The sequence below is a fragment of the Pedobacter ginsenosidimutans genome, assembly GCF_001442625.1.
Lineage (GTDB): Bacteria > Bacteroidota > Bacteroidia > Sphingobacteriales > Sphingobacteriaceae > Pedobacter > Pedobacter ginsenosidimutans.
The window spans coordinates 1-230,686 of sequence record NZ_LMZQ01000002.1; the positions used below are offsets into that span (position 1 = coordinate 1).

The following is a 230,686-nucleotide window of genomic DNA, read 5'->3' on the forward strand; positions in this document are numbered from 1 at the left end:
TCCGAGAATGACGCGCTAACCGCTCCCCGCCAAACGCCGAGCTATTTCCTTCATCCACCACCTATGTTTTAACCACAAAGGGCGCAGAGAGAAAAGCGCAAAGATCGCAGCGCTGGGCGTAAAATTAAGGTTTTAACCATATAAGGCATGTAAGAAAATATAAGACACTTAAGCTTATATGAACCTTATATCTCTTATTTGGTTCAATAAAATATCCAGGAATGACACGCTAACCGCTCCCCACCAAACCCTTAACTGTTTCCTTCATCCACCATCTATGTTTTAACCACAAAGGACGCAGAGAGAAAAGCGCAAAGATCGCAGCGCTGGGCGTAAAATTAAGGTTTTAACCATATAAGGCATGTAAGAAAATATAAGACACTTGAGCTTATATGAACCTTATATCTCTTATTTGGTTCAATAAAATATCCAGGAATGACACGCTAACCGCTCCCCACCAACCCCTTAACTGTTTCCTTCATTCACCATCTATGTTTTAACCACAAAGGACGCAGAGAGCAGGCGCTGCAGAGCTGGGTGTAAAAAGTAGTCGTCATTCTCGTGTAGACGGGAACCACGCAGTGCTCAGCGAAGCTAATCTTAAAGAATACCAGCATTTAAGGAATAAAATATAAGCCCCTTGAGCTTATATGAAACTTCCATGTCTTATATGGTTCAAGATACACGACTCCGGACTAAAAATTCCATCATCCACATCATTCCATATTTTTAACCACAGCGGGCACAAAGAGAAGGCACAAAGGCCGCAAAGTTCGGTGTAAAGCTTTTACCATATAAGACATTGAAGAACAGGTAAGACTATTAAGCTTATATGAACCTTCTATGTCTTATATAGTTAATCAAAAAGATCCTTCACTTCGGCTACGCTTAGTACGAGCCCGCTAACACTAACGAATAACGCTTTAATGAGCCCAAGCGCTCCACTACAGACTAAAAATTCTACGTTTCCCCAGCAAAGCCAAAAATTGTCTCGGTAATTTTATATCTTGCTTTTCTAAATTAACAATACTCGAGGGTGATGCTTGACCTTTTTTTAATAGATCTTATTCAAACCGGACAGGTAACCGTGCCTAACCAAATTGTAGATTTTGATGCTTATACCTCAGATCGAGCAATTATCTTATTAGAGGAATATTACTGGGCAGATGCCTTAGCTATGCCATATACTGCCCCAGGTTTTGACCCTGAAGCAGCGTTATGGGCAGCGAAATATATTTTCAGCACCATACAATTGGTTCTGCTCAGAGATATTGGCGAAGAAAAATTAAATCAATTACTAGTCGATTATAATGGCCAATATACATCCGAAGCAGTGTATTCAGCAGATTTGATGCTGCGTTTCCTACCCGATATTTTCAGGTTCGCAAGCGGCCTGTCGCCAGAAGATCCATTAATCTACAAACTTAAAGCAATAGCCCGCCATTGGCCCTTTTCAACCATTGGAATAGCCAACATAGACGTGGCTATAGGAAACACAATACTCGATCATCCCTCACTTAGGGTGGCTTACATTGATCGGCTTATATTAAAAAAGGATATGAACAGGATCAATAGCAAACATGAATTAAAATTAGTGAAAGAAGCGTTGGGCGCATACCAGGCAAAACTATGGCCTGGTTTAAACCTGATCCTTAACGAAGAAACAACATGAACGAAACCCAGTTAGCCACACATTTAACCATCGATAAGCTGAAGCAGGTACTACAGCATTTAAAAAAGGTTTTTGTTGGCAAAGATGAAATCATCGACCTAATGGGCATTTGCCTGGTGGGCAGAGAGAACCTTTTCATTTTAGGTCCTCCGGGAACCGCAAAAAGTGCAACTGTACGCGAGCTTTCCAAATTGATAGATGGACAGACGTTTGAGTACCTGCTTACCCGTTTTACAGAGCCGAACGAACTTTTCGGCCCTTTTGATATCCGCAAACTTAGGGAAGGAGACCTGGTGACCAACACAGCGGGGATGCTTCCAGAAGCATCGCTCATCTTTTTAGACGAACTTTTAAATGCAAACAGCGCCATATTAAATAGTTTGTTAATGGTACTTAACGAGCGGATTTTCAGGCGTGGAAGAGAAACCCGTAAGCTACCTGCACTGATGGTAATAGGCGCCAGTAATCACCTGCCCGAAGACGAAGCCCTGCAAGCGCTTTTCGACCGCTTTCTCATCCGTGTAAAATCAGATAATGTTGATCCACAAGAGCTTGACGCAGTATTAAACGCAGGCTGGGTGCTCGAACAGCACGATGGAAGTGATAAACCTGCTATCTCGGTAGCCGAAATTGCCAGTTTACAGGAGCTTACCGCAAAAGTAGATCTTCAGGAAGTCAGGCCTGCCTATATCGAACTGATCCATAAAATGCGTAATGCCGGACTACAGGTTTCCGACCGACGGGCTGTAAAACTGCAACGGATGATTGCCGCAAGTGCATTGATCTGCAAACGAAATAAAGCCATCCCCTCTGATCTTTGGATATTAAAGCACATTTGGGATACAGAAGAGCAGCGCGAAATTATCGCCAATATTGTAAATGTTATCATCGTTACCGATATTTCTGAAAACCAGCACCCCCGGGTAAAAGAAAACACCAAACCTGATGCAGAAGAAATTTATAAAGAGGTACAGCATTTAACCGAGCAATGGGCATTGCCCGAAATTGCAATGGCAGAAAGATCATCAATTAAAGACCGATTGGTACACCTGAACAACCGTTGCGAGTGGATTGGAAACGAAGCGCAGCGCAAATATGTACAGGAGCCGATAGATTTGCTTTGGAAACAGATTATGCAGTCTGCATGAACATGAGGGCACTGGTTTTAGAACTCAAATACCAAGATCAGATTGGTAATATCAGGGCGGTTGAGGGCTGGAGTGCCTGCAGGCAGGATGAGCTGATCTGGCTGAAGGGACCTTTGGATAATAAACACAACCAGGTATTGATCGATTCTCTCCCTATTTTGGCCAGCTATAAACTCGATGGGCAAAACCGTCTTTTCCCAGATGGAAAGTTAACCCCCGTTGCCCTGCTCGAGGTTATGGAATGGAAAACATTGACTGAATTTATGCCTTTAGAAATGCCTGTATCGGCAATTCCGGCACAACAGGCACCGCTAATGCCTGTAAACCTGCTGCGCAGCCAAAATCCTTACCCTGCATATGCCCTGCAAACCAATTTTATGGCATGGAAAAAGTATGTAGATGGCGCTCCACAGATCCGTTTGCAGAAGCTAAAATTTGTGGTATCAACAGCGCAAGAAGTACTTATTATTGGCGATCCGCTTCCGCCCATACCTGGCAAAACTTTTTGGCTAAATGGAAATCTGCTTGTTCCGGCCGGATACAATTTCGACCCACCATTTTTAGGCAATCTGCTTAACCAAAAGCTTAAACCAATTATACCATCATATATTCTTTTTAACGAAAGCGGCAGGCAAAATACCATCGCAATTGATCTTTTTAAACCCGCTGATCGAGCGGTGGTAAGGCAGGTTTCATTTTAACATATGGCTTACTCCTCACAAAATACCGTCGACTATTTTAGGGCCTATCAAAATTATTTTTGGAGGTGGGCAGAGCGTGGGCAGGTAATCGAATTTGCCAACCAAAAAACCATCTGCTACCGTGAAGATTTATCCAATATTTTAAAAGACCTTCCTAAAACTACCTCGCTTTCTTTAGGCACTATTCTTTTGATTTTATGTGCCTGTAAAGACGATTGGGAGACCCTCTATAATGTCAAGCAAACTTTGCTGGATATTCGCTACAGCAGTATGGATGCCAGTAGCACCATTGACGATCCAGACCACGGACTAAAAAGGCAGGCTTACCAGTTTCTATGCATCGTTAACCAATTGCCGCACCAGTACCGCTCCGAAATGAACAGGGTACTACTGCTCCAGTCTATTTTTGATGCATTAAGTGTTAAAGGATACCATATGGGACTCTTGCCCATATTAAAGGAATTTAACAGCGGCGAAATGGACGAGGATATTTTTGGCGAACAGGCGGTACTTAAACACATAAACGTTATACAGGATCTCGCACCATTGGCGGCCGCCCTCGCTCTTTTCGAAGATGTAGAAAGCTTAGTGCTTAAACAGCGTACCGGCCTCACAGCGTTACCCAGCCCAATTCATATTCCTCAACCTGAACCAGTTGGGAAAGACCTTTTAGCCGAACTGGAAATCGATAAAAAAACGAATACGGTTAGTCAGCTGGCCAGAAGGATTATGGCTGCCTTAAGTATCCCGATGTACCTGAACAGCAATAACGAGCAAAGTTTGGGCGGGATTTCTGATATCGCCAACAAAGGCACTTATGATAAACTGTTGCTGAGCGAACTCGCGCAAGACGATCTTCTGCTCACCGCCCGGCTGGCCAACAATGAAGCCCTTTTTCTAAAACGCGAAACAGCACCTAACCATCAGGTGCAGCAATTGGGCATAATTATCGATTCTACCCTAAAAATGTGGGGATCTGCACGGGTATTCGCTGTTGCTGCCGCTTTGGCTTTTAGAGAAAGTAAAGAAAAAAACCAACAGTTAAAAGTATGGTCGTTGGGCGGAAAAGACCTCAGCATAACAGCGCTCGAAACCAAAAAAGATACCGAGGCCTTACTCGAAAAAATGGATCCGGCACTGCACTGCGGCGAACCGCTGGTTAAGGCTTTCGCAACACATGCCGAAAAAAATGGCAGGTATATATTAATCACCTCTTCCCATTTTTTAAAAGATACTACTGCTGCGCCCTATTTTTCAAAAATCAGAGATCAGTTAAATTACCTGATCACCATATCTGCCGGCGGACACCTGCAGATGTTCCAGTTCAGTAAAAAGCAATCGAAACTGATCAGAGAGGCGCATATCGATTTGTCCGATCTTGTAAGCCACGGCTATGAGAAAAAGATTAAACAAATTAACCAGGCTGATCTGCCTGCGGCACTGTACGAACCTGAATTTCCACTTTATTACCCTACTTCGAAGATCAGGCCGAACTTCAATAACCTGTACATGTTATCAAACAGCACCGCAATTGGCGTTTCAGTCGATTCGCGCCTGCTTTTTTGGCCAGATAAAAACCTCGGCGCAAAAGAACTGGCCGTGCAGTTAGCACGGGGCCAATATTGTTTCGGAGAGATGGAAAATGCCATTTTTATCATGCTCATTCCCGAAAACAATAAAGCAATAGAAATATATAGGATCGATGCAAAGACACTTTCTTACAGCGTAACAGAAATAAACGTTCCGCACAAAGCAGCAACCGATATTAAGTTTATCAGGCCTTATTTTTATTTCAAAAGCAAAACATACCTAAACATTATCGATCCGCGTAATGGAACAGTTATCCCCTCCAATAGCAGGATCAATGAGCTTATCTCGCGCCAGGAGAGTGCTTCGCGGGTTTTTCAAAGCCAGTTAAAAAGGCACCTCAACAACGGCTATAGTACCATTAATTCTGTTAAAAATATCCATGTAAATGCCGCAGGAATAATTTATTCTGATAAGAAAGAATTCCTGCTGGTTAATGATAAATTTTATTGGAAAGATAATCAAAGGTCTACGGTTAACTGGTTAGCTGCTCCACCACAACGCATTTTAAAGGTAGATCATTTGCCCTTTATCAGGTTTACCAAATTTACATGGAAAGACGGAAGCACGGCCACTATGGATTCGAGAGGTATACTACACTTAAAAAGCAGCATTCTGCATATTCCTGAAATTTGCATTATCATGATCGTTGGTCAGCCAACTGCCTGTTGGAGCACCGATGGACAGATTAGTGGATCAACCTATTTTACAGGGATTACCCGTGCGGGGAAACTAAAACCCAGCGTATTTTATAAAAAATATATTCAGGCTTTTATAGATGGACTAAAATAATATGAAACTTCAACTCCGCTATCAGGCAAAATCTACTCATGCCATCTGGGGCGCTTATTTACCAGGCAGCCCCGCCGATTGGTTTGCAGAAATGGCCAACTGGTCTGTAGATTTTTTATCCATCAAGGCCTATCTCGTACCCGAAAGCGTGGCACAGAACAACTGTATCGGGTTGTTTGTGGTTTTTGGAGCTGCTATTCCAAAAAGCGATCAGATCCGATATCCCTATACCCAGGTAACCGAGGGCTTTTTCATTCCTGTAAATGCCAAACTTTTTCCCGAACTGCCCAATAGCGAACTAAGTGCAGCAAAACTATGGGATGTACAGTTTTTCCATCCCAATATAGGCCTGGTTGGATTCGAACAACAGGACAGTTACCAATTGGCAGATCTGATTGAAACACCAGAAACAGTGGCAAAGCCCTGGCTCCACAATTTGCCTTTAGCGCCCGTTCTTCCGCAGCTTTGCTCGGTAATGATCGAACCACTACAGACTACCGATGCCATTGATGATTTAAAGGCATTGATTAATACACAGCCACTATCCGATATCCCAAAAACAGAAGAAGATCAAAAGCATAGCAATAAGTGGAGCAACATGTTAAAACCTTTAAGCAACCTGGGGTTTCGGGTTTTGTTAGGCTTTGCTTTTATCGGTAAATTTCTGCTCCAAATTATTGCCTTTCTGTTTCCTAAACAGGCGGCTTCCATGGCCAATATACAAACCCCCAGCTTTCTACAACAATTAGATGCCTGGATCAATCAAAAAATGGCCTCCATCGAAAAACAGCGGGATAGTGAACTCAATAGATTGGTAAAACTATTTGATAAAGATAAAGATGCCGCTTTACAGTATGCCATCCCATTAAATAGTGCATACCTAAACCGTGGTACCGCAGCACCATCAGGCAAATTAAGCAGGCAAAGTTTAAACCTGAATTTTAAGAATTTTGGCAACGGACTAGCTGCCGATGTGTGGGATCTAGGCAGTTATAGATGGGAACTTCAGCAACGCTACGAAAAAACGGCTACACAGGCCATAATAGATCGCGATTTTAAAAAGGCAGCCTATGTTTATGCACACCTCCTGGGTGATCTTGACAGGGCAGCAAGAACCTTACAGGATGGCAAACATTATCGCGAAGCTGCGGCAATTTATAAAGACCACCTTAATAATAAAAATCTGGCAGCCGGGTGTTTAGAAAAAGGCGGGCTTTTAAACGAAGCCATAAATTTATATGTAGACCTGGCCAATTACGAGAAAGTTGGCGATCTATATGTGCAAATGGGACAAAAGCAGCAGGCACTAAAATATTATGAAGATGTAGTGCTGCAATCGCTGGGTGCCAGAGATCATTTAAAGGCTGCAAGCATTATCGAACTCAAAATTGGCGACCCTAAAAGAAGTGAAGAAGTGTTACTTAACGGCTGGCACAACAACAACCAGGCAGAACAATGTTTAAAACATTATTTCGAAATTAAGGTACAAAACGGAATACCTTTAAATAAAACAGTTAACGCCTTTTATACAGAACAGCTAAGCAAGGGCAAAAGCACGGTTTTTTTAAGGGTACTTGCCAATGTTGCCGAAAACAGTGAAGATGATAGCTTTCGGGAAACAGCTTTAAACATCTGTTACGAAATTGTAAGCCAACAAACCGCAGCAGGCGATTTTAGTGCATTAAAAATGATGGATCGGTTCATGCACCAGGATCCAATGATCGTTCAGGATATAAACCGTTATACCATTAACCATTATAAAGAGATTAAACAGCAGCAGGCTGATTATTATATTCAACTGGACCGTGAAATAAAGTGGGTTGATTTCTGTAGTTTTCACGATCAGCTGATCGGCATTGGTATCAAAAATGAAACCATGCAGCTGCTCCGCATGAAGTGGGAAGACTGTATGGATTATTTATACCTGTTTAAAGCCGATATTGGCGAAAAACATGCTTTAATAGCCGATGCAGGCATATCAAACCGCATTTTAATCAGTGGGGATACCGCTCCAAGTGAACACCGCAAATTACCCGAAACCCACGATTTCGAAAGGGAAATCGTTCTTTCTCAAATCAGTTGGTTAGGCCAAAATATGGCTGCCGCAATCGAACCTACCGATCAAAAAACGCTTTCTGTTCTTCTAACACATGGTGAAGACATTCGGTTAAACAGATACACGGTAACAGGGCAGCCCTTAACTTCTGTTGTTTGTACCTGGGATAAATCGTCGATTGATGCCTATCATATTTTCTCGAACAAGAACAAAATGTACTGGCGCAAAAACCACCTGTATTTTACCGGGAGCGATATGTTGGTGCGTGCAGCTGATACCGGAATACTCGAAATGTTATTTGTCGAATCGCCCATTATCAATTTTTCGGTAAGCAGTGTGCATACTGCGCTAAAAATAGCCGTATTAACAACCGATGGCTGCCTGGTTGTTAATCCTACGCTAAAAGAAATGCCCATCAGTATCCCGCTTTTCGCGACAGACTTAAGTGCGCATTGTATACAGATACTTCCAGACAATCACCTTGTTGTAGCCAACAGCGAAAAAGCACGGGTATACGATATCAGTGGAAAAAAAGCACAGCTACTATTTGAGGTCATAACCGATCATGATATTATACGCATTTTTAATGTTCCTAAACGGCATCATTTTGGTTTACTCGAGGCCGATAACCGGATTTCGGTACACATCATCAATAAAGAAGAATAATTGAATGGGTTAATTGTAGTCCAAACGCGCCTGCATGGTTCCATCATCATTTTCCATATTTTTAACCACAAAGGGCACAGAGAGCAGGCACAAAGACCACAGAGCTGGGTGTAAAAAGCAATCGTCATTCCCGCGCAGGCGGGAACCTTAAATCTCAATACATTACGATTATTCATAAGTTTTCCTTTTATTCAGAGGCATTCATGAGCACTCCGTGGGTCCCAATCAACCCGATAGCTATTGGGATGAGAATAACGACGCAGGGAATGACGCATTAATTACGCCATAATACGCGGCTTGGGGCTAAAAGCCCATCGTATCCGTGCTTTAAAGCGCTTTCATTTCATCTGATAGCGATCTGATCAGGATGACAAATCACTAATGATCAACTTCCAGCTAACCTTCTCTTTTTAGAAAAAATTGAATAGTTTAGCTATTTATAAATTAACGGAATCTCAAGTGCTCTACGCATGAAAAAACACCTTAAATATATTGATGGCAGCTCAGATAAATTCTGGCAGATTGAAGTACTGAACAATTGTTATACCGTTACTTACGGCCGAAATGGAACCGGCGGTACTTCGCAAACCAAAACTTTTGATGATAACCAACAGTGTTTAAAAGCCGCTGAAAAACTGCTGACCGAAAAAACAAAAAAGGGTTATTCTGAAACAGGCGAGGTGCTTACTAACCAGACTATAAAAACAGCTAAAAAAGATGGCAATAAAGATGTAGCGGAAATATTAAATGCTTACGATGCCATTCTGAAAGAGAAAAACCTTGCCGCACTTTTACCCTTTCTGCAAGAAAATGCCAAAGGAAATATAGAGGCACTTAAAAAGCATATTAAGACAAAAAAACGTTATTGGATGGCGTTCGTAGATCTCTCCAACGAGCCACAATTTAAAACAGGAAACTATAGCTGGGGTACCAGGGGCGACGAAAATTTAAAGGAGATAATCACCCTTACCGCAATCGGCATTTTGAGCAAAACAGATATCATGCCCTGGGATGAGGTCTTCGATTTATTGGCCAAGGCGAAACAAAGAAATTCTATTTTAGCGGTCCTTCAATGGGCAAAGCCCGATTGGATCAACGAATTTATTCTCGATAAAATAAAAAAGAGCGAGTGGCGAAGTTTTAGTTATCAAACCCTAAGGTTTCTCGAAAGCCATACTTTAATTACCGCACAGCCCGAGCTTTATGCTTTATGTTTAGCAAATGCCAATGAGTGGGTAACCAAAGTGAAACCAAGAGATTTTATCCAATATATTGTAAACGATGAACTAGCCTATACACGCGATGTGCCCAATTTATACCTTTACGAAACCGGGATACAGAATAATCACTTCAGAGATAGCGATAGCCAGGCCTATAACCAATTTTCTATATGGGAAATTATTTATAACACCTTACTCCAGGAAGGCAAATTAGACCGCCAGCAGTTTATAGAACAGGCCATTTTAATCCAAACCAAAGCATGGAACAATAACCTTAAATCTTTCTATCGTAAAAGATTAACAGATTTAAATCCAGGCGCAGCCGAACTTATTGTTTACCAGGAATATATTTTTGCCTGTTTACAATATGCCTTTGCACCGGTTGTTAATGCAGCAATAGAGTTGATTAAACAGATTTATGAAGAGAAAAAGTTTAACGTAAATTCTTTTCTTGATTGGCTTGAACCTTTGATGATGAGCAATGATAATAAAACTGCCATCAAAAATATTTTACCGGTTTTAGAAAAGCTAAATAAATCGCAGCCTAAGCTAAATAAAAAGATAACCGCGCTCATTGCTGATGTGTATGTAGTGCCCGATCTTAACCTGCAGGAAAGGGCAAGTAAACTGCTGTTAAAAATAGCAGCACCAAAAGATGCGGTTTTACGCGATAAATTATCGGGCTATACTTCGCTAATGCTGGGAAATGTCCGCTCGGGTTTAAGCAGCTTACTGGCCGCAGAAGATCTTCTTCCAGCAGTTGATGAATTAGCAACCTATCATTACGAACCTAAGCAAGAACAGGTTTTACTGGAACCGATTGTATTGCCAAAAGATTGGAACGAGGTACTTTATCTGTTCGGTAAATTTATCTCATCAGAAGAAACTACCGATGGAGAAATCTTATTGAACGCCTATACTAACCAAAGGTATCTGTTTCCAGCCGATTATGCCAAACAGCTGGCTCCTTATGGCCAACAAGTAGAAAAGAAATACTTTGAGAGTGTCCATAAAAATTACATCGGCACATTTCTGCGCGAAAAAATAAAAAGTATCGATTACGTTTTTACCATAGAACAAAGTACCTATCACAAAATAAAAACGCTGCTGCTCATCAGGCCTTATTTAGATATCGTACAAAAAAGAATGGCCGGCAATATCAGTTTGCCCATGCTCTCTTTTCCCAGCCATTATCCATATTGGGTGGCACCAAAAGTGCTTTTAGAAAGGTTAATCGCCTACCAGGAAAATGAGGCAGAAATTAACCCGCTCGATTTAACCATCGCCATTGGCCGTATGCCACGAGAGCAGGTAGAAGAAGCCATCCCTTTATTAGGTAAGCTTACCGGACCGCTTAAAGCCTTAATGGCCTTCTGTCTCGGCACCACCAAAGAGATTGTTGTTAAATCAGACGGTATTTTTAATAAACTCTTAAATAAAATCAATAGCCCGGCAGATGTAAGTTTTAAAAGTGTATGGGCTGTAGCGGCCCGCACCTACTATCCTGACGAAACCTTTACCGAATTTAGCAGTACCTACCTTAGAGATTATCCTATGGCTGTTTCTCCTTTTAAACCCGAAATCAGCATTAAGGAAAAATGGAATGAATACATGAACTATCAAACCAAAAAAATGGAAAAATCTCCATCCTGGTACGCCATCGAATTCGATTCTCCAGCCTATGTAAACACACCAGGTTATTTCCTTTTTAGCTTAGACCTTTACGGCCGGAAAAACAGTTGGGAGTATATGATAAGCGGAGAGGGCAATATCAATTATTGGCACAGCCTGATGCCACAAAATGCTGATGCATTAAGCTGGTTTATGCTCCGTTCGTCGTGCATTCATGCCAGCGGTGGAGTATCAGAACTGAAAGGTTTTCTCCATGTAACCAACAGTACAGGGTTCCGTTTTTCCGATATCTCGATGCTCGTTTTTGCCTGCATGTTTTTTATGGATAAAAAAGAAGTGCGTTTAATGGCATCAGAAGTTTTGATCAACCTGATCGAAAAACGAAGTATAAACCTCGATCTGCTTGCGGTTAAACTAGCTTATCTGGCATCGAATAAATATGGTGCATTTTTACGCCTGGTAGAAAGTATTGGAGCCTTGAAAGATGTTTCTGCATTGCACAATTCCGCTTTTCTACAATTGCTCGAATCCTTATTTAAACACCTGGTAATTAACGATAAACTTCCTGTTAATTTTAAAAAACTGATAGAACATTACATCGATATCCTCTTCAAAACCAATCAAAGCCCTTCGGCAGCAGCAATTGCTTTTTTCGAAAAATGGAAAGATAATGCCTCCCTTAAAAGTTTAATTAAACAAATTATCAAAGCCTAACATGACCGATCTTCAATATCACTATAGCGGTGTTTCTACCTTTACCAAAACAAAAGGCATAAACAGCCTGGTTTTGGCTCATCAAACCGAAATAGAAGCTGTAAACAATATTCCCTGTTTTTTTTGGGGCAACTTAACCGATCCTTATATAACCGCTAAATGCTGGAGTACCATTGCCAAAGTAGTACGCTCCAGCTTCGGACCAGTTCCGCCAAGCTTACGCGATCCTATTGTTACTGCAGGCACCGAACGCATCAGGTTCGAAGGTTTTTCTTCCTGCAACGGGGTCTATGTTCGCTTAGATATGAAACCCGAATCTATCGACGGAGAATTTATAGCCAGTGGCACTACCAATGTCGATTTTAACGACCCCATGCTTAATGCCTTAAATAGCATTCAAAAAAACGAAAAAGTAACCCTGGCCGTTGGTCAGCAAGATGTACAGATAATTACCACCAAAACTAAGGTAGTAGAAAAAAAAGTAACATTACCTACACGCTGGATTAAAGGTTTAACCAGTGTACAGCTTTACCTGGCCGATATGGACCTCCAGTTCGAGCTGAACAAAATACAAACCATACAGCTTTTTCAAAACCTGCCAAAAGGCACTATTAAAGGCGATTTCTTTATTGCGAAAAGGGCAGGCAAATTTATGTTCTCTACCATTGCCACGGCCGATGCCGTTCGTGTTGGTGGCTTACACCGTCTCCGTTTATTAGATGGTATTTTAGCAATTGCCGATAAAGTTTTCATTTACGAATCGGCCGATAAACAGACCGTTGCTTTTGTATATGAGTTTGGCAAAATGCAGTTGCTGATGGCTTTCTCCCCAGACGCCTATAGGGGCTTTTCGGGCGAAGGCAAAGCATTAGATCAAATGACCGAAAACCTTCCGTCTGAATGGATATATGGCTTAAACAGCTTACTTAAAGCCAACGAAAACTTCGATCCTACTTTACTTTCCATTGAGCACGATATCGATTTCGACACCATGAATCAGCTCACCTCCAGTTTATCCGCTATCGGTTTACTGGGTTATGATGTAATGGGAAGAAGCCATTTTTACCGCCAGCTTCCATTTAAAACCGAACGCATTTTAAGCTTAAACCCCCGGCTTAAAAACGCCAAAAAACTGATCGATGAGCAACAGGTTAAAATGGTTAAAAAGGAAAACGATTATATAGAAGCCGAAGTTAAAGGCACAGGCGTATTACACAAGGTAGTAATCGATAAACAAGGCTATCGCTGTACCTGCGAGTGGTTTACCGCTTATCAGGGCAAAAGAGGTATTTGCAAACATATTCTGGCCGTAAAGATGGTTGCGGGAGAGTTAGAATAGTTGGGTCATTAGTCATTGGTTCATTTTGTTAACTGGTTAATTGTTTAAATCGGTTAACTGTGAGTTGATTGAGTGCATTCCGTCATACTGAACTTGTTTTACAAGTAGAAATATTATTTTCAATTGTCTTATAGCTACTACGTGGTCAGTATCTATCATGCTACCTGCAAAAGTTCTGAAAAGCATCACTCGTCATTTAACCACAGAGGGCACAAAGAGCAGGCGCAAAGGTCGCAGAGTTGAGTGGAAAAATAGCACCATCAAGCTTATATGATCTTCTATGTCTTATATGGTTCAAAATACACGACTCCGGACTAAAAATTCATCACCCATATTATATTTTCCATATTTTTAACCACAGAGGGCACAAAGAGCAGGCGCAAAGGCCGCAGAGTTGAGTGGAAAAATAGCACCATCAAGCTTATATGATCTTCTATGTCTTATATGGTTCAAAATACACGACTCCGGACTAAAAATTCATCACCCATATTATATTTTCCATATTTTTAACCACAGAGGGCACAAAGAGAAGGCACAAAGGCTGCAGAGTTGGGTGTAAAGAGCAATCGTCATTGCGGAAACTGCTCAATGCATCCCCAATCATGTTGAGAATGACAACGCACAGGAAATAGCACTTTAATTGAACTCCGGCTCCCAACTCAAAAACGGCTCAATCTTTGCTCCTACCGAAGCTTAAATTTAATAAGGAAACCCCATTTTAGCTCATGAACAAATTACCAGCACTATCCCCAAAACCATTAGTATCCCTTTTAATCCTATTTACCCTTTTCCTCTCGGCCTGTTCGGAAACACCAGAACGTTTCTTCGACATTGCCATCTTAAACACCAACATGATCAACGATTTTGCCAGCGCCGATCTGGCCCGCCACATTAACGACGAAACCAAAGAATATCCCGATATTCCATCCAGTAAAAAGAAAGGCAATGAAGCCATCACCAACCTCAACAACAAAATTTTATACCTTGAGCAATCGCTCGAAAAAGTAAAAAAGCTCTCCGCTTCTGGCGATGAAGAAAAAGAGATTAAAGTCCTTTCGCAGCAATTATACGAACTGGTCATCCCCGTTTATAAAAATGAATACCTGGCTTACGCCAAACTGTGCGACAGCAAAGGCAGCCAAAGTGCCAAAGATGAAATTATTCACAGCATCGACCAGAAATATGGCGCCCGTTTTGAACAAAACTTTAATGCCTTAATGGAGAAAGGCAAAGCCTATGCCCAAAAGAACAATATCCAGGTAAACTGGGGCCAATAAAAATAATAACATATGGTTTAATTCAGATTTGAAATATTTGGATTAAACCATTATTAAGTCCCAAGACTCCCGACCAACTTCTGCAGATGCTACACACTAGTAGCCTGCAGCTCATTGCTGCGAAACTCTACTATTTCTCCTTCCTCAGTCTTTGTTTCTTCCCCAGAGCGCTTAACTTCTTTCTCTAGCTTGCTCACAGCAAAACCACAGAGGCTTATAAAAACAGCTGCACATAAAAACCATACTAAACGGGTAAGCATATACCTGTAATTGGAAGTGTATTTGATTAAAATTGTGCTGGTAAGTGGCTTTAACACTCTTTGTATATCTTTCGGATAAGAACCGCTATCGGTAAAAAACTCATGGTCTTTTCCATGACCTTTATACCAAACTTTACCTATTGAATAATTTGTCAACGTATCAGGTAAATTAATTTTCCTTTGCTGTGTTAAAGTTCGAACATTTAACGGAATTATTGGCATACCAACATTTTGTTTTTCATCTTTAACCGGCTCGTAGTGATCCTCATCCCAATACATAAATTTCTCACCTTCACTTGGCACCTTAACCGTTGTCGCGCTACGTTCCCAAACAGCAAAGGAAGTGCTGCCAACCAATAGTAAAATAATACAGGAAATGGTAATATATCGTGGGGAGAAGAGACGGACATATTCTGTTTCAATATAATCGACTTTATTGGTTTCTTCTTCCTTTTCTTTTATATAAATAGGTTGACCGGTAACACCTATATCAGTTGTTTCAACTATGGGTCCTTTTACTTCTTCAATTAAGTCGCCTTGTTTATCCGCTTCTTCATTTATAATTATTTCTTCATTTTCAGAGTTCCAGGCCTCATTTTCACCCGTTACCTTCTGTGGTTCTTCTAATTTAACATCAGTTGCTCCTATAACTTCTTCTATTTCATTTTGACGCTCTCTATCAAAACTTTTATAGTAAGTCGTACTTGGTCTCGGCCGAAAGTCTATTAACCACGCTAAAAGTTCACTATTCTTTTCATCAGTTCTCGTTGTTATACCATTTATATGATTTAATAGGGCTCTAAAATCACCAGGATCAGCTTGTGATAAGATCAGAGAAATATTATCCATCTTGTCTTTATCAAAAAAGTCCGAGAATACATCTTTAGCTTCATCACTCGCATCATATTTCTTTAGACACTCCCTTTTCAACTTTACAGTTGTTGGCTTTAAGAGGTTCAAATGAAGCTTCCTTTCTTCGCATTTCTTTTTATAGGTAGCCAATACTAAGTCTTGATAATCTTCAGGCATTTTCAAAAAATTTAGCATAAAAGTAAAAACGGTATTTCTGGAATTTTTACGGTTTTCCAGAATTCAAAAGAATTAAAAAAGTATTTCAGGTAGAATAGGAATTATCTGGCAATTAGCTTTTTGAACCAAGCATCTTTGTTCAACAATTAGTTCAAGCAGCGATTCAACATTTAAATCTAAGCAAAAAACTGATTTAATAAAAGAGTAGAAATCGCGGTAGTTATTAGCCGGTTTGGGAAGCAGTTATTGGCTCCCGCGACAGACACTCAACACTTCCCAAAAATTCAGAAGGCCTTCTGATACAACCGTAGCAACCCCCGCGATAGGATTCGCGGGGACCTACAAATTTTATCAACCCTTTAATTTTTGACAAGATGTTTTTACCTCTTTTTATTGCCATATTACTTGGCTTGGCAACGCCTGCAAATACCAATAACAATTGTAACCCTAATAGCGGTACAACAGTAACGACTGCCGATACCGACCCTGGTGATCCAGGTGACCCAGGCGATCCCCCTCCAGGTGATGATACTGGTGGTGAAGGCTCACATGTTCCACCAAAAAATCCATAGTTTATGATTTACCAGAGATAGAAATTATCTCGACAACAAGTAAGGCAATATTTTCTGCCTTACTTGTTTGCTTATAAAACAATCCCAAAATATCCAAGAGAAAACCATCCTATTTTTTTATATTTGAGTAAATAATTATTCTCGCTCTTGAAAAAAATATACTTTCTCCTGTTTTTTCTTTTGGCAGCATTTGCTTGTAAGAAAAGGAACAACACTCAAGCACCGATTAAAAACCAGAATTTTGAGATAGCAGAATCCTTTTTCTTTAAAAATAACGATTCTTCATTCTATTACTTCAACAAGGTAACTACTACCTCTAAGGATAGCTTACAGGTGGCAATGGCTTATAATTATATGGCAGTAATACAATCAGATGCCGGTGACTACTTTGGAGGCCAAGAAAGCTTAACATTATCATTAGGCTTCTTAAATGAACAAAAAGAAACTGATCTCGCCTGCCTCGCTTCGAATTATAATGAGCTTGGCTTAAATAGTACATATTTCAAAAAATATACCGATGCTATAAATTATTATAATTTGGCACTAAAGTTTTGCCGGAACGATTCGTATAAATTACAATTCCTTAATAATAAAGCATTGGCATATCAAAAAAGTGGAGCCTATTCAAAAGCAATTGATATTTACAATGAGGTTTTGGCAAAAATCAGTAATAAGAAAGAATACGCAAGAGTACTTTCCAATGCGGCTAAAACAAAATGGCTTCAAAATCCCAATTACAATCCACTGGCAGATTTTTCAAAAGCATTACAGATTCGTTATTCAGAAAAGGATGAGTGGGGTCAAAATGCCAGCTATTCACATCTTGCCGATTATTACGAAAAGAAAAAACCTGATTCAGCATTTAGTTACCTGCAAAAGATGTATCTAATTGCAACAAAACTTAATAGTCCTGATGATCGGCTCGAAGCACTTCAAAAATTAATCAAACTTAGCCCAGCTGCAGCAACCAAACAGTATTTTCAAAAATACCAAAACATTGACGACAGTCTTCAAACCGCCCGAAGTGCTGCAAAAAACCAATTTGCACTGATCCGTTACGACACTGAAAAAAGCAAAGCCGATAACCTTGTTCTACAAAAAGACAATGAAGGCAAAAGATACCAGATCATCATACTCATCTTTGGTATTGTTTTGTTAATTGTTGTTGGTACACTTTGGTACAAAAAAAGAAAACAAAGATTAGAACTCGAAGCTCAAAACACCATCCGCGAAAATAAACTCAAAACCTCTCAAAAAGTGCATGATGTGGTTGCCAACGGATTGTATAGAATCATGAGCAAACTCGATAATCAGGAAACCTTAAAAGACAATCCTATTGTTAACGAGATAGAAGAACTTTACGAACAATCGCGCGACCTCTCTTACGAAAGGCCAAAATCTAAAAACCAGGCTTTTAACGAAAAAATAGCTGATACCTTAAAATCTTTCGCCTCAGAAAGTACAAGAGTGGTCCTCGTAGGGAATTCCCCCACATTTTGGGAAATGGTATCCGAACAGGCAAAGGATGAAGTTGAACATATCCTTCAGGAACTTATGGTGAATATGGATAAACACAGCCAGGCAAGCGATGTGGTGATTAAGTTTGAGCAGGCACAGCAAAAAATAAACATTTATTATACCGATAACGGCATCGGCATTTCGGGTAAAGTGCAACCCAATAATGGACTCACGAATACGGGAACCCGTATTGCGGCAATTGGTGGTACGATTACCTTTGATACCAATGTAGAAAAGGGACTCAAAATCAAAATCTCTTTTCCGGTTTCCTAATTGTATAAATATGTTTAAAAGAATAATTATTGCCGAAGATCAAGAAACACAGAATATTTCGCTACAAAAAACATTGGCCGAACTGGGTGCCGAAAAACCCGATTATGTATATTATTGCGATGATGCACTTACGTGGATCAAAAATGCCGTTAAAGCAGAGCGGCCTTATGATCTGTTAATCACCGATCTCTATTTCGAAGAAGATCATAATCCACAAAAAATAGACGGAGGTGCCGAACTCATCAAAGCCGCAAAAGAGGTGCAGCCCAACTTAAAAACCCTAGTGTTTTCCGGAGAAAACAGGCCCGCGGTTATCGACATGTTATTTAAAGAAATGCTTATTGATGGGTACGTGCGAAAAGCACGTCACGACGGTCAGTATTTACGCCTAGCCATATCTGCTATCCATAACCACAAAAAATATCTTTCGCCCGATTTAAAACAGGTCAGGAAAGAAAATAATTCTCACGATTTTACCGACCTCGATATTGCCATCATCTCTCAACTGGTTGATGGAATGCCACAAAAAAATATCCCTTACTATTTGCAGGAGAACAATATCAAGCCCTCAGGTCTAAGCAGTATAGAAAAACGCCTTAACCTGATGAAAGAGGTGCTGGGCTTCTCCAAAAACGAACAACTTATCGCCTATTGTAAAGATATCGGGATTATTTGATTAGTCCTAAGTCTTCAGTCCATAGTCGGGAGTCAATCGAGCTCAGTTAGTCACTAGGTTATGCTCCCGTAAATTCGTCATTCTGAACTTGTTTTATTAAGGATTCTTATTGTTTTTTAAGATCGAATAGCCATTTGGCAGTCAGGGGCTTTAACATGGATGAAGAAATTGCACTCTGCACCTAGCTCTGCGACCTTTGTGCCTTCTCTCTGTACGCTTTGTGGTTAAAAACGATCGATTTGTATGGCGTGATTAACCTTGAACAAATGAACTATTGACTAATGAACCAACTTACGGTTTCCCGTAATGATGCGCCATATTCCTCCCATACTTTTGAGCAGCTAAAAAAATAACTATGGGAAAATTTATCATTACCAAAAGAACAAATGGCGAATACCAGTTTAATCTCGAAGCAGCAAACGGCAGGGTTATCCTCACCAGCGAGGGCTATACCACAAAAACAGGTTGCAACAAAGGTATTGAATCGGTAAAAACCAATGCACCAACCGATGCCAGGTACGACAGAAAAATTGCCAAAAACGGAGCGTACTATTTCAATTTAAAAGCTGCGAATGGCGAAATTATCGGTACCAGCCAAATGTATACCACTGCTGATGCCAGAGATAACGGTATCGAATCGGTTAAAGAAAATGCGCCGAATGCATCAGTAAAAGATGAAACCATTTAATGCAAAAAGTTATGGATCTTAAACTAAAGTTAGAACAGCTTCATCAGCGCGTGGTGGGATTAAAAGAGCAGATCAATACCGAAGAGGCTACGAAAAATGCATTTGTAATGCCCTTTATTCAAATCCTCGGTTACGATATTTTTAACCCTACAGAAGTTATACCCGAACACATCTGTGATATCGGCACCAAAAAAGGCGAAAAGGTAGATTATGTGATCCGTAAAAACAACGAGCCCATCCTCATTTTCGAATGCAAACACTGGAAAGAAAGTGCCGATGCGCACAACTCTCAGTTACATCGCTACTACCATGTTTCTAAAGCACGGTTTGGGGTATTAACCAACGGTACGGTTTATAATTTTTACGCCGATCTGGAAAAGCCGAATATTATGGACGAGAAACCATTCTTAACCATCGATATCGAAGACCTGAAAGATAATGCCATTAAAATCCTCGAAAGTTTTACCAAAAACGAATATAATTTAGAAACGATCCTCGATTCGGCCGAAGGTTTAAAATACATCAAAGCCATTAGAAAGGAATTTGAAAAAGAAATAGACAGCCCTTCTGATGAAATGGTGAAGTTATTGGTGAACCGTTTTTTCGATAAACCCTTAACCGCAAACCGGATGATTGCTTTTAAAGATTATACAAAAAAAGCCCTTACCATTTCCATCAACGAATCGATCAGCGACCGCTTAAAATCGGCATTGAATATTAACGAGAAAATCGAGAAAAAGGAGGAAGGCAAAATGATTCCCGTTAATGAAGATCCCGATGCTTCTAAAATCGTAACTACTGAAGAAGAATTAGAAGCCTTCCAAATTGTAAAAGCCATTTTGCGCGAGAAGATTCCATCTGCCAGAATTGCTGCACGAGATACCCAATCTTACTTTGGCGTATTGCTCGATGATAATAACCGAAAACCGATTTGCAGATTCCATTTTAATACCGTTAACAAGTATATCGAAACTTTCGAGAAAGGGAAAGATGCCGGCGAGAAAAAACAGCTGTTTAATCTCGATGAGCTTTACGATTACAGAAACCAGTTGCATCAGACTATAGAAAATTATTAATTAATACTGCTCATCTCTCAAAAAATGTAGAGGTTGCTTCATTGTCTGTGTTGGGAGCAGACTTGGCAATCTCTCATTTTAAACACGAAAAACCCTCAGTAATTTGTCATCCTGAGCGGAGTCGAAGGATAGGTTTCGAAAGTTGTGAAGATTAAGTTGAGCCTAAAGTTTTACCTAATATGCTTGCCTTAAGGTTAGCCGTAAGGAATACATTTTTTGCCTAAATATCTTAGTGGCATGAAACATCTCGTTGCACTGTTATTATTAACGTTCATAATGGGCAACGCCCAGGCACAAAAACAGAAAGCAGTCACCTATCAGTTAATGGAGCCGGGTTTTAACACCAAAGCAATTAAAGGAACCATCAGCGAGGTATACACTACAAAACGTTATGGCAAAACCTTTTGGTGGGTAGTAATCGGCACCGATACCATTATCCATGTATGGCCCAGGCACCTAGATACCGCGACCATGAAACCTGGTATAAACCGTGCTTTCTATTCCATTAAACGCCTCGATAATAGCTGGTGGAAGAAAGAAAAATCAGAGGATTATGTTAAGCCGAAGGAATAATTCATTTCGTAAAATCCATATAAACGATTGGCGATTTTGAGTAGGGCTATAAGTCTCGCGAGGTCGTCATTTCGACTGCAATGGAGAAATCTGATAAAAAGAAACTTATAAATTTTGCTTTACGGTTTTCCTTTAGGAAAAGATTTCTTGTCGTTATAGGTTTATAGTCTAAAATGATTTAAGATGAAAAAGTATTATGTAAACAAAAATGCCCAAAGCAACGGCGATCATGAAGTTCATGATGAAAACTGTACTTACTTACCTTCTAGTGATAACAGAAAGTATTTGGGTGAATTTTCTTCATGTAAGGGCGCGGTAACAGAAGCGAAAAAAACTTACAGCAAATCAAACGGTTGCAGAACATGTTCTATAGACTGCCATACCAAGTAAAACTGATATAACTTATAAGCGCTTAAAAATTGAAGGATTGTTTCATGTTCGTTTAGGAAAATGGGGCAATCCTTCTTTAGTGTTTAAATTGTCCGTAAAAACACACAATCAACTGAAAATCAAGTTGTAATTTTTATTAAATACTTTATCTTTTTACGGTTTTCCGTAAGGTTTGGGGTTTAGGCTTGTATACTTTTGAATTATAAACTTAAAACAAACTTATCATGGAATACAAAGTAGTGCCATTTACCGCAACATTGAATCAAAAAAATGAAACTACAGCTGCGGTTGCTAGTCAATTAGAAAATTTAATCAAGCAATTTACTAATCAAGGTTGGGAATACATCAGATTAGAAAGTGTTTCAACTTATGTGCAACCTGACCCAGGGTGTTTTGGTTTAGGTGCAAAACCTGGTTATTTAGCTTCCTATCAAATGGTTGTTTTTAGCAAAGGTGCAGTATGAAAATAATTTTACTATTAATCATTAGGATTTACTGGTTAGTATTTCCTCAAAATAAAAGACGTAAATGCATTTTCAAAGTAAGTTGCTCTAAACATGTTTATCAAATTACTAATGAAAGTGGCCTGTCGAAAGGGTTTATTGCACTAAAATATCGATACCAAAACTGCAGAACTGGCTTTCATATTTTCGAAAATCATATCGATGGTAGTAAGATGATGATATTACCCGATGGTCAATTGCTTCAAGAAAATGAGATTGCAGCTAGATTTTTCTCCTATAGCTAAGGTTTACTCTCTAAAATTAATTGAATTCCTATACTTTTCATCAATGAAACCATTCCTGATCGTTTGTTCAATCTGCTGTTTTGTAGCAATATTGAAGTTGCCCATTGAATATTACACCTTTCTGAGAGCAATAGTTTCACTGGGCGCTTTGCTGCTTATTTACGTTTGGACAAAACGAAAAAACTATGCTTTAACAGTTGTTTTTATACTCGTCCTCATTCTTTTTAACCCCCTGTTCCCCATTTATCTGCACCGAAAAGGCATTTGGATCCCGCTCGACATAATTACCGGCTTACTCTTTTTACTGATCGCCTTTTATAACAAAAAACAACCCGCAAAAAAAGAAGAAAAAGCCCTAGAAGTTTTACCTGTTCAAAAAACATACGCCAGAGACCGGATTGTTTCTGCAAAGCGAGAAATATAATCATGAATTTAATAAATCAAACTCAAAACTTAATGTTATGATTGCCCAAATAGAAGAATTTTTTAACCCAAAAACAGCTGAAGCGCCTCAGGATGAAAATGTGGAGATCAAGGAACCTGTTGCCGAAGAAGCTGAAGAAGTAAGAAAAAGGACCTATCACGAAGCCGGTTTTAGAGATGGATCGCGGAACAGCGGTAGCCCACTGGCCCTTTCGATATGCCTGAACGCCATTTATGCCAGGTTTCAAAACGAAGAAAAAGAGCTGGTAGAAAAACAGCAACTGGCAAAAGAGCCTTATATTAATGAGCATAAAAGCAAGGAAACTGAAATCAAAACTCTTGCTATCAGCGAAGAAAGCAAAAAACAGCAGATTACGCAGGTAGAAAGCAATATCAGAAAGGTAAAAGACAATATCGAAGAGTTAAAATTCGAAATTAATGAGCTGGCGAGGGATCCGGAAAAATATCACGTCAGTGCTTCAAAAGGTGCCTCAACAAAATTTTGGATCGGTCTGATCATCCTGATGCCTTTAAGCTTGTATTTGTTTACCTTTTATATTTCCACCTCTTATTCGGCTTTTTTTAAACTGTTAGATGCGAACAGTGTCACCGTCGTTATGAATATTCTTGATGCAAAAGCTTTTGAAAAGGCCTGGCAGGACGGTTCGCTGGAAGGTTTATTTGTCACCTTTATCCCTTTTGTGTTCCTGGGTTTGGGTTATTTGATCCATATGTTCGGTGAGGTTAAAAGCAAATGGAATTATTTCAAAATCGGAATCCTTTTTACCACATCCCTTTTATTCGATGCTATACTGGCTTACCAGATCGAAGAGAAGATTTATGAACTAAATAAAACTGCAGAAGATGACAAATTTGGAATTTTCGTTGCCTTTGGCAAAATCCAGTTCTGGGGAATTATATTCGCGGGTTTTGTGGTGTACCTCATCTGGGGCGTAGTGTTCGATTTTATCATGAAAGAACACCGCGAGAAAGACAAAATCAAACATGAGCAGCTCCGCAGAAAAAAAGACATCCAAATTCATCAGGATAGGATAACGGATATCGAAATGCAAAAAGGGAAACTGATAGAAGAACTTAATGAAATTAAGAAATCATCGTTAGAAGCACAAGGACGCGTTACCTCACTACAAAGAATAATTGATGCGGTAATTATCCCCACCAAAGAGTACGTATTGTATGCTTCAGAATATATGCAAGGCTGGATTACCTTCATCAATCAGAAACTCCATATATCTCAATACGAAAAAAGTGCACTCGAAAACGAATGTATTACCTGTTATCACGAAAACCTTAAAAGTGTAGGTGCCAGTGAAGATTCACAAAATTCTGTTTATGTATCTACTTTATAAACCCGGCACCATGAAACCGAAATTATTAACCTTTTTCTTGATCCCTTTATTTGTTGGTGTTTTTATAAAGGAAAGTAAGGCCCAAAACCTGAACATTAGCTTTTTGTTAGATTTATCTGATCGGATCGACCCTAAAAGAAACCCTGGACTTTATCAGCGCGACCTTCAATATATTAAATCCGTAGAAAAGGTTTTTGTAGATCATGTAATGAAAAAGAAGATGCTTCTTTTAAAAGACCAGATGCAGGTATTCTTTAATCCAATTCCTAAAATTACGAACATTGATCAGTTAAGCCAAAAATTAAAAGTTGATTTTAATCCTAAAACGAGCAAAAAGGACTTCCAGAATATAGACAGGGTTTATACCGATAATCCTGCCAAAATTTATCAGTATGCGATTAAAGATGGCAATTACGTTGGCTCCGACATCTGGAGATTCTTCAAAAACAATGTACAGCAGTACTGTATTAAACCGCAACATCGGAATATTCTGGTGATATTAACGGATGGTTACATGTACCACAAAAACAGTAAAATTGAGATAAAAGGCAAAAGCTCTTATATCACCCCAGAATTTCTAAGCTTAAAAAAGCTCAACACAGCAAATTACCAAAGTATAATGAAGAAAAACAACCTGGGCTTTATTTCTTTTCCCTATAATTTAAAGGACCTCGAAATTATTGTTTTAGGCATTAATCCTTCCGTTAAAAATCCTTACGAAGAAGATGTAATTAAGCAATATTGGACAGATTGGTTCAAAGCCATGAAGGTGAAGAAGTTTGATCTGCGAACAACCGACTTAGCTTCTAGCCTGGAGCCTGTAATCAATGATTTCATTCAAGGAAACCATAAGCCATAATTATTTCTACATTTACCATATTCTACTTATACACAGCTGTTAATCGTTCATCTTTTTCATAATCAATCCCCCCATCATGAAAACCCTCTCCTTATTAATTTTTTTCGTTGTCAACATTACTTGTAAAGAAAATACAAGCGTGTACATTTGCAACAGTCCTGGCGCTAAAAAATACCACTATACCTCCAGTTGCCGCGGTTTAGGCAATTGCACGTATAAAATTATAAAGGTGGATATAGAAAAAGCCAAAAAAGACGGAAAAACATTATGCGGTTGGGAAAAGTAAGTTTATTGGTTTTATTGTTTACGCTCCAGGCTTGTTTCATCCCACCAGGCGAAAGCAAACCACTAAGAAACTACAATCATCTTGTTTTTACCGCCAAAGTGATCCGGATTATGGATGGCGATACCATGGAAGTACTGTACGAAAACCAGCCCATTAAGATCCGTTTGGCACATATCGATTGTCCTGAGAAACGTGGTTCGCAACCTTTTGGCAATAATGCTAAAAAAGCACTTTCCGATTTGTGTTTTGGGCAAATCGTGAGTGTGCAAGGCCAGAAATACGATCGCTATAAAAGGTTAATTGCTGTGGTGATTAACAGCAAAAAACAGGTGGTGAACCAGGAAATGATTAAACAGGGCATGGCCTGGCATTTTAAAAAATATTCGAGTGACCCATTATATGCTCAGCTGGAAGTTGAAGCAAGGAAGCATAAAACAGGGCTATGGCAGGAAGCTGATGCGGTAGCGCCCTGGGAGTGGCGGAAACCAAAACTGCAACCACTTAAAAAATAAGAGATGAAAGATTAAATAAATCATTGCTTTCTTATATTAAAATGCCTGATAGCATATTCATCTATCAGGCACCCATCCTATAAAAATTTTGCTATACCTTTCTCAATGCAGTTTTTAACACTGATAGAATAAAAAGGATACAAAATATGGTTACTATCGGAGCAAAAACTTCTAACCAGCCAATGCGCCCGATAATTATTTTGATAATAAAAAGGATGCTGCTAAACAGCATCCCCAATAAGATTAAGATTTCCTTAAAACCCCTTTGTTTTGTTTTCTTTGTGCGTCTTTTTGCCACAGGTTTTTCTTAAATGGTTAGCTTATAGAAATGTAATTTCAACACGCCTATTCTTTTTTCTTCCAGTATTGGTGCTATTTGATGCAATCGGATTTTCAATGCCTTTTCCTATAGTGCTTATCCGAGCTGCTTCAATATTCAGTGAGGTTAAATGATTTTTAAATGCCTCTGCCCTCAACTGCGATATCTGTTGATTTACTGCTAAGGGGCCATCACTGCTTGCATAACCATCAATATGGATGGACGCCGTAGGGTTTTTGGCTAAATGTGCCAAAATGCGTTTAATTAAAGGTTTGTTAATGCTTGCAAAAGATGATGTTCCCCGGGCAAATGTTACCGGTACCGTATGATTTAATGCTTTTAGTGCTGCAGTTTCTAATTTAGGCGAAGCATCATCCAGTCTGTTTTTTTTGTTTGATTTTTCTTCGGTTCCCAAAGCCTTTATCGGCGCAGCTGTTGTGTCTGTACCATCAACTTTTTCTTTTGTCGGTGTTATGGCTTTAGCCACGGCGACCGGATCTGAAGAAACATTTTGGGTGGGCTCTTTTGCAACAGTATCTAACGTTTTATTAGATGAATAATACCAGATACCACCACCAACAATTAATATCCCAAACAGTCCAATTAACCACGCCCGTGACCTTGGAGCTGGGAGCTCAACCTCTCCTTTAGAAAGATCAAATTTAGATGGTTCCTTTTTAGAATCATCCTTTTTATTTAAATCAAATGCCATAATTTTATATTGTTTAGGTGTACATATCAACTAAAGTTTGTAAACTACCGGTGTGCGGCCTGCCCATTGCTTCAAATTCCCAGCTATTGCCAACACGGAATAAACGTCCAAATTCTACAGCATCTTCATTGGTATACTGGTCTTTCAGGTCGTAACGCAATATTTCCGAACCATTACTTTCGTCAACGATTCTGATGTAACAATCGTTTACTTTTCCAAAGTCCAGGTCTAATGTTCTCCTGTCTTTTTTATTGTCATGAGGGTATTTACAGATCGTACAGCAAATGATAATCTGTTCGATTTTATCGCTGACTTTGGATAAATCAATAAACATATCTTCATCGTCGTCGCCATCACTTCTGGTTCCATCCGGATCATCTATAGCGCCGATAATTGCTCCATCTTCAGTAAATGGCCTAAATAGGCCTTTTTCTATCTTATCCTCAATTTTATTGCCCATCCTTATCTGCCCGTAAAAGGTAAAGTAAGAATCAGAAGGGATTTTAAAATCACTGCCTATCGAAAAGGCCGAAACATCGAGGTCGAATTCTGGTCCTCCCTGTTGGTCGTTAGGATTCCAGCCCATTCCAATTTTTACAACGGTTAGTCCGGGCGCTGCCTTTGAAAGGGAGAACCGATCTCCCTTATTTAAGTTAAAACTGCTCATCTTTTATTGATATAATTCTATTAATGTATTAAGGCCACCAGAAAAAGCCTGGCCAAGGGCCTCGACATTCCACTCACCACCATTTCTGGATAAAGAGGCAATCATGAGGGAATCTTCATTTGTAAATTCTTCCTTAAGCATATATTGGCACAGAACCGATTTATCGGCATTGTTTCTGATATTGATGTAGGAGTTTTGAACGTGGCCAAAATGATGGCCTCTTTCTTCGCTTTGATCGATGGTTACCGCAAAATAAAGGAACTCAACTCTTGGGTCTATTTTGGATAAATCGATATGGATTACTTCATCATCGCCATCACCTTCGCCACCTCTGCTATCGCCAGGGTAATGAACAGAACCATCTGGGCTGGTATTATTGTTATAAAAAACAAAGTATTCATCGGCAATGAGTTTACCATTTTCGCCGAGCATAAATAACGATAGGTCGAGATCTACAGAATGCCCGTTTACAAGGGCTGTATCCCAACCTAAACCGGCAATAATGTTATTTAAACCTGGTTCTTCCATGGTTAGTGATACAGGTTTTCTTTTTTCTATTTGTATAGCCATTTTATTATGTTTTAATTGATGCACCTAACTTTTTTTAGGAGGCAGCGGTGGTGGTTTTACTGAATTATTTTTTGTGCTTTGCGGTACTTTTAATTCGGGTAGCTTGGGGATATTCACCGATTTTGGAGCGCCACTTTCTTTTTTTGGTGGCAAAGGTGGTGGTGGTTTAGGGGTTGGTAGCGGAGGCCTTGTTATTACCGGTGCTGCAGTAGGTGCTTTTATTTTAACACTGTAATTGATACTGGCAATTTCCTGAAAAATAGACTGCATGGTATCTTTAACATCAAGTGGTCGTAATGCGACAACATGGTGATATTTTTTAAGCAGTTTTTCGGAAAAATAAAGTGTGTTGATTTCTTCTGATCCAAGTAAGATCATCACATTATCAGCCGATAAGTTATTTACCTTCAACAGGTCGTCTATTGCCCTGAAAATCATTCCATCATTGGCATAATAATGAAGCCTGTCGTTTAGGTTTTTCCCCTTTATATTAAACCAGTACCGGTTTCCGTCTGATAGTTCAGCCTCACCATTAATAATCGGATTGATATTTTGAAGTAAACCTGCACAGAACGGCAGCAGAAAAGAAATTTCGTTCTCTTTATTAATCGACAGATAAGAGTTTTGGAGAATAATGTATTCTACAATCATATCGGCCAATATTTTTACCCTTGGATCTGCACCCTGACCTACCAGTTTGGCTGAGCCCAGCACATCGGCCTTAATATTTTTATAAAGTTTTAGATAAAGTACATCATCAATACCATTCATTAGCAGGATAGCCTTATTGTTTGGCAGTACCTGTTTTTGAGCCAGAATGTTAAAAAGTGTATGGTTATACCCGACGCGGTCTAAATTAAAGTAACCGGCTTCCTGGAACAGGGTTTCGATAAGGGATTTTTCGTTGTCTTCAATATCGTCATCAAATAAAAAGCGTAAAGGGAACTGCTGTCTGTACGATTCGATAGAATCGGCTTTGTATAATACCGTATTTAAAAAGTGCGATAGGTATTGTTCAATACCGTAATAAAATAGCTGTTTAACAGGCTTTTTGTTGCCGTAAATAATAAAGTGTTTACTGGGATCCTTTGTAATTTCAAAGTAATTGCCATAAGCATGTGGATCATTCTTATAGAAACGTTCCCTCGCTGCGGCCCCAAAAATAAAATCGTTGCCATTTACATAAAAGTATAAAGGAATTTCATTCGATTCCTTCATTTTTAATGGAGCATAAGGGTTACTGTCTGATTGATACCAGAAAGAAACTGTCCGCTTCGATATTTTTGCCAATACACAGAATTTCATCACCACTATTGTTTTTGAATACCCTTAAGCAAGTGTTTTTCGAAGAATTTCATGCCTTCCAGAATGATGATTGGAGCCACATAATCGAAATCTTTCTGATCGTCGTGTTTCCGCTTTTGCGCTTTGATAAAATCCGGCTCTCCTTTGATATAGTTTTCGATGTTCATATCCTGAAAACCGGCCATAAAATCTGTTGCATTCATTTTCAAACCGAACATGCTCGATGAGACCTTATAAAACAGGTCTGCAAAGTCCATAAACCTTGGGCAATGCGGCTTGCCTTCCTGTGGCAGGCAGATAAAGTGGTTCCCGATATGCTCCAGCATTTCAGGGGTAATGGAATTGGTCGATTCCAGGTACTTAAATTCACCATTTGGAGTAACTACACAGAAATTATCTTCACCTAATATCTCAATGGCCTGTTTATTGGTAGGCACCAGAATACTGGTGATATTGGTTGGGATTGCCAAACCTTTCGATACTTCGTATTTAACATCTGCATTGTCTGTTCCGCGCTGCGAATTGATATCGATTATCTTTAACGGACTGGTTGTGATCGGACTAATGGTTTGTTTAGCCACTGCTTCTCCACCCATTCCCCTGATAAACATCTGCGAATAATAATCATCGGCTGCGGCGGGATTTACTGCTGTAAACCAGTCGAATATCCTGGCGCCCTTTCCTGCAAAAGCAATTTTTATTTTAGGCGGGATGGCTTTAACCGCTGGAGGGGCATCTTCAGATTTTACAATTTCATTCCTTAATTTATAGGCAAGCTGACCTGCATAAAACATGATCAGGCCTGTAACATACAGGTTAATGCTCATCATTTCTTTACACTCAGCAGCAATTAAAAGGTAAAAAGTTTCAAAGTCTGATGCCTCTAAGCGATCAACAACCTGCTCAAAATAATATGGAGCTGTATTTTCGTTAAATTTAGGTGTGCCGGAATTTAGTCCCTGGATTGATATTTTTTTCTTTTCGCATATCCTGAGCAGCACATTTTTAAAATTTGGAGAAAACTTGGTTGCCTGTGCCACACGTTCGGCAGCGAAACGGATTGAGTTCTGTTTGATCATTGCCTTTCCACCTTCCATTTGGCACAATGCAGTAATATCCGTTGTACTACCACCGATATCGAAACAGAGTACTAACTCTCCGGGGTTAATCGAATAACCCCCATTTGGGCGAACCAGGTAATTTGCTACGGCACAAGCTTCGGATAAGGATTCTTCATTGCTTAACTTTTTGAAATCGAACCTTACCGGGCCGGTTTCAGTTTTGATATCAACAGCTGTAACTATTTTTTGGGCCTCATTGCCCCAACCTGCAGCAGTATCTGCTTTAGGTTGTTCACCCCATCCGGCATTCACCGTTTCTGCTGAACCCCAGGCCGAGGTTGTGGCTGTAGGGGCTGAAGCCTGACTGCCCCATCCAGATGCAGCTACCGGAGATCCCCAGCTATTACTGCCCGATGTGTCGCCGATATCTGAAAGATCAGAAGGAGGGAAGGTTTTTAATTTAACGTTGCTTTCAATTGGTGATATTTCTTTGAGCGAGTCCCATATTCCCCTGTACTCGCTCAGCAATTCCTTGCCCATTGATGATGGATAAGACCATTTTAAAGTATGCGGTTCGTGCCCTTCAATAAATAACTGTGCGTATACATGAAGGAGCAAGGTGCTGAGATAGGCCGTTTTATAGCTTTTATCAATCTGTTGTGTAGACCATTTCATGTTGTACACCAGCTCGGCCCTGCCAATCCGGTTATAACCTAAAATGTACCTGTTGTTTTCTGCATTTTCAATGGGCAGGTTTTTTTCAAAACATGGAAAACCACCTTTTACCGCCTGCGCCATTAATGAATTAATTTGGATGTTGCCATCGTTCACAACCCTTCTCGAATCGTGTATTGTTAATACGGATTTAATGGAATTGGTCAGGATTTCGTCGTTCTGAAAGAAGAAAATCTCATCTTCTACTGCTGGCCTCTCGTCATTGTTTTTGCTGTCGCTGGCCAGCAATGACACCCTCTTATTGGTCAGTTTTAAATTTTCGCAAACCTCATTCCGTTGATCGGAAAAGTAAGCAATCGATGAATTTGTACTGCCAAAGTCGACACCCAAAAAGGCCGGAGATAATGCCCTCGGAGCGTTTAACATGTTTATGGGTAAAGATTGTGTATTGCCAGATCCGTCGTAACGGATAATCCCAAAACCACAATCAACCCCAGCGTGTGCAAATTTTATCCCTTTAAAAGGTTTATTGCTTTCGTATATTTCGTATTTGTATTTATTGTCGGCCACTGCATTGTTCGAGGCAATATGAAGTTGCGCTTTGATGTTACCGTATTTTTCCGGAATTACTGCTGCTTTTCCGTTATTGGCGAGGTATAAAGGGATACCCTTCTCATCTAAAACTATCCTGAAAAAATCATCATCAACATTTCCGATAAATGGCGTAGCCTGAAACTTAGCGTCGTTATGCGGTATTTCTGAGTAAAGAAAATATCGGTTCCATTGTTTGGATATAAAATTAGGCCACATTAAAATGTCTTTTCCACTGATCAATTCGGAGGTTACCTTATAAATTACCTCTTTAACAATCTCTTTTCCGGTTTCGGTATATAGTTTTAACTGAACGATTAAACGTTCGCCGTCTTTATCTGCTGGGTCGTAAATAGCGGTAATTCTCGATTTTACGTTAGATGATTCCGAAATACCCACCAATGCGTCAAGCGTAGCACCAAAAACATTTAGAGCCAACGGTGTTAATGGGAGTGTAAAATAAACGTAGCTGTTCAGCTGGCCCTTGGTTTCGGCCGCCAATAGCAATATGGGTTTTGATTTTAGAAAGTTCCGGGTTTCCATCCCTTCTCTGCCAAAATCTATCTGGGCAATCTCGGTAGTATCCGGAAGCAATAAATCTTTCGGATCAAATAGGATACTTCCTTCTTTCGATTCGTTATAGATAATCCCCTCCGAACCGTATAATTCTGTAGAATAGTTGAAAAGCAGGCTAAAAGGATAATTGAATAAAGAGCCAACTTCGGGCGGTGTAGATTTATCAAGTTTTGGATATCCCTTTGCCTGCTGATAAATAACCATCTCGCTCATCCAGGCTTGGATACAGGTCGAAATATTTCCATATTCTGGCCTGATCAGTTCTTCTACTCCGGCATAATTTAACCTGAACCTTTCAATATTATCCAGAATGTGTTTGGCGTAACCATACAGTGTAAAAAGTTCCTGCGGATTAATCTCAGATTGTAAAGGATCGATAAATTTTCCGTTCTGTACGTTGATGAAAGGGAATTTTTCCTTAATCTGGTACGATACCGAAGTAAAAACAAAACTGTCTGGAGAAGTTCCACCGATAACGTTACCCTTAAAAGACATTACATCAATAAAGGGTATTTTATCTGCATTATTTGCTAAAGATTGATCACACCATAAGGGTTTTCGCTCGAATAGCATATTGCCAAATGCACCAGTGGGTTCGTATATATTTTCTGTTGTATTTAAATGACCTCCGTCTGAATAAGATAGATGAATCCTATTCGTTTCTATATCTTTATAGTTTAAGGCTATACAACTGATCAATCCTTTCCATTCACTGATCAGGGACTTATAGAACAACATTAAACCTGATGCTTCAGCATCTTTATCGCGGATATTATCTATGGCATTTTTGAATAAATTGGCCCTGGCAAATACAGAAGGTATACCAGATACAATTGTTCCGATATTAACAGAAGAATTTCCGTCCTGATCAACTGCGATTTCGGGTATCAGGATGTTTTTTGTAAATACTTCAAGCTGGGGAATTTTATCCCAGGCAAATTCGACTCCGTTCGGCTCTGTTTTAGGATGAACTTTTATCGCCAGGGCTTTGATTCTTTTATCTGACATGGTTCTTTAGTTTATATCGAAGTTTTGTGAAATGGTAAGTGCATTAAAAATGTGCGCAAGGAATTTCTCCTTGGTGGTATTTACTTTTTGCTCGTCTTTGGGATTGGTATTGATCAGTTTTTCGACGAAAAGATCATAGCGGTCCCTAAAAAGCCCCCCTTTACTCCAATGGTGTTTTTCATCCAGGAAAATGGTTCCAACATCCAGTTTTTTTAGTTCGGAAGGGTTATCAGGGAATGCCTTGCTATCAAAGAGGAACCTGCCTGGGGCAACAGAGTTTCTAACCTGGTAAAGCCAGCCCGGTATAAATTTGGCATCCTTGAATGTGTAGGCAAAGAGTTTAAAGTATTCGTTTATATCTTTGCATTCTGCATCGGTAATGGTACTGTATTGGTTGAGTTTTTGATTCTCACATTGTTTGATGAAACCTTTTATACCTGCATCATCAAAAGCGCCACCGTTTTTGGTTAAAGAAATGTGTGCCAGCGAGAAAAAGGCGCCGAGTTTATTTACAAATATTTCACCTGATTTATTTTCATTGCCTATAAAGTCGTCAAAAGAGAAATTGAACGAATTATCTTTAAATTCTACTGCTTTATACAGGTAATCTGCTTTTGCACTGTTTAAACCATCGCTTCGGGTAAAGAAATCGTATGCTGCACAGGCACATAACAATTCTGTAATATGACATGGGTTTTTTTGCTCGCTTCCTCCAGTTATGGTCTGATTGGAAATGTTGTTGCCATCAATTTTTTTGCTTTCTATCGGCCAGCCGATATGGTACAATAGCTTGTAACACTTCTGAACCGTAGGATCGCTCTGATAAAACTGCAGCGCAGCCTGACTGTTTAAAGGAAAGAATGACGAATCGGCGATTACACTATTCGCTTTGCTTGCCTTTTGTTTATCATCGGGTTTGTTAAAGGTAAAATACGCTGTTAATAATGTTGAGCCAAATTTGGCTTTAGCAAAATCGATACTGGCATTACCGTTAGAACGGATTTTTACGAAATCCTGTAACGCCTTTGGAATTACTGGAATAGAAGATGCACCTGTACCGCCAAATATAGACCCAAAAATAAAAACCCTCGCATTTGCACCAGCACTTTCCAGTTTACCCATAAAAGCATCTAATTCCCTTTCCTGCGATTGTACCTCAGAACCTTTTATAATATTCCGCGCTGCTTCAACAATGCCATGGTACATCAGCATAGAACCCAGGTGGGTTTGGGCCCGGTAGCCATGATCCAATGCAAATTCCTGTACTGAGCCATTGTCCAGAAACAGATCAGAGATTAATTTATTGGCTTTCTGCTGCTCGGTTGAGCCCGTGGTAATTTTGCTAATGTTCTTATAAGTTTCCCTTCCAGGGCCGGCATAATTGGTAAAAAACCGGTGTAAATTCAGTTTGGCTGAAAAGAAAGTATTTGCATTTGGTGTTCCGCCTACACTTGAGCCGGTTGTTTTGATCCGGTTATAAAGGCCGATCAGTTCTTCAACCCGCCCTTTGTTCCCATTATTTTGATCGGTATCAAGCGTGAGGATTTCGATTTCCTGATTGTCGAACATTCCGATTCCACACAAGTGGGTAAAGGCTTCCAAACAGCGCATCCCGGTACCGCCTATCGCGATTACGAATAATTTATCCATTGATGTTTTGATTAGGGATTAAAACCAGTGGCCGATTTTTCCGGTGGAAAATATTTTGCTCATTACAAAACCGATGATGATGTAGAGAATAAAACCGATAGCTGTACCTATACTCAAGGCTGTTACATAATTATTCAATACCATAATGTTTGCTTCTGGCTTGAACGCATAATAGCCCAATAGAAAACATACAGCAGGATTTAAGATGGCTAATATCCAAAACCAGGTTTTACGTGCCTGTGGGTCTTTGGGATTACTCCCCCCTTCAAATTTGATAGCGTTTGCAATGATGGCAGATAAAAGAAGAAAGATCAATGCGGTAATGATCGAGATGATGTAAGCTGAAGTTGATTCCATTTTAGAATTTATTTTAATGATTTTGGATTACTGTTTAGTTTTGATATAGTATGAGTACACTACTTTATCTACAGGTTTAAGTTCCTGTAAGGTGTTTTTTATAGATTCGGATAAAGCGGTATTGGGAGTGCTTTTGGCATTAATCCACTCGAATTTTGACATTTTTGTGCCTTGTAGATTAGGTGTGGCAGCATTTAATAAAATATCCACCTTAACTAATCCATCAGGATTATGGATGTTAACGAGACTAAACTTAGGGTCAAAAGAAACACCAAGTTCAACCTGTTTTGGATTTAGCGCTTTGGTATTTGTAAACAGGGTTTGATTTAAGGTAAAAACCTCATTTATTGGGTTCGCTGCCTGTGGTTTGTAAATCCATTGCTCTTTTAATTTCCCTTCGGTATTATAGCATTCGAGTGCAATTGCATCACTTTCTTTGTCAGAGAACTTGGCCTCGCCATTATTTCCTTTGGTTAATTTTGGCTGATGTTTTTTAGCTTCTTCAGCTTTGGCAAAATTTTCGAAATCAGCTGTCACATCCGAAACTTTTACGCTGAAGTTTCCGAAAGTGTAACTATCCCCGTTACTCAGATCAATCAACAGCTTCCGGAAGAAATCGTTAAATTGATTTTGGCCAGCGTATGTAATATGCAGTTGATCGATGTTTTTCCAATCTAAACCAAGTGGATAAAACTCAAAGTTGTGCCCATTTTTAAGGCCGTTAATGTAACCTTCCTTTAAATCGAGGATGTTTTTTGCCTTATCTGATTTTGCACTTTCATCATAAAAAATACCGCCTGATTTTTCTGAAGGATATACTGTAGATAGCTTATAAGCACTGTTCGATAAATCAAATCTGGTTGTTGATGGCGAAAGTTTTGATTCGAGTTTTGAAATTATGCTTCCTGCATCAGGATTACCACAGCTGAATATGGTAAAGTAAAGATGTTTGTTAACCTTTCCTTCTTTATAATCGGCAATAAAAAAATGGACCGCATTTCCTTTTGCAAGCCATTGGGAGAAGGGGATTTTTAAAAAGGCCGTATTTGTAACCTCTATGTTATTTTGCCACTCCTCAAAATCGGTAATCAGGAGCGCATCGTTGTTGCCGGCAACAATTTTCTCTACTGTAGCTTGCAAAGGTGCCCAAATATCAACGTATTGCTTCGGATCACTTACCTGTTGGCCCAATTCGGTTGTATTGGCTACGTTTAATAATGATATTTTTTTGGAGCCTAATTTGTAAACTTCAAACTGCTGGGCAAGAACGGTGTTGAAGCAGGCCGACATCATACTTTTAATCACAGGGTCATTAAAGGCCTTATTTATACCAGATGAAAAATCAATATAAAGTGCCGGGGTACCTCTTTTCGGATTATGGCCTGGGGTTATGGCCTTATTGTATGTTTCGATACGCTTTCCTAAATCCTGATCATAAAAGTTGAAATTTGTAGCAGCAAACGGATCTTCTGATTTGGATCCTCCAGAACCTTTACATGCTGAAATTGCAAATAAGGCCAGTAATCCCATTATCCTGAAAAAATTCAGAGTATTGCTTGTTTTCATAACTTATAAATTTTAATGCGCTTTGTATTGTTTAGTTGATCAAAAGTATAAGCATAGTAAGGGCAATCCTTACGGAAAACCGTAAAGGGAAAATTAAAGGCGATTTAATTTTTAGAACCGAATGGAAGTAATGGAGCTCGAAAAAAGATATGCTTCGGCGATACAGTGCTAACTTAAAGCGCAACTTTTGTAACCTGTGTAATATCAAAATTGTAGTGATTTAAAGGGAAGCGTTCTGCTTCTCTTTCTTAATACGACGTAATTGACGGATTTTTGCTCTATCTCCCCTGTCTGGCAGCGTACAGGATAATGCTTGGTTTGGACACTTTGAGCAGGCATTCATTGCCGAATTGGGTCTTTACAATTAATTAGAATTTGATTTAAAACAGATACCATTTAGCCCGCTCAGGCAAGGCTAAACTTATTTTATTTAAAATTAGTGGCTACCATAAACAAACGTCGAAAAACACCAGCGCTGGCCTGCCTTAACCGGCCAATTGTTAAAAAATGTTAAAGGAATTTGAAAATATTATTTTGTTGTTTTTTTTTGAACCTCCATCAGATAAACAAACAGGAAAGCATTTTTTAGAGCAATTATTTATTTTTTGATTTTAGATCATGTTATCAGCATTACCATTTAACCGTTTTCGCTTATCAGGAAGATTTGCGTTTTTTTTCATCATCTTTTTTGCGCCATCACTGGCCACTATTGCCCAACCATTAAACGAAGCCAAGGCAGGTCCATCGGCTTTTACGGCCAAGCTGATTAATATTGAGGCGGCCACGAATGAGGTTTTCAGGTACAGCACTACCCTGCATAATGGAACCAAAAAGCAGGCCATTTACGAGCTGAAGGCAACGTTGCCCGAGGGCTGGGTAGTGAGTTACAAAGTAGAAGGCAACCAGGTTACCTCGCTTAATATGGATGCAGGCAAAAGCCAGGAAATTGCAGTGGAGATTAATGCCAGTGCAAATGCATCACCTAAAAAATACAATATCCCCCTTAAAGCCGTTTCGGCCAATGATACCCTTTTACTTAAGCTCGAAGCGGTAGTAAAAGGCTCGTATGGTGTTGCCATGAATACGCCGAGCGGAAGGCTGAGTGAGGAGGTGAGCTCGGGCGGGCATAAAGACCTGCAACTGGAGGTTAAAAACTCCGGCACACTGGCCCTGAACAACCTGGAGCTGAGCAGCCAGCTGCCGAGCGGCTGGGAAGTGCGTTTTGAGCCGGCCAAGATCAGTAAACTTGAGGCCGGAAAAAGCGTAACGGTTACCGCCTTTCTAAAAGTTCCGGATAAAACCATAGCCGGAGATTATGCTGCAACCTTTAGCCTTTCTGGCGCCAATGCGAACACACAACTGGCGTTCCGCATGTTTGTTAAAACTTCATTACTTTCTGGCTGGATCGGTATTTTGGTGATTGTGCTCGCCATTGGCAGTGTATACTACCTCATCCGCAAGTACGGCAGAAGATAATCCATCCTTTAACAGCACAGATTTGAAAGATGGAACCTATCATACAACTCAGGAACCTAAGCAAAAGCTACGGAACTTTTAGGGCGGTTGACGATCTGAACCTGGACGTATACCGCGGTGAGATTTTTGGATTGCTCGGGCCAAACGGCGCAGGCAAAACCACCTCGATATTGATGATGCTTGGGCTAACCGACCCCACTAGTGGCACTGCGCATGTTTGCGGATATGATGCCACCAAAAACCCTATTGCGGTAAAGCAAAAGGTGGGCTATATGCCAGATAGTGTGGGCTTTTATAACCACATGACGGCCCTCGAAAATTTAATTTATTTGGGCAGGCTGAACAACCTGGACGAAAGTACATTAAAAGACCGGGCCAAAGCAGTGCTTAATATAGTGGGGCTTGCCGGCAGCATGGATAAAAAAGCCGGCATTTTTTCGCGTGGCATGAAACAGCGGCTGGGCCTGGCTGATGTATTGATCAAAGACCCTGAGGTAATTATTCTCGACGAGCCAACACTCGGCATAGACCCTGCAGGGGTAAAAGAATTTTTAAGCCTGATTAAAACCCTGAGCCAGCAGCAGGGCTTAACCGTTCTGCTCTCTTCGCACCACCTGCACCATGTACAGCAGGTATGCGATCGGGTGGGCATATTTGTTGGCGGGAAACTGCTGGCCCAGGGCGATATTGCCTCGCTTTCTGCGCACCTTTTTGGCAAAGAAGGAGCCGTTACCACAATTAAAACAGCGCAATTAGTAGAGCAGCCCTGGCCATTGGAAGCAGAAATGAGGCAATGGAATGAGGTTACAGCTATCGGCATTTCTGGCGATACGCTGGAATTTACCACCCGGCATGATATTACCCCCCGCATTGTTCGTCATTTAGTGGAAAAGGGTTATGGCATTTTACAGGTAAGCCGTAAGGAGTATGGCCTGGATGAGATCTATCAGAAATATTTTGAAAGTAGTTTTAATGAAAATCTAAATCATGGAAAATCAAGCGGTATCTTCAAGCGCGCTTTCTTCGGGCAGCACAAAAGATAAGAAATATAAGGGCTCATCTCATCCAAACAGGGCCTTTGGCGTAATCATCCGAAAAGAAATTGCCGATCATATCAGGAGCTGGCGCTTTTTGGTATTAGTTGGCCTGGTGCTGTTAACCTTTGTGGCTTCTTTATATGTTTCGGTAAGCAATATTAGAACGGCCTTTACCAATACGAACGATCCCGACCATGCTTTTATGTACCTGAAACTGCTTACCTCGACAGATAATGCTATGCCGCCTTTCCATGTACTGCTGAGTTTTCTTGCACCCTTGCTTGGCATTAGCATGGGCTTTGATGCCATTAATTCGGAGCAGAACAATGGAACTTTAACCCGGCTTTTGGCACAGCCGATTTACCGGGATAACCTGCTGCTGGCTAAATTTAGCAGTGCAATAATGATAGTAGGCATGCTTTTTCTTTCGCTTACCTTACTGATGATTGGTGGGGGGCTGGTGTTAACAGGCGTTAGGCTGGAAGCTCAGGAACTGATCAGAATAATGGGTTTTGTTTTTGTAACCCTGCTGTACGTTGCTTTCTATTTAAGTTTATCTATCCTGCTTTCTATTGTTTTCAGGCAACCGGCTACTGCTGCGCTGAGTGCTTTGGGGCTGTGGCTGTTCTTTACTGTTTTTTACCCGATTATTGTTAACCTGGTTATAAGGGCCTTTTTACCCGACCCTGCCTACCTTACGCAGGCACAGGTAATGGGTTACAATGAATTTATTTTAGATATGATGCGGATTGCACCAAACCAGCTTTATACTGATGCGGCCACTACATTATTGATGCCATCGATACGGAGCCTCGGCCCGATGAGCATGGAGCAAATGGCAGGTGCCATTCCCAGTCCGCTTCCGGTAAAAGAGAGCCTGATGATTGTATGGCCCCAGTTAAGCGGGATGATTGCCGCCAGTACAGGTTGTTTTGCCATTGCTTATTACCTTTTTATGCGTAGGGAAATTAGAAGTTAAAGCGGATATACTTGGTTAGACATGATTTGATTGGGAAATAGAATTCATTAGACCGTTCATCACAAAATATTATTAAATTTAGCTGATGAACGGCAGGCCGCGAAGCGCACTTATCTAAGTTCTAAATAACAAAATCGTTGCCCCTTATCCAAGCACCAGGAACTTTTTTGCAAAGGACTCAAAGTTTTCTTCCCTTGCAGAAAGGATGTTGTCCAGGTTTTCTGTGGTGTATTCAAAAAGCCCTTCCGCAATTTTGCGGTGCAGCACCTCAACCATAATGTCTGCCTGTTGGAGGGGCGTGCCCGATTCCACCATTATCTTTTTTAAAGTATTCCCGTCAACATTAAAGTTCCTGACCTTCGTGTGGGTGAGCCGAGAGGCAATTTGAGCCATATCCTCGAAAGAATGGAGATAGGAACAGGTAAGGTGGTAAATCTTGTTTTTATGGTGTTTACCCATCACAACTTTTGCTATGGCAAGGGCAATGTCGCTGCGTGAAGCGAAATTGAATTTCCTTCCCAAGGTTGCAGAACTGATTCCTCCAATGGAAAGCGTGCGTAGAAATGCCAGGTTGAAAATCGATTCCCGGTCTATTCCATTTAACAATAACGTATAAGGCAGACCAAAATCTACATCTTCAACATGATCGGAGATATTGCAGAATGGGTGGGTGAAATTTCCGAAACCTGGTGAGGGCGCGAGGATCACCACATGGCCAATAGCAGCGAGCCTGGCAGCAGACATGATTTCAAACATTCTTTTGCGGTAATCTGTTTTTTCTATGAGCGGGAGGGTTATGATCAACTTGTCAATATCCGAAAAACCGCCTACCATGGTGCTGGATGCATCCGGTTTTAATTGCCTCGCTAGGGTGTCAGTTTCCCTTAAGGGTGCAAACTCCTCTGGCCTGTCGAAAAATACCACCATCTGTGAAGCCTCCAATCCCATTGATTTTAAGCGGTTGATGGTTTCGCTGGCAAAACAACCTGCATGATCTATTATGCCAACCCTTTTTGCTTCTTTGTATTTTAAGATCATAATTTTCGGTTTTTCCGACATTTTCAGTTAATCAATGGGGTGGACATTTTCCACCCCATGCAGATCGACCTTAAAGACCGCGGGAGAGATTCTTAAATTTATTCCACACCACCACCAAGCGAGCGGTATAGATCTATTATGGCATTAAACTGATCGCGTTTGATCTCAGTTCTTTCCAGTTCGTTCTGTAAACTGTTGTTCTGCGCTACGATCACCTCCAGATAGGTAGCCATTCCGCTCCTGAAGAGTAGCATCGCATCCCGGCCTGCTTTTTCAAGTGCAGCCCTTTTTTCATCCACAAGCAACGAACGCTCCTGAGCATATTTCGATTTTACCAGCGCATCAGATACTTCTCCAACAGCGGTCATCACCGAAAGTCTGAACTGTTCTGCAGACTTCTGTTGTTCGAGCTGTGCGATTTCGTAAGCAGTCCTAAGTTCCTTTTTACGGAAGATAGGTTGGGCAATATTGCCTGCAAAGTTTCTCGCCAGTGAACCCGGAAGGTCAAACCAGTTGTTGAACTTAAATGAGTTCATGCCAACAGAAGGGGTAAGGCTGAATGCAGGAAACATAGCTGCCTTAGCAAGGCCAGTATTTGAGTTTGCAGCCATCACGGCATATTCAGCTGCTTTAATATCTGGCCTGCGGGCAAGCAGCCTAGCAGGTACACCTGTCTGGAACAGTCCGGTACGGATCAGATCGGCCCTGCCAGAAGCCCTTTCAATTTGATCAGGGAATTTTCCGCAGAGGATACTTAATGCATTTTCTTGTACCGCTATGTTCTGTTTTGTTAAGGGAACAAGTAGCTCGGCTGTTTTTTTCTGCGCCTCTGCCTGGTCAACCGCAAGGGAATTTACCTGTGCAGATTTAAACTGTATCCGGATCATTTTCAGCGTACTGTCGCTCAGGGCGGTATTCCGCTCGGCAACCTTTAACTGCTCATCAAGGGTGATCAGGTTATTATAACTCTGCGCTACCTGTGCTACAATCCTTGTTCTCAATGCCGCCAGGTTTTCTTTTTGCATCAGGTAATTTGCCCTGGCACCTGCTTTTTGCATTTTTACCTTGCCCCAGATGTCAGCCTCCCACGAAAGGGACAGCGAAGCATTGAAATCATCCAGATAACGTTCACCCGTAAACTGCTGGTTTAACGAACCGTTCAGCGAGTTCTTCGACGGGAAATTCCTGGAGGCACCAATGGCCAGGTCCAGCGATGGGATCAGCCCCAGCTTTGCCTGTTTGTAGGAAAGGTTCACCTGCTCGAGGTTTAACATCGCTACCGATACATCCATGTTTTTCACCAAAGCCTGGTTGATCAGCTCGACCAGCTTGGGATCCTGAAAAAAAGTTTTCCAGGGCAATAACACTGTATCACCGGTTATCGAAATCTGTTGCCTGTAAACCACAGGGATTTCTATTTCCGGACGGCTGTATTTTCTGCCCACAGCACAGGAGCTGAGGTAAAGGCCCGTACCCAACAGAAGATATATATTGATTTTAGCTAATTTCATCTTAAAATTTACTTTGTTTGAACCTTGTGTTCTTCTTTCTTTATCGAAATCTTTTCCTGGAGAAACTGGAAAAGGATGTACAGTAATGGAATAACGAATACGCCGAGGATTACCCCACTAAGCATACCAATAGCCGCTCCGGTACTGATAGACCTGTTTCCCATAGCCGAACCGCCTGTTGCAGTCATCAAAGGAATCATCCCCACAATAAACGCAAGCGAAGTCATAATAATCGGGCGCAATCTTGATTTTGCCCCTTCGATGGCCGATTCAACTATTGATAGGCCAGATGCCCTTCGCTGAACGGCAAACTCCACAATCAGGATGGCATTTTTGGCCAGAAGGCCCACAAGCATAATCAGTCCTACCTGTACATAAATATTGTTATCCAATCCGATGGCCTTTATTGCAGCAAAGGCACCCAATACCCCCGTTGGAATAGAGAGCAGCACCGAAAGTGGCAACAGGTAACTTTCATACTGGGCAGCCAATAAGAAGTACACAAAAAGTAGGCATAACCCTAAGATCATTACCGTCTGGTTGCCCGACGATTTTTCCTCTAAGCTTAAGCCCGTCCATTCATAACCATAATCGGCAGGCAGGGTATTAAGGACGTTCTTTTCGAGCGTTTCCATAATCTGTCCGCTGCTGGCATCCGGGTTGCCCACCACGCTAATGGTAAGCGCATTGAAAAGATTATACCTCGACAGCGACTCCGGACCATAAACCTTGTGCATTTTTACCAATGATTTTACGGGTACCATCTGGTTTTGGTCGTTGCGTACAAAGATCTCATTGAAAGCATCCTCATCAGTTCTGAATATGCCTTCGGCTTTAACGTTTACCCGGTAGAATTTTCCGAACCTGGTAAAGTTCATGCTCTGGTCACCTGAAAAGTAGGTCTGGATGGCACTCATCATCCCGCTGATGCTTACGCCCATCTGATTGGCCTTGTCTTCATCAACCTCTATCTCCAATTGCGGATAGTCTGTTCTAAATGTGGTATAGGCATATTGAACACCTGGTTGCTGCATAATCTGGCCGATCAGCTTATCCGACATCGCTTTCAGTGCCGCTGGATCTTTTCCTGATTTATCCTGAAGCACGATCTCAGATCCACTGGTTACCCCGTAACCTTCTACCGGGGGACTTCTGAAAGCCATAACGGTACCTTCTTTGATCTCGGCAAACTGACCTGAAAGGGTAGCCATAATCTGGTCGATATCCTTTACCTCGCCACGCTCTTTTTTAGGTTTTAACTTAATGAAACCCATCGCATAGGCAGGACTTGCACTGTTTGAGAGAATGTTAAAACCCGTTATCGAGGTACTGGTCTGTACAGATGGTGTTTTGGACAGGATGGTGTCGAGCCTTTTGGTTACAGCCGTGGTACGGCTTAACGCAGTTCCGGGAGGCATACTCAAACTAAAGATCACGAAGCCATCATCTTCCATAGGTACAAAACTTTTTGGGGTACTCATCATCAGCCATGCGGCAGCACCTGTTATCACCACGACCAAACTTGCACCGAGCCATTTCCTGTTGATGAGAAACTTAAGCCCTTTGATATATTTTCCCGTCAGGTTATCAAAACCCGAATTGAAGGCTATAAAGAAACGTTTCTTAAAGCCCGGTTTTTCTGCTTTTTCTCCGTGACCGCCTATGTGATTATTTTTTAACAACAGTGCACAAAGGGCAGGGGTTAAGGTTAAAGCGTTAACTGCTGATATAATAATGGCAATGGCCAGGGTATAGGCAAACTGTTTGTAAAAAATACCCGATGAACCTGTCATAAAACCAATAGGGATAAATACGGCAGACATTACAAGCGTAATGGAAATTACCGCCCCGGTAATCTCACCCATGGCACTATGTGTAGCCTCTTTACCGGTCATGTCGGAGCCTTCCATTTTTGCATGTACGGCCTCAACCACCACAATGGCATCATCCACTACGATACCAATGGCCAGTACCAGTGCAAATAACGTAAGTACATTGATGGTAAAACCAAATGCCAGCAGGAAGAAAAACGTACCAAGGATGGCAACCGGAACTGCAATCGCCGGAATGATGGTTGAGCGGAAATCCTGAAGGAAAATAAATACCACTATAAAAACTAAAATAAAAGCTTCGATCAATGTATGTTTTACCTGGCCCGTAGCCTCATCCAAACGTTCTTTTGAACTCAATAAACTGGTATGGGAAACACCGGGAGGGAATGATTTTGCAGCTTTTGCAAGTTCAGCCCTAACACCGATCTCGATCTCGTTTGCATTCGATCCGGTAGTTTGAAGGATAGCCACTGTAACGGCATTTTTTCCGTTGGAGGTAGAGTTACCGCTATAGCTCAGTGAACCAAATTCAATTCTGGCCACATCTTTTAAGCGCACCAGTTCCCGCCCGTTCCGCTTGATCACAATGTTTTCGTACTCTTCGGGCTGGTTTTTCTTTCCTTTATAACGCATTACATATTCAAGTGCAGCGTCTGATTCCTCACCGAGTTTTCCAGGTGCAGACTCGATACTCTGAGCTGCAATTGCCTGGTTCACATCATCCGGGATCAGGTTGTAACTCGCCATTTTCTGTGGATTCAGCCAAACCCTCATCGAGTAGTCTTTCTGGCCGAATACCTGTGCCTGTCCAACGCCGGGAACCCTTTTTATGCCTGGAATGAGGTTAATGTTCACATAATTCTGTAAAAACAGCTCATCGTATTTCTTATTGTCATCGGTATAGATGTTAAAGATCATGATCATACTGTTCTGCTGTTTCGATGTGGTAAGGCCCATACGGATCACTTCCTGCGGAAGGATCGGTGTAGCCTGTTGTACCCGGTTCTGCACGTTTACGGCAGCCTGATCGGGGTTGACGCCCTGTTTAAAAATCACTGAAATTGAAAAGGTTCCGTCGTTACTTGCAGTGGATTTAATATACTGCATATTTTCCACGCCGTTGATCTGTTCTTCCAATGGTGTTACCACCGAGCGGATTACGGCCTCGCTGTTACCACCCGGATAACTGCCTGATACCATTACCGTGGGCGGGGAAATATCCGGGAACCTGGTTACAGGTAAGCGCGTTAAACCGATGATACCCAGAATGAGTAGCACCACGGAAATAACCGTAGCCATTACGGGCCTATCTATTATCTTTTTTAACATGTTTTCTTTTTTTTAAGCTGATTACTTTTTTGATAAATCGCCTTTTGCAGGGGTGGGTGCAACTTTCATCCCGTGATTAAGGTTATCGATGCTGTTAACGGCAATCTTATCGCCTGCTTTAAGTCCGGATTGTAGTATATAATCGTTGCCAGAGTGGCCTGCAACTTCAATCGGCTTCATTTCTACCTTGTTGCTGTCGCCAAGCACAAACACAAAAAGTTTGTCCTGGATATCTTTAACGCCGGCCATTGGTATCCTTAATGTTGAGCTGAGGTTCCTGCTCAGGATAATCCTGGCAGAACCGCCTGAACGCAGCATTTTATCAGGGTTGGGAAAAATTGCCTTCAGAGCCATAGTCCCGGTAGATTGGTCGATGTTTCCGCTTGCCAGTTCCAGTGTACCGGTATGATCGAAAACTTTTCCATCTGCCATTACCATTTCTACCTTGTTGCCCATGGCACCTGATTTTTTATCTTTGGTATAAGAAATAAAATCTGCCTCACTCATCGAGAAATAAACAAAAACCTGGTTGATATCAGATAATGAAGTTAACGGAGCGGTATCGGAAGGGGTAACCAGGTTTCCGATACGGTTGGGGATCCTACCTATGTAGCCGCTTACCGGGGCCTTGATTACCGCAAAATTTGCATTGATCTTCGATGAACCCAATGCAGCCCTTGCCTGTGATACCTGTGCGCTTGCAGATTCGTACTGTGCCTGGGCAGTTTCCAACTGTAAGGGTGAAACAACTTTGCCCTCAACCAACGGGCGGATTTTTTCCAGCTCAATTTTAGCTGTTGCCTGTGCAGCCTGTGTCGCTTTTAAGCTGGCCTGACTGTTGTTTACCTGTTCCTGGAATACATCGCTCTTTATTTTGAAGAGCGCCTGTCCTTTATTCACATAGTCGCCTTCCTTTACATAAATCTGTTCCAGATATCCTGATACCTGCGCTTTGATATCTACATTCACGGAGCCTTCAATCGTACCCGGATACTTTTTCTCAAGGCTGGCTGCCGCAGGTTCAATAGTGAGGAAATCTACCTTGGTAAGCTGCTGTACGGGAGCTTCTTCCTGTTTACCCCCGCATGATGCAGCCATTACCGACATAGCAATAAGCAGGAAAAACTTGATCGTATTTGCTGCCTGAATCTTCTGTTTTATCATTTCGATTAGATTTTTTTTACGGTGCAAAAGAAGGTATTGAGGCAGGGGTTTTTAGGCAAAATCTGACCCAAGTGTCTTAAATGATGTCTGAAACGAAACCGTATCCTGCCCGAAGCGTAATGTCTCTTGTCGGTTTCTTGCCTGGTCATTGTACCAACAGGGAAGCGTGTAAACACTAGGGGGCCGAAAAGCCTAAACAATAGATAACGTTTCGGGCAGGATACGTTTTTACTTCAGGTGCCATTTTCTACGGTCCGGTCAGTTTTTCAACTACTCCTTTGCCCAGTCCGGATAGTTTTGTCCCAATCAAATATTTATAACATGAAAAAATTAATCTTCGCATCAATGCTATCGGTAGCGGCATTTTTGGTAAAGGCACAAAAGCTCGAGCTCATTCCAAAGGCTGGTATCAATATTTCCAAACAGGCCATTGAGGGTATATCCGGAGAAAAATTTAAGATAGGGTTTCAAGGTGGTGTTGGCCTGAACATCCACACGGGTACTGATGGCTTTTCGATACAACCTGAACTGAATTTTGTAGGCAAGGGTACCCGTTTGAACATTGGGGCAGAAAAACAGATCTGGAACTAAACTATCTGGAGATCCCTGTGCTGGCGAAATATTCGTTTGGCCAGTTTACATTAACGCAGGACCATCTATCGCATTAATGATCGATAAGGAAAGCAAGTTTATCCAGAATTATGCAAGCCAGTCAAAAAAGTTTGAATTTGGTATTCAGATGGGCGCTGGTGTAGCCATTCCTCTTGGCGTGGGCAAGCTGATTGTTGATGGCCGTTATGCCCTTGGACTAACTGAAATATCAAAAACTGCCAATATCAAGAACAGGGGAATTATGGCATCAGTAGGTTATGCTTTTCCATTGGGCGGTAAATCAAAATAATTCATAGTGCCCGTGCTGTCTGGGTGCCGGGATCGGGCCCAGCAGCCTTTTATAAACAAGCTGCAATAAACATAGGATTTTAATCTGAATAGATTCTGACTGGCAATAGGGCCAACAGATTATGATTCTTTTAGTAACTAAAAAGAAATCCAGTCTTTTAATGCAGCCGCTTTTTCCCTGCTCACAATTACCTCGGCAGCATTTCCTTTGAGTATCACTTTAAGTTTCCCGTTAAAATAATTCAGTATCTGCTTCACCGAATCGATATGGATGATAAACTGCCTGTTGGCACGGAAGAACAGTTTGGGATCCAGCTGCTGTTCCAGTTCCTCCATAGTATGCTGTAGTGCCGCTTCTGAGCCATTAGAAAGATATGCTGTTGCAATCCTGTGCTCAACACATACATAACTAATCTCGCCTATCGGCACCACCTTATATCCATCCTTAAATGGCAGAAGAAATTTACTCCGAAATTCTTTTGGTCTCATCAGATCTATCAAACGCTCCATTGCAGCGTTATCATAGCCATTGCCCGATACCAACCTAACTTTATCAAGTGCTTTCTCCAGTTCCTCGGCCTCGATGGGCTTGAGCAGGTAGTCTATTCCATTGTGCCTGAAAGCCTGCAAGGCATATTCATCATAGGCCGTGGTAAAAATAACAGGACAACTGATTTCCACCTTTGAGAAAATGTCAAAGCTCAGACCATCAGAAAGCCTGATGTCCATCATAATAAGGTCTGGCGAGGGATTGGTACTAAACCAATCTACACTATCTGTGATACTATCCAATACAGCAAGGATGTTGGTCTCTGGCGCCAATGTTCTGATCAATCGCACCAGCCGGTCCGCATTTGGTTTTTCGTCTTCAACGATCACGAGTTTATTTATCATGGGCTATCAGGTGAATGGTTACCTTAAAACTTCCTTCTTCAGCGGATACCGACGGGATCTGTTTGGCGAGCAAACTGAAACGGCGGATAATATTGGCAAGTCCAATCCCGGTTGATCCGCCTATGGTATGTTCCAATGGAATCAGTTTATTCTCCACCACAAGTGCATTTTCCAAAGTAGAATAGATATTGATTTCGAGCGGATTGTTTTTCCCGGTTCTATTGTGTTTGATTGCGTTTTCAATCAGGAGCTGCAAGGTAAGCGGCGGAATCAGGAGCTGATTTGCCACTTGGTCTACCTCAATGTTAAAATGAACGCCACTTCCGATCCGCTGCTCTGTCAGGAAGATATAGGAGCGGAGAAATTTCAGTTCCTCTTCCAAAGGAATGAGATCTTTTTTGGAGTTTAACAGCAGAAAGCGGTACACTTTAGCAAAATTCTCTGAATATTTGTATCCCAGGGCTTGATCTTCTAGGATAAGTTCAGATAGTACGCTAAGGTTATTGAAAATAAAATGCGGATCGAGCTGAAGTTTCAGCGCATTAAGCTCGGCTTCGACAGAAGCCTGTCTGAGTTCGGAAACACGCAGTTTCTGCTCAGTAACTTCGAGTTCAGAGTTCTTCCAGTTGTTTACCATATAGCTCCCCGTATTTACCCCCATAATAATGAAGGCAATGGCAAAACTGACAACCACCCACTGTATCAGGTTTTTGATATCTTCTATCGAAAGCTGTTCAGCCGCTTCTGTTTTATTATAGATAAGGTACATGCAAATCACGTTCAATAAGATGATAGTAAGTACTACAGCTATATTTAAGAGCGTTTCTATAAATAACCGTTTGCCAGGTTTTTTTGTCCAGGGTATACGTTTATTCAGTCTGTTGTTGATTACTATGGTAGCCTCAGCGACCAGAAAACAGAATAAAAAGGTGATCAGCCATTCCGCCGCGATATCAAGGTAACTGCGCTGAAAGTAGTTCTGCCAGAATTTCGCATAGGGATCGATCAGGTATGAAACCAGGTAATAAAGCACGAATGCACAGAAAAGGAAAAGAATCCTTCTGGTTTTATTGCTCAAAAATGTCTCTCCCGATATTGGCATTTATTTAAATGATGTTTTTTTAAGTACAATAATACTACATAGAAAAGATATTTGTGCTCAAGCGTTAATTATTTGATCGGTGCAGGTATCCTTTTCGATGGGCCTGAAAACAATCACATGTGCCAGTTCTTTTCCATCAGCATAACCGAACTTTACTTTCATATTGTAATATATCTTTTCATCAAGGAACTTTACCGCGTAGTGCTCTCTAAGTTGCGGTCTATTGATAATCCCCATCGAAAGGCCCATATATTGCTCGGCAGTCTGATCAAACTTATTATCTACTGCAATAAGTTTCATTTTGCACATTAGGCGACAGGCAAAATCCTCAGAAGGAATGGTTCTGAAATATTGGTCTGTATGATAGTATAATAACCTTTCCCGTTTATATGCGGATGGAGAAAGATAGATGGCAACCAGATAGGCGTAACCTAAAATTTCACGCTGAAATTCTGCTGTTAAGGTAAAATCCTTTTTAAGCTGCGATATGGGCCTGGAAAAAATTGAGAAGGGCAAAGTTGACTTATTGTTCAATGCTTTGGCAAAGATCTGGTTCAACCAGCCTGAACTAATAGCATCGGCATCCTGTTTAAAATTGTTGTTCATGGTTATCTCCTTTTCAAGGTTAATGATTTAGATTGACAATGATACAGTTGGAAATGAGTGATTTTAATCAAAAATTTGCCGAACTGTCAAAAATGGTGTCTTAAACAGATTTATAGAAAGCTGAAGTGTAGTGGGTATTTCAATGAAAAATTCGGTGAAATATACCCTACCTTTGCACCTAATACCACGGGGATTAAATCTGAAAAAAAGCGGCCACTCCAAAACCATGGAAATTAAAAAAGTAAAAGCGAACTTTCATCTAAACTGGCTGCTTTTATGAAACAGCAAAAAGACAAAGGCATGGCCACGGAGATAGATGGCCTAAGCCATACGCCAAAAGATTAATATGAAATATTTAAAGTTATTATTTGCCTTTTTTCTGCTTGCGTTTAGCTATTCGGCTTTTCCTCAAAACAACAGGCCAAACATCATTATTATTCTTGTTGATGATATGGGTTTTAGCGATGTAAGTACCTTCGGCGGAAATTTTGTGCCTACGCCCAACATAGACCGTTTGGCGAAAAGCGGGTTAATGCTTAACCAATATTATAGCGGTGCACCAATCTGTTCGCCATCAAGAACGAGCTTACTCACGGGTATGTACCCGGGAAGGTGGAATTTTAGTACTTATCTCGATAATAAAAAGCACAATAAAAATGCACAACAAGCAGATTACCTGGATCCGGAAGCGCCATCTATTGCCCGGATTTTCCAATCTGCCGGATATGCAACCGGTCATTTTGGTAAGTGGCACATGGGCGGAGGAAGAGATGTGAAGGATGCCCCGGTTTTTGAAAAATATGGTTACGATGCCCACGCCAGTACTTACGAAAGTCCCCAGCCAGACCCATTGCTTACTGCTACAAATTGGATCTGGTCGGATAAAGACAGCATAAAGCGCTGGGACAGAACCAAATATTTTGTTGATAAAACACTCGGGTTTTTTAAAGAAAATAAAAATAAACCACGTTTTGTAAATCTTTGGCCAGATGATGTACATACCCCATGGGTACCCCATGTTGGAGATGAATATATTGGTAAGTTTCCGCTGGGACAAGAATCTGAGCAGGCCTTTAAACTGGTGCTGAAGGAACTTGATCTGCAGGTAGGAAGATTAATGGACGGTTTAAAAAAAATGGGTGAAGACAAAAATACCATCATTATCTTCACCAGTGACAATGGCCCTTTACCGGGTTTTAAAGGAAGCCGGACAGGTGGTTTAAGAGGCACTAAACTTTCTTTATACGAGGGAGGCACCAGAATGCCATTTTTAATTAGTTGGCCAGGGCATATTCCCCAGGGAAAAACAGATGCAGGCTCGGAAGTAAATGCGATAGATTTATTGCCATCATTAGCCAACATGGCCGGGGTAAAGTTACCTGCAAATTACCAGGGAGATGGGTTAGACCGGAGTAAGGTTTTTGCTGGAAAATCATCACTGAGGAAAAAAAACATGTTTTGGGAGTATGGCAGAAATGATATTGCCTTTAAATACCCTGCCAAACCCAATAGAAGTCCAAACCTGGCGGTACGCTCCGGAGAATGGAAATTGCTTATGAATAGTGATGGCACTGATGTGCAGCTTTATAACATTGTGAAAGATAAAAATGAAACTACCGAGTTAAGCGCCAAACAGGTTAAAATAACCAATCGATTAAAAACCGAACTGCTTGCCTGGTGGGAATCTCTGCCTAAACTCAAAAATTAATTAATTGATATGAAACCATACCTGCATATTGTAAGTTTTTCGAATTAATTAATTTAAGCGTTCGGTGGTGAATCAGCTAAAAAATAGATAAACCAATTAGTTGCCATCATGGGTCTGGCATTCTACTTTTAATTGGTTTGATTTTGGGGAAGTGCACACTGCTGCACACTTACTAACCATTTTTAACCCAACAGCAAAATCAAAGTTATGCAGAAAACCAGCCCATTATCCTTTCTATATTAAAAAACAGTTTATTCACACCTGTAAACAACTTCACAACAATCTGCTTTACAATTAGATACATTTAAATAATAGTAAATTCGCAGTATGAAAAAGCTATTTTTGTTCTGGGCATCGTGGCAGTTGATTTTACTAACGGGCTGTAAAATGGATCTTATTGATTTTATAGGCAATGGTTCAAATCAAAAAAAATATACTGTCAATTTTCGTATTGGTGGGCTAAATCACAATATCGGCGAGCCTAATGTTGGATTCCAAAATGAACCGATAAAAAACTATATTACACAACTCAGCATTATTGTTTACGATGTATCTAGCGGTGAAGAAGTAGCAAGGCAAACTCAAAGCTCAACTGATTTAAATTTTGGACAAATCAGCTTTAACCTACCATCAACAAACTACATTTTTGTTGCAGCAGGATCCAATACACCTTTTGGCATTAATCTTTTTTATCAAACGCCTGCTACAACGCCCGTAAAACTACAAATTGCACAGGCTTATATGCAGTATCTTTATCCAGATCCTTACGAGGGTGAAAAAAATTACAGGACCACTGATACATTCCTGGCAAAAGACACCGTTAAAATTACAGGGAATAAAACCGTGGACCTGATGATGCAGCGTGTAATCGGAGAAGTCGAAATTTCTTTTTCTGATGTTCATACTTTTAATGCAGAGCTATTCGGTGAATCTACTGCTATAAGTTTTGATACCTATAATCCTTTTAATGGCGTAACCAGACGGCCCATTTTTCAGGTCAATACATCAGCTAATGGACCATTCAAACTTAAATTGCTAACAACAGGAAGAACGCTGTTTATAGATATTGATCCCCCGGGAGCACTTCCGATCCCCGTTTTCATTCCAATTGAAAGAAATAAGACAACAAAAGTTTCAGGAAATATTCTTAGCGGAGAAGTTAACATTACTGTAAAATAGTATGAACAATCCAGGAATTTTGACAGCAGTTTTGAAGTTTTCTCAATGCCATTAACAGGGTAGTGTTTCTTCTACTTAATGTAGCCTGTTCACAACCAGTGCCCGTGTAGGCTTAATCGGACACCAAAATAATTTAGCAAAAGATATTTATTTTTTGCTAAATTTATAGCTTATAACCTCTCAAATGAAACTACTAACACAGACTATTGTTCTGTTTGTTTGTGTAGCCAGCCATATAAAAACGGCCTGGCGGATCTTTATGCGGAACGGTTGGATTAAAACGCCTGGTTTCCTTTTTTTATCATACGCCGATCCGGCAGGCGGTTAGTGCAGTACCCGCTTTAATTTATCAGCTTTAGCCGGTTTTCCCATCCTGCCCTGCAATAACCAATAAACTATACATTTCATCACAAAAGAGCATACATGCGATTAAAACGCTTACTCACTAATATCTTATTTTTAATTAGTACCCCGGCTTTATTTGCCCAGGTTCCGGTAATAAATTCATTTAACCCGGTAAACGGCCCTGTAGGCACTACCATAACCATAACGGGCAGTAATTTTGCCGCTAACGCGGGTGCTAACATCGTTTTCTTTGGTGCTGCACGGGCCACTGTAGTTTCGGCAACAAATACCCAGCTAACCGTAAAAGTACCTTCGGGGGCAACAGCGAAGCGGATAACGGTAACAGCAGATAAGTTAACGGCCTATTCGCGTACGCAATTTACACCAACATTCGAAGGTGCCGGTCCGGTAGCAGCAACGGCATTTGAGGCACCGGTAAATTTCTCGGTTGAACAGTATGCAGGCCGTACCTCATTGAAAGATATGGATGGGGATGGCAAAATTGATATGGTAGCAGCCAATGGAAATGGCTCTACCGTATCTGTTTACAGAAATGTAAATACCACAGCAGGCAGCATAAGTACAGGTTCGTTTGCTGCTAAAGTTAGTTTCGATGCCGGAACGAATCCACGCTATCATGAAATTAATGATTTTAACGGCGACGGAAAGCCTGATATTGCCGTAGGAAACAATAACCCGGCAGGGGTATCCGTACTGATCAATACCAGTTCTGTAAACAGCATTTCTTTTGCACCAAAGGTTTCATTTGCAGCCGATCCCTTTATCGTTGATTTTGCAACTGCCGATGTAAATGCAGATGGCAAACCCGATATCATTACAGTAACCGAAAAAAAAATAACCGTTTTCTTAAATAACAGCAGTGAAAATAATATCTCTTTTTCCTCAGGTATTAATTTCGATGGTCGTGTATATATTTCGGAGATCGCTTTTGCAGATATAGACGGGGATGGAAAGGTAGATATGATTGTGCGTGACCGTTCTGCTACCAGTGGCAAAAATTTAATTTCCGTTTACATGAATACCAGCACTGTAGATACGGTTTCTTTTGTTGCCATTCCTCCTTTAGAAGGTGGAAATAGCGCTCCCCTGGCCCTGAATGATATTGACAATGACGGGCAGTTGGATATACTGGCGGTATTTCCAAACTCAGCAGGTTATTCCGTTTTTAGAAATATATCCGTTCCTGGTGCAATAGCCTTTGCCCCCAAAACGGATTTTTTAACGAATACTTACATAGACCAGGCAATGCTGGCCGACGTAGATGGCGACGGCAAGGTTGATGCCGTTTTCGAATACATGATTGCAAAAAATACCAGTACTGCCGGGAATATCTCTTTCGATAACCCGGTTGCCTATAATACCAATACTTTTATATCTGATATTGGCGACATTGACGGCGATGAGAAACCAGATCTGGTAGCTATTCGATCCAACGATGGCTTATTAGCGGTAATCAGGAATAAGATAAATGAACCGGCAATTACGGCAATCAATCCGGAAATAGGGATACCCGGCACCCGCTTAAATATAACGGGTTTGAATTTCAATAATACTACAATGGTAAGTATTGGCGGTTCGGCCGCAGCTTCCTACACCGTTAATTCGGCCAACAGTATTACCGCCGTAGTTGGTACGGGAACTACGGGGAATGTAGTTGCCAAAACAGCATTTGGCAAAGGCACTGGGACCGTTTTTGTGGTTGGTACACCACCTCCCATCATTAACAGCTATGCACCGCTTTCGGGGCCGGTAGGCACAGTGGTAACGATTAAAGGTGAAAATTTTAACCCTGTAGCGGCGAATAATATCGTGTTTTTCGGTGTTGCAAGAGCAACGATTAATTCATCAACCTCAACCGAATTAAAAGTAACTGTACCAGCAGGAGCTAATTATCAGCCAATTTCGGTAAGCTGTAACGGATTGAGCACCGTTACCAGTACTTCTTTTAACGTAACCTTTACCGACAGCGGGCCGTTCAGTGATAATTCTTTTGATAAAGTAATTGATATTTCGACTGTAAATTATCCTACCGATGTTATTGCTGCCGATCTGGATCTGGATGGAAAAACAGACCTGATTGTAAACAGCGGTACGGCATTCTCTTTTCTTAAAAATATAAGTACCATAGGCAATACTTCATTTGCCCCCCGAAAGGATTTTGTTCAGGCGAACGCCATTAACCACTTATCGGTTAAAGACATAGATGCCGATGGAAAGCCCGACGTATTATTTTCTACAGCAAGTGGTTTTACCATCCTGAGGAATACCAGTACCGTCGGAAATTTATCCTTCGCATCGGCAATGGTAATAGCTGATATTGGCAAACCAAGCGGGATGGCAATAGCCGATTTCGATCGTGATGGTAAACCGGATATCATTGTTGGACACAGTGAAGCTGCCAGTTTCTCTATATTCAGGAATACCAGTACCAGTGGAAATATATTGTTTGCAGCTGCTGATGTATTTTTGGTGCCTATACCCAGCTATAACTATCCGCTTGATAAGTTATTCGCAAAAGACCTGAATGGCGATGGGAGGTTAGACCTGGTAACTACCAATCAGCAATCGACTCGTCAGGTTACCAATATTTACCGCAATGTAAGCACAATAGGTTCCATTATGTTTAAATGGATAAACACTTATGAAGCGGGTATACACGCTAACAATGTTGTTTTGGCCGATCTGGATGGCGATGAAAAACCGGATATGGCACAAACCCGATATGATGGGTATTATTCCATTCTGAACAACACAAGTTTAAATGATGCCATCGCTTTCGGCAATGAATTAACAGCCAGTATTGGGCTTAGCCTGACAGGTTATGATGTTGGCGACCTGGATGGTGATGGAAAGCCAGATTTAGCTATCTCTGACCGAGATACCGGTGGAAAAATAGCCGTATTTCAAAACCTTTCTACTTTGGGAAAACTCTCGTTTCCGACCTATTTTCAATATACCAAACGGAATAGCAGTTCTACCACAAATGCGTTAGGTTCAGGACCATCGGCCTGCGTTGTAAGCGATTTTGATGGCGATGGCAAACCTGATCTTTGTGCTACCAACTGGCAGGGAGGTACCATTTCTATCTTAACAAACACCATCAATGGCCCTTCAATAAAGTCTTTTTCTCCGGCTTCTGCCCCTCAGGACAGTACCGTTACCATTACCGGTGCGAACTTTAACGGGGTTACAGCCGTAAACTTTGGTACGGTTGCAGCAGCTTCATTTACCGTCGATTCGCCAACTTCGATAACAGCAATAGTTGGCACAGGAGCTAGCGGTACAATATCGGTTATTAACCCGATTGCTAAAGCAACAGCCTCAGGGTTTAGCTTTTTACCTACAGCTAAAATAAGCTCTTTTACACCTTTAGCAGCAGCAGCCGGGCAAACAATTACCATAACCGGAACCAATTTTCAGAATGCTACAGCGGTTGCCTTTGGTGGTATTAAAGCAAAGTCGTTTTATGTACAATCTTCTACCCAGATTACCGCACAGGTAGATACGTTATCGGCTTCGGGTAATTTAACGGTTACAGTACCTGGGGGCACCGCTATTATTGCCGGCTTTGTGTATGCACCGGCCCCTGTTATTGCTTCAATTGAACCATTAAGGGGCGATGCCGGATCAGCAGTGACTATCAAAGGAAAAGGTTTTAATGCGAATGCAAACGACAATATTGTCTATTTCGGAGCGGCTAAAGCGGTTGTTAATACATCAAGTGCTACCAGTTTAAATGTAACCGTACCTGTAGGATCTACTCACCAGCCACTATGGGTACTGAATAAGACCAATACATTAAGTACGCGTTCAAACACCATTTTTAATACCACATTTCCTTCAAAAAATATGCTTGCATTGGCTGATTTTACGGCCAAGGTTGATTTTACCGCAGCCGATGAGGTACGCGCAACGGCCCTAAGCGACGTGGATGGGGATGGGAAGATCGATTTAATTCTCGCCAATGGCACAGATAACACAATATCGGTATTCAGAAATACGGCTTCGAACGGGAGCATCGGTGCAAGTTCTTTTGCTGAAAAGGTCAACTTTGCAACAGGCAGAGGTGCCCAGGCAGTGGCTACCGGCGATTTGGATGGCGATGGTAAACAAGATATGGCGGTGGCTAATTTTACTGATAATACAGTATCGGTTTACCTCAATAAATCTACTCCTGGCACGATTTCGTTTGCCGACCGGGTAAATTTAATAAGCGGCGAAGGACCTTATGCACTGTTCATCGCCGATATTGATAAAGATGGCAAACCCGAAATTGTTGTGGCCAACTCAACAGGTAACAGTGTTTCTGTTTTCCAGAACTTGAGCGTACCGGGCCAATTTAACTTCCAGGCAAAGGTTGATTTTACAACCGGCCTGGCTCCGCGTTCGGTGGTGGCATGCGATATAGATGCAGATGGCAAACCCGAAATATTAACAGCCAACTATTCTGGTAATTCCTGTTCTGTTCTGCGTAATGCTTCGGTTGGGGGGATCATTAACACCGATTCATTTGTACCACGTTTCGATTGGAATACCGGCTTAGCCCCGCAAGCAATTGCAGCGGCAGATATTAACGAAGATGGGATGCCCGAAGTACTCGTGGCTGGCTCGGGAAGTAATTTTATTTCGATATTCTCAAAAATATCCTATATATACTTTGGTATCCGGACAGATCTACCTACCGGCAACGGACCAAAAAGTTTAGCGCTGGCCGATATTGATGGAGATGGACAGCCCGATATCATATCGGTAAATGCGGTTGCTAACAGCATTTCGGTATTTCGCAATAAAATGCCAATAGGCAGTACGCCCATGATATCGTTTGATCTCAAAACCGATTTCCCTACCGGCAAAAGCCCTTCAGCTTTATCGATAGGCGATATAGATGGAGACGGTAAGGTAGATCTGATTAGCGCCAATCCTGGCGACCATAGCTTTTCTATCTTAAGAAATAACCCCACCCCTGAAACCCCGCGTGTGATGCCTCCTATAGTGAACAGTGTGCAGCCCGATAAAGGAACAATCGGTTCGGCCACTGTAATTGCAGGCGCTAACTTTAATACCGTACCGGCTGATAATATTGTGTTTTTTGGGGCTACCCAGGCCAAAGTAAACACCGCCACGGCTACCACACTTAATGTTACCGTTCCGGCTGGTGCCAGTTACCAGGAAGTATCAGTATTAAATGCAACAACCAAATTAACCGGCTACAGTAATAAACCTTATACCACCACTTTTACTTCAAAAAATGCCATAACTACAAACGATTTTGGTGCTAAGGTTGATTTTGTTACCGGAAGCAAACCATCGGCTGTAGCTACCGGAGACATTGACGGCGACGGTAAGCCCGATCTGGTTGTGGTTAATTCGGCTGCGAATACCATATCTATATACCGTAACGTGGCCCTTAGCGGTTCAATCGGCACGAATTCTTTTGCTACAAAAATTGATTTTAATGTGGGTACTGGCCCTCAGGGCATAAAGATTGCTGATTTAAATGGCGATGGGAAATTAGACATTATAGTGGCCAACTACACCGGCAATTCAGTATCTGTGCTCCAAAACCAGGCGGTAAGTGGTAGTATTACCAGCAGTTCGTTCGCAGCCAAAGTAGATTTTGTGGCGGCAAATGCACCCAAAACCATTGTTATAGGCGATGTAGATGGAGACGGAAGACCGGAAATTATGGCTGTAGGCAATACAGTAGCCGTTTTATTAAATCAGGTAACGGCAGGTGTAATCAATTCAGGTGCTTTTGCTGCTAAGATTGATTTTTTAACTAATGGTGTAAGTAGTATGGTTTTTAGCGATATGAACAACGACGGGAAACCAGACTTCGTTATTAACGGTAATTACAGCATGCAGATCATGGTTAATAATTCAAAACCTGGTTTTTTATCAATGGGTAGTGCGGTAAGGGTAAACAGTGAGCTTAGTGCATCCGGAATTATGTTTGCTGTTTCGGATGTTGATGGTGATGGGAAACCCGACATTGTATGCGCCTCAGATAAAGTTTACCTGCTGCGTAATGTGATGACGAACAATGTGGTCAGTTCTTCATCATTCGAAAGCAAGGTTGCCTTTGCAGGTAGTGAGCCTGCCGGGGTTTTAGGTTATTTGCTCGGCATTGCCGATATAGACGGCGACGGGAAACCAGATGTTGTGCAGGCAGCAGGCGGCTTGGGCGAGGTAACTGTACTCCGGAATATCTCAACCAATACAACACCAACCTACACTTTTTTCGACAGGAAAATAACCTTAACGGCTAACGTGGGTGTATCGGGCCTGGCCATTGCCGATATTGATGGCGACGGAAAGGCCGATATAGTGGTGGTTAACCAAGATGGCAATACGCTATCGGTTATACCCAATACCCCGAAAACGTCGGTAGCACCTGTTGCTCCAGTAATTACCTCCATGTTGCCAGCATTTGGGCCGGTGGGTACGGTTGTTACCTTGACCGGAACCAACTTTAATGCAGATGCCGAAAAGAATATAGTGTATTTTGGTGGGGTAAAAGCCATAGTAAATTCAGCAAGCAGCACCAGGCTTACCGTTACTATACCTGCCGGTGTAGCTTACGAATATGGCACTGTATTAAATGTAAGCAACAACCTTACAGGTTCTACCCCTGCTAAATTCAATGTCACTTTCCGTTCGAAGAGCGATATCAGCGCTAAAGACTTTGATCCTGAAGTTAAAATAGGTTCGTACGCTGGTACATACCTGCGCAGCGCCGATATTGATGGAGACGGCAAATCCGATCTGATTTACCATGGTGGTGACGCCGTTATTGTTCAGCGAAACCTCTCTGCAAGCGGCAGTATAAACGGAAACTCATTTTCACCAGACCGCAGTTATTTTACGGTAGGTGAGGGTACGCTGACCTTAAAAATTGCAGATGTAGATGGCGATGGCAGACTGGATATATTGGCTACATACTATAGTTTTAACGGCATTGGTGTTTCTGTATTACTCAACACCTCCATTGCGGGAAAGATCTCGTTTGCACCAAGTGTTAATATTTCCTATAATTCAGTGCCTTTTGGTGCAAATACCTATGTGGTAAATACCGGAGATGTAGATGGCGATGGTAAACCGGAAATTTTAATAGCCAATTCATCAATTGCAGCTGTTTCTGTGCTGCATAACGCCTGTACACCTGGTACGGTTTCTTTTGACAGGGGATATAATTTTGAAACCGGCAAAGCCTCTACATCAGTAAATTTAGCAGATATAGATGGAGATGGCAAGCCCGATTTAATTGTAACCAATAAAGTGGATAACACAATGTCGGTACTGAAAAACATTTCGCCAATAGGTACATTAAACAGCGCATCATTTGCTAAGCATATCGATTTTCCGACGCTCGCCTCGCCCATATATGCTGCGACAGGTGATTTAAATGCCGATGGGAAACCAGACATTGTAGTGGCCTGCAGTAGTAATAATGGCCTGTCGATATTTCAAAACAACAGTGTGCCCGGTACGATAAACAGTTCGTCGTTTGGAGCAAAAATAGACATGAAAGTATATGCCAATACGGTAGAAATTGCAGATATGGATGGCGACAACCAGCCCGACATCGTTTTTGCCGGCGACATTACCTATTCACCTTCAATATTAAGAAATGTTGCCGGTAACGGCATAATTTCGAATGCTTCATTCGCCGAAAAAAGTGTTTTGCTTAACACCACTACCAGTTTCAAATCATTTGCGGTGGTCGATTTGGATGGAGATGGTAAGGCAGATCTGCTCGGAATAAGCAATTCGATAACCGCATTTCGTAATAATCCGGCTCCGGCAGATGTACCGGAAATAAAAAGTTTTGCCCCCGTTACAGCCGCCACAGGTACTGTTGTAACCATTACCGGAACCAGTTTCGTCAAAGTATTAGAAGTTAGCTTCGGCGGGGTTAAAGCCACATCTTTTACAGTGGTTTCCCCAACCAAAATTACAGCAATTGTAGGTAATGCAAAAAGCGGCAATGTGATCGTAAAAACCGAATCTGGAGAGGATTCGTTAGGTGGTTTCAGCTATGTGCCGGTGCCGGTAATTACGGCTTTGGGTTCCACAACATTTCGTCAGGGTGAAAGTGTGCTGTTAAAAGCGAGTGCAGAGGGTGAAGGTTACAGCTATCAATGGTTGAGTAACGATAAGCCCATTTCCGGTCAGCTGCAGGCCGACTTTACGGCTACGAGTGGCGGTTTATATACAGTACAAATCAGTAAAGGTGGTATTACACAGGTTTCGGCCCCAATTACAGTGAACACAATTGGTACAACCAACTTTCTGGTTTCCACAGTAAGTGCAACCTGTAAAGGCAGCGATAATGGTATAGTTAAAATTGCGGCTTCCGGTGGGTTAAATTATACGGCTGTAATTACCGGAGGCGGATTAAATAAATCGTACCCTTTTACCGATAACCTGAGCATTACAAATCTGGCTGCAGGAAGTTACAATATTTGTATCACGGTAGCCGAAAGCGTTTATCAGCAATGCTATTCGGTTATCATTAATGAGCCTAAAGACCTGGCGGTATACCTTTCGGTAAATAACAGCAGTAACCTGGTTACCTTAAGTTTAGATGGCGGCAGCAATTATAGCATTAATATTAATGGTAAGATTTCAAAAACCAGCAGCAGTTCTATCACCCTACCCCTTGATGAGGGCATTAATACCATTCAAGTATCTACCGATAAGCTATGCCAGGGCGTAATAGAAAAGAAAATCAGTGTATCAAACAAGCCGACAGTTTATCCAAATCCTTTTGATGAGGAACTGAATATCATGATTGGGAACAAGGTGGTTAAAACAGCAAGCATCCGTATTTTTGATTCGTTTGGCAAACAGGTTTACAAACAATTGATGAATAATGTTTCGGGTATTGTTTCACTTAAACTACCCGGCTTAAGTACTGGTGTTTATGTATTGAACCTCAATGCAGATGGTTCTGATTCAGTTTTTAAAATATTAAAACGATGAGTAAGTATATTTATAGTATAATATTGTTATGTGTAGTGTTAATACAGGCCTGTGGTAAAAAAAGCCCGGTCGAAGAGCCTGGCACCCCGCTTCCACCTGGTCAGGCAGTATTAACTTTTCCTGAAAAGAACTCAGCCTGTACTACCAGCGATATACTCTCTGATGAGAAGAGTAGTATTGTTTTCAGGTGGCAGGCTTCAGCCAATGCCGATAGCTATTTAATTGGTATTACAAACCTTTTAACCCAAACCACACATTATAAAAAAACAGAAGGTGTTCAGCTTAAAGATACCCTGCTCAGAAATACGCCATATGCCTGGTTTGTCATTTCAAAATCTAAGGCGCTTGCCGATACAGCCAAAAGCGAACTTTGGAAATTTTACAATGCTGGGCCCGGTACAATAGTGTATGCGCCATTTCCGGCCGAAATCATTTCACCAGCATTAAATCAAACTGTCAATGCGATAGGAGGTACTGTAAACCTGGTATGGAAGGGCAGCAGTATTGAGCAAACGATTAAAAATTACGACCTATATTTTGGAACTACAAATACCCCGGCACTTTTCAAAACAAGTATTACAGATATGTTTGCCAAAGATATTGCCGTAACGCCCGGTACAACCTATTACTGGAAAATTATTACAAATGACCAGACAGGTAATACTTCCGATTCTGGCTTGTATACATTTAAGGTGAATTAGTTTAAAGGTCCTAAGCTCTAAAGTTATCAGTATCCGGCTTAAGGTTACCTTTGCTGAAGAATTTCCAATGCTCAATGAACTTAGAGAAATCCCCAATGTTATTGATGGACAGAGCTAAGCAGTGTAGAATATTGTTCTGGAAGATTCTCGTAGGTTCCAAGAATAAGTTTGTCTTTGATAATAACGAAGCCGTCTAATACAGTACTGTTTTTATCAAGGGTGACAATTTTCCCCTTCAGGGCCCAGGTTCCGGATTTTCTCATTTTTTGTAGCGTTTGTTTTTTAGTTCAGGTTCACTCTTATGAATAAGGTATTATACCGGTCTATTGCTAAGGCTTTTACCGGAGGTTGTTTAGCGTATTTGGGTGTTTGGTTTTTATAAAAATATGCCTAAATATCCATCATCGCAATACCTGTTATTGAGTATTAGCCAGATAACTTTATTTATATTTTTTTCGTGGATACCGATGTCATTTTCATGATTTTATCTTGGCTTATTGAAGCCTGTCATGGTAGTTTTTCAAAAATCTTTAACAACTTTTGCTGCATTGTTAAAATCTCTTTTTCCAGATGCAGAATTTGATCCTTTTAATTTCACAAAAAAAAAGCTGCCCAAAAGGACAGCTCTGATTGATCTTAAAAGAAGTTTTCTATTTTGCTAAAACCATTGCGTTTTGCTCTGCTTCCATGATTGCTTGAGAAGCATATGATGCTGATTTAAGACTGGCAAAGTCAGCTAATTTTACATTTTTCATGTTGCTTGCAATCATTGTACTTTCACCAGCAGTACCATTTAATTTTAATACCGCATCTTCCTTAACGATAGTATATAAACTGCCTGCTGTTGTTTTGATTTTCGCTGTAGCACTTTGGCTCAAAAATAACTGAAGGTATTTAACATCGAAATTATTGCTGGTTACCACAACCGATTGACCATAAGCTTCGATTCTTTCTAAATCTTTCACGGTAATGTTTAGTGTTACCTGACTTGTTTCCAATGAATTGATGAATAAGGTTTTTCCATCAGTTGATACTGAGGTTTTTGTAGCATCATAGTTGCGGGTACCTTCTACATTTTGCTTGTCGCCTTGTGTTAAAATGATTTTAACATTCCCGCTTACCCAGATCCTGTTGAATTTTGATAATGAAGAAGTTTTTGTTTCTGCTTTAACTGGCTCAGCGGCAAAAGTTACCATGGCTGATGAAGTTAATACTACTGCTGTTAATGCTGCTGCGAATATTGTTTTTGCTAAAGTTTTCATATCGTTTATATTTTAGGTTTTTGCTATTGTTTTGTTATTAAGACGCAACGGGCCACCAAACGTTGCAGGCAAAAACCTGGTATTATACCAGCGTTGGTAACCGCTAGACCAACGCCTGTAATTTCTAGACGAACGGTCAGGGTGATTTCCTGCTTCCCACCTCATTCATAGATAACACCGTAATCATCAATGGATGAATTTTGATTAGATTCAGGACAAGACATGGCCCTCAAATGAAAGGTATTTCTCCAGTTACTGATTTTAGTGGTTTATATTGTATGTTGTATTTTTTATTTTTCCGCTATATTTAGAATATGATATTATGGAACCGGAAAGCACTGTTGATTATCGGCTGTGCTTTATTTTTGCTATCTCCAGATGAAGTTGATGCCCAACTTTTACAAAAGTCTTCGCAAGCCATTAATACAAAGAAAAACCTGAGCTATACCGATATCGTTCAGACCAAGTTTTCTTTTCAGGAGGATTTTTATGCAGACACCCTTAGTTCGGCTATTTTGCCAGGCAAGTCTGAACCCATATCAACCGGACAGTTTCTTTTAACAGGAAAAAATATTTCTTACGCTTTTGACGGAAACAGAATGATTACGCTACATCTCACAGATAGTACCTATGCTGTTCAAAAGGAAAGTGTATCTGGCCAAGACACCAGAACGTTACTCTACTGGGCGATGGAGATGCAAAAACTATCTAAATTATCCGAAAATAAAATAGTCCAGCTCGCCGATACGATTATTAACGATATCTCTTTTGCCAATATCCGCATTACGGTAACAGATACCGTTGAGCAAAACCAGCGCAGTTACAACATCAGTAGTTTTATAATCGACAAGGAAAATTATCTTCCAGTTAAAATTATCCGCCAATTTAAGGGGCTTGGAAATGACGGAACCAGTTTTGGCCTGGTTGAAATCCATAACTACAGTGAATATAAAATTAACCAGAATAAATTCCCAGACTTATCTAATGCAACCATTCCGGCTTACTTCAGTTTACCAGTAAAAAGACAACCAGTTAAGTTTCTTGAAAATGGTACGCCAGCACCATTTCTAAAAGCTTACGACAAGAAAGGTAATCTTCTTGACACATCGTTTCTGAAAGGAAAAATGGTCTTGATTAATTTTAGTTTAATTGGCTGCCCCCACTGTGTTGGTGCTGCGCAAATGCTAAATAGGCTACAGGAAAAATTTAAAGGCAGGAATCTTCTCATATTGAATATATACCCTATTGACCCCTTTGAAGCTATTGTTAAGTTCGACATTAAAGAGCAAGTTCTCAGCCCAAGCTACACCTCTGATAGGAGCGTGGTGAAATCTTTCCCCCTTGATGGTTATCCATCGTTTTATTTAATTGATATGCAGGGCAAGATTGCCCAATCCTATAACGGCTATTACAAAGCGCTAGAGCAGGAATTAGAAGAGAAAATAGAAACCTATCTATCGAGATAACCCATAAAAAGTTTAAATCAAGTACCTTCCCCAAATTATTGATTTAGTATTCCTGTAAGTTAACGCGATCTACATGCGCTGCTTACAGAGATCAAAAAAACAATCAACCTCTAATTGATCAGGGATAAATTTGATCTATAAAAGCTCCCGACAGGAAGCCATTCTTCTCCAATCTGTATTTTAGATTTTCCAACAGCTTCAATCCGGTCCTTATTGACCAGATAAGACCTATGAATCCTTATAAATAACTCACCTGATAAAATCTCTTCAAGGTTTTTCATCGTCATGTGGGTTAAAAACCTGTCAGTTTTAGTTTGAAGCAAGATATAATCCTTAACAGACTGAGCATACAAAATATCGCGGTGAAAAACTTTTAGCAATTTTCCCGACACCTTAAAATAGGAATAGTCCTTTTGCTCCAAAGGAATAGTTAAGGTAGATTTAAAGAGTTTATTAAGACTTTTCTGAAAGCGCTCAGTTGTTATCGGCTTTAAAAGATAATCTACGGCGTCAAGCTCATAGCTCATCACCGCAAATTCAGAATATGCCGTAGTAAAAATAACTGCAGGGGGATTTTTTAGGGATTTAAGAAAATCGATACCATTTAAAGCAGGCATTTTTACATCCAGGAACATCAGGTCTATTTTCTGTTGGTGCGAAACTTCAAACGCCTCAAAAGCCGTACTGCATTTGCCCACCAGAGATAAACCTTCATGAGCTTTTACATAGTCCTCCAGGATCTGCTGAGCTAAAGGCTCATCATCGACGATTAAACAATTGATCATTTCATTTTCAGGGTTAGCGAAACTTCATGGATTATTCCATCACTGCATATTTCCAGGCTATGTTTACCGGGATATAGAATTTCCAGTCTTTTCTTAACGTTGATCAGTCCGATTCCTCCGGTTTTGCACCTGGTTTTGGAAATGCTATTTTTAACCTCCATCGTTAGCTCCTGCTCGAGGCTATGGATGACAATATTTACAAAACCTGCCCCTTCTTCCTCCTGTATTCCATGCTTAAAAGCATTTTCAACAAAGGGCAATAAAAGCAGCGGACTTATCTCGCTACTGCTATCAATGCCCTGCATCTCAAAGCCAATTGATATCTTTGGCCGATACCGAATGGTTTCTACTTCTACGTAGTTCCGGATAAAATTAACTTCATCTTTTAGCGGCACCAATTTTTCTTCGGCATTATACAAAATATACCGCATCATTTCCGCCAGCCTTGAAACAAGAGGTGCTGTTTCATCTGCTTTTTGCAAGGCAAAGCTATAGATATTGTTTAAGGTATTAAAAAAGAAATGAGGCTGCAACTGAGCTTTCAGATAAGTTAATTCAGAAACCAATTGCTGTTCTCTCAATGTTCTCAACTGTTCATTCTGTTTGGCCGAGTTTATAAAATAAGCTAAATAAGCAACCCCAAAAAACTGCGTCATCATATAGGACACTGTGAAGCCCAGTCTTTTGAGATGATACCATTTAAGTGCATTGGTCCTGATTTGCGCAGAGAGAAAATCAAGTTTTGAAACCAATAGGTAAGTTGCTTTTTTGAAGAAGAAATACATCAGCATAAAAGCAAGAATAAGGCCAACAAAAGCCCATATCTTATCAATGAGGAGGCATTTCTGCAGAAATCTGTAAAATATAAAAAATGCAATTAAATTAAATGTGCCGTACACGAGTCCAAATTCTAGATCCTCGTAAGAGATACCGAATTGCCCTTTTTCCCATAAATTATACTCAAAACTAGAGAGTAGGCCCGTTACATAAAAATACAGCAGAAAAAAACCGATTTCTATTTTAGCATATCTTGAAATTTTGAAATTGAGCGATTTTGACACGAGGGACAAGATAAAAATTTATCAGATAACTAGTTCTTGCATTTATTGGGTTTTCGACAAAAAGCGCGTTTTTTTCGACTAAAAAATCCTTTTTAAAATTGGTCGAATTTTTAATCGTGTTCATCCAAATAAAAAAAAGGGATGCCCGTTAAATGATATTTTTGGACATAAAAATTAAGTTATGACCTACGCCAAAACAATAAAACTACAGCTGATCTTTCTGGTTTTCTCCAGCTCATCGATGGCACAAACCCTACATGTTTCGGGCAATGTACAAGGTATTCAAGAAGGAAGCTGGATATATATTAGCCGTTCCGCTCAGGAGAAAGCACTGGATTCTGCTCAAGTAACCGGGAGTAAGTTCAATCTGTCTGCAAAAACAGATAAAAGTATTGCGCAGCTGATTATCTATACCCAAGGCTATAAAAACTACGTATTTTTCTGGGCGGAACAGCATACTCACCTGGTATTAAAGAACGGCGAGTTTAAAAAGGCGGTAATCACAGGTTCAAAAACGCAGGCGGAAAGGGATAAGTATTTAAAACGACTGGAGCCAAACAGTAGATTGCAGGACAGCCTGTCCAGGTTACTACGTGAATCTAAAGATGATGTAGAAAAAAAAGCGCTCCGACAAAATATCCGATCAGCAAAAGACCAGGAAGAGCAGATGAAGATTGCCTATGTTCAAAATAACCCAGGATCGTTAATAAGTGCCTATACTTTAAGTATCTATGCTTCAACCTGGGATAGAGAAAGAGTAAGCTCGCTATACCTGAACCTAACTCCGGAGATAAAAAATTCGGATTACGGAAAAACCATACAAAATTTTATCCGCCTGAATAAAGAAATAAAGATAGGTGGCCTGTTTGCAGATTTTGAGCAGACCAATACCAATGGCAAAAAAATCAGACTTTCGGACTTCAAAGGAAAATATGTATTACTTGATTTTTGGGGCTCCTGGTGCCTTCCCTGTAGGGAAGAAAGCCCAAACCTGGTCAAAGTTTATAAAGCCTACAAGAATAAGGGCCTTCAAATTCTGGGTGTAGCGGCAGATGACAATAAGCAAAACTGGCTTAATGCCGTTAAAGAAGACGGAATGACCTGGGAGAATGTCTGCGATCTTAAAGGCGACAAAAATGAAGCCACACTCATCTATGGCATCAATGCTTATCCAACAAATTACCTGATCAATGACAAAGGTATCATCATAGCGAAAAACCTAAGGGGAGAAATGCTTGAAAAAAAACTTGCAGAGCTCTTGCCTTAGCTTGAAGATATGATAACAGGTTGATGTAACGAATATAGAAGATAAACATGGGGAATAGTGCAAGTACTATGCAATATTTTCAAGGTACCTTAATACCTCTTCTTTTTTTCTGCTCGAAACCAATATGTTTTCTTTGTTTTCCATTTGTAAATACCCTTCGCGATAATATTTTTTAACGTATTTAAAATTAACCAGAAACGATTGGTGGCACCTTAAAAAACCAAAGGGTGTAAGCAAACTTTCATATTCCTTTAATCCTTTCGAAACCAGAATCTCGCTGTTATCATTTAAATAAAATGTGGTGTAACCCTTATCACTTTTACAGTACATAATATCTTCAATGGCTACTACCTCGATATATTCCAGGCTTTTTAAGGCAATTCGCTTAGCGGCAGCTACGCCCTGGGCAAGGTAATGTTCTTTGGCAATGGCAAGCTGTTGCTGCCCTAAAGTTTCCTGCTCACGGTGATGATAACATTTGTTTAAATGCATGGTTAATGTTACCTCATCAATGGGTTTAAGTAAATACCCAAAGGCACCTAAATTAAGTGCCTGTATGGCATACTGATCGTAAGCGGTGAGAAAAATAACCTGGAAATCGGTAACACCGATTTCATCAAACAGGTGGAAACTATCGCCATCCTTTAAACGGATATCGGCCAGAATAATATCGGGTTTTAATGTCAGAATTTCTTGTTTTGCGATTGCAATTTCTCCGGCAAAGCCTACAACTTCGAGGTAGTCGATTTTTTTAACAATTTGTAAGATGTGCTGTAAAATCCGGATCTCATCTTCTAAAATATAAAGTTTCATAACATCTTATTTAATCGTTAACTATTGGAATCAGTATTTCAACAAATACGCCTGTTACCGCATTTGTCCGCTTATCACTTACTTTAAATTGAGCCTGCTGCCCGTTGGCAGTAAAAAGCAAATCGATTCTTTCTTTTAAAATCACCTGGGCAAGCGATTGTTTCTTTGGGGTTTCGATAGGCTTTGGACCCAGTCCACTTCCGTTATCATCTATTTCGATTGCCAGCAAACCGTCTTTAATTTTGAAAGATATGGCTAGCAAACCCTTGTACCCTATATTTCTAAAACCATGTTCAATTGCATTTTCTACAAAGGGCTGAACAAGCATGGGCGGAATTAGCGTTTCGTTTAAATTCAATTGATCATCAACTATAATTTTATAATCGAAAACATCGGCATAACGCATTTGCTGCAACCGGAGATAATTGTTTAGCGAAGCTATTTCTTCTTCAATTTCGATAAAATCTTTTCTGTTCTGCTCCAGCGTACTGCGCAATAACTCCGAAAAAGACCTGAGGTAGCACACAGACTCCTCAATATGCCCCGAAGCAACCAGGCTTTGTAAATTGGCTATGGCATTGAAGATAAAATGTGGGTTCAATTGCGCCTGTAACATTTTCTGTTCTACACTTAAGCGCTGGTTTTCTGACTTTAATAATTTATTCTTTTCCCTTAAACGCTGCTGGCGGTAGAAACTATAAAAGAAAGAAACTACACTGAGAAAGATGATCAGGGCCAAAAAAAGTGTCCAGCGTTGCTGTTTAATAATGGTTTCGTTCAATTTATTGCGGCTATTTAACTCTGCTATATTCCGGTCTTTTTTTTCTGTCTGATATTTTTCATGAATTTCGGCAACCTTAACGGCTTCGATCGCTTTATAGTTACGCAGTTCGATAGAATAGGCAGAATCTGCAGCTTGAAGCGCATGGGCAAAATCGCCCTTCATTTTATAGGCTTCGATGAGGCCGTTATAATAGATATCCTTTTGCCTGACCGATGCGTCGCGTTTTTCGAATGCTATACCTTCTTTATAATATTTAATGGCCGAATCGGGCTGTTTATTCTGAGAAAATGCGGTAGCCAGGTTATTGTAGGCAATACCATTGAGGTTATTGGTTTTTTTAAGGTAGTTGAAATAAATTTTACTGCAGGCCAGGGCTTTGGCACTTTGCAATTGCAGGCTGTAAATCTGTGCTTCGTTATCGTAAGTGCGGGCTATTGCCAGGCTATCGCCAACCTGCTCTGCCAAACGTCGGGCCTGGGCGTTATAATGTGCCATTTTTTTAAAATCGCCCAACCGCGATGCCAACAGGAACGAAATATCAAAATAACGTTGTTTAATTACAGGGTGTGCATTAAACGGATTATGCTTAAAGTAAATAGCAGCGTACTCAATTGATTTTTTTTCGTTTCCGTTCTGAAAATAAGCCCGTGCCAGCAAATCATAAAAATAATGGGTTAGCTGGCTATGCCGCTGTTCAGAAATTTTCAAAGCCGCAAAAATCTGCCCCATTAAAGCAGGCTCTACCATCGATCCGTCGACCATTTTATGGGTTAAAATACGAGAGGTTTTCAATAGCTCAATATCATCATTCGGGTTTAACCCTCTCATTTTCTGGTAGGCAATTAAGCCACTATCCCTTTTCTTTTGAAAGACATATTTTCTGGCATGGAAATAATGATAATAAGGGTTTGATTCTTTATCAGGATCCTTGCCCAACAGGCTGTCTTGCTGGTAAACTATTTTTTTTATCGCCGCAGCTGATAAGGTATCGAAAGACAGAATAAGCGATAAATTATCCCGGAAAGCAGGTTTTTTAACAGACTGAGGCTGAGCCGTAGTGGTATTTCCCTTATTTCTGCAAGCGGGAATAATAAGAAAACAAATGGTACAAAGGGTAATCAGGGTTCTTGCAATAGTATTCATTAATAGAAATTGAATTATATGTATTTTATTCCCTTTAAGTGTGAATTATTTAATGGTTAAATTTATAAATAGTCGGTTTCAAAAAGAACAACTGGTAAATATATGCAGGCTTTCGCTCCATATTTGTATCGATTAAACAATTATCTGGGGAACAGCTAATCAGTTTTTCTGTCTAAAGCTCAACCTTAGTACCTAAAAACTTGTTAAAATACGAGCCTATTTAAGCTAAAAAGCCCATTCCATCCATCAAGGCTGTATTTATAATACATGGCAAAACTAAACCATTAAGCGCTAAGCCGCGGCAGGCGTTTAACGCATAAACATCAAACTTTTACGAATATTGGCTCAACCCTGTCACATATCAACTACTGCTTGCATTGCCTTTAGTTTCTTTCCAATTTTAAAATTAATTAACCAGTTGCAATCATTAAGTAGCCAATATAAACTGCCTATTAAGATTTATACCATTATGTTTTTTGTAGACGTGCAAGAAATATGATTATGAATAGCTGATCAGCAAAAACCCAAACGCCAGGGTTAAGATGGCGAAGTTTATCTATTACATTAAAATTATTTTATTATGAAAACAAACAACAAGTTATTTGAGAAAAGGATTGACTTAAAAAGCTGTCAAATCAATGGAGGGAAATTAGCCGAATCGAATACTACAGTTCGCACAGAAACCTGTACGCAAGGCTGTTCTGATGTACGTTATACCGTTAAGGACGATAATAAAACAACCATACAGGTTTGTACTGAATACAATTGCTAATCACGCCAAAAAACAAAAACTACAATACCTGTTAACCAATAAAGTAAATAATATGAAAGGTTTATTTGAAAAACGAATTGATTTAAAAAATTGTCAAATCAATGGTGGAAGGTTAGCTGAATCGCAGGCGACTATCCGTACCGAAACTTGTTCGGGCGGCTGTTCTGATGTAAGATACACCGTTAAGGACGATAGTTATAAAACCATACAGGTTTGTACTGATTACAATTGTTAATCATACTAAAAACAAAATTACAATATCTGTTAACCAATAAAATAAATAATATGAAAGGTTTATTTGAAAAACGAATTGATTTAAAAAATAGTCAAATCAATGGAGGAAAACTCGCAGGCTGCATGAGTGAATGTTGGGTAAGAACCGGCACAACCAATTCGCCTGATGGCCAGTACACCTATTACAATGATGATGGAAGTGTGAGAAGTGTAAGAACGGTACAAGGCCTTTCCAGCTCGACTGATTAAAGCCGCTCCGATTAAAAAATGGAGGATTAACAGCCTCCATTTTTCACCAAATTAAACAAAACATAAAGTTAACTCCAATTAAGCATGATCCTGATTTTCTCCATTACTGATGATTACTCTACCGCTATGGTTATTAACTGGTTATTACATCTGAAAAAGAAATTTATCCGCATTAATGAGGATACAGATGCAAAACTGATTTCGATTACAGAAAAGGATTTTATAATCAACATTAATGGAAAAACCATTCACAGTAATGAAATAACCAAAATATGGTACAGGCGGGGGGATATAGACTTTGTAAAAAACTTTAATAGTCAACATATCAGTAATTACCTATCGGCAGAAAATGCAAGTTTAATGGAATACATTCATTTCACTTTCGATAAAAAAGACGGCATAAATAATTTTAAAACAAGAGATATAAACAAACTTCATTTGTTGGATTTATGCAGTAAACTTAAAATACCGGCACCAAATTTTATTGTTACCGGAAATAAAGAAGCCTTACTTGAATTTTATAAGCAGGAAAAAAACATCATTTCTAAACCCTTAAACGCTCCTCTTTCTATTTTTGATACCGATGATTTTATTCATCTAACCTATACAACCGAAATAACAGCCGCTGATATTGAAGCATTGCCAAATGAATTTGTCCCTACATTTTTCCAGAAAAACATTTTAAAAAGCTATGAAATAAGGTGTTTCTACCTCAATGGCAATTTTTACGCAATGGCAATTTTTTCTCAAAGCAATAGTAAAACCAAGGTCGACTTTAGAAATTACGACAGATCGAAACCCAATAGAATAACACCTTACCAGTTTCCAAAATATTACGAGCGGAAAATTAAAGGCTTGTTGGATAATATGGGTTTGAACTGCGCTTCTTTTGATGTCGTTCTATCCAAAGAAGATCAGCAATATTATTTTTTAGACCTCAATCCTATTGGTCAATTCGGAATGGTTTCCAGCCCTTGCAACTACAACCTGGAAAAGGAAATTGCTTTAAATCTATAATCACATGAAAAAAATCAGCCTGGAAATTCAAAGTGGAAATGCGCCCATTCATTTAAAATCTTTAGTTAAAAAAGAAAAGCCGAGGTATTTAATCAAAACCAGAGAATCTAAAATATTCTGCACCAAAAGTTTACAGTTAGACCTACTTTATAAATCGCCGTTATGAATAAATTATTTTTAAGAAATCAATTGTGCATTCCTGTTAAAGGTTACAATAGGGCAATTATTTATGATATTATTCGGAAAGATTATTTTTTTATCCCTAACGCGCATTATGCCGTTTTGGATACCAACGATGTAATTAATTTTAATAAAATTACCGACCGGGAGGAAAAAGAGGAGTTGGTAGATTTTTTACTTAAGGAAGAAATCATATTCGAAATAACAGACCGGGAGGAAAAAAACCGTTTCAAAAGTTTCAACAGAAATCTTGAGCAACCAAACCTGCTCACTAATGCAATTGTACATTCGGATACAGACCCTGTTTTTTTTGATTTTATTAAAGATGAATACCTTTTAAACGTATCAGTTATAGCGCCTCGGATAGATGATCATCTGTTCGCGCTTTTAGCGAAAATAGATACCCTTGAAATAGATAGTGTTTACCTGTACATTGAAAACTTTGATCAGGAAAGCTATGAAACAACACGTCAGCTGATCTGCAATCACCGCTTAATTTTTTCGGTTAATTTCTTCAATTCAACCAGCCAAACAGAAACCACCCAACTACATCAAAATGTTTATTTTAACTTTTTTGAGGAAGAATTTGCCACCTATAAAACCAAACTAACTACAGATAAACTGTCGTTAAATAACGAACATTTTTTAGAGGCCTACAACGTTCATTCTTATTATTACGGAAAGGTATACATCGATCGGGAAGGGAACATTAAAAATGGTTTAAATAATACGTATAGCTTTGGCAATGTAAAACTGTTAACCAAAGATCTGTTTTTAAATACCATCCATTCGGATAAATTTCGCGAATTAGGAAATATCAACAAAAACAATACACTTGTTTGCAGCGATTGTGAATTTAGGTATATGTGTGTTGATAGCCGGGTGCCTGTTAAAGGTGACAAGAAATGGTATCATCAAGCTGAATGTGCTTACAATCCTTATTTATCAAAATGGGATTATGAAGAAAATTATATTAACCTAAAGGATTCTGGTGTTGCCATCTCTGCAACGGGATGCGTTATAGACCAGCAAAAATTATCAAATCATTTTAATATGGCCTGGTCAGTTTAGCATGAAATCTTTCCCCTTTTATAAACAACCCGACAATAAGGATTGCGGACCAACCTGCCTGCGCATTATAGCCAAACACTATAAGAAAAGCATTGCGTTGCAGCAAATCAGAACCCTTGCCGAAACCACCAGGGAAGGAAGTGGTTTGCTTGGCCTTAGTAATGCAGCAGAGGCCTTGGGCTTTAGAACATTAGGTGTTAAAATAAATTTTAATACCCTGTTGGCCGATGCGCCATTGCCCTGCATTGTACACTGGAATAAAAACCACTATGTTGTGGTTTATAAAATAGACAAGGCCGGTAAGGTTTATATTTCAGATCCCGGTTATGGCTTAATTACCTATACCAAAGCCGAATTTATAAAATACTGGATCGGCGAAAATGCGCACGAAAATACAGAAGAAGGTATTGCCCTTATTTTAGAAACAAGCCCTGCATTTTACACCAGTGCTTTCGAAGACACAGAAAAGAAAACAAGTTTCTCTTTCCTCTCCAGGTATTTGCTAAAATATAAATCGCTCGTTATCCAGCTGGCCATTGGCTTGCTGGCCGGAAGTTTATTATCGCTTATTTTTCCCTTCCTTACCCAAAGCATTGTTGATGTAGGTATACAGAACCAGGACATTAACTTTATTTACCTGGTTTTGCTGGCCCAGGTGATGCTTTTTATGGGTAAAATGGGCATCGAAATCATTAGGAGCTGGATCTTGCTACATCTTTCTACCCGAATTAACATTTCAATCATTTCCGACTTTTTTATCAAGCTGATGAAACTTCCGATCAGTTTCTTTGATACGCGGATGACAGGTGATATCATGCAGCGGATAAACGATCACCACCGGATAGAACAATTGCTAACCAGCTCCTCGCTCAATACCCTCTTTTCGATGGTAAACCTGCTTATTTTTAGCATTATACTCTTCATTTACGATTACCGGTTATTTATCGTGTACCTGCTGGGCGCGCTTTTGTATGTGGGGTGGATTGTGTTTTTCCTTAAAAGAAGAAAAGAACTCGATTATAAAATGTTTGCTCAGGTTGCGCAAGAGCAGAGCACGGTGATAGAACTGATTAACGGTATGCAGGAAATAAAAATGCATAATGCCGAAAAACAGAAACGCTGGGGCTGGGAATTTTTACAGGTAAAGTTATTTAAGATAAAAATAAAGGCACTCTCGTTAGAGCAGTGGCAATCGGTAGGTGGTGGTTTTATTAATCAGATAAAAGATATCCTCGTTAGTTTCCTTGCCGCAAAACTGGTTTTGAGTGGTAACCTCACCCTGGGCATGATGCTTTCGGTACAATATATCATCGGCCAGCTAAACAGCCCCCTAATGCAGCTCATAGAATTTATCAAACAAACACAGGATGCCAGAATTTCGCTCGAAAGGTTACAGGAAATTCATGATAAAGACAACGAAGAAGGCAGCGAAGAACAGTATGCCACCGAAATTGCGCAGAAAGATATCGAGCTAAAGGCTGTATCGTTCAGGTATACAGGAGCCGATTCGCCTGTTTTCGAGGATTTAAACCTGGTTATTCCCTTTCAAAAAACCACGGCTATAGTTGGGGCCAGCGGTAGCGGAAAAACAACACTTTTAAAACTGTTGACTAAATTTTACGAACCCGATAAAGGCGAAATAAAAATTGGCAGCACCGATATGAAAAATATTTCGCCCAGGTACTGGCGCGACCACTGCGGCGTAGTGATGCAGGAAAGTTATGTGTTTAATGATACCATTGCCAATAATATTGCCATTGGCGAAGATGCGATCGATAAACAAAAGCTGAGAAAAGCCATAGAAATTGCCAACATACAGGATTTTATAGAAAGCCTGCCTTTAAGTTACAACACCAAAATTGGTAACGAAGGTATGGGCGTTAGCGGTGGGCAGAAGCAAAGGTTGTTTATTGCCCGGGCCGTGTACAAATCGCCTGAATACATTTTTTTCGATGAGGCCACAAGTGCGTTAGATGCCAATAACGAAAAGATAATTATCGAAAACCTGAACCAGTTTTTTAAGGGTAAAACGGCCATTGTAATTGCCCACAGGTTATCTACAGTTAAACATGCAGATAAAATTATCGTGCTGGATAAGGGAATGGTTGTAGAAGAAGGCAGCCACAACGAACTGGTGGCAAAAAAAGGAGAATATTACAGATTAATAAAAAACCAGCTCGAACTTGGAAACTAAAAAAGACAAACTGTACGAGGTACAACTGCGCTCGGAAGGTGTACAGGATATTCTGTCAGAACCACCTCACTGGATGTTCCGCTGGGGGAACGTGGTTATCCTGGCCATCCTTTTAATGATTTTGCTAATGAGTTATTTCATTAAATATCCAGAGTTTGTACCCGCAACAATTGTGGTTACCTCGCAGAACCCACCAGAAAAATTACAGATCAGAACCGATTCTAAAATTGAAAAAATATTCATCAGCGATCATCAAAAGGTAAAAAAAGACGAAATATTAATGGTTTTACAATCTACCGCAAGTTATAAAGACATTTTACAGCTTAAAAGCATTGTAGATTCCATTTCTCCCGATCAGCTGTTTTCGTTTCCGGTTGATAAAGTTTCGCGGTTCAAATTAGGTGAGCTACAGGGCGATTACAATAATTTTGCAAAGGCTTTTCAGGATGAGCAGCTGTTTGCCAGGCTTAAACCCTATGCGCCAGAAAATGTAGCAACCGCTCAAAACATTCAGACCAATAAAAGCAGGATAATTGTATTAAAAAGGCAAAAAACATTTGAAGCTTTAAAATTCGAACTGGTAAAGAAAAATTATCAGCGCGCCCAGCTGCTGTTAAACCAAAAGGTAATTTCGGCTTTGGAATTTGAAAACGAAAAAATTAAATTTTTACAGGCGCAACAGAACTTAGAAAACCTCGATATCTCTTTATCGCAAACAGATGAAGCCATTTTTAACCTCAATAAAACAAAAAGCGGTGCAACCATAAATGCAGAGAAAGATAAAATCAATTTCGCCGCGCAAACCTTACAGCTACTAGAGCAGTTAAGGCGTTCGCTAAGGGCCTGGGAGCAAAACTACCTGGTGGTTTCTTCTACCGATGGTGTAATCAGTTTTCAGCAGTTTTGGGGCGAAAATCAATTAGTAAAACGTGGCGATCCTGTTTTATCTATTTTACCCGACCAGAAAAAGGCACTTATCGGGAGAATGTTTGTTGCTGCAACCAATTCGGGAAAAATTGCCAGGGGAGAAAAAGTTTTAATCAAACTCGACAACTACCGCTACCAGGAATATGGCATCATAGAAGGAAGGGTTCAAAACATATCTTTCACGCCCGACGAAAAAGGCAATTATTATGTAGATGTTGTGCTTCCCAAGGGCCTGAAAACTTCTTATCAGAAAACACTTCCTTTCGATAAAGAGCTAAAGGGAAATGCCGAAATTGTAACACAGGACTTACGGTTAATTGAGCGTTTTTTTTACCAGATCAGAAAGCTTGCCAGGTACCAGTCAGAGTAGAACAATGGTAGGATGTTAGGCAGCTGCAAAAAGCATTTGTGTAAACATTTGTTGGGTGAAAGAAAACCTTATCTTAGACAATAGAAAAATTAAAGATGATGAAATCTATGCAACTTATATCAAGAAATTCATCCAATAACGGATCCTAATAATTGGCAGAATAGAGTTGCTACATTTGAACAGACATTAAGTAAAGGGAATTCATAACTTGTATAAATAATCGATGGCCTTATGAACAAAATATGGATACAAATTGACAAAATTTCTTTCTCACTCTACCACAACGAAAAGAAAATTGGAACTTTAATTAGAGGAGATGATTGGGCTAAGCAACCCACAACTTTTAATATATATTCAGAACACTACAAAATTGAAAATCGTTCCGGGCTATTCCGTAAAAATAGTAACCTGATATCTGATGATCGCGGCGAAACGATTGTAGATATAAAACTTGGTTTTAACCAGAAATTTAAATACCAAAATCGCGAATTTCGATTGATATTTAATGATACACCGCTTTGGAAGTGGACAATAACACAAGACGACAAAATATTGACTTCCTATGAAATCAGTTTGTTGCACCCCGAAATTGGACCAAATATAGAATGCGATGAGGAAGAAGCAGAAAATTATATGTTCGACTTTATTTTAGGAAACTTGACATTGGGCAAAAGCAAGCAGGACCTTTATTAAGTAAAACAATTAAAAGTACAATGGAGCGATATAGCGACAAATACTATGATCTGTTTATAATTTATTTAATTCAGCTTTCAGAAATTTGCAGAATTTCTCCGGTAATAGTTTAGCATTTCTTCTGCCTCATAATTTAATATTGCATCAATTTCCCGCGAAAGCTCCTCCTCTGATGGGGAATCCATGAAATTATTCCCTGTAATACCAGCTTACAGGAGCATTTACTTTACCTTAAGCAACCATGACAACGAAAAATCGGTTGTCGAAACACACTAATATGAATATCAACAAAAACGGCCTTTCTATTGCAGAAAAGCCGTTTAATGCGGAGATTTACCTCTCCAAGTGGTCTCAAAGACACCGATTTCAAACTATTTTTTGGAAGATTTACTGCTAATTATTGATATTCTAGGGCTTGAAGAGCGATTTTGAATATCTTGACGAGACAGATTTCAAACTTTTTTATAACTTAAATTATTAAATCTTAAATTCGATTATTTTTAAATACAGACTCTCTTGTATATAAGATTCATCACTCAATTCATTAATGAAAAAGGACAGAATAAGACTGGTCTATTCCAAGCAATGGGCTTCATTCGTGATCATCCATTAACAGATGATGAGGACGAGTCGAAACTTAAGGATTTAACATCGTGGTTTGAAGAAAATCTTGACGCCCCCAAATGGTTTGCAAATCCTGTTGGAAGGAGGCACGAAACTAAATCATTGTCATGGTTTAAAGACACGGCAAAGGAACACATCTTAAAAGTAAATGAATTGATAGAGATTTTAGAAAAATATGATTTAATCATAGAAAGGGTCACAAGCAAAGATCTCGGTCACAAGGTTTATGAAGACGAATTTCAGGTTTCGGCAGAGCCACTAAAATCACATCGAAAGAGAGTAATATAAAAGGAGAAGCGTAAACTTCTCCTTTTATGTGGTCCCGACGAGAATCGAACTCATATCTAAAGTTTAGGAAACTTCTATTCTATCCGTTGAACTACGGGACCATTTGTTGCGCAAATATAACAAAAGTTTTGTCGCAAGAGAATTCATTTTAACAAGCATTTATCTAAGGGAATTGTATTAAAAACATAAATTATAAAAAACTCCTTTAGGCTTATGGCATAGGGATAAGCCATTTGATATTAATCAAACGGCTTTATATTTTAATGCAGCAAACACTATCTAATTACACTGCCCTCTTGGAACTTTTCTACAGGTGCCACAAAAGTGAGCTTGCCTTCGGCGTTTTCGGCCATCAGGATCATTCCCTGCGATAAAATCCCTTTGATTTCGCGTGGGGCAAGGTTTACGATCATACTTACCTGTTTACCAACAATATCTTCTGGTTTATAATATTCGGCGATACCAGAAACCACTGTTCTTTCATCAATACCGGTATTTACCGTTAATTTTAACAGTTTTTTTGTTTTCTCTACCTTTTCGGCAGCAACAATGGTGGCTACACGGATATCCATTGCCGAGAAATCGTCAAACTGGATATTTTCTTTTGCCGGAACAGCAACGACATTACTGGCTGCGTTACTGGCCTTGCTTTGGTTTAGTTTCTCAATCTGGAAATCGATCTCTGCGTCTTCAATTTTATCAAACAAAAGCACAGCTTCGCCAATTTCGTGGCCACGTTTTAACAGGCTCACCGTACCTGCATCATCCCAATCATGCCCGCCATTTTGAAGCATTTTCATTAACTTTTCTGCTGTAAATGGTAAGAAAGGTTCAATCAGGATCTGGATATTGGCAGCGATTTGAAGCGCAACATTCAATATTGTTCTTACACGGTCTTCATCGGTTTTAATCAATTTCCACGGCTCGGTTTCGGCCAGGTATTTATTTCCTAAACGGGCAACATTCATTACTTCTGATAAGGCCTCTCTAAAACGGTAATTCTCGATAGATGCAGAGATTTTAGCAGGGTACCCGGCTAGTTCATCAATAACAGCCTGGTCTACATCAGTAATTTCCATGCAGGTAGGCACTGAACCACCAAAGTATTTATGCGTAAGTACCACAACCCTGTTTACAAAGTTACCCAGGATGGCCACCAATTCATTATTGTTTCTCGCCTGAAAATCTTTCCAGGTAAAATCGTTATCCTTGGTCTCAGGAGCGGTTGCGGTTAATACATAACGCAATACATCTTGTTTTCCTTCAAACTCTCTTAAATATTCGTTCAGCCAAACTGCCCAGTTCTTAGAAGTTGATATTTTTTGTCCTTCTAAGTTTAAAAATTCGTTTGCCGGCACATTATCGGCCAGGGTATATTCGCCATGCGCCATTAACATTGCAGGGAAAATAATGCAGTGGAAAACGATGTTATCTTTACCGATAAAGTGGACGAGTTTGGTTTCGTCGCTTTTCCAGTATTCTTCCCAACCACATTTATCGTTTTCGTAACTGCTGATATAGTACTCTTCAGCTTTAGGGTTCCACACATCAAGCTTGGCATAATTGCACAGCTCTTTGGTTGCAGAAATATATCCAATAGGCGCATCGAACCACACATAAAGCACTTTACCTTCGGCATCGCGAAGCGGAACACGAACGCCCCAATCTAAATCTCTGGTCATGGCCCTTGGCTGTAAACCTGCATTTAACCAGCTTTGGCATTGGCCGTACACATTTGGGCGCCATTCTTTATGGCTTTCGATATAAGTACGTAAGCGGTCTTCGTATTTATCTAGCGGCAGAAACCAGTTTTTAGTTTCCTTTAAAATTGGTTTATCGCCTGATAAGGTCGATTTTGGATTGATTAAATCGGTCGCATTAAGTGTAGAGCCACAGTTTTCGCACTGATCGCCATAAGCATTTTCGTTACCACATTTAGGGCAGGTACCGGTAATGTAACGATCGGCTAAAAATTGTTTCGCAGTGGCATCGTAATATTGCTCGGTAATCTCTTCGGTAAAAACGCCTTTATCGTAAAGGGTTTCGAAGAAATCGGCAGCGGTTTGGTGATGGGTAAGTGATGAGGTACGGTGATAGATATCGAAAGATACGCCGAATTCTTTAAAAGAATCGCCAATAATCTTATGGTACTTATCTACCACTTCCTGAGGCGTAATCCCTTCTCTTTTGGCTTTTAAAGTAATGGGTACACCATTTTCGTCAGATCCACAGATGAACTTTACATCGCGTTTATTCGACCTTAAATAACGGGCATAAATATCTGCAGGGATGTAAACACCGGCCAGGTGCCCAATATGAACGGGTCCATTGGTATATGGAAGCGCTGCAGTTACGGTATATCTTTTTATTTTACTATTATCCAAAACAATTTTTATTAATTTGGCAAAGATAAGTGTTTTGAAGATGATTAAGCAGCCCCCGTATTTAAAAAAAGGAGATAAGATTGCCCTGGTATGTCCGGCAAAGAAATTACCCAAACCTATAGACCATGCCATAGCGCGATTAGAAAGCTGGGGTTTGGAGGTTATTGTTGGCGAAAGTGTATACGCCAGTCACCACCAGTTTGCAGGAACTGATGCTTTAAGAGCCAAAGACATTCAGTATTTTTTAGATGATCCATCTATAAAAGCCATTATTTCGGGCCGTGGCGGTTATGGTACCATCAGGATTATTGATGACCTGGACTTTACAGAATTTAACAAGAGCCCTAAATGGTTTGTAGGTTTCAGTGATATTACCGTACTATTGTCGCACCTTATTGCGCAATGTAATACCCAGTGCATGCATGCGCAAATGCCCTACACTTTTGATGAATCTACCACAGAAGCTTTGATTTCTTTACAACAGGCTTTATTTGGCGAAAAACAGACCTATTCTTACCAGAGCGCCTTTAAAAATAGGGCAGGAGAGGCGACCGGGGTTTTGATTGGTGGCAATTTAACTTTGCTCACCATGGTACAGGGCTCGGTTTCGGAAATGGATTTTACCGATAAAATTCTCTTTTTGGAAGATGTTGGCGAACAGGAATACGGTATAGACCGCATGTTGCGTATGCTGAAAAGAACGGGTAAGCTAAAAGCCTTAAAGGGTTTGGTTATTGGTGCCTTTAATGAAATTGAAGAAGAAAAGATTTCTTTTGGGCAAACGGCTGATGAGGTAATTTGGGATATTGTTAAGGAGTATGATTTTCCGGTTTGCTTTAATTTCCCAACGGGACATATCGATAACAACCTCAGTATGGTTTTAGGAGCTGAGGTGAACTTAAAAATAGAAACAAATAACGTTCAATTTAAATATTTATAGGATGGCAATTTTAGATAATTTAGGAAAATACCGCAATACAGGTTTGTTGCTGCTACGCATTGGTTTAGGCGCAATGTTTATTATTCATGGTTTCCCGAAACTTGCAGGTGGCCCAAACGGCTGGACTGGTTTAGGGGGAAGTATGAAAGTGATAGGCATAGACTTTTTACCTATATTTTGGGGTTTTATGGCAGCTGCTACCGAAACCTTTGGTGGTTTCTTGCTAATTGTGGGTTTGTTTTTCCGTCCGGCGCTAATTTTATTAATCTTTACGATGATTATAGCAGCGCTGGTTCATTTTGGTAAAGGAGATGGATTAGGCGGTGCCAGTCATGCAATAGAATTGGGTATTGTATTTTTCGGACTGATTTTTATTGGCCCGGGTAAGTATAGTGTGGATAAGAAATAAGTTTAAATTCCTTCAATTTAAAAAGGAAGGCCTGGAAAATTTCCAGGCCTTCCTTTTTTAACAAATTATCCGGTAATGTTGATGGTAAAAAAGCGTTTTACTGTCTGTCCATTCCCGAGGGTGGCTGTAACCGTTAACACAACCGCACCACTTGTACCAGAAGTTGGGAGTGGAGCATCAGCTGCACCCCTTAAATCCTTAACTAATTTGGTAAAAGTATAAGTACCACCGCTTACTGTTGCTGTACCCAGGTTGTTGATAACTGTACCTGTTGGCGTGGTAAACAAAAGTGTTTTTACATCTCCACTATAGGTAATTACAATATTTACAGTCCCTGTTCCTTTTGTGGTAGGAGTAGCACTAGCATAACTTGAATAGGTACCCGATACCGTATTTAAGTTACCATCAAAAGTAATGGTAGAGGTTGTATCAAGTGTTTCAGGTTGCTTTGGGTCTTTTTTGCATGAGGCCAAGCCTAAAATTGATGCAAATAATATGATTAAAATTCTTTTCATAGTTATAATTATTTATCCCAAAATACAGATTTTACAAATACTGAAGGTCGGGCCGGTGTGTTAGGGTTGTAGCTTCTTTCGTTGAATGAGTATGGTAATATACGCGGGATGGCTGTTGCAGGAGATACTGGCGATAGTGCAGGAAATCCTGTTCTTCTCCAGTCTGTCCAAGGCTCTATGGCAACCCCAAAGTTGGATACAAATTTTTCTTCGATAATTTTTTGCAGGGCATTACCTGTTGCCAAAGTTCCATTTGTTGAAGCCAGATAAGTAGTTAAACCAGCGGTTACAGCCGCAGCCTCTGTGGCGTCTGAAAACTCAACTGCACTTGCAAATGAAGCGGTTATACCAGCTTTATAATAAGTATCTGCAGTAAGTAAATTATTTCCTCCGTTTGTTCTGGCAAAATATTCAGCTAAAATCTGATTTTGCTCAGCAAAAGTTAACATTCTTATTGGTGCCTCACCAGAATATGCCCCTGCTGAAAGTTTCCCTCTAAGATAAGTGCTCATGCGCGAAAAAGCAGTACTTACCACTACATCACCATTGCCATTCGTGGCGCCAACATATGCAGTTCCCAGTAAGGTGAAAAATGAATTTCTTCTACTATCGCTCTTGGCATTCATGATATCAACCAATGTTTTACTTGGAAAAAACTGGTTTGGTCTTGAGCCTTCAAATTGGTGAATAGGGTTGGTTTGATTGGCAGAAGTTAAAAAGCGCATTTGAAAATTGTCGGTATTTGCCCTTAACAGTTTATTGGCAGCCAATATAGCGGTTATGCCTGTTTTAGCTTTTGTTGCATCTGCGGCTGTTCCATTGGTAGAAAAGTAGTGGATATACATTCTTAATTTTAAAGCATTTCCAAAACGTTCCCATTTATCCATGTCACCACCATAAAACAAATCATCAGTAGTTGGTGCCAACAAAGATGCTTTTTTAATATCAGCAATACCTTCATCAATTAAACCAAACAGATTATCATATATGGCTGAAGATCCATCAAACTTGGGTTTTAAATTCGCTTCATAACCAATGGCTTCTGAATATGGAAGATCTCCAAATGCATCAACATGGGTTTGATAAACATAAGCTTTTACCAACTCTGCAACACCTGCATATTTTGGGCTTGTTGCTTTGGTTTTTTCGATCACTTTCTGTAAATCAGCTAAAGTACCTGCAAAAGTAGCTTCCCAGGTATTATTGATATCACCTTCACCAACAGCATATTTATCATATTGCGTTGGTTGGGCTGCACCACCTCCCTGCGCAGCAAACTGCTGTACCCATAAGGCAGTAAAACGATGTATATCGGAGCCCATTGTAAACCCCAGCCTACCCTGCGCAGCTGGCAAAACCAAACTGGCATCGGGATCTTTTAATCGTGTAGGATCATCATTAATGTCTACAAATTTCTTGCACGAGCTCAGTCCTGTCATGGCTAATGCCAATCCAAAAACTATTTTCTTTATATTAATTTTCATATTTAAACTCTCCTAATACTAAAATGATAATTTTAAAAATCCACCATAGGTTCTTGTTTGAGGCTGGCCGTTATACTCAATCCCCAGTCCGTTACCAACACCCAAAAGGTTATTCTCTGGATCAAGATGAGGGAAATTAGGCGCATACATCAAAAGGTTTCTTCCTGTTAAACCAACATTAATTCCTTTTATAAAGCTCAGTTTGTTTAATAATTTGCTTGGGATGCGATAAGATAGTGTAGCCTCACGCAACCTGATCCAGGAACCATCAAAAACTGCATATTCTTGCGCTGCCGAAGAGTATAAATCACTATAATATTGTTCGGCTGTAATTAATGTATTATTGGGAGTACCATCAGCATATACAGCATTGTGCGTATATAAACGATCTCTATTTCCTGTTTCTGCAGCAACACCATATCTTCTTAAGTCGGTAATTGTTCTCGAATAAATATCGCCACCATAACGGATATCGGCAAATAAGCTTAATGATAAACCTTTATAAGAGAAGGTTGTATTTACACCACCGGTCCATTTTGGATTTGGATCACCGATCGGCTGTAATTCTGCAGTATTGATCTGCCCAGAACTCAACCTACCGTTCGCATCCACAACATCTTTCCCGTTAAGTTTCTTAAATACCTGGCCAAACAGGGTTCCATATTGATAACCGGTAACAATACGGCCTTGTGGATTGGTAAAACCACCATTACCGATAAAAGGTACACCAGGTGCTAACTCTACTACTTCGTTTCTTCCTTTAGTAAAGTTTACAGATAGATCCCAGATAAAGTCAGTAGATTTTACCGGTGTTCCACTGATCAACAACTCAATACCATGAGCTTTTAAAGTTCCGGCATTAAGCAAAGTACTGCTAAAACCAGAAGAAGGCGCACTGGGAACAGAAAATATAATGTCGGTACTTTTTGTACTATAATAAGCAACATCGATGCTCAACCTGTCTTTTAAAAACTTAGCCTCTAAACCAACTTCCCTTGAAGCCGTAAATTCTGGTTTAATATTAATGTTACCAGCTGCATTTGAAAAAGTTTGACCATTTACGCCATTAAATGGAAAGATTAAATTTGGCCCAAAACCATCAGAAGGGCCTGCAGTACCAAAATAGGTGCCGGTACTGTAAACTGGAGCTTCTCTACCTACTTTTGCATAGTTAGCCCTGATTTTCAAATAAGTTAAAATATCATTTTGCTTTAACTCGGGAAAAGCCTCTGTTGCAATGAAACTGGCATCAACCTTAGGATAAAAATAACTTCTTTTATCAGGTGCAAAGGTTGAAGAAACATCTCTACGTCCTGTAAACGACAGGTATGCAAAAGATTTATAATCTAAACTAATATCGGCATATACCCCAACCAGGCTTTGTTCTGTTACAGCTTGAAACGGAACATAAGTTAAGGTATTAGAGATATTGTAATTATGGGCAGCCTGTATACCATTACCAGTAATCTGTAGCTGATCCAATCTTCTGTAATTGATCTCGTTACCTAATAAAAATCTGGCACCAAAATCTTTCCAAAACCTTTTGTTGGCCACTAAATTAAAATACGAGCTTACCTCGCGTCTATTGGTGGTATTATCAATAATAGACCCAGCCCTGCTTGCTGATTGGTTATTATTAGATGATTTCTCATTAATTGTTTTCGATACATTTGTATATTGATCTATACCAATTTTATAATTGGCACTTAACCAGTCTGCTATTTTATAATCTAAACCAACATTACCAATGGCACGGTCTATTTTTTGTTTAAAAAGAACATATTTGATAGACCATAATGGATTATCTGATCCTAAAATATTGTAGTAGGTATAACCTGCATTGGGAACACGACTTGTTGGTATATTATTTAAACCTGCTGCTGTTTCAAATGGATAATTTGCGAGGTTATATGTTCTGGGCAAAGTCATACCATCAAATAAAGGATTAGACCTTGCATTACCGGTAGGCGTACCCACAGAATTATTATGGATGTACTGAATTGAAGAACTAATGGTTAAATTTTTACTCAATTGCGTACTTGCATTAACGGTAAAGTTATTTTTAGCCAAAGTGTTATTATCGATATATCCATTTTCTTTAAAATTTCCATAATTAAAGTAATAGGCTGTTTTTTCGGTACCACCAGAAAAAGTAACATTGTTCTGTAAGTTATAACCTCCTTTAAATATGTCTTTAACATTATCTGGATAGGCAGTAAGGGTTTCCTGATTACCTAAATAATTGGTAACTGTTTGTCCGGTTACCTTTGTTCCCCACGACATTTGAGAGAAAGGATCATATAACCCATTGGTTCCTTGTGAGTATTCGTTCTGATAATCTGGCAAACGATTAACTTCTATGTAATTATAGTTACTGCTTAATTCTACTCTTCCGGCCTGGCCTTTGCTTCCCTTTTTAGTAGTTACAATAACAGCTCCGGCAACGGCTCTTGAACCATACAGCACAGCAGCGGCAGGTCCTTTTAAAATGGTTACAGATTCAATGTCATCCTGGTTTAAATCAATACCCCTGTTAGAGTTGGTACTTCCAGTATTAACACTCTGGCTTCCTCCACCATTATCAATCGGAATACCATCAAGTACCCATAACGGCTGGTTCGATCCGGTAAAAGTTGTGGCCTGCCTGATATTGATATTTGATGATGCACCTGTTGCACCGCCTGTTGATAAGATTTTTACACCAGCTACTTTACCTGCCAGCGCATTAACCACATTGGTTGAGCGGCCAGCGGTTAAATCGCTGTTCTTAATCGTAGTAGTTGCATAACCTAACGATTTGGTTTCGCGCTTTTGGCCTAATGCCGTTACCACAACTTCTGATAGAGACTTTGAATCTGTTTCTAAAGATGCATTTACAACGCTACCTCTAATAGCAATTTCTTGTGTGGCATAGCCTACCGAAGAAAAAATTAGCACCTTGGCTTCTGCGCTTACCTTGATGGAAAATTTACCTGCGGCATTTGTAGAGACGCCAGAGTTTGATGCGTCTTTAATTCTTACACTTACGCCAGGGAGGGGTAATCCATCTTCCTGAGCCGTAACTGTTCCAGTGATTGTTCGATCTTGCGCTATTGCTGAAGTGGCAATAAATAGCAATATGAACAAACTTTGTAGAAGTTTTTTCATAAAAATAATTTAGTTTAGTTAATAATAATCCAATATATGATTTAGTATTGTGTAATGCAAATTTTACAATTTTAAATTTGCATTATTCAATAAAAATCAATGCCCTTGTAAAGAAGCGCTTAGCACGTTACAGTTAAAAACCTGCTTTTTTTAAAAAGTTAAGAGAAATAATATTGTTAATTGAATAGATAAATAGGTTATCGTAATTTACAGCTGGGGTGGTTCTATCAGCTGTAATTTAATTTTAACACCTAAATCAGAAAAGATTGATGAGTCATCCTGCATGATAGGGATTTTTGCAGTAGTTCGATCGTACATTATTGCAGCGTTTGCAATAAGTGTCCATACGGACGAACCCCGTAGAAGTTTTTTCATAAAAAATTTTAGTTTAGTTAATAATAATCCAAGATATGATTTAGTATTCTGTAATGCAAAATTTTACACTCTTAAATTTGTATTATCTCAAAAAAGACAAAATAAAATTAGCTTTTAGCTCTGCAAAAACCCACTTTTGGGAGAAAACAGGAATATTTCCGCAGGGCAAATAGACGAAAGTGAATGATTTTGATCTAAATTCCAACGTGTGCATCAGTTACACTTAATTTTAACAATAAATCGAAAATTGATTATTGAATACAGCCAACTATGCACTTAAACAATTCGCTAATAAAAACTTACTTTAATCGAGTTATAAATTTTATGTTAGTATATCTAATATACAAACTCAGAATTATGAAAATTTTATTCTTGTTATTTTTAGGAACAGTCGCTTTAAAAAGTAAGGCTCAAAACATGCCTGATCAATTAGGTCAAAGAGATGGTATTGCTTTTGCCGAGCAAATTTTAGGCATGTATGTGACACCAAATTTGCCTCCTGAAAGTGCTTTTGTAATGCCTAATTGGGGAACCAATATTCTTCAGACCCAAAATGGCAAAATAATTCGAAAAATCGAAATTAGCTCTGGTATTGCTGCCAGCTGGTATGATAGGGCAGTGAGTAATTATGCTTATGATTATGGAATTTTTGATTTTTATTTTACTTATCTTAATGACCTGTACTATAGCGCTACAACCTTTGAGGAGTCTTCTTATTTAACTGGAATGCTTTCAGGCTATTCAATGCGAATGTCCAATGTACAACCTGTAGATTTGCCACAAAATCCATGATAAATTACTATATCTTGATCGAGATATAGCATTAGTTTAAATGAGTAATCCTACTAAGTTTTTAAGAGCAGTTCATTATAATGGGCTGCTTATTGGTTTTATGAATTTATAAAAGCAATGTTTTCAGTTACATATGTAGAGATGACTTTGATTTTGCTGATATAAAACTGAGGCATTACAGACCAACAACTTATAAATGATTCAAATGGAGATTACCGCTTTCTCACTTGAGCATATGCAACCAACGTAGATGAAAGAATATTGACGCAGAAAAAGCAATGTCTGATGGGCCATTGCTTTTTTAATAATATACGTTAAGATGACGTGCCATTATTAGTTATTCTTTTACAATTGAAGAATAAAAGGTTAAGAATTTGATCAGATCCAGATCCTTCTTTAAATCGAGCTTGTTTTCCTTAATATAACTACTTAACTCTTCCTTTTTTGTTAACACATTTATAATAGACTTAGCCTCTCTCTTAACCTGAATAATGTTTTGCGAACTATCTATCAGGAAATAAAGAGGGCTCGTTGTAATTTTCTTTGTTATGGTAGCGGCATTGTACTCACGATCTTCTATTATGTTTTTGATATTTTTCTTTAAAAATTTAATATCTCCATCATAAATAACCTGGAAGTACGATTTCCCTGTAGTTTTAGAACCCGGCCTAAACCCACATCTAAATACTGCCGGCATTCCCTGGCTATCAAGTAAACCAAATTCTGTAATCCCGTCTACAAAAGTATAAACCTCTTCTTTCAATAAGTAAACAGGTACATCTTCAACTTCATCATACTTTAAAAGATAACCATCATTTTTTTTGCCGCCAGCAGATTTAACATATCCTTTAGACCAATTTTCATTAAAGTAAATATCTCCCTTTACTTCAGCGTATTTATTTGGAATTAGCGGCCTACCTGTAACATCCTGAACAATCTGTGCCCGTAACTTAGCAAATGGCGCCAAATAAATAGTGAAGAGTATGAGAAGCTTTAATTTATTAATCATGCAATATTGATTTAAAAAAAGGGAGGAAAAAATCCCCCCCTTTTTTTATTGAGTAATAGTGAGTGTATAGGTTTTATAATTTGCACTTGCTGCAATGGTACCATTACCTATCAGGTTAAGCACCACTGTTCTTGTTCCCGTAGCAATGTTAGCGGGAATAGCAGTAATCGTAATAGTAGCAGAACTACTATTTGCAGGAATAATTACTTTGCCTGTTGTACCACTTAAACTAAAGTGGGTACCGGCAGTACCCGTGCTGGTAGTAGCCACCTCGTACATAATTTCTGTATCAACAGATTGCTGATGCCCCACTAACTGTATGGTTGCTACAGCAGTACCCGGTGCTGCTGTAGTTCCTTTTTTAACGGTTGCAGTTAAGGGAACAAATTCTACAACATCTGGTCCGCCGTAAAGATTATCTCTGTTCTTCATGCAAGACATTGAAGAGATACTGATTAAGGTTAATAACAATAAATATATTTTCGATTTCATAATTGTAGTATTAATATCCGAAGTTTTGAGCAATATTAGGATTATTTTGAACTTCTGTTAGCGGTATTCTAGCTAACAACCTAAAGTCTGTGTATTGAATTGTAGAGTTAGGGGTTGCATTTGCAGGCAGGGTAGTCGTAGATTTGTTGATTGCTGAACCTGTTCTCAATAAATCCCAATACCTGAAGCCTTCGTAAGCCAATTCAATTCTTCTTTCTTTAAGAATTGCATCTAAAGTTACAGGTGTAGGGATTAAACCAGCTCTTAATCTAATTTTATCTAAATCTGCTTGAGGTGTAGCACCAATTGCAGAGCCATTTCTAAAATTAGCTTCTGCTCTGGTTAAATACATTTCACTTACTCTTATCAATTTAATGTTATCGTATTGAGGTCCTTTTGCGGCTGGATATTTTTGGTTCCAAAGAATTGCCTCAGAACCTTTCGTAATTGCAAACAATAAATCTTTACGCACATCACCTGTTTCATAGGCAGCAACTAGGTTTGCTTGAGGGGCGGCATCACCATAACCAGCTCCACCAATAGATGGAGGCAAACCAACATTGCTTCTGGTATAAAAAGAGCTTAAACCATCAGAACCAGCACTTTCCGTAACCTCAAAGTTCAATTCAAATATTGATTCGGGAGAGCTTGGCGAAGTAAAAATGGTTGCATAAGCAGCAGATTTTAATGCTGGCGTAACTGCGGTAGCCGGATCTACAAAAGTACCTACACCCGAAGTAAGCGCAGTATTAGCAAAAGTAGCTGCATCAGCCCAATCGCCATTAAATAAAGCAACACGTGCCCTTAAAGCATTCGCAGCAGCTAAGCTTACTCTTTTGGGGGCAAAGGTATTGTCTAACAATCCAAGAGCTGTGTTAAGATCTTTTTTAATTTGAGCATAAACCTCTGTAACCGTATTTCTTGATGGGTATTTAATATCCGCCGGGTAGTTTTCTACAAAATCAAGCGTAATCGGCACGCCTAAACTTCTACCTGAAACAATTTGTTGCGGATTATAACCATAGCTTTTCACCAAATCGAAATAAACCAAAGCACGAATAAAATAAGCTTCGCCCTGAAGTTGTTTCTTTCTCAGTGGGGTTAAGCCAGTAACCAACTCAGAATATTTAATTACACCATTTGCCCGATTGATGATGCTATAACCTGCGGACCATAAATCTACTGTTGCAGCAATAGTATTATTAGACTCTGATACGAATCGGTTAGAGTTGGTATTTACGATACGCATATTATCCGATAATAGTTCCGGAACGACAATATAGTTACGTCCATAATAACCGGTGGCCTGTAAAGATTCGTACAAACTGTTAACCAAACCCTCAACACCTGCAGCTTCTTGTAAAGCAACTGAAGATGAGATAGAGTTTTTAGGTTCTGTTTGTAGTGTTTTTTTGCAAGATGATGTAGCCATTAAAGCAGCAGCCATCATAAAGATTATATATCTATTTTTCATTACTATTATTATTAAAATCCAACATTTATACCAACAGTATAGTTCTTAAACTGAGGATACTGACCAAAATCACCGCTTGCATTTACAAATTCAGGATCAACACCTTGGTATTTAGTAATTGTCCAAAGGTTTAAACCTTGAGCATATACCCTAACAGAGCGAAGTTTTAATGATGATAACCACTGTTTTGGTAGATCGTAACCTAAACTAATGGTTTTTAAGCGAATGTAAGATCCATCTTCATAGAAACGATCTGACGTTGCATAAGATGATGAATGATTAATGCCACCAATGTTCAATACTGTTCCACCAAAATAAGGCTTAGGAATACCAGTAAACTGCCCTGGTGTTGTCCAACGATCTAAGTTGCTAACGTATTGGTTTCTATCTACAGTTGAACCCGCACGTTCGAAGAAGAATTTATCTTGATTTAATACCAAATTACCATAGCTAAATTGGAAGAAAGCGCTTAATGAGATCCCTTTGTAGTTGATTGTATTAGTTAAACCACCAGTATATTTAGGGTTTAAATCGCCTATATAACTTCTATCAGTTGATGGGTTTTGGGTATAGGTAATGTTACCATTTCCATCATACCACATTGCTCTACCGTCGGCAGGGTTAACACCAGCAGAAGTATAGGTATAAACAGAATTAATAGGACGATCAACTGCGATACCAAAGTTACCCCCTAATAAAGTTTGTCCATCTAACAACGCAAGGATCTTATTTCTGTTTAACGCAATGTTTGCATCCGTTCTCCAAGAGAAGTTATCCGTTTTAATGTTCAAAGTAGACAATTCAAACTCAAAACCTCTATTGCGCATTTTACCTACATTTTGTCTGATAGTACTAAAGCCGGAAGTTAACGGAAGTGGTTGATCTAATAATAAATTCGAGTTTACCTTGTTGTAATACCCGATTGTACCACTAATACGATCTTTAAATAAGTTAAACTCTAACGCAACATCAAGTGTTGTTGCGCGCTCCCAAGCCAATAATGGATTAGCCAAGTTTGATGGTGCCAAACCAGAACCTAATGTAGATCCTGTTCCAGAAGTTACATAATCTCCTGATTTTGCATAAAGCGCTCTGGAATCAAAATTTCCAATAGCTTGGTTACCTGTAGTACCATAACTTGCTCTCAATTTCAAATCAGAGATAAAGCTTACATCTTTCATAAAATCCTCTTGAGAGATACGATAAGAAACCGCTCCAGCAGGGAACCATCCAAAAGTATGCTCATTACCAAATCTAGATGAGCCGTCATACCTTACGGTTCCAGAAAGGTAATATTTGCTGTTATAATTATAATCAGCTTTAGCAAAATATCCTGCAGTTCTGAAAGTGGTATAAGAACCAGTGGTGGTTGTAGGTGTACTTCCAGATGAAACCTGAGTAAATTGATAAGAAGGGAAACCTTGTGAAGCAGCCAAAGAGTAGGTACGAACTTCACTACGATAATTGAAACCAACAATTACATTCAAGTTGTGCACCCCGGCAAATGTTTTAGTATAGTTTAAAGTTTGATCTGTTTGGAAGTTGGTGTTCCTTGTATTTCCAGCTGAAGCAGATCCGTTTACAGATCTTCCATCGCCAAAACGCGGATCGTTAAACGTATTTTCAACAATTTCCAAATAATCCACGCCATAGCTAGATCTGAAGTTTAAATCGTTAAAGATTTTGTACTTGGCAAAGCCGCTTCCAGTAAATTGGTTGGTAGTTGCTTTCTGCAAGTTAATTGATGCAATTTGAAGTACGTTATAGCTATCATAAGCCCCCGGCAAATTAGTATTATAACTGCCATCAGGATTGTAGATTGCATTATTTGGAGACTGCAATTGGGCTGTTCTACTAATGTTAGCAAACGCACCAGCACCAGATGTTGTATTCTGTGTAATTGTACTCAGGTTCATCGAGGTAGAAAAATCTAATCTGTCAGTCGCTTTGTGATCTAAATTAACTTTGATACTTCCTCTAGAAAAATCAGTACCGATCACCTGTCCTTTTTGTGTGCTGTAATTTCCGCCTAAATAAAACTGGGTTTTCTCATTACCTCCCCGCGCATTTACATCGTAATTTTGGGTACGGCCCTTTTGAGAAACTGCATCTAGCCAATCGTAAGTTGGTACATTATCAATAGAACCGAAAGGTGTTACATAAGTGTTATAAAAGCTGGTGTACTGAGTTGATGTTGCTCCATAACGGTTTGCGTAAGCCTCTAAAGATAACTGGATCCATTGAGGAGAATTTAAAAGCTTAGGTTTTGAGATAAAATCATTATAACCAATATAAGAACTTACATTGATTTGGGTTTTACCATTCTTACCTCTTTTGGTAGTAATGATTACAACACCATTCGCACCAGAAGCACCATAAATTGCAGCGGCAGATGCATCTTTTAATACGGTTAAAGATTCAATATCATCTGGATTTAAAGCGCTTAGTGCATTTGCACTTGTAGTGGAACTTGTAAAATCGCCAGAGTTTACCTGAACACCATCAACAACGTATAGCGGACTATTCCCTGCGTTGATTGAACCAATACCACGGATACGAACATTGATCGCTGCACCCGGAATACCGCTTGTTGATGTTACTTGAACACCAGCAAGTTTTCCTTGCATTGCTCTATCTACACTTTGAACTGGCATGTTTTCGATATCCTTTCCAGAAATTGTACTGGTAGAACCCGTTACATCCTTTTTGGCTTGCCTTAATCCGAAACCAGTTACCACGACCTCTTCTAATAGTTTAGAGTCATCGTCTAAAGTGATATTCAAGACATTAGATCCTCCGATAGATACTGTTTTAGCAGCATATCCAATTGAAGAAAACAGGAGTGTTTTTACATCAGGTGTTACTTTAATAGTATACTGACCATCAGCTCCAGTTACTGCTGCACCTTGCGCGCCAACCAGTTTTACACTTACTCCAGGGATAGGCTGTCCATCTCCTTTACCTGTAACTGTACCTGTAATTGTTCGATTTTGGGCCATTGCACTTACGGCAATAAACATAAATACAAACAAACTTTGTAGAAGTTTTTTCATGAAATTTAAGTTAGTTAATGATATAGTTATTTGAATTCCTAAATATAATGCAGTTTGCTAATAGTTTAACAAATTTTAACAAAAACAACGCTCATAATGACTTTATTTTGACAATAATTCTGTCTGATTAAAAAGGCGTTTAGGGGAGTTTTTCTACAAAATGTAGAATATTATGGGCACTTATAATCATATTTTAGCCCCAAATAGGCGAAAATTGCCATTTAAAAGCCATATACAACATGGCCACAATTTAAAAAAACTGTGCCAAAAAAATTAAATTTTATGTATAAGCAATTACACACTAAATTAGGTTTTAAACACAAATAGATTTTCTTAACAGGAAAATCTATTTATTATAGTGCTAAAATGGTTAATGAGGTTAGCCCCACATGGCTAAGCAGATAGAAAACGATTATCAAATTCGCTTATGAATACTTATAGCAATTTATAAAAGATCAATATAAAAAAGCGCCGGTCTAAAATGATTCCTTTGAAAGGACTCATTTTAGACCGGCGCAATAATAAGCTTATGTAAGCTGTTAAAGGATTAGCTACTTCTTGTTATTATTTCTTTTTAAGTTTTATTGTAAAATCGCCATAACTTCCCAAAGGAGAGGTATGTGACAATCTTACGCCAACCGTTAAATCACATGGCGCTACAGCATTTGCTGCACTACCAGCCAAACTAACAGCAGTGAATATTGGCGGGCCACCATAGCCACCATATGCTACACTTGCCGCTGATGTAGTATTATCTGTAGGATTAATCGTAATTACAATAGGCTTAACACTCACGTCAGTTCCATAAAAGAAAGATAGGTGTGTGGCATCAATAATGGTTACAGGAACCGTTTGTCCAGCAGAGTAATCAGCCCATTCATCAGTTACCACTGTATAAGGCACAATTGTACCAACAGCGCCATAATCGCTCATTTTAAACTGGCAAACTGCAGCAAAAGTAATTTGAGGCGTAGAGCCTGCAACTGAAGATAAGCCACCATTATTGGTCTCTCCTAAAGTAGAGAAGGCTGGATAAAATTTCCCACCTTCTGTAGTGATATTAGCACCAATGGTATAAGAATCACCAAGAACTGAAGATACACCGAAAAGCGACTTAATCTGGGTACCAGTAAGTGTAATGTTTGTTGGATAAGAAGTAACACCAGCCTGTATAGTTTTAACAACTGCAGCATTACCGTTTTTAATTACAACAATATCCAATTTAGAAGGCTTTACATCTTCCGGGTAAAACAATGAAACCGAAAATTTTCCAACAAAAGCATCTGGAGCTAAAGCAGAAATTGTAGCATCACCCGTTTTATCAACCGTTAACTGTGGAAGAGGTACCCTTTCAAGCGCCGGCAATTTAGGGTTATCTTCTTTACGGCATGCCGCGATAAAGAATGATGACATTAATAGATATATGACTAATTTTTTCATATTAAGTTAATTTAATAATGTTTTATGGTAACCAGAATGGCTTAAAAGTAGATGGATCTGATTTCTGTGCAGGAGCACTACCATTTGCAGATAATTCTGTATTAGACCAAGGTAAAGTTAATGGGTATTTTTTAGATACCTGAACATCTACTGCTGGTTGAACAGCCTGAGATGGATCTCCATTTATTGGAGGTTGAACTTTTCCTCCTGGCGCTTGCGCAGGGTTAGAAGGATCAAACAGCACAGGGAATTTAGTTCTTCTATAATCTGTATACGCATCTACTGCACTGCCATAACTTGAGATCCATTTTTGTGTCATAATAGATTCTAATTGTTGCGCAGGCTTTGCATCATACTGAGCCATAACCGATGCAATGTAAGCCGTTGCGGCTGGCGTACCTGCAACAGCAGGAACTGTTTGAGCAGGTTTTACATAAGTGGTAACCACATAATCAACCTGAGCGAATGCCTCGGTAATGGCGGCCTGCAAAGTTGCCTTTGCATCACCAGTAATCACACCTGCTTTCATTAACTCTGCTTTCATAAACAATACATCAGCATAAGTAATAAAACGGTAAGGAGCTGCACCAGTACCACTTGCCGCACTCGCTGTACCACCCGCACCATCATCATAACGACCACCAACTGGATATATACCAAACAGTGTCATAAAATTTTGTTGCGATTGTGCAGCGTTTGGTCCTGTTGAACCAAAATATATAGATAGAAAACCACCATCTCTATATTCCGTTGGATTTGTTGCTGAAGCTGTTGCTTTTATCTGGTTGTAAAAATAATAAGGAAGACGTGGATCTTTAATTCCTGTATAAATGTTGGGATTATATCCTTTTAAAATTTCATAAAACCAAGGACTTTGATATTGTGATCTTTGCGCTGCAAAATAATCTCCAAAACCAGGGTTTCTATCGTCAGTAGCGCCGTTAGGGCCAAATGGCAATAAGAAACTCTCTGCCGTTGTACTAATTAAATTGTTAGCTGTAATTAATGCATTTACATCAGCTGTCACATTTTTGGTTAAACGTTGTTGCAGCAACAGCTTCAATTTAATGGTATTTGCAGCCTTAATCCATCTAGAGATGTTGCCTTTATAGATTACATCATCATTACCAGGTACAATAAGATTTGATGCTGTTGCATTAAGATCAGCAATACCTTTATCTAATAAAGCAATTAATTGAGGGTAGATCTCAGACCCTTTATCGAATTTTGCACCAAATTTATTTTCAGAGACCAACTTGTTCACATCACTAAATGGAACATCACCGTAAATATCAACCATTTGGCTGTAGCCATAGGCTTTCAATATTTCCGCAATCCCAACATACTTCAGGTTACCTTTTGCAGTACCTTCCGAAATGATGAAATCCAAATTGGTAAAAACAGCAGTGTACATGCCCGTCCAACTATTCACAATATTGAAATTTGCTCCTGTAGCATTGTACTGATTCGGGTCTTCCCTAACCACTAAGCGGTGCATATACACCTCAAGTACTTGGGATATACCGCTTGAAGTAGCCAAATTTACACCTAGGTTTAATTGAGCTGCAGGCAGTAATTTATTAACACTTACAGAGGTAGGGCTATAAGGGTCTATATTAATATCCAGTGATTTTTTGCAAGAGGTTGCTAACAAAATCACCGCGGGTATAAAGTATTTTAATTTACGTATCATTATCGTATGTTTTTTGTTAGAAAGTTATGTTAACATTAAAACCATAGCGCTTAACTGTAGGTGCGGTAGAGAGTTCAATTCCCTGGATATTTGTTGCTCCAAAACTGTTGGTTTCTGGATCAAAATTGGTTCCTTTTGGAATATTAGGAGCATAAAACCATAAGTTTCTACCTGTTGCGCTTACGCGGATTGAGCCAATTGGCGTTTTCTTAAACCATGCTTTTGGAAGGTTATAACCTAAGCTTATTTCCCTTAACCGATACACTGTTCCATCATACACACTCCACTCATTCGCTCCGTTTGTAGCGAAAGTAGGTGCTCCACCTCCGTTAAAATAAAGATCGTTAGTAGTTAATCTGGTAATGTTTTGGATCTTGTTCCCGTTAGCATCTAAAATTGGCTGAAATGTATTGGCATCTCCATAAACACCTGGAATTACCCATGTTGTTTCTCTATCATCAGTTAGCTTTCCTGTACCACGACCCAACTCATTTTGGATAGTTGTAGAGTAAATACTTCCACCTTTAGTATAGTCTAACAAAGCGGTTAGCACAATCCCCTTATAAGTAAAGGTATTGGTAAAGCCCAATTTAAACTTAGGGTTAGGATCTCCGATAAAACTCGGCTCAATATTATCAATCAATGTACCCGTATTAGGATCGATCAATAAGTTACCTTCATTATCGCGTGCACTTGTAGTACCTCTTAGGTAACCATATGGCATCCCAGCTTCTGCATAAGCAGAATAACCTGTTGAAGCCGCGAAACCAGCTAAATCGATTCTAGTTACGCCATCCTTCAACTTATCAACCATATTTTTATTACGTGTGAAGGCTAAAGTAAGATTCCAGTTAAAATCTTTGGTTCTAACAGGCACTCCTGTTAACTGTACCTCAAAACCTTTATTACTGATCTGGCCAATATTGGTATTGTAAAATTGATATCCAGAACTTGCAGGGGCATCAATTGCCTGAATTAAATTGGTTGAGATTTTGTTGTAATAAGTAAAATCAAAGTTAATTCGCTGAGAAAAGAAACTTAATTCTGTACCCACCTCAAACTCTTTGGTAAACTCTGGTTTTAAATTAGGATCGTTTGCTGTAATATTTGAACTGGCATTAGGCACACCTAAGAAATTGGAGTTAAAACTAAAACCATTGGTTATTCCATATGGGTTCGCATCTCGGCCTACTTTTGCATAACTTGCTCTTAACTTTCCATAATCAAGCACTTTACTTTTCAACTGAAAAGCATCGGTAAAGATGAATGTTCCTGAAATTGCCGGGTAGAAATAACTTCTGTTATCAGTCGGTAGGGTTGAAGACCAGTCATTACGTCCGGTGGCAGTAATGAAGGCGTAGTTTTTATAACCAAAGGTTGCTTCACCAAAGATACCAAAAATCCTTCTTCTGCCGTACGAATCTACTAAGAACGATTGCTGAACAGTATTGTTTAGATTATGTATCCCTCTCTCAATAAATTGATTTCCTCTATTAGCCTGTCTAGTGGTCGTTCTCTGATTAAAGTTGAAACCAATTAAACCGTTGAAAGTAAAATCTTCGTTGATTTTTGGTTTTAAGTTTAATAAAGCGGTTGATTCGATTTCTTGTTTCCGAAAATTGTCTAGTGTTAATCTACCCAATCCTTCAGCGGCTCTAGAGCTTACTTCGATCACCTCACGTCTACCAAGTGTATTTACGTTTGTTCCTACAGCAACAGAAAAATTGGCCCATTTAGTAATGTCGTAATCTGCTTTTAAGTTTGCGATAAAACGCTCTTCCGCAGTGTTAGTTGTATTATATTTAGCAGACCATAATGGGTTATCAAACTGTCCGGCCCCAGCATAAATAATACTGTTTCCGTTTTTATCCTCAAAAGGAAGACTTAAATCCCAGTTACGTCCTAAAAATAATGTTCTTGAAAACAGTGAAGGCGCACCATTTTGGGTTTCACCGAAATAACCCCCATTTTGTACAGAACGGCTATAACTTAAGTTTCCACGGATATTTAAACCGTTATCCAATTTAGAACTACCACCAACCGCAATATTTGTACGGTTATAGTCTGAGTTGGTAACATATCCCTTTTGATCTAATTGCGACGCTGTAATTACGAAAGCGCTTTTTTCGTTACCACCATTTAGGTTGATGGAATTCTCTAAAACATAACCATCTTTAAACAAGCTGCTCACGTTATCCGGATAAGCCTGATAAGGAACCTTACCTGTAGGGAATAACTCTGGATAGGCGGCTAAATACGCAGGCCAAGCTGGAATTTCTTTTAGCGCTCCGCCAAATTTAGGACCCCATGAACCGTTTGAAGCAGAATAGTTGCCATAAGAACCAGTACCATAATTGTTTTGAAGCTCAGGCAATTTAGCAATTTGCTCCAATGAAGCTGAACTCTTTAAATTGATTTCCAGTCCTTTTTTGCCTGCTGTTGCACTGCCTGATTTTGTGGTAATCAACAATACACCATTTGACGCTCTGGAACCGTATAAAGCTGCAGCACCAGATCCTTTAAGTACCTGAATGGAGGCAATATCGTTTGGATCGATGTTTGCAAAACCACTTCCATAAGCACCCCCACCGCCTAATTGGCTTGATGTAGTTACCTGATCATTGCTATATGGCACCCCATCAACAACAATTAATGGCTGTGCATCACCGGTAAAAGAAGTATTACCACGAATCTGTATACGTGTAGCTGATCCTGGTGTACCCTGAGAAGCACGGATATCAACACCCGCTACTTTACCTTGAAGTGTTTTTAATACATCGGGCTCAGAAACCTGGGTAATTTGTTCGTTGTTTACCTTTCCAACACTTGCACCAAGAGATCTTGATTGACGCACAACACCGAAAGAAGTAACTACTACCTCATTTAATTGTTTTGCATCTGGCGCTAATGAAATATTAATCGAATTTGATGCGCCTACAGTTGATTCTGATGCGGCATATCCGATGTAAGAAAAGACCAAAACTGATCCGTTTTTTGCAGTAATTGAAAATTTACCGCTGGCATCTGTCGTCGTGCCATTCTGTGTTCCTTTTACCCTTACACTTACCCCAGGAATCGGAAGTTTATCATCCTGAGAAGTAACAGTACCAGTAACCGTTCGATCTTGTGCAATTGCATTTACAGCAAAAAACATAAGAATGAACAAACTTTGTAGAAGTTTTTTCATAATTAGAAAATAGGTTAGTTAATGATGGGCCTAATTTAAGGGATGAAAAGGATGTTAGAAAATTTTTTTTAACAATTTTTAACAAAAGTGCCAAAACAAAAACTAACAAACTGTATTACAGATAATTATGAAATGTTAAATATTATTTTTGTGTTAAAAAATGTTAATATAATATTAATTAAAGGTGATTTTACATACTTTTTAATCTTAAATCCTAGCTTTCAAACTAGAAATTTAGGAGCTAAATGTAATTTAGGCTCAACTATTTCTTATAAAATCTACAAAAATTGATCCCGGCGGATGTTTTTTACACCTTAATAATAAGAAACCTGAGTTCGATTAATATTTGAATCATAGTGAATGTTTTACGGCCGCTTTACCTCACGCGATCGCCATGCTAAAACATCTAAATTATAGCCCTAAAAGCCACATTATTAATCGAACTCAACTTAATAGTATTTTTCGGAGTAAAAAGCGAAGATGAAATTGGCTTTGGGTGGTATTTTTTAATATCCACAAAAAATTATATTCCCAAATAAGGTTTTTCCACCCTCCCAGAAGTTTCTAAACAAGGGGTCGTTAGCCAAATAAACTACCTGGCCTCGCCCGAAATCTTGTACCCCTATTAATAGTCCAGTTTTAAGCTCCTCCCTTGCTTTTTTACCAACTACACCGGCCATTAAGCTTTTTTCGTTAATTAAACCCACATTCCAACCTTTAACAAAAGGCTCATAAATCTTACGGTCTGTTTTTAAACTGTAGTAGGTTTTGCCCAGGCCGTAAGAAAAGGGGTGACTAGCATCGAGATTGATCCGGTAAATTGCACCGGGTATGGTAGTTTCGAAATCATCTCTGTCCTTATCCTTGAAAAGAAGTTTGTTTGCCTCTGGCTTTTCATCTTTTTTTACAACCGCTTCCTTCTTTTTAATATCAAATCCTTTTTTCTCGAATACACTTTCGATGGCATCTTCCATCAAAATCAATCTTCCTCCTTTATTTAGCCATGCGGTTAAACCATCACCAATAAAAGCACTATAACTTCCATCTGGCAAAATCAAGGTGTTTACCTTATTAATATCCAGGTTATTCAGATCTTTAGCACTAATAATACTTGGTGAAAGATTTAGATCATGTTCAAGAAAAAACCAAGCTTCGCCAAACGCAAGAGAAGAAACCTCCATGCCAGATACAATGGCAATCTTTGGCTGTTTTAACAATGGGTAAACGTTAGAGCCAAAATCTTTCCCTTTTTCTACAAAACCACTGCTAATTGCCTGAATAGGCCTATTCAAGGTTTTGGCGATAGATGCAACCTTATCTTTCATCCCTTTGATCAGTCTTTCGTTTTCTGCCCTCAACACAATTAGGGTTCCGGCAGGATAGTCTTTACCATTTACAGCAAATGGCTGATCGGCCTGTCTAACTTTCATATTTTCTTTTTGCAGCGCAGTTAAAACCTGAACATCTTCACTTGTTCCCCAACTAAACAACCATGCTAGGGGCTTCTCAAGCTCATTACTGATTATCTTTGGCTCTTCAATCACTGAGAATTTTCCTTTTATGCTCTCTTTACTGGCATAGCCCTTTAAACCGTATACATAAGGTAGTGCCCATGCTGTAATATCATAAGTATTAGAGTCCGTTACAAGAGTTTGGGGCTCTAATAAAACGTTAGCCAAAACGGCCCTTGGCTGCTGAACATTAACAATTAAATCATTACGGGCAATGCTAAAATTTTCTTCCTTTTGGGTATCATAGTCATAACCTCTTCCCGTTTTATCACCACCAAAAGCAAATTCGATTTTATTTTTAGTTAGTAGTTCAGCCAGTTTTTTTAAGCGTGACAAATTAGTCGCTTTTATAATATAACTTTTATAAATGCCTGGACTATTCGCTAATTCTTGTTGGAAATATTTTTTATACTCCTCTAATAATTTATTATGGTTTAAAGAAGTTACTTCAAGGGTCGACATCCCTGTTGTAAAGTGGTGTGCTATACGGTCTTTTAAGGTTAACGTATCGCCATCATTCGTTACCACAGATAACCCGGCCCTGATGCCGCCCTGCTCATAGGTCATACCAATTGATCCATTATATAAAGGATAAGTATCTCCATAAGATGGGTATAGCAAATCAAAACGTTCCTTAGTGAAGTATTGCCAACCTTCTGCATCAAAATACCTGGCATTATTTTTACCTACTACCACCTGGAAACTTTTTTGCCAAGGCGTAATGTCCTGATGAACCGGTTCTGCTGCCGGTGCAAAATAGTAAGGTTCATTATAGCTTTGCTCATGAAAATCGACATGTACCTGTGGCATCCATTGGTTATACAACGCTAACCTTTGCTGACTTTCAACCTGTGTTTGCCAGGCCCAATCGCGGTTTAAATCGAAATAATAATGATTAGGTCTACCACCCGGCCACGGCTCTATATGTTCTCTTGATAATGGATCGGAATTAGGTGTTTTCCCTACTACGCTATTAAAATAATTCACATAACGGTCTCTTCCATCGGGGTTTAAACAAGGGTCGATCACCACAACTGTATTTTTTAGCCATTCTGTTGCAGGTTTATTATTACCCGAAACTAAGGTATAAAGCATCTTCATTGAAGTTTCAGTTGAGTTTGCCTCATTACCATGTACATTATAACTTAACCAAAGTATGGCAGGCTGATTTGTTAAATCCACACTATTATTGGTACCCGTTGCCAAAACTAAATTATTGTTCCTGATCTGTTCGAGTTTGGTTATGTTTTCTGGTGAAGAAACAACTGCCACCATTAAGGGCCTGCCTTCATTGGTTTTACCATATTCTATCAATTTCATGTTTTTAACAGAAGCTGTAGCGGTTTGTCTAAAATAATCGGCTACTTTATGGTGCGGGGTAAAGTGTGAACCCAGCTCGTAACCTAAAAAATCGTCAGGCGATTTTAGCTGTGCCTGTGCAAAAAAAACGGAACTAAGGAAGATTAGGCAGAACGTTAAGCGTCTTTTCATAGGGAAATAATTTTACCTAATGTACTAATTTTGTTTTTTGTTAATGCGAAAGCTTAATTTTACATCATATTTTTTACCATAGGCATGATTACAACCGAAAGATTATACGATTACTACCGAGAAAACCCTGTTATCTCTACCGATACAAGAAACATTAGCCCGGGTTGTATCTTTTTTGCGCTTAAGGGAGATCTTTTTAATGCCAACGAATTTGCTGCTCAAGCTATTGAAAAGGGCGCGGCTTACGCGGTTGTAGATGAAGAAAAATATGCTACAAACAATCAATGCCTGCTGGTTGAAGACGTATTAAGCACTTTGCAGGATCTAGCACGGCATCACCGCAAACAATTAAATATCCCGGTAATCGGTTTAACGGGCAGTAATGGCAAAACAACCAGCAAAGAATTGGTAAATGCTGTTTTAGCAGAGCGATACAAAACCTTTGCCACATTCGGCAATTTAAACAATCACATTGGTGTTCCGCTATCTATCTTATCCATCACCGGTGAGGTGCAGATTGCGGTAATCGAAATGGGGGCAAACCACCAAAAGGAAATAGAATTGCTTTGCACCATTGCTCAGCCCACACATGGCATTATTACCAATGTTGGCATGGCGCATTTAGATGGATTCGGCGGATTTGATGGGGTAAAAAAGGGCAAAGCAGAACTTTATGCCTATTTAAAAGAAACCCATGGTTATACTTTTATCAATAGAGACAATCCATACTTGCTTGAAATGAGTACCGCCGCAGGTTTAAACAAACTTATTTATTACGGAACAGAAAACGGCAATACCATTAAAGGCGAATTAAAAAGCAGCGATCCATTTATCGAAGTGGATTGGACCAACCATGACGTTTCTTCTTCTGTTAAAACCAATTTAACAGGCAGTTATAATTTCGAAAACATTCTTGCTGCAATCTGTATTGGCGATTTCTTTGATATGAACCCAGAAGAAATTAACACTGGCCTTGCAAATTATCAGCCAAAAAATAACCGTTCTCAATTAACCAAAACAGAAAAGAATACTGTAATCTGCGATTTTTATAATGCAAACCCAAGCAGCATGACCGCTGCACTGAAAAATATTGCTGTATTATCGGCTGATAAAAAGACTGCGATTTTGGGTGATATGTTTGAGCTTGGACCAGAATCTCATGGCCAGCATGAGCTAATTGCCAAACAGGCAAATGAAAGCGGCTTGGATGAAATTATTTTTATCGGGAAGGATTTCTATTCATTTAAAGACAACTTTAAGGGTACATTTTTCGAAAGTCCGGCCGAAGCAGCAGCATATTTACAGGAAAACCCGGTTCAGGATCATTTGGTATTGTTAAAAGGATCAAGAGGAATGAAACTGGAGAGTTTGTTACAGTATCTGTAGTTTCAAGTCCACGAAGAGCAATATCGGTAACTTAAACATTCTGCTGTCAATCTGAGCTTGTCGGAGACCTCTTAATAGTCAAAATAAATAAAGCATTTGTCCTTCGACAGGCTATCAATGGTGCTATTTATAAACACTACTAATCAAAATTTTAACAGCTTTCGCATTTCCGTCCAGCTGTGCCATAGCACTGTATCTTCGTTCTACTTAAATCCGGCCTAACATCCCGATAGCTATCGGGATCGGGCCGCACTGTTCTAGCCGCACAACTGCCCTCAAAAGAAAAATTTTCAGCCGGCATTTTTTGTTTCTTTTTGATGCCAAAAAGAAAGAGCCCTTCGGCGGCGGCGAGCCGAGGCAAGCCCCTGGTGTATGGAAAAAGAAAACAATTGTACTTCACTCATATTGATTTTTATAAAATAAATTACCCTTCAGGATGACGACTTTTTATTATTTCTCCCAAAGTGGGGCACAAAACAAAAAAAGCGCCCCGATTTAAAATCTGGACGCTTTTCTTTTTTAAATTTCTTTAAAATGTACAGGCAATTTTGCCATATACATACCTACCACTAAAACCAAACTGGCTAACAGCTCTTGGGTACAAAAACCTGCCATTCGAAGTATTGTCTAATCCACCTGAATAATTACTGGCAGCGTCTCCACTCAAATTATTTTCATTATTACGTGGATTGATATATAACTTATCAGGGTAAACATCAAAAATGTTATTCGCTCCCACAGTTACCGACCAGGTTTTGCTCGCAGCGTAGCTTACAGAGAAATCAGTTATCCATTTCGGCGCAAAAGTCTGATCCAATTGTGTTGGCAAGCCATTGGCAGGAATATTTGGATCAATAGCATTTAAATAGGTAACCTCGCCAAAACGAACTGTCCTTGCCACAAACGATAGTTTATTTACATTATAGGTTGCGGTAATATTCAGTTTGTTTTTAGGCACTGAACTTTCGAAACGGGAGCGTTCCAAACGATCGAAAAGTTTAGCCTTTAATGTAGGATCACTTTCAATTTTATCAGAACCCTGTATACTTCTCACCACGGTTTTGTTTACGTTGCCAGCAACACTTAAAATTAAGCTGCTTTTTGCACCCAAATTAAACCTGTTGGTTAAAACCACATCGATACCTGCGGTATTGGTGGTAATGGCGTTGGTAAAAAACTGTACGCTGTTAATCTGCGCTGTAGGATCTACCGTATTTAAAATCTGGTTCACCACACCGGTTGGCACTAAAACACCGCCAGCACGTTCGCGGGCATATTGACTGGAGAAAACAATACGGTCGCTGATATCAATATTATAAGCATCGATGGTAAAAGTAAAGGTTTTGGCGATTTTGCCTGCTAAACCCAAACTTCCCGATTTAGAAATTTCAGGTTTTAATGCGCCAACACCAAACTGGGCAACAATAGGGTTTGCATTATTTACTGTTAAAACCTGAGTGGCATTGGTGCCCACAAACTGTGTACTCTCATTATTAAAATATTGCTGGTGTAGAGATGGTGCTCTAAACCCTGTGGCATACGCGCCACGGATGGAAACATCTCCAAAAAGTTTAACCTTACCTGTAAATTTATAAGAAAAGTTCGAACCGAAATCACTATAATTTTCGTAACGTCCGGCAGCCCCTAAAGTTACCCGCGGACCAAATTCAGCTTCTAGATCGGCATAGGCACCAACGTTGTGCCTCGATTTGTCCAATGCGTTGCTCGGCTTAAAGCCCGGGAATACCTGCGCACCTGATGCAGTAGGGGATGTTCCGATCAATCTTCCGCCATTTGAATAAGATAAAAGCTCGCCTTCTTTGATCTGGTAATTATCTATCCTGAATTCTCCGCCAAAGGCAGTATTTAATGAGGTTAAAACCCCACCTTCAAAAGTGTGTTTTTTGTTTAAATCAAGGTTACTGGTGTTTTGTCTGAATAGCAATTCCCCAGCGTAAAACGATGTAGGACTTGTTCCAGTAGGCAGAGAAGCATTTACCGTATTATTGATATTGAATGCGATGGTATTCTCTCCACTTGTATTACTTAGGTCGTAATCCCAAGTGCCTATTTTACCCCTTAATCCGGCTGAGAATGAATAATCATTAATCTTGGTATCGATGAAAGGCAAAAAACCATTAGGATAGATGGATAAATCAATCTGTGTGGTTTGTGTTGGCAGGCGATAAAAACCCGCGGCACTTCCGGTTTTGTGGGTAAAGCCAGCTGCATAGTACAATTGAGTGGTTTTACCAAAATTAAACTGCCCGTTTAAGAAACCCCCTCCATTTTTTGAATCGGAGTTACCCACCCGCATGTTGTTTCTATCCAAGCCGTTTGCTCTTGCTCTTGCATCATCAGCAGCCTTTAAACTTGCAAAACGGGCCTGAAAAGCGGCTTCTGTTTCTGTTGAACCTTTAGTTGGGCTCGCAGAATATAATAACGGACGGGTATCTAAACCGCCCCTGTTTGTATAGCCTCTTTGGAGGTATTGTGCCGCAAAATTGATGAAACCTTTATCATTTTTAAATGCCCATCCCTTGCTAAAATCAACCTGAAAGGTTCTGCCATCGCTAAAATCGCGACCCAGGGCACTTGAAGAAGATTGGCCAAAAGAGGTAGAAAAACTATACGGTGTTACTTTTTTTAACACAATGTTGATTACCCCCGCAATGGCATCTGAACCATATTGCGCTGCAGCACCATCACGTAGCACCTCAATGCGTTCTATTGCCGAAACCGGGATGGAATTTAAATCAGTTCCAACAGAACCACGGCCAAAGGTACCATTAATGTTTACCAGCGCTGTAGTATGCCTACGTTTTCCATTTACCAGCACCAACACCTGATCGGGGCCTAAACCGCGTAAAGACGCAGGATCGATGTGATCGGTTCCATCAGAAACCGTTTGCCGGTTAGAGCTAAAAGATGGCGCTACAAAGTTTAAAATCTGCGTTAAATCTGTTTGGGCAAACACTTTAACATCTTTTGCAGAAATCAGATCAACAGGGACCACACTTTCGATGTTCGTTCTTGGCGTTGATCTTGATCCAACCACAACTACATCACTCAACAGTTCTTTCGCATCCTGCAAGGCAAAATCCATTGTTTTTACGGTATTGTCGATCTGAACAGCTACTTCGGCCGTTTGGTAGCCTGTAAAAGAAATCCTCACTTTATAAGCCCCCGGCAAAGGAAATTTTAAGGCATAAAGCCCATTTCCATCAGATGATGTTCCAATTTTTGAGCCAACTACCTGAACTGTAGCACCTGGAATAGCTAAGCCTGCAGAATCGGTTACCTTACCTTTTAAGCCTTGGGCAAATAATTGAGTAGAAATTAAAAAGAGGAGAAGGGGTAGGATGTTTTTGAGTAAAATTCGTATCATAGTTCATAGGTTTATAAACAATAATAACAATTTTATTACAAAGATTTAGCGTGATATCGAATTTTTCCAAATAAAATTCCGAAAAACACACTTAAATACAAATAAACAATGACAATGGATTAAATAATCAACAAGATGCTAAGTGAAAACAAAACTTATTTTGCCTCTTCAATCAATAAACCAACATCACTTACCTCTAAAAGTGGATTATCGCGCATATTCTGCTCGATTTCGACCTCAAACTTGCCATTTCGGGGAAAATGATAGTTGGTTAACATTGGCAGGGTATAGCTAAACACATTTCCGGAACCACTGCCCAACCATTCGCCATCATTTTTGGCGAGTTTGTATTGATAACGCCGGGTTATCATCTTCTTGCCATCTTTAAAATGGGCAAGGATAAAAATATTGGAATATTTGTAATCGGCGGTATGTCTAAGCTTAAAATAAACGTTGTAGGCCTTAGCATTATCCTTAATCTCAAACGGCGTCGAAATATGGTTACGGTAGGTCCATCTGCGGTTGGCAATTTCTACATTACTATCAATTACGCTGACCGTACAGCCCATAAATAGGGTAACCATTAATAAAAAGCCAAGTAAAATTATTTGCTTTTTATTCAGCAGCAGGTTTATTTTCTGAGCCATTGTTATTGTTTCGGCGGTTATTATTTTTCCTACGGTTATTTCTATTCTTGTTTTTGCTCTGTTCTGGCTTAACACCCTCAGCTGCTACATTTCCTTCAGCTTTTACTACAGGCTTTTGTGCTTGTGGCTGCTGTTGTTTTGGCTTATTGTTTTGAGGTTTTGGCCCGTTAACATGCTGTGGTTTAGGCACTGCCTGTTGTGGCTTTGGTCCGTTAGGCTGTTGTTTCCCCCCCTGTTGAGCTTGCTGAGCCCTATTATTAGGCCCTGCATTTTTCTCTCCGGTAGGAATTCTTTCTCTTTTATTTTGGTTATTGTTGCGGTTGTTTTTCTGATTATTGTTTTTGTTCTGGTTGTTTTTACCCCTCGAGCGTTCATCTAAACGGGTTAAACTATCCTGACCAACTACATTTTCGTAATCGAAAGATTTTTCTACCACAACCGGTGCAGCAATCTGAACGGCTTCTTCTTTTAAGTTAGGCGCTTTTTTGCCTGCCTTGTTCATTGCCATGATCTCTTTTACACGCGCAGCTTTAACAGGAATCCAGTTTTCATCACCCATGTAACTAAACCACATGATTTTTTTGAAAATGTCTGTTTTTTGGTGACGGGCATAACCAGCCTCAGTATCAAGGTTTTCAATTCTATCGGGAATATCCTTTAAAGCATCCAAATAGGTATCCAGCTCATAGTTTAAACAGCATTTTAATTTACCGCACTGCCCCGCAAGCTTTAAAGTATTTAATGATAAGTTTTGATAACGCGCCGCAGCCGTAGATACGGTTTTGAAGTTGGTTAACCAGGTTGAGCAGCATAATTCTCTACCGCAGGAGCCAATTCCGCCTAAACGGCCAGCTTCCTGGCGCATCCCGATCTGGCGCATTTCAATCCTGATACGGAAACTCTCTGCCATTTTTTTAATGAGCTCACGGAAATCCACACGTCCATCTGCTGTATAAAAGAAAGTGGCTTTTGTTTTATCGGCCTGATAATCTACATCACTGATTTTCATCTGTAAACGAAGATCCAAGGCTAGCTTACGGGCTTTGTGCATGGTTTCCCACTCCATCCCTTTAGCGGCATTCCATTTTTCTACATCAGCTTCTGTAGCCTTACGGTAGATTTTTTTGGTTACCTGATCGAGTGCCGTTTTACGGCGTTTCATTTGGATCCTTACCAGTTCGCCCGTAAGCGAAACATGCCCCACATCAAAACCACCAGTTGGCCCTTCAACGGCAACAAGTTCCCCAATTTCGAGGTAAATGTTATCGTTATTGAGGAAAAACTCTTTGCGTGAGCCTTTAAATTTGATTTCTGTAACCTGAAAAGGTTTATAATTAGAAGGCATATCCAAATTAGATAGCCAATCGTGAACTTCCATTGTTTGGCAACCACCGGTGCCGCATGAGCCATTACTTTTGCATCCATTAGGGGTGCAACCACCACCTGTTGAACAACTTCCACATCCCATATTAATTGTATATATATTGAGTCCCCGCAGGGAGCGTTTTAAACTTGATAATTTTTACCAATTGTAAAGATACATCTAAAAACAGAATTTTCGGGTTCGCGTTTCTTTCAATGTGGTAATGTGCCTTTTCCAGTTCGCCGATTATAGCCTCTGCCATAGGCAAGGTAAGTACATGTGTACTGAGTTTTTTCGCTGTTTCGAAGGTTAGGGGCGGTAATTTCACCAATTCTTCAGCACCACTTAAAATTAAACAGCATTCGCGTAAATAATTTACGCCATATTTTAAAAAATTCTTCTGGTTTTCTCTGCCCCACTTGGCTGCCTCGTCGGTAAACTCGATCAGATCGGGAACTTTGTTACCAAAACCCATCCGCAACCAGGCAGTAAACGTACCCGAACTATCACTTTGCGTATCGGCAGCCAGTGCCTTTGCTTCAATTAAATTTCCATCAGCCAAAAATGAGTAATCAATAGCCTGGTGCTCGCTTAATCCACTCGCCTTTAATAAATATCCGGTTACCTCTTCCGACGAAAGCTTTGGGATTTTCACAATTTGCGTTCTGGATAAAATGGTGGTTAAAATCTGATCCTGACTTTGCGCAATTAAAATAAATAAAGTATTTGCAGGTGGCTCTTCAATTAATTTAAGCAGCGCATTCCCAGCTTTATCCAAATATTCGGGCAGCCACATAATTAAAACCTTGGTTTCGGCTTCGAAGGCTTTATAACTTAGTTTTTTAATAATATCGTGGCATTCGGCAATATTAATATTAGCCTGTTTATTGGCTGCATCAAGTTTAGAACGCCAGATATCGATATCGAAATAAGGGTCTTGCATTAACATGCCCCGCCATTCTTCCAATACATCTACAGCTGTTTTCACACTCGCAGAAGCAAAAAAAGGATAGGAGAAATGGAGATCGGGATGAATTAAACGCTCGTATTTTCTACAGCTCGAACATTCGCCACAACTATCATTTTCGCCTTTGTTAAGGCAATTAATGTATTGTGCGTAGGCAATAGCCAGTGGTACAGCGCCAGAACCAGCAGGCGACAAAAACAGTTGCGCATGGCTAATGCGGTTTTCTTTAACCGTTTGCACCAATTGTTGCTTCACTCTTTCCTGTCCTATGATTTCTTTAAACTGCATTTGGTGCAAAATAAGAAATAGATATGAGATTCACACATTCGTCATTACGATCTTACTTTTGAAACACATTTTTTAGTGTTAAATAAAGCTCATCACTTCTGTTAGCTTATTTGGTCAATTTTATTTTGAAAAGCAAGGTCTTGTGCATTTCGGTTCCGAAAGCCCTGCTATCGCTTCAAGTCCTCGCTACGCTGTGGGCTTTACGCTCTATCAGGTTTATTTAACTCAATCAGTAATTCTTCGGAAATAAACCTTTAAAACCAGAACATCCAGATATAGTATGCTCCCCAACTTCACCCAAACCGTACAGACCTGAATCAAAAAACCTGATGGAAGCGGCAGCCCCGAAGCATGAGGGCTAAAGCATACAGCAGGGCCCTACATTCCCAGGTACTACAGGTTTTGCTTTCCTAAAAAATGGAACAAATCATTTTTTTTAGCCACAAACACCAATAACATACACGTTACCAAAGCATTACCGCTTAGGTTTACCTATTATTTCAAAAACCTTACCTTTGGCTTTTATTTTTTTAAACGGGCTAAACACTTTACGCCAAACACCCAACGCTTAACTATTTTTATGGCACGGATCCTCGCATTTGATTACGGAACAAAACGCATCGGCATCGCGGTAACCGATCCCTTGCAGATTATTGCGACCGGACTGGATACAGTTCATCCCAAAGATGTGATCGAATATGTTAAAAAATATATGCTCAGCGAGCAGGTGGAAGCTTTTGTATTGGGTGATCCCAAACAGATGGATGGTTCTCCATCCGATTCGGCACAACATGTAAAGGGTTTTGCCACACTGTTAAAAAAATCATTCCCCGATATCCCAAGGCATTGGGTTGATGAGCGTTTTACCTCTAAACTCGCCCATCAGGCCATTATGCAAAGTGGCTTAAAAAAAATGGACCGAAGAGATAAAGATCGGGTTGATACCATTGCCGCAACCATCATTTTACAATATTTTATGGAAAGTAACCGTTTATAACCAACAAATGAGCCTAATAAACGACGATTTACAGGATTTACTAATTGCCTATTGCGAACCTGAGAGCGAATTGCTTCAACAGATAGACCGCGAAACCAACCTTAAAGTTTTAATGCCCCGCATGTTATCTGGCCACTATCAAGGCCGGGTTTTGAGCATGCTGAGCAAAATGATTTCCCCTAAAAGGATTTTAGAGATCGGCACTTTTACTGGTTATGCTACGCTATGCCTGGCTGAGGGCTTAACCAAAGATGGCCTGCTGTATACGCTGGATATTAATGAGGAATTGGAAGATATGGTTCGTCGTAACTTTGCGCAATCTGCATTTAATGATCAGATCAACTACATCTTGGGCGATGCCACCACCACGATTGCGGGTTTAGATGAAGTTTTCGACATTGTTTTTATCGATGCCGACAAGAAAAATAATGGCACCTATTACGATCTGATTTTTGATCGCGTTCGCCCGGGCGGGGTTATCATTGTGGATAATGTATTATGGAGTGGAAAAGTACTGCAGGAGAAACAGGATAAAGACACCAGAAATATTACTAGTTTTAATGATAAAATAGCTGCAGATGAACGGGTTGAGAAACTGATATTACCTGTTCGCGATGGTTTGTTTGTGATTAGGAAGAAAGCTTAACATATAGTGGTTAATCGGTTAATTGTTTTAATCGGTTAATCGTACAGTTAACCAATTAAACAATTTGTACAGTTAACCATGACTAAAAAAATATTTACTTTTTGTCTGCTCCTTTTAACAGGGATTGTTGCAAGAGCGCAAGATACGGAAGAATATATTGCAGAGCACGTAGAATATGCACAGGGTTTAATGCACGATCATAAAATTCCAGCCAGCGTTATTTTAGCTGTTGCCATACACGAATCTGCTGCAGGAAATAGTAAAATCGCACAACACCTTAATAATCATTTTGGAGTTAAAGGCCCGAATAACAATGCAGAAATCCGTTCATCCTATCGCGATTATTTAAATGCGGATGAATCTTACAGCCATTTTGTAGAAATTATGGAAACCCGCAAGCCTTTTAATAATCTTTTCGAAAAATACGATCAATACGATTATAAAGGCTGGGCTTATGGAATCCGCCGTTGCGGTTATGCCAGCAGCAGAAGCTGGGCCAGCCAGGTAATTGGATTAATTAAAAAATATGAACTCTACCAATACGATGAAAGGCCAGACGGATATGAAGAACCTGTTTATGCAGCGCCAGTTCACCGCCGCAGCAAAAACAGAAGAACAACTAAAACTTATACCGTAAAATCTGGAGACAACCTAAGTATAATTGCCAAAAAGAAAGGCACCACCGTTAAAGCCCTCATGCAGAAAAACGGCATAAAAAAAGCGAACTTAAAACCTGGACAGAAGTTGAAGTTTTGAGTCATGAGTCCAAAGTCGATAAAGCCATACAGTTAACCAATTCCTACAATTAACCGTTTAAACTAATCATAACATCAATGCGTTCATATAACCATTACATCCTTATAGCAGCAACCCTAATTTTTTTCAGCTCTTGTGGTACGCGCAAATTTTCTAAAAATAACAAACAGATAGAAAAAGCAGCCAACAAAGCCAACAACAATTCGTACAAAAGTTACAATACCTTAAGTTACATTGATGAGTTTAAAGGAGTGGCGGTTGAAGAAATGAATGCAAACGGAATTCCTGCAAGTATTACATTGGCGCAGGGAATTTTAGAATCGGGTAGTGGAAATAGCGATCTGGCCAAATATGCAAACAATCATTTTGGTATTAAATGTACATCAGACTGGAAGGGGAAAAACTACTTCCGGGACGATGATCAAAAAAACGACTGTTTTAGGGTGTATAAGGATGCCCGCGAATCTTTCAGGGATCACTCTGAGTTTTTAAAGCGCAAACGTTATAGCTTTCTCTTCCAGTTGGACAAAAACGATTACAAAAGTTGGGCGCAGGGATTAAAAACAGCCGGATATGCCACCAATCCAAAATATCCGGATTTATTGATCAATACCATCGAAAAATACCAGCTTTACCAATATGATCAACCGGAAAGCGAAAAGCAAAAGATTGCCAGGGAGGATCGTGTCTTTTCAGAAATCAACCAGAATATCCCGCAGGAAAAGGCTAAATTTACACCAGTGGAAACCCCACCTGCTGGAGCTAAACCCATTCTTGCCGATGGTACTTATACCGTTGTTAAAGGAGATACACTCTACAATATTGCAAAACGCTTTAATTTAACGGTTGATCAGTTAAAAATGTTGAACGAAATGAGTACCGACGCCATTAAGCTGGGTCAAATACTTAAGGTTAAATAATGTTAAGTACAAACATAGCCTGCCAGATATTTGTAGTTTTGTAGCTTAATGAAATTTTTTCTTCCCTTTATACTTGCTTTCGGCTTCTCTACGTTGCTTCATGCGCAGAATAAACCTGTGCAGGGAATTGTTATTGATAAAGAAACCAAGCAGCGTTTGGCCAAGGTTTATATCTATAACATCCGCACAGGTGATGGTTTATACAACAATACGAAAGGCGAGTTTAGCACTTTTGCGCTGCCGGGTGATACCTTAGTTGCAGCTTTATCGGGCTACGGGGTAGATACAATTGTTTTTAAGGGACAAACTGCCGCATACTTTCAACTCAGATCATTGGGTATAAGACTGCGCGATGTACTTATTCAACAAAAAAGATTAAGTCCGCAGCAGCAATACGAAAAAAATGTTCAGGAATATCGTTACCAAACCATGAAAGGAAGTAGTAAAGATTTATTGAATTTAGGTAACGGCGGTGTTGGTTTAGGCATCGATGCGATCTATAATCTGTTAAGCAGGCAAGGAAGAAATGCCCGTCACCTTCAAAAAATCCTGGAAAAAGACTATCGGGAAGACCTGATCGATTATCGTTTCAGCGCTAGCCTTGTTAGCCAGGTATTAGGTATAAAAGATGCTGAACTCACTGATTTTATGCAGCAATACCGCCCAACTTACCAGTTTGTGCTCGATGCTACTGATTATTCTTTTAACCAGTTTATCAGAAATGCCTATAAAAGCTACAGGTTAAACCCAAAAGCACTGCAATTGCCTCCATTACCTAAAATAACCATCGATAAGCTGTGAGGGCGCCAATCATCATCGTTAAAAAACTCCCGGCAGCGGGCATGGCAATCTTTCCATTTATCCTGTTAAAATCGCCGCGCTTTAAAAACGACCCAATCATTATTAACCACGAAAAAATCCATTTACGTCAGCAATTGGAATTGCTTATTTTCCCTTTTTATATTTTATATCTGGCTAACTACCTGATTAATCTTATTAAATGCCGGAACCATGATTTAGCCTATCGTAACATCGTTTTTGAAAAGGAAGCCTATGAACACGAAAATGATTTAAAATACCTAAAAAAGGGTAATTGGTACGGTTGGTTTAAAAAGATCTGAAACAATAGTTTTCGCCTCCAATTCAATTGTCAATCTGACAATCATTTTGTTAAATGCTTTTTATCTCTAAAATTTTTCTTTTTCTTTGTAGGTAATGAAGAACTGTTTAGCTGCCATAATCCTGATTCTAAGTTTCTGCTCTACAAAATTATATGCACAGGAAATTGATACTATTCCGATCAATACAAAAGACCTGAACATAAAGTTAAAGCGTAGTCCTTTGCCGAGCAGACAAGGACCATTAAACTTTGAACCTGTAAAAATTAAGCCCCTGGTTGTAAATGCTAAGATTAATTACTGGAAAACAAAAACCAACATCGGCATCAATGTTAACCAGGCCCAGTTTAGCAACAATTGGAAAGGCGGGGGTACCAACTCTGTGGCGGTTGGCGGTTTGTTAAACTGGAAAGCAGAGTATAATAAAAACAGCTATAGTTATATCAGTGAACTTGTTTTGCAATATGGTAAAATCAAAAATAAAGATCAGTTGCAAAAGAAAACCAACGACCGTATTTTTTGGGATAACAAAGCCTCTTTCCAGCTCTCCAAAAGCTGGTTCTTTTTTGGATCGATAAGCTTTGAATCTCAGTTTGATAAAGGCTTCAGATATTATAGAGATGGCAATGGAGACGAACAACAGGTTTTGATTTCTAAATTTATGGCGCCAGGTTATTTAACCGAATCTATCGGTTTTGAGTATAAACCGGTTAAATATTTCTCAACCCGGATTGGTACAGGTACAGCCAGACAGACTTTTGTACTCGACACAGCGGTTTATGACAATAAAAACGAGGTTTATGCAGTTGAAAAAGGAAAAAATTTTAAAAACGAGCTGGCTTTTCAAATTGTAAGTGCTTTCGATAAGGATATTTTTACCAATACAAATCTAAAAGCACGATATGCCATGTTCATTCCATATAAAGATTTTAAGGCCAGTAAAATCGATCACAGGTTAGATATCGCTTTAACTGCAAAAATCAACCGTTTTATGAACACCAGCTTAACAGGTGTACTCTTATTTGATGATGATACAGGTACAAACAAAATACAGGCGAACCAAACTTTAGCCCTGGGTTTTGGCTTTACCTTTCCCAGATAGGCTTAGGCACCACCAACTTTACCAATTTCCCAATATGGCATCGTAACAATCTGCCTAAAGCTTACTCCCCTTTGCTTTAGGTACCTTTTAAACAGCTGTATCGATTTTGCTCTTCCTGTTAGGTAGAAAGTAGCATTTTGCCACATTTCCCAGCACATTGGGTGCATATTTTCCATCCAGTTGATCGCATTTTTAGCAGGAGTATCCACATCAGAAGGAACCACATCGATCAACAGATTTAGCTGCTCAGCAGCACAAAGGTTTTCTTCCTGCAGCTCTAAAATGCCAAAATATTCCACATCCTCATCTACCACTTTTTTCCCAAGCGACTCGTACAAACCCAGACTGGTTTCATCGCCAAAAAAGAAATGCTGATTAGATTCTTCCTTATATTTAATCCTAGCACGGTCTAAAATAAGCTTTAAAGTGTCTCCTTTCTGAATATTCACGGCAAGGCTGTGCCCAGGCCCTTGTCTGTTTAAATAAAAGATAACCTCGCAGGTTTCGTTCATTTGATCAAAGGCAGATAGGGTGTAATGTCGGTACTCGTTTGCATTAACCCTAAACAGCACTTCCATTCCAGGAATAAATTTGGCATCGAAAAAATCGCCTTTAAAGGTAACGCACTTTAAGTTGCTGCTTAACATTTTAGTTTCTACAACTTCTACCTGATATATTTTATTGCTGATCACTTTTTCCATTGTGTTGGCCAGCCATGATGGTATTTTTGGCATCGTATTCTTTGTTTAGTAACTTTGAACAAAAGTAATTGTCTAACAAACGCATCTTTTTATACCAAAAGGATTAAAGTTTATATCAAAAGGATTTTATGGCTTTAAACATTTATGATGGTGACGATAAATACTATATTGTTGGTAACAAGTTCGACAATAACGAATTTAATCAGGCACTGGTAACCGAAAGAAGGGACAAATACAGCTTTCCTTTTGGCGATGCAGAGATTGTGGAGATCGCTTTTTCGGGTATTTACATTGTTTACGGCGATATGCTCGTGAAAAAGAGCCGCCTGCGCATTAAATCTTTTGATGAGCCCGATATGGTTGAGCTTCATTTTTCAATTACAGGCGGCGGGATTATGGAAAATTACCTCACCAACAAGCGCCTGGATATCAAAGCCAATCAGCACAATATTATTTATAGTCCTGATTTTGATGGGATGGCAGAATTTACGGTAGGTGGTCCGCATAAATTTTTCGAGGTAAATTTCGAAAGATCACGTTTCGTTGATTTAACTGGCGAAAGCAGCACTTTGCTAAAAAACTTTGCCGAAAAAATCATGAACAACCGTTCGGTAGAGCTTTCATCAGAAAACCTGCCCATCAGCTTAGCCATGCACAGTTGTATAAATGATATTATGAACTGCCAGTTTACCGGTGGATTAAAGCTCTTGTTCCTGCAATCTAAATGCCTCGAACTGTTGGCATTGCAAGCCCAGGCTTTTGAACTTGCAGCAAAAAAAACCGACACCCTTACCATTAAATCGACCTACGATAAAGACCGCATTTATTATGCACGAGAATATCTGTTAGCCAACGCCAATCATCCGCCATGTTTAACCGAACTGGCAAAGGTTGCGGGCATAAACGAGTTTAAACTGAAACATGGCTTTAAAGAAGTTTTCAAAAACACCGTTTTTGGCTATTTAAGCGATTATAAATTGATGCGTGCCAAAGAACTCCTGGCCGATAGCAGCAAAAATATCAAGAATATTTCCGACGAACTGGGCTATTCTTCGGTACAACATTTCAGCAGTGCCTTTAGTAAAAAATTTGGCGTAAGCCCTGGTAAAGCAAGGTAAGTCTAAGTCATATTTCCTAGCCTTGGGTTTAAACCCAAGGCTAGGAACACCCTAACTTATCCCTTTTTGCTTTTTTTCTTCAGATCGAGATAATCTACATAATATAAAACCTTCACCGAAAGGCTGTTATTCTGAGGAGCATTTAAAATCCCGCTTAGGTTTTTGTTGTAACGTTGCGTGTAAAAGGTATCATAAGTTTCGGCGGCATCCTTGTACGAAACAGAAAGAGTGCTGCCGGGTGCAAATTGCCAGGTATAAATCAAATCAATATTAAACACATTATAGTTCCTATCCATCCCGGTTAATGTTGGTCCTTGATAATCAGTTAAATGGCCATCAGGCTGAAGCAGGTAAAATTCTTTATTTCTTCTGTCACTCCAATAATGTCTTAGTACAACTGTTAACCCCATTAAGTTGGTAAAGGTGTATTTAGCATCAAATGAGTTTTCTACCGTTCTGCGGTCGTATTTAGAGAAAATAGCTTGATCACCTTGTGCAGTTACCCAGTTTACATAATCGTAGTTCGGGTTAAAATTAAGGTCTAAACCAAAAGCAATCTTATCATTTAACCGCAGGTTCTGGAAAAAGTAAAAGTTGTATTGTTTACCGCCAAAAAGTCGCTGTTCAAAATAGCGCACATTTCCACCAAAATTATAGGCCTTGGCGCGGTTGGGATTTATATACAAGGCAACACCAAAATTTCCTGGCGCCTGATACATTTGTCCATTTCGGGCTTCGTAAAAGTCGTTCCCTTTTCTATCTACACTTAAATCAACCTCTGCCGACCATTGATTTTTAAATTGAACCCAATACCCTGCATTTGTACCTATTTTTTGATAAGCACTCGGTATTGCCCTGCGAGAATAATTTAAATTAAGCCAACTTTCAAATTGATTATACCATTTGCTTGGCTTGTATACGTTATAACCAATACCAATCCGCTGATCTAAAAAGTTGTTATTGGTAAAGAAACCCATATCTGATGGATCAAATTTATCATCAGCATATACCTGATTGTAGCTCCAGGTAAAATTGCCGCTCTGTTTTCCAAACCGTAAGGTGTAGCTATAACCCGTGCTCGACTCTTCACCCCTTAAATAGCTCATTTTACCCCCGCCGTTTACGAAATATTTATTGCCTTTATTGTTTAAATTGAAAAGCAGGGCACTTACATTGGCATCATAAGCAGAACCTTGCCTAAGTACATTTGTGTTGATAAACGTAGCCGAACTGTTGTTTTTTAACGACTGATCGAAAACCAGGATGTTATAATTGGTGAGCGGTTGCGTTTCTACCATGCGAAAGTTACCCTGAGCATCCTCTACCTCGGTTTCCATGCTGTTGGTAATGGCATTAAATATCCCGATACCCAGGCCTTTTGCTGTCCGTCCTGAAATTTTTGTGGCGTTTAATACCTTGGCTTCAGTTTGATCTTTTACAATTTTATCACTGCTGCCTACCGCGCTGTAATTATAATAGGACGGAATAGAACCGATGCGCTTCGAATAAAACAGATCACCTTTGTTAAACAATTCTGTTCCCTCGGTAAAAAACTGCCGGTTTTCATTAAATTTCACTTCAAAAGGAGTGAGGTTTAATATCCGGTTATCGGATTGCACTTGTCCAAAATCGGGTACCAAGGTCATATCCAGTGTAAAACTGTTGTTAATCCCGTATTTAACATCCATCCCTCCATTAAACCGCGAGGTTGTGTTTTTTACCCCGGGCAAATTAACAGGATAATGATTTACATAAGCCGAAATATATGGCGAAAAAGATAATCTTAGCGGAGGTTTAACATTTTTTATTCCCATCCACAACCCTTCCTGATTGATAAAGCCATTTACTTTAGGGTCTACAAAATTCCAAAAGGTTTGAAGGTTTTTCCTTTGCATCCTGCGGCTAAAATTCAAACCCCAGTTCTGAACATCCTTACCAGAGAAACGCAAGGCCGAATAAGGGATCTTCATTTCACAGGTCCACCCTTTATCATCAATTTTAACGGCACTTTCCCATACTGCGTTCCAATTTGAATCTTCATCACCAACCTGCGAGTATTTGGCATCAAACTGAACACCTGCAGCCGTAACGAAAAAGCCATTTCCGTTCATCTTATCGTAAAAGGGATCGACAATAATCGAAATGAAATCGGCGTTGCCAATATTATCCCTCGACACCAACTCGTGCGAAACACTGTCTGGGTGATCGTACATCCGGGCATAAACATAAATCGCAACGTCATCGTAAAGCACCTTCATTTCAGTGCGCCGATCATGAGTTTCGATCTTTCCCGGATTTGGCCTGATCTGAATAAAATCAGTAGCAATTGGAACATTATTCCAACACTCATCATCTAAAATACCGTCTATTTTGGGGCTTTGCAGCGTTCTTTTTGCTTCCAGTTGGCGCTGTTTCGAAATATCCTGGGCTTGGGAAAAAGCACAAATAAATATAAAAAAAAGGAGGATGCAGCGTTTCATTCGTTTAGGTTAGTTAGGTATAAGACCCTGCCTTGAACAAAATGTTGCACCAAAAGAGAATTTAATATTCATCTTCCTAAAGTTTTGACTTTGAGTTGCTAAGATTTACAAGCAAAATTTGATACATTTGCCTTTTATTAAAAACAAGTAGCTTTCTGCCTTTCGGCATGAAGCTTTTAGCTTAAAAAAAGATGTTTGATAATTTACAGGACAAGCTAGACAGAGCATTTAAAGTACTAAAAGGACAAGGCAGCATTACGGAAATCAACGTGGCAGAAACCATGAAAGAGATCCGTAAAGCATTATTAGATGCCGATGTTAACTATAAAACAGCAAAAGCATTTACCGATGATGTGAGGCAAAAAGCTTTGGGGCAAAATGTGCTTACCGCGGTTTCTCCAGGTCAATTGCTTACCAAAATAATGAACGACGAACTTGCAGCCTTAATGGGTGGCGAAGTTACAGAGTTAGATACTAAAGCAAATCCTACCATTATCTTAATTGCTGGTTTAAACGGTGCGGGTAAAACTACTTTTGCAGGGAAACTGGCTTTGCATTTAAAAGGCAAAGGAAAAAAACCTTTATTGGTTGCAGGCGATATGTACCGCCCGGCGGCTGTAGATCAATTGGAGGTTTTAGGAACCTCGGTTGGTGTTTCAGTTTACGCTAACCGTGCATCAAACGATCCTGTTGGCATTGCTTTAGAAGGTATTGCACACGGTAAACAAAATGGAAATAACGTAATCATTATAGATACTGCAGGTCGTTTAGCGATCGACGAATCTTTAATGAATGAAATATCTGAAGTTAAGGCCAAAACTCAGCCGCACGAGATTTTATTCGTGGTAGATTCGATGACCGGTCAGGATGCGGTAAATACAGCCAAAGTATTTAATGACAGGCTTGATTTTACAGGCGTTGTTTTAACCAAATTAGATGGCGATACCCGCGGTGGTGCAGCGCTTTCAATTAAATCGGTAGTAAACAAGCCAATTAAATTTATCGGTACCGGCGAGAAAATGGAAGCCCTTGATGTTTTCTATCCAGACCGTATGGCATCGCGTATTTTGGGCATGGGTGATGTGGTTTCGCTTGTAGAACGGGCACAGATGCAGTTCGATGAGAAAGAGGCAGCAGAACTTCAGAAAAAAATCCGCAAGAATAAATTCGATTTCAACGATTTCTACAACCAGATTCAGCAGATCAAGAAAATGGGTAACATGAAAGATTTGATGGGTATGATACCAGGTGTAGGCAAAATGATGAAGAATGTAGATATTCAGGACGATGCCTTTAAATCAATTGAAGCGATTATCAACTCAATGACTCCTTTTGAAAAAGAAAACCCGGATAGTATCCAGCAAAGCCGCCGTTTACGTATTGCAAAAGGCTCGGGCAGCAAGGTAGAAGAAGTTACCAAGCTGATTAAGCAGTTTGAAGATATGCGTAAAATGATGAAACAGTTTTCTAACCCGGCAGCCGCGGCAGCAATGATGAAAGGCATGCCTAAGATGCCATTTGGCAGATAGTAGAGAGGTTTGAGGCAGAAGGTTTAGGGCGTAAGGTTATTGTAGTCACGTCATGCTGTCCCGAACCTTCCGGATCAGCATCTTTAAATAATACAAATCCCGATCAGTAATGGTCGGGATTTTTGTTTTATAGGTTTTGGAAATGGGGGTTCAGCATTCCATACGGGGGTTCAGCCCTGCTTTCCCTGTCCCGACATAAAGTCGGGATCGTCCAATCAGGTTTATTTAACAAAGACAGTTTAATCAACCTAATTCAAACCAAAACTGATACTGAGATTTCCCTTTGAACGCACTTTTCTGGATTTTAAAGTTGCTGGAATCCACATTTCAGAAGTTCTCAGTAACCGCAATGCTTCTTCATCACACTTAAAATTTAAACCCAGTGTAACTACTGCATCTGTTATTCTACCATCCTTTTCAATTACAAATGACAAATACACCTTTCCAATAGCCCTATCCTTTTTAGGCATTTCAGCATATCTTGAATTAGTTAAAAGATATCTTCTCCATGCGGTTTCTGCACCAGGAAAGTGAGCAAGCGCGTCTACTTCAGTTGAGGAGTAAACATGCTTTTCCTTTGCTTTTTTCAGATCTATTTTAATGGTGTCACCCCTCCCTTGTGAATAAAGTTGTTGACTCGAAATCAGAAAATATATAATTGATAAAATTTTCAGCATTGTTAGTATTTTCATAGTTAACTAAAATTAAAGATTATTAATTATATTAGCTTATAATATTCATCCCGAATAATTTACATCCGAATTTATTTTAATTAAAATCAATGCTTGTAAAAACATACGGGAGTGCTGTTTATGGCGTAAATGCACTAACCATAACAATCGAAGTGAATATTAGCGCGGGTACAAAATACTATATGGTAGGCCTGCCAGATAATGCGGTAAAAGAAAGTCTTCAACGTGTGGCCAGTGCCATTAATATTTCGGGGTTCCGTATGCCGAAGCAGAAAATTGTAGTCAATTTAGCGCCTGCAGATATCAAAAAAGAAGGTTCATCCTATGACCTTCCAATAGCCATCGGTATTTTAGCAGCATCTGGGCAAATCCCTGGTGATGAACTGGACGACTATTTCATCATGGGTGAACTCTCTTTAGACGGGACCATTCAACCCATTAAAGGCGCCTTACCAATCGCAATCCAAGCACAGCAAGATGGTTTTAAAGGTTTCATCTTACCGAAACAAAATGTTCGCGAGGCTGGCATTGTAAACGATTTAATTGCCTATGGCGTAGAAAACCTGGCTCAGGTAATTGCTTTCTTTAATAAGAGTGAAACATTGGAACAGGTTAAAATCAATACGAAAGAAGAATTCTTAAAAAACATAAATAATTACGAGCATGATTTTGCCGATGTTAAAGGCCAGGAAAATATTAAAAGAGCATTGGAAATTGCAGCCGCAGGTGGTCACAATGTTATTTTAATCGGTCCGCCAGGGGCAGGCAAAACTATGTTAGCCAAGCGCCTGCCAACTATATTACCCCCATTAAATTTAAACGAAGCTTTAGAAACCACTAAAATCCATTCCGTTGCCGGAAAACTTTCTGCTGCCGATGCTTTAATGACGATCCGTCCGTACCGCTCCCCACACCATACCATTAGTGATGTTGCCTTAGTGGGCGGGGGAATGAACCCACAGCCTGGAGAAATATCGCTGGCACATAACGGCGTTTTGTTTTTAGATGAGCTGCCTGAGTTTAAACGTACTGTTTTAGAGGTAATGCGCCAACCTTTAGAAGACCGTAAAGTGGCCATAGCAAGGGCAAGGTTTTCGGTAGAATATCCTGCCAGCTTTATGCTGGTGGCCTCGATGAATCCCTGCCCATGTGGTTTTTACAACCATCCGGAGAAAGATTGTGTTTGTGCGCCAGGTGTTGTTCAAAAGTACCTGAGTAAAATATCCGGACCGCTTCTGGACAGGATTGATCTTCATGTAGAAGTAACGCCGGTTAATTTTACAGAACTAGCCTCCAAAGCCGATACAGAAAGAAGCAACCTCATTAGGGAACGTGTAATTAAAGCCCGGGAAATTCAGGACAAACGTTTTCTTGATAAAGAAGAACTGCACTGCAACGCCCAAATGAGCCCGAAAATGGTGCGTAAAGTATGTCAGATCAGCGAAGCAGGTACTAATTTATTAAAAACCGCAATGGAAAAGCTAGGATTATCGGCCCGTGCTTACGATAGGATTTTAAAAGTGGCCCGAACCATTGCCGATTTGGCCGGAAGTGAAAATGTAGAACTCGAGCATTTAGCCGAATCGATTAATTATAGGAGTTTGGATAGGGAAGGTTGGGCAGGATAAAAAGATTTGAAGAAAATCAATTTTTAAATACATGTAATAATCCGTTTTGCCTTTAACTATCTTTAAGAGCTAAATAATTACTACCATTTAATCCATGAAGACTAAAAAAATCATAAAATTGTTAATCTATGCCTCCTTATTGGGCATTATTGTAGTGTTGGGTATAAATTTGTTGGTAAAATCTCAAACTGATCAGGTAATTTTTTCAAAAGAAAAAGACACACCAGGAACCAAAGTGGCCATTATTTTCGGAGCAGGCATTAACAATAATAAACCTAGCAAATACTTAAAAGATAGGCTCGATGCTGGCATCGAACTTTATAAAAACAATAAAATTGATAAAATTCTGTTATCTGGCGATAACGGTAGCGATGAGCATGATGAGTTAACGGTGATGAAACTTTACTGTTATCAGCACGGTGTTGATACCAATAAGATTTATCTTGATTATGCCGGCTTTGATAGCTACTCTACCTTATATAGATCTAAATATATATTTAATATTGATACAGCCATTCTGGTTTCACAAAAATATCATTTAAACCGGTGTATTAATATCGGGAATAAATTGGGCGTTAAATCATATGGCTTTGCTGCCGATAAAGGAACTTATCAGGGTTATAAATATGCTTCTTTTAGAGAATATTTTGCCGTTGTAAAATCTACAATCGACTTAATGATTGGTAGAAAGCCTCATTTTTTAGGCGAAGCAGTAGACATTAACGGACCTTCAAATTATACCAAAGAATAACGTGAAGTATATCTCTTTTTGATTACTTTGAGTGGAAAAAGGTACCTCTATTCTGTCAATGTTGGATTGTATCAATTGCAAAACTAAGTAAGTTCTTTTAAACTGAACAGTTTTAGGTACTTTAATAATCGGTGCAGTTAAAAAATCGATCATCTGAAACAGCCTTCACAAAAAGAACGAATTAAATTAAGAACTAACTACAATACAACAACTTACCAGACGAACATTACGAACTTCCTTTCAGCACAAAATCTGCCTTTATAGGCTAATTTATTCATTTGGCATAGTCATTGTCATAGCTCTGTTACATTTATTACCTATTTAAATAAAAAAAGTGAAAGAGATGAAAAAGACAGTTCAAATTTTCAGCATGCTTTTAATAGCATTAACCGTAATGGTATCATGTAAAAAAGATACCGATCCTGCAGATAGGGATTTCTTCGTGGGTACTTATTCTGGAACCATTACTTATAACGATGGCTCAAAAGACATTAGTGATGATGACGGCAAGGTAAGGGTAGTTAAAACCGGCGATACCTATAACTTTATTTTTGGTACGGGTATCCCTGATATTACAGGCGTAAAATTCCAGGGTTCGGGTGATACTTATACCAGTATTGGCAATGGATTAACTGGTATAAGCGTTAACGCAAGTACATTAAAAATCTTGGTAACCAATTCGAAAGGTACCTGGACAGCAAATTGTACCCGATAATTCTTAATAAAAATAAAAGCGCCAATTGGCGCTTTTATTTTATACCTATAATTCAGATTAGCTAAATTTATAGCATGAGTTTTGAATTAAAAGCACACCTCGAAGAAATCATCCCGCTTACCGATCAAGAATTTGAACCTATAATTGCCCATTTCAGGCTTAAAAAGCTCAAAAAACACCAATATTTGATCCAGGAAGATGAACCTGTAAAAAATATCTATTTCGTAATTAAAGGGCTTTTAAAAGCCACTTTCACCGATGCCAACGGCAAGGAATACATTATACAGTTTGCCATGGAAAACTGGTGGATCTCTGATTTCAGGGCTTTTTACAGCAAGGTAAATTCAATTACTAACATCAGCTGTTTAGAAGATGTAGAATTATTGGCCATTACTAAAGAGAACTTAGACAAAGTATGCGCTGAACACCATAAAATGGAGCATTTCTTCAGAGTGAAAAATAGCTTTGGTTACATTGCCTTACAACAACGGATTTTATCCCTGCTTAGCACAAGTCCTAGAGAACGCTTTGAGCAATTATCGCAACAATATCCACAACTTACACAAAGGGTTTCTAAAACTATTATTGCAGCATACTTAGGCATTTCAAGGGAAACGTTAAGCAGGCTTACCGCAAAAGTGTGATTTAGCGCACACCAAATATGTGACGCTAATCCTTTGCCATTGAGAAATAGCGCCATAATTTTGTTTTATAAATACATAAAAAGATATGAACAAGAAAGTTTTATTCGTGCTTACTAGCCACGACGAATTGGGAAATACAGGTTTAAAAACAGGTTTTTGGTCAGAAGAGCTAGCTGCTCCCTATTATGCCTTAAGCGATAAGGGCATAGAAATTACATTGGCATCGCCAAAAGGTGGCCGACCACCCATTGACCCTAAAAGCGAAGACCCGACATTTCAGACCGATACCACGCGGAGAATGGATAAGGATGCTGTTCTATTGGATAAATTAAAAAACACCATTAAATTGGAAGATGTAAAAATAAGTGATTACGATGCGGTTTTTTATCCTGGTGGCCACGGACCACTTTGGGATTTAGCAGAAAGCACAACCTCGCAACAACTCATAACCGAATTTTATAACGCCAATAAGCCAGTTGCTTTCGTTTGTCATGCGCCAGGGGTACTTAAAGATGTAAAAGTGAATGGCGAATACCTGGTGAAAGACAAAAATGTAACCGGATTTACCAATACGGAAGAAGAGGCCGTACAATTAACAAAAGTAGTGCCTTTCCTGGTTGAGGATATGTTGGTAAAAAACGGCGGGCATTACAGCAAAATCGATGATTGGAATCCCTATGCTGTGGTTGACGGCTTATTGATAACCGGACAAAATCCGGCCTCATCGGAAAAAGTTGCTGAAGAGTTGCTGAAACTGATTTAATTATTTTTTATACAGGTTGATATTGTCAACCTGTATAAATATTGCAGGCAAGCTATAATTCTTCGTCCTCATCATCTTCTTCAGGCACATACTTTTCAATCGCCTGCCCAATTGCATTCACTTCCTCGTCTTCCTCAAAAATTGGAAGTTCGGTTTTGTAATCCATTTTTAACCAGATAGATGAAGTATCCTTTTGAATCTGAATGTATTCTTTTCCATCTTTAAAGATGGTATATGAATCATTTCCTTCAGGGAAAACTGAATAATTAATTGGTCCGATTTCTATATCAAAAGGTTCTTGCATAACTGACATTTTCTTACAAAGATAAAAATCTTTTCGTTGAGCATAAGCTAGCCTGTAAATAAGACTTTATTATCTTTATCTATAATTTTAAACCATGGATTTTTCAAAAGCAGACAACAAAGTTGCCCGAAAATTATTCGAGGTCGCTTTACAACGGGAACTAAAAAAAGAAATGCAGGTATTTTCCGAAATTTTAGATCAATGGAAAAACCAACAGCCTGAAGATAATAGAGACGATTATTATAAAATTTTTACCGCTGTAACAGATTTCGACAAACACATCGCCAGAAGATACGATGGCATGAGAAATTCTTGGTTTTTTGATACCATCATCGCTATGCTTTTAGACAAAACAATCACACATGCTAATTTAGAAGGTTTTTCTGAGGAAGCAAAAAGTGAGATCTTAAGGATTCTTAAATTTAGAGAAAAAGACTATAATTAAAATATTACGCCCTATTGTTTAAAAATCCCTTCAATTATATTACTTTACGGCTAAAGAACTTACGCGATAGATAAGAAGATGAAGTTAACGTTTTGGGGCGCAGCACAACAGGTAACAGGGAGTATGCACCTGCTAGAAGTTGGACATTATAAAATACTGATAGACTGTGGATTAGATTATGAAAAGGAAACCTACCAGGAAGAAAACCAGCAATTCCCTTTCGATCCGGCGAGTATAAACCTCGTTATTTTAACCCATGCCCATATCGATCACTCTGGCAATTTACCTACATTGGTTCGATTAGGTTTTGATGGCCAGGTGCTCTGTACACCACCAACAGCCGACCTTACTTCGATATTATTATTCGATTCAGTAGAGCTTTTTCTAAGAAAAGCAAGCAGAAAACCCAGAACTAAACGCGGTAACTTCAGCGGACCAAAACCTTTGTATCTGCACAAACATGTAATGGATACGATCGATCGTTTTGTAACCATTGCCTTTAACAAGCCTTTCAGGATCAACGGAGATATTAGCCTAACCTTTGTGCCTGTTGGCCATTTGCTTGGCGCTGCTGCAGCTATTTTAACCATAAACGATAATGGTATAGAGAAGAAAATTGCTTTTACAGGCGATATTGGCAGAGAGAACTACCCGGTCTTGGTTAATCCCGAGCCCTTGCCCAAGGTTGACTACCTGGTAAGCGAAGCAACCTATGGCGGGAGGATGCACACCAAAGATCAAACCTTAGAGGAAAGATTGGTTCAGGAAATTACAGAAGCCTGCATTAAAAGCCCTGGACGATTGATTATTCCTGCATTTAGTATTGGCCGTACACAATCGTTGGTATTTGCCCTAAACCAGATCTTTACTAAAAAACTGTTGCCACCTATTCAGATTTTTGTAGATAGTCCCATGGCCATACAGGCTACCGAGGTTTACCGCAAACACCATAATCTGGTTAATCAGGAAGCGAAAGACTTTTACCAAACCATGGGTGATGAGTTCGAATTTGAGCATCTCGCCTACGTTCAAACCATGAAAGAAAGTAAAGATGTTTCCAATTATTTCGATCCCTGTATTATCATTTCATCTGCAGGTATGTTAGAGGGAGGAAGGATTCAGGATCACTTGTACTACAATATTCAGAACTATTATTGCACCATTCTTTTTATCGGCTATTGTGCCAAAGGAACACTTGGTTACAAACTTTTGAGCGGAGCACCTATTGTGCGCATTAAAGACCGGGAAATGATGGTTTACGCTACTATACACCAAACCGATCTACTCAGTGGCCACGGCGATCATAACGATTTAGTAAAAACAATTAAACAAACTGGCCAACCCAAAAAAGTTTTCTTAGTTCATGGTGAAGATAAAAGCCTGCAAAGTCTTTCTTTTGCTTTGCAAGAAGATGGCTTTAACGTTGCTGTGCCAGAAAGGGGAGAAGTTTTTGAGTTATAGGTTCAATTGTTCATTCGTCATTTGTTCATTAGTGTTTCATGGCTTATGGTTTTTTAGTCAATAGCTTAATAGGCTACAAGCTATTGACCAAAAGTGCAGGGATTCTTCACTGCATTCAGAATGACAATAAAACCGATCAGCCCCTTACTTGTCCATCACCCCTTACCACCCACTTATAGCTGGTTAATTCTTCTAAGCCCATTGGCCCACGGGCGTGAAGTTTTTGCGTGCTAATGCCAATTTCGGCACCTAGACCAAACTGTGCACCATCAGTAAATCCGGTAGAGGCATTGGCATAAACCGCAGCAGCATCTACTTCGTTTAAAAATTGGGCAATATTCGCAGCATCTTCAGAAATAATGGCCTCACTATGTTTAGAGCTATAATCTGCAATGTGGTTCAAAGCTTCAGTTAAATCAGCCACTACTTTAACCGCTAGTTTTAAAGATAAGAACTCTGTACCAAAATGCTCTGGTGTAGCCTGATTTAACAATTGTTCAGGGTAAGAAGCTTTTAATAGCTCAAAACATTTTTCATCAGCATAGAGCTCAACGTTTCCATCAGCTAGAGGCGATAGGAGAGCAGGCAAATCGCTAAGTCTATTTTCATTAACGAGTACACAATCCAGAGAATTACAAACACTTACCCTTCTGGTTTTCGCATTAAAAATAATCGCTTTACCTTTCTCTAAATCACCCGTCTTGTCAAAATAAGTATGTACAATCCCTGCTCCGGTTTCAATAACGGGGATTTTACTGTTTTCGCGAACGTAATTAATTAACGATTGACTTCCCCTTGGGATCAAAACATCTACAAAACCTCTTGCATTCAATAAAGCTTCGGTTGCGACTCTTTCGGCTGGCAATAGGGTTAAAACATTGCGATTGATTTTATAATTATCTAAAACATCGTGTATCACCTTTGCAATAGACAGATTCGAAAATTCAGCATCACTGCCTCCTTTTAGCACGGCAACATTTCCGGTTTTAAAACAGAGTGAAAATACATCAGCAGTAACATTTGGACGCGCTTCGTAAATTACGCCAACCACACCTAATGGCACGCTAATTTTTTGAATATGAAGATTGTTCTCCAGCGTTTTATCTGAAAGGATTTTACCCAATGGACTGGTTAAACCTGCAACATTTTTAAGGTCGTTCGCAATATCGGCAATGCGCGCTGCGCTTAACTTTAACCTGTCGTATTTGGGGTCTTCGATGGGCATTTTCGCTAAATCCTTTACATTTTCAGCAAGAATTAATTCAGTATTGGCCACTAAAGCAGCAGCCAGATCTGTAAGAACTGCATCTGTTGTTTCTTTGCTCAGGCTAACTAAGGTACGACTTGCTTGTTTTGCCTTTTCGAAGTATTGTTTGTAATCCATTGGTTTTCTTTTTTTTTACCACAGAGTCCACCGAGTTCTCACAGAGAAAATGAGCGTGTGATTTACTTTACTCTGCGCCTCTCTGTGATTTTTTCTCTGTGCACTTAGTGGTTAAACCTTTTAAATAGCCGAGTAAAAATAATCGTAATGCACCAGCGCTTTCTGTTTCTTTTGCCCGATGCGTTCCCTGGCTTTGTCTGATCCGTATTCCGCTATTCCAAGCCCTATGAGATTGTTTTTTTCGTCTATAATTTTAATAATATCGCCTTTTAAAAAGTCTGTTTGGATTTCTATTATTCCAACGGGCAATAAGCTTGTTGCTTTACCAGAGGTTAATACCGTTTTTGCCCCATCATTTAATTTCACAACGCCTGTTGCGGCAGTTTCAGAGTGAGCAATCCATTTTTTCTTGCCCGATTTACTTTTTTCGGGCACAAAGCGCGTATGCACCAGTTCGTTGTTTAATAAAGAAGTAAGCACATTGTCTTTCGTTCCATTAGCAATATGAACGGTGATACCCAGTTTAGCCACCTTTTGCGCCATAGTCGATTTGGTAATCATTCCACCACGGCCAAATTGTGATTTACCCGTTTGGATAAAAGACGCCAGGTTAGCAACCGAACCATTAATTTCCTCAATAACAGCCGACCCTTCAATTTTCGGATCGCCATTGTAAATGCCGTTTACATTCGATAGGATAATCAAAGCATCGGCATTTAACATTGAAGCAATTAATCCTGCCAGTTCATCATTATCGGTAAACATCAGTTCGGTAACCGAAACTACATCATTTTCATTCACCACAGGGATTACCTCATTTTGAAGCAAAATCTGCAAGCAGTTTTTCATGTTTAAATAATGTGCCCGGTCGCGGAAATCTTCTTTGGTAACCAAAACCTGTGCACACTGAATTTCATGTGCTGCAAAAAAATTAGCGTAAGTATTAATCAGTTTAACCTGACCAATGGCTGCCAATAGTTGTCGGGTAGTTACAGCATCTTGTTTTTCAGACACCTTGATCAAACTTCTGCCAGACGCCACCGCACCCGAAGAAACCAAAATCACCTCAATACCAAGTTTTTTTATATCGGCAAGTTGATTTACAAGGTGTTTAATCCTTGTTTCATCGGGCAAACCATTCGCCTGTGTAATTACATTCGAACCAACTTTAACAACTATTTTTTTGTACCCTAATTTCATTATTATTTTCAAGCAATTTGATGTGGCAATTTACCATCAATTTTTCTAATTCAGATGATTATCTATAGGCATAATGGATTTTTACAAAAATGGCAATTAGTTTGGCGTTTAGAGTAGGTTAACCGATTTAAACAGCTTATACAATCAACCATCTCGCCACTAATGAACTAATGGCAACTGAACTATTGAACTAAATTATTTAAATTGCATTCAACCTAAATTTCAAACCACTATGAAACGTATCTTACCAGGCATAATATTGCTCAGTGCAATTACGGCTTGTAACAACCCTCAAAAGAAAGAAATGAAAGCAATAAAATGGCCCGATGCCAAGGCCCCTATAGCAGAGATTATTCCGCATAAAAGAACAATACATGGCGATACCGTGGTAGATAACTACTATTGGATGATCGATTACTTTAAAAAAGGTCCCGATAGTACAAAAGTTGTTGATTATTTAAAGGCCGAAAATACCTATCTCAATACGATGATGAAAAGTACAGATCAATTTCAGGCTGATCTGTTTAAAGAAATGAAAGGGAGGATTAAAGAAAAAGACGAATCTGTTCCTGTTTTCAGGAATGGCTATTTCTATTACACCAGAACGGAAGACGGGCAGCAATATTTTAAGTATTGCCGTAAAAAGGGGAGCTTAAAGGCCGCGGAGGAAATACTTTTAGATGTGGATAAGCTGGCAAAGGGCCATGCCTATTACAGCGCTACTGGATTTAGTGTTAGTCCCGATAATAAACTTTTAGCCTTTGGGGTAGATCAGGTTTCACGCCGCCAATACACCATCAATGTTAAAAATTTAGAAACCGGCGAAATGCTGAAAGATGCCATTACCAACACCGAAGGCGGGGTAGCATGGGCGAATGACAATAAAACACTTTTCTATACTTCGAAAAACCCCATTACACTATTAAGCGAAAAAATCAAAAAACACACCCTTGGTACCGATGCTAAAACAGATCCCATAGTTTATGATGAAAAAGACAACAGTAATTATATCGGTGTAATGAAATCGAAAAATGGCCGTTTTATTTTCATTGCATCGCAGGGGACACTAACTACCGAATATAGAATGATTGATGCAGATCATCCAGAGGCAGCATTTAAAGTATTTTCGCCCCGCTCAAAAGATGTTTTATACGATATTTTAACGGTAGATGATAAGTTTTACATCATCACCAACTGGAATGCCAAAAATTTCCGTTTGATGCAATGCCCGCTGGATAAAACAGAAAAAGAAAACTGGAAAGAGGTTATCCCTAACCGGAAAGATGTTTTACTCGAATATGGAGAGGAATTTAAAGATCATTTGGTATTATCAGAGCGTAAAAACGGCTTGACCGAATTGCGTGTACTCAAGAAAGATGGTAGTGATTATTATATTAAGTTCGATGAACCTGTTTACGCCGCTGGCGTTGGTGCGAACCCCGAGTACAACAGTAAAACATTACGTTATTCCTATACTTCTCTAACTACGCCAAATTCGGTTTACGATTACGACCTGGAGAAAAAGGAGAAAAAGCTAATGAAACAACAGGAAGTTGTTGGCGGGTACGATCCAAAAGATTACGTAACTGAACGTGTTTTCGCTACGGCAAAAGATGGCACAAAAATACCGATTGCATTAGTTTACAAAAAGGGCTTCAAAAAGAACAGCAACGCTCCATTACTACTTTACGCGTATGGATCTTATGGATCGAGCACGGATGCAAATTTCTCTTCACCCAGGCTGAGTTTGTTAAACCGTGGCTTTGTTTTCGCCATTGCCAACATCCGTGGCGGACAGGAAATGGGGCGCCAGTGGTATGAAGACGGTAAACTGATGAAAAAGAAAAACACCTTTACTGATTTCATTGCAGCGGGCGAGTACCTGGTTGATCAGAAATACACATCAAAAGGCCATTTATATGCACATGGAGGTAGCGCAGGTGGTTTATTGATGGGCGCTGTGGCTAATATGGCTCCCGATTTATGGAACGGTATTATTGCTGATGTTCCTTTTGTAGATGTAATTAATACCATGCTGGATGAAAGCATTCCATTAACCACGAATGAGTTCGACGAGTGGGGAAATCCGAAACAAAAAGCAGCTTACGATTATATGAAAAGTTATTCTCCTTACGAAAATGTAGAGAAAAAAGCCTACCCAAATATGTTAGTTACTACAGGCTTACACGATAGCCAGGTGCAGTATTTCGAACCGGCCAAATGGGTAGCCAAATTAAGAGCAACCAAAACTGATAAGAATGTTTTACTCCTTAAAACCAATATGGAATTTGGCCATGGTGGTGCATCAGGCCGTTTTGATTATCTAAAAGATGTATCGTTGCGCTGGGCGTTTTTATTCTCATTGGAGGGGATAACGAAATAATTTTTAATAGATTCGTCATTTCGAGCGGAATGCAATGAAGTCGAGAAATCTATCTTAAAAGATCTCTCCATTTCGCTACTCTCCAGTCGAGATGACGGATCTTTTTAAACCTTTAATCAATTATACATCACCACACAATGAACACCAAACTAAAAACACTTCAAATTATCCACCTTGCTTTATGCTCAGGTGTTTTCCTATTTGCCCTGGTAACCATATTTCTCAACCGTGAGATGATGTTTTTTGATGCCAATCCTAAAACTACTTCACCTTTTAACCCAATATTTCCGATTATGGGCTTGATCACCATCTCGGCGAGTATCTTTTTTTATAGAAACTTAATGGCAAAAATCGACAAAAATGCTCCTGCCGATACAAAGATTAATATGTATCAAAGTGCGTTTATCATCAGTTCGGCAATGCTGGAAGGGGGTGCTCTTTTCAATATCGTTGGTTTTTTTATGACACATAATTCATTCTTCTTGATATTTGGTGCAGCTAATTTTATTTTTTTGATACTCAAAAGACCTACCAAGAATAAATTGATTTCCGCTTTACAATTGCAATATCCAGATACAGAGGCTTTGTAAGCAATTAGCCTTATCTTTGCCCTTCAATGGAATACAATGTTCACACTTTGCCAAACGGCATACGCTTACTGCATGTGCCCTCGGCCTCTGCCATATCTCATGCATGCATCATCGTCAACACAGGATCGCGCGATGAGCCTGAAAACAAAGCAGGTTTAGCACACTTTATTGAGCATCTGATTTTTAAGCGTACCGAAAAACGGAGCACCAACCAGATTTTAAACCGCCTGGAGAGTGTTGGGGCAGATTTAAATGCTTATACTACAAAAGAATACACTTGCGTGCACGCTTCTTTTTTAAATCCATATTTAGATAGAACATTAGATCTTTTCAATGATATTATATTCCACTCTACCTTCCCCGAAGAGGAAATGGATAAAGAAAAAAGTGTAATCCTGGATGAAATCTCTTCTTATTTAGATCAACCGGAAGAGGCTATAAACGATGATTTTGAAGATATGCTTTTCGCTGGCCATGCACTGGGCAACAACATTTTGGGCACAACCGAATCCGTTCAGCATTTTACCAGGGAAGATGTAATCAATTTCAGAAAAGCTAATTACCGCACAAACGAAATTGTGGTGGCCGTTTTAGGCAATTACACCTTAAATAGTGTTGTAAATAAAGGGAGCAAACATTTTGCTGATGTTGAAGAGAATAATCCAAACAAAGAAAGGGTTAAACCAGGCATACTTCCACAAAACAATACTACTATCTATAAGCCGATTATGCAGGCACACTGTATTTTAGGCAGGCAGGCATATTCTACACACCAATCGCAAAAGGTGCCATTAATGCTGTTGAATAATTATTTTGGCGGCAATGGAATGAGTTCGGTTTTGAATCTACAGATCAGAGAAAAATATGGGATTGCCTATACCATCGAGTCCAACTTTTCGCCTTTAAGCGATACAGGTATTTTTTCTATTTATTTCGGAACAGATAAAGAAAAACAAGCCAAAGCACTCTCTTTAATCTTTAAGGAGATCAAAAAGCTTAGAGAACATCCTTTAAATGAATTACAGTTACAAAAAGCCAAGAACAAATTTATCGGACAGATTGCTTTGGGTGAAGAAAACAGAATCGGTTTAATCATTTCGATGGCCAAAAGCCTGATTGATCACAACAAAATCGATTCTCTGGAAACTGTTTTTGAGAAAATAAATGCCGTTACCACCAAACAAATGGCAGAAGTTACCGATGAGATTTTAAATATTGAGCAACTGAATATCTTTACTTTCTGCCCAATAGAGGAATAATTCTTATTTTTGTAAGTCAAAACCTTTCGCTTTGTCATCCTGAGCTTGTTGAAGGACTTAACTACGGGTCTTCGACAAGCTCAGACTGACAGCATTTTGCAATAATTAACAAGTTCAGATTGAGGTCTGAAAAAAATATAATACAATGAAATTACCAATAGTAGCTTACGGTGATCCTGTTTTAAAAAAGGTAGGAACCGATATCGATAAAGATTATCCAGGATTAGAACAATTAATCAGCGACATGTTCGACACCATGTATTATGCAAATGGTGTGGGCTTAGCTGCTCCTCAGGTTGGCTTGCCTATCCGTTTGTTTATTGTAGATACAGGTGAAGATGAAGATGGCACACCAGGCTACAAAAAGGTATTTATCAATGCCGAAATTTTGGAAGAAACGGGAGAGGCCTGGAGTTTTAACGAAGGCTGCTTAAGTATTCCTGATATCCGCGAAAACATTATGCGCAAGCCCAATGTCAAAATCACCTATTTTGATGAAAACTGGGTAGAACATACCGACGATGTAGACGGAATGCCGGCACGCGTAATCCAACATGAATACGATCATATCGAAGGAAAACTATTTACCGATAAAGTAAGTGTGCTCCGTAAAACCATGCTTAAAAGCAAACTGGATGCGATTTCGAAAGGAAATATCAAAACAGATTACAAAATGAAGTTTCCTAATAAGAGCAAAAAAAGGTAAGTTTTGATGTAAGATATCAAAGGGAAAATGGAAACGTTTTCCCTTTTTTGTTTTAAGGCATACCGGCATTAATTTCTCTCAGGCGTCATCCTGAATTTATTTCAGGATCTTTATAGCAGCATAGATCCTGAAATAAATTCAGGATGATGGCTAAATAAAATTAAGATAATGATTAAATACCGCTTGGTCTTCTGCATCCAAGACTAAGGACTCCAGACTAATTCGTCCGGCTCTTATCCCCATCAAAAATCTGCTGCATCAGCTTACCCCATGCGAAAGGATTAAGCAGGGGATTAGTTTGCACCATGTTCTTGTTGACCATCCTATCAAAATTATACCGGTAATTCTGACTTCCAATTTCCTGTCCGTCACGCGGTAAAGTCTGGATTAAACCATCAATTGAGGAGCGTGAGAGGTTCTTTTTGGCTATGGCCATATCATCATCCGCCAGTTTCATCGATAAAAACTCGCGGGTAAATTCTTCTGTTGTTGCCCATGGAAAAACACGCACCGATGGTAAATCAATCACATTGGCTTTCAGTTTAACCATAATCGTGTACTTGCTATCCGGTGTGCTTTCAGGAATTACCGTAGAAAATTTCTTATAACCAATGGCCGTGAACAAAATGGTATCGCCAGGATTTACAATGAAGGTAAAATACCCTCTATAATCAGCACCAACCCTTTTACTCTTTGCAGAAAGATTGGTGATGGTAACGTAAGGAATCACGTTTGAGCTATCGATATCGGTAATAATCCCTGAAAATTGGATGAGTTTATCCTGTGCCGGCTTTTGTTGTGCAAAAGCGGTTACAGAAAAAATAAGGCAAATTAGGGCAACACAATATCTCATTAAGACAAAAGTAATTTTATTAATAAAACTTCCTTGTTAAATAGTGTTAAAGCTTATTCTTGCTCTGCCATGTTAACGGCAACTACCGAAGTGATCTGAGGAACGGCTTTCATAATAGCCTGTTCGATACCAGATTTCATAGTCATGAAACTCATCGGGCAAGAACCGCAGTTGCCTAAAAGTTTAAGCTTTACCGTTCCTTCAGATGTAATTTCTTCAACAGAAACATCACCTCCATCAGCCTTTAAATATGGCCTGATAGTTTCCAATGCCTGTTCTACTTGTTCTGTTAAATTCATTATATATATTTTAATTTATAAAAATAGTAATTTTTTAGCAATTCACCATTTGCGCATTGTTGATGGATATCTGTTGTGCAATTTTACTTGCAATATCTCCAAATATAACATCAAGCAAAGGATTTTGGTTTAAGGCTACCGGTTTCCCTTTATCTCCTGCTTCCGAAATACTTTGTATAATTGGAATTTCTCCTAAAAACGGCACATCAAAACGTGCTGCAAGTTCGGTACCACCACCTTTTCCGAAGATATAATATTTATTCTCGGGCAATTCTGCTGGTGTAAAATACGACATGTTTTCTATAACACCTAAAATCGGGATATTAATTCCCGGCATTCTGAACATCGCCAAACCTTTATGTGTATCGGCCAGTGCAACCTGCTGAGGTGTAGTAACCACAACCGCTCCCGAAATTGGGAAACTCTGTGTAATGGTGATGTGGATATCACCCGTTCCCGGTGGAAGATCTACGATCAGATAATCCAGTTCTCCCCAGTTTGTATCGTTAAACAATTGTTTTACTGCGTTTGAAGCCATTGGTCCGCGCCATGGCACTGGTTGGCCAGGATCTGCAAAAAAGCCTAACGATAATAACTTGATCCCATATTTCTCAATCGGTAAAATTTTGGTTTTACCATCGGCAGTTTCTTCAGCACCCGGCTTGGCATCAACCAGATCGAACATGGTGGGTACTGACGGCCCATAAATATCGGCATCGATAAGGCCAACTTTGGCACCATCTTTAGCCAATACAACCGCCAGATTACTCGCTACAGTAGATTTACCAACTCCTCCTTTTCCGGATGAAACCAAAATGATGTTTTTGATGTTATCTAACGATGACGAATTGCTTGGTTGGGTAACCCTCGAAGTTACATTGATGATTACCGCTGCCGTTGGCGATACAAAATGCTTGATGGCATTAGTACAGGCATTTTTCAGCATTTCCTTCATTGGGCATGCCGGTGTAGTAAGCTCTAATGTAAATTTGACCTGGTTATCTGTTATCTGTAAATCTTTAATCATGTTTAAAGTAACCAGATCTTTTTTAAGATCGGGATCTTCAACATTTTTAAGCGCATCTAAAACTTGTTGCGGGCTAATCTGCATGGTATTAATTTAAATTCAAAATTAACAAAACATAGCCATAAATACTTTTATTTAGGCTTTTTAACTGTAATTTTAACACGAAATAAACATTTAATTGTTACGTTTAAGCAATTAACCATTTTAACGACTATATGCGAATACCAAAAATTAAGATCCCCAAAAAATATTTAAAAATCGGAGCCTGGGTTTTAGGTGTTTTTTTAGTTGTTTGTATTGCTTTGGGTGCGGTAGCCTATAGCAAAAGGGAAGCACTTCTTAAAAAAATGGTGGCCAAAGCAATTGCCAAGGCCGATAAGGATTATGGCTTGGAGGTTAAAATCGGATCGGCAGGTTTTACAGGGCTGAGCACCGTAAAAATGACCAATATTTCTGTTGTTCCTAAAGATAGGGATACGCTTTCTAATATTGGCGAACTTAGCGTGGGTGTAAAACTTTTCCCGCTTATTTTTGGTAAAGTAAAACTCTCAGAAGTAAAACTGAACAATGGTTTTGTAAGTGTTGTACTTAAAGATTCGACCACAAATATCGATTTCATCTTAAAGCGCAAGAAAAAAGACAGCACCCAAACCAATGGAAAAGCCAATTTACCAGAAATAGCCAGCAACATCTTAAATCAGGTTTTATACAAAATCCCTGACGATATGGATGTGAAGAACATGATGTTTAAACTAAACGATCATGATACAGCCAAATTGAGTTTTGCAACAACAGCTACAATTGATGGCGGTGATTTAAAATCAACTATTGATGTAAACAATAACGAATCTACCTGGCATGTAAACGGTTATGTAAACCCAGGCAGCAAAGAATTGAGCTTTACCGCTTATGCCGATGGAAAAAAACTGGAATTACCTTACTTAAACAATAAGCTGCATGCAAAAATCAGTTTTGATACCTTACAAACCGAACTTAAAAATGCAAAATACAGTGGCGACGATTATAAAATTTCTGGCTCCTGGTCGGTTAAAAACATGCTAATTAATCAGCCACGCATTGCTTCGAACGATATCATTGTACAAAGTGCAAAACTGGACGCAGATATTTTAGTTGGGCCTAATTTCATTGCTTTAGACAGCACATCAACAGCCTACCTGAAAAATGCACAGATCCATCCTTTTGTTAAATATACTCTAGGAAAGAACAAAATATATGAGTTAAAGCTAAATGCCGAAGAACAGGATGCACAAGGGGTTTTAGATGCTTTTCCACAAGGCTTGTTCGAATCGTTGGAAGGATTAAAAGTACAGGGTAAGGTGAAGTACAATCTTAATTTTTATTTAGACACCAAAGTACCAGATAGCGTGCGCTTCAGTTCTACCTTAACACCCGTTGATTTCAAAATTGTACAATGGGGTAAAACCAATCTGCAAAAAATCAACAGTCCGTTTGTTTATACCCCTTATGAGTATGGCAAACCGATGAGAGATATTACCATAGGCCCATCAAACCCAAACTTTACACCTTTATCGTCAATTTCGAAAAACTTTATCAATGCGGTTCTAACAGCAGAAGACCCATCATTTTTTACGCATAACGGCTTTGTTGAAGAATCGATCCGTAAATCAATCGCCGTAAACTTTAAAGAAAAGAAATTTAAACGTGGTGGCAGTACCATCAGTATGCAGCTGGTTAAAAATGTTTATTTAAGCCGTCAAAAAACCTTGGCCCGTAAAGCCGAGGAGATATTAATTGTTTGGCTTATTGAACATAATCACCTGGTAAGCAAACAACGGATGCTCGAAGTGTATTTCAACATTATGGAACTAGGCCAGAATATTTATGGAATAGGTGAGGCATCGCGCTATTATTTTGGAAAACAGCCTGCCGATTTAACCATCGGGGATGGATTATTCCTGGCGAGTATTGTTCCTAAACCAAAAGCATCGATGTATAAATTCATGGCTGATGGTAGTTTGAAACCTTACATGTTCAACTATTTTAGGTTTATGGGAAATATTATGGCAAGAAGAGGTTTAGTGGCGAGCGATACTTCAGGTTATGGTTTCTATAACGTACGTTTAAGAGAGGGGCTTCGCCAGTATTTAGCACCTGATACGGCTGTTATTGATACTACAGCGTTTGATGATGACGGAGACGGCTTACCGGTTGTAATTGTACACGATAAAAATAAAAGTTTCTTCGAACGCCTTTTTGGTGGCGGATCTAAAAAAGATACCTCAGGCAAACAGATAACCACGCCAACCGATACCACTAAAACAAAAAAACAATTAAGGCAGGAGCGTAGGGAAGAACGACGACGACAAAAAGAATTGGAAAAAACTCAGTAGGAATGAGTTTGCAGTTGTCAATTGGCATTTACCAGTTGAGCCACACGATTAAACAATTAACCATGACCAAGTTTGCAATTGGTAGTTTACGGGTCTTAGTTAAAACCCAACGATTAACCAGTTAACCGATTCATACAATTAAACAACCATAACCTTTCAACAGCAGCATGCACAAAATAAAAGTAGAGGATAAAGAGTTCGAGATATTTTTAGAGAACGATACCTTAAACAAACGGATCCGTTTACTGGGCATCCAGATCAATGTTGATTACGAGGGCAAATGCCCGCTATTTATTGGTGTATTAAACGGTAGTTTTTTGTTTATGGCTGATCTAATCAAAGAAATAAACGTACCCTGCGAAGTTGCTTTTATGCGTGTGGCCTCATACGAAGGAACAGCAAGTTCGGGAAATGTAAAAGAATTAATCGGACTGCCTGATAAGATAGAAGGCAGAGATATTATAATTGTGGAAGATATTGTTGATACAGGCTTAACCTTAACGCATATTTTAAAAACGATAAAAGAAAAAAATCCTGCTTCAATTAAAGTAGCTTCTCTTTTGCTTAAACCAAGCGCTTTAAAATATGAAATTGAAGAACTAGAATACGTTGGTTTTGAAATACCTAACGAATTTGTAGTGGGTTACGGATTAGATTATAATGGCCTTGGCAGAAACCTGACTGATATTTACAGAGCAACTGAGGCATAATTTTTAGATCGGATTAATTTATTTTTTGCACCTTTGCCCAATAATTTCTAAAACAATGACCATACATAAAGAAGGCTACACCACCATTGCCTTAAGCATATTGTTTATCTTCGTAATCAACGCAGTAGTCGATTATAAATATCACAACATTACCTGGTTGCGGTGGTTCATTTATATCTTTTCAGCAGCATTATTTATTATTGTACTGCAGTTTTTCCGTAACCCAAGCCGCAGCTTTTCTTCAGGCGAAAATCTGGTAATCTGCCCGGCGGATGGCAAAGTTGTGGTAATTGAAGAAACAGAAGAGGGTGAATATTTTAAAGATAAACGTTTACAGGTTTCGATTTTTATGTCGCCAATAAATGTTCACATTAACCGTAATCCAATTTCTGGAGTGGTGAAGTTCTTCAAATATCACCCGGGAAAATACCTTGCTGCATGGAATCCAAAATCATCAACAGAGAATGAACGTACTACAACTGTTGTAGAGCATAAAAATGGTACCCCCGTATTGTTCCGTCAAATTGCCGGTGCTTTGGCCCGCAGAATTGTATGGTATGTAAAAGAAGGCGATCAGGTAGTACAAACTGAACAATTTGGTTTCATTAAATTCGGATCGAGGGTTGATGTGTTTTTACCAGTAGGGACAAAAGTTAACGTGGAGCTTAACCAGGTTGTAAAGGGAGGAATCACTACCCTGGCGACTTTAAGTTAAGGATATAATATTTTAAAAGAAGCCGGTTTAGTTAATGCTAAATCGGCTTCTTCGTTCATTTTACAAATATTTAGATGGTAATTTATATCCCTTTAGGATATTCTATACATATTCTAATTTAGTCGTCACTCTGAATTCATTTCAGGGTCTATTTTGCAGGAAAGATGCTGACCACGAAGTAGCTACAAAACAATTGAAAACACTATCCTACTTGTAAAATAAATTCAGCATGACGATCATCGTCTAAGCAGATAGTTAAATTAATAAATATTAATCGGATGCAGGGTATGTAATCACTTAATCCATAGCATCATTACCTACCTCTTCATTATTACCTGCAGGAGCTAACCTATCGCTAATTAAGCGTTGTGTAGGATAGGCAAAATCCGACTTATTACGGATAACGATATCCATAATTTCAAGGTTGATCTCTTGTCTGATTTTAAGGAATTCGGTATAATTTAACACGGTTACAAAATAGTTAATCTCTACATTTAAACCCGAATCGCCAAAGCTCTTAAAGGAAGCATTTCCATCATCACTGGTGCCTTGATGATTATTGATGTAACTTTCTATCTCGGTAATAATTTTTCTAAGTGATTCCGAATTGGTTTCGTAAGTAAGCCCGATGATAAAAGATACCTTGCGCGAATTCCTCAATGAAAGGTTTTCTAAAACACCATCAATCATACCTCTATTAGGTATAGTAGCCATCGTTTTTTCAGAGGTTCTGATCCTCGTGCTTCTAAAACCTACTTTTTCAACTGTTCCTTCCACACCATCAACCTTTACCAGATCGCCTACGGTAAAAGGCTTATCTAAAAAAATGGTGAATGAACCTATTAAGTTTTCTAAGCTCTCTTTAGCAGCCAAAGCAATGGCAATACCGCCAATACCCAATCCTGTAATCAGCGTTAATACATTAACCTCGAAAACAAAACCCAGAAGGGTGAAAAAACCGATAAAGATTACAATCGTTTTAAACAGCTCTTTTAGAAAAGGCACCAGCTGATCGTCGGCCTTATTATCTGTAAGCGAAGCTTTATAAAGAAGCACATGGCTAATAAAGTCGATTATCCTTAAAATAATCCAAAAAATAGATAGGATGATCCCAAACAAAAATATCCGGTCAATACAGTCGCCAATCGTTACAGGTATTAACTCTTTAACCTTACCAATTAATTTGCTGTAATGGAATACAGCTACCTCCAGCGGGTGTTTTAGCTGGTTGATGGATAGATAAAGGGTGGTTAACAGAATAAAAACCTCGATGGGTTTTACCAATAAGGCAACGAAAGCATCATTATGTGATTGATTTGAAAAGTTTCTGAAAAGCTTAAACAGCAACCTGCTTAACAGCTTAGAAACAATGTTCTTAAAAACTAGGCCTAAAAAAAGTATGCCTCCGAAAAGGAAGTAGGCTTTTACGGTATTGCCCCAAAACACTTGGTCGAAAAAAGCAGAATCTAACATTTAACAAAGGTACAAACAAAAAAACCTCCACGAAATTAATCGTGAAGGCTATATCTTATAATAAAGAATATTATTTTCTCAAAGATTTGATACGAGCAGCTTTACCAGTTAAAGCGCGTAAATAGAACAATTTCGCTCTACGAACTTTACCATAGCTATTCACTTCTACTTTCTCAATGTTTGGAGAACTAAAAGGGAAAATACGCTCAACACCAACGCCGTTGCTCATTTTACGAACGGTGAAGGTTTCATTAGCACCTGCACTGTTACGTTGTATTACAACACCTTGGTAAATTTGAACACGTTCTTTATTACCTTCGCGAATTTTATAGTGTACGCTCACTGTATCGCCAGACTTGAACGCAGGAAAATCTTTTTTCGCGATGGCCTGCTCTTCAACAAATTTTACTAAATCCATGATTTTAAGCTATTAAACCAACTTTCTTTACCTTGAAAATCGGATTGCAATATTAGGGATTTTTTTTCATATAAAAAAACCTATTTTAATTTTTTCCACAATCTTTATGAATTCCACATTCGATTGTGCTAAATGCTTCTATTCCAAAAGATCAGGAGAGCACTTATTCGCGAATATATCGCGAAATTTAGTGTTCAAATATCCTGAGGTAAAATATTACCTATTGATGGTATCAAGTGTGAATAATACAATTAGGCAATGTTTCTTCCGCTTTTATTATCTTTTCTAAAATGGAATCCCGACTTTCTTCCACCCCTTCGTCGTGAGGCGAGATATGCAGTTCTTTAAGGTTTTTTAAATCTTTTAAAACCATTATATCTTCTAAGCGGATTTTAGTCCTCCAGATATCGAGATATTCCAGATCGGTCAGTTTATTCAGATAAGGCAGGCACGCTTTGGTAATATTTTCATGCTTCATCAGGGTTAAATCTTTAAGTTGCCTGACATTGCTGATCAATTTCACCCCCTCATCGGTTACCCTCGTTTCTTTCAAATAAATACTTCCCATAACCGAAACTTTGGCAAAAAGCATGGCTAAATACGCATCATCAACCAACGAATCGATACTGGTAAAACCTGGCAGTTCTGTAGGGATATTTTTCGCTTCGGTAATATGCCCAAAATGCCACCAGAACTGTTTTTCTGCGCCCCTGAGTTTCATTTTATTAAAGGGTGTATTGCTTTTATTAAGCTAAAGTATGCTAAAGATACCCAGGCAAAAATACCCAATAAAGGGTATATTTACATATGCAGAACTCATGAAAACAGTTACAGACTAGCGATTGGATGGGATATTGATCTGAATAATAGTGCCCTCGTTCTTAACACTACTGATTTCAAAATTACCTTTATAATAATTTACTCTCTTTTCGATATTTTCGAGCCCAAAACCCTTACTCGTTTTCTGCAGATCAAAGCCGAGCCCATCATCAGTAAATTGAAAATGGTAATTTTTGGGATATTTATAAAGTTCGATGGTGATTAACTCAGCATTACCATGTTTAATGGCATTGTTTATAACCTCAAGTGCGATAAGATATAAATCGTAAATCCATTTTTCATCAATTTTATCAGGAAAATCATAACAGAAAAGCTCAATTTTTGCATCTGTTAAACCTGCGTTCAGGCTTGAGATCTGGCTTTGTAAACTAGATATCAAAGCACCTTCATCAAGTGCTTTCGGCAGTATTTTATGAGATATTTCTCTGATATCCTCGGCCAGTTCGTTTATGGTTTGCTTGGCAAGCCCAGCATTCTTCATGTCAAAAAGATGAATAATATGGGCAATTTTGCTACCTACATTGTCGTGAATAATGTTAGCGATGTTCCTCCGCTCACGCAGCTGAACCTCACTAATGGCCCTCAACGAACTTTCTTTTTCGAAAATAACCTGTTGCATCAGCTCGTTGTTCTTCAAAAAAATATCAATGTAATTTCTTGATAAAACGTACCCGAACAAAAACACTTCATAAAGACTGATAAACAACATCCAATTATCGCCCAGCGATTTTGGAATAATTTCAAATGTTTTTAAAATTAAACAGGCACCCCATACAAACTGTGGAGCAAAGGCAAGAAGTGCATAAATAGCCTGGGTTTTTTCAATTTTTAGATGTGTTAATGCCGCCCAGAAAAGTACGACGATAGAAGCCAGGAATATAATGTAGCCCAACACAAAAAAGTAGCGAAATTCAAAGTCCTTGTAAAACACCAATAAGGAAATCGAAATTAAAATCAGCAAAAAGTTTATGCCTCCCAGGACTATAATTAATTTGTGCTTAATGGGTTGATTTTCTTTCAGCTTTAAAAAATGTCCAAGAAAAATACTCAAAGCAATATACCAAAGCGCTCCAGTGAAAACCCTGCACTCGCTAAAAAACCTAAACTCGGGAAATAAAACATGCTTAGCGAAATTGGTTGTAATCGCCGTATAAAAGGCCGTTAGTATAGAATAACCAATGTAATAAACATAAAGTCTGTCTTTAGTCATGAAAAACAATATTCCATTGATCATGAGCAGCAAAAACACCATCCCGATAAAAAAGGAAGTCAATGCTGTTTTTTGAGATGATTTGCCTTCCAAATAAGCCTGATCTTCCAAACTATAAGAAAAATCTAAATAGGAAGTTTCTTTTTTAACCCGTACCCAAAGTAACCTTTCTTCACCTGGCTGCAGATTAAGCTCAAATGCCAGGGTTTCAATAAACGGACTCTGGCTAATCGTTCTATCTCCAATGGTTTTAATTAATCTACCATCATAAAGGCTAAGACTATCGATATGGTTATTGTTAAAACATAACCATGTTTTGGCACTTTGTGAAGCACTTAAATTTTTCACAATAAATCTGCACCATACGGCTGCATCTTTATTATAGCCGATATTAACCTTGCTATTCTGCTTAAACGGCTGAAATTTTTGTTGTTGGAGCGTCCTGCTCGTCCATGATGAATTTTGGTCTACAGTATAGCTGGATACTACCGATATTGATTTGTTTGTGGTTTGTGCACAAGAGAGTAGCGGGAATAGCAAAAAGCTAATCAAGTAAATTATTCTCATGAGCAAACTTAATGAGCGAACTGCTGTTGTTGATTTCCAACTTCCGGTGGATGTTCTTCCGATGGGTAGTTACGGTTGTTATGCTGATAAATAGGACTTCAGCAATTTCTTTACTGGTTAATCCTTTGATGATTAATTTAATAATTTCCTTTTCCTGTCTGGATATCCGGAATTTATTGACAATTGAACCATCAATGGCACTATACACACTCTCGCCTTTTTTATAACTTTTATTGGTATAAAACGTTGTGTCATTATTTGATTCGATAACACAAACAAGCTCTTCGGCAGGTGTTTCTTTTTTCAGGAAAGCATTTACACCCAGTTTCTTTGCCTTTTGAATCAGAAAATCTTCATAATAAGCTGTAAGAACAATTATTTTGGTGTTTTTCAGTTGAGATTTGAACTCTTCAATCAAAACAAATCCATCAAAGTGGTTAATATTTAAATCACAAATGAAAACATCAGGAATGTTTTGCATTAAATGGTTTCTGCAGGAATGTACATCGCTGAATTTAAAAATGACATAGTTGTTCCCGGTATTTTTAAGCAATTCGGAAATGCCGTTTAAAAAAAGTAAATGGTCATCACAAATGACGATCTGTTTGGGCATATTATCGGGAACTAGAAGCGTTTCTCCTAAAATAGAATTTACCTTTATAATTTACAAGGAAATTTTATTCCAAAAGGTCAGGACGGCGGGTTTTAGTTCGCTCCAATGCCTGTTCGTGCCTCCATTCGTTCACCTTAGCTTCATGACCGCTTAATAAAACATCTGGCACCTTATGTCCACGCCAGTCTGCCGGGCGGGTATAAACCGGTGCATCAAGCAGTTCTCCCTGAAAGCTATCAGATAGAGCAGAAGTCTCATCATTTAAAACCCCTGGGATTAAACGCACAACAGCATCTACCACAATTGCAGCAGGCAGCTCTCCTCCACTCAAAACATAATCACCAACCGATATCTCCCTCGTTACAAAGATATCTCTTATACGCTGATCTATGCCCTTATAATGGCCGCATAAAATAATGATGTTCTTTTTAATAGAAAGTTCGTTAGCTGTGCTCTGGTTTAAAGTAACGCCATCAGGGCTCATGAAAATAATTTCATCGTATTCTCTTTCTGCCTGAAGCTTTTCGATACAGGCCGCAAAAGGCTCAATACTCATTACCATACCGCTCCCCCCGCCATACTGGTAATCGTCTACACTTTTTTGTTTGTTGGTGGCATAATCCCTCAGGTTATGAACAACAATTTCGGCTATGCCTTTTTTTTGCGCACGTTGCAAAATAGAATGAGCAAACGGACTTTCCAATAAAGCGGGCAAAACTGTTATAATATCGAAACGCATAACGCAAAGGTAAGTCTTTAGTCTGAAGTCTCTAGTCCGAAGGCGATTTTTTGAGGGGATCATTAGTCTCCTTCTTCTAAATCGAATATTTCCTCGACCGGTTGATTAAAAACCCTTGCCATTTTTTAAAGCCAATACTGTTGATGGGATATACTTTCCTGATTCGATCGTATTAATGGTCTGCCTCGAAACCCGGATCAGGCCTGCAAGTTCTGCCTGTGTAATGTTTTTAATGGCAATTGTTTTATTTTACAAAAACACACTTAACAGTAATAAGAAAATATTTTTAATTTTTTAGCTTTCCAGATAAATATCCAGCAAACCTTGCGGTAAATCGAGGGTTAGTGTTTTTTCATCCTCATCGTATTCTACAATGAAATCTTCATTTAGCGGGAACAGGATTTCGGTTTCTTTATACATCACTGTTGCGACAAATTGTTGCGGATATTCGTTTACTTCCAAAATTTCGCCCAATTCGCCCAAAGTTTCATCTATTGCTAAATAGCCTTTAAAATCGGTATAGAAAAATTCTCCTTCTTCTCGTTCGGGCATTTGCGATAGGGGCAGGTATAATTTCTTTTTTAACAGCGGCTGCACTTTATCGATATGATCAGCATCATCAAAATTAAAGTAGCCTGTTTTATTGGCCTGCAGTTTTGCCGAAGCCACAAAATAAGGCACAAGCTTACCGTTCATATCGGCAAATACCACATCAAATTCGAGTTGTTCGTATTCATCAAATTCGAAAAATACCTGAACTTCTCCCTTTAAACCCCGTGTTTTGGTAACGTAACCTATATAAAATGCTTCTTCGTGTTTCATACCCCAAATTAAACGTCACCCTAACCTGTAGCATAGCGAAAAGCTACGCAGTAATTTATTTCAGGGTCTTCCCAGAAAGATGCTGAAACAAGTTCAGCATGACGAACTGTAAATAAAAATAGCGTTCCGAAATTCGGAACGCTATTTTATAAGACAAAATAATTAAAATTATTCTGCTCCTTCTTCTTTAGTAGCTTCTGCTGCAGGAGCTTCTTCAGTTGCTTCAGCTTCAACAGCTGGTGCTTCTTCTGTAGCTTCTTCTTCAACAACTTCTTCTGCAACTGGTGCATTTTTAGCTGCGATAGCTGCTGCTTTATCTTCTTTTTTCTTAGCTTCTGCTGCTAACGCTGCTTTACGCGCATCTGCTTTAGAAGTAGCTAAACCTTCTGATTTACCAGAAATTTTACCTGCTTTAACATCTAACCAAGCTGCAAATTTTTCATCTGCCTGTTCTTGAGTTAAAGCTCCTTTTTTAACACCACCTTCTAAGTGTTTTTTGTATAAAACACCTTTGTAAGAAAGGATAGCACGAGCAGTATCAGTAGGTTGTGCACCACTGTTTACCCAAGCTAAAGTTTTTTCGAAGTTAATTTCGATGGTTGCAGGATTGGTGTTCGGGTTGTAAGAACCTAAACGCTCAATAAATTTACCATCACGTGGAGAGCGAGAATCTGCTACCACAACGTGGAAAAAAGGTTTTCCTTTTTTACCGAATCTTTGCAATCTGATTTTAGTTGCCATTTCTTTTTGTATTTATGTATTCAACATAGTTCCCGGAGCTTCATGCTGCGGGGCTGCAAAGATAACTAAAATACTGTAAATTAAAAACATAGTTTAATTTCTTTGTTTTCAGGATATTTGCGCCGAAATATTTGCAGATACAAATGGAAAGAATTGCGATTGATATGGACGAGGTAATTGCCGATGCCATTGGAAAATTCATTAAACTATATAACCGGGATTTTAACGTTCCTTTAGACTTAAAAATTGATGCCGGAAACGAAATCTATCACCATGTTCCGCAAGATGTTAACCAGAAATGGTTCGAATATATAAACGAGCCTGGTTTTTTCCGCGATCTTGAGGTTATTGCTGATAGCCAACGGGTAATTAAGGCTTTACAGGAGAAGTATGATGTTTATATTGTTTCGGCGGCGATGGAGTTCCGTAATTCATTGGTTGATAAGTACGATTGGATGGCCGAACATTTTCCTTTCATCGATTGGCAGCATATTATGTTCTGCGGAAATAAAATTGTGAATGTTGATATTATAATCGACGACCGTATTAAAAACTTTGTGAATTTTGCCGGCAGGCCATTGTTATTTACCTCACCACATAATTTACTTGTAACTGAATACGAACGTGTAAATACCTGGGAGGAAGTAGCGGGCTTATTACTATAATATTAATTCATAGGGGTCGACTTAAGTCGACGCCTATGAATGCAATTAATCAATATAATCCCTAAAAATTAAATTCCCCCACCAGGTTTCCACCACTACTTCCAGCCGCCATAGGCAATACAATTACTTTCCGCTGCTGTTTGCCTGTGGCATATCGGGTATAAATCTCGGCAGTTACGGTTGTTGGTCCGCTGATGTTAATCTGCCGATCACCGTAATAGTTAACTTCGATTTTATATTTTCCCTTTATTGCTTTTTTGATCATAAATTGCTCAGGGCCATAACCTGAAGTAAAATCGTTGCTGATCCTGCCGCCTATTTTTGTTCTCGAATTTCCATAAAATCCCTTTTCACCAGTTGGGTCGGTTAACCAGAGATCGATATCGGTATCATTTTTATTCCAGTTGAGTACTACGCGCACATCTACTGGCAAAGGCTGGATTAATCGCTTATCAATCCCTTTTGTACTCAAGATATTGCCATGTTTGGCAATCAGGTTATTGATTTCAGATATTACAATCTCCTCAATTCCTTGGTCTCTGTCGGCAATCTGGCTGTTATAACTTTGGGTAAGTACCTTATACAAGTTGTCCAATGCGGTTTGATATTGCCCATTATCTGCCAGGGCTAAAGCATAATCTCGGTAACTTTGAGCATCCATTGGTCGCCACTGCAAAACTTTTTCGGTGATAAAAATCTCATCCTTATAATTACCCGTTTGTTTTAATTTGTAAGCCAGTGTTTTGTACAGATCGGCATTTTCCAGCTCCAGATCAGCAATATTACTTAAAATGCTCAGTGCCCTAACGCTATCTTTCTGTTGGTAAAACCAATTGGCCACATCGAAATAAAACATAGGTGTACTGATGTATTTCGGGCGTATTTTCAAATAAGCCTGATAAGCACTGTCTGGTTTTCCAACGAGGTTTTTCATGTAATCTTTATCACTTTTAAATTCAGGGATAACAATGGCGGGTTGTTTCGGAAATGGCCTTGACTTTATTCCCCCAGCTTGAACACCCGCAACTTTACCCTCAAGAAAACCACTTGAACTCCCAATAATGGCATTGCTATAACTTTCGGACACCGTCGTCACGGATGCACTTAAGCTACTCCTTTTCTGCTGAGTAGCTTTCCCTACAACCACCACTTCATTTAATTGATTTGTTTCTTTATCTCTTCTGGCAGCTCCAGTAGCTGGGGCAAGAGCTACAGCTTGTGGCATAGGTGGAACTACCATTTCAGCTGCTTTCGCAGCTTCTCTTCGTGGCCCCTCACCAACAGGTTCAGCCATTACAATATTAGCACTAGGATCTCCATGTACATCCCTTTGCCCTGGATCAGGGTACCTCTCTTTATTCTTTCCTGGTTCTTTATAGTAGAAATCGGTATTCCACCAGGCTTTTAGTTCTTTGGTCATGGCTACCGCAGCATTGATCAAATCTTGCTTACGTTCTAAAATGGCCGTCCTCCGTTGCTTCAAAACCGCATTATAGGCTTGTTGCAATTCAACAGGGGGCATAATGTCATAACGTAAATAATCATCTAAGTTTTCTAAAACAATAAGGCTGGTATTACGGGTAACAATACCAAACTGTTTGCTCAAAACACTAATATCATCCTTATTATCTTCAAATTGAATGTCCATTTCAGCAATTTTCTTCTGCGCCCAAACACGGCTAACATCAATACTGCTTAAAGTATGCTCAGTAGCATTTAACCGAACAACTTGTTCTGAAACAACAGTATTTCCAAAACCAAACTGCAATGTAAATTCCGTATTAAACTCATTCATAATACCGGCTAAAGAGAAATGTCCGTTTACATTTACTTTCATTGAAGGATAAGTTTGCCTTACATCTCCTCCGTTTTTTATGCCTAAAAACTGAAGGTTTTGCTGATTCAATTGTTTAAAAGCCTCGGCAACGGAAGTGGAATTGAGGTTTACAAATTGCCCTCCGGTTTTCATACTGATAAACTTTAATGTGCTATAATCTGCTTTAAGCGCTGTGTTGATACAATGAACCGGTTTATTTAAGCTAACCGTATTTTTTCCGAATGTTGATAGTCCGTCAGTAAATAAAATGTATTCATCAGCGGGTATCGATCTTGCATTTATCGCGCTGAAATTCGTTCCACCGTCATAAACTAAATTTTTCAATTTCTCCCTCAATGCTGACCAGTTACCACTCGAGATGACAAAAGTGCCTGCGTTCTTAAAGCCATTGTTAATCAGGCCTAACTGTATGGTTAAATTTTGTTTTTGTTTGATAATCAAATCCAGCAGTTCTATCTCCCGCTCTGTATTACGCTGAAGACCACTTAAAGAAACATCCCAGATCAAACCGATTTGGTTAGCCCACTGCTTTTGACGGGTATCGGTTTTAGGAAAAACATTAACCAAAAAATAATAACCTGATGATGCCTTTTGCATTTGTACCTCAGGCAGGTCATTCCGTTTGGGCAGATTAATAGTCAGCCCCTTTTTAGGCTTATAATTGCTTTTATTGATCTCTCCAACATAGGTATTTCCGTTGGCTTTTAAATCAAAACTGCCGTCTGGCTGTTCACCTAGTTCTGGTTTTACGATACTTTCGAAAACAGTAGTTTTTAACGCAAAATTTTCAATGGCCTGGTTATAATCTAAAGGCAAGTGATACTTTAAAACATTTTTATTATTAAAACTTAACTCTTCTTCATAACCTACAATTATGGTTCTGCTCCCATTTGCAGGTAAGGGGTAAATCCTGGTACGGAAATTATTTCCTTCTACTTTCTCCAATAAACCCGGATCAACTCTCCGCCGTTCAATGCTTTCGAAAACCTCCGTTGCTTTCGCTTTTTCTACCGGAACAGCCTCACGCATCTTTCCGTTTATATCTAAAGCGTAACGGCTAATGCTTACCCCTTCGGGCATGGGGAATGTTAATTCGCCCTCCAAAATGCGGTTACTGTTATTGTGGAAGGTCATCGTCATTACCGTTGTGGCAATATTTCCGGTAATCTGCACATCGATATTTAACTTTTTAAGTTTAATTGCATCTTTTTGCTCATTGGTTTCGGCCTGCTGTACCTTTAAAACAGGCATTTGTGCCTGAACAAAAAATATAACCAATAATAAGGGAAGGATGAGTAAGGTTTTAGATGGTCTCATAACTGTAATTTTAAATAGTGATGCAAAACCATTAGCGATTACATAAATTTATTTTCGGAGCCTTATCTTTTTTTTGCTTTAGGAAGTAAAAAACATTTTAGAAAATCTAAAATGGGCTTTTCTAAAAAAATGTAACATTTCTAAAAAAAATTGTTCTAATTATTAAAACTGAAACTATGTTAGTAACCACAACGCCTTCAGTTGAGGGCAGAAAAATTGTAAAATATATAGGTCTTGTTACCGGAGAAACCATTATTGGTGCAAATATTTTTAAAGATTTATTTGCTGGCATAACAGATATAGTAGGGGGCAGATCGAGTTCTTATGAACGCGTTTTACGAGAGGGGAAAGATACAGCAGTGAACGAAATGCAGCAATATGCAGCCGCTCTTGGTGCAAATGCTATTGTTGGTGTTGATTTAGATTACGAAACGGTAGGAAGCGGTGGCAGCATGTTAATGGTAAGCGCCAATGGTACAGCTGTAATTTTAGAAGATTAAGAAATTTGCTTATTGCGAAAACTAAGCAAAAACAAGAAAGTCTTTCCGGTGCGGGAAAGACTTTTCTTTTATATCCTATTATCGTTTAAAACGAAAGAATGTCAATTAGTTTTAACCATTTAGAGCTCACCTTCTCAGCATTAATGTGCTTTATCGCATGATCAAAAGGGGTAAAAACAATTTCACGGTTAATCTGGCCAGCCATCACACCACTTTCACCATTAATTAAACCCTCTACAGCAGCAACACCTAATCTACTTGCCAAAACACGATCCATACAGGTCGGTTTTCCACCACGCTGAATATGTCCTAAAACAGAAACTTTAGTATCGTAATGGGGGTATTTTTCCTGCAGAATTTCGCCAACCTTAAATGCGCCACCGGTATCATCACCTTCAGCAACGATAATAATTTTCGAGGCTTTATCTTTACGGCTATGTTCCAGTTTATGCAAAATGTCGTTTGCATTCATGTTTGCTTCAGGGATCATAATCGCTTCGGCGCCTACACCGATTCCGCTTCTTAAAGCAATTAACCCGGAGTCGCGGCCCATTACCTCTACTATAAAAAGCCTGTCGTGCGATTCGGCTGTATCTCTGATCCTATCCACCGCGTCGATAACGGTATTAATGGCAGAGTCGTAACCAATGGTAAAATCTGTTCCGGCTAAATCGTTATCAATAGTACCAGGCAAACCAACAATGGGAAAATCGAACTCTTTTGAAAAAATATTTGCGCCCGTAAATGTTCCATCACCACCAATTACAACCAAGGCATCAATTCCATTGGATTTCAGATTTTCGTATGCTTTTTTTCTGCCTTCTACGGTTTTGAATGCTTCGCTACGGGCTGTTTTTAAAATAGTACCTCCGCGTTGAATAATGTTTGCTACAGATTTGCGGTCCATAGGGATAAAATCATTGTTGATCAACCCTTCGTACCCACGGATAAACCCGGTTACTTCGATATCATAATAAATTGAGGCTCTTACTACGGCCCTGATTGCGGCATTCATGCCTGGCGAATCTCCGCCAGAGGTTAAAACACCAATATTCTTAATCTTATTCATTTGTTTGTTTCTTGGCAAATCCTGATAATCCATTATCCAGATATTGCAAATATTTATCTATATTAAATTCTACTCCGATAGGAGGCGAAACTAATTCTTTTTCATCAGTACCCAAAAGTACATAATATGGTTGCGAAATGGTATTAAATCTTTCGGCCTGCAAATGTTTAAATTTTTTACCAACCGTATTTACTTTCGTTCCTAAAATTTTAGAGTCAAATTGTTCAGCAACTGGTAAATCAGTTTTATCATCCGTGTAAAGTGATACAACAATATAATCTTCTTTTAATTTTTTAAGCACTCTCGCGTCAGACCAAACTCTTGCTTCCATTTCACGGCAATTTACACAGCCATGACCTGTAAAATCAAGGAATAGCGGTTTTTTTACCTGCTTTGCGTAAGCCAACGCTTCCTGGTAATCAAAAAATCCATCAATATTGTGCGGAATATGCAGGAATTCAGCATATTTACGTTTAGCATGGCCAGTTGTTGTTGTTTGGTTTGATCCACCACCACTATCTTGTCCGATCACAAAATCCTGAGTAGAAAGCGGAGGGACCAGTGCACTTACGGCTTTTAAAGGAGCTCCCCATAGGCCCGGAATTAAATATATCGCAAACACGAAAGTAGCGGTTGCAATAAATAACCTTGGCACTGAAACATAAGGGAGATCACTATCGTGAGAAAATTTGATTTTCCCTAATAAATAAACCCCTAAGATTAACGCAAGTACAATCCAAATAGCCAAGAAAATCTCTCTGTCCAATATACCCCAGTGATAAGCCAAATCGGCTGTTGAAAGGAATTTTAAAGATAAGCCCAGCTCTAAAAAGCCAAGAAAAACCTTAATGGAGTTTAACCACCCGCCAGATTTTGGCAGTCCCGTCATTAAACTAGGAAAAATGGCAAACATGGTAAAAATTACCGCTAGCGATAATGAGAAGCCGAACATTACCACAACAGGTGTTAGTAAATCGGTATTAATGGCAACTAAAGAGGTTCCGATCAATGGGCCCGTGCAAGAGAAGGAAACAACAGCTAAGGTTGCTGCCATGAAAAAGATTCCACTTAAACCTTTAGCATCCGATTTTGCATCAAGTTTATTTACAAAGGAACTTGGCAGGGTAATTTCGAAAGCACCTAAAAACGATACGCCGAAAACAATGAGTATAAGGAAGATGAAAATATTAAAAAATCCATCGGTAGATATTTCATTCAATGCACTGGCACCCCAGATCAGGGTAATAATTACGCCTAGACCAACATAAATTACAATGATCGATAAGCCGTAAATAATGGCACTTCTGATTCCTTTTGCTCTGCTTTCGGCCCTTTTGGTAAAAAAACCAACAGTAAGCGGAACCATAGGAAAAATACATGGAAGAAAAAAAGCGGCAATACCAGCTAAAAGGCCTAAACCAAAGGTTACCCAAAGCGATTGTTTTGGGGTATCTTTACCAGCTACCGTAGCTTTTTCTACTTTGGCCGTATCCTGTTTAAGGGTATCTTTTTCCGTTTTTACCTGGCTATTGGCTGCACTATCCTTTGCAGAACCTACTTCGGTAAAAACAATATCATCGGGAGGAGCAGTTGCTGTGGTATCCTGTGTTACCAGGGCATAACTTTTAACGGCAGGCAATGCAATAAACATTGTAGCCATTAACAACAATAATAAAACCTTTTTCATTTGTGTGTTTTGTGTGTGTATTTTTTGAAACCGTGAAATTAAGAATAATTTTAGAAACGATTTTTTATAAACCACTACAACACGTAGATTTTACTTTAAAAAGAAACAGTCCCGAAAATTCGGGACTGCTTGTAAATATTTTGATGTCAACTATTTAACCGGAACGCTGAACTCAACTTCTTCTGGCGGAAGACATTGTTTATCGTTACAAACCATAAACTCAACTTTTCCTTTAACAGCAGTTGTACCCTTATTTAATTTTACCTTTTGCTGGAAAATTACTGCTTTTTCGAAATAGCTTACATTCATTTTAAATGTACTTTCGTATTTAACAATTGCTTTAGGCTCGATTGTTTTACCAACAAGGCTAAAATCTTTAGAAGGGGTAAAAGTAAATGTAGTTTTTACCGGACCACCGTCTTTCACATTTTGCGAATAGATATGCCACCTATCCTCGATTGTAGCCTTTAAATATATAACAGCTTCATCTTTACTTATTTTCTTTGCAGAATAAGCCCAGGTAACCGGCTTTTCGATTTGGGCAAATGCACCGGCAATGGTAAAAAGTACCATCGAAAGCACTAGGGTGATTTTTTTCATTGTGTGTTTATTTTGTGTGTGTAAATTCTATTTCTTTAAAATTAAAGACTTTTAAGCCATTCGTTGTATCAACCATTAGCCTGCCATCATCTTCAACTCCTGTTATAGTACCTTCAAAAAATGCTCCATTTTGCATATACAACGCTGGAATGTTAAAGTTATAAAGCCTTGAAAGGTAATCATTTTGTAAAATACTATATTTACCAGCCCTCAAAATTAAGTAGTATTTTTCCATAAATATGAATAATTTATCCATAATATCCATTAAAGATACATCTCTTTGTAAAATTTGAATGACGGAAGTAGCACGTTGGCTAATGCTATCCGAAAATTCGGATTGATTAATATTTAAACCAATGCCAATTACTGATGATTTAATAGAATTGCCTGTCAGTGTATTTTCGATTAATATTCCGCCTAATTTCTTATTTTGATAATACAGATCATTAGGCCATTTTACTTTTATCCCGTCCGGAACAAAACAGGATAAAGCATCACTAACGGCTAAACTAACGGCTATATTTAAATAAAACTGCTTATTAAGGGGCAAGAAAGAAGGTTTTAAATAAATGCTTGTGCTTATATTTTTTCCTGCCTGTGTTTGCCAAACGCTTTCCTGCTGTCCTCTTCCGGCAAACTGATTATCTGCCATAATTACAGTCCCTTCGGCTAATGGCTCGGATTTTGACACCAAATCTTTTAAAAAGTTATTAGTAGAATCAACTTCTTTTAATTTGATTAAATTTTGACCAACAAATAGTGTCGAAAAAGTGTTATTTTGCAAGTGTTGAATTTATAATATTGTAATTCCAAAATTAAAGCATTTTAATGGTAAAAAAGAAAATAGTAGCCCTTTCTACATACCTTTCTGAGTTAGCCGTTCACGGCATACAGGAAAAAAAAGGAGAAGATATAGTGCGGTTAGATCTTAGAAATATACATACCTCAGTGGCTGATTACTTTATTATTGCGAGCGCCAACTCTGGTACTCAGGTAAAAGCTATTGCCGATAGTGTAGAAAAAGAAATATATAAAGCCACTCAGGCCGATCCAAGACATAAAGAAGGTTTCGAATCAGCAGATTGGATTATTCTTGATTATTTCGATGTGGTTGTGCACATTTTTAAAACCGAAAAGCGCCACTTTTATGGCATAGAAGAACTTTGGGGGGATGCTGAAAGCACAAATTATCAAAGCGCATAACCTATAGAACCATTTTGACAAAGACAAATGAACGACAATCAAAATACCAACGAAAAACAAGGAAAAAGAATTCCAAATATCCCTAAAAAACCACAAAAAGGATCGAAATTTAATATTTTCTGGGTGTATGCGGCCATTATTATAGCCATTATTGCAGCACAGTTTTTATTTACTACCGATGGCGGTAAAGAAGTTACCTATCAAAAGTTTGAACAACAGATGTTACTTAAAGGTGATGTTCAGAAAGTTGTTGCTTATAAATCAGACGATTTAGTACGGGTAGAGGTTTACATCAAAAAAGATAGCCTAAAAAAACCATTATACGATGCATATAAAAGTAGTGGCACTTTTAGTGTAAATAACACAGCTAGCCCTGTTGTATATTTCAATGCCGGTACAATGGATGGCCTTGATAAACAACTTGCAGATTCGCAAAAAGACCTTCCTGCTAACCAACCAAGGGTATTGGCAGAAAAAACCAGTCGCAGCAATCCGTTAGCGAGCTGGTTCTTAAGTATCATTTTACCTGTATTGCTTTTAATCGGTTTCTGGATCTTTATGATGCGCAGAATGGGCGGTGGTGCAGGCGGTGGCGGTCAGATCTTCAGTATCGGAAAATCAAAAGCAACTTTATTCGATAAAGAAAGCCAGGTAAACATTACGTTCAACGATGTTGCAGGTTTAGAAGAAGCAAAAACAGAGGTAATGGAAATTGTAGATTTCCTTAAAAATCCTAAAAAATATACCGATTTAGGTGGAAAGATCCCTAAAGGTGCTTTACTTGTAGGTTCGCCTGGTACCGGTAAAACCTTATTGGCTAAAGCTGTTGCAGGCGAGGCTCAGGTTCCTTTCTTCTCGCTGTCAGGATCTGATTTTGTAGAGATGTTTGTAGGGGTAGGTGCATCTCGTGTTCGCGACTTATTTAAACAAGCAAAAGATAAATCGCCATGTATCATCTTTATTGATGAGATTGATGCTATTGGCCGTGCGCGTGGTAAAAACGGTGTAATGGGTGGAAATGATGAACGCGAAAACACCTTAAACCAACTTTTAGTTGAAATGGATGGTTTTGGCACGAATACACACGTTATTATTTTAGCCGCTACCAACCGTGCTGATGTTTTAGATAAGGCTTTATTAAGGGCAGGCAGGTTCGACAGACAGATTTATGTTGATTTACCGGATGTTATCGAGCGTAAACAAATTTTCGAAGTTCACATCACTCCGCTTAAAAAATCAGAAGAGCTTGATACCGAATTTTTAGCAAAACAAACGCCAGGGTTCTCAGGAGCAGATATTGCAAATGTTTGTAACGAAGCGGCATTAATTGCTGCCCGTAAAAATAAATCGGCAGTTGATAAGCAAGATTTCTTAGATGCTGTTGATAGAATAGTTGGTGGTTTAGAAAAGAAAAACAAAATTATCACCCCAAGCGAAAAACGTGCTATTGCGATTCACGAGGCTGGTCACGCCACAGTGAGTTGGTTGTTAGAACATGCGGCGCCTTTAGTTAAGGTTACTATTGTACCGCGCGGACAGAGCTTAGGTGCAGCCTGGTATTTACCAGAAGAACGCTTAATTGTTCGCCCTCACCAAATGCTTGATGAAATGTGTGCAACTATGGGCGGTAGGGCAGCTGAAAAAGTGATGTTCGATACCATTTCTACCGGTGCACTTAGCGATTTAGAAAAAGTGAATAAACAAGCCAGAGCAATGGTTACCATTTATGGTTTGAACGATAAATTAGGAAATATTACTTATTATGATTCATCTGGTCAGAATGAGTATAATTTCTCTAAACCATATTCAGAAGATACTGCTTTAACTATCGACAAAGAAATTTCGGCATTAATTGAAGGCCAATACCAAAGAGCGATTAGTTTATTAGAAGAAAATAAGGATAAATTGATCCAATTGGCCGATATCCTGATCGAAAAAGAAGTTTTATTTAAAGACGATTTAGAAGTGATTTTTGGTAAACGATTATTCGAAAACCAAGGAGAAAGCGGAACCCCCGGACATATTACTCCGGTAGAAGCATAAATAAATAATTTCTATTATTACATTTGCTACCCTAGTTTAATAATTAGGGTAGCTTTTTTTTATAATGAAGGATAATACGACAGCGAAAGAACAAATACTAAAAAAGATAAGGAAAGCACTATTAGAAAAGCGCGAAAACCCTTATCCTAATTTAGAAGAAAGTCAATTGTATAAAAAAAATACAGATGAGCTAGAGGTATTATTTGCCGAACAGCTTACCGCTATATCTGGTAACTTTATCTTCTGCGAAGACGGTATTGATTTTTTTGAAAACATGCTGCAGTTGGCCGACAAGTTTAAATGGCGTAAAATATACTGCTGGGAACCAGAACTTCAACAATTTTTAAGCAAATACGAATTCCCTTTTTACCAAACCGATAAAGATTTTGAACAGGCAGAGGTAGGTATTACCCTTTGCGAAGCTTTGGTTGCCCGTAACGGAAGTGTAATGGTAAGCAATAGCGGTGCTGCCGGCAGGAGATTAAGCATTTTCCCACATCATCACATTGTGATCGCCAGAACCAGTCAGTTGGTTTTAGATCTTAAAGATGCTTTTCTGTTATTGAAGAACAAATATGGTAATCAAATCCCATCAATGATCAGTAATATTACTGGCCCAAGCAGAACTGCCGATATCGAAAAAACATTGGTTTTAGGCGCGCACGGGCCTAAAGAGCTTTTTGTGTTCTTGATTGATGATTTTAGTTAATGGGATGAGCAGATATACCCCTATTATCTTCCTGTATAAAACCCATCCCATTATACAATAAATCTATCTGGAACTCTGAAACCTTTTCACAACCAACTCGCCTGCAGCATTTATGCAATATATGTCTTCATCATAGTTAGAATATCTTCTTGATAGCACCGGTTTTAACCCTTCATCTTCCAGTTTATGGTGATCAAATGTCAAATAAAGTTCTACTCTAGAGCGATCTTTATCCAGAGTGATGGTTTTTTTCGTTTTTACATTGTAAATGTCAACATCCTGAATCCTTCTATAATTATAGCCCCAGCTAGAATCTTCCCCAAAATCCTTGCTTCTGCCAATCACAAAATAATCGTTCATTAAATGAAATATGGTACTGATGCTCTTATCATTAAAAAGCCGTTTTCCCTTCAGGTCAACTATATCTACAACCTTTCTCGTTTTACCATTGGTTAAGGTGTTTTCTTCATTCAAAATCACGATTCCTATATTCTTAGGGAAATTATTTTTATTGTCTCCAAAAGCAGCGAAAGTGCTTTCATAATCCTTGCTTTTTAAAACCGTATCACCATTTTCGTTCAAAAAATAGTTTAAGTTTTTACCACTCATCGACATTGATCCTGGATAATCGGCAAAAAACAATATATCTTTTGTGGGTTTAGATGGTACTTTTTTTACGGGCACTTCAGGCTTTTTGATCGCTGTTACAGGCATTTTTCCCATCGTTACGCGTACTTCGGTTACTTTATTTTTCTCTGCAGTCTCGGCCAGTTTCTTTTTAAAGTCTGCCTCCCTTTCAGCCTTAAGCTTTGCGTTTCTAATTTTGCCTGCTTCATAGGCAGCCTTATCATCCGCGATCTTCTTTTTGCGGGCATCCTCATTTTCCTTGTCACAAGCAGGGCACATCAGTTTTCCCTCCGCATTATTCCAGCCTTTGGGTGCAAATCTGCAGTTATAACGGGCATATTCGCTCTTCGAAACATGCGATTGGGCATTGGCTGCCTGTACCATAAACAGCAGCAAAACAATGGTCAAGAAATTTTTCATTTTATTTCGTTTAATTCATTGTAAAAATACCCGATCAACTAAACGATTTATATACCCTTTACTGGGTATATTTAGTACATGGTTTACAGACTAAATTCATGAATATATTAAGTAAAAATATGGCGCATAAGCTCAACGTAACCGGAAAAACAGGATTATTAAAATTCGCACTTGAAAATAAGCTCGGCTAATAATTTAATTTATTTTCGTTTCTCGAATATAATTGATATTTTTATACTACATACCGTTTTAGTATGCGGTATTATAATTATGAGCAGAGCAATAAATACGGTAATAACCGGTACTGGAAGTTATATTCCACAGAATATTATTTCTGGTAATGAATTCTTAAATTCGACGTTTTTTGAGAATGGGAATCTATTGGAGAAAGAGAATTCAGAGATCATTGATAAATTCTCTGAGATTACGGAAATCGTAGAAAGACGCTACGCCTGCCCCGAACAGTTAAGCAATCATATTGGCGCAAAGGCTGCTGAAAAAGCCATTGAAAATGCAGGAATCGATAAAGAAACCTTAGATTACATTATATTCTGTCATAATTTTGGCGATATCCCTTTAGGTAGCAACCGCATAGATATTTTGCCTTCTTTAGCTTCAAAGGTAAAACAACAATTAGGTATTCAAAATCCAGACTGTGTTGCCTACGACATCATTTTTGGTTGTCCGGGATGGGTTCAAGGTGCCATACAGGCAGATTATTATATTAAAAGCGGAGATGCGAAACGTGTTATGGTTATTGGTGCAGAAACCTTAAGCCGTATTATCGATCCACATGACCGTGATAGCATGATCTTTTCGGATGGTGCAGGCGCTGTAATTTTCGAGGCAGAAGAATCAGAAGAAAAAAGAGGAATACTGGCACATAAAACAGAAACGCATGCCGTAAACCATGGCAATTTATTAACCATGGGCAAGAGTTCCCATCCTGATGAAACCAATGGAAACCTCTATTTAAAAATGAACGGGCGTAAGCTGTACGAGTTTGCGGTAGTTCAGGTGCCTCAGGTGATTAAAAAGGCCATTGATAAAGCAGGCTTAAGTGTGGAAGATGTAAATATCGTATTTGTTCACCAGGCCAACGGAAAAATGGATACGGCTATCATGAAACGTCTGTTTAAGCTTTATGGCAAAGATACAGTGCCAGAAAACTTGGTCCCAATGACGATTTCATGGTTAGGAAACAGTTCAGTTGCCACCGTACCAACCTTATTAGACCTGGTATTAAAAGGTGAAGTTAAAGGCTATAAAGTTAAACCTGGCGATGTAGCTGTTTTTGCTTCAGTAGGAGCAGGGATGCACATTAATGCATTTATACACCGCTTCTAATTCGCTAACCGTTTTAATCCGGCCCTCGCTTGGCTTTCAATACTGTTTTCAAATTCATGATTTTTCATGGCAATGGCTGTATTGAAAGCCTCTTTTGCTTTCGCGTTATTTTTCCTTCTTTCGTAAACCTTACCCATCTGCACCGCAGCGTTGGCGGCAAAATAATATTTTAGATTTTTTCCTTCATTTATTGTCTCCTGATAAGCTGTTAATGCTTGATCGTCTTTCCCTAAATCATCATAAATTCTACCTAAACGGTAATTGAGTTCTGTTTTGTCTTTATCGCTGGCGTAATCTGTTACTTTCTTATCATCAAGGATCTGCAAGGCCCTGCTCAAATAACCACCATCAAACAATAACCGGGCTTTTAACAGGTCAATTGTTGGCGTTCCTGAAGCAGCTTCGGCTTTTGCCTGTTTATCTTTTTCCATGTAAGCGTATCCGTTTTTAACAGCCTTGGCAGCAAATGCCGCGTAAGCCGCTTTATCTCCCTTCAGAAGAGAGATCCAGCCCAAATGAAGGTAAGCATCCTTCACAAAGTTTACGCCCTTGGTTGCCTGCAGAAAGCGGTTAAAATAGATTCCCGAATTAAGATCCAATTTATTCAGGTGCGCAATACCTTCCAGATAATCTAAATAAGGAAAAGGCTGATAAACCCCTCCTTCAGGCCGCTTGGCTAAAATAGCTATAGCTTCTTCACTATGCCCGTTTTTAATGCATACATAACTCTGCAAATAACTTTTTAATAAACTGGTATCGGCAATCCGTTCGGTATATTTTATGGTCTTTGCATAGGCCTGTGGGCTATGCGCCACATCGGTTAACACATAGGCATAATAAAACACCACTTCTTCGTAAAAAGGCTCGTATGACGATTTTGGTAAATTATCAGCCAGTTTTTCGAACATATTTAATCCGTTTTGAAGGTTGCCTTTAATACCAAAGGTTGAAAGTGCTGTTTTTAAAGCTCCATCAGGAAGATTGCCCAAAACCGCGTTAATCAGCCCCAGGCCTTTTAGGTTAAGGTGAAAGTTAGGGAACTTCTTATTGTTTTCTTGCAGAAGACTGTTGGCTTTCTTAACTTCCATTGCAGCGTTAAAATATTCGCCAAAACGCCCGCGGATTAGCGCCCATTGCAAATTAATTTCTGCCTGCGCATACAGGTAGTACGGAGAACCTTTATCGTCATCACTTATTTGATCTAACCGTTTAGATTTATTCCCCTTTAGGCGATCAAAATCAGCTTTACTCTCAGATGTTAGGACTGTAAAATAATCTACATAGTTTTCTAAAAGTGGAATAATGGAATTATTGGGGTGCTGTTTTTTTTCGGTAGAGATATACGCTCTTGCATTGCCTAATTTAAGCTCGAATATACTTTTATAGGCATTTAAGCAATTGTTGTTAAAATCGAAATTTGCAAATAAAGACGCTGGAAGCAGGAGAAGAGCAGAAAACGCAAAAACAGGGAAGATTTTAGTCATTCGGGAATATATTTCAGTTTGATTCTGCGCTATAGCAACAGTAGTTCACATTTAAACAAATATCTACATTAAACGCTAAAATCATATTCTTGTTTTGTGTAAACGCCAGAAAATAGGTCTAAACAAAAAACGTCCCGATTAAATCGGGACGTTCTAATAATTTTATGATGCGGATTAAGCTTCTGCTACTTCGTGAGTTAAAGCTTCATCAACCAAAATACGACCGCAGTGCTCGCAAACGATAATTTTTTTGCGTTGGCGGATATCTAACTGACGTTGAGGAGGAATCTGATTAAAACAACCTGAACAAGAATCGCGATCGATTGTTACTACAGCTAAACCATTTACAGCATTTTTGCGTAAACGTTTGTAGGCAACCAATAAGCGCTCTTCGATTTGAGGCTCGGCTTTATCAGCTTTCTTTTGTAAATCTTGCTCCTCTTTTTCAGTTTCAGCAGTAATTACATCAAGCTCGCCTTTTTTAACTTCTAAATCTTTCTTTCTGCCATCTAACTCAGCTTTAGCAGCTTCGTAGATTTCAGTTTTAGAAGTGATTTCGAAACCATGTTCTTTAATTTTCTTTTCAGAAACCTGAATATCTAAACCTTGAATCTCAATTTCTTTCGTTAAAGCATCGTATTCACGGTTGTTTTTAACTTCTTTTAATTGAGTATCGTATCTTTTGATGGCTGCTTGCGCATCTTTAATTGTATTTTTACGGGTTACGATTGAATCCTCAAGATCATCAAGTTCGCCTTTGATCTTTGCAATTCTAGTTTCTAATCCTAAAACGTCATCCTCAAGATCGGCAACTTCCATTGGTAATTCACCACGTACCTGGCGGATCTTATCAATTTTTGTGTGGATATTTTGTAATTCGTATAAAGCCTTTAGCTTTTGTTCTACGGTTTGTTCCATTAAAACAAGTAATTTATGGGGTTTGTATTTTGCTCCGTTAAACGGATTGCAAAGTTAGTAAATTTTTTCTGAATAATTTCAAGCAATAAATTTGAGGTAAATTGTTCAGTTTCAAAGTGTCCGATGTCGGCAATGATCAATTTTTCCTCTGCATCAAAAAACTCGTGATATTTAAAATCTGCGGTAATAAAAGCATCTGCTCCAGCCGCAATAGCCTCTTTTAACAGGAAGCTTCCTGAACCGCCACAAACCGCCACTTTTTTAATCCTTTTGCCAATTACCTCGGTGTGCCTAACCACTTTGGCCTGCATTCTATCTTTTACCAGATGTAAAAAATCATAGGCATCCATATCGTATTCCAGCCAGCCTACCATACCCGAACCCACCAATTGGTGTTTATTTTCGAGTTTGTAAATATCGTAAGCCACTTCTTCATAAGGATGGTTCTCGAACAAGGCAACCAGGATTTTGCGTTCGGCTTGTGTAGGATAAACCATTTCAATCCGCACTTCGGCCTCACGGTGGCGAACGCCTCTTTCACCTACAAAAGGATCAGCATCTTCGTTACCTTTAAAGGTGCCAAAGCCATCGGCATTGAAACTGCACTCGCTGTAATTGCCAATATTGCCTGCTCCGGCATAAAACAATGCCGACCGCAATTGCTCGGCTTGTGCCTGCGGGCAATAGGTAACCAGTTTTTTTAGCAAACCCGTTTTTGGCGAAAGCACTTTGGTTCCTGTCAAACCCAAACGCTCGCAAATCCTTGCATTTACACCAGTATGAATGCTATCAAGATTCGTATGAATAGCATAAAGTGCAATATTATTCTTAATTGCCTTAAGCACTACCCGCTCTACATAATTTTTACCGTTTAGTTTTTTTAAGCCTTTAAAAACAATTGGGTGGTGGGTAATAATGAGGTTGCAACCCGTTGAAATTGCTTCATCTACAATCTTTTCTACACAATCTAAAGCCACCAAAGCACCGTGGATTTCCATATTCGGATTACCTACAATTAAACCAGAATTATCATAATCTTCCTGATAATTAAGTGGCGCTATGCTTTCTAAATAATTGGTAATTTCAGCTAATTTCATTTGATAAATATAGTTAAACCTCGCAGTTTTTAAAAACCTGCGAGGTTTGAATGTCAAACAAAAAGCCCGCAAACCCGATTTTTCATCGGGCGCGGACTTGTCGCGTATGGCGTGACGAACATTAATAATTGTCCTGTCTTTGCTTTCCAAAAATATTAAAGCTCATTAAAAATGAAAGGTTTACTGAAAACCGCCCATTCTTACCATCTGTAAGCTTTCGAAAACCATTTTCTGGTTATGTTCAAAGGCAAGAGTCTTGTGGTTTACCACATCAATGATCGATCCGATAAAACATAAACCTGCGGTTAAGAGATATAAAATACCCATTCCGATCTGCCCGATGATAAACCTTTGCAATCCTGGAACAGCAAATAAACCGATTAAACAGAAAATTAGCATATCTGATGGATTTTTCCTTTTGCTGCTGTAAACCATTAAGAAGTTACGCAACTGTTGCTCGGTTAATCCGGTGGTAGCCTGTTGTAAGTATGAAAATTCTTCTGGCGTTATGCCCGGTAACGACATTAGAGGTGATTGATATATATCCATGGTTTCTATGTATTTGTGGTTGAAATTTTAAACTTATTTTTATTTTTTATCAATGTGTAAATTCTATAAACTATTATTAAAAGTGCCGGAAACCCAAACCAATGTTCGGAAAAGCTTTCGGTAAACTCGCCATGCAAAATATGACTGATTGACCTGCCTATACCGCATCCCGGACACCAGTCTTTAAAGCCCAAATTAGCCAGCGGACAAAGTGTGAAGTGATGCTCGTGGCTATTCGCTGTTGCCAGTAATACTAAAGCTGCTACCCAGAAAAAAAGTTCTAGTGGAAAGCTTTTAATGTATTTCATTGTTTCACTTTTTATATGGTTTAGAGGTTATAGCATACCCTTTGTTACATCAATTTGCCCCCTAATCGACGAAAGGGGGATATATTTCGACAAAACGAGTAATGGAATCTAAGAATAAGAGCTTATTTCTTTTCCTTTTTTGATTTTCACCTGCAACCCAGCCAAAAATAGTTAAAAAAACCTTTACACAAATTGCAGGTTAATATTAAAAGATAAGCTTATTTTTGTGCCTTGAACATTCGCGATTTAATAAACAGATACAAAACCGACGATAGGGTAACCCAATTTACCAAAGCGTTGAACAGCAGCAAAAACCCAAAGATACAATTAAAGGGATTGGTGGGTTCGGCCGATGCTATTGTTGCCCTGTCTTCTTACTTTATATTACATAAACCCATACTGTTCGTTCTACCGGACAGGGAGGAAGCTGCTTATTTTCAGTCTGACCTGGAGAGCGTTTTGGATAAACAGGTTTTATTGTTTCCTTCCTCTTACCGTAAATCATTTGATTTTACACAAGTAGATACGGCCAACGTTTTGGCCCGTGCGGAGGTTTTGAACGAACTGAACCACGATTCGGAATACGGAAAGATTGTGGTCTCTTACCCCGAAGCCATTGCCGAAAAGGTGATTGACCGCTCCGCCTTAGAAAAAAACACTTTAGAAATTAGTTTAGGCGCCAAATTAGGTATCGATTTTATCAACGAATTTTTAATTGATTACGATTTCGACAGAAGAGATTTTGTTTACGAACCTGGCCAATTTTCTATCCGTGGCGGTATTGTAGATATATTTTCTTTCTCATCCGATCTTCCTTACCGTATCGAGTTTTTTGGTGATGAAGTAGAAAGTATCAGGAGTTTTGAAATTGAAAGTCAGCTTTCGGTTGCCGATGTTAAGTCCCTTACCATTGTTCCGAATGTTCAGGCGAAATTTTTAACAGAAAGCAATATCAGTATCCTCGATTATATCGATCAGGATACACAGCTCTGGTTTAAGGATGTAGAGTTTACCCTCGATATTATTAAAGCGGGCTTTAAAAAAGCCGTTGAACTTTGGAAAGCTTTATCTATAGCAGATAAAACCCAAAACCCAGAATGGATCGACCCAAAGTTTGCCTTTACAGACGAAAAATTGTTGGGCGATCATCTTCAGGATTTTCCTATCATCGAATTCGGAAAGCAGTTTTTTTATAAAACAGATAACCGTTTTGAGTTTGAAACCAAGCCACAACCTTCATTCAATAAAGATTTCAACCTACTCATTCACAACCTTAAGGAAAATGAAAAAGAAGGTATTGTTAATTTTATTTTTACCGATTCGCCAAAACAGATCGAGCGTTTATATGCCATTTTAGAGGATATCGATAAAACGGCCAAGTTTACGCCAATTAATAGCATGTTGCGCGAGGGTTTTATAGATCCGCAGATCCAGACGGCATTTTATACCGATCACCAGATCTTTGATCGCTACTATAAATACAAGCTTAAAAAAGGTTATCAAAAAAGTCAGGCCATTACCCTAAAAGATCTTCGGGAACTAAAATCCGGCGATTATGTTACCCACATTGATCATGGAATCGGCAAATATGCCGGGCTTGAAAAGGTTGAGGTGAACGGCAAAACACAGGAAATGATCCGTTTAATTTATGCAGATAACGACCTGCTTTATGTAAACATCAACTCGTTAAACCGCATTGCCAAATACAGTGGCAAAGAAAGCGGAGTACCCAAGATGAATAAGCTGGGTACCGATGCCTGGGATAAGCTAAAAAAAACTACTAAAAAAAAAGTTAAAGATATCGCCCGGGACCTGATCAAGCTTTATGCTTTGCGCAAAACCCAGGCTGGAACGGCATTTTCACCAGACAGCTATTTACAAACTGAACTGGAGGCTTCTTTTATTTACGAAGACACCCCCGATCAGTTAAAGGCTACCCAGGATGTGAAAAAGGATATGGAATCACCGCATCCAATGGACCGTTTAGTCTGTGGTGATGTTGGCTTCGGAAAAACAGAGATCGCCGTGCGTGCTGCATTTAAAGCGGTAGCAGAAGGAAAACAGGCAGCGATCCTGGTACCTACAACCATTTTGGCCTTACAGCATTTCAAAACTTTTTCGTCACGTTTAAAAGATTTCCCGGTTACGGTAGATTATATTAACCGTTTTAAAACCAGTAAACAGATTAAAGATACCCTTGCCGAGGCCGCAGCCGGTAAGGTTGATATATTAATCGGCACGCACCGTTTATTGAGCAAGGATGTAAAGTTTAAGGATCTCGGCATCATGATTATTGATGAAGAGCAGAAGTTTGGCGTTACCGCAAAAGAAAGGTTAAAAGCCGTTAGGGTAAATGTTGATACTTTGACCCTTACTGCAACCCCGATTCCCAGAACACTGCATTTCTCTTTAATGGGGGCAAGGGATTTATCAATCATTAGTACACCGCCACCAAACCGGCAACCGGTGAGTACCGAATTACATGTTTTTAATGATAAACTGATTCAAGAGGCCGTTCAGTTCGAATTAGACCGTGGCGGACAGGTTTTCTTTATCCATAACCGCGTAAATGACCTGATGCAATTGGGTGGACTGATTCAGAAACTGGTTCCAAAAGCGAGGATCGGTATTGCGCACGGGCAGTTAGATGGCGATCAACTCGAAGATGTAATGCTCGATTTCATTAATGGTGAAAAAGATGTTCTGGTAGCTACCACGATTATAGAAGCGGGTTTAGATATCCCCAATGCCAATACCATCATTATTAACCATGCGCACATGTTTGGTCTGAGTGATCTGCACCAGATGCGTGGCCGGGTAGGTAGGAGCAACAAAAAAGCTTTCTGTTATTTATTGTCACCACCATTATCTACTTTAACTTCTGAAGCCCGGAAGCGTTTAAGTGCCATTGAAGAGTTTTCTGACTTGGGAAGCGGCTTTAACGTGGCCATGCGCGACCTGGATATCCGCGGGAGTGGAAATTTATTGGGCGCCGAACAAAGTGGCTTTATTGCGGAGATCGGGTTTGAGATGTATCACAAGATATTGGATGAAGCTATTCAGGAATTAAAAGAAGCAGAATTTAAAGGCTTGTTCGAAAATGAACCTGCCCGTCCGTTTGTGGGCTTTACGCAAGTAGATACCGATCTGGAATTGTACATTCCGGATGCTTATATCACCAATATTACTGAGCGTTATAATCTATACACAGAACTTTCTAAACTTGATAACGAAGCAGAATTAGCCATTTTTGAAAAACATTTGGCCGACCGTTTCGGTCCGGTTCCGCCACAGGTAAAAACGATGCTCAGTGTGGTACGCTTGCAGTGGCTGGGCAAGAAATTAGGCTTCGAGAAAATTAGTTTCAAGAAAAACAGCTTAAGAGGATATTTCTTAAGCGATAAACAATCTGCTTATTTCGATTCGAATACCTTTACCAAGATTTTAACTTTTGCACAGAACCATCCACGTATGTGTAATTTAAAAGAGGTAAAAAATACCTTAAGAATTGCTTTTGATAACATAAGTACTGTTGAAGAAGCAATTGAAACTTTAGAACTTATCGATTAAAAACGTTAATTGAGTCAGTTCATTGACTGAATTAACGTTAATTGAGTCAGTCTATTGACTGAATTAACGTTTTTTGTTATATTCGACCAATGGAAAGTCAAATTGTTAGATCTTTACAGCCAATTATCCTCAACCAGATTGGGAAGAATAAAGTAATCTTAATTTTTGGTACCAGGAGGGTAGGGAAAACTTGGCTGATAGAAAACATCATCAAAGATGCCAGTATCGATCATCTCTCTTTAAATGGAGAAGATCAGGATGTACAGATACTATTATCAACACGAACTGCGGCCAATTACAAAAGAGTATTGGGAAATGCCAAATTACTCATTATTGATGAGGCTCAGGTTATACCTGAAATTGGAAAGATACTAAAGTTACTGATCGATACTTTCAAAGAACTGACAATAATAGCAAGTGGATCCTCTACTTTTGATCTTTCGAACCAAACAGGGGAACCACTAACGGGAAGAAGTTTAACCTATTATCTTTATCCCATAGCACAGGTTGAATTAGACAAGCAGGAAAATGCGCTGCAAACTGCACAAAATCTTGAAGAACGGTTAATTTTTGGTTCCTACCCAGAGTTATTCCATTTAAGTTCATTGGCTGAAAAAGCCCAATACTTAACAGAGTTGGTTAAATCATACCTGTTAAAAGACATTTTGATGTACGAAAACATCCAGAACAGCACAAAATTACTGGAGTTATTAAAACTTATCGCCTACCAGGTAGGCTCAGAAGTTTCTATAGATGAAATTTCGCGCACCTTGGGTATCAGTAAAAACACTGTAGACCGTTACCTGGATTTACTTTCAAAGGTTTTCATCATCTATAAAGTTGGTGGGTATAGTAATAACTTACGTAAAGAAATTACAAAATCTTCAAAATGGTATTTCTATGATAACGGGATCCGCAATGCAATAATTAATGATTTTAGGTTAATTGCGCTCCGGAACGACCAAGGGCTTTTATGGGAAAATTATTGTTTTAGCGAGCGTATCAAAAAAATGGAATATGAACAGCAAAATGCCACCCATTACTTTTGGAGAACCTATGATCAGCAGGAAATCGACCTAATAGAAGTAAAAAACGGAGAAATTTTAGCTGCTGATTTTAAATGGGGTAATCAAAAAAAGAAAATACCTGGCTTTTTTGCCAAAAATTACCCTGAAGCCACATTTTCTATAATTAATAAAGAGAATTATTTAGATTTTATATTATAAATGTTAGACCCAACCTTATTGCTCGATTTAGTAAAAATGCAAATGCCTTATGGAAAATACAAAGGTTACCTGATCTGCAATATCCCCGAAAGTTATTTGCTTTGGTATAAGGACAAAGGCTTCCCCAAGGGTAAATTAGGCGATTTAATGGCTACTATGTTTGAGATCCGGGTAAATGGATTAGAATATCTGTTAACGCCGTTGAAGAATCAAAATCGGTAGTTAAGAATGATAGGTTAATGCGAACATTTATTCCGGGCTATTGTCTTCCCGAACCAAAAAGTGATGGTGGCAGGTATAGAGGAATCGTAATGTCTTAGTAGGATCGCAGATTGCATTAAGATTCCCGCCTGCGCGGGAAAGACGACCTGTTTTGAATAGATCTCTCCATTGCGCTGCGCTCCATCCGATAGCTATCGGATCGAGATGACGACTAATCTGTAAAAACCGCAGATCAAAATGGCTTTCGCAGAAAAAATCTGCGTTGATCAGCTTAATCTGCGGGAAACAAATTTATATCTCACAACCATTCTCATCACAAACCGCATCATTATTTTTATTTAACGAGGTTATTGTGACCTTGGGTTGAGCTTCTTTCCATTCGGTAAAACTTTGGGTAAGTGCATCGCTAAAAGCCTGAACAGGTTGAGCACCCGAAACCCCGTACTTGCGGTCCATTACAAAATAAGGAACCCCTCTGATACCTAAATTCTGGCTTTCATAAATATCGTAACGGACAGCTTCAGCAAACTCATTTCCATTCAAAACTGATTCCGCCTCATCTTTATCCAAACCAATTTCCACAGCAAGATCAATCAAAACGCTTGTTTCGCCGATATTTTTACTATTTACGAAATGCGCTTCAAACAGTTTTTCTTCGGCTAAATCCTGAAGATTATGTTTTGCCGCCAAATGGATCAAACGATGAGCATTGAAGGTATTGGCAGGAATATTCGTATCAAAATCTATCTTCAAACCAGCATTTGCAGCCATATCCACAACCTGTTTGGTCATTTGTTTAGCCTGCTCAATTGGCATTCCCTTACTCCGCGAAAGGTAATCGTACACCGATTCGTTATTGGTATTGTGATACTCAGGATTGAGCTGATAGCTCTTCCAATCCACCTCAATTTCGTTTTTGAAGGGCAGTTTTTCTATCGCCTGCTCAAAATGTCTTTTCCCGATATAGCAAAACGGACACATTACGTCCGACCAGATTTCTACTTTCATAACACAAAATTAAGGTGATTAAAGTTGGGTAAAGTAAGAGCAAAGTAAAAAGCCACTATCGTTTAGGGTAGTGGCTTTCTCGTCTCAACAGAGTTTTTATCTCGAGATATCGTCATTTCGACCGCAGTGGAGAAATCTTTGAGCTATCTTAAAAGATTTCTCCATTTCGCTACGCTTCAGTCGAAATGACGCCCCTTATATTATTAGATTTTCAATAGCAGTCTGCTGAAGAAACAGCATAAATGCGTTTTTAAATCTTTTAAATACTTGTCCCGATTCTTCACAAATCTCAATATGACATGCCTAATTGTGATTACTTATACAACTGGTTAAATATCAGCTTAAATGTACCGTGTGTTTGTGCCCTGAAAGCAATTTCTGGTCCGAAAGCAAGCAGTTTTCCTTTACCAACCTTCGCTTCGAAGGCCGTTACACCATCTTGCAGGTAAGCCTGCCCCCAGGCCCAGCCACTGCGCAGCGGTGTCGCATTTTCGAACCACATTAAAGGTTTAATCTTTCCAGCCACAATGGCATCGCCTGTGAGCTTAAAAACGGGACTATTATCAAAGTATACATCAGCTTCCTTTTCCATGCCCCAGGTTGTTGGCAAAGTTGTATCTACACCAACATTTAAAACACTTCCCGGAACATAATATTTTTCGGCGGGTAATCTCTTTTCCTCTCCGTTTACGATTTCAACCATTGCATTGCGAACAGGGAGATTTAAGTGATAAGCTAAATTGGTGCTACTGCCAATGGCTATAATATCCCCCCCTGCTTCCAAAAATTTCTTTAATTCAGGGATCGATTTGTCTGCAGTAATCCTTCCCAAACGGTTTCTAAACTCTTGAGGAACTTCTTCTGCTTTTGGTCCGAAAGATCTGTTTCCGAATCCTCCTCCTTGTACCGATGGTACGGCGCCACCCACAAAAACAATTACATCATATTTAGATTTTAAGTTCCCGGCATCTATATCCTGCGGATAAATTACCGTTGCGTTATAATGGTATTGCTCCATTAAAAAGCGCACCCAGCCTGAAGCCATAGAGCCTCCGTAGGTATCCCAAAGGGCAATTCTTTTGGCAGAAATTTTAATTTTATCTTTTGGCGCAGCAGCACTTTTCAGTTTGATGTTTGCTTTTTCCAATATTGATTTCCCCGCTGATGAAACATAAAAATCACCATTTTCAGTCGACCGGTAAACTTCAATTTTATTTTTCAATAAGTCGTTTACTGCGGTATAGGAATCATTTTGTGCTGCACTTAATACATAATTTGATCCGTTAGGTACTTTATTATCCGGCTTTAATAGTTTTCCGTAAGGATTTTTCTCAAACGGGCCAGAAAAATCATCCATAATCCGATCAAATTTTACATCCATTAAATAAGCCAGGGTCCATCCGGCAGCGTCATATGGCGGAATTGGTGCACCTCCTTCATATTTAAAATCATTTGGGTGATCTTGCGGTTCGAACATATCTAAAACATGCGGACGGAAAGCCTGATCTGTTTTTACGACATAACTTCCGGCAGGATAATTTTTCCCTGCAACGGCAAATGAAGCTGTTGCTTTTTGAACCACAATACCCGTTCTGATCAAAGCGTTTAAAAATTTAACAGCAGAGTTAAAATCCGGTTGATCGGCACTTAAAATGTATCCGCGAGGATCTCTGTTCGCCGGAGCCTTCATCACAGTATCAAAGGCTTTTATACTGATCTGGCGTCTTGGGCCAAAATCGGCATCCCCGCCTGCTACCGCTGTATTTTTTTCACCTTTTGCCGCATTATTAATGGCTTCTATTTTTTTAGGAGAAAAAGACCAGGTATCTTTTTTACCACGCTCTATTGAATTTCTACCCATCTGGTAAATGTTGTACAACAATTCGTCGCGATAGCGTTGCGCATAATTTAAAACGGCATAGTTTAACGATACCGAATAGTCGATAGAGTTTTTAAAGTACCATTTCCTTGGGGTAATCGGGTTTGGCGAATCACCGTTCGGCAATAATCTCGAAGGAACTAAGGGAATTTCAGAAGGCGTAGGGTTCCCGATAATTTCGGTCAGGAGCCCAATCATATTATGAAAATAAGTGGTGGTTCTTAAACCCCCATTATACCAGGTAGAGTAAACTGATCCTCCACGTTGAGTATAACCTGGTTTGTTTTCTACATTCATGCGGTTGTGCATGGCCGCACCAACGGCATCTAAGCTGGTTAACAGCGTTGGGTCGAAAACATAATTGAAAGGATCGCGATAGGGTGGGCCTGCAACAACGGTTCCGGCCGGGCCAGCCTGATGGTGATTATACATAATCTGCGGAATCCATTCCACAAAAAGCTGGCGACCGATATTCTGCGTTTCTTTAAGGTTTAACATAAAGAAATCGCGGTTGTTATCATGGCCTGCATATTTTTCATACAAAACAGGCAAACCTGAGGTTGTTCTTTTCTTGGGGTCTTTCTCTCTCATGTACCAATTGCCCACCAGTTCTTGCCCATCAGGGTTGGCATGGGTAAACAAAATGATTACGTTATCCAAAATACGCAGGGTTTCAGGGTCTTTTCTGGAGGCAAACTCATAAGCAGTTTCGATCAGCTGATGCGCACCTACCACCTCATTAGCGTGCAAGCCACCATCTATCCAAACTACTGCTTTACCTTCCTGAGCTAATGCTTTTGCCTGCTCAGCTGTAATTTCTGCATGTGCCAGCTGTTGCGAAATTTCCTTGTAACGGTCTAATTTCTTGAGGTTTTCTGGTGAAGACACGATCAACATATATTGACTTCTGCCTTCTTCGGTTTTGCCAATATCAACCAGTTTAATGCGGTCAGAACTTGCCGCGAGTTTCTTAAAATAAGCTTCTGTTTGGGTATAATTGGCCAATTGATAATCGTCGCCGATATCAAAACCAAAATGCGATTTTGGCGTTGGCACTTCCTGCGCCAGCACCACACAGCTATTTACCATTAAAAAAGCAAAGCAAAGCCTTTTAAAGTAGATTTTTATCATAATAAGGGTTTAGTTAGGTAATCAAATATAATAGAGAAAAGGCTCCAAAAATGGCTTGCTGTAAATTTGTTACAAGTTTTAAATCCTAATCCATACATTTGTCCTGATGTAAGTTCTTAACTTTATTTTTCATCAACCGATACAGGTTCCCGGAATACAACCGGGATTAATAGGGAATCGTGTGCAAATCACGAGCTGTCGCGCAACTGTAAATTCTGTCTTTTATTAAAAAGACAACGGTCTTATCATTCATGCCACTGTGCCGTTTACCGGGATGGGAAGGCGATAAGATCGGGAATAAGTCAGGAGACCTGCCTATATTGAATTGACGGTGCTTTCGCGTTATAAAGTAATTGGTCAGGTCTGATTGTACACAATAAAATTAATCATTTTATATGCTTGCTTTAAGCTTTTTGCTGATGAGTAGGCTGTTTGTGCGCTAACCTTTCCTCTTTATTTTTAACAGAAACATTATAAAATATTGCTATGAGCTTTTAAACGATTTATTTACTTAATCTTTAAAAGAGATGCTAACGCAAAATCTGGGCTATCCGCGAATAGGTAGCCAAAGGGAATTAAAGAAAATCTGCGAAAATTACTGGGCAGATAAAACTGGGTACAAAAATGTACTTCAGGTGGGAAAAAACATTCGCCACGAAAACTGGAACCTTCAAAAAGAAGCTGGAATTGATATCATTCCTTCGAATGACTTTTCTTTTTATGATCATGTACTCGATCATTCTTTAACTTTTGGGGCCATCCCGAAAAGGTACAATGAAGTAATCCTAAAAAAAGGAAATTCAGAGCTTGATCTCTATTTTGCTATGGCAAGAGGTTATCAAAAAGAAGGATTAGATGTGGTAGCAATGGAAATGACCAAATGGTTCGATACCAACTACCATTACATCGTTCCTGAGTTTTACAAAGACCAGCCTTTTAAACTTTTCTCTACCAAAATTATCGATGAGTTTTACGAGGCAAAACAATTGGGTATTACCACCAAGCCTGTTTTAATCGGCCCGGTATCTTACCTTTTATTGGGAAAAGAAAAAGAAGCTGGTTTCGAAAAAATCGATCTGATCAAAAATCTTCTTCCGGTTTACATCGAGATATTATCACGTTTGGATGCTTTGGATGTAGAATATGTTCAGTTTGATGAGCCCTTTCTGACTTTAGACCTTACCGAAAAAGACAAAAAAGCTTATGAATATGCCTATAAAGAGATCAGAAAGGCTTTCCCAAGGCTAAAAATTGTTTTGGCTACCTATTTCGAAGGCTTGGGCAATAATTTAGCACTAACTACTTCATTGCCGGTAAATGTTTTACACGTCGATCTGGTACGTGCTGAAGGTCAATTGACGGAGGTTTTAGCTTCATTAAAGGAAGATACCATCCTTTCGTTAGGTTTGGTAGACGGAAGAAACATCTGGAAAAATGATTTCGAGAAATCTGTTTCCATCATTAATCAAGTGGTAGAAAAAAGAGGCCTGGATAAAGTGTGGATCGCTCCATCTTGTTCTCTAATCCACTCACCGGTTGATTTAGACAATGAAACCAATGAGCAAAACCTTTCGGCAGAAATTAAACAGTGGTTGGCTTATGCGAAACAAAAAATTGCGGAGGTAGCTACCTTAAAAAAACTGATCACCAACGAAAGCCCTGCATCTACCCTGCAAAAACTTGAGGAAAATAAGATCGCGATTGCTAACCGTAAAGTTTCTAAAATTATCCACAATCCTCAAGTTAAACAACGTGTTTTAGGATTAAAAGAGCAGGATGCAGCACGTTTAAGTCCGTTTTCGAGCAGAAAAATTAAACAACAGGAACTCAATCTGCCAAGTTACGCCACTACAACCATCGGATCGTTTCCGCAAACGGCAGAAGTAAGAAGCTGGAGAGCAAAGCTTAAAAATGGAACTTTTACCGTTGAAGAATATGATGAGCTAATTGCGAAAGAAACCGCAAAAGCCGTAAACTGGCAGGAAGAAATCGATCTGGATGTTTTGGTTCATGGCGAATTTGAGCGTAACGATATGGTTGAATACTTCGGCGAGCAGCTTGATGGTTTTGCTTTCTCTAAAAATGGCTGGGTACAGAGTTATGGCTCACGCTGTGTAAAACCACCGATCATTTTTGGCGATGTTTCGCGCCCGAAACCCATGACTGTAAAGTGGACCGCCTACGCGCAGTCGCTTACTTCGAAATACATGAAGGGTATGCTAACAGGACCGGTAACCATCTTACAATGGTCGTTTGTACGTAATGATCAACCACGATCAGAAACCTGTACTCAAATTGCCCTGGCAATCCGCGATGAGGTTTGCGATCTGGAAAATGCGGGCATAAAAATCATTCAGATTGATGAACCAGCCATTAGAGAAGGTTTACCATTACGCAAAGCTGATTGGCAAAACTATTTGAACTGGGCGGTTAAAGCCTTTAAAATTTCGGCCAGTGGTGTGAAAGACGACACGCAGATCCATACCCACATGTGCTACTCGGAGTTTAACGATATCATCCAAAACATTGCCGATATGGATGCCGACGTAATCACCATCGAAACCTCACGTTCGCAGATGGAATTATTAGATGCATTTGCTGATTTTAAATATCCAAACGAAATTGGCCCCGGTGTATACGATATTCACTCTCCAAGGGTTCCGAAGAGGGAAGAAATGGTTCAGTTGCTCAAGAAAGCAAAGGCTGTTATTCCTTCTGAGCAACTCTGGGTAAACCCTGATTGTGGTTTAAAAACCCGTGGATGGGACGAAACCAAAAAGGCCTTAATAGAAATGGTTGAAGCTGCGAAAGAAATGCGTAAAGCCGAAGAGGTACTTGCTGCAGATCTTCAGGTGAATTAATTCTAATTTTGTCACACAGAAACCAATACTATTAAGTTAAGAATTCGATTGTCGAAGACCCTTATCGTGAAATAACTAAAAAGACTGTCCTTCGGCAAGCTCAGGATGACAACTTTTTAGTTATTTCGCCACTTAATTGCATTACTGAAAGCACATTTTTTTACATTTCAGTATCCATTTCTCAAGGGCAAATCTTTTACTTTGGCAATTTTCTACTAAAAACAACTAGAAAGTTGCCAAAGCTTTTTACAGCACCTATATTTAACCCATGACCCTAGAAGAAAGAATAGAAAATTCTAAAACCAGCATTTTTAAAGCCGTTTTCCCAAATACAACAAACCATTACGACACCCTTTTCGGCGGAACAGCCATGCATTTAATGGACGAAGTTGCTTTTATTACTGCAACCCGCTTTAGTCGTCAGATTATGGTTACCGTAAGCAGCGACAGGATAGATTTTAAAAAACCAATTCCAGCAGGCACAATCGTAGAGCTTATCGGTAAGGTAAACCATGTGGGTAATACCAGTTTAAAGGTCAATGTAGAAATTTACATCGAGCAGATGTATGCCGAGGGTAGAGAATTGGCCGTTCATGGCGATTTTACTTTTGTGGCCATTGATGAAAATAAAAAGCCGGTTCAGGTAATTAAATAATCTTATAAGCTTTGGCCAAAAAGACGTAAAAATCATAATGCCTAAATTTTTAAATTTGATTATGGAACAGCAACTTTCTGAAGAAGATTTAAAAAATATTGCCAGACAATTGGGTTGTCCTGAAGGCGAACACGGCGTTAAAACGGGTGAAATGATGCATGCCAATAATATCGGCATGACTACTTCTGCAATTGAGGCATTAAACCTTCAAAACAATGAAGCTGTTTTAGAAATCGGTCATGGTAACGGCGGGCATATTGCTCAACTCTTATCAAAAGCCGAAAACCTAAATTATTTCGGTGCCGATATTTCTGCAACCATTATTGCCGAGGCAGAAAAGATCAATCAAAATTTCATAACAAAAGGAAAGGTTCACTTTCAGCTAACAGATGGCATTACATTACCATTTGAGGATGGTCTATTTGATAAAATTTTTACGGTTAATACGATCTACTTTTGGACAAATCCAAGTGAATACCTCAACGAAATTAAGCGAACACTAAAACCTAATGGAACATTGGCTATATGTTTTGCTGATAAAAATTTCATGAAAAATCTCCCTTTTACGCCTTATGGTTTTACACTTTACGATGTAGAAACCATAACAGAACTATTAGAAAAAACGGGGTTTGCCATTAAAAATACGCTTAAAAAAATAGAGCAGGTACAAAGTAAAAGCGGCGAACAGGTAGAAAGAGTTTACTATGTTTTAGTTGCCTCTGCTGAATAGAATTGTAAAGAATATATAGGGGGCTGTCTCATAAATTGTATTTGCTTCGGATTGTCACGTTGAGCCTGTCGAAACGCCTTGTGAGACATCTAAAACAGGTCCTTCGACAAGCTACCATTGAAGTTATTTTGCAATTGCTTACAAATAAGATATTTGTGGCCCTATGTATTACCACCCAGCTAGGCCACAGTACCGTATCCCCGTTCCACTTAATCCGGCCTAACAAATTTTTCGGGCCGCACTGCTCAAGCCTACCCACTAGCTTCAAAAGAAAAATTTTCAGCCGGTGTTTTTTGTTTCTTTTTGACACCAAAAAGAAAGAAGCCTGTCCGGCTAGGACTAATAAAACACCCCGTCCTGCGGACACCCCTCTAAAAGAGGGGAATATATACCACTTGAAATTTAAACGTCATTGATATTTATACAATAAATTAACCCTCAGGATGACAATCTATATTTATGATACAGCTTCTTCACGAGAATAGCGATTGTATCACTTTGGGTGCAACCACACTATTAATGTAATCTCATTCATTCTCGTTAAAACGACAATAACAGATAGGCTTAAACACAGTGATCAAATCCGTGTTTATCTGTGGCTAAAATTTTCTTTTATCTTTAATACAAAATCAAATACAGATAGGCATAAACCACTGGAGCAGCCAATAACAATCCATCAAAACGATCTAACAAACCGCCATGGCCTGGTAATAAACCACCGCTATCCTTCGTATCCAAGCTTCGTTTAAGCATCGATTCTACTAAATCGCCTAGTGTACCAAAGCTAGCAATCAATACAGCCATGCCGATCCAAACCCAGGCTGGACTTTCGGTAAACAGAAATGATAAACCAAAAGCGACCAAAATACTGGTGAACATCCCTCCGAAAAAACCTTCCCAGCTTTTCTTTGGCGAGTGGCGCTCGAATAATTTACGCTTACCGTATTTTACCCCAAAAAGATAAGCACCTGTATCATTTGCCCAAAGCATCAGTAAAAATGCCAGCGGAAGATGAAAGTTATATTCATTCCAATTTTTCAAAAAGCCTAAGGCATGGAAAAAACAGAAAGGAATGGTTACATACACAAAACCAACAAAAGTGTAAGATATATTAGCGAACGGAATTTTGTTTTTCTTATACAGCTCAGTAATAAAAACCGAGAAAATCAGCGGGATACAAAGCAACAAATATTTCACATCATATTCCAGGTAATGTAAACCTGCAGCCATTAAAAAGATCAAAGATCCTGCTGCCAAACCAATATTTCGGTGTGGCCTGATTCCAGAGTTTTTAATCAGCTTGTAAAATTCAAACAAAGCCAAAACACTTAAAACAAGATAAAAAATGGTAAAAGTGTAGCTCCCCAGCAGGATAGAGCCAAGCATTACAATGGTAAAAAAGAAAGCGGTTATTGCCCTGGTTTTCATTTAAGGTAAGCGATAAAGGGTGTAAGGTTTAAGATCATTTCTACTATTCAATTTCGTTTTCTACAATGTATTCTATGGCTTTATCGAAATCTACCTTATTCACCAAAACATTTATTTCGCCAATATTATATGCCGAGAGCTGTTTATTTATCGTTACCGCCGGAATTCCGGCCTCTGTTAATCCCTGTTTTAATACCTCGGCCGCAAAGGCATCGCTGGTGGTATATACTTTAACCCAATTTTCGCTCACGTGTTGCGTTATCTTTAAAAATTTTGAACAAAGCTATGGTAATTATTGCACTAATTAAATAGCCATACCATGGAAAACCGATTGGTTCATCAGCTTTATCAAGTGGTATATGGTGTTTTTGCATATAAAAAGCGGCACAAACCGCATAGGCATTGTTTATAAAGTGCGCAAGCATGGCATACCAGATGCTTCCGCTGTAATAATACAGGTAACCAAAACCTGCACCCAATAACATACGTGGCACAAAACCATAAAACTGCATATGGATGGCACTAAAAATTATGGCCGATAGCCAAATAGCTAGATGTGGGTTTTCAAAAGCCCTGTTTAACGATCGCTGCACACCTCCACGAAACATTAATTCTTCGCCAATTGCAGGTATAACAGCAATCATAACGAGGTTTACAATGAAATCGAAATTACTGCGTACAGTGATCAATTGAATGGTCATTTTCATTGCAATAGCCTCCTTTTCCTTCATCCACTGTTCTATCTTATGCAAAAAATCAGGCAAAACCATTTTTTGGTTCCATATCACGGTCCATTCCATAAATGGCATACTCAATATCATAATAGCGAGAACGAGCACCACCAATAAGAATTTTGGTTTCCTGAAAAGATAAAATTCCGTTACTTTTTTCCGCTCTGTTAAGGCCAGGGCAATTGGAGGTAAAATAAATGTTCCGATCGAACTTAATATTTGTATCACTTTAAAACCAGCAATATACTTAGGATTGCCAGCTAAAAGCATGTCCAAATTACTTACTATTCCTAAGCCATACATTAGTAAAACAATGACAATAGCTAGAATCCCAAACACAAGTCCACCTGTAACTGCGTAAAATAAAAGTAAAAGTAATTGTAAGAAAGGATTGATTTCCTCCTTGTTAGGTGTTACAAAATTCATTATTTGTACCTTTGTATGTTTTATTAATCGTTGAAGATAGAAAATGTCTGTTAAGATAGGAAATATAGATTTAGGTGAGTTCCCGTTATTGCTGGCTCCAATGGAGGATGTAAGCGATCCGCCGTTCCGTTATGTATGCAAAAAAAACGGGGCTGATATGATGTACACCGAGTTTATTTCTTCGGAGGGTTTGATCCGTGATGCAGCAAAAAGCAGGCAAAAGCTTGATATTTTTGAATACGAAAGGCCAATTGGTATCCAGATTTTTGGTGGCGATATCGAGCACATGCGTGAAGCCTCAGAAATTGCTTCTGCAGCAGGGCCTGACCTGGTTGATATCAATTATGGCTGTCCGGTTAAAAACGTAGTATGTAAAGGCGCAGGCTCCAGCTTGCTACAGGATATTGATAAAATGGTAAAGATGACCGAAGCCGTAGTTAAAGCTTCACATTTGCCTGTTACCGTTAAAACCCGCCTTGGTTGGGATGATAACACCAAAAATGTTTACGAAGTGGCCGAGCGGCTTCAGGATGTAGGCATTCAGGCACTTACCATTCATGGCAGAACAAGAGCGCAGTTATATAAAGGCGAGGCCGATTGGTCACTTATCCGGGAGATTAAACGCAATCCACGTATCAAAATACCAATTTTCGGTAATGGTGATGTAGATAGCCCTGAAAAAGCAGCAGCCTGGCGTATGGAATATGAGATAGATGGCATTATGATCGGCCGTGCGGCAATCGGTTACCCATGGATTTTCCGCGAGGTAAAACACTTTTTTAAAACTGGTGAACACCTTGCCGGACCAACTATTGAAGAACGTATTGAAGTTTGCCGTACACATTTAGATAAATCGCTTGAATGGAAAGGCCCTAAAACCGGAATTTTCGAAATGCGCCGCCATTATGCAAACTATTTTAAAGGCCTGCCAGATTTTAAACCTTACCGTATGCGGTTGGTGGCCGAGCCAGATATTAACAACATTTACAGCATTTTAGAAGAAGTGGCAGAGAAATTTGCCGACTACGATGCCACTAAAGTACTGGCTTGATTTTTGAAAGGTTTTTTTATACATTAGTAAATCATGGTTACAGCTATTACAGACGGGGTTAAGGTTTCGGTAGAAACAGTGTACCAGCCAGAATATTCAAATCCGGCCAACGAGCATTATATGTTCGCTTATCGCGTAGAAATTTCTAATCTTTCTGATTATGCTGTTCAATTAATGCGCCGCCAGTGGTTTATTTTCGATTCGAACAGTAGCCGAAGAGAGGTAGAGGGTGAGGGCGTTGTAGGTTTACAGCCTATTATCCAGCCAGGCGAAACACACGTATACGTTTCTGGATGTAACTTAAAAACCGATATGGGCAGCATGAAAGGTGCGTACTTAATGAAACGTGATATAGATGGATCTGAGTTCGAGGTTGATATTCCAGAATTTCAGTTAGTTGCTCCTTATAAACTGAATTAATCCTTAACCCATCCTGCCACAAATCGTCATTTCGACTGAAGTGAAACGAAATGGAGAAATCTCTGAATCAAATTAAGGCTATAGGTGCCTCAACAATGATATAACAGGAACCAATCTCTTTTATCCATTCTTTAGAAAAGCAATTGCAGCATTCCATTTTAGTGGTAGTCCTGCTTTTTGTTCCAAGTCTGCGCTGTGGGCTTTTCACGTCAATCAGGTTTAATTTGCAATAATCCTGCTACTATTAATGTTTAATAGCATGGTGCGTGTATCATAGTTTCTCTGCAACCGGCACCCCAAAATAGTACAACCTACCTTGCCACCTAAACCCGATCGAAGCGGGATGCCGATTTTTTCTATCGGCAGCAGCGGGAGCGGGACCGGAGCATTACTATTACCACAAAAGCTGCTTTCCAAAAACATCTATTATAACACCAAAAGCTTAATAACCAAAAACGGCCAGGATTAACCCTGGCCGCTCTGTGTTTTTCATAATTAAATATCTCTTAATCTCTGCTTCTTCCAAAAAGCATAGATGCGTAATACAATAAGTTGGCTAATGCACCAACAGCAGCTACCACATAAGTCATGGCTGCCCACCAAAGCGCATCTTTAGCCTGCGCATTTTCTTCTTGTGTTTGCATTACACCATTATTATTTTTTAGCCAGGCCAATGCGCGGTTACTGGCATCAAATTCGACTGGTAGGGTAATGATACTAAATATGGTTACCAGTGCTAAACCTACTACACCAATTGCCAAAACAATTGGATTTCCGGTAAAGCCTATTAACAATACACCAATTAATAATACCCATTGCAAAAGATTAGATGATATACTTACCACCGGAACCATGCTGCTTCTTAACTGCAACCAGTTATACGATTTCGCCTGTTGCACAGCATGGCCACATTCGTGGGCCGCTACAGCAGCTGCTGCTACGCTTCGGCTATAATATACATCTGTACTTAAATTAACGGTTTTATCTGATGGATTGTAATGATCTGTTAATTGTCCTTCGGTACTCATCACCTTCACGTCGTATATCCCATTATCATGTAGCATTCTTTCTGCTACCTCTTTGCCCGATAAACCTGAGCTAAGTTGCATTTCAGCATACTTAGAAAACTTATTTCTAAATCGCCATTGTACAAACATGCTCAGCAATAATACCGGGATGATTAATATTAAATAAACTCCCATTTTCTTTCTGTATGTTTTTCGTTTAACACATATCAAAAAGCGTTCCCATATTATTTGACTGTTAAAAAATGGTACATTTATACTATGCCAACAGCATTTTCATATTGGGAGAAGGAGTCATTTTTTACTTACGATATCATTATTATCGGTAGTGGAATTGTGGGTTTAAATGCTGCCATAAGGCTTATAAAAACTGCTCCGGCTTTAAAAATTGCCATACTCGAAAGGGGCTTTTTACCAACAGGTGCCAGCACCAAAAATGCGGGTTTTGCATGCTTCGGTAGCATTTCTGAACTCATTGAGCAAGAAGAATGTGCCGGCTTAGATGACCTGGCACTCCTTATAGAAAAACGCTGGAAGGGCCTGCTTAAACTGCGCAATTTATTAGGCGATAAAACCATTGATTACCAATGTTTAGGAGGCTACGAATTATTTAAAGATGATGACATTTTTCTGGCCGACACATGTGTATCCAAAATTGAACATTATAACCGTCTCATTAACGATATTGTAGGTGCCGATGCTTTTGCCCTTGCTAATAAGAAAATTAGTTTATTTGGTTTTGAAGGCATCAGCACTTTAATCGAAAACCGGTACGAAGCACAGATTGACAGTGGTAAAATGATGTTTGCTTTAATTCAATATGCACAAAAACTCGGCGTTAGTATATTTAATAATTGTACAGTAGATCAGATCCAGGAAGAAAACGGGGGTATGCAATTGGTAACCAAAAACGGACACTTTTTTTGTAAACGGCTAATTGTAACTACCAATGCCTTTATAAAAGATTTATTTCCGGATATTGATGTTAGTCCTGGTCGTGGACAGGTTTTAATCACCAAACCCATTAAAGAGCTAAAAATAGCAGGTACATTCCACTACGATAAAGGTTATTATTATTTCAGAAATATAAATAATAGAGTTTTATTAGGTGGTGGCAGAAATATCAATTTTAAAGCCGAAGAAACAACCGAATTTGGTCAAAATGAGCCGGTTCAGCTAGCCTTGGAAGATTTATTAAAGAATGTAATCCTCCCTAAAGTTAATTATGAAATCGATTACCGATGGAGCGGTATTATGGCTTTTGGAAAAATCCTGGAACCACTTATAGAAGAAATTAAGCCAAATATCTTTTGCGCTACCAGGTGTAACGGAATGGGCATAGCAATTGGTGCTCAAACAGGAGAAGATGTGGCCAATTTGTTGTTGAAGAAACTATAATTGTTTTTACCACAGAGAACATCGGGTTGGTATCCATTTTTAAGTATTCTTACTATAATTGCGTCTTCTCGACCGGAGCAAGGCGAAGTGGAGAGATCTATCTAGACAGATTTTGCTTCGCTGAGCACTTCTTGGTTCTCGACTTCGTTGCACCCGATAGCTATCGGGTCCGCTCGAAATGACGATTTGTGGAATAACGCCTATCAGTTATTTAAACACAATCGTTTTATTCCCACTCACAAAAACGCGGTCTTCAAAAATAAGCTCCAAAGCCTCTAATAACACCTTTTTCTCTATTTCTTTTCCTGCCCTCACCATTTCTTTTACACCGAAATTATGATCAACATGGTTAGTATGTTGCGTAATAATCGGTCCTTCGTCCAGGTTATCGGTAACAAAATGGGCAGTAGCACCAATAATTTTTACTCCCCGTTCAAAAGCCTGGCGATAGGGGTTTGCACCTATAAAGGCCGGTAAAAAGGAATGATGGATGTTAATGATTTTACCTGCATAATCTTTTACGAAATCAGCAGAGAGGATTCGCATAAATTTAGCCAACACTAAATAATCTACCTCAAATCGATTAATAATAGCTTTAACTTCAGCCTCAAATTCACTTTTATCCTTATTGGTATGATCGACGTAAAAATAAGGAATACCCAATTTTTCGGTAAAATCTCTCAGGCTTTCATAATTGCCTATTACACATTGTACGTTGGCCCCTAAAGTTTTAAATTGGTTTTTGATCAGTATTTCTGCCAGGCAATGATACTCCTTGGTTACCAAAACAGCAATCTGTTTTTCCTGTTGGGTTATTAAATTTACCTCAGCAGCATTTGGCAGGTTTTCTAAAAGTTTTTCCTTTAATTTTTCGGCATCCCCCAGGTTTCCGGTACAGGCAATACGGGTAAAAAACGATTTATTCGCTTCGTCTACAAACTCGCGCATGGCGATAATATTCAATTGGTGTGCAGCCAGCACGCGGGTAATATTTGTAACTAAACCAACTTGATCCGGACAGGATATGAGGACTGTTAATGCGTTCATTTATAAAATACTAATGCCCAATTATAGAAATTTTTTTTCGTTATTTTCCGTTCACAATAACTAAAATTTTTTGGTATATCTATTTTAAATCTTCATTTTTGCTAAAATTTTTATCATTATGGAGATTGCGGGTATTACTTTACTAATCGTTATTTTAATAGTCCTGGTTATTTTATTATTGAAGAAACCACAGGCTGCTCTTTCTATTATCTCGGTAGAAGACTTCGAAAGAACAAAAAGTGAAAATGAATCGTTAAAGATCAGTCTGGCCAAAGCAGACGAACGGGTTTCTAATTTATCTGCCGAAAAAGAGCACATTACCACCTTACTTAAACAAGAGCAGCAACGCCTAATTGATGAATTACAGGCGGAGCGCGATCGGCTTGCCGACGCCAACAGAGAGTTGGAAAGTACCAGGTCTTTTTACCTGGCTGAAAAAGAAAAACTTGCCGAACAAAAGCTAAGTTTTGAACAGTCGCAAGAAAAATTAAACAAAGACTTTGAATTAATTGCCAATAAAATACTGGAGGAAAAATCGAGCAAATTTATTGAGCAGAACAGAACTAATCTGGATATCATCTTAAATCCTTTGAAAGAAAATATTAAAGCTTTTGAAGATAAAGTAGAAAAGGTTTACAAAGCCGAATCGGATGAAAGAAATACATTGAAAGGTGTAATTTCATTATTAATGGATCAAAGTAAACAGATTCAGGAAGATGCCAATAATTTAACCAAGGCTTTAAAAGGCGATAGCAAAAAGCAGGGGAATTGGGGAGAAGTGATTTTGGAAAAGGTTTTGGAACGCTCGGGTTTAGTGCGCGATCAGGAGTACCGCATTCAAGCCTCGCATATATCCGCCGAAGGCGGTCGGTACCAGCCCGATGTGGTAATTGACCTGCCAGACAATAAACATCTTGTGGTCGACGCTAAGGTATCATTGGTTGCTTATGAGCGTTCCGTATCAGCCGAGAGCGATGAAGAGCGTGAAGGCTATGTAAAACAGCATTTAACCTCAATTAAGAATCACATCCAGGAACTATCTGCTAAAAACTACCAGGATTTATATAAAATCAATTCTCCTGACTTTGTTTTGCTGTTTGTTCCAATCGAATCTTCTTTCAGCATTGCGGTGCAAAAGGATGCCGAACTATTCAATTTTGCATGGGATAGAAGGGTAGTAATTGTGAGTCCATCAACCTTATTAGCCACCTTGCGCACCATTGCCAGCATGTGGAAACAGGAACGCCAAAACCGGAATGTAATGGAAATTGCCCGTTTAAGTGGAAGCATGTACGATAAGTTTGTAGGCTTTATTGCTGATATGGAAAATATTGGTAAACACATTAAAAACGGGCAGGATGCTTATGATAAAGCCATTAATAAGTTGTCAATCGGCGCGGGAAATTTAACCAATACTTCAGAAAAGATTAAAAAATTAGGCGCAAAAACCACCAAACAGATTGACACTAAATATCTGGATATCAATGAGGAATAGGTAAATTCGGTTGATTTTTTAGGCCTAAAATTATAGCTAAAAACTTATAAATTTAGTGATTTTTTTTGACGTACCTAGGACGATTTTTTTATTTTAAGCCTTTTCAGTTGATATAGCGTGCTTTTTGAATTCAAAGAAAATCGTCATTGCGAGGAAGCTTATTCAGCCGGCGAAGCAATCTCAATTTGAGTCGTTATAATGAAGACGTATCTTTTTTTAAGTGATAGATAATTGCAAAAAACAAAATAATGATGCTTGCAACCCATAAATAATACCCTGAAGAAAATGATATAATTTTTGCTGTAGAGCCACTTTCAGAAATCAATATTTCTTTCCAACGAGCAAAAGAAATAGCTAATAAACTGGAAATCAGAATAAATAATATGGATACTTTTTTATTTTTTGCAAATAAAAATAATGCTATGAAATAAAATGGATTAGCTAGCCAAATTAAAAATTCCGAAGTACCACCGCCAAATAATCCAATTCCGCCAATTAGTAAATAGATAAATGATTGATCAGATTCCAGGCCTCTACCACCATCAAAAACAAAAGCTGGTCTAATCAACGAAAAAATAAAAAGACCAACACTTAAATAAATTGCTGGTCTTTTCAGATCATAAGTGAATATTTTCATTTACTTATTAAAAGCATTCCAACCTTGAGCCTTTAGCTCGTGTACTTTTTCTGATTTTGAAACCATTTTGCAGCCCGAATTTTTATCGGTAACATGGCCAATCACAGTGATATCTACATCATGTTTCAGTTTTTTATAATCATCCTGACTAATGGTAAACAACAACTCATAATCTTCACCACCGCTTAATGCACAAACCGTTGGGTCTAAACCTAATTCGCGGGCGGTTTCGTAAGTCATTGGATCTAAAGGAATTTTCTCCTCGTAAATGGTTATTCCTTTATCTGATTGTTCTGCCAAATGCAAAATTTCGGAAGCTAAACCATCCGAAACATCGATCATAGAAGTGGGTTTGATATTCATTTCATCTAAAAGCGCAACAATATCCATCCTTGCTTCTGGTTTCAATTGTCTTTCGATGATATAATCTTTACCTTCTAAGTCTGGTTGGATCTGTGGATTTTCCAGATAGATTAATTTCTCTCTCTCTAAAATCTGCAGGCCTAAGTAAGCACCACCCAAATCGCCCGAAACACACAATAAATCATGTTCTTGAGCACCATTTCTGTATACTACTTTATCGGCATCGGCATAACCAATACTGGTAATACTAATCACCAAACCTTGCTTGCTTGATGAAGTATCTCCGCCAATTAAATCAATGTTGTATTTGTTGCAGGCCAGTTCGATTCCTTTATAAATTTCTTCAACAGCCTCTAACGGGAATTTACTCGACAAACCCAGCGAAACTGTAATTTGGCTTGCTTTTCCATTCATGGCATAAATATCACTCAAATTTACCTGAACAGCTTTATAACCTAAGTGCATTAAAGGCACATAAGCCAAGTCGAAATGGATGCCTTCTAACAATAAATCAGTCGAAATTAAGATCTGCTTTCCTTTAGCATCTAAAACAGCAGCATCATCGCCAACCCCTTTTACTGAATAATCGTTTTTAATTTTAAAATTAGTCGTCAGGTGTTTAATCAACCCAAATTCGCCTAATTCATTAATATCTGTACGCTCTTTATTTTCAAACATAAATTATATTATATTATAATTATCGTCATGCTGAACTTGTTTCAGCATCTCAATTTAAAAGACCCTGAAACAAGTTCAGGGTGACGGATTTTATCTATTTAATACTCTCCATCCAGTTTTTACCTTCGGTAAACCGGGCAATTAACATGGCCGCAACATTATCGCCTGTAGCATTTAACAGGGTCGCCATCGGATCTACCAAAGTTCCAATAATCATAGCTGGTGGTAACGCTTCTGGTGGTAATTGATAAGCCGAGATCATTAATAACTCGCCAATATAACCGCCATTTGGTATTCCACCTTCTACAATACTCACCAATACAGTAATGCCCAGTGCCAAAATTATGGTATCAGCATGTACTAAATCTTTACCAAAAATGGCAAAAACAACCGCAATTTTAACAATAGAACTAATACTCGAACCATCCTTATGCAAGGTTGAACCTAATGGAATCGTCACATTGGTAATGTAATCAGGTACGCCCATTTTTCGCGCACCATCTAAATTTGCCGGAATGGTGGCAATACTGCTACAGGTTCCGATTGAAGTTAAAGACGGCACTATATTATTTTTCCAAAATACTTTTATCGCTTTAAACCCACCTGCAACAAAAGCATATAAAGTGAAAAAAACGATAAAATAAAATGCGCCTACGCCATAGTATAAACCTAAAGCTTTGGCATAGGTTCCAAAAAGCTGTGGACCGAAAACCCCAACCTGATAGGCAAAATAAGCACCTAAACCAATCGGTCCTAGTTTCATAATCAAAATGATGAGTTTTTTCATCACTTCATTACCCGAAACCAGGAAATTCTTAAATCCATCACCATCTTTCCCGGAATATAGCGTAGAAAAACCAACGAGTACTGAAAAAATAATCAGTGCAAGCATGTTTTTCCTACTTCCGATCTCAAAAAACTCTCCTACGGTTAATAGCTGCGTCATTTGTTCGCCAAACGACTGTATTTTTTCAGGTTCAGTTGGTAAAGGGGTATTTCCCAGTTGTTGATGAATAGGAAAAATCCATGTGGCAACCAGGGTTAAAACCGCAGAAATGAGAATGGTAGAAAGAAAGACCAAAACCATAATGGTTAATAATCTCCCTAACTTTTTTGTTCTATCTATATTCGCAATTGCCGATGAAACCGCAAAAAATACCAATGGAATAACAGCGGTAAACAACAGGTTTAAAAATATATCGCCTAACGGTTTTATACTTTCAACGCTTTTCCCAAAAATTAAGCCCACAATACTTCCAAAAGTTATTCCTGCCAAAAGCCATAGTAAGCCCGAGTAATTTTTAAGAATGTTGTTTTTTTCCATAAATATTTAAATAAACCTTGCAGGTTTTAAAAACCTGTAAGGTTTGATCGATTTTATAGCCCCAACTCTGCTGAAATATCCAGCATTCTTTGAATAGGTTTACGGGCAAGCTCAATAATATGCTCAGGTACAGTTACTTCTGGCAAACCATTTTTAATACATAAATATAGTTTTTCTAAAGTATTTCTTTTCATGTATGGGCAATCGTTACAAGCACAGCTGTTATTCGGGGGCGCCGGAATAAATGTTTTTGTTGGATTTGCCTTTTCCATCTGATGGATAATGCCACTTTCGGTTGCTACAATAAATTCGGTAGCTGGATTGGTGATGGTGTATTTTAAAAGTCCCGTTGTTGAACCGATATAATCAGCCATTTTCAAAACCACTTCTTCACACTCGGGGTGCGCAATAAACTTAGCATTCGGATGGCGTTCTTTCAGTTTTGTAATTTTCTCCTGCGAAAAAATTTCATGTACCATACAGGCTCCATTCCACAATACCAAATCGCGCCCGGTTTTCTTTGCTACATAAGCACCTAGATTTCGATCGGGACCGAATATTATTTTTTGGTCTTTAGGTAAACTCTCTACAATTTGAACCGCATTCGTACTTGTACAAACAATGTCACTTAAAGCTTTTAATTCGGCCGTGCAGTTTACATAAGTGATCACCAGGTGATCTGGATATTTTTCTTTAAACTTTCTAAACAGATGGGGTGGACAACTATCTGCTAATGAGCATCCTGCTTTTACATCTGGTAGTAAAACGGTTTTATCAGGCGATAATATCTTTGCTGTTTCGGCCATAAAATGTACGCCGGCAAACACAATTACATCAGCATCTGTTTTTGCTGCTTCTTGCGATAAGCCTAAACTATCACCAATATAATCTGCAATATCCTGAATGTCAGGTTCTTGGTAGTAATGTGCAAGAATAATCGCATTCTTTTCCTTTTTTAATTTCTCAATCTCGGCAAAAAGATCGAGCGTAGGATCAATTTCTTCTTCTGCGAAACCTTTTTTATTGATTTCTTCTAAGACATCTATGTTCATTTTAAAATTTTCCTTTTTTGAATTTTGACGTTGGTCAAAGATAAAGCTTTCAACGTCTCAATAATTAATAAGTATTTTTAAATAAATAAATCTTGTTTGTTTATTAGTGTGTTAGTATTGTTGGCAAGTTTCGAAAAAAAGTTCTTTTATATAAGTTGTTAATCGTTTACTAACATTTAGATTACATTTCTCTAATATCATGAGTTTGATTTTCAGCACTATCGAAAAGTCGCTCAATTTTTATCAATACCCGAATGTTAATTGTTTATAAGTGGGTAAAAAGTTAATTACTTGTACAAAGGTGCTCAAAAATTACTTAAAAGATTGTGGCAAATTGTCTTTTTAGAGTAGCTTTAAACATTCAAATTTATTTGTTAGGATAATTTAGACACAGAGTTAACATTTATCAACTAGTTGTTAACATCGTGGATAAAGTAAATGTTTTTATTAATGAGAAAAGTAGATTTTCTGGTAATTGGTTCAGGTATAGCGGGTTTGAGTTTTGCACTTAAAGCAGCAAAGTTTGGTAAGGTTTTAATTGTTACTAAATCGAACGAAGACGAATCGAATACAAAGTACGCTCAGGGCGGTGTTGCGGTTGTGGTAGATAAAGGTGATTCTTTTGAAAAACATATAGATGATACTCTGATTGCGGGCGATGGATTATGTGATGAAAAAATTGTGGAAATCGTTGTAAAAGAGGGGCCTCAGCGTATTCAGGAGATCATTGATTATGGTATAAACTTCGATAAGGATAACTCAGGTTTTTACGATTTAGCTAAAGAAGGCGGACACTCTGAACACCGTGTTTTACACTATAAAGACATCACCGGATACGAGATTGAAAGGGTGTTGCTGAATGAAATTCATGAGAATAACAACATAGAGATATTAACACATTACTTTGCGCTGGAGTTAATTACCCAGCATCACCTGGGTGAGTTTGTGGATAAACGTACCGAAGATATTAACTGTTATGGTATATATGCCTTTAACACAGAGCTTAACGATGTGGAAAAGATTGTGGCAAATGTGACTGTGATGGCTTCGGGCGGTGCCGGACACGTGTATTCGGCCACAACAAATCCGGTTATTGCAACAGGTGATGGTATGGCAATGGTTTACCGCGCAAAAGGAAAAGTGAGGAATATGGAGTTTATTCAGTTCCATCCAACAGCTTTGTATCATCCTGGAGAGTACCCATCGTTCCTGATATCGGAAGCTGTTAGGGGTTTTGGTGGTGTTTTAAGACGTAAGAATGGCGAGGAGTTTATGCATGAATATGATGAACGTAAATCATTGGCACCACGTGATATTGTAGCCCGTGCAGTAGATAATGAAATGAAGAAATCGGGTGATGACTTTGTTTACCTTGATATTACCATGCGTAAGAAGGCAGATATTCTAAAACACTTTCCTAATATATATGCTAAATGTTTATCGATAGGGATAGATATGACGAAAGATTTTATTCCGGTTACACCTGCATCTCATTATATGTGTGGTGGTATTCTGGTTGATGAATATGGTCGTTCTTCAATTAAAAATCTTTATGCCTGTGGTGAATGTTCTTCTACAGGTTTGCATGGAGCTAACCGTTTGGCATCCAACTCATTACTGGAAGCTACTGTTTTTGCACATCGCATTTACCAGGATGCTATTGAAAACTTCAAGAATAATATTATTCCAGATCATATTCCTGAATGGGATTCGAAAGGGGTTACCCAAAGCAATGAAGATGTATTGGTTACGCATAACCTTAGGGAATTGCAAAAAGTTATGGGCGATTATGTGGGTATTGTCCGTTCTGATTTCCGTTTGGAAAGAGCACATCGTCGCTTATTTTTAATTTATCAGGAAACAGAAGAGTTTTATAAAAAGAATAAGGTTTCAGTTAAACTTTGTGAATTGCGTAATGTAATTCAAACAGCTTATCTGGTGATCAAATCTGCCATGCAACGAAAAGAGAGCAGGGGATTACATTATACTACCGATTATCCTGAACATGCAAAAGAACTGGTAGATACTGTTTTTTAACCATTGTCAGTCTGAGCCTGTCGAAGACCAGTAAGATAGTGCTTCGACAAGCTCAGCATGACATCATAAAACTTACATTATTCATCAAACATATTACACTTAAAATGCCTCTAATACTACCCGTAAAAGATAAATATCCTGAAATTGGAAAAGATAATTTTATTGCAGAGAACGCTACAATAGTGGGTGATGTTATAATAGGTGACAAATGCTCAGTATGGTTTAATGCCGTAATCAGAGGCGATGTAAATGCCATTACGATCGGAAATGAGTCGAACATACAAGATGGTGCGGTAATTCATGCAACTTACTTAAAAGCTTCTACACACATCGGTAATAGGGTATCTGTAGGGCATAATGCCATTGTACATGGCTGTACCGTTCAGGATAATGTTTTAATCGGTATGGGGGCCATCGTAATGGATCATGCGGTTATAGAAGAGTATTGTATCATTGCAGCCGGATCTGTAGTACTGGAAAATACCATTTGTGAAACGGGTTATTTATATGCCGGTACACCTGCAAAAAAAATAAAGCCCATTACTGATGAGCAAAGGGCTTTGTTGAATAAACTGCCTGATAATTATATCATGTATTCGGGGTGGTTTACCCAATAGTTTCAGTCATTTCTACTGAAGTGAAGTTACCAAGAGTCGTTACCCTGAATTTATTTCAGGGTCTATCATGCTAGAAAGATGCTGAAATAAATTCAGCATGACGATTGGATGCGAAAGACCTAAAAATTTTTTGCTAAAAAAATATAGGTTTCTCCACTACGGTCGAAATGACAACCTCTATATTGAGTAAATCTATTTTAATCACTTAGGAGGTGCAGGTATTACCAATGGATCTTCACGTTCCCAGTTCGGTTTTAAATCCATTAAAGCTTTTAAATACCATACTTTTTCGGGCTGATATCCTTCTTTAACATTTCCGGTATCCCAGATTCCGTTTTTATTATCATCATAAATTACCCTGAGCATATATTTGCCAGCTGGATATTTAGAAAAAGTAACTTTTGAGTTTTTGCTGACCGGAAAAGATTTTATGATATCCTTTTTTTCATTTAAAAACTGCACAACATATCTTTTCGAAGTATCTGGAACAGTTACGTTTAATACCAGGGTGGTATAAGCATCCGAACTTTCGAGTGAAAAACGTTTGGTTACATCTTTATTTTTAGCATTGAATATAGCTGTAAAAGCACCTGCAGCTAACTTTAAATCATAGGTCCTTTTATTTTTCCAGGGATATTTAATGTAGTATTTAAGAAAATCAACACTGTCTTTTACTACCTCAAAAGCCGTCCGTTTTACTGAGTCTTCTAAAAGTGTGATTTTAGATGGATCTGCAGCAGCAATTGGAAAAGGAAAGCTTAGCGTTAACTGTTGGAAAGGGTTTAACTTGCCGCCCAATAAATTATCAGAAATCGTTACATCGCGTGTGTAAGTGTCTTTTTTACCCCGGGTAAAGTTTAAGGTCTGTAAAACTTTACCTTGATCTTGTATGGCAACTTTAACCGAATCGAAGCTTAAGTCTTTTAGCCATATTTTGGCGGTATCATTGTTTTTAGAGAAATGGACAAACTTACCTACGTCTACAGCTGGTGGGTCTGTAATGGTTATTTTAGGGCTTTTAAGCTGCTGGTTAAAGATGATTGATATACTGCCGTCATTATTTAGTTTTCGGTCTAATACGCGGAATTCTGGTGCTAACTCTTTAAAAATCTGCAGATCTACGTTCTCTATATTTTTATCTATTACAATAGGCTCTTTTACAAATCCAACTTCGTCCGAAATCTGCTGGTATATTTTATCACCTCCGCCGCTACTTTCTTTAACCGCATATACTTTATAGGTACCTTTTCTTAGGTTATTTAATTTGTACGTTCCGGCACTATCGGTGGTGGTATATATTGACGGACGTTTTTTTCCAAAAATGGTATCTCTTTCTAAAGGCAGAATAAATACGGTAACTTCTTTCTCAGGTTCGTCTGTTAGCGAATTGATTACCTTGCCGCTTAATGATAACGAATCTATTTCCGGGCCGGTAGAAAAAACATAAGATAAATTTTTAACTACGTTTCCTTCGTTAACATCAGCAACAGACTTTCCGAAGTTTAAGGTATAGGTCGTATTTTTTTCTAAAGAATCCTTAAGATTAATTTCTAATCTTTTTTGCCTCTTTTTTAACTCCGGAGTTTTTTCCTGATCGGGTGAAATGGAAAATTCTTTAAACTCATCTTTAAGATTAAAATATTCATCAAACTCGATCACAATTTTTTTAGCATTAAAATTCCTCGTTTGATTTTTTGGAGTCATGCTTAAAACTTTTGGTGGCTTGGTATCTTTTGGCCCACCTTGAGGTGTTTGAATACTTGCACAACCAAAAAATAGGAGCAAGGTTGTTACAACCGCTAAATTTTTAAGGGTAAAATACTGAGCTTTTAAATTTGGCATATTTTAAACGTTCTGACGAATTTTTATACTTTTTGGAACCGTAACATTAAAAAATCTTTTTTTTAGCTTATATCGCTTTATTTTAAGCCTGTTTTAAAATTCGTAAAATTCTGATAATCAATTACTTATTAATATAGACCATTAAAACCGATATATCTGAAGGTGAAACGCCAGAAATCCGTGATGCCTGACCTAAAGTACGTGGTTTGATCTTAAATAATTTTTCTCTGGCCTCTTTTGAAATGGAAACAATTTTATTGTAATCGAAATCTGGTTTAATTTCTTTGTCTTCCATCTTCAGCATCTTGGCTACAATTTCATTTTCCTTTTCAAAATAACTTTCGTATTTAATTTTGATTTCTGCTTGCTCAATCGTTTCGTTATCTAAATCTTTTGTGGCTTCCGCAAGCGCTTTGCTTACTTTAATCAGATCTGGTAAACCAACATGAGGTCTGCCAACCAAACTGTGTATTTTAACATTTTGATTTAAAACACTCGACCCTAAACTTTCGAGCATAGGATTTGCATCGCTCATTTCAATACCCTGGTTTTTGGTGAACTTAACCAAAGCATCAGCATTTGCAATTTTCTGATTTACTTTTTCTAAACGCTCGTCAGAAATTAAACCAAGCTCATGTCCGATAGGAGATAAGCGGATATCAGCATTGTCCTGCCTCAATAATAAACGGTGTTCCGCTCTCGATGTAAACATGCGATAAGGCTCTTCCGTTCCTTTCGTTACCAGGTCATCAATTAAAACACCAATATAACTGTCAGATCTTTTCATGATCAGTTCGTGTTTATCAGTGATTTTTTGGTGTGCATTTATACCCGCCATGAAACCTTGACAAGCTGCTTCTTCATATCCTGTGGTTCCATTAATTTGTCCGGCTAGAAATAAATTGCTGATCAATTTAGTTTCTAGTGTTAAAGACAATTGGGTAGGTGGGAAGAAATCGTACTCGATGGCATAACCTGGTCTGAACATTTTTGCCTGTTCAAAACCTGGTATCAATCTTAAAGCTTTAAATTGTACATCTTCAGGAAGTGAAGTTGAAAATCCATTTACATAAATTTCACAAGTGTTCCATCCTTCTGGTTCAACAAAAATCTGATGCCTGTCACGCTCCGCAAAACGGTTAATTTTATCTTCAATGGACGGACAGTATCTCGGGCCTAAACCTTTAATTCTTCCAGTAAACATTGGCGATTTTTCAAAGCCTTCTTTTAAAGTTTCATGAACATCTCCATTGGTATAGGTGATCCAGCAACAGCGTTGATCGGTCGAAACTTCGGTATCAGTGTATGAGAATTTACCTGGGTTTTCATCTCCCCATTGTTCTTCCATTTTGGTATAATCTAAACTTCTTCCATCTACACGTGGGGGAGTACCGGTTTTCATCCGGCCTGCTTCCATGCCTAGCTCTACCAGTTGTTCGGTAATTCCTGTTGATGCTCTTTCGGCTGTTCTGCCTCCTCCAAATTTCTTTTCTCCTATGTGCATTATACCGTTTAAGAAGGTTCCATTGGTAAGCACTACCGCAGTACTTTCTATCTCGATACCTAAAGATGTTTTAACACCATGTATCGTATTATCTTTTACCAATAGGCCTACAACACTGTCTTGCCAGATATCAAGATTAGGTGTCCTTTCCAAGGCTAAACGCCATTCTTCTGCAAAGCGCATTCTATCAATCTGTGCTCTCGGACTCCACATAGCAGGGCCTTTTGATTTATTGAGCATTCTAAATTGAATGGTCGATTTATCAGAGATGATACCTGAATAGCCGCCCATAGCATCTACCTCGCGAACAATCTGTCCTTTAGCTACACCACCCATGGCAGGGTTACAACTCATCTGGGCAATGGTGCCCATGTTCATTGTTATTAATAAAACAGATGATCCTAAATTGGCAGCAGCAGCAGCAGCTTCACAGCCTGCATGACCAGCACCAACAACAATCAAATCGTATTTTGAAAACATTTTATTTTATATTTCTTAATTGTTCCACGTGGAACAATTGGTTTTTATTTTAGTATTACGAGATGCTGAAACAAGTTCAGCATGACGATTTGTTGATGTTCCACGTGAAACATAACGCGGAAAACATCTTTGAATTGCAATCGCTTATTCTGAAAGCTCAAGCCAGCGCATGGTGAATTCGTCAAGCTTGGCCTGAAGCAATTCTATCTCGTTTGAAACTTCCTGGATTTTTACATAGTCGGTCGCGTCAATTTTAACTAAACTTTCATTAAGCGAAGCTATTTTGTTTTCTGTTTCTGCGATGCCTTTTTCACTATCTTCTAATTCTTTCTGTTCCTTGAAACTTAATTTTTTTACCGATTTTACGGGTGCTTGTTCTACAACGGGGGCAGGGGATTTCTTTGTTTCTGTTTTTACTTTTGGTTGCTCTAAACTTAAGCGGTACTCAGAATAATTACCGTTATAAATTTTAACCACACCTTCGCCTTCCATGATAAACAACTGATCGCTCATTTTATCGAGCAGGTATCTGTCGTGTGAAACCAACATCAATATGCCTGGGAAATTCTCTAAAAATTCTTCAAGAACGTTCAGCGTGTCAATGTCAAGATCGTTCGTTGGCTCATCCAAAATTAAAAAGTTTGGATTTTGCATCAGCACTTTCATCAGGTTCAAACGCTTCTTTTCTCCACCACTTAATTTCTCAACCATACCATGTTGTTTCTTCGGTGGGAAGAGAAATAAGGTTAATAGGGCAGAAGCAGTAATTACAGAACCATCAGCCATCTTGATATATTCGGCGTCTGATTTTACAATATCAATTACCCTTTCCTTCGGATCGAAAGTTAAACCGCCCTGTTTGTAATAACCGAAAACAGTAGTTTCACCAGTGTCAACTATACCTGCATCTGGTTTCAAATGACTGGTAATAATATTTAATAAGGTAGATTTTCCTGTTCCGTTTTTTCCAGCAAGGCCAATACGATCGCCTTTTTTAAAGGTATAACTAAAATCGTTGATGATCGGACGTCCGTCAAAAGCTTTTTGAACGTGTTCTAGCTCAATAATCTTCCCGCCTTGGCGAGACATCTTCATTTGGAGGTTAATACTCTGATTATCAGTCTTTTTCTTGGTTTTTTCCTCTAAATCGTAAAAAGCATTAATTCTTGCGTTAGATTTCGTTGCCCGGGCCTGTGGCATGCGCCTCATCCACTCTAATTCTTTCTTTAATAGCTGTTGGTTCTTGTGTAAAACCGTCGCGTCTAAAGCTTCTCTTTCGCTTTTCTTTTCTAAGAAATAAGCATAGTTTCCGTTATAGTTAAATATTTTTCCTCTATCTAGCTCTACAATAGTATTGCAAACATTATCCAAAAAGTACCTGTCGTGAGTAACGAGTAAAATAGTTTTTTGCCCGGTAGTTAATAATTTCTCCAACCATTCAATGGTATCAATATCCAAATGGTTGGTTGGCTCATCAAGTACCAAAATTTCCGGATCTTCAATCAACAGCTTAGCCAGGGCCAAACGTTTCTTTTGCCCGCCAGATAGGGTAGATATTTTCTGTTGAAGATGAGTAATGCCCATTCTGTTTAAAATGGTTTTAATCTCATGTTCATATTCCCACGCATTGTGTTCGCTTAATTCTTCATATAAACGATTAAGCGTTTTTTCGTCCGGATTAGGGTCTTCAATTAATTCTTCATATTCCTTAATTAACTGTTGTTGTTTATTCTCAAGAGAGAATATGTGGTCGCTAATAGAAAAACCTTCCGTAAATTGTGGTTCCTGATCGAGAAAACCGATTTTAACAGCTTTATTTTTTACAATTTTACCTTCGAGCGGAGGGAACATTTCTGCCAATAATTTCAAAAGTGTACTCTTACCAGCACCATTAATTCCAACCAACGCCACGCGCTGACCAGAGTTAATACCCAAGGTTAAATTTTTAAATAGCCATTCGTCATGATAACCATGCCCTAAGCCTTCTGCCGCAATTAGTGTGCTCAATTTTTTTGTATTTCGGATTTATAAAGGAAAATTAGTGCAAAAGTAAGTATAAAATATTTGGAACGGCATAATCAAATTGTAAAGCAATCTGTATCAGTTAAAAATGGCAGAATATTGATGGATAAGTTATTGGTTAAATAACCCGATTAGTCATTGGCGTTGTTGATGCAGACTAGCTTCTTTAAGTTACGGGATATGGTTTAATACGAAGGTTATTTATCTGTTTCGGTTGTAAATGGTTTAAAAAGAAAACAGCGGTTGGACTCGCTCCACCGCTGCTTCAATCATTAACTAAAACTAAACTTTATCTTGATATAATGCCCATAATATAAATTCCAGCACATTATGTAATTGTTGTTTTTTGAATATAAGACTGCGGTTGATTGGAAATGTTGCAGGCGATTTCTGTGTATTATACCAGCATAGATTAATTGTCGACGAACACCCGTAACTGTTAGACGAACGGGGAACCAGGGGACGGAAGACGCCAAACAAATTGATAACAACAGATTTAAAATTACCTGTTAAAATGTGTGCCATACTGCGAAGTATGATTGTAAGAACTGGCAAAAAACTTATGGAAAATTAACGGTTGAGACGGGTTTGGTTCGGAGTTAGTTCGGACTTAAGACAGAGTTGTGACAATGGTACCCGAACAAAGCCTGTTTAAACTCCGAGATTTATGCATTAAAAAATGCTAGTAATGGTTTACTTGAATGGAAGTAAATAATAGGGGAGTCATTTGCTGTGGTCAGCTGGTTCTGCCATGCGAATTATAAAAGGCTAGTAGATAACCTGAAAATGGATGTAGTAGTGTGTAACTAAAAAGAAACTTAGATCAGGCCAACTTCTGCTCTATAGCTTAAATACTCATCTTCTTTCTGCGTCATGAGGCTTTTAGCGGCTTTTCCTTTGTCTTTGTAACCCAGTAAATGGAGCGTACCATGGATCATAATGCGGCAAACCTCATCAAATTCGATTGTTTTGAAGGTTTTGGCGTTTTCTTTAACGCGCTCAATGCTGATGAAAATATCGCTTACAATCTGTTTTTCTTCTTCTGAGTTATCGAAAGTAATGATATCGGTATAAGTATCATGGTTTAAATATTGCTGGTTAATACCCAGCAGGTATTCGTCGCTACAGAAAATAAAATTAAGCTCCTGCAATTTAAAGCCTTCTTTTTCAATCGTAGCTTTAATCCACTTCTTCACCTTAAGCTTCTGAGGAAGATTATAGCTAACTGATTCTGTGAAAAATGATATTGCAGGCATGTTATTGTGTTTATGGCCGCAAATTTAATTAAAAATTTAAAGTGGTGGTTAGGGGCTGTATCATAAATATAGATTTGTCATCCTGAGCCTGTCGAAGGACCTGTTAGATGCCTCACAAAGCGTTTCGACAAGCTCAACGTGACAAATTCGATAAGAATCAAGTTCAGCATGAAGAACGGTGTGCTATCATCTCACCATATTCAATGATTTTAAATATTCAGCGATCTTGTTTTTATAGTAATAATTTAAGCTCGGGGGTAGTTTTTGTAGCATATCATTACCGTTTTGTTGTTGTTTTTTAAACTGATCGACCATTTTTTGATAAGATGGAGGGAATTCCTTAGCGGCTTTACTTTCCCGTTTAGAATCTTCTTCCTGATCGCGTTCGGCTTTTTCTGCCTCTAATAACTTTGTTAAGAGGTCTTTTTGCCTGTTTAGGGTTTCTTGTTGCAAACGTTTGTTAACCAGATCGCTCTCGGTTTGTTTCATTTCTTTAATGGCTTCGTTTAGGTTGCCCATTTTACCTGTGCCATCCTTGTTTTCTTCACGGTTGATCTTTTCGAGCGCCTGACGGATCATTTGTTGCTGCTGGGCCATTTTGCCAAACTCCTGGCTCATTTGTCCTTTGCCAACTTTACCTTGATTATCTCCCGATTTTTGCATTTGCTCCCGGGCCTTTTGCATGCTTTTGTTTAACTGTTCCTGCATCTGCGAAAGCTGCTTCATTCCCTGTTTTTTTTGCTTTCCACTACCACCTTTACCATTTTTCTGCATGTTTTGCAACTGACTTAGCGCTTCACTCAACATCAAGGTTAAATTATTGATAGAAGTCATGGTAAACTGCTGGAAACGGTTGGCTTCAGGCGTTCTTCTATCACCTAAACTTTCCAAACTTTTATCCAGGTTGAAATTAATCTTGTTCATCTCCTCGTTAACCGTCGATTCTATCTGCGGAACGCGCTTGCTTAAACTGTATAAGCTATCGGCAATAGTTTTAAGGTTGTCTTTAATGCTGCGTTGTTTCTGAACATTACTGGTATAAGAAGGATCGGCCGCGGTCATTTTCTTTAAAGCAAGCATTACTTTTTCCTGATCGAAAGAGGTAGTTAGTAAGTTTTCCAAGAGGCGGCGCAACTCTTTAGCATTTAGGTTGTTTTCCATTTCTTCACCCTGCTGTTGCATATCGCTCATTTTTTTAGACAGCTTTTCAATCTGCTCGCCAGCTTTTTGCTGTTTCTGGCTTGCGTTTTTCGAGTCCTTTTTATCTAAAGCATCTTTACTGTCCTGCTGTTCTTTTTGTATATCCTGCACATCTTTTTCAGGATTTTCGAAAGGATTGGGCCTTTCAAGGGATTGATTTTTTTCTTCCAGCTTTTTTAGATCATCTTTCAGGTCTTTCATTTCCTTGTTAAGTGCATCCTGTTTCTGCTTTAACGATTCATTGTCCTGTTTTTTATCTTTCGTTTGCTCAGCAAGCTCCTTTTGTTCTTTAGCCAACTCATTTAAACGATCGATATCGGTTTGGAGGTTTTGTTCAAATTCTAATTGTTTGTAGAGTTCCAAGATCCTGTCGAGTTCATTTTTGAGGGTTTTATTGTCCAATTGCATTTTCGAGAGCTCATTTTGCGTTTGGTCTTTATTTTTCTCATTCATGAGGTTTTGCAGCTTCTGTAAAAGCTCTTTGGTTTTCTCATCCAGTACATTATCAAACAGGTCTTTAATCTGTTTCTGTTTTTCTAATAGCTCTTCGGTTTGCTTTTGGTCTTCCTGTTGCTGGATATTTTTATCGTTCTGCTCTTTTATTTCCTTAACTGCCTCATCAAGCTGTTTTTGCTTGTCTAAAAGGGCTTCAATCTGTTTTTTATCCTCGAAAGAAATCTGTTTTTTATCAATGAGGCTTTCGGCTACTTTTTTACTTTCTTTTTCGATGGTATTGGCTAAACGTATGGCCGATTGCATTTTTTGTTTTAAAGCCTGGTTGCTGGCATTTACCTGTTCGGCAGTTTCTTTTTTAGTAGGTTGTTTAAAGGTTTTAATTTCCGATCGGGTAATTTTTGCACCATTTACGCCATCATTATCGGCTACTTCAAAATAGTATTCAATCTCCTGGCCAGGTTTGGCAGCAGCTGTTTTTAAATCCCAGAAATAGAAAAAGGTGTTTTCTGTAGCATTGCTTTTAATGGCAATATTCTTGGCAACCGTACCCACAATGCGGTTATTTTCTTTGATGTTGTACTTAAAACTTAAGCGGCTAAAACCATAATCATCAGTTACTTGTCCGCTAAAATATAGGGCTTTATTACTAATTGAATCCGACTTTTCTTCTACAGTAATCCCTGGAGCCTGATCTTTAACAACGGTAATTTGGTGTGAAAGCGAATCCCTTATCGTAACGTATTGGTTTTTAGGTGTGATGCTATATTTTGAATTATTCCTGATGGTTGCATTAAAGGCCGATTCATTATCCTCAACTTTTAAAACATTTTCGGTTCCATTTAAAATGAACAGCAGTGAATTGCTCTGGTCGGTTTTAAAGTTCCAGGTAACTTTTGTGCCTTCGGGTAGGAGCATATCGCCAACATTGGCAATCAATTCCTGTTTTTTGCCCAAGTAGGCTGGATAATTTAAGGTTGCAGTGGCATTAAGTAACTCGGGACGGGGTTTCACAGAAACAGTAAACACAGCTGAACTAAAGCCACCACCTTTAAAAACCAGTTTTTTATCGTTCTGTATATTTTTTATGCTGTAATTAAACTTGCTGATGTTCTCTTTTTCGAGTTTATAGGTGTTTTTTCCGTCTTCAACATAAATTTCGGCAGGCAGTTCGTTGCCGGCCAGTTTAACGTTTAGGGTTACATCATCACCCTGGGTAACGGTTAAACTCTTATTTAAAACCGTGAAACTAAAAGGCGCTTTAGGTGCAATGTACTCATCATACTTAAAGAAACTATTCGTGCCCTCACGTAAAATAGTCGGCGCGATAATGGCAATAAGCAGAATGATAGAAAGGGGAACAAAAAGATATTTTAAATATTTCCGGTTATCGTTAATACTAACAGCGGTGTAAAAAGGGACAGGCTTAAGTTCAAGGATCTTTTGATCGATACTGGCGAGAATAAGGTGGTTTTCAGGATGATTTTCGGATAAATGATGAAGTTGTAAGGTATTCAATAATTTATCCTTAATATCGGAAAAGTGATTTCCGATGATAACCGATGCTTCGTCGAAAGTAAGGTGTTTGCCTAATTTGAGCATCGAAAGCAATGGTTTGATGATTAGAAAGCCAACTAGTAGGGCCCCAACAAGTAAATAGGCAAAAAATACAAAGGTTTTAAAACCAGCAGTTGGATTGAGGTAATAAAGAGTCAAAAAAACAATGAGATACAGGCCTAAAAGTATGGCAGCGGCATAAATACTGCCACGCAAAATTTTATTCAGGTAAAATTTGCGGATAAACTCATCAATCTTCCGTAATAAATCACTGTAGTTATTGCTCACCATATCACCGTAAATGTAAAAATAGTTCTAATCAATTAAAAGAAACCCGCAATAAGGTAACGTGTTTATTTCAAATGGCTTATAATTTCCGCTTCAATTGCGATTATTTAACAAGGAGCGGAGCTTTGGTTAATCATCATCATCAACAATTTAAAGACGGCGCATTAATTTAAAAATCTTTATCTTGTTTTTATTAATACAAAGGTTACATAGATTTTAAACTAGTATTCTGATAAAAATCTACTTTTGATTTTTTGTATAATCATGCCAAATATGAAACGAGTATTTATTTCTGCACTAATGTTATTCATTTTTACCGCCTCTTTTGCTCAAAAATTTAACTGGAACAAAAACCAGGTAATTGCCCACCGCGGAGCATGGAAGAAAAATAATTTCCCCCAAAATTCTATAGCTTCTTTAAATGAAGCCGTAAAGCTGGGTTGTTATGGATCGGAATTCGATGTGTGGATGACCGCAGACAATGTTTTGGTAGTTAATCACGATCCAGAATTTCAGGGTTTGGTTATCGAAAAAGTAAATTACGCTGATTTATTGACCAAAACGATGAGCAATGGCGAAAAAATCCCAACGCTCGAAGCCTATCTATTGGAAGGTAAAAAGCAAAGAACAACTAAACTGATTTTAGAGATCAAACCTTCATTAATTAGTAAGGAACGCGGAATTGAGGTGACGAATAAATGTGTTGAAATGGTTCAGAAACTCAAGGTAGTGGAGTGGACGGAGTATATCAGTTTTGACTACGATTACTGTAAAAGGATTTTAGCGCTCTTGCCAAAAGCAAAAGTGGCCTACTTAAAGGGCGAAATCAGTGCCGAACAAATGAAAGCAGATAAATTAACCGGTGTTGATTATCATTTTAGCGTTTACCAAAAAGACGGGTGGATTGAAAATGCCCACAAATTAGGATTAACGGTAAACGCCTGGACCGTAAATACAGTTCCTGAAATTCAATGGCTTTTAGCACATCAGGTTGATTATATCACCACTAACGAACCAGAATTAACTTTCGAAGAACTCAAAAAAACACCTGTTGCAACGGGTTGGAAGCTGAAATGGGCTGATGAATTTAACGATGCCGGATTGCCTTTAGCAAAAAACTGGAGTTACGATGTAGGCGGAAAGGGTTGGGGCAATAACGAACTTCAGTATTATACCGATGCCGATAGCACAAATGCAATTGTAAAAAAAGGGAATCTGAATATTACTGCGGTAAAAGCAGACAAGGAAAACAACCATTATACTTCTGCCAGATTGGTAACGAAAAATAAATTCGATTTTAAATACGGAAGGGTAGAAGTTCGTGCCATGTTGCCTAAAGGCAGGGGCTTATGGCCAGCAATATGGGCTTTACCAACCGAAGAGAAATATGGTGGTTGGCCAAAGAACGGCGAAATTGATATTATGGAACATGTAGGTTATGATCCGGATAGCGTTCATGGAACGGTACATACAGAAAAATTTAACCACGTAATTAAAACGCAGGTTGGCAAGGCTTTAAAGGTTGATCATCCTTATACCGAATATCATATTTATGCTATAGAATGGTTTGCCGATAGAATAGATTTCTTTATCGATGATCAAAAATACCTCACGTTTAAAAATACCAAAAAAGGGTCTGGCGATTGGCCATTCGATCAAAACTTCCACCTTATTTTAAATGTAGCTGTAGGCGGTGGCTGGGGTGGAAAAAAAGGCGTAGATGACGCTGTATTCCCTGCAAGTATGAAAGTAGATTATGTTAGGGTGTTTCAGAAGTAATGTTTTGTTAGTTCAATTGACTAAGAACTTCATACTGATTAGCGCCATAAATTAACTGTTAACTGAAATTGCTAATTGACAACTGAAATTATAACTTGCGGTATCTAAGCTATATTGTATAATTTATGGACTCACGTAGAGAATTTCTAAAAAAAGCGGCCTTGTTTGCCGGAGCCACTGGCATGGCCAATACCTTGCCCAGTTCAGTGCTAAAAGCCATGTCGATTAACCCTGAACCGGGTAGTACATTTTACGATGCCGAACACATTGTTTTCCTGATGCAGGAAAACAGATCGTTCGACCATATGTTCGGTAAAATGAAAGGCGTTCGTGGATTTAATGATCCACATCCACACATTCAGCCTGATGGAAACAAAGTTTGGTTGCAAAAAGATGGCCAGGGTTATACCTATGCCCCTTTTCATGTGGATATTAACAAAACGAAAATCACCTGGCAGGGCGGGTTACCACATTCGTGGAATGATCAGGTCGCTGCACGAAATGGTGGCCGTTACGATAAATGGCTGCCCGTTAAAACACCAATGACATTGGCTTACTATGATCGGAATGATATTCCTTTCTATTATGCCATGGCCGATGCTTTTACCATTTGCGATCAGCATTTTTGCTCATCGCTAACGGGAACAACACCAAACAGACTGTTCTTTTTTACAGGAACTGTTCGCGGAGAAAAAAGTGCAAACCGGGTTGCGGTGGTCAATAACGATCAGGCCGAATCGCAAAATAATGTGTTTGTAGATTGGCCAACCTTTCAGGAAACATTAGAAGATAATGGTATCGATTGGCGCATTTACCAAAATGAATTATGGACCTCGAAACTCCCGGAAGGTGAAATAGATGACTGGTTGGGTAATTACGGCGATAATCCTGTAGAATACATCAGCAGGCACAACGTTAAATTATCGGCTTACTTTAGAAAAAATGGAGATAATACCGTTAAACCAGCTTTAACCGCAAAAGAGGTTCAGGAGAAATACGATAAATTATCACAAAAGGAAAAAAACTTAGTAGATAAAGCATTTACTACCAACATTTCTCAAAAAGATTATCTTGATCTTGAACCATTTACTTTTAAAAATGACCAAGGGAAGGATGAAACGATCAATGTGCCTAAAGGTGATATTTTCCATCAGTTTAGAAAAGACGTAGATAGCGGAAAATTACCAACGGTTTCGTGGTTGGTTGCGCCTCAACGTTTTTCTGATCATACCAGCTCGCCTTTGTATGGAACCTGGTATGTAAGCGAAGCCCTGGACATTTTAACCAAAAACCCGGAGGTTTGGAAAAAAACAATTTTTGTTTTAACCTATGATGAAAATGATGGGTATTTCGATCATCAGCCACCTTTCGTGGTACCAAACCCTGATGATCCTGCCAGCGGAAAGGTATCTGAAGGAATAAACTATGCCACTGATTTTGAAGCAAGAAAGGGAAGTCCGATCGGCTTGGGCTATCGTGTACCATTGGTTATTGCCTCACCCTGGAGCAAGGGCGGTTTTGTAAACTCGCAGGTTTTCGATCATACTTCATCATTAATGTTTATGGAAAAATGGCTGGCAAAAAAAACAGGTAAAACCATTAAAAGCAACAACATTAGCGATTGGCGAAGGAATATCTGCGGCGATTTAACCTCTGTATTTAGGCCATATAATGGAGAAGAAATCAAATCTCTGGAACCGCTAAAACGTGATGTTGTGGTAACCAATATCGGTAATGCTAAAAATAAGCCTGCCCAGGTTGGTCCTACTGCACTCAATAAAACTGAAGTTGCAAAAATAAATAAATTCGAAGCCTTTTCTCCTGAAACATCTGGTCATGCCCCTAAGCAGGAAAACGGAACAAAGCATGCTTGTGCCTTGCCTTATCATTTAATGGTTGATGCAAATCTGGTTAACGATGAAATAGCACTTACTTTTCAATCGGCAAAAACCTTGTTCGGTAGCGAAACAGAAACTGTTGGTGCACCTTTCAACATGAATACCATTTCCAAATTTAAAGGTGTTGCCGGCAAAACATGGGCTTATGCGGTAAAAGCTGGTGATGTGTTAAAAGACAGCATTAAACTGGATGATTTTGATAACGAAGTTTATGACCTGACAGTAAGCGGTCCTAATGGTTTTTACAGGCATTTTGCAGGTAGCAAAAAAAATCCTTCCGTTATTGTAAAAGCATATCCGGAGCAAGCTGGTTTGGTAACCAAAAAACTTACAGGTACCCTGGTTTTCGCTATTGAGAACAAGGGAGCGAGTTTAGTTACGCTCCAAATTGTAGATAACAAATATAAATCGGGGAGCAAAACGGTAACAATTAAGCCAAAATCGAATACAAATATCTCGTTTAATCTGGCTAAAAATGCGAATTGGTACGATTTCAGTATTGTGCAGGCAGGCAATACCACGTTTAAACACCGTTATGCAGGTAAAATAGAAACCGGAGAAATTACCCAAACCGATCCATACATGGGCAACGCATCATAAATATCCCCCCAAAAGGGGGATGGCTTTTGAAAGAAATTATGCTTATTTTGTATTACATGTGCAGTAAACTGTCTTTAATCAAGATAAATTTCATAGTTTCTTTCATTTTGCTTTTTAGCCTTGAGCTATCGGCCCAAAGCTATAATTTTACCAATTACAGCCTAAAGGATGGCTTGCCTCAATCGCAGGTAATGGTAATTTATCAGGCAAAAGACAGGACGCTTTGGCTTGGTACGTTCGGCGGGGTAAGTAATTTCGATGGCAGGCTATTTACCTCGTACAGCAAAGCCGATGGCTTAGGATCAAACTCGGTAAACTGTATTGCAGAGGATAACCGGAGCCAAATGCTCTTTGGTACCGAAACAGGCATCAGTATTCTTAAACGCGGAAAAATAAGTACCCTGTTTTCGGGCAAAGGAGTAAGTCATCTGCTTAAAGATAAGCATGGTGTTATTTGGGGAATAAGTGAATATAAGCTTTTCAAAATTGAAAAGGACAAAATTGTTTTTTATTCCATCGCCCGTAAAAAAATTCATACCATAAACAGCGATAGCGCTGGAAACCTATATGCTGCTGTATCAGAAAAAGGTATTTATCAGCTAAAGAATAATAACTGGACAATCTACCAGGAGTTGCCGCCAGCCATTAATACTTTATCTATCCGGAAGATTTTATTTGATAAAATCTTAAGGAATAAAGCCTATCTCTTAACCGACCATGGCGGAATTTATGTGCTGGAGAACAGCATAGTTAAACCGTTTTTTAAAAAAGAGGGCATTGATACCTATTATTCCATCGCACAGGATCATCGTGGAAATATGTGGGTAGGTTCGGAAAAAGGAGCTTACTTTATCAATAAAAACGGTGCGATCATCAATTTTAACGGAGAAAATGGATTAAGCGATAACCAGGTTAATGAGATATTTAGCGATGCTGAAAACAATATCTGGATATCTTGTTTTAGTGATGGCATTTACAAATACGAAGGCGATGCTTTTATTCGCTACAATAAGTTTAAGGGCAAGAACCTGGCTTATCCGATAAGTGGAATAGCGGCAGATAAAAATGATAATTTATGGTTTGGCACTTTTAACAAGGGCGTTTTTAAGTATGATGGGAAAGATGTACAAAGCATTGATATCCCCGCCTTTAAGGATAAAAAAATCTACTTCGTTTATGCCGATAAGGCAAAAAATATCTGGTTTTCTACCTATGGTAAAGGCATCTGGAAATACGACGGACAGAAATTTAGCCAGGTATTAAAACCAGATAAGTTTGATAACAGCTCGATAGCTGAAGATGAGGCAGGGGGGATCTGGATAAACGGACTCATGTCATCTAGTTATTTAAAGGGTGGAAAAACCGAAAGAATAAGCGGATTTGATGGCTATTTATCGTGTATTTACCCATTGGGGAAGGATAGCGTGTTTCTTGGTACATCAAATGGCGTTACACTTATTAAAAATAAAAAGATAGATAAAACATTTCGCATCAAATCGCTCACCAATGTTTACGTGCTGAGCATTATAAGGCAAGGAGATAATTTAATTTTTGCTACGCTTGGGGATGGGATCATCACCTGGAATTTAAAAACGAAAGCCATTAAACGTTATGTTGTTGCTAATGGGTTAAACTCAAACGATATTTACAGCCTTGCAACAGATAAGAATAATAATTTATGGGCCGGAACAGGGCGGGGGATTAACAAATTAACTTTTAATAAACAGCAACAAAATTATGAAGTTTTTAGAGATCATCCGCTAATTGTAGAATGTAACCAAAACGCAATTATCAATTACAAAAACAGCATATTGGTAGGCACCATAGATGGACTTATTCAATGTAAAACCAATGTGCTTGCAGAGGATAAAAAGAATCCTTTTATCCATATTCAACAGGTAAGTGTTTTTCATAAAAACGATCGGGCAAAGGATCTTTCGATCGATCTGAACGGAAGAGGAGATAAATTTTATAAACTTAATTATAGCCAAAATCATATTTCGATAAGTTTTAAAGGAGTTTACCTCACCAATCCCGAAAGTGTACTTTACCGTTACAAACTGGTTGGGGTAGATAATGATTTCAGCAAACCTGTACCCAACACGGAGATCGAATATTCGGCCATAAGGCCAGGTAGTTATACTTTCCAGGTTTATGCTATCGCAAATGGTCAACAATCAAATATCGAACAGTTTAGCTTTACCATTGTCCCGCCTTATTACGATACCATTATATTTAAGATTGGTGCATTTTTGGTGCTTATATTCCTGATCTGGCTTATCTTTTACCTCATTTTTAAAACCAGAGAACGTAAAAAACACCAGTTCGAAAAGTTAAAATTAAAAGAACAGGAAAAAATAAGAAAGCAAACTGCAGAAGATTTTCATGATGATATTGGCAATAAACTAACCCGGATTAATGTTTTATCTGAAATTTTGGATAAAAAGGTTGCTGGAACCGAAAAAGAGCAAAAAGAACTGATCAGGCTAATCAGAGAAAATGCCAGCCTGTTGTATACCGGCACTAAAGATATCCTTTGGGCGCTAGATCCCCATAGCGATAATCTTTTTGAGATATTGATGCACATTAAAAATTTTGGGATCGATCTATTCCAAAACACAGGCGTTACATTTAAAATGGAAGGCGTATTAAGTAAATACCAAAAGTTACACCTGTCAATGGAGTTTAACCGAAACCTAACCTTAATTTTTAAGGAGATGTTAAACAATGTGTTAAAGCATGCAAAAGCAAGCCAGGTGTTAATTATGGTTATTGAAACCGATGATGATACAGTAAACATCTTAACAACAGACGACGGCGAAGGTTTTGATATTGAAACGGTACAGAAAGGAAGAGGGCTAAACAATATTCAAACGCGCTGCAAGCGTATAAAATCGACGTTTCAAATTTCTTCTATTAAGGGGAAAGGTACCACGACAACAATTTCTACCAGAATTCCTGTTACAAAATAGCACTAAAACAGTCTTAATTAAAACCAACCACAAAATGAGCCAGAATTTACGAATTGTTCTAATCGAAGATGACGATATTTTAAGAATGGGTTATGAATCGTTATTAAGCGATGTTGAAGATTTTGTAGTCGTTAACGCTTATGCATCCTACGATTTGGCCAAAAAACACTTAGAGGCTGATCATCCAGATGTGATTTTGCTCGATATCCAGATGCCTGGCACCAATGGACTGCAGGCTTTGCCCTTTATCAAAAAAACCTTACCCAACGCGAATATTATTATCCTCACCGTTTTCGATTCGCCCGAATTGGTTTTCGAAGCCCTGACTATGGGCGCTGGCGGTTACCTCACCAAAAACTCAAGCGCATCGAAAATTATAGATGCAGTAAGAGAAGTGAGTACAGGAGGAGGGGCCATGAGTACAAATGTGGCACGCATTGTAATGCATTCTTTTCAAAAAAATCTGAATTCTCCTTTAACTAAACGCGAAACCGAAATATTAGACCGGATTGCAAATGGACAAACTAAATCTCAAATTGCAAACGACCTCTTTATTGATCAGGAAACGGTAAGAAGCCATGTAAAAAATATTTACATCAAACTCGATGTGAATTCCAAATCAGAAGCGATTAAAACAGCCAAAGAAAAGCGCTTTATTTAATCTATACCCATATTCTGCTAAAAAATAATGCGAAAATCACCCTTTTTGGGTGATGCTTTAGGTTCAATTTCAGTTTAATTTTACATCATACAATTAAACAAGGCAATGAACCCATCTGCAAAATTCTTTTATGTGCAAGTAAAGCAACTAAATGATGCAGATGCATTTTATGCCAACTGTTTAGGGATGCCTACAGAATCGACAATGATTTCTGAAAAGGAAAAAGGAATCATGGTTAAAGCAGATCATGAGACCAATATTTTGCTATCAGAACAAAAGCATCAAAATCAGACCAATAAAATTGTATTAACCAGCGATGATTGCTTAGAAGATTATTGCAGGCTAAAATCGAGAGGGGTTATTTTTAAAGATAGACCAGCTTACTTAAGTGAGGGTTTAAGTATCGAATTTTCTGATCCTTATGGTAATCATTTTATCATATTGGAGCAGCGTAACTACAATGAGGATTAATGTTATGAGGTACGTAAAAGAATTGAGCAATAGAAATAAAATTATAAGCGAAAGCACCTGTGAAGCCCTTTACGAGCAACAGAACGATGCTTATACCATTAAATTTGTTTTTAACGGAACCGAAGATTGCGAAATTAACAAGCGTAAGTTTAGCATTTACCCCGATACTTTTGCTGTAGTAAACGCCGGAACAAATTTTAGCAGCAAAATAGATTCGATAAACCCTGTAAATACATTTTCAGTTTCTTTTGGCGAAAATTTTATTAAAGATTTTCATCATACGTTTTCGAACAGCAACGAAAGTTTACTTGCCGAAAAGGAAGCAAAGGAAACGCCTCCGTTTATCGAATCACTTTATCCGTTTTCTGGCGATATGCGCTTTAATGTGCTGCATTTAAAAAGTCAGCTCGATAAAGGTTTGAAAGACGAAATGCTGATTAATGAATATCTGTACCACTGCCTTTTAAATTATTATAAAATTTATGATAAAGAGGTGGCTCAGAAATTGGATAAACTCAGCTTTATCAAAACAAAAACCCGCGAAGAGGTTTTAAAAAGATTGACCCTTGCCAAAGAATACATTAGCAGCAATTACAATAAAAATATAACATTAGAAAACATTGCCGAACAGGCATGTTTATCGGTTAACCATTTGCTAAGAACATTTAAAGAAGCATATGAAATTAGCCCATACCAGTTTTTAGTGCAGTTGAGATTAAACAGGGCTAAAAAACTATTGCAAACCACCACTTATTCCTTAAACGAAATAGTCGGTTTAGTAGGGTTTGAATGCCCAAGTTCATTCATCAGGTTATTTAAACACACGTTCAATATTACTCCGCTAAAATATAGAAAGAGTAGGTTGAACTAAAGTATAAATGGTGATTTCTGCATATTTAGAATGTTAGGATGAAACTATTTTTGAAGCTCTTGCAGGACAATTTGTAGAAGTTTTTTCCTGTTTAGGTTAATAATGATTAAAAAAGCAAACTGCCAGGATTGGGGTTTGCTTTTTTGCGTTTAAAGCCTCCTTCTATCCAGAATGGTGATTTTCGCACATTTTCGGATTTTCACAGCGCCTAAATTGCTTATTGATTTGGTTTACGTGCACATCTGCTAAGAACCTACTGAACTAATTAATTACTAACTATTTATTCCCAAACATGAAACAAAAATTACTATTGATTTTAATGGTGACGGTTTTGTCTTATTTAAATGCCGTAGCGCAAAATAGAACAATTACCGGAAAAGTGGTTGATGCGGATGATGGCTTACCATTGCCAGGCGTATCTATAAAAATAAAAGGGACCGCACAATTAACCCAAACCACCGGGCAAGGAACCTTTTCGATTTCGGTACCAGCAAATGCACAAAGTTTAGTGCTAAGCTATGTTGGTTACACCGAGCAGGAGGTAAGAATAACAGGCGAAACGTTAAATATTCGTTTGGTCTCATCTTCTAAAAATCTGCAGGATGTAATTGTTGTTGCCTACGGAACAAGCAAAAAAGAAGCAATTACAGGCTCTGTAGCTACTTTGAGCGCCAAGCAATTAGATAATCGGATTATTACGAATGTTACCAACGTTTTATCGGGTGTTGCGCCTGGAGTGGTAACAACTTCTGGAAATGGCCAACCGGGCAGTAGTTCGGCCATCCGTATCCGTGGATTTGGTTCTATATCGGCATCGAATAGCCCTCTTTTTGTATTAGACGGTTCAGTTTATGATGGCGAGCTTGGCGATATTAATGCCAACGACATAGAAAGTATTTCTTTGCTAAAAGATGCATCCTCATCAGCACTTTACGGTTCCAGAGCTGCAAATGGAGTGGTGATCATTACTACAAAAAAGGGTAAATCAGGTACGCCAACATTAAATGCCAGCTACAGTCAAGGTTTTTCTAAAAGAGGTATACCAGAATACGATCGGGTTGGAGCATTAGATTACTATCCTTTAATGTGGCAGGCTTTAAAAAACAGCCTGGTTTATCCTGCCACAGGAACTGGCATAAGCGAGCCGGCGGCAGCTACTCAAGCTTCCAATACCATTCAAGGTCAATTGATATATAATCCTTTTAATGTGCCAAACAACCAGATTGTAGGTGTAGATGGCAAATTGAACCCTAATGCACAATTGCGTTACGATGACTTCGATTGGTTTAAGCAGGCCTCGCGTGTTGGAAAACGGACCGAGTTTAATGTTAACTCGAGTGCAAAAAATGAAAAAACGGACTATTACTTCTCTATGAATTACCTGAAGGATAATGGTTATTTAATTAAGACCGACTTCGAAAGGTTTAATGTTCGCGTTAATGCCAATACACAATTACGGCCATGGTTTAAAACAGGGGTAAACCTGTCGGGAAGTTTATCGAACGGAAATTTAGCACAGGATGCCTCAACAGGTAGTGCCACGGCTTTTGTGAATGTTTTCAATTTTGCCAGAACTATTGGCCCTATTTATCCAATACATGCTTATGATGCCAATGGAAATCCGGTTTTAACCACCACTGGCGAGCAATGGTATGACTACGGAGGAAATCCTGGTTCTGTTAATAGACCACAAGGTGCTTTAGCCGGTCGAAATGTAATTTATGAAACTTTGCTAAACGATGTACAGAGCCGTAGGCTTGCCCTTAACGGTAGAGCATATGCCGAGATTAAATTTTTAAAAGATTTTACTTTTAAACCAACCTTCAGCATTGATTTTATTAATGCGTATAGCAGCGAATACCGAAACCCCATTGTGGGAGACGGGAGTACCGTTGGTGGTTCATCTACCAAGCGGAGCACACCAACGCAGAGTTATACATTCAATCAGGTATTATCGTACAGCAAAACATTTGGCAATCATAGTGTAAATGCTTTGGCCGGACATGAAAACTACGATTACGATTGGCGCAGGTTAAGTGCAACTAAACAAAGCCAGATTTTGGATGGAAATACGGAGTTCCCGAATTTTGTAACCCCTAGTGATGCAGGAGGATATAAAGATACTTATCGCGTAGAATCTTATTTCGGTAAGGTGGGTTACAATTATCTGGAGAAATACTTTGTAGATGCCTCTATCCGTCGCGATGGTACTTCGCGTTTATCATCAAAATCAAGATGGGGGACATTTTTCTCGGCGGGAGCATCATGGGCAGTTAACAAAGAAGATTTCATGAAAAACATGGATTGGATCAGTGATTTACGTTTGAAGGCTTCGTATGGTGAGGTTGGAAATGATAATTTAATTGACGCAAACCTTTTTGAACACAATAGCCTTTACTACAATTATCAGGCTTTTTACGAATTGGGCTGGAACAATGGTAGCGAACCAGGTTTGTTATTGGCCACAGCTGCAACGCCAGAGTTAAAATGGGAATCGGTAAATACTTTTAATACCGGAATAGCTTTTGGTTTATTTAGAAATCGCCTGAGGGGTGAGATTGAGTATTTTAAACGTGGCTCATCGAATTTATTGTTTGCAGTTCCACAACCATTGTCTGATCCAATCACATCTATCCGTCGCAATATTGGTTCTATGTACAACACAGGTATTGATCTGCAATTAAGCGGCGATATTTTAAAATCTGAAAACTTCAACTGGAACTTGTTAAGTAATTGGTCTTGGTTAAAAAACAAAATCACCAAAATGCCGGCAGAAACGCCAACCGTAACCAGCGGAACGAAAAGACTTGAAGTTGGGCGCGACATTTACGCCTATTATCTGCGCCAATGGGCCGGAGTAGATCCAACAGATGGTTCGGCTTTATTTGAGCCTAATGCTGGCGTAACAACCAATCTTCGTACGGTTAACGGACGTGTTTTAACTACGGATATTAATAATGCACGTTCTGATTATTCTGGTTCGGCCATCCCAGATTTATATGGTTCGGTTACCAACACTTTTAATTATAAAAACTTTGGGCTATCATTCCTGATCACCTACCAGATAGGAGGTAAATTCTACGATCAGAATTATCAGGGGCTAATGGCTACCACCTATGGTTCGGCGCTGCATGTTGATGCATTAAACTCATGGATGACACCTGGCCAGGTTACCGATATTCCACGATTGGATATTGGCCGTTCCGGTCAGTTTAACGGTACCTCAAGCCGTTGGTTGGTTGATGCCTCTTACGTTGCTTTCCGCAACGTAAATCTTTCTTATACTTTGCCACAAAGTTGGATTAAAGGCGCTACTTTAAGCAATGTTAGGGTGTTTGCTGCAGGCGAAAACCTGGGCTTAATATCCAAACGCAAAGGAATGGATCCGATCGAATCGTTTACGGGTTTAAATACAACTAATTATGTGCCTTCGCGGATGATTAGTTTCGGAATCAATGTTTCACTTTAAAAGCTACGATCATGAAATATAAAAAATATTTACTTTTTGCAGGTTTCAGCCTATTAAGCATTACGGCCTGTAAAAAAGATTATCTCGATACAAAACCGACAGACCAGGTTGATAATTCCGCTTTGTTTACCTCTGCTGCAAATGCAAAAAATGCTTTAAATGGCGTTTACCGCTATATGTTTGAGCGCTCTACAACTGTGCCAGATAATGCGCAGCAAAACAAACCCGGTGTAGGTGGTATTATGCTTTACATGGACTTTATGGGCGAAGATATTGGTATATCCTCATCAAATTGGTATACTTCTGATGGGGGATCGTGGATTAGTCATCGTACCGATAACAGCACCTTGTTAACGTATATGTACCGTACCTATTACCGAATTATCGGAAATGTGAATTACATTATCGATAATATTGATCAGGCCTCAGGAGCAGCTGTTGATAAAAATACAGTGAAAGCCGAAGCACTAACTTTAAGAGGATACGCTTATTTTGGTTTGGTACAGCTTTTTGGTAAACGTTACGATGGGGCAGCAAAACCGAACAATCAGCTTGGTGTGCCACTTTTATTGGCCTCAACGGATACCAATAAACCAAGGGCAACCGTAGAAAGTGTTTATGCTGCAATTGTTAGCGACTTAGAAACAGCTATTGCACTTAATGCCACAGCTTCGAATAAGACCCACGCAGGCGCTACGGTAGCAAAAGGCATTAGAGCAAGGGTAGCCCTGGTGATGCAGGATTATCCAAACGCCATTAAATATGCTAAAGACATTGTGGATGCCAACCAATACCCGCTGTTGTCTGTTACTGATTATCAGGCAGGCTTTAACAACGCTACACTAGGCGAGTTTATATGGTCTTCTATGCCAACCTTAGATCAAGGTGATACATTTGGGTCGTATTTTGCACAGATTGCTTACAACGCAAATACAAGCTTTATGCGCGGAAATCCAAAAAGGATTAATTCTGCGTTATACGATCAGATATCAGCTACAGATGTTCGGAAAAAGATGTGGGAACCAGTACCAACTACAGTAAATTTCCCATTACCTGCTACAAATTTTGCCCGTCAGCCTTATATGAGCCGTAAATTTTCGGTTAAAGAAGTAGGTGGCCCGTCTTTAGGCGATGTTCCCTTAATGCGGACCTCAGAAATGTACCTGATTTTAGCTGAAGCTTATGCAAAAACTCCCGGAAGTGAGGCAGCTGCCAGAACGGTCTTATTTAACCTGGTTAAGCAGAGAGACCCGGCTGCGGTAATCTCGGTAAATACAGGACAGGCCTTAATCAATGAGATTCTTTTTAACAGAAGAATTGAGCTTTGGGGAGAAGGCCACAGGTGGTTAGATTTAAAACGTTTAAACCTGCCGCTGGATAGAACGGTTGTTCCTAACTATGTTTCTGCTTCTGTTGCGGGTACGTTAACCATACCTGCAGGAGATGTTAAATGGCAATTTTTAATACCTAGGGCAGAAATGGAAGCTAATTCTGGCTTGGCCGGACAGCAAAATCCATAATAATTTAAAGCCCTGAAGAAAGGTTATGTTATCATTTGTTTAATTAAACGATAACATAACCTTTTCTTTTTATCACATTTTAGTTACCTCGGTATTATGGTGTTATCGGCATATTATTTTTCTTTATTCCAGCCGACCTTTAATAAAAAACACAGATAGTTATGAGACTAAAAGCTTTGGTGATTTTATTACTAGGTATTACAATCACAAATAATGTTTTTGCAGCTGAAAAACCAACTGCAAGCCATAAATCGGTTATCAATTATTATATGGACAGCTATATGAATTCTGACTATAAAAAGTTAAGAGCTGTTTTAAGCGAGGATGCTATTTTTACGTCGAATAGAGATGTAAGGGTAGTTAAACATAAAGCAAGTGATGTGTTAAATCAAATGAAGAAAAATGAGGGCGTAATTCAAAGAGATTGCAACATCAGCTCTTCAATCGTTTCTGAAACTGATGCTTTGGTAATTGCACGTGTAGATATTAATTACGAATTATTTGATGGCGCACAACAAAACTTTGTGATCATTGAGAAAGATAAAGAAGGCGAATGGAAAATCACCCAGGTGTACAAAGTTTTTATCGGCAGCGAAAGCGAAGCTAAAAAACTCGTTTCAAATTAAAGCCGTCCCAGGTGCGGGAAATTAAAAAGCGATTAAATAATAAAGTCCCGGTTATGCCGGGACTTTATATTTTTCTTTCTTTTCGATTTAAAAGGTAATTGGTAATTCTACCAGCGTTCTGTCCCAGCCAATAAGCAGATTAGCACCTCCAGTAGTCTCTGTAAAGGTTAGGGAGAAATATTCGATCGGTTTAGCCAGGGTTTTAACCGGAACATTTACACGAACAATATCTTTAGCCTGATTGTAAGTAAAAGCACCCCATTTGTCGGTTTCGCTATTTACAATAATCGTCCAGGTATCTTTGTTTGGAATGGCGAATAAGCTATAGGTACCTGCTTTGATTTTTCTGCCGCCAATGTTTACTTTTTTGAAGAAACGAACTTCTGTATTTTCGTTGGCACCAAAACGCCAAACGTTTCCATACTGTTCTAAAACGCCAAAAATATCACGCCCTTTTTTCTGTGGGCGCGAATAAACAATCTTTACAACCGGTTTTGTTGGGTCTCCAGCCTTTGCCTTTGGGGCATTAAGCGGAAAATAAACAATATCTGCAGGACTTGGGTCTGCAACAGGAAATTTTACTTCAGCGGTAGGGGCCTGTTGGGCTTTTGCGCTAAAACAAAGAAGAGCGAAAACAACAATGAAGATATTTTTCATCTGTAGGTTTTTGTTTTCAGTAGCGATGAGCAATCATGATTTTACAGCCATAGGTAAAATCATAATGGTCTCATGTGCTGTGGAATTAATTTTAATCCTTAAAAGGATCTAATCGTATAAAAGGGCTAAAAACTAGTATTTTCTTCCTTTTACGATAGCGTTTAAAAATAAGCCTGCTGTTAACAAACCTAAAACACCACCTAACAAAGCGAAAATGTAGTTTTGTGTAATGATTGCTCCAGTTAAAACTCCGAAGAATAAACCTAAAGCATAATATAACCAGTTGAAATTATTGCTGCTGTTCTCTTGTACACTCATGTTTTTTGTTATTTGGAGGCAAAGTTAATATTTATTTTAAATTTTAATTTGTCATTGTACCCAATATTCTAATTAATTATCAATTCTAGCTAATTTATAATCAGCCTTTTTCAGATAAATAAGCAATTCTGCCAGCCTGTTATAAAATTTATCCGTTCTTCTGGCATCGGTACCGATGTGCAACAACAGGATAAAACCGTTTAAACCACTGGGTTTTGTTTCGTTAAAAGTTGTAATCGATCGATATATTTCATCGCTCGATTGATAACTTTTTCCCATTTCGGGGTAGGTATAATCAGCATTAGATCGTGTGCCCGGAGTGAAATTGATCAATTGTAAGCCCTGTGCTTTGGTCCAGTTGGCTATGGTTTGGTTATACCATTCGTAAGGAGGTAAAAAATAGCTTGCTGCTTCTTTGTTGATTCCGAAGCTGGCCATTGCCTGATAATTGTTTCTTAAATCGGTTTCGAAATCTGTTTTTGTGACCAGGAGACTGTCGCGTTTATTCCAATCGCAGTATAATAAATGCTTGTCAGAATGCGGACCCAGGTAATGTCCATCATTTTTTAGCCTTTTGATCAATGATTGGAAATTAGGGTTCCGGTAAAAATTTCCGGTAAGAAAAAAGGATGCCTTAACTTTTTCCTGTGTCAGCACCCTGCTTATTTTTTCGCCGCCATCAGCATATTCGTCACCCGTAAAAACCAGATAGATTTTCTTTTGGGTAGAATCGCCCCGAATGTTCGCACCCAGGCTATAAGTTTTATAGTCGGGTAGGGGTTTAGCCCGTGCTTCTTTGGCCGCTAATAAATAAATAAGAGATGCTGTTCCGTCCATTGTAGGTTCATTAGTGCTATAATCGCCATAGTCATCATGGTAAACGGCCAGGTCGCTCTGAAAGTCAGCATATTCATCAACATCATTGAGTTTGATCCCGATTAATCCTTTATAAATATTGGTATAAACAGGTCCATCAACCAATCCGCCGTTTATGGGGTAATTCTTTAAATGGGTAAAAGCCGAGTGCGGATCGGTTGGCGTATCTCCCCATTGAGGCAGGCCGTAAACCATACTCGTTCCCCAAGGATTACAACCAAAAAGCCAATCGAAATTAGCCTGTTCCAACTCCGTATAGGTGTTGTCGCCACTTAATGCCGAGTACCAGCTGCACTGTATGGCAAAGGCAACGGTTAAGTTATTACTGCACCAAATAAACGGAACGCCACGGTAAAAGGCATTGTTTTTTGCTCGATTCCAAACTTGCTTAATTCCTTGTTGATAATAACTGATGGCTGTTTTATCTTTTGAATCTTGCTTGGCAATTTCGTAATGACCAAGGTTGATGAATGGATAATATTGATAATGCGCTGCAGTATCTTTTTGTAGCCAGGGTGTGATGCTTTCTTGCTGAGCATAGCTTAAGGCCCGGGCTATTTTCTTTCGGTCGATCTTTTCTCTTCCAAAATTGAATGATGTTTCGGCCAGTTCCATGTCATCAACCCAATTATCTTCAGCATAAATGTAAGGTGATTTTACGGATGCAGTTTGCGTTACCCCAGGTTTTTGTAACGCAAATTTATAAGCGGTTTTTGCCTTTTTGGTAAGCGTTTGGGCATAGGCTTGATCATGCTCTTTAAATAAAACCGATCCTAAATTAAAAGCACTCGTAAATTTAGCAGCTGTAGAGCTGGTTCCGGTGGTGTTGTTCATAAATTTGCCCCGCTGCTGTGTTTCGCCGGTAATAAAATAGAGCGGGCGCTCAAAACCTTTTCCGTATTGACTGTCTTCTTTTGGAATGCGCATACTGATGTGATCACGGTCATCGGCCAGTTGGTTAAACATGATGTTTTTTTGTGGATGCATTTTCAACAGCCAATCCAATCCCCATTTAGCTTCGTCCAGAACATCAGCCAGGCCATTTTTTCCATCCAAACCATTTGCCTGTTGCCGGTCGCTAAATACTTGAGGGAAATCGCGATAAGCCATTAGCAGGTGATAGGCTGCATTTGCCGAAGTAGTTGAATATTGTAGGTAATCGCTGGCATCGTGCCAACCACCGGAAGCATCAAAATGTGTACTGTCTTTAATGCCAGCTTTGGCGCCATATAAAACAAAGCCATCATGGGTATGGCAGCTATCTTTTAAATACGGATTAAAACCGCTCCGTTGCTGCCGCATATATTGTAGGCAAAAATCAGCCGCACCTTTATATACGTTATTATTGATTAATAACAGGGGAGAAACAACACCATTTGCCCTGAGGTAGAAACTCCCTGCGCTTTTAAAATCACTAAAATTTAATCGGGCGGTTTGGCTAAAAGGACCATAGCCGCCAAAGCCTTTAATATTGGTTGAGGTATAAACAATTTTATTGGTTTCCTTTTCTACAATTTCAAATTGGGTTGGAATCTCGCCTGTTTTGCTTGCCCATACTGCAATTTTAATGCTTTCGGTGGGGTAACCAAGCAAATTGATTCTGATCCAGCTTTGTTGGATTTTTCTCTGCGTACCAATAAACGAACATAAGAACCATAGGACAAATGAGAAAGTTAAGGCTAAAAAGAACTTATTTTTCATTATAACGGATGATTATTTCATTTAAAA

At 39.0% G+C, this 230,686-nt stretch carries 182 protein-coding genes, 1 tRNA gene and 1 riboswitch; of the genes, 97 read left to right on the forward strand and 86 right to left on the reverse strand.

Features of this window, described 5'->3' with window-relative positions; all coding sequences use genetic code 11:
• Nucleotides 1-1,039 precede the first annotated feature (1,039 nt).
• The 8 genes from ASU31_RS02660 (at nt 1,040) to ASU31_RS02695 (ending at nt 14,804) form a co-directional block, all read left to right on the forward strand.
• The gene (locus tag ASU31_RS02660; RefSeq protein WP_057930859.1) at nt 1,040-1,672 is read left to right on the forward strand and encodes a hypothetical protein; all 633 of its coding nucleotides are present in this window, start codon (nt 1,040-1,042) and stop codon (nt 1,670-1,672) included.
• Complete coding sequence (locus ASU31_RS02665; protein WP_057930860.1) at nt 1,669-2,820, forward strand: AAA family ATPase; 1,152 nt, start codon at nt 1,669-1,671, stop codon at nt 2,818-2,820. Before ASU31_RS02660 ends, ASU31_RS02665 begins: the two co-directional genes overlap by 4 nt.
• Entirely contained in the window at nt 2,817-3,521 is a 705-nt protein-coding gene (locus ASU31_RS02670; RefSeq protein WP_057930861.1) for a hypothetical protein, read from the forward strand. Before ASU31_RS02665 ends, ASU31_RS02670 begins: the two co-directional genes overlap by 4 nt.
• A gap of 3 nt (nt 3,522-3,524) precedes the next feature.
• Nucleotides 3,525-5,900, forward strand: coding sequence for a hypothetical protein (locus ASU31_RS02675; protein WP_057930862.1), 2,376 nt, complete (start codon nt 3,525-3,527; stop codon nt 5,898-5,900).
• Nucleotide 5,901: 1 nt separating this feature from the next.
• Complete coding sequence (locus tag ASU31_RS02680) at nt 5,902-8,622, forward strand: hypothetical protein (RefSeq protein ID WP_057930863.1); 2,721 nt, start codon at nt 5,902-5,904, stop codon at nt 8,620-8,622.
• A 470-nt stretch (nt 8,623-9,092) separates the two neighbouring features.
• Nucleotides 9,093-12,188, forward strand: a complete 3,096-nt coding sequence (locus ASU31_RS02685) for a DUF6493 family protein (RefSeq protein ID WP_057930864.1) — start codon at nt 9,093-9,095, stop codon at nt 12,186-12,188.
• A gap of 1 nt (nt 12,189) precedes the next feature.
• Nucleotides 12,190-13,527 (forward strand): SWIM zinc finger family protein, encoded by a 1,338-nt coding sequence (locus ASU31_RS02690; protein WP_057930865.1) that lies wholly within the window; start codon nt 12,190-12,192, stop codon nt 13,525-13,527.
• A 725-nt stretch (nt 13,528-14,252) separates the two neighbouring features.
• On the forward strand, nt 14,253-14,804 hold the full coding sequence (locus tag ASU31_RS02695) for a hypothetical protein (protein ID WP_057930866.1): 552 nt from the start codon (nt 14,253-14,255) through the stop codon (nt 14,802-14,804).
• An 89-nt stretch (nt 14,805-14,893) separates the two neighbouring features.
• Here the strand turns inward: ASU31_RS02695 and ASU31_RS02700 are convergent, their stop codons facing one another.
• Nucleotides 14,894-16,093, reverse strand: coding sequence for a hypothetical protein (locus ASU31_RS02700; RefSeq protein ID WP_157257910.1), 1,200 nt, complete (start codon nt 16,091-16,093; stop codon nt 14,894-14,896).
• A 374-nt stretch (nt 16,094-16,467) separates the two neighbouring features.
• Between ASU31_RS02700 and ASU31_RS02705 the strand changes: the two genes are divergently transcribed.
• The 13 genes from ASU31_RS02705 (at nt 16,468) to ASU31_RS02765 (ending at nt 26,057) form a co-directional block, all read left to right on the forward strand.
• The gene (locus ASU31_RS02705) at nt 16,468-16,665 is read left to right on the forward strand and encodes a hypothetical protein (RefSeq protein ID WP_057930868.1); all 198 of its coding nucleotides are present in this window, start codon (nt 16,468-16,470) and stop codon (nt 16,663-16,665) included.
• A 147-nt stretch (nt 16,666-16,812) separates the two neighbouring features.
• A complete protein-coding gene (locus ASU31_RS02710; protein WP_057930869.1) occupies nt 16,813-18,456 on the forward strand; it encodes a tetratricopeptide repeat-containing sensor histidine kinase in 1,644 nt (547 codons plus the stop codon).
• 10 nt (nt 18,457-18,466) lie between these two features.
• Nucleotides 18,467-19,132, forward strand: a complete 666-nt coding sequence (locus ASU31_RS02715) for a response regulator transcription factor (RefSeq protein WP_057930870.1) — start codon at nt 18,467-18,469, stop codon at nt 19,130-19,132.
• 355 nt (nt 19,133-19,487) lie between these two features.
• Complete coding sequence (locus tag ASU31_RS02720) at nt 19,488-19,820, forward strand: YegP family protein (protein WP_057930871.1); 333 nt, start codon at nt 19,488-19,490, stop codon at nt 19,818-19,820.
• An 11-nt stretch (nt 19,821-19,831) separates the two neighbouring features.
• On the forward strand, nt 19,832-20,896 hold the full coding sequence (locus tag ASU31_RS02725; protein WP_057930872.1) for a type I restriction endonuclease: 1,065 nt from the start codon (nt 19,832-19,834) through the stop codon (nt 20,894-20,896).
• 237 nt (nt 20,897-21,133) lie between these two features.
• Nucleotides 21,134-21,469, forward strand: coding sequence for a hypothetical protein (locus ASU31_RS02730; RefSeq protein ID WP_057930873.1), 336 nt, complete (start codon nt 21,134-21,136; stop codon nt 21,467-21,469).
• Nucleotides 21,470-21,652: 183 nt separating this feature from the next.
• A complete protein-coding gene (locus tag ASU31_RS02735; RefSeq protein WP_057930874.1) occupies nt 21,653-21,859 on the forward strand; it encodes a hypothetical protein in 207 nt (68 codons plus the stop codon).
• A 224-nt stretch (nt 21,860-22,083) separates the two neighbouring features.
• On the forward strand, nt 22,084-22,323 hold the full coding sequence (locus ASU31_RS02740; protein WP_057930875.1) for a hypothetical protein: 240 nt from the start codon (nt 22,084-22,086) through the stop codon (nt 22,321-22,323).
• Nucleotides 22,320-22,607: a membrane protein insertion efficiency factor YidD gene (gene yidD, locus ASU31_RS28090; protein WP_057930876.1), complete on the forward strand. Its 288-nt coding sequence runs from the start codon at nt 22,320-22,322 to the stop codon at nt 22,605-22,607. The genes ASU31_RS02740 and yidD overlap by 4 nt, the downstream gene beginning before the upstream one ends.
• Before the next feature lie 43 nt (nt 22,608-22,650).
• Complete coding sequence (locus ASU31_RS02750; protein ID WP_057930877.1) at nt 22,651-23,031, forward strand: DUF6804 family protein; 381 nt, start codon at nt 22,651-22,653, stop codon at nt 23,029-23,031.
• A 37-nt stretch (nt 23,032-23,068) separates the two neighbouring features.
• Nucleotides 23,069-24,400, forward strand: coding sequence for a hypothetical protein (locus tag ASU31_RS02755; protein ID WP_057931082.1), 1,332 nt, complete (start codon nt 23,069-23,071; stop codon nt 24,398-24,400).
• A 10-nt stretch (nt 24,401-24,410) separates the two neighbouring features.
• Nucleotides 24,411-25,259, forward strand: a complete 849-nt coding sequence (locus ASU31_RS02760; protein WP_057931083.1) for a hypothetical protein — start codon at nt 24,411-24,413, stop codon at nt 25,257-25,259.
• Between the two features lie 267 nt (nt 25,260-25,526).
• Nucleotides 25,527-26,057 (forward strand): thermonuclease family protein, encoded by a 531-nt coding sequence (locus tag ASU31_RS02765; protein WP_057930878.1) that lies wholly within the window; start codon nt 25,527-25,529, stop codon nt 26,055-26,057.
• Between the two features lie 320 nt (nt 26,058-26,377).
• Here ASU31_RS02765 and ASU31_RS02770 read toward each other — a convergent pair whose 3' ends face one another.
• Genes ASU31_RS02770 through ASU31_RS02805 form a run of 8 tightly spaced genes read right to left on the reverse strand, consistent with a single transcriptional unit; the run spans nt 26,378 to nt 37,114 of the window.
• Complete coding sequence (locus ASU31_RS02770; RefSeq protein WP_057930879.1) at nt 26,378-27,088, reverse strand: OmpA family protein; 711 nt, start codon at nt 27,086-27,088, stop codon at nt 26,378-26,380.
• Nucleotides 27,089-27,101: 13 nt separating this feature from the next.
• A complete protein-coding gene (locus ASU31_RS02775; protein WP_057930880.1) occupies nt 27,102-27,755 on the reverse strand; it encodes a TerD family protein in 654 nt (217 codons plus the stop codon).
• A 3-nt stretch (nt 27,756-27,758) separates the two neighbouring features.
• The gene (locus ASU31_RS02780) at nt 27,759-28,325 is read right to left on the reverse strand and encodes a TerD family protein (protein WP_057930881.1); all 567 of its coding nucleotides are present in this window, start codon (nt 28,323-28,325) and stop codon (nt 27,759-27,761) included.
• 24 nt (nt 28,326-28,349) lie between these two features.
• Nucleotides 28,350-29,630, reverse strand: coding sequence for a hypothetical protein (locus ASU31_RS02785; protein ID WP_057930882.1), 1,281 nt, complete (start codon nt 29,628-29,630; stop codon nt 28,350-28,352).
• 5 nt (nt 29,631-29,635) lie between these two features.
• Entirely contained in the window at nt 29,636-33,541 is a 3,906-nt protein-coding gene (locus ASU31_RS02790) for a hypothetical protein (protein WP_057930883.1), read from the reverse strand.
• A gap of 6 nt (nt 33,542-33,547) precedes the next feature.
• Nucleotides 33,548-35,191 carry a hypothetical protein gene (locus ASU31_RS02795; RefSeq protein WP_057930884.1) on the reverse strand — a complete coding sequence of 548 codons (1,644 nt, stop codon included), beginning with the start codon at nt 35,189-35,191 and terminating at the stop codon, nt 33,548-33,550.
• Between the two features lie 18 nt (nt 35,192-35,209).
• Nucleotides 35,210-35,548: a hypothetical protein gene (locus ASU31_RS02800; protein WP_057930885.1), complete on the reverse strand. Its 339-nt coding sequence runs from the start codon at nt 35,546-35,548 to the stop codon at nt 35,210-35,212.
• A 27-nt stretch (nt 35,549-35,575) separates the two neighbouring features.
• Nucleotides 35,576-37,114, reverse strand: coding sequence for a hypothetical protein (locus tag ASU31_RS02805; protein WP_057930886.1), 1,539 nt, complete (start codon nt 37,112-37,114; stop codon nt 35,576-35,578).
• A 618-nt stretch (nt 37,115-37,732) separates the two neighbouring features.
• On the opposite strand from ASU31_RS02805, the gene ASU31_RS02810 reads away from it, so the two are divergent.
• Genes ASU31_RS02810 through ASU31_RS02820 form a run of 3 tightly spaced genes read left to right on the forward strand, consistent with a single transcriptional unit; the run spans nt 37,733 to nt 40,606 of the window.
• Nucleotides 37,733-38,590: a COG1470 family protein gene (locus ASU31_RS02810; RefSeq protein ID WP_057930887.1), complete on the forward strand. Its 858-nt coding sequence runs from the start codon at nt 37,733-37,735 to the stop codon at nt 38,588-38,590.
• A 29-nt stretch (nt 38,591-38,619) separates the two neighbouring features.
• A complete protein-coding gene (locus ASU31_RS02815; RefSeq protein ID WP_057930888.1) occupies nt 38,620-39,633 on the forward strand; it encodes an ABC transporter ATP-binding protein in 1,014 nt (337 codons plus the stop codon).
• Entirely contained in the window at nt 39,578-40,606 is a 1,029-nt protein-coding gene (locus ASU31_RS02820) for an ABC transporter permease (RefSeq protein ID WP_083505249.1), read from the forward strand. Before ASU31_RS02815 ends, ASU31_RS02820 begins: the two co-directional genes overlap by 56 nt.
• Nucleotides 40,607-40,750: 144 nt before the next feature.
• Here the strand turns inward: ASU31_RS02820 and ASU31_RS02825 are convergent, their stop codons facing one another.
• The 4 genes from ASU31_RS02825 to ASU31_RS02840 all read right to left on the reverse strand — a co-directional run bounded on the left by ASU31_RS02825 (nt 40,751) and on the right by ASU31_RS02840 (nt 47,480).
• Nucleotides 40,751-41,644: a Rossmann-fold NAD(P)-binding domain-containing protein gene (locus ASU31_RS02825; RefSeq protein ID WP_157257911.1), complete on the reverse strand. Its 894-nt coding sequence runs from the start codon at nt 41,642-41,644 to the stop codon at nt 40,751-40,753.
• Between the two features lie 98 nt (nt 41,645-41,742).
• Nucleotides 41,743-43,155: an efflux transporter outer membrane subunit gene (locus ASU31_RS02830; protein WP_057930890.1), complete on the reverse strand. Its 1,413-nt coding sequence runs from the start codon at nt 43,153-43,155 to the stop codon at nt 41,743-41,745.
• Nucleotides 43,156-43,163: 8 nt separating this feature from the next.
• Entirely contained in the window at nt 43,164-46,316 is a 3,153-nt protein-coding gene (locus ASU31_RS02835) for an efflux RND transporter permease subunit (protein ID WP_057930891.1), read from the reverse strand.
• A 21-nt stretch (nt 46,317-46,337) separates the two neighbouring features.
• Nucleotides 46,338-47,480 (reverse strand): efflux RND transporter periplasmic adaptor subunit, encoded by a 1,143-nt coding sequence (locus ASU31_RS02840; RefSeq protein WP_057930892.1) that lies wholly within the window; start codon nt 47,478-47,480, stop codon nt 46,338-46,340.
• Between the two features lie 321 nt (nt 47,481-47,801).
• On the opposite strand from ASU31_RS02840, the gene ASU31_RS27815 reads away from it, so the two are divergent.
• Nucleotides 47,802-48,071 carry an outer membrane beta-barrel protein gene (locus ASU31_RS27815; protein WP_209434950.1) on the forward strand — a complete coding sequence of 90 codons (270 nt, stop codon included), beginning with the start codon at nt 47,802-47,804 and terminating at the stop codon, nt 48,069-48,071.
• Nucleotides 48,043-48,381, forward strand: a complete 339-nt coding sequence (locus tag ASU31_RS27820) for an outer membrane beta-barrel protein (RefSeq protein ID WP_209434951.1) — start codon at nt 48,043-48,045, stop codon at nt 48,379-48,381. The genes ASU31_RS27815 and ASU31_RS27820 overlap by 29 nt, the downstream gene beginning before the upstream one ends.
• A gap of 137 nt (nt 48,382-48,518) precedes the next feature.
• Here ASU31_RS27820 and ASU31_RS02850 read toward each other — a convergent pair whose 3' ends face one another.
• The 3 genes from ASU31_RS02850 to ASU31_RS02860 are packed head-to-tail and all read right to left on the reverse strand — an operon-like array spanning nt 48,519 to nt 50,982.
• Nucleotides 48,519-49,274, reverse strand: a complete 756-nt coding sequence (locus ASU31_RS02850) for a LytR/AlgR family response regulator transcription factor (protein ID WP_057930893.1) — start codon at nt 49,272-49,274, stop codon at nt 48,519-48,521.
• Entirely contained in the window at nt 49,264-50,376 is a 1,113-nt protein-coding gene (locus tag ASU31_RS02855; RefSeq protein WP_057930894.1) for a sensor histidine kinase, read from the reverse strand. The genes ASU31_RS02850 and ASU31_RS02855 overlap by 11 nt, the downstream gene beginning before the upstream one ends.
• A gap of 57 nt (nt 50,377-50,433) precedes the next feature.
• The gene (locus ASU31_RS02860) at nt 50,434-50,982 is read right to left on the reverse strand and encodes a hypothetical protein (protein WP_057930895.1); all 549 of its coding nucleotides are present in this window, start codon (nt 50,980-50,982) and stop codon (nt 50,434-50,436) included.
• Nucleotides 50,983-51,328: 346 nt separating this feature from the next.
• On the opposite strand from ASU31_RS02860, the gene ASU31_RS02865 reads away from it, so the two are divergent.
• The 5 genes from ASU31_RS02865 to ASU31_RS02880 all read left to right on the forward strand — a co-directional run bounded on the left by ASU31_RS02865 (nt 51,329) and on the right by ASU31_RS02880 (nt 63,921).
• A complete protein-coding gene (locus ASU31_RS02865; protein WP_057930896.1) occupies nt 51,329-52,690 on the forward strand; it encodes a sulfatase-like hydrolase/transferase in 1,362 nt (453 codons plus the stop codon).
• A 327-nt stretch (nt 52,691-53,017) separates the two neighbouring features.
• Nucleotides 53,018-53,869, forward strand: coding sequence for a hypothetical protein (locus ASU31_RS02870; protein WP_057930897.1), 852 nt, complete (start codon nt 53,018-53,020; stop codon nt 53,867-53,869).
• A 184-nt stretch (nt 53,870-54,053) separates the two neighbouring features.
• A complete protein-coding gene (locus tag ASU31_RS27360) occupies nt 54,054-54,197 on the forward strand; it encodes a hypothetical protein (RefSeq protein ID WP_157257912.1) in 144 nt (47 codons plus the stop codon).
• Nucleotides 54,198-54,292: 95 nt separating this feature from the next.
• Nucleotides 54,293-63,220, forward strand: coding sequence for an FG-GAP-like repeat-containing protein (locus ASU31_RS27365; RefSeq protein ID WP_057930898.1), 8,928 nt, complete (start codon nt 54,293-54,295; stop codon nt 63,218-63,220).
• Nucleotides 63,217-63,921 carry a hypothetical protein gene (locus ASU31_RS02880; protein ID WP_057930899.1) on the forward strand — a complete coding sequence of 235 codons (705 nt, stop codon included), beginning with the start codon at nt 63,217-63,219 and terminating at the stop codon, nt 63,919-63,921. The genes ASU31_RS27365 and ASU31_RS02880 overlap by 4 nt, the downstream gene beginning before the upstream one ends.
• Before the next feature lie 650 nt (nt 63,922-64,571).
• On the opposite strand, the gene ASU31_RS02885 is transcribed toward ASU31_RS02880, so the two are convergent.
• Nucleotides 64,572-65,183 (reverse strand): GIN domain-containing protein, encoded by a 612-nt coding sequence (locus ASU31_RS02885; protein ID WP_057930900.1) that lies wholly within the window; start codon nt 65,181-65,183, stop codon nt 64,572-64,574.
• A 314-nt stretch (nt 65,184-65,497) separates the two neighbouring features.
• On the opposite strand from ASU31_RS02885, the gene ASU31_RS02890 reads away from it, so the two are divergent.
• On the forward strand, nt 65,498-66,649 hold the full coding sequence (locus ASU31_RS02890) for a TlpA family protein disulfide reductase (RefSeq protein WP_057930901.1): 1,152 nt from the start codon (nt 65,498-65,500) through the stop codon (nt 66,647-66,649).
• A gap of 110 nt (nt 66,650-66,759) precedes the next feature.
• On the opposite strand, the gene ASU31_RS02895 is transcribed toward ASU31_RS02890, so the two are convergent.
• Nucleotides 66,760-67,434, reverse strand: a complete 675-nt coding sequence (locus ASU31_RS02895; protein WP_083505250.1) for a LytR/AlgR family response regulator transcription factor — start codon at nt 67,432-67,434, stop codon at nt 66,760-66,762.
• Entirely contained in the window at nt 67,431-68,495 is a 1,065-nt protein-coding gene (locus tag ASU31_RS02900; RefSeq protein WP_057930902.1) for a sensor histidine kinase, read from the reverse strand. Before ASU31_RS02900 ends, ASU31_RS02895 begins: the two co-directional genes overlap by 4 nt.
• 181 nt (nt 68,496-68,676) lie before the next feature.
• Here ASU31_RS02900 and ASU31_RS02905 point away from each other — a divergent pair, with 181 nt between their 5' ends.
• Entirely contained in the window at nt 68,677-69,762 is a 1,086-nt protein-coding gene (locus ASU31_RS02905; protein WP_057930903.1) for a TlpA disulfide reductase family protein, read from the forward strand.
• A 66-nt stretch (nt 69,763-69,828) separates the two neighbouring features.
• Here the strand turns inward: ASU31_RS02905 and ASU31_RS02910 are convergent, their stop codons facing one another.
• Complete coding sequence (locus ASU31_RS02910; protein WP_057930904.1) at nt 69,829-70,575, reverse strand: LytR/AlgR family response regulator transcription factor; 747 nt, start codon at nt 70,573-70,575, stop codon at nt 69,829-69,831.
• A 10-nt stretch (nt 70,576-70,585) separates the two neighbouring features.
• On the reverse strand, nt 70,586-72,502 hold the full coding sequence (locus ASU31_RS02915; protein WP_057930905.1) for a tetratricopeptide repeat-containing sensor histidine kinase: 1,917 nt from the start codon (nt 72,500-72,502) through the stop codon (nt 70,586-70,588).
• A gap of 580 nt (nt 72,503-73,082) precedes the next feature.
• Between ASU31_RS02915 and ASU31_RS27370 the strand changes: the two genes are divergently transcribed.
• The 10 genes from ASU31_RS27370 to ASU31_RS02955 all read left to right on the forward strand — a co-directional run bounded on the left by ASU31_RS27370 (nt 73,083) and on the right by ASU31_RS02955 (nt 81,121).
• On the forward strand, nt 73,083-73,274 hold the full coding sequence (locus ASU31_RS27370) for a hypothetical protein (protein WP_157257913.1): 192 nt from the start codon (nt 73,083-73,085) through the stop codon (nt 73,272-73,274).
• A gap of 52 nt (nt 73,275-73,326) precedes the next feature.
• Entirely contained in the window at nt 73,327-73,509 is a 183-nt protein-coding gene (locus ASU31_RS27375; RefSeq protein WP_131029367.1) for a hypothetical protein, read from the forward strand.
• A gap of 50 nt (nt 73,510-73,559) precedes the next feature.
• Nucleotides 73,560-73,757 carry a hypothetical protein gene (locus ASU31_RS02925; protein WP_157257914.1) on the forward strand — a complete coding sequence of 66 codons (198 nt, stop codon included), beginning with the start codon at nt 73,560-73,562 and terminating at the stop codon, nt 73,755-73,757.
• Between the two features lie 84 nt (nt 73,758-73,841).
• Nucleotides 73,842-74,774 carry a grasp-with-spasm system ATP-grasp peptide maturase gene (gwsG, locus tag ASU31_RS02930; RefSeq protein ID WP_057930908.1) on the forward strand — a complete coding sequence of 311 codons (933 nt, stop codon included), beginning with the start codon at nt 73,842-73,844 and terminating at the stop codon, nt 74,772-74,774.
• A gap of 4 nt (nt 74,775-74,778) precedes the next feature.
• Entirely contained in the window at nt 74,779-74,940 is a 162-nt protein-coding gene (locus ASU31_RS27380) for a hypothetical protein (protein WP_157257915.1), read from the forward strand.
• Nucleotides 74,937-76,025: a hypothetical protein gene (locus ASU31_RS02935; RefSeq protein WP_057930909.1), complete on the forward strand. Its 1,089-nt coding sequence runs from the start codon at nt 74,937-74,939 to the stop codon at nt 76,023-76,025. The genes ASU31_RS27380 and ASU31_RS02935 overlap by 4 nt, the downstream gene beginning before the upstream one ends.
• 1 nt (nt 76,026) lies before the next feature.
• Nucleotides 76,027-78,219 (forward strand): peptidase domain-containing ABC transporter, encoded by a 2,193-nt coding sequence (locus ASU31_RS02940; RefSeq protein ID WP_057930910.1) that lies wholly within the window; start codon nt 76,027-76,029, stop codon nt 78,217-78,219.
• On the forward strand, nt 78,209-79,516 hold the full coding sequence (locus tag ASU31_RS02945; protein WP_057930911.1) for an HlyD family secretion protein: 1,308 nt from the start codon (nt 78,209-78,211) through the stop codon (nt 79,514-79,516). The genes ASU31_RS02940 and ASU31_RS02945 overlap by 11 nt, the downstream gene beginning before the upstream one ends.
• 231 nt (nt 79,517-79,747) lie before the next feature.
• Nucleotides 79,748-80,209 carry a hypothetical protein gene (locus ASU31_RS02950; RefSeq protein WP_057930912.1) on the forward strand — a complete coding sequence of 154 codons (462 nt, stop codon included), beginning with the start codon at nt 79,748-79,750 and terminating at the stop codon, nt 80,207-80,209.
• 516 nt (nt 80,210-80,725) lie between these two features.
• Complete coding sequence (locus ASU31_RS02955; protein ID WP_057930913.1) at nt 80,726-81,121, forward strand: hypothetical protein; 396 nt, start codon at nt 80,726-80,728, stop codon at nt 81,119-81,121.
• 29 nt (nt 81,122-81,150) lie between these two features.
• On the opposite strand, the gene ASU31_RS02960 is transcribed toward ASU31_RS02955, so the two are convergent.
• Nucleotides 81,151-81,222 (reverse strand) — tRNA-Arg (locus tag ASU31_RS02960).
• Nucleotides 81,223-81,396: 174 nt separating this feature from the next.
• The gene (gene metG / locus ASU31_RS02965) at nt 81,397-83,505 is read right to left on the reverse strand and encodes a methionine--tRNA ligase (protein WP_157257916.1); all 2,109 of its coding nucleotides are present in this window, start codon (nt 83,503-83,505) and stop codon (nt 81,397-81,399) included.
• Between the two features lie 40 nt (nt 83,506-83,545).
• Between metG and ASU31_RS02970 the strand changes: the two genes are divergently transcribed.
• Both ASU31_RS02970 and ASU31_RS02975 read left to right on the forward strand, forming a co-directional pair.
• Entirely contained in the window at nt 83,546-84,445 is a 900-nt protein-coding gene (locus tag ASU31_RS02970) for a S66 peptidase family protein (RefSeq protein ID WP_057930914.1), read from the forward strand.
• Nucleotide 84,446: 1 nt separating this feature from the next.
• The gene (locus tag ASU31_RS02975; protein ID WP_057930915.1) at nt 84,447-84,854 is read left to right on the forward strand and encodes a DoxX family protein; all 408 of its coding nucleotides are present in this window, start codon (nt 84,447-84,449) and stop codon (nt 84,852-84,854) included.
• A 65-nt stretch (nt 84,855-84,919) separates the two neighbouring features.
• Here ASU31_RS02975 and ASU31_RS02980 read toward each other — a convergent pair whose 3' ends face one another.
• From ASU31_RS02980 to ASU31_RS02990, 3 genes are read right to left on the reverse strand one after another with little or no spacing between them, the layout of a single operon-like run.
• The gene (locus ASU31_RS02980; protein WP_057930916.1) at nt 84,920-85,369 is read right to left on the reverse strand and encodes a hypothetical protein; all 450 of its coding nucleotides are present in this window, start codon (nt 85,367-85,369) and stop codon (nt 84,920-84,922) included.
• Between the two features lie 8 nt (nt 85,370-85,377).
• Nucleotides 85,378-86,853: a SusD/RagB family nutrient-binding outer membrane lipoprotein gene (locus ASU31_RS02985; protein ID WP_057930917.1), complete on the reverse strand. Its 1,476-nt coding sequence runs from the start codon at nt 86,851-86,853 to the stop codon at nt 85,378-85,380.
• Nucleotides 86,854-86,871: 18 nt separating this feature from the next.
• Nucleotides 86,872-90,000: a SusC/RagA family TonB-linked outer membrane protein gene (locus tag ASU31_RS02990; protein WP_057930918.1), complete on the reverse strand. Its 3,129-nt coding sequence runs from the start codon at nt 89,998-90,000 to the stop codon at nt 86,872-86,874.
• Between the two features lie 732 nt (nt 90,001-90,732).
• Between ASU31_RS02990 and ASU31_RS02995 the strand changes: the two genes are divergently transcribed.
• A complete protein-coding gene (locus tag ASU31_RS02995) occupies nt 90,733-91,167 on the forward strand; it encodes a hypothetical protein (protein WP_057930919.1) in 435 nt (144 codons plus the stop codon).
• 337 nt (nt 91,168-91,504) lie between these two features.
• Here the strand turns inward: ASU31_RS02995 and ASU31_RS03000 are convergent, their stop codons facing one another.
• The 8 genes from ASU31_RS03000 to ASU31_RS03040 form a co-directional block, all read right to left on the reverse strand.
• Nucleotides 91,505-92,176, reverse strand: coding sequence for a hypothetical protein (locus ASU31_RS03000; RefSeq protein WP_057930920.1), 672 nt, complete (start codon nt 92,174-92,176; stop codon nt 91,505-91,507).
• 45 nt (nt 92,177-92,221) lie between these two features.
• Complete coding sequence (locus ASU31_RS03005; protein ID WP_157257917.1) at nt 92,222-92,668, reverse strand: hypothetical protein; 447 nt, start codon at nt 92,666-92,668, stop codon at nt 92,222-92,224.
• Between the two features lie 10 nt (nt 92,669-92,678).
• Entirely contained in the window at nt 92,679-94,142 is a 1,464-nt protein-coding gene (locus ASU31_RS03010) for a RagB/SusD family nutrient uptake outer membrane protein (protein WP_083505251.1), read from the reverse strand.
• An 11-nt stretch (nt 94,143-94,153) separates the two neighbouring features.
• Nucleotides 94,154-97,195: a SusC/RagA family TonB-linked outer membrane protein gene (locus ASU31_RS03015; RefSeq protein WP_083505252.1), complete on the reverse strand. Its 3,042-nt coding sequence runs from the start codon at nt 97,193-97,195 to the stop codon at nt 94,154-94,156.
• Between the two features lie 564 nt (nt 97,196-97,759).
• Entirely contained in the window at nt 97,760-98,635 is an 876-nt protein-coding gene (locus ASU31_RS03020) for a hypothetical protein (protein ID WP_157257918.1), read from the reverse strand.
• A 22-nt stretch (nt 98,636-98,657) separates the two neighbouring features.
• A complete protein-coding gene (locus tag ASU31_RS03025) occupies nt 98,658-100,328 on the reverse strand; it encodes a SusD/RagB family nutrient-binding outer membrane lipoprotein (protein WP_057930925.1) in 1,671 nt (556 codons plus the stop codon).
• A gap of 16 nt (nt 100,329-100,344) precedes the next feature.
• On the reverse strand, nt 100,345-103,515 hold the full coding sequence (locus ASU31_RS03030) for a SusC/RagA family TonB-linked outer membrane protein (RefSeq protein ID WP_083505253.1): 3,171 nt from the start codon (nt 103,513-103,515) through the stop codon (nt 100,345-100,347).
• 506 nt (nt 103,516-104,021) lie between these two features.
• Entirely contained in the window at nt 104,022-106,517 is a 2,496-nt protein-coding gene (locus ASU31_RS03040; protein WP_057930928.1) for a M14 family metallopeptidase, read from the reverse strand.
• Nucleotides 106,518-106,601: 84 nt separating this feature from the next.
• Here ASU31_RS03040 and ASU31_RS03045 point away from each other — a divergent pair, with 84 nt between their 5' ends.
• Entirely contained in the window at nt 106,602-107,903 is a 1,302-nt protein-coding gene (locus ASU31_RS03045; protein WP_083505254.1) for a UDP-N-acetylmuramoyl-tripeptide--D-alanyl-D-alanine ligase, read from the forward strand.
• A 529-nt stretch (nt 107,904-108,432) separates the two neighbouring features.
• Here the strand turns inward: ASU31_RS03045 and ASU31_RS03050 are convergent.
• The 4 genes from ASU31_RS03050 to ASU31_RS03065 all read right to left on the reverse strand — a co-directional run bounded on the left by ASU31_RS03050 (nt 108,433) and on the right by ASU31_RS03065 (nt 114,556).
• Complete coding sequence (locus tag ASU31_RS03050) at nt 108,433-111,291, reverse strand: TonB-dependent receptor (protein ID WP_057930929.1); 2,859 nt, start codon at nt 111,289-111,291, stop codon at nt 108,433-108,435.
• A 155-nt stretch (nt 111,292-111,446) separates the two neighbouring features.
• Nucleotides 111,447-111,938 carry a gliding motility lipoprotein GldH gene (locus tag ASU31_RS03055; RefSeq protein WP_057930930.1) on the reverse strand — a complete coding sequence of 164 codons (492 nt, stop codon included), beginning with the start codon at nt 111,936-111,938 and terminating at the stop codon, nt 111,447-111,449.
• Complete coding sequence (locus tag ASU31_RS03060) at nt 111,907-113,406, reverse strand: PSP1 domain-containing protein (RefSeq protein WP_083505255.1); 1,500 nt, start codon at nt 113,404-113,406, stop codon at nt 111,907-111,909. The genes ASU31_RS03055 and ASU31_RS03060 overlap by 32 nt, the downstream gene beginning before the upstream one ends.
• Nucleotide 113,407: 1 nt before the next feature.
• Nucleotides 113,408-114,556, reverse strand: a complete 1,149-nt coding sequence (locus tag ASU31_RS03065) for a DNA polymerase III subunit (protein WP_057930932.1) — start codon at nt 114,554-114,556, stop codon at nt 113,408-113,410.
• 580 nt (nt 114,557-115,136) lie between these two features.
• Here ASU31_RS03065 and ruvX point away from each other — a divergent pair.
• The 7 genes from ruvX to ASU31_RS03100 all read left to right on the forward strand — a co-directional run bounded on the left by ruvX (nt 115,137) and on the right by ASU31_RS03100 (nt 120,095).
• On the forward strand, nt 115,137-115,553 hold the full coding sequence (gene ruvX, locus ASU31_RS03070) for a Holliday junction resolvase RuvX (protein ID WP_057930933.1): 417 nt from the start codon (nt 115,137-115,139) through the stop codon (nt 115,551-115,553).
• A 7-nt stretch (nt 115,554-115,560) separates the two neighbouring features.
• Entirely contained in the window at nt 115,561-116,199 is a 639-nt protein-coding gene (locus ASU31_RS03075; RefSeq protein WP_057930934.1) for an O-methyltransferase, read from the forward strand.
• 78 nt (nt 116,200-116,277) lie between these two features.
• Entirely contained in the window at nt 116,278-116,955 is a 678-nt protein-coding gene (locus ASU31_RS03080) for a glucosaminidase domain and LysM peptidoglycan-binding domain-containing protein (protein ID WP_057930935.1), read from the forward strand.
• A gap of 77 nt (nt 116,956-117,032) precedes the next feature.
• Nucleotides 117,033-117,875 (forward strand): glucosaminidase domain-containing protein, encoded by an 843-nt coding sequence (locus tag ASU31_RS03085; protein ID WP_057930936.1) that lies wholly within the window; start codon nt 117,033-117,035, stop codon nt 117,873-117,875.
• Between the two features lie 48 nt (nt 117,876-117,923).
• Nucleotides 117,924-118,676: a hypothetical protein gene (locus ASU31_RS03090; protein WP_057930937.1), complete on the forward strand. Its 753-nt coding sequence runs from the start codon at nt 117,924-117,926 to the stop codon at nt 118,674-118,676.
• 41 nt (nt 118,677-118,717) lie between these two features.
• The gene (locus ASU31_RS03095; protein WP_057931088.1) at nt 118,718-118,996 is read left to right on the forward strand and encodes a hypothetical protein; all 279 of its coding nucleotides are present in this window, start codon (nt 118,718-118,720) and stop codon (nt 118,994-118,996) included.
• Nucleotides 118,997-119,090: 94 nt separating this feature from the next.
• The gene (locus ASU31_RS03100) at nt 119,091-120,095 is read left to right on the forward strand and encodes a DUF3078 domain-containing protein (protein WP_057930938.1); all 1,005 of its coding nucleotides are present in this window, start codon (nt 119,091-119,093) and stop codon (nt 120,093-120,095) included.
• Nucleotides 120,096-120,097: 2 nt separating this feature from the next.
• On the opposite strand, the gene ASU31_RS03105 is transcribed toward ASU31_RS03100, so the two are convergent.
• Nucleotides 120,098-120,829, reverse strand: a complete 732-nt coding sequence (locus ASU31_RS03105; protein ID WP_057930939.1) for an SIP domain-containing protein — start codon at nt 120,827-120,829, stop codon at nt 120,098-120,100.
• Nucleotides 120,830-120,924: 95 nt separating this feature from the next.
• On the opposite strand from ASU31_RS03105, the gene ASU31_RS03110 reads away from it, so the two are divergent.
• Nucleotides 120,925-121,914: a helix-turn-helix transcriptional regulator gene (locus ASU31_RS03110; protein ID WP_057930940.1), complete on the forward strand. Its 990-nt coding sequence runs from the start codon at nt 120,925-120,927 to the stop codon at nt 121,912-121,914.
• Between the two features lie 56 nt (nt 121,915-121,970).
• Here ASU31_RS03110 and ASU31_RS03115 read toward each other — a convergent pair whose 3' ends face one another.
• Nucleotides 121,971-124,394 (reverse strand): DUF5916 domain-containing protein, encoded by a 2,424-nt coding sequence (locus ASU31_RS03115; RefSeq protein WP_057930941.1) that lies wholly within the window; start codon nt 124,392-124,394, stop codon nt 121,971-121,973.
• A 191-nt stretch (nt 124,395-124,585) separates the two neighbouring features.
• Here ASU31_RS03115 and ffh point away from each other — a divergent pair, with 191 nt between their 5' ends.
• Entirely contained in the window at nt 124,586-125,923 is a 1,338-nt protein-coding gene (ffh, locus tag ASU31_RS03120; protein WP_057930942.1) for a signal recognition particle protein, read from the forward strand.
• Nucleotides 125,924-126,171: 248 nt separating this feature from the next.
• Here ffh and ASU31_RS03125 read toward each other — a convergent pair whose 3' ends face one another.
• Nucleotides 126,172-126,615, reverse strand: a complete 444-nt coding sequence (locus ASU31_RS03125; protein ID WP_057930943.1) for an energy transducer TonB — start codon at nt 126,613-126,615, stop codon at nt 126,172-126,174.
• Between the two features lie 89 nt (nt 126,616-126,704).
• Between ASU31_RS03125 and ASU31_RS03130 the strand changes: the two genes are divergently transcribed.
• From ASU31_RS03130 to ASU31_RS03150, 5 genes are all read left to right on the forward strand, one after another.
• Nucleotides 126,705-128,243 (forward strand): YifB family Mg chelatase-like AAA ATPase, encoded by a 1,539-nt coding sequence (locus ASU31_RS03130; RefSeq protein WP_057930944.1) that lies wholly within the window; start codon nt 126,705-126,707, stop codon nt 128,241-128,243.
• 94 nt (nt 128,244-128,337) lie between these two features.
• The gene (locus ASU31_RS03135) at nt 128,338-128,994 is read left to right on the forward strand and encodes a SanA/YdcF family protein (protein WP_057930945.1); all 657 of its coding nucleotides are present in this window, start codon (nt 128,338-128,340) and stop codon (nt 128,992-128,994) included.
• Between the two features lie 343 nt (nt 128,995-129,337).
• Nucleotides 129,338-129,709: a hypothetical protein gene (locus tag ASU31_RS03140; RefSeq protein ID WP_057930946.1), complete on the forward strand. Its 372-nt coding sequence runs from the start codon at nt 129,338-129,340 to the stop codon at nt 129,707-129,709.
• A 74-nt stretch (nt 129,710-129,783) separates the two neighbouring features.
• Nucleotides 129,784-130,353, forward strand: coding sequence for a Crp/Fnr family transcriptional regulator (locus ASU31_RS03145; protein WP_057930947.1), 570 nt, complete (start codon nt 129,784-129,786; stop codon nt 130,351-130,353).
• An 85-nt stretch (nt 130,354-130,438) separates the two neighbouring features.
• A complete protein-coding gene (locus ASU31_RS03150; protein WP_057930948.1) occupies nt 130,439-131,116 on the forward strand; it encodes a type 1 glutamine amidotransferase domain-containing protein in 678 nt (225 codons plus the stop codon).
• Between the two features lie 52 nt (nt 131,117-131,168).
• Here the strand turns inward: ASU31_RS03150 and ASU31_RS03155 are convergent, their stop codons facing one another.
• The gene (locus tag ASU31_RS03155; RefSeq protein ID WP_057930949.1) at nt 131,169-131,420 is read right to left on the reverse strand and encodes a hypothetical protein; all 252 of its coding nucleotides are present in this window, start codon (nt 131,418-131,420) and stop codon (nt 131,169-131,171) included.
• 94 nt (nt 131,421-131,514) lie between these two features.
• Between ASU31_RS03155 and ASU31_RS03160 the strand changes: the two genes are divergently transcribed.
• Together ASU31_RS03160 and ASU31_RS03165 are read left to right on the forward strand one after the other, a co-directional pair.
• Nucleotides 131,515-131,865 (forward strand): hypothetical protein, encoded by a 351-nt coding sequence (locus tag ASU31_RS03160; protein WP_057930950.1) that lies wholly within the window; start codon nt 131,515-131,517, stop codon nt 131,863-131,865.
• 78 nt (nt 131,866-131,943) lie between these two features.
• Complete coding sequence (locus ASU31_RS03165) at nt 131,944-133,326, forward strand: MBL fold metallo-hydrolase RNA specificity domain-containing protein (protein WP_057930951.1); 1,383 nt, start codon at nt 131,944-131,946, stop codon at nt 133,324-133,326.
• A gap of 136 nt (nt 133,327-133,462) precedes the next feature.
• On the opposite strand, the gene ASU31_RS03170 is transcribed toward ASU31_RS03165, so the two are convergent.
• Both ASU31_RS03170 and proB read right to left on the reverse strand, forming a co-directional pair.
• The gene (locus ASU31_RS03170; protein ID WP_057930952.1) at nt 133,463-134,710 is read right to left on the reverse strand and encodes a glutamate-5-semialdehyde dehydrogenase; all 1,248 of its coding nucleotides are present in this window, start codon (nt 134,708-134,710) and stop codon (nt 133,463-133,465) included.
• Between the two features lie 120 nt (nt 134,711-134,830).
• Entirely contained in the window at nt 134,831-135,910 is a 1,080-nt protein-coding gene (gene proB, locus ASU31_RS03175; protein ID WP_057930953.1) for a glutamate 5-kinase, read from the reverse strand.
• A 232-nt stretch (nt 135,911-136,142) separates the two neighbouring features.
• Here proB and ASU31_RS03180 point away from each other — a divergent pair, with 232 nt between their 5' ends.
• From ASU31_RS03180 to def, 4 genes are all read left to right on the forward strand, one after another.
• Nucleotides 136,143-138,293 (forward strand): S9 family peptidase, encoded by a 2,151-nt coding sequence (locus ASU31_RS03180; protein WP_057930954.1) that lies wholly within the window; start codon nt 136,143-136,145, stop codon nt 138,291-138,293.
• A 137-nt stretch (nt 138,294-138,430) separates the two neighbouring features.
• A complete protein-coding gene (locus tag ASU31_RS03185; RefSeq protein ID WP_057930955.1) occupies nt 138,431-138,883 on the forward strand; it encodes a hypothetical protein in 453 nt (150 codons plus the stop codon).
• Between the two features lie 26 nt (nt 138,884-138,909).
• Nucleotides 138,910-140,142 carry a M16 family metallopeptidase gene (locus ASU31_RS03190; protein WP_057930956.1) on the forward strand — a complete coding sequence of 411 codons (1,233 nt, stop codon included), beginning with the start codon at nt 138,910-138,912 and terminating at the stop codon, nt 140,140-140,142.
• A 145-nt stretch (nt 140,143-140,287) separates the two neighbouring features.
• Nucleotides 140,288-140,848 carry a peptide deformylase gene (def, locus tag ASU31_RS03195; protein ID WP_057930957.1) on the forward strand — a complete coding sequence of 187 codons (561 nt, stop codon included), beginning with the start codon at nt 140,288-140,290 and terminating at the stop codon, nt 140,846-140,848.
• A 217-nt stretch (nt 140,849-141,065) separates the two neighbouring features.
• On the opposite strand, the gene ASU31_RS03200 is transcribed toward def, so the two are convergent.
• Genes ASU31_RS03200 through ASU31_RS03210 form a run of 3 tightly spaced genes read right to left on the reverse strand, consistent with a single transcriptional unit; the run spans nt 141,066 to nt 143,111 of the window.
• A complete protein-coding gene (locus ASU31_RS03200) occupies nt 141,066-141,701 on the reverse strand; it encodes a peptidase associated/transthyretin-like domain-containing protein (protein ID WP_057930958.1) in 636 nt (211 codons plus the stop codon).
• Between the two features lie 53 nt (nt 141,702-141,754).
• A complete protein-coding gene (locus tag ASU31_RS03205) occupies nt 141,755-142,000 on the reverse strand; it encodes a NifU family protein (protein WP_025141622.1) in 246 nt (81 codons plus the stop codon).
• A gap of 34 nt (nt 142,001-142,034) precedes the next feature.
• A complete protein-coding gene (locus ASU31_RS03210) occupies nt 142,035-143,111 on the reverse strand; it encodes an Mrp/NBP35 family ATP-binding protein (protein ID WP_057930959.1) in 1,077 nt (358 codons plus the stop codon).
• Between the two features lie 131 nt (nt 143,112-143,242).
• Between ASU31_RS03210 and ASU31_RS03215 the strand changes: the two genes are divergently transcribed.
• The 3 genes from ASU31_RS03215 to ASU31_RS03225 all read left to right on the forward strand — a co-directional run bounded on the left by ASU31_RS03215 (nt 143,243) and on the right by ASU31_RS03225 (nt 146,824).
• Nucleotides 143,243-145,399, forward strand: coding sequence for a transglycosylase domain-containing protein (locus ASU31_RS03215; protein ID WP_057930960.1), 2,157 nt, complete (start codon nt 143,243-143,245; stop codon nt 145,397-145,399).
• Nucleotides 145,400-145,566: 167 nt separating this feature from the next.
• Entirely contained in the window at nt 145,567-146,109 is a 543-nt protein-coding gene (gene hpt / locus ASU31_RS03220; protein WP_057930961.1) for a hypoxanthine phosphoribosyltransferase, read from the forward strand.
• Nucleotides 146,110-146,164: 55 nt separating this feature from the next.
• Entirely contained in the window at nt 146,165-146,824 is a 660-nt protein-coding gene (locus ASU31_RS03225) for a phosphatidylserine decarboxylase family protein (protein ID WP_057930962.1), read from the forward strand.
• Nucleotides 146,825-147,121: 297 nt separating this feature from the next.
• On the opposite strand, the gene ASU31_RS03230 is transcribed toward ASU31_RS03225, so the two are convergent.
• The 9 genes from ASU31_RS03230 to ASU31_RS03270 form a co-directional block, all read right to left on the reverse strand.
• Nucleotides 147,122-148,297: a mechanosensitive ion channel family protein gene (locus ASU31_RS03230; protein ID WP_057930963.1), complete on the reverse strand. Its 1,176-nt coding sequence runs from the start codon at nt 148,295-148,297 to the stop codon at nt 147,122-147,124.
• 70 nt (nt 148,298-148,367) lie between these two features.
• On the reverse strand, nt 148,368-148,715 hold the full coding sequence (rplS, locus tag ASU31_RS03235; protein WP_057930964.1) for a 50S ribosomal protein L19: 348 nt from the start codon (nt 148,713-148,715) through the stop codon (nt 148,368-148,370).
• 232 nt (nt 148,716-148,947) lie between these two features.
• A complete protein-coding gene (locus ASU31_RS03240) occupies nt 148,948-149,436 on the reverse strand; it encodes a hypothetical protein (protein WP_057930965.1) in 489 nt (162 codons plus the stop codon).
• 114 nt (nt 149,437-149,550) lie between these two features.
• On the reverse strand, nt 149,551-151,332 hold the full coding sequence (locus ASU31_RS03245; protein WP_057930966.1) for a sensor histidine kinase: 1,782 nt from the start codon (nt 151,330-151,332) through the stop codon (nt 149,551-149,553).
• Nucleotides 151,310-151,945, reverse strand: coding sequence for a response regulator (locus ASU31_RS03250; RefSeq protein ID WP_057930967.1), 636 nt, complete (start codon nt 151,943-151,945; stop codon nt 151,310-151,312). Before ASU31_RS03250 ends, ASU31_RS03245 begins: the two co-directional genes overlap by 23 nt.
• Nucleotides 151,946-152,009: 64 nt before the next feature.
• The gene (trmD, locus tag ASU31_RS03255; protein ID WP_056850557.1) at nt 152,010-152,684 is read right to left on the reverse strand and encodes a tRNA (guanosine(37)-N1)-methyltransferase TrmD; all 675 of its coding nucleotides are present in this window, start codon (nt 152,682-152,684) and stop codon (nt 152,010-152,012) included.
• A 105-nt stretch (nt 152,685-152,789) separates the two neighbouring features.
• The gene (locus ASU31_RS28040) at nt 152,790-152,924 is read right to left on the reverse strand and encodes a helix-turn-helix transcriptional regulator (protein ID WP_425339028.1); all 135 of its coding nucleotides are present in this window, start codon (nt 152,922-152,924) and stop codon (nt 152,790-152,792) included.
• A 54-nt stretch (nt 152,925-152,978) separates the two neighbouring features.
• Nucleotides 152,979-153,506: a ribosome maturation factor RimM gene (gene rimM / locus ASU31_RS03265; RefSeq protein ID WP_057930969.1), complete on the reverse strand. Its 528-nt coding sequence runs from the start codon at nt 153,504-153,506 to the stop codon at nt 152,979-152,981.
• A gap of 168 nt (nt 153,507-153,674) precedes the next feature.
• Entirely contained in the window at nt 153,675-154,247 is a 573-nt protein-coding gene (locus ASU31_RS03270) for a 30S ribosomal protein S16 (protein ID WP_057930970.1), read from the reverse strand.
• Between the two features lie 143 nt (nt 154,248-154,390).
• Between ASU31_RS03270 and ASU31_RS03275 the strand changes: the two genes are divergently transcribed.
• Nucleotides 154,391-154,912 carry a 5' nucleotidase, NT5C type gene (locus ASU31_RS03275; RefSeq protein WP_057930971.1) on the forward strand — a complete coding sequence of 174 codons (522 nt, stop codon included), beginning with the start codon at nt 154,391-154,393 and terminating at the stop codon, nt 154,910-154,912.
• A gap of 61 nt (nt 154,913-154,973) precedes the next feature.
• On the opposite strand, the gene ASU31_RS03280 is transcribed toward ASU31_RS03275, so the two are convergent.
• On the reverse strand, nt 154,974-158,066 hold the full coding sequence (locus tag ASU31_RS03280; protein ID WP_057930972.1) for a VIT domain-containing protein: 3,093 nt from the start codon (nt 158,064-158,066) through the stop codon (nt 154,974-154,976).
• 176 nt (nt 158,067-158,242) lie between these two features.
• On the opposite strand from ASU31_RS03280, the gene ASU31_RS03285 reads away from it, so the two are divergent.
• The gene (locus ASU31_RS03285) at nt 158,243-158,566 is read left to right on the forward strand and encodes a heavy metal-binding domain-containing protein (protein ID WP_029274899.1); all 324 of its coding nucleotides are present in this window, start codon (nt 158,243-158,245) and stop codon (nt 158,564-158,566) included.
• 85 nt (nt 158,567-158,651) lie between these two features.
• Here ASU31_RS03285 and pfkA read toward each other — a convergent pair whose 3' ends face one another.
• The 4 genes from pfkA to ASU31_RS03305 all read right to left on the reverse strand — a co-directional run bounded on the left by pfkA (nt 158,652) and on the right by ASU31_RS03305 (nt 162,706).
• Nucleotides 158,652-159,635 carry a 6-phosphofructokinase gene (pfkA, locus tag ASU31_RS03290; RefSeq protein ID WP_057931089.1) on the reverse strand — a complete coding sequence of 328 codons (984 nt, stop codon included), beginning with the start codon at nt 159,633-159,635 and terminating at the stop codon, nt 158,652-158,654.
• Nucleotides 159,628-161,322 carry a protein-disulfide reductase DsbD family protein gene (locus ASU31_RS03295; RefSeq protein ID WP_057930973.1) on the reverse strand — a complete coding sequence of 565 codons (1,695 nt, stop codon included), beginning with the start codon at nt 161,320-161,322 and terminating at the stop codon, nt 159,628-159,630. Before ASU31_RS03295 ends, pfkA begins: the two co-directional genes overlap by 8 nt.
• A gap of 150 nt (nt 161,323-161,472) precedes the next feature.
• On the reverse strand, nt 161,473-161,922 hold the full coding sequence (locus tag ASU31_RS03300; protein ID WP_057930974.1) for a protein-disulfide reductase DsbD domain-containing protein: 450 nt from the start codon (nt 161,920-161,922) through the stop codon (nt 161,473-161,475).
• A gap of 7 nt (nt 161,923-161,929) precedes the next feature.
• Nucleotides 161,930-162,706, reverse strand: coding sequence for a biotin--[acetyl-CoA-carboxylase] ligase (locus ASU31_RS03305; protein WP_057930975.1), 777 nt, complete (start codon nt 162,704-162,706; stop codon nt 161,930-161,932).
• A gap of 44 nt (nt 162,707-162,750) precedes the next feature.
• Between ASU31_RS03305 and rsfS the strand changes: the two genes are divergently transcribed.
• From rsfS to ASU31_RS03320, 3 genes are all read left to right on the forward strand, one after another.
• On the forward strand, nt 162,751-163,125 hold the full coding sequence (gene rsfS, locus ASU31_RS03310; RefSeq protein ID WP_057930976.1) for a ribosome silencing factor: 375 nt from the start codon (nt 162,751-162,753) through the stop codon (nt 163,123-163,125).
• Nucleotides 163,126-163,152: 27 nt separating this feature from the next.
• Entirely contained in the window at nt 163,153-165,168 is a 2,016-nt protein-coding gene (ftsH, locus tag ASU31_RS03315) for an ATP-dependent zinc metalloprotease FtsH (protein WP_057930977.1), read from the forward strand.
• Nucleotides 165,169-165,232: 64 nt separating this feature from the next.
• Entirely contained in the window at nt 165,233-165,877 is a 645-nt protein-coding gene (locus ASU31_RS03320; protein WP_057930978.1) for a LutC/YkgG family protein, read from the forward strand.
• A 63-nt stretch (nt 165,878-165,940) separates the two neighbouring features.
• On the opposite strand, the gene ASU31_RS03325 is transcribed toward ASU31_RS03320, so the two are convergent.
• The gene (locus ASU31_RS03325; RefSeq protein WP_057930979.1) at nt 165,941-166,924 is read right to left on the reverse strand and encodes a cell envelope integrity TolA family protein; all 984 of its coding nucleotides are present in this window, start codon (nt 166,922-166,924) and stop codon (nt 165,941-165,943) included.
• Nucleotides 166,925-167,194: 270 nt separating this feature from the next.
• Here ASU31_RS03325 and ASU31_RS03330 point away from each other — a divergent pair, with 270 nt between their 5' ends.
• Nucleotides 167,195-168,271 (forward strand): 3-oxoacyl-ACP synthase III family protein, encoded by a 1,077-nt coding sequence (locus ASU31_RS03330; protein ID WP_057930980.1) that lies wholly within the window; start codon nt 167,195-167,197, stop codon nt 168,269-168,271.
• Here ASU31_RS03330 and ASU31_RS03335 read toward each other — a convergent pair.
• From ASU31_RS03335 to ASU31_RS03355, 5 genes are all read right to left on the reverse strand, one after another.
• The gene (locus tag ASU31_RS03335; protein WP_057930981.1) at nt 168,268-169,755 is read right to left on the reverse strand and encodes a YfgM family protein; all 1,488 of its coding nucleotides are present in this window, start codon (nt 169,753-169,755) and stop codon (nt 168,268-168,270) included. The genes ASU31_RS03330 and ASU31_RS03335 overlap by 4 nt on opposite strands.
• 174 nt (nt 169,756-169,929) lie before the next feature.
• On the reverse strand, nt 169,930-170,673 hold the full coding sequence (locus ASU31_RS03340) for a zinc ribbon domain-containing protein (RefSeq protein WP_057930982.1): 744 nt from the start codon (nt 170,671-170,673) through the stop codon (nt 169,930-169,932).
• On the reverse strand, nt 170,673-171,770 hold the full coding sequence (locus tag ASU31_RS03345) for a Nif3-like dinuclear metal center hexameric protein (protein ID WP_057930983.1): 1,098 nt from the start codon (nt 171,768-171,770) through the stop codon (nt 170,673-170,675). The genes ASU31_RS03340 and ASU31_RS03345 overlap by 1 nt, the downstream gene beginning before the upstream one ends.
• A 180-nt stretch (nt 171,771-171,950) precedes the next feature.
• Nucleotides 171,951-172,319, reverse strand: coding sequence for a TM2 domain-containing protein (locus ASU31_RS03350; protein WP_057930984.1), 369 nt, complete (start codon nt 172,317-172,319; stop codon nt 171,951-171,953).
• A 5-nt stretch (nt 172,320-172,324) separates the two neighbouring features.
• Nucleotides 172,325-172,627: a DUF2752 domain-containing protein gene (locus tag ASU31_RS03355; RefSeq protein WP_057930985.1), complete on the reverse strand. Its 303-nt coding sequence runs from the start codon at nt 172,625-172,627 to the stop codon at nt 172,325-172,327.
• 231 nt (nt 172,628-172,858) lie between these two features.
• On the opposite strand from ASU31_RS03355, the gene mfd reads away from it, so the two are divergent.
• The 3 genes from mfd (at nt 172,859) to ASU31_RS03370 (ending at nt 177,645) form a co-directional block, all read left to right on the forward strand.
• Nucleotides 172,859-176,197, forward strand: coding sequence for a transcription-repair coupling factor (mfd, locus tag ASU31_RS03360; protein WP_057930986.1), 3,339 nt, complete (start codon nt 172,859-172,861; stop codon nt 176,195-176,197).
• 89 nt (nt 176,198-176,286) lie between these two features.
• Nucleotides 176,287-177,423, forward strand: a complete 1,137-nt coding sequence (locus ASU31_RS03365) for an ATP-binding protein (RefSeq protein WP_057930987.1) — start codon at nt 176,287-176,289, stop codon at nt 177,421-177,423.
• Entirely contained in the window at nt 177,424-177,645 is a 222-nt protein-coding gene (locus tag ASU31_RS03370; RefSeq protein ID WP_029274918.1) for a DUF3820 family protein, read from the forward strand.
• A 291-nt stretch (nt 177,646-177,936) separates the two neighbouring features.
• Here the strand turns inward: ASU31_RS03370 and ASU31_RS03375 are convergent, their stop codons facing one another.
• Entirely contained in the window at nt 177,937-178,653 is a 717-nt protein-coding gene (locus tag ASU31_RS03375) for a DsbA family oxidoreductase (RefSeq protein ID WP_057930988.1), read from the reverse strand.
• 313 nt (nt 178,654-178,966) lie between these two features.
• Nucleotides 178,967-181,663: a M14 family metallopeptidase gene (locus tag ASU31_RS03380; protein ID WP_057930989.1), complete on the reverse strand. Its 2,697-nt coding sequence runs from the start codon at nt 181,661-181,663 to the stop codon at nt 178,967-178,969.
• 126 nt (nt 181,664-181,789) lie between these two features.
• Nucleotides 181,790-181,996: riboswitch (cobalamin riboswitch) on the forward strand.
• A 194-nt stretch (nt 181,997-182,190) separates the two neighbouring features.
• Here ASU31_RS03380 and metE point away from each other — a divergent pair.
• The 3 genes from metE (at nt 182,191) to ASU31_RS03395 (ending at nt 185,909) form a co-directional block, all read left to right on the forward strand.
• The gene (gene metE / locus ASU31_RS03385) at nt 182,191-184,524 is read left to right on the forward strand and encodes a 5-methyltetrahydropteroyltriglutamate--homocysteine S-methyltransferase (RefSeq protein WP_057930990.1); all 2,334 of its coding nucleotides are present in this window, start codon (nt 182,191-182,193) and stop codon (nt 184,522-184,524) included.
• Between the two features lie 268 nt (nt 184,525-184,792).
• A complete protein-coding gene (locus ASU31_RS03390; RefSeq protein ID WP_025141655.1) occupies nt 184,793-185,179 on the forward strand; it encodes an acyl-CoA thioesterase in 387 nt (128 codons plus the stop codon).
• Between the two features lie 61 nt (nt 185,180-185,240).
• Nucleotides 185,241-185,909 carry a class I SAM-dependent methyltransferase gene (locus ASU31_RS03395; protein ID WP_057931090.1) on the forward strand — a complete coding sequence of 223 codons (669 nt, stop codon included), beginning with the start codon at nt 185,241-185,243 and terminating at the stop codon, nt 185,907-185,909.
• Between the two features lie 618 nt (nt 185,910-186,527).
• Here the strand turns inward: ASU31_RS03395 and ASU31_RS03400 are convergent.
• From ASU31_RS03400 to ASU31_RS03410, 3 genes are read right to left on the reverse strand one after another with little or no spacing between them, the layout of a single operon-like run.
• Entirely contained in the window at nt 186,528-187,337 is an 810-nt protein-coding gene (locus ASU31_RS03400) for a phosphatidate cytidylyltransferase (protein ID WP_057930991.1), read from the reverse strand.
• 43 nt (nt 187,338-187,380) lie between these two features.
• Nucleotides 187,381-187,587, reverse strand: coding sequence for a putative signal transducing protein (locus tag ASU31_RS03405; RefSeq protein ID WP_029274925.1), 207 nt, complete (start codon nt 187,585-187,587; stop codon nt 187,381-187,383).
• Nucleotides 187,568-188,494 carry a CPBP family intramembrane glutamic endopeptidase gene (locus ASU31_RS03410; protein WP_057930992.1) on the reverse strand — a complete coding sequence of 309 codons (927 nt, stop codon included), beginning with the start codon at nt 188,492-188,494 and terminating at the stop codon, nt 187,568-187,570. The genes ASU31_RS03405 and ASU31_RS03410 overlap by 20 nt, the downstream gene beginning before the upstream one ends.
• A 43-nt stretch (nt 188,495-188,537) precedes the next feature.
• On the opposite strand from ASU31_RS03410, the gene dusB reads away from it, so the two are divergent.
• The gene (gene dusB, locus ASU31_RS03415) at nt 188,538-189,545 is read left to right on the forward strand and encodes a tRNA dihydrouridine synthase DusB (protein WP_057930993.1); all 1,008 of its coding nucleotides are present in this window, start codon (nt 188,538-188,540) and stop codon (nt 189,543-189,545) included.
• 33 nt (nt 189,546-189,578) lie between these two features.
• The gene (gene apaG, locus ASU31_RS03420; RefSeq protein WP_057930994.1) at nt 189,579-189,965 is read left to right on the forward strand and encodes a Co2+/Mg2+ efflux protein ApaG; all 387 of its coding nucleotides are present in this window, start codon (nt 189,579-189,581) and stop codon (nt 189,963-189,965) included.
• A 506-nt stretch (nt 189,966-190,471) separates the two neighbouring features.
• On the opposite strand, the gene ASU31_RS03425 is transcribed toward apaG, so the two are convergent.
• Nucleotides 190,472-191,167, reverse strand: coding sequence for a zinc metallopeptidase (locus ASU31_RS03425; protein ID WP_057930995.1), 696 nt, complete (start codon nt 191,165-191,167; stop codon nt 190,472-190,474).
• 84 nt (nt 191,168-191,251) lie between these two features.
• On the opposite strand from ASU31_RS03425, the gene ASU31_RS03430 reads away from it, so the two are divergent.
• Nucleotides 191,252-192,388 (forward strand): NAD(P)/FAD-dependent oxidoreductase, encoded by a 1,137-nt coding sequence (locus ASU31_RS03430; protein ID WP_057930996.1) that lies wholly within the window; start codon nt 191,252-191,254, stop codon nt 192,386-192,388.
• A 207-nt stretch (nt 192,389-192,595) separates the two neighbouring features.
• Here the strand turns inward: ASU31_RS03430 and purU are convergent, their stop codons facing one another.
• Nucleotides 192,596-193,435, reverse strand: coding sequence for a formyltetrahydrofolate deformylase (purU, locus tag ASU31_RS03435; RefSeq protein ID WP_057930997.1), 840 nt, complete (start codon nt 193,433-193,435; stop codon nt 192,596-192,598).
• Between the two features lie 118 nt (nt 193,436-193,553).
• Here purU and ASU31_RS03440 point away from each other — a divergent pair, with 118 nt between their 5' ends.
• Entirely contained in the window at nt 193,554-194,930 is a 1,377-nt protein-coding gene (locus ASU31_RS03440) for a DNA recombination protein RmuC (protein ID WP_057930998.1), read from the forward strand.
• A gap of 193 nt (nt 194,931-195,123) precedes the next feature.
• Here the strand turns inward: ASU31_RS03440 and ASU31_RS03445 are convergent, their stop codons facing one another.
• The 4 genes from ASU31_RS03445 to nadA all read right to left on the reverse strand — a co-directional run bounded on the left by ASU31_RS03445 (nt 195,124) and on the right by nadA (nt 199,026).
• A complete protein-coding gene (locus ASU31_RS03445; protein WP_057930999.1) occupies nt 195,124-195,567 on the reverse strand; it encodes a hypothetical protein in 444 nt (147 codons plus the stop codon).
• Complete coding sequence (gene thiL, locus ASU31_RS03450) at nt 195,568-196,608, reverse strand: thiamine-phosphate kinase (RefSeq protein WP_057931000.1); 1,041 nt, start codon at nt 196,606-196,608, stop codon at nt 195,568-195,570. It abuts the gene before it with no gap.
• Nucleotides 196,609-196,702: 94 nt separating this feature from the next.
• Nucleotides 196,703-197,932, reverse strand: a complete 1,230-nt coding sequence (locus ASU31_RS03455) for a dicarboxylate/amino acid:cation symporter (RefSeq protein ID WP_209434953.1) — start codon at nt 197,930-197,932, stop codon at nt 196,703-196,705.
• 53 nt (nt 197,933-197,985) lie between these two features.
• On the reverse strand, nt 197,986-199,026 hold the full coding sequence (nadA, locus tag ASU31_RS03460) for a quinolinate synthase NadA (RefSeq protein ID WP_280739777.1): 1,041 nt from the start codon (nt 199,024-199,026) through the stop codon (nt 197,986-197,988).
• Between the two features lie 408 nt (nt 199,027-199,434).
• Between nadA and nadB the strand changes: the two genes are divergently transcribed.
• Nucleotides 199,435-201,021 (forward strand): L-aspartate oxidase, encoded by a 1,587-nt coding sequence (gene nadB, locus ASU31_RS03465; protein ID WP_057931091.1) that lies wholly within the window; start codon nt 199,435-199,437, stop codon nt 201,019-201,021.
• A 104-nt stretch (nt 201,022-201,125) separates the two neighbouring features.
• Nucleotides 201,126-201,638: a gamma carbonic anhydrase family protein gene (locus ASU31_RS03470; RefSeq protein ID WP_057931003.1), complete on the forward strand. Its 513-nt coding sequence runs from the start codon at nt 201,126-201,128 to the stop codon at nt 201,636-201,638.
• 201 nt (nt 201,639-201,839) lie between these two features.
• On the opposite strand, the gene ASU31_RS03475 is transcribed toward ASU31_RS03470, so the two are convergent.
• The 5 genes from ASU31_RS03475 to ASU31_RS03500 all read right to left on the reverse strand — a co-directional run bounded on the left by ASU31_RS03475 (nt 201,840) and on the right by ASU31_RS03500 (nt 212,243).
• Nucleotides 201,840-203,480, reverse strand: a complete 1,641-nt coding sequence (locus tag ASU31_RS03475; RefSeq protein ID WP_057931004.1) for an Ig-like domain-containing protein — start codon at nt 203,478-203,480, stop codon at nt 201,840-201,842.
• Between the two features lie 121 nt (nt 203,481-203,601).
• Nucleotides 203,602-205,464 carry a tRNA uridine-5-carboxymethylaminomethyl(34) synthesis enzyme MnmG gene (gene mnmG, locus ASU31_RS03480; protein ID WP_057931005.1) on the reverse strand — a complete coding sequence of 621 codons (1,863 nt, stop codon included), beginning with the start codon at nt 205,462-205,464 and terminating at the stop codon, nt 203,602-203,604.
• A gap of 144 nt (nt 205,465-205,608) precedes the next feature.
• Complete coding sequence (locus tag ASU31_RS03485) at nt 205,609-207,471, reverse strand: ABC-F family ATP-binding cassette domain-containing protein (RefSeq protein WP_057931006.1); 1,863 nt, start codon at nt 207,469-207,471, stop codon at nt 205,609-205,611.
• A gap of 833 nt (nt 207,472-208,304) precedes the next feature.
• Nucleotides 208,305-208,742: an rRNA maturation RNase YbeY gene (ybeY, locus tag ASU31_RS03495; protein ID WP_057931008.1), complete on the reverse strand. Its 438-nt coding sequence runs from the start codon at nt 208,740-208,742 to the stop codon at nt 208,305-208,307.
• A 186-nt stretch (nt 208,743-208,928) separates the two neighbouring features.
• Complete coding sequence (locus ASU31_RS03500; RefSeq protein WP_057931009.1) at nt 208,929-212,243, reverse strand: DUF4175 family protein; 3,315 nt, start codon at nt 212,241-212,243, stop codon at nt 208,929-208,931.
• A gap of 270 nt (nt 212,244-212,513) precedes the next feature.
• On the opposite strand from ASU31_RS03500, the gene ASU31_RS03505 reads away from it, so the two are divergent.
• From ASU31_RS03505 to ASU31_RS03545, 9 genes are all read left to right on the forward strand, one after another.
• Nucleotides 212,514-214,019, forward strand: coding sequence for a glycerophosphodiester phosphodiesterase family protein (locus ASU31_RS03505; RefSeq protein WP_057931010.1), 1,506 nt, complete (start codon nt 212,514-212,516; stop codon nt 214,017-214,019).
• A gap of 125 nt (nt 214,020-214,144) precedes the next feature.
• Entirely contained in the window at nt 214,145-216,517 is a 2,373-nt protein-coding gene (locus ASU31_RS03510; RefSeq protein WP_057931011.1) for a phosphocholine-specific phospholipase C, read from the forward strand.
• A gap of 56 nt (nt 216,518-216,573) precedes the next feature.
• The gene (locus ASU31_RS03515; RefSeq protein ID WP_057931012.1) at nt 216,574-219,489 is read left to right on the forward strand and encodes a ligand-binding sensor domain-containing protein; all 2,916 of its coding nucleotides are present in this window, start codon (nt 216,574-216,576) and stop codon (nt 219,487-219,489) included.
• A gap of 34 nt (nt 219,490-219,523) precedes the next feature.
• Nucleotides 219,524-220,150 carry a response regulator transcription factor gene (locus tag ASU31_RS03520; RefSeq protein WP_057931013.1) on the forward strand — a complete coding sequence of 209 codons (627 nt, stop codon included), beginning with the start codon at nt 219,524-219,526 and terminating at the stop codon, nt 220,148-220,150.
• Nucleotides 220,151-220,255: 105 nt separating this feature from the next.
• Nucleotides 220,256-220,621 (forward strand): VOC family protein, encoded by a 366-nt coding sequence (locus ASU31_RS03525; RefSeq protein WP_057931014.1) that lies wholly within the window; start codon nt 220,256-220,258, stop codon nt 220,619-220,621.
• 4 nt (nt 220,622-220,625) lie between these two features.
• Nucleotides 220,626-221,492 carry a helix-turn-helix domain-containing protein gene (locus tag ASU31_RS03530; RefSeq protein ID WP_167346150.1) on the forward strand — a complete coding sequence of 289 codons (867 nt, stop codon included), beginning with the start codon at nt 220,626-220,628 and terminating at the stop codon, nt 221,490-221,492.
• 292 nt (nt 221,493-221,784) lie between these two features.
• Nucleotides 221,785-224,961, forward strand: coding sequence for a SusC/RagA family TonB-linked outer membrane protein (locus ASU31_RS03535; RefSeq protein WP_057931016.1), 3,177 nt, complete (start codon nt 221,785-221,787; stop codon nt 224,959-224,961).
• Nucleotides 224,962-224,972: 11 nt separating this feature from the next.
• On the forward strand, nt 224,973-226,481 hold the full coding sequence (locus ASU31_RS03540) for a RagB/SusD family nutrient uptake outer membrane protein (RefSeq protein WP_057931017.1): 1,509 nt from the start codon (nt 224,973-224,975) through the stop codon (nt 226,479-226,481).
• 161 nt (nt 226,482-226,642) lie between these two features.
• Nucleotides 226,643-227,107 (forward strand): nuclear transport factor 2 family protein, encoded by a 465-nt coding sequence (locus ASU31_RS03545; protein WP_057931018.1) that lies wholly within the window; start codon nt 226,643-226,645, stop codon nt 227,105-227,107.
• A gap of 87 nt (nt 227,108-227,194) precedes the next feature.
• On the opposite strand, the gene ASU31_RS03550 is transcribed toward ASU31_RS03545, so the two are convergent.
• From ASU31_RS03550 to ASU31_RS03560, 3 genes are all read right to left on the reverse strand, one after another.
• Nucleotides 227,195-227,764, reverse strand: a complete 570-nt coding sequence (locus ASU31_RS03550; protein ID WP_057931092.1) for a DUF2911 domain-containing protein — start codon at nt 227,762-227,764, stop codon at nt 227,195-227,197.
• 132 nt (nt 227,765-227,896) lie between these two features.
• The gene (locus tag ASU31_RS03555; protein WP_025141696.1) at nt 227,897-228,082 is read right to left on the reverse strand and encodes a hypothetical protein; all 186 of its coding nucleotides are present in this window, start codon (nt 228,080-228,082) and stop codon (nt 227,897-227,899) included.
• A gap of 72 nt (nt 228,083-228,154) precedes the next feature.
• On the reverse strand, nt 228,155-230,659 hold the full coding sequence (locus ASU31_RS03560) for a bifunctional glycoside hydrolase family 9 protein/polysaccharide deacetylase (protein WP_057931019.1): 2,505 nt from the start codon (nt 230,657-230,659) through the stop codon (nt 228,155-228,157).
• Nucleotides 230,660-230,686: the final 27 nt, after the last annotated feature.

Coding starts and splice junctions, on each gene's coding strand:
- ASU31_RS02670 (WP_057930861.1), top strand. CDS start 2,817: ATGAACATGAGGGCACTGGTTTTAGAACTCAAATACCAAGATCAGATT.
- ASU31_RS03320 (WP_057930978.1), top strand. CDS start 165,233: ATGAAGGATAATACGACAGCGAAAGAACAAATACTAAAAAAGATAAGG.
- ASU31_RS03510 (WP_057931011.1), top strand. CDS start 214,145: ATGGACTCACGTAGAGAATTTCTAAAAAAAGCGGCCTTGTTTGCCGGA.
- rsfS (WP_057930976.1), top strand. CDS start 162,751: ATGGTAAAAAAGAAAATAGTAGCCCTTTCTACATACCTTTCTGAGTTA.
- ASU31_RS02770 (WP_057930879.1), bottom strand. CDS start 27,088: ATGGCATTTGATTTAAATAAAAAGGATGATTCTAAAAAGGAACCATCT.
- ASU31_RS03200 (WP_057930958.1), bottom strand. CDS start 141,701: ATGAGATATTGTGTTGCCCTAATTTGCCTTATTTTTTCTGTAACCGCT.
- ASU31_RS03105 (WP_057930939.1), bottom strand. CDS start 120,829: ATGCCAAAAATACCATCATGGCTGGCCAACACAATGGAAAAAGTGATC.
- ASU31_RS03505 (WP_057931010.1), top strand. CDS start 212,514: ATGAAACGAGTATTTATTTCTGCACTAATGTTATTCATTTTTACCGCC.
- ASU31_RS03335 (WP_057930981.1), bottom strand. CDS start 169,755: ATGACTAAAATCTTCCCTGTTTTTGCGTTTTCTGCTCTTCTCCTGCTT.
- ASU31_RS03055 (WP_057930930.1), bottom strand. CDS start 111,938: ATGGCTCAGAAAATAAACCTGCTGCTGAATAAAAAGCAAATAATTTTA.
- yidD (WP_057930876.1), top strand. CDS start 22,320: ATGAAAATAATTTTACTATTAATCATTAGGATTTACTGGTTAGTATTT.
- ASU31_RS02925 (WP_157257914.1), top strand. CDS start 73,560: ATGAAAGGTTTATTTGAAAAACGAATTGATTTAAAAAATAGTCAAATC.
- ASU31_RS03350 (WP_057930984.1), bottom strand. CDS start 172,319: ATGGATATATATCAATCACCTCTAATGTCGTTACCGGGCATAACGCCA.
- ASU31_RS02690 (WP_057930865.1), top strand. CDS start 12,190: ATGACCGATCTTCAATATCACTATAGCGGTGTTTCTACCTTTACCAAA.
- ASU31_RS03555 (WP_025141696.1), bottom strand. CDS start 228,082: ATGAGTGTACAAGAGAACAGCAGCAATAATTTCAACTGGTTATATTAT.
- ASU31_RS02790 (WP_057930883.1), bottom strand. CDS start 33,541: ATGTCAGATAAAAGAATCAAAGCCCTGGCGATAAAAGTTCATCCTAAA.
- ASU31_RS02700 (WP_157257910.1), bottom strand. CDS start 16,093: ATGCCTGAAGATTATCAAGACTTAGTATTGGCTACCTATAAAAAGAAA.
- ASU31_RS02820 (WP_083505249.1), top strand. CDS start 39,578: ATGGAAAATCAAGCGGTATCTTCAAGCGCGCTTTCTTCGGGCAGCACA.
- rimM (WP_057930969.1), bottom strand. CDS start 153,506: ATGAAACACGAAGAAGCATTTTATATAGGTTACGTTACCAAAACACGG.
- ASU31_RS03150 (WP_057930948.1), top strand. CDS start 130,439: ATGAACAAGAAAGTTTTATTCGTGCTTACTAGCCACGACGAATTGGGA.
- ASU31_RS03230 (WP_057930963.1), bottom strand. CDS start 148,297: ATGTTAGATTCTGCTTTTTTCGACCAAGTGTTTTGGGGCAATACCGTA.
- ASU31_RS02980 (WP_057930916.1), bottom strand. CDS start 85,369: ATGAAAAGAATTTTAATCATATTATTTGCATCAATTTTAGGCTTGGCC.
- ASU31_RS03180 (WP_057930954.1), top strand. CDS start 136,143: ATGAAACGTATCTTACCAGGCATAATATTGCTCAGTGCAATTACGGCT.
- ASU31_RS03530 (WP_167346150.1), top strand. CDS start 220,626: ATGAGGTACGTAAAAGAATTGAGCAATAGAAATAAAATTATAAGCGAA.
- ASU31_RS03275 (WP_057930971.1), top strand. CDS start 154,391: ATGGAAAGAATTGCGATTGATATGGACGAGGTAATTGCCGATGCCATT.
- ASU31_RS03370 (WP_029274918.1), top strand. CDS start 177,424: ATGTTAGACCCAACCTTATTGCTCGATTTAGTAAAAATGCAAATGCCT.
- ASU31_RS02895 (WP_083505250.1), bottom strand. CDS start 67,434: ATGATCAATTGTTTAATCGTCGATGATGAGCCTTTAGCTCAGCAGATC.
- ASU31_RS02760 (WP_057931083.1), top strand. CDS start 24,411: ATGAAACCGAAATTATTAACCTTTTTCTTGATCCCTTTATTTGTTGGT.
- ASU31_RS03020 (WP_157257918.1), bottom strand. CDS start 98,635: ATGAAAAAATTAGTCATATATCTATTAATGTCATCATTCTTTATCGCG.
- ASU31_RS03005 (WP_157257917.1), bottom strand. CDS start 92,668: ATGAAATCGAAAATATATTTATTGTTATTAACCTTAATCAGTATCTCT.
- ASU31_RS02815 (WP_057930888.1), top strand. CDS start 38,620: ATGGAACCTATCATACAACTCAGGAACCTAAGCAAAAGCTACGGAACT.
- ASU31_RS02870 (WP_057930897.1), top strand. CDS start 53,018: ATGAAAAAGCTATTTTTGTTCTGGGCATCGTGGCAGTTGATTTTACTA.
- ASU31_RS03445 (WP_057930999.1), bottom strand. CDS start 195,567: ATGAAAATATTCACTTATGATCTGAAAAGACCAGCAATTTATTTAAGT.
- ASU31_RS03025 (WP_057930925.1), bottom strand. CDS start 100,328: ATGATACGTAAATTAAAATACTTTATACCCGCGGTGATTTTGTTAGCA.
- ASU31_RS02860 (WP_057930895.1), bottom strand. CDS start 50,982: ATGAACAACAATTTTAAACAGGATGCCGATGCTATTAGTTCAGGCTGG.
- ASU31_RS03140 (WP_057930946.1), top strand. CDS start 129,338: ATGAAAAAGACAGTTCAAATTTTCAGCATGCTTTTAATAGCATTAACC.
- mnmG (WP_057931005.1), bottom strand. CDS start 205,464: ATGTTTTCAAAATACGATTTGATTGTTGTTGGTGCTGGTCATGCAGGC.
- ASU31_RS02730 (WP_057930873.1), top strand. CDS start 21,134: ATGAAACATCTCGTTGCACTGTTATTATTAACGTTCATAATGGGCAAC.
- ASU31_RS02835 (WP_057930891.1), bottom strand. CDS start 46,316: ATGTTAAAAAAGATAATAGATAGGCCCGTAATGGCTACGGTTATTTCC.
- ASU31_RS03215 (WP_057930960.1), top strand. CDS start 143,243: ATGCGAATACCAAAAATTAAGATCCCCAAAAAATATTTAAAAATCGGA.
- ASU31_RS03160 (WP_057930950.1), top strand. CDS start 131,515: ATGGATTTTTCAAAAGCAGACAACAAAGTTGCCCGAAAATTATTCGAG.
- ASU31_RS03110 (WP_057930940.1), top strand. CDS start 120,925: ATGGCTTTAAACATTTATGATGGTGACGATAAATACTATATTGTTGGT.
- rplS (WP_057930964.1), bottom strand. CDS start 148,715: ATGGATTTAGTAAAATTTGTTGAAGAGCAGGCCATCGCGAAAAAAGAT.
- ASU31_RS02865 (WP_057930896.1), top strand. CDS start 51,329: ATGAAATATTTAAAGTTATTATTTGCCTTTTTTCTGCTTGCGTTTAGC.
- ASU31_RS03455 (WP_209434953.1), bottom strand. CDS start 197,932: ATGGAAAAAAACAACATTCTTAAAAATTACTCGGGCTTACTATGGCTT.
- ASU31_RS03050 (WP_057930929.1), bottom strand. CDS start 111,291: ATGATACGAATTTTACTCAAAAACATCCTACCCCTTCTCCTCTTTTTA.
- ASU31_RS03440 (WP_057930998.1), top strand. CDS start 193,554: ATGGAGATTGCGGGTATTACTTTACTAATCGTTATTTTAATAGTCCTG.
- purU (WP_057930997.1), bottom strand. CDS start 193,435: ATGAACGCATTAACAGTCCTCATATCCTGTCCGGATCAAGTTGGTTTA.
- ASU31_RS02940 (WP_057930910.1), top strand. CDS start 76,027: ATGAAATCTTTCCCCTTTTATAAACAACCCGACAATAAGGATTGCGGA.
- ASU31_RS02765 (WP_057930878.1), top strand. CDS start 25,527: ATGCGGTTGGGAAAAGTAAGTTTATTGGTTTTATTGTTTACGCTCCAG.
- ASU31_RS03515 (WP_057931012.1), top strand. CDS start 216,574: ATGTGCAGTAAACTGTCTTTAATCAAGATAAATTTCATAGTTTCTTTC.
- ASU31_RS03115 (WP_057930941.1), bottom strand. CDS start 124,394: ATGAAACGCTGCATCCTCCTTTTTTTTATATTTATTTGTGCTTTTTCC.
- ASU31_RS03125 (WP_057930943.1), bottom strand. CDS start 126,615: ATGAAAATACTAACAATGCTGAAAATTTTATCAATTATATATTTTCTG.
- ASU31_RS03145 (WP_057930947.1), top strand. CDS start 129,784: ATGAGTTTTGAATTAAAAGCACACCTCGAAGAAATCATCCCGCTTACC.
- ASU31_RS02780 (WP_057930881.1), bottom strand. CDS start 28,325: ATGGCTATACAAATAGAAAAAAGAAAACCTGTATCACTAACCATGGAA.
- ASU31_RS03190 (WP_057930956.1), top strand. CDS start 138,910: ATGGAATACAATGTTCACACTTTGCCAAACGGCATACGCTTACTGCAT.
- ASU31_RS03325 (WP_057930979.1), bottom strand. CDS start 166,924: ATGAAAAATTTCTTGACCATTGTTTTGCTGCTGTTTATGGTACAGGCA.
- ASU31_RS03010 (WP_083505251.1), bottom strand. CDS start 94,142: ATGAAAAATAGATATATAATCTTTATGATGGCTGCTGCTTTAATGGCT.
- ASU31_RS03425 (WP_057930995.1), bottom strand. CDS start 191,167: ATGGGAGTTTATTTAATATTAATCATCCCGGTATTATTGCTGAGCATG.
- ASU31_RS02750 (WP_057930877.1), top strand. CDS start 22,651: ATGAAACCATTCCTGATCGTTTGTTCAATCTGCTGTTTTGTAGCAATA.
- ASU31_RS02825 (WP_157257911.1), bottom strand. CDS start 41,644: ATGATCTTAAAATACAAAGAAGCAAAAAGGGTTGGCATAATAGATCAT.
- ASU31_RS27360 (WP_157257912.1), top strand. CDS start 54,054: ATGAAACTACTAACACAGACTATTGTTCTGTTTGTTTGTGTAGCCAGC.
- ASU31_RS02720 (WP_057930871.1), top strand. CDS start 19,488: ATGGGAAAATTTATCATTACCAAAAGAACAAATGGCGAATACCAGTTT.
- ftsH (WP_057930977.1), top strand. CDS start 163,153: ATGAACGACAATCAAAATACCAACGAAAAACAAGGAAAAAGAATTCCA.
- ASU31_RS02975 (WP_057930915.1), top strand. CDS start 84,447: ATGGCAATTTTAGATAATTTAGGAAAATACCGCAATACAGGTTTGTTG.
- ASU31_RS03345 (WP_057930983.1), bottom strand. CDS start 171,770: ATGAAATTAGCTGAAATTACCAATTATTTAGAAAGCATAGCGCCACTT.
- ASU31_RS02885 (WP_057930900.1), bottom strand. CDS start 65,183: ATGAAAACTTTAGCAAAAACAATATTCGCAGCAGCATTAACAGCAGTA.
- ASU31_RS03135 (WP_057930945.1), top strand. CDS start 128,338: ATGAAGACTAAAAAAATCATAAAATTGTTAATCTATGCCTCCTTATTG.
- ASU31_RS03015 (WP_083505252.1), bottom strand. CDS start 97,195: ATGAAAAAACTTCTACAAAGTTTGTTTGTATTTATGTTTATTGCCGTA.
- ASU31_RS03280 (WP_057930972.1), bottom strand. CDS start 158,066: ATGAGACCATCTAAAACCTTACTCATCCTTCCCTTATTATTGGTTATA.
- ASU31_RS02755 (WP_057931082.1), top strand. CDS start 23,069: ATGATTGCCCAAATAGAAGAATTTTTTAACCCAAAAACAGCTGAAGCG.
- ASU31_RS03100 (WP_057930938.1), top strand. CDS start 119,091: ATGAAGAACTGTTTAGCTGCCATAATCCTGATTCTAAGTTTCTGCTCT.
- ASU31_RS02705 (WP_057930868.1), top strand. CDS start 16,468: ATGTTTTTACCTCTTTTTATTGCCATATTACTTGGCTTGGCAACGCCT.
- ASU31_RS27370 (WP_157257913.1), top strand. CDS start 73,083: ATGAAAACAAACAACAAGTTATTTGAGAAAAGGATTGACTTAAAAAGC.
- ASU31_RS03270 (WP_057930970.1), bottom strand. CDS start 154,247: ATGGCAACTAAAATCAGATTGCAAAGATTCGGTAAAAAAGGAAAACCT.
- ASU31_RS03165 (WP_057930951.1), top strand. CDS start 131,944: ATGAAGTTAACGTTTTGGGGCGCAGCACAACAGGTAACAGGGAGTATG.
- thiL (WP_057931000.1), bottom strand. CDS start 196,608: ATGTTTGAAAATAAAGAGCGTACAGATATTAATGAATTAGGCGAATTT.
- ASU31_RS03375 (WP_057930988.1), bottom strand. CDS start 178,653: ATGAAAGTAGAAATCTGGTCGGACGTAATGTGTCCGTTTTGCTATATC.
- ASU31_RS03030 (WP_083505253.1), bottom strand. CDS start 103,515: ATGAAAAAACTTCTACAAAGTTTGTTCATTCTTATGTTTTTTGCTGTA.
- ASU31_RS03075 (WP_057930934.1), top strand. CDS start 115,561: ATGAGCCTAATAAACGACGATTTACAGGATTTACTAATTGCCTATTGC.
- ASU31_RS03250 (WP_057930967.1), bottom strand. CDS start 151,945: ATGCCCAAACAGATCGTCATTTGTGATGACCATTTACTTTTTTTAAAC.
- ASU31_RS03300 (WP_057930974.1), bottom strand. CDS start 161,922: ATGAAAAAAATCACCCTAGTGCTTTCGATGGTACTTTTTACCATTGCC.
- ruvX (WP_057930933.1), top strand. CDS start 115,137: ATGGCACGGATCCTCGCATTTGATTACGGAACAAAACGCATCGGCATC.
- ASU31_RS27375 (WP_131029367.1), top strand. CDS start 73,327: ATGAAAGGTTTATTTGAAAAACGAATTGATTTAAAAAATTGTCAAATC.
- ASU31_RS03410 (WP_057930992.1), bottom strand. CDS start 188,494: ATGAATTTTGTAACACCTAACAAGGAGGAAATCAATCCTTTCTTACAA.
- ASU31_RS03520 (WP_057931013.1), top strand. CDS start 219,524: ATGAGCCAGAATTTACGAATTGTTCTAATCGAAGATGACGATATTTTA.
- def (WP_057930957.1), top strand. CDS start 140,288: ATGAAATTACCAATAGTAGCTTACGGTGATCCTGTTTTAAAAAAGGTA.
- ASU31_RS03225 (WP_057930962.1), top strand. CDS start 146,165: ATGACCATACATAAAGAAGGCTACACCACCATTGCCTTAAGCATATTG.
- ASU31_RS03000 (WP_057930920.1), bottom strand. CDS start 92,176: ATGATTAATAAATTAAAGCTTCTCATACTCTTCACTATTTATTTGGCG.
- ASU31_RS02880 (WP_057930899.1), top strand. CDS start 63,217: ATGAGTAAGTATATTTATAGTATAATATTGTTATGTGTAGTGTTAATA.
- ASU31_RS03380 (WP_057930989.1), bottom strand. CDS start 181,663: ATGATAAAAATCTACTTTAAAAGGCTTTGCTTTGCTTTTTTAATGGTA.
- ASU31_RS02795 (WP_057930884.1), bottom strand. CDS start 35,191: ATGGATAAATTATTCGTAATCGCGATAGGCGGTACCGGGATGCGCTGT.
- ASU31_RS03545 (WP_057931018.1), top strand. CDS start 226,643: ATGAGACTAAAAGCTTTGGTGATTTTATTACTAGGTATTACAATCACA.
- ASU31_RS02680 (WP_057930863.1), top strand. CDS start 5,902: ATGAAACTTCAACTCCGCTATCAGGCAAAATCTACTCATGCCATCTGG.
- proB (WP_057930953.1), bottom strand. CDS start 135,910: ATGAAATTAGGGTACAAAAAAATAGTTGTTAAAGTTGGTTCGAATGTA.
- ASU31_RS02970 (WP_057930914.1), top strand. CDS start 83,546: ATGATTAAGCAGCCCCCGTATTTAAAAAAAGGAGATAAGATTGCCCTG.
- ASU31_RS03085 (WP_057930936.1), top strand. CDS start 117,033: ATGCGTTCATATAACCATTACATCCTTATAGCAGCAACCCTAATTTTT.
- ffh (WP_057930942.1), top strand. CDS start 124,586: ATGTTTGATAATTTACAGGACAAGCTAGACAGAGCATTTAAAGTACTA.
- ASU31_RS03560 (WP_057931019.1), bottom strand. CDS start 230,659: ATGAAAAATAAGTTCTTTTTAGCCTTAACTTTCTCATTTGTCCTATGG.
- ASU31_RS03060 (WP_083505255.1), bottom strand. CDS start 113,406: ATGGGATGTGGAAGTTGTTCAACAGGTGGTGGTTGCACCCCTAATGGA.
- ASU31_RS03045 (WP_083505254.1), top strand. CDS start 106,602: ATGATTACAACCGAAAGATTATACGATTACTACCGAGAAAACCCTGTT.
- ASU31_RS02685 (WP_057930864.1), top strand. CDS start 9,093: ATGAAAAAACACCTTAAATATATTGATGGCAGCTCAGATAAATTCTGG.
- ASU31_RS03285 (WP_029274899.1), top strand. CDS start 158,243: ATGTTAGTAACCACAACGCCTTCAGTTGAGGGCAGAAAAATTGTAAAA.
- ASU31_RS02735 (WP_057930874.1), top strand. CDS start 21,653: ATGAAAAAGTATTATGTAAACAAAAATGCCCAAAGCAACGGCGATCAT.
- ASU31_RS03240 (WP_057930965.1), bottom strand. CDS start 149,436: ATGAAACTCAGGGGCGCAGAAAAACAGTTCTGGTGGCATTTTGGGCAT.
- ASU31_RS03400 (WP_057930991.1), bottom strand. CDS start 187,337: ATGAAAACCAGGGCAATAACCGCTTTCTTTTTTACCATTGTAATGCTT.
- ASU31_RS03295 (WP_057930973.1), bottom strand. CDS start 161,322: ATGAAAAAGGTTTTATTATTGTTGTTAATGGCTACAATGTTTATTGCA.
- ASU31_RS27380 (WP_157257915.1), top strand. CDS start 74,779: ATGAAAAAAATCAGCCTGGAAATTCAAAGTGGAAATGCGCCCATTCAT.
- ASU31_RS02810 (WP_057930887.1), top strand. CDS start 37,733: ATGTTATCAGCATTACCATTTAACCGTTTTCGCTTATCAGGAAGATTT.
- ASU31_RS03390 (WP_025141655.1), top strand. CDS start 184,793: ATGACCCTAGAAGAAAGAATAGAAAATTCTAAAACCAGCATTTTTAAA.
- ASU31_RS03155 (WP_057930949.1), bottom strand. CDS start 131,420: ATGCAAGAACCTTTTGATATAGAAATCGGACCAATTAATTATTCAGTT.
- hpt (WP_057930961.1), top strand. CDS start 145,567: ATGCACAAAATAAAAGTAGAGGATAAAGAGTTCGAGATATTTTTAGAG.
- ASU31_RS03470 (WP_057931003.1), top strand. CDS start 201,126: ATGCCTCTAATACTACCCGTAAAAGATAAATATCCTGAAATTGGAAAA.
- ASU31_RS03540 (WP_057931017.1), top strand. CDS start 224,973: ATGAAATATAAAAAATATTTACTTTTTGCAGGTTTCAGCCTATTAAGC.
- ASU31_RS02830 (WP_057930890.1), bottom strand. CDS start 43,155: ATGAAATTAGCTAAAATCAATATATATCTTCTGTTGGGTACGGGCCTT.
- ASU31_RS03040 (WP_057930928.1), bottom strand. CDS start 106,517: ATGAAAAGACGCTTAACGTTCTGCCTAATCTTCCTTAGTTCCGTTTTT.
- dusB (WP_057930993.1), top strand. CDS start 188,538: ATGTCTGTTAAGATAGGAAATATAGATTTAGGTGAGTTCCCGTTATTG.
- gwsG (WP_057930908.1), top strand. CDS start 73,842: ATGATCCTGATTTTCTCCATTACTGATGATTACTCTACCGCTATGGTT.
- ASU31_RS02800 (WP_057930885.1), bottom strand. CDS start 35,548: ATGGAATCAACTTCAGCTTACATCATCTCGATCATTACCGCATTGATC.
- apaG (WP_057930994.1), top strand. CDS start 189,579: ATGGTTACAGCTATTACAGACGGGGTTAAGGTTTCGGTAGAAACAGTG.
- trmD (WP_056850557.1), bottom strand. CDS start 152,684: ATGCGTTTCGATATTATAACAGTTTTGCCCGCTTTATTGGAAAGTCCG.
- ybeY (WP_057931008.1), bottom strand. CDS start 208,742: ATGCCTGCAATATCATTTTTCACAGAATCAGTTAGCTATAATCTTCCT.
- ASU31_RS03365 (WP_057930987.1), top strand. CDS start 176,287: ATGGAAAGTCAAATTGTTAGATCTTTACAGCCAATTATCCTCAACCAG.
- ASU31_RS03550 (WP_057931092.1), bottom strand. CDS start 227,764: ATGAAAAATATCTTCATTGTTGTTTTCGCTCTTCTTTGTTTTAGCGCA.
- ASU31_RS03535 (WP_057931016.1), top strand. CDS start 221,785: ATGAAACAAAAATTACTATTGATTTTAATGGTGACGGTTTTGTCTTAT.
- ASU31_RS02665 (WP_057930860.1), top strand. CDS start 1,669: ATGAACGAAACCCAGTTAGCCACACATTTAACCATCGATAAGCTGAAG.
- ASU31_RS02840 (WP_057930892.1), bottom strand. CDS start 47,480: ATGATAAAACAGAAGATTCAGGCAGCAAATACGATCAAGTTTTTCCTG.
- ASU31_RS03500 (WP_057931009.1), bottom strand. CDS start 212,243: ATGGTGAGCAATAACTACAGTGATTTATTACGGAAGATTGATGAGTTT.
- ASU31_RS27815 (WP_209434950.1), top strand. CDS start 47,802: ATGAAAAAATTAATCTTCGCATCAATGCTATCGGTAGCGGCATTTTTG.
- ASU31_RS02695 (WP_057930866.1), top strand. CDS start 14,253: ATGAACAAATTACCAGCACTATCCCCAAAACCATTAGTATCCCTTTTA.
- pfkA (WP_057931089.1), bottom strand. CDS start 159,635: ATGAATAAGATTAAGAATATTGGTGTTTTAACCTCTGGCGGAGATTCG.
- ASU31_RS02675 (WP_057930862.1), top strand. CDS start 3,525: ATGGCTTACTCCTCACAAAATACCGTCGACTATTTTAGGGCCTATCAA.
- ASU31_RS02775 (WP_057930880.1), bottom strand. CDS start 27,755: ATGAGCAGTTTTAACTTAAATAAGGGAGATCGGTTCTCCCTTTCAAAG.
- ASU31_RS03245 (WP_057930966.1), bottom strand. CDS start 151,332: ATGAGAATAATTTACTTGATTAGCTTTTTGCTATTCCCGCTACTCTCT.
- ASU31_RS02725 (WP_057930872.1), top strand. CDS start 19,832: ATGGATCTTAAACTAAAGTTAGAACAGCTTCATCAGCGCGTGGTGGGA.
- nadB (WP_057931091.1), top strand. CDS start 199,435: ATGAGAAAAGTAGATTTTCTGGTAATTGGTTCAGGTATAGCGGGTTTG.
- ASU31_RS02905 (WP_057930903.1), top strand. CDS start 68,677: ATGACCTACGCCAAAACAATAAAACTACAGCTGATCTTTCTGGTTTTC.
- ASU31_RS03330 (WP_057930980.1), top strand. CDS start 167,195: ATGAGCAGAGCAATAAATACGGTAATAACCGGTACTGGAAGTTATATT.
- ASU31_RS02990 (WP_057930918.1), bottom strand. CDS start 90,000: ATGAAAAAACTTCTACAAAGTTTGTTCATATTGCTATTTATTGCCACT.
- ASU31_RS03525 (WP_057931014.1), top strand. CDS start 220,256: ATGAACCCATCTGCAAAATTCTTTTATGTGCAAGTAAAGCAACTAAAT.
- ASU31_RS03475 (WP_057931004.1), bottom strand. CDS start 203,480: ATGCCAAATTTAAAAGCTCAGTATTTTACCCTTAAAAATTTAGCGGTT.
- metE (WP_057930990.1), top strand. CDS start 182,191: ATGCTAACGCAAAATCTGGGCTATCCGCGAATAGGTAGCCAAAGGGAA.
- ASU31_RS02915 (WP_057930905.1), bottom strand. CDS start 72,502: ATGAATACTATTGCAAGAACCCTGATTACCCTTTGTACCATTTGTTTT.
- ASU31_RS03065 (WP_057930932.1), bottom strand. CDS start 114,556: ATGCAGTTTAAAGAAATCATAGGACAGGAAAGAGTGAAGCAACAATTG.
- ASU31_RS02715 (WP_057930870.1), top strand. CDS start 18,467: ATGTTTAAAAGAATAATTATTGCCGAAGATCAAGAAACACAGAATATT.
- ASU31_RS03080 (WP_057930935.1), top strand. CDS start 116,278: ATGACTAAAAAAATATTTACTTTTTGTCTGCTCCTTTTAACAGGGATT.
- ASU31_RS03090 (WP_057930937.1), top strand. CDS start 117,924: ATGAAATTTTTTCTTCCCTTTATACTTGCTTTCGGCTTCTCTACGTTG.
- ASU31_RS27365 (WP_057930898.1), top strand. CDS start 54,293: ATGCGATTAAAACGCTTACTCACTAATATCTTATTTTTAATTAGTACC.
- ASU31_RS02785 (WP_057930882.1), bottom strand. CDS start 29,630: ATGAAATTCTGTGTATTGGCAAAAATATCGAAGCGGACAGTTTCTTTC.
- ASU31_RS02660 (WP_057930859.1), top strand. CDS start 1,040: ATGCTTGACCTTTTTTTAATAGATCTTATTCAAACCGGACAGGTAACC.
- ASU31_RS03340 (WP_057930982.1), bottom strand. CDS start 170,673: ATGGAACAAACCGTAGAACAAAAGCTAAAGGCTTTATACGAATTACAA.
- ASU31_RS03205 (WP_025141622.1), bottom strand. CDS start 142,000: ATGAATTTAACAGAACAAGTAGAACAGGCATTGGAAACTATCAGGCCA.
- ASU31_RS03130 (WP_057930944.1), top strand. CDS start 126,705: ATGCTTGTAAAAACATACGGGAGTGCTGTTTATGGCGTAAATGCACTA.
- ASU31_RS02995 (WP_057930919.1), top strand. CDS start 90,733: ATGAAAATTTTATTCTTGTTATTTTTAGGAACAGTCGCTTTAAAAAGT.
- ASU31_RS02855 (WP_057930894.1), bottom strand. CDS start 50,376: ATGCCAATATCGGGAGAGACATTTTTGAGCAATAAAACCAGAAGGATT.
- ASU31_RS03210 (WP_057930959.1), bottom strand. CDS start 143,111: ATGCAGATTAGCCCGCAACAAGTTTTAGATGCGCTTAAAAATGTTGAA.
- ASU31_RS02740 (WP_057930875.1), top strand. CDS start 22,084: ATGGAATACAAAGTAGTGCCATTTACCGCAACATTGAATCAAAAAAAT.
- ASU31_RS02985 (WP_057930917.1), bottom strand. CDS start 86,853: ATGAAAATTAATATAAAGAAAATAGTTTTTGGATTGGCATTAGCCATG.
- ASU31_RS03095 (WP_057931088.1), top strand. CDS start 118,718: ATGGCAATCTTTCCATTTATCCTGTTAAAATCGCCGCGCTTTAAAAAC.
- ASU31_RS02805 (WP_057930886.1), bottom strand. CDS start 37,114: ATGAAAACAAGCAATACTCTGAATTTTTTCAGGATAATGGGATTACTG.
- ASU31_RS02935 (WP_057930909.1), top strand. CDS start 74,937: ATGAATAAATTATTTTTAAGAAATCAATTGTGCATTCCTGTTAAAGGT.
- ASU31_RS02890 (WP_057930901.1), top strand. CDS start 65,498: ATGATATTATGGAACCGGAAAGCACTGTTGATTATCGGCTGTGCTTTA.
- ASU31_RS03355 (WP_057930985.1), bottom strand. CDS start 172,627: ATGAAATACATTAAAAGCTTTCCACTAGAACTTTTTTTCTGGGTAGCA.
- ASU31_RS03430 (WP_057930996.1), top strand. CDS start 191,252: ATGCCAACAGCATTTTCATATTGGGAGAAGGAGTCATTTTTTACTTAC.
- ASU31_RS02950 (WP_057930912.1), top strand. CDS start 79,748: ATGAACAAAATATGGATACAAATTGACAAAATTTCTTTCTCACTCTAC.
- ASU31_RS02850 (WP_057930893.1), bottom strand. CDS start 49,274: ATGATAAATAAACTCGTGATCGTTGAAGACGAAAAACCAAATGCGGAC.
- ASU31_RS03185 (WP_057930955.1), top strand. CDS start 138,431: ATGAACACCAAACTAAAAACACTTCAAATTATCCACCTTGCTTTATGC.
- ASU31_RS02910 (WP_057930904.1), bottom strand. CDS start 70,575: ATGAAACTTTATATTTTAGAAGATGAGATCCGGATTTTACAGCACATC.
- ASU31_RS03395 (WP_057931090.1), top strand. CDS start 185,241: ATGGAACAGCAACTTTCTGAAGAAGATTTAAAAAATATTGCCAGACAA.
- ASU31_RS03170 (WP_057930952.1), bottom strand. CDS start 134,710: ATGGATTACAAACAATACTTCGAAAAGGCAAAACAAGCAAGTCGTACC.